We start from the raw sequence: 228631 nt of genomic DNA on the forward strand, positions 1-228631 counted from the left end.
AATGGAAGGGCCATCGCTCAACGGATAAAAGGTACTCCGGGGATAACAGGCTGATACCGCCCAAGAGTTCATATCGACGGCGGTGTTTGGCACCTCGATGTCGGCTCATCACATCCTGGGGCTGAAGTCGGTCCCAAGGGTATGGCTGTTCGCCATTTAAAGTGGTACGCGAGCTGGGTTCAGAACGTCGTGAGACAGTTCGGTCCCTATCTGCCGTGGGCGTTGGATGATTGAAGGGAGTTGCTCCTAGTACGAGAGGACCGGAGTGAACGAACCTCTGGTGTTCGGGTTGTCACGCCAGTGGCACTGCCCGGTAGCTAAGTTCGGAATCGATAACCGCTGAAAGCATCTAAGCGGGAAGCGAGCCCTGAGATGAGTCATCCCTGACCCCTTGAGGGTCCTAAAGGGCCGTTGGAGACCACAACGTTGATAGGTGGGGTGTGTAAGCGCGGCGACGTGTTGAGCTAACCCATACTAATTACCCGTGAGGCTTAACCATACAACACCCAAGAAGTGTTCTAAGGCTTGTAGCAAATACCAAGCGAACTACTCAAAATTCAGTGATAGTGACAAGCCAAGCGAAACATCACTACTCACGTCAGCTTTCTAGATTAAGAATTTGCCTGGCGGCCATAGCGCCGTGGAACCACCTGATCCCATGCCGAACTCAGAAGTGAAACGCGGTAGCGCCGATGGTAGTGTGGCATTCGCCATGCGAGAGTAGGACACTGCCAGGCGCCCAATACAAGAAACCCCGCTCATCGAGCGGGGTTTTTATTGCCTGCAATTCAGCACGTCACCGGATTATTAGACTTTCCCCTTCTTGTCATTCATTGATTAGCCTTCTAAAGCCCCAAAAAGACCTCTTTTCTGTTCAATATTTGCTCACCAATTCAATGTGTTGGATACAAAAAGTACAGAATGTGATGCCTCTACCTTTCTTGTGATGTCTCCTCTGGTTTAATTCTTCAGTCCATATTGATGGACCAAGGAATCACAATAATTTAAGGAATAGACCCATGTTCAAGAGAACAGTAACGATGATGCTGGCGGCGGGAACCCTGGTATTAGGCGGTTGCGCATCCAATGGTGGTACAGAGCAGGCTGGGGCAGACAACAGCGACTTCGGTGGCAAGTCCATCTACCTGCGCGGGGAGATGAACGACTGGATGGCGACTGATGAAAGCAAGGTAGTCAAGGTGGCCGACAAGCTCTATATGGCCAAAGGCACTCTCAAGAAAGAGTGGGCCCCCTACAAGTTCAAGTTTGCTGATTCAGGCTGGAGCTGTGGCACCAACTTTGGCTACAAGAGCCCTTGCCATATTGGGTGGTGAGGCTGTGCCGGTCAACCCCTGTTCCAAGTATGAGGACATGAAGTTCTCACCGGATGCCGATGGCGTCTACGAGTTCTATCTGAATATGGCGGGTGAAACACCGACCGTTTACGTCAAGAAGCCCTGATCTATCTCTGAGTGTTAAATCTCTCAGCAAATTAATCAGTTAAGTGCCCTGGCCCAGAAATCTGCTGGCCGGGGCATTTTTTTAGGTTAGAATCGGCGCCCTCATGACATCAGGTGTACTATATGTTGTGCCATTAATTTTAGATGGCACCATTAGTTGTGTTTTCTGCTGTTGTCATGATGTTGATGCATTCACATAAGGTTGATTGAAAATGGCTAAATCGAATCCGGTGCTGGAGAGTGAGCTTGGCTCCCGCCTTATCCCCATGCAGGAAACGTCCCTCGAGATCTGGGATGGCAAGTATCGCCTCAAGAGCAAGGATGGCACTCCCATCGACAGCTCTATCGATGAGACTTACCAGCGGGTAGCCCGTGCGTTGGCAGAGCAGGAGCTGGAGCCTGAGGTCTGGTATGAGCCGTTCCTGTGGGCGCTGCGCAATGGGGCCATTCCGGCGGGCCGCATCACCTCCAACGCCGGGGCGTTTGAGCACAAGCCTGCTACTTCAACCATCAACTGCACTGTTTCCGGCACCATCGAAGATTCGATGGACGATATCCTCGGCAAGGTGCACGAGGCTGGCCTGACCCTGAAAGCCGGTTGTGGTATCGGCTATGAATTCTCGACCCTGCGTCCGCGTGGTGCCTTTGTCTCCGGTGCCGGTGCTTACACCTCCGGCCCGCTCTCCTTCATGGATATCTATGACAAGATGTGTTTCACCGTCTCGTCAGCCGGTGGCCGTCGCGGCGCCCAGATGGGCACCATGGATATCCGCCATCCCGATGTGATCGAGTTTATACAGGCCAAGCGTGAAGATGGCCGCCTGCGTCAGTTCAACCTCTCTCTGCTCATCACCGAAGATTTCGTCAAGGCGGTGAAAGAGGATGCCCCCTGGTCGCTGATCTTCCCCTACACTGCCAAAGAGGTGGAGCAGGATGGCATTGCGCTGGACGATCCCGCTCAGGTGCTATGGGCCGACTGGCCCAACAAGGAAGGGGTTGTATTCAACGAGTTGGGGCAGGTCGCTTGTAAGGTCTACAAGACCATGCCAGCCCGCAAGCTGTGGAATGTCATCATGACCTCCACCTATGACTATGCAGAGCCCGGTTTCATCCTGATCGACAAGGTCAACCAGATGAACAACAACTGGTTCTGTGAAGAGATCCGCGCGACCAACCCCTGTGGTGAGCAGCCTTTGCCGCCTTACGGTGCCTGTCTGCTGGGTTCGGTCAATCTGACCAAGTTTGTGCGCGACCCTTTTACTGAAAGCGCTGCGTTCGATTGGCAGGCGTTTCGCAAGGTGGTGGCCATCTTCACCCGCATGCTCGACAACGTGGTGGAGATCAACCAGCTGCCGCTGGCCAAGCAGCGCGAGGAGATCACAGCCAAGCGCCGCCACGGCATGGGCTTCCTAGGGCTTGGCTCTACCCTGACCATGCTGCAGATCAAGTACGGCTCTGCTGCATCCGTGGCCTTTACCGAGCAGGTATCCCAGGAGCTGGCGATGACCGGCTGGCAGGAGTCCCTGCGTCTGGCCAAGGAGAAGGGCTCTGCCCCCATCATGGAGCAGGAGTTTGAAGTGACTGGCAAGATGCTGCGTCTGCGCCCGGAAATGGCGGCTGATGGTATCAAGGTGGGCGACAAGGTGAAGGGCAAGGTGTTGCACGCACGCTATAGCCGCTATATGCAACAGGTTGCCGAAGTGGATCCTGCGCTGGTTGCCGAGCTGGCGGAAGTGGGTGGGCGTTTCACTCACCACAGCAGTATCGCGCCGACCGGCACCATCTCGCTGTCACTGGCCAACAACGCCAGCAACGGCATCGAACCAAGCTTTGCCCACCACTACAGCCGCAACGTCATCAAGCCGGGCAAGAAGAGCAAGGAGAGCGTGGATGTCTACTCCTTCGAGCTGCTGGCCTACCGCGAGCTGGTGAATCCGGCCGCCATGCCCTATGCCGATGATGAGGCGAGCCGTCTGCCGGACTATTTCATTACTGCCGATGACATCAGCCCGGCGCAGCATGTGGACATTCAGGCGGCGGCCCAGCGCTGGATCGATTCCTCCATCTCCAAGACTGCCAACGTGCCGACCGATTTCCCGTTCGAGCAGTTCAAGGACATCTACATGTATGCCTCGGACTCCGGTCTCAAGGGCTGCACCACCTTCCGCTTCAATCCGGAGGCCTTCCAGGGCGTTCTGGTGAAGGAGAAGGATCTGGAGAACACCCTCTATGAGTTCACTCTGGAGGATGGCTCCGTCATCTCCGTCAAGGGGAACGAAGAGATCGAATACGATGGCGAGCTGCATACGGCCGCCAACCTCTACGACGCCTTGAAAGAAGGCTATTACGGTAAATTCTGAGAACGACATTATGGTCAAGAAGATCGACAAGAAAATCGTCGCCTACAAGGTGCGTACCAAGGATGAGCCGCAAGAAGATCTCTCTGCGCAGGATGACGTGGTGCACATGCACGAAACCGTGCTGCGTCCGGAGCGGCTGATGGGCACCACCTACAAACTGAAGACGCCGGAGCATGTCTCCGAGCACTCGCTGTTCATCACCATCAACGACATCATTCTCAACGAGGGCACGGTTCACGAAACTCGCCGTCCGTTCGAGATTTTCATCAACTCCAAGAGCCTGGAACACTATCAGTGGATCGTGGCGCTGACCCGCATCATCTCGGCGGTATTCCGCAAGGGTGGGGATGTCACCTTCCTGGTGGAGGAGCTGCGTTCCGTATTCGATCCCAAGGGCGGCTACTGGAACAAGGGCAAGTATGTGCCGTCGCTGATCGCCGAAATTGGCAACGTGATCGAGAGCCATCTCACCGAGATCGGCATGCTCAAGGCGCCGGGGTTGGACGAGCATCAGCAGGCGTTTCTGGCCGAGAAACAGGCCGAGTTGAAAGCCGCTCAGGAGGCCGAAGAGCAGCAGGCTGGCAGTGGTTTCCCGGCCAATGCCGCGCTCTGCTACAAGTGCCACACCAAGGCGCTGGTGCTGAAGGATGGCTGCATGACCTGCCTCAACTGTGGCGACTCCAAGTGCGGCTGACAGACATGCCCAAGTAGTTGAACGATAGAAAAAAGACCGGCCACAGTGCCGGTCTTTGTATTGCTGTTTTTATGCGCAATCAAATCAGGCGGCCAAGTGATTTGTTGCGCGATAGTAAAATCGGGCGTAGCGTTGAGGGTAATAAAACTGTCACGGCCGTGTGGTTTCAATGACATCTGAGATTCACACACGTGGCCCTTCAGTGCCAAGGAGGATGCTTATGGACAATACGGACCGAAAGCTGTTTATCCTGGATACCAACGTTCTGCTTCACGACCCCCTCGCTATCTACTCCTTCAAAGAGCACGACGTGCTCATCCCCATGACGGTGCTGGAAGAGCTCGATAACATCAAGGATCGCAACAAGGATGTCAGCCGCGACGCGCGGGTGGCCATTCGTGCGCTGGAAGATGTGTTCCGCGATGCAACCCCGGATCAGATCACCCAGGGCGTGCCGCTGGCTGGCGAAGCGAGCGGCAATATCTGCATCTTCAGCGATCACCATCTGCCGCAGGATGCCGAGGTGTTTACCGACAAGGAGGCCGACAACCGCATCATCAACGCGGCCCTCTATCTGCAAAAGCACGAGTTGAAGCGTCAGGTGGTGCTGGTCACCAAAGACATCAACATGCGCCTCAAGGCCAAGGGGGCCGGGCTTGCTCACGTTGAAGATTACCGCAGTGACCAGCTGATCGATGATATCCGCCTGCTGGCCAAGGGCTTTCAGGTTGTGCCCGGCAGCTTCTGGGAGCGGGTTGGCGAGTGCGAGAGCGAGACCCATGGCCGCGATACCATCCATGTGATCGATGCCAATCTGCTGGAAGGGGTTCACGTAAATCAGTATCTGGTGGATGAAGAGAATTTCTTCGCCGCCCGGGTACTCAGCCACGATGTCAACAAGATCCGCATCAAGGATCTGGGCCGCGAGCGACTGATGTCCCGCAAGGCGTGGGGTGTCCATCCCAAGAATGTCTATCAGGGGATGGCGCTGGATGCACTGCTCGATCCGCACATCGATCTGGTGATCCTGACCGGCCCGGCCGGTTGCGGCAAGACCTTGCTGGCCATGGCGGCGGCTTTGGAGCTGGTGATTGAGAAGGGCATTTACGAGAAGGTGATCGTCACCCGGAATACCCCGGAAATTGCCGAAAGCATCGGCTTCCTGCCCGGCACCGAAGAGGAGAAGATGATGCCCTGGTTGGCGGCGGTGACCGACACCCTGGAGGTGCTGCACAAGCAGGACGAGAACATGAGCGGCTCGCTCAGCTACATCATGGAGAAGGCCAACATCCAGTTCAAATCGGTCAACTTCATGCGCGGGCGCAGCATCCAGAACACCTTCGTGCTGCTGGATGAGTGCCAGAACCTGACAGCATCGCAGATCAAGACCATCATCACCCGCTGCGGGGAGGGTACCAAGATCGTCTGCTCCGGTAACCTGGCCCAGATCGATTCCAACTACCTGAGTCCGGTGACCTCGGGTCTCACCTACATCGTCGAGCGTTTCAAGGATTTTGACGGCAGTGCCAACATCTTCCTCAATGGCGTGGTGCGTAGCCGACTGGCCTCGTTCGCCGAGGAAAATCTCTGATTTAGCTGACTATCTTCATATGAAAAAGGGAAGCCACTTGGCTTCCCTTTTTTGATCCCGTCACCAGTTCAGTGTCCTTGGGTCACTGTCCAAGGTAGCGCAGCAGCCCCGGGTGGTCGCTGTTTTGCAGAATATCCGGCTTGCCTTGCAGGGCGATGCGCCCCTCGTCGACAAAGAGCACCTGATCGGCAATCAGCTGAGCATCTTCCGGATTGTGGGAGACCATCAGTACGGTAATGCCCTGTTCGCAGGCTAGCCTCGCCACTTCCGCCAGCATCTCCCGGCGCAGTGCGGGATCGAGGGCCGAGAAGGGCTCATCCAGCAGCAGCAGCGGTTTGCCGCGCACCAACGCGCGAGCCAGCCCGACCCGCTGCTGCTGGCCGCCGGAGAGCTGTTCAGGCTGGCGGTCTAACATCTCACCAAGGCCAACCCGCCCGGCTGCATCGATCACCTGTGCCCGTTGGGCGGCACTCAGGCGCAGGCCCGGGTGCAAGCCGATGGCGATATTGTCGAACACCGACAGATGGAGGAACAGGTTGTGATCCTGAAACAGGGTGGTGACCGGTCGCTCGGCGGGGCCCAGTGGCAGCAGGTCTGCACCATCGAAACTGAGGCGGCCTGATTCCACCGGCACGAAGCCGGCGATCATCCCGAGCAGGGTCGACTTGCCCGCGCCGCTTGGGCCAATCAGTGCGGTGATCTCTCCCTTGGGCAGGGTCGCGCTGAAGCTGACGCGCCAGTCGGGGTAGCTGGTCACCAGCGTATCAATGTTCAGCATGTTTTCCTCCAAGCCCCCGTTCCACCAGCCAGAACAGGGAGAAACAGAGTGTCAGCAGCAGCAGGGCGGTGGCGGCTGCTTCGGTCAGCCGATAGCTGCCGAGCTGTTGATAGAGCAGCCAGGGCAGGGTGGTAAGCTCCTGACTGCCAAACATGGCGATGGCGCCAAGATCCCCCAATGAGAGGATCATCGACAGCGCCATCGCCAGTGCCAGCGGGCGGCGCAGCAGCGGCCACTCCACCAGTCGCAGGCGATGCAGGGCACGTACCCCCAGACTGTCTGCCAGCCGATCGTATTGGCGCACCACCAGCTGCATGGGGGCGGAGAGGGTGCGCAGCACATAGGGTAGCGCCATCAGGGCGTTGACCAGCACCACCAGCCAGGGGCCGAGTGCGAATACATCGGCAAAGGGCATAAACAGGATGAAGAGACCGGTAGAGAGCACCACCGCCGGGATCATCAGGATCATCGAGCCGCTTGCCTCCCACAGAGCGGCAGCGCGCCGCTGGCGGGTGCGTACCTTGAGGTGACGGCTGGTGAGCAGCAGGCCGCTGCCGAGCAGGGTCGCCAGGGTGCCCGCCGCCAGCGCAATCAGCAGCGACTGGCCGCTCGCCTGCCACAGTTTGGCGGAGGTGAGCGCCGTCAGCAGGCCGGGCTGAAGGCCAGCCACCACAATGGCCAGCAGTGGTGGCAGAAAGATGGAGAGCCCGATACCGAGCGAGAGCAGATCCACTACGGCCGTGCCCGGCTGATGGCGATCCGGCCGCAGGCAGGGGCGACGAGGCGTCACCCGACTGGCCGGGGGGCTCTGCAGCTTGTGCTGCAGGGCGAGCAGGGCGGCGGTCAGGATGAGCTGCACCAGCGCCAATCCGCCCGCGGTGGCGAGATCGAAGTCAAAGCGCAGCGCCTGATAGACAGCCACCTCCAGAGTGGTGGATTTCGGCCCGCCCCCCAGCGCCAGTACGGTAGTGAAGCTGGTGAAGCAGAGCATAAAGATGAGGCTGGCCAGCCCCGGCAATATGCCGCGGATCAGCGGCCATTCCAGCAGCCGGAAGATATGGGATGAGCGCATGCCGAGCTGGCTGGCAAGGCGCCAGCTCGATTCGGGGATGCTCTCTATGCTCTGCAGCATCAGGCGTGCCGCCAGCGGCATATTGAAGAAGACGTGGGCCAGCAGGATACCGAACAGGCCGTAGAGATAATTGCCGGGATCCAGCCCCAAGGTGCGCAGCAGCTGCGGCAGCCACCCCTGCTTGCCGTGTACCGCTACTATGCCGAAAATGGCGATGATGACCGGCAGTACCAGCGAGAGGCCAAATAGCTTGATCAGCAGGGTTCGGCCAATGAAACGGCGCCGCGCCAGCGCGCGGGCCACCGGAATGGCCAGCCCGAGACTGAGCAGGGTGGAGAGCAGTGCCTGCCCCAGACTGAAGCCCAGCACATGACGCAGATAAGGATCTGCGATCAGGGTGCGAGGGGCCAGCGAACCGGCCTGCCACAGCAGTGCCGTCAGCGGCCCGAGGGATAACAGCAGGATCAACAGGGTAGCTACACTGCCCGGCAACCACCAGAGGGGACGAGCCTGTAGTTTCAGATAACGGCTCACTGGGTGACGGCTTGCAGCCACTCGCGGATCCACCCTTTGCGATTGGCGGCCACCTCATCGCTGCTGAAGGCGAGCGGCTTGGCTACGGTGATCATCTGCTCGAAGCCCTTGGGCAGCGGCGTGTCGATCACCGGATACATCCAGTTGCCGGTCGGGATTTCCTGCTGGAAGGCGGGGCTCACCATAAATTGCAGGAACTGGTCAGCCAGCTTCCCCTGTTTGGCGCTCTTCAGCTTGGCGGCCACTTCTACTTGACGGTAGTGACCCTCCTCGAAGGCGGCAGCCTGATACTGAGGCTTGCTCTCGGCAATCAGGTGATAGGCCGGAGAGGTGGTGTAGGAGAGCACCATGTCCGCTTCACCATCGAGGAACATGCCATAAGCTTCTGACCACCCCTTGGTGACGGTGACCGTCTTTTTGGCAAGCTCGGCCCAGGCGGCAGGCGCCTTGTCGCCGTAGACAGACTTCATCCACAGCATCAGCCCCTGCCCCGGGGTGGAGGTGCGGGGATCCTGATAGATCACCTTGAGATCGGGCCGCTCCACCAGCTCTTTCAGGCTCTTGGGTGGTTGCTTGAGTTTGTCCTTCTCATAGACGAAGGCGAAGTAGCCGTAGTCGTAGGGGACGAAGGTATCATCCTGCCAGCCACCCGGCACCTTGATGCCATCCAGCTTGGCGGGATGAGGGGCGAACAGGCCGCTCTGTTTGGCTTCGCTGATGAGGGCATCGTCGAGCCCCAGCACCAGATCGGCCTTGCGGTGGTTGCCCTCCAGCCGCAGCCGGTTGAGGATGGCGACCCCATCTTCGAGGGGAACCAGATTGAGGGTGCAATCGCACTCTTTCTCGAAGGCCTGTTTGATCTTGGGCCCCGGCCCCCACTCGGCAGTGAAGGAGCTGTAGGTGTAGACGGTGAGGGTGTCGGCGGCGAACACATTGGCCGACAGCAGGCCGGTGGTGACCAGCAGCAGGGTCTTCATGGGTGGCACTCCCTATTACTTGTTAATAACGAGGTGCCAGCGGGTGAGGGCGCAAAAAATGAGCGCCATGCCTCAAATTCCTCCGCCAGCATTATCTGGATCAGGTACACGGGTATAATCTCAGCGGTAAACCGCACCCCGTTTGAGAAACGAACCGCATTGTATTAACGTTCTTTTGGGTAGACCAGCACAATTGTGCAATACCCATGAGATGACGCCCACCCAACAGAGGATGTTCGCGTGCTTACCAATACCAAGGAAAGGCGTGCCTTTGCGCGCATGGTCATCAATGCTCCGGTCACCGTCTATCAGCAGCAGCTGGTGCTGGAGGGGATCTGCCGGGATCTCAGTGCCAACGGCATGGGGATTGCGGTCTCTGAACACCAGCTCGACATCAATCAGCCCATCCGGATCAGTCTTGCCACCAACAACAACCTGTTGCCCCCCTTTGAAGCCCATGCCCGTATTATCCGGGTGCTGGAGGAGGAGCGCGGGTTGCTGCTGGCGGTAGAGTTTCTGCCTCAGGGTTAATCCTCTCTCCCCATCGGCAGAGGGAGGGGATTAACCTTTCTCCTGAACCGGCTGCACACTCAACTGCTTGCTATCGACCAGCGTTTTGCTGGTCGATGCTATTTGGCCCGCAGGCAAGGTGGCGGGACCGGTAGGTTCGAGCAGCAGGTAGTTCTGCCCCTGCCAGTTGAGGGTCACATCCCCCGGCTTGGCGGGCAGGTCAACGGCCAGCAGGGCATGGCCGGGGACGAACACCATGGCCTGTTTCAGCTCCGGAAAGAGCTGAGCCAGCATGGCGGCCATCAGGGTTACCTTGCTGTCGCAGTCCCCCCGGTTCTGCTCCAGCACCTGACGGGGCGGGAGAAAGCCCTTGCCCTGCCTTCCATTCAGGCTGTCGAGCTGCTGATAGGGGATGCTCTGGATAAAGGTGAGCATATGGGCCACGGTTTTCTGGCGCGCTTCCGTTTCGGTGCTGCCTTGCTGTTTGAGTTGATCCGCCAGCAGAGCCAGCCCGCTGCGACTCTCCAGCGCGATGCGCACATGATCCTGCTTCACCGCCAGCTGCCCGTCCGGGGTGTTGAAGTACTGGAAGTAGTGTTTGGTCAGCCAGGCCTGCTCCTCTTTGCTCCGCTTGGACTGCAGAAAGGCCATCGCCTCGCGCGCCTTGTCCTGATTGCGGCTTTTCAGATGCAGCTCCAGCGAGGGACGGGCGAGGGTGAACTGCACCTCGGGGTAGTTCTGGCGCACCTCCCGCAGCAACACCTGCAACACCTCCTCCTGCATTCTCGCCGGGCGATAGGCGATGAGGGGCGGCAACTTGCCCTGTTCGAGCCGGTAGGTGAGCTGTTGGGGTTTGCCTTCGCTATTTTGCCAGCCGACGCTGATCTGGCCGAGGCTGTTGTTGAAGCTGGTTTGGCTGGCACCCGCAGGCAGGGCAAGCAGCAGGGCACAGAGCAGAGGAATTGCCGTCGGTCTCTTCATCATCCTTTCCTGTGGCACGGGCCAGTTCCGGTGGCCCAAAGTGGGAAGCGTAGCGGACAGTAAAACAGGGAGCCGAAGCTCCCTGTTGATTCTACTCGTTTTTTTGCAACTGGCGCGTTAAATCCAGCTCGGCTGCTTCGCCTCAAAGGCGCTGATGGCGGCCTCGTGCTGCAGGGTCAGACCGATGGCATCCAAGCCGTTGAGCAGGCAGTAACGGCGGAACTCGTCGATCTCGAAACCGAAGCTGAGATCACCTGCGCGCACCTGATTGGCTTCCAGATCCACCTCGATCTCGATGCCCGGCTTGGCGGCCACCAGCTGGAACAGGGCGTCGACCTCCTCCTCCTTCAGGCGTACCGGTACCATGCCGTTGTTGATGGCGTTGCCGTAGAAGATATCGGCAAAGCTCGGCGCTATGATGGTCTTGAAACCGTAGTCGGCCAGCGCCCAGGGGGCGTGCTCGCGACTAGACCCGCAGCCGAAGTTCTCGCGGGCCAGCAGAATGCTGGCACCGGCGAATTGCGGCTGGTTCAGAACAAACTCGGGGTTGGGCTGCTGGCCGGCATCGTCCAGAAAGCGCCAGTCATGGAACAGATGCTTGCCGAAACCGATGCGGTTGACCTTCTGCAAAAACTGCTTGGGAATGATGGCGTCGGTGTCGACGTTGGCGCTGTCGAGGGGGACGACGATCCCTTTATGCTGTTTGAATCCTGTCATCATTGGTTCCTCTTACAGTGCACGAATGTCGGCGAAGCGGCCGGTGACGGCGGCGGCGGCGGCCATGGCCGGACTCACCAGATGGGTGCGGCCGGCGCGGCCCTGACGTCCTTCGAAGTTGCGGTTGCTGGTGGAGGCGCAGCGCTCCCCCGGTTGCAGCCGGTCGTTGTTCATCGCCAGACACATGGAGCAGCCGGGCAGGCGCCACTCAAAACCGGCCTCGATGAAGATCTTGTCCAGACCCTCGGCTTCGGCCTGCGCCTTCACCTGTTCGGAGCCCGGCACCACCAGCGCCTGCACGCCAGCGGCTACCTTGCGACCGCGGGCGATGGCGGCTGCGGCACGCAGATCCTCGATGCGGCTGTTGGTGCACGATCCGATAAACACCTTGTCGATGGCAACGTCGGAGAGCTTCTGGCCCGGTTGCAAGTCCATGTAGGCGAGCGCCTTGCGGGCGGATTGCTGTTCCATCAGATCGCTGAAGGATTCCGGTGCCGGAATCGGCTCATTGACGGCAATCACCTGGCCCGGGTTGGTCCCCCAGGTGACCTGCGGGGCGATATCGGCGGCGTCCAGCACCACTTCGGCATCGAAACGGGCACCTTCATCGCTCTTGAGGCTCTGCCAGAAGGCGATGGCCTGCTCCAGCGCCTCGCCTTTGGGGGCGAACTCCTTGCCGCGGATGTAGTCGATGGTGGTCTGGTCGGGGGCTATCATGCCGGCCTTGGCGCCCAGCTCGATGGCCATGTTGCACACCGTCATCCGCCCTTCCATGGAGAGGCTCGCAATGGCCTCGCCAGCAAACTCCACCACGTAGCCGGTACCACCGGCATGGCCGACCCGGCCTATGATGGCCAGCACAACGTCCTTGGCACTGATGCCCTCGGCCAGCTTGCCGTTGACCGAAATGCGCATGGTCTTGGCGCGGCCCTGTTTCAGGGTCTGGGTCGCCATCACATGCTCCACTTCGGAAGTACCGATGCCGAAGGCCAGCGAGCCGAAGGCGCCGTGGGTGGCGGTGTGGGAGTCACCGCAGACGATGGTGGTGCCGGGCAGGGTAATGCCGAGCTCGGGGCCCATCACATGGACGATCCCCTGATATTTGTGGTTGAGATCGTAGAGGCGAACCCCGAACTCTTTGCAGTTGTCCGCCAGCGTCTCCATCTGGATGCGGGCCATCTCGCCGGAGGCGGCGATGTCCTTGGTGGTGGTGGAGACGTTGTGATCCATGGTGGCCCAGGTCAGGTCCGGGCGGCGCAGCTGGCGGTTCATGGCGCGCAGGCCGTCGAATGCCTGCGGGCTGGTCACTTCATGCACCAGATGGCGGTCGATGTAGATGAGGGGGGTTTCCCCTTCCACTTCCCGTACCACGTGGGCGTCGAATACTTTCTGATAGAGGGTCTTGGCCATTGCTTCTCTCTTCCTTGTTCTCTGTTATGCGGCTCAGATCCGGGCGGCGATCTGGCTACCTATCTCGGACGTGCTCTGCACCGGGTGGCGGGCGCTGGCCTGATGCAGGTCGGCGGTGAAGTAACCCTCGGCCAGGGTCTGGGCCACGGCTTGCTCGATGGCTTGAGCTGCGGCTTCCTGGCCCAGGCTGTAGCGCAGCATCAGGGCGGCGGAGAGGATCTGGGCGATGGGGTTGGCAATCCCTTTGCCGGCGATATCCGGGGCCGAACCACCGGCCGGTTCGAACAGGCCGAAACCTGATTCGTTGAGGCTGGCGGAGGGGAGCAGTCCCATGGAACCGGTGATCATGGCGCACTCGTCGGAGAGGATGTCACCGAACAGGTTGGAGCAGAGCAGCACATCGAACTGGGATGGATCCTTGATGAGCTGCATGGTGGCGTTGTCGATATACATATGGTTGAGGGTTACGTCCGGATAGGACTTGGCGACTTGCGTCACCACCTCGCGCCACAGAATGGAAGAGGCGAGCACGTTGGCCTTGTCAATGGAGGTGACTTTGCCACGGCGCACACGCGCCGACTCGAACGCAATCTTGGCGATGCGCTCAATCTCGAAGCGATGGTACACCTCGGTATCGAAGGCCTTTTCGTTCGCCCCTTCTCCCTCGCGCCCCTTGGGCTGGCCGAAGTAGATGCCACCGGTCAGCTCGCGCACACAGGCGATGTCAAATCCGCGATCGGAGATATCGGCGCGCAGCGGGGAGAACTGTTCCAGACCGGTATAGATACGGGCCGGACGCAGGTTGCAGAACAGCTTGAAGTGGGCGCGCAGGGGCAGCAGTGCGCCACGCTCAGGCTGATCGTTAGGGGGCAGATGTTCCCATTTCGGGCCGCCCACCGAGCCAAACAGCACGGCATCGGCCGCTTCACAACCCGCGATGGTGCTTTGCGGCAGCGGGGTGCCGTGGTTGTCGATAGCGATGCCGCCCACGTCGTGGTGATCATACTCGAAGGCGAGGCCGAACCGGGCCTGCACCTTCTCCAGCACCTTGATTGCCTCGGCCATCACTTCAGGGCCAATGCCGTCACCCGGCAATACTGCGATCCGATAACTGCTCATACACTCTCCATCCTGATATTGTCTTTGAGATCCCTCTGCCCGTTTTTCCCGACGCTGCGCGCGGTTCCCGGTTCAGACGTTCCCCGTCCTGATGTTGTCATTCCATGCCGTCTGTGTGGCTGCGAGTCCTGCTCAGATGGTTTCCGATTTGATGCTGTCATTCCATTCCATCTGTTTGGTTCCGAGCCCTGTTCAGACGGTTTCTGATTTGATGCTGTTATTGCGTTCCATCTGCTCGGCCACCTGATCGGCGCGCCAGATGCTGTTGATCACATGGAGCAGGGCGTGGGCCGAGGATTCGATGATGTCGGTGGCCAGCCCCATGCCGTGGAATTTGCGCCCCTTGTACTCGGCGACGATATCGACCTGACCGAGGGCATCTTCCCCTTCACCCTTGCTCTTGAGGGCATATTTGTCGATGCGGATCTCATAGCCGGTGATTCGGTTGATGCACTGGTAGACCGCATCCACCGGGCCGTTGCCGGTAGCCGCTTCGCAGATCAGATCCTGTCCCACCTTCAATTTGACCGAGGCGGTGGCCAGTACCGAGCTGCCGCTCTGCACCCCGAGGTACTCCAGTTTGAAGTGCTCGGGCTCTTCGTGGATCTGGCTGAAGAAGGCCAGCGCTTCGAGGTCGTAGTCGAACACCTGCCCCTTCTTGTCGGCCAGGGTCAGGAACTTGCCGTAGAGGTGGTCGAGGTCGTAGCTGCTCTCGGCATAACCCATAGACTCCATCCGGTGCTTGATAACGTGGCGGCCGGAGCGGGAGGTCATGTTGAGGTTGTTCTGGGTCAGGCCAATGCTCTCGGGGGTGATGATTTCGTAGGTATTTTTCGCCTTGAGCACCCCATCCTGATGGATGCCGGAGCTGTGGGAGAAGGCGTTGGCCCCGACGATAGCCTTGTTGGGCTGCACCGGCATGTTGCAGAGCTGGCTGACCAGCGTGCTGGTGCGATGAATTTCGTTGTGGCGGATATTGGTTTGCACCCCGAGCAGGTCGGCGCGGGTTTTGAGGATCATCGCCACCTCTTCCAGCGAGCAGTTGCCCGCCCGTTCGCCGATGCCGTTGATGGTGCACTCGATCTGGCGGGCCCCCATCTGCACCGCGCCGATGGAGTTGGCCACCGAGAGCCCCAGATCATCGTGGCAGTGCACCGAGATGATCGCCTTGTCGATGTTGGGGACCCGGTTGAACAGGGTGTGGATGATGCCGGAGAACTCGGTCGGTACCGTGTAGCCCACGGTATCGGGGATATTGATGGTGCGGGCCCCCGCCTTGATGGCGGCCTCCACCATGCGGCAGAGGTTATCGATGGGGGTGCGGCCCGCATCCTCGCAGGAAAACTCCACATCATCGGTGTAGCGCAGGGCGTGCTTGATGGCGCCGACCCCCATCTCCAGCACATCCTCGAAGCTCTTTTTCAGCTTGCTCTCCACATGGATGGAGGAGGTGGAGATAAAGGTGTGGATGCGAAACGCCTCGGCGACCCGCAAGGCTTCGCCGGCGGCGTCGATATCCTTGGGCAGGGCGCGGGCGAGGGCGCAGACCCGGCTGTTTTTGATGTGGCGGGCTATGGTCTGCACCGATTGAAAATCGCCGGGAGAAGAGACCGGGAAGCCCACCTCCATGACGTCGACACCGAGCCGCTCCAGTGCCTGGGCGATCTGCAGCTTCTCCTTGACTGTCAAACTGGCCGCCAGGGCCTGCTCACCATCACGCAAGGTGGTGTCGAATATGATGACCCGATCTGACATGTGACTTCCCTCTTCCTAAGTTCGGTAACGTGCATTCTGCGGCGGCATAAAAAAACCCGTGCAGGGTGCACGGGTTTTTGTAAATTCCGGCTATGCCTTAGCCCGGCTACAAGGATCCCGCGCGAGTTAACGCGATTAGGGAGATTAGTAGTAGCGGGGTGGCGATACGCATGACGTTGTTATTCCTTCCAGTCGATAACGCTTTTACCAATATCGAGATTTTTATGCTGTGTCAACACGGAAGGTCAGGGGCAATCTGCTGACGTATTTAATCGGATTGTAAAGGATTGCAAATTTCCTTGTCCCATATTCGGCCCATGACCGATTATCTGGTCATTCCTGCTGTGCTCTATTCTCTGCACAACCAGATCGACTTATCAGCATTGGCTGAATTATCTGAGGTGTTAAATGGAAAAACGTAGACCTGGTCGTCCGGTCGGACGTTCTGACATTCGTGACAAGTTGCTTGCTGCCGCCCGTGAGCGTTTTCTCAATACTCCCTATAGCAAGGTGACTACACGCGAAATCGCGGAGCTTGCTGGCTCCAATCTGGCAATGATCCACTACTACTTCGGCAGTAAAGAGGGTCTTTACAAAGCGGTGTTGGGCGATGTCGCCGAGCCCCTCGACCATGCCTGGCAAGATGAACACAGCAATCACAGCCTCAACGAGCTGCTCAACACCTACTATCAGGTGATGGCGCCCAACAGCGAGCTGACCTCTGCCATCTCCAGCGCATTGTCGACCGAGAAGAGCCCGGGCCGGGATTTTGTGCTGAACCGCCTGCTGGAACGCCAGCTGCCGCAGTTCGATGCCCTGCTGGAAACCATGAAGTCCAACGGCGAGCTGGGTGACAACCTGGATCCCGACATGCTGAAGATCTCCTTCCTCAGCATGATGTGGCAGCCATTCGTGATGAAAGATCTCTACGAGCAGGTGTTTGGCCTGAAAGTGGATGAGCACTTCATGGCCCGTCTGGCGGACCACAACTGCCGTCTGATGGAGACCGGTCTGCGCGGCAGCCACTGATTTTGCCGCAACATCGAGATTAAAAAGGGCCATTCGGCCCTTTTTTCATAAATCTGTTATCCCTTGTTCAACGTAACGTCATCCCGCTTTCTTACTCTGCAAGCAGAATTCAGGGAAGGAGGGGATATGAACAAGATCCAGCAATGGGACCTGCAGGTGTGCCGGGTCTGCCTGCTTCACGGCTACAACCGGCAGCAGGCGAGGGTGAGTCGTCTCATTTCCCGCACCGGTGATGGCCCGCTTTACGCCGTGCTGGCCGCCCTGCTCTGGTGGCAGGGGGAGGCAGAGCGGGAACTGGTGCGACTGGCGCTGCTTGCCTTTGCCATCGAACTGCCCCTCTATCTGCTGCTGAAAAACAGCCTGAAACGGCAACGGCCGGTCGGCTTGCCGGTCTTTATCACCCCCTCCGATCGTTACAGCCTCCCCTCCGGCCACACCGCCGCCGCTTTTCTGATGGCCACCATACTGGCCACCGGCTTTCCGCTCTGGGCACCCCTGCTGTTTGGTTGGGCGGCGCTGGTGGGAGCATCCCGGCTGCTGCTCGGGGTACACTATCTGAGTGATTTGGTAGCCGGTGCCCTGCTGGGGGGCGGTTGCGCCGTGCTGGCGCTCAGCTGGAGCCACTCATGAGGATACTGTTTGGGGTGCAAGGCACCGGCAACGGTCATATCAGTCGCAGTCGCACTTTGGCGCGAGCGCTGCGCACGGCAGGGGTCGAGGTGGATTATCTCTTCAGCGGCCGCCCTGCCGACCGCTACTTCGACATGGAAGAGTTTGGCCCCTACCGCGCCTTTCCCGGCCTCACTTTTGTCAGCCACGAGGGGCGAGTTTCTCCGTGGCGCACCCTGCAAGCCGCCTCGCCGCTCACCTTCTGGCGGGATCTGCGGTCTCTCGATTGCAGCGAATACGATCTGGTGGTGAGCGATTTTGAGCCGCTGACCGCCCACGCCGCCCGCCGCTATGGCAAGCCGAGCCTCACCGTCAGTCATCAGGCCAGCTTCAACTGGCCCATTCCGCGCTGGGGGGAGGATGGGGTCAGCCGCCAGCTGATGCGCCACTTTGCCCCGGTGGATCAGCCGCTCGGGCTGCACTGGTTTCACTTCGGTCACCCCTTGTTGCCGCCGGTGATCGACCCTATCGCCGCTGCGCCGGATAACGGCGAGATCCTGGTCTATCTGCCGTTCGAGCAGACCGAGGCGATCGCTGCCCTGTTGTCGCGTTTTGGTCAGCAGCGCTTTGTCTGCTTTCACCCCGCCATTCGCACCCCCAGCCAATGGCGCAACCTGCGCTTCGAGCCGCCGTCGCGGCACGGGTTTATCGCCGTACTGGCCGGTTGTCGCGGCGTGATATCCAACGCGGGTTTCGAGCTGGCTTCCGAGGCGCTCACCCTCGGCAAGAAGCTGTTGGTCAAGCCCCTCGGCGGCCAGTTCGAGCAGCTGACCAATGGCAAGACCCTCGAGATGATGGGGCTGGCGACCCTGATGGATGTGCTCGATGCCAATCTGGTGCGTACCTGGCTCGACAGCGCCTCGCCGGGGGCGGTCTGCTACCCCGATGTAGCGGGGGAGCTGGCCCGCTGGCTGGCGGCGGGCGCTGACGAGAGCGTGGCCTCTCTGTCGCGGCGGCTCTGGGCGCGCACCCTGTTTCCGGAGGAGGTGAGTGATCGCCTGAGCGAGCTGGATGGCGGCGACTGTTTATCCAGTTGCTGGTTATCGCAAGTGAGCGTTGTTGACTAGACTGAAAGGCGATCCCACCAAGGAGAGGACGGAGCAAATGCGCTTTACCAATGAAAACGGCGAAGTCATGAACCTGGCTGACAATCTCACCCTGCACGAGTTGCTCGATATGGGTGTCAGCATTTCGGTCAGTGAAGAGACCGATCCGGATCAGCAGATCTGGCTGGCTGAGCCGGATCAGGACAACTGATTCATCATTCGGCATCAAGCCCACCGCTGAGCGGTGGGCTTTTTTGTGGCTGTTTTTCCCCTCAGCGGAATGATCCGCTGGCCATTCCCCGACTTCCTTCCCTTTTGTCTCATGGTCGCTGCGGCAAGTCATTGAATGTTAATAGCCGGTTGAAATGTATGACTGTTCTGGTCAGATAAAGCCGTGGACAAGCGTTATGAAGCGGGTTAAGTTGGTTTTTCACCCTATTTTTGGGTGAATGACGGAAAAATCCTTTTTTTCTACTGTCGACGGGGCTGAATTGGGCCGATCTGCATTCAGATAACAACAAGAAACGGATCGGGCCGTGCCGGGAAGCACGGCATCGTCGGCGGGATTCGCTAAACGGAGCAAAGCCTGGAGGGCTTTATCATGGAGATGTTATCAGGCGCCCAGATGGTGGTTAGAGCGCTGGAAGATCAGGGAGTTGAGCACGTCTTCGGCTACCCTGGTGGCTCAGTGCTCGACATCTATGACGCTCTCTTCGAAAACGGCAAGATGGAGCATGTCTTGGTGCGGCACGAGCAGGCCGCGGTTCACATGGCTGACGGTTACGCCCGTTCCACCGGCAAGGTGGGAACCGTGCTGGTAACGTCAGGCCCGGGAGCGACCAACTGCATTACCGGTATTGCCACCGCCTATATGGATTCCATTCCGCTGGTGATCCTCTCCGGCCAGGTGCCGACCAGCATGATCGGTGAGGATGCGTTCCAGGAGACTGACATGATCGGTATCTCCCGCCCGGTGGTGAAGCACAGCTTCCTGTGCAAGAAGGCGAGCGATATCCCTGAGGCCATCAAGAAGGCCTACTACATTGCCGCCAGCGGCCGCCCGGGGCCGGTGGTGGTGGATCTGCCCAAAGATGTGCAGAACCCGAAAGAAAAATTCCCCTACCAGTATCCCGAGACGGTCTCCCTGCGCTCCTACAACCCGACCAAGTCTGGCCATAAAGGGCAGATCAAGCGGGCTGCCAAGCTGCTGGTAGAAGCCCAGCGCCCGGTGATGTACGTGGGCGGTGGAGCCATCAACGCCAATGCGGACCATCTGGTGACCAAGCTGGCGGAGCTGCTGAATCTGCCGGTGACCACCACCCTGATGGGGCTGGGGGCCTTCTCCGGTGTCCATCCGCAATTTATCGGCATGCTGGGGATGCACGGCACCTTCGAAGCCAACAAGACCATGCACAACGCGGATCTCATCTTCGCCGTCGGTGCCCGCTTCGATGACCGCGTCACCAACAACGTGGCCAAGTTCTGCCCCAATGCGACCGTGGTTCATATCGATATCGACCCGACCTCCATCTCCAAGACGGTGCAGGCCCATGTGCCTATCGTCGGCTCGGTGGAAACCGTGCTGGAGCAGATGCTGGAAGTGATCCGCGAGTGTGGCTTCGATAACGACAAGGAGGCGCTGGCGGACTGGTGGAGCCAGATCAACCAGTGGCGCTCCCGTCACTGTCTGGCCTACGAAAAGTCGGCTACCCAGATCAAGCCGCAACAGGTTATCGAGACCCTTTACAAAGTGACTCAGGGTCAGGCGTTCGTCGCCTCCGACGTCGGCCAGCACCAGATGTTTGCTGCCCTCTACTACCCGTTTGCCAAACCGCGCCAGTGGATCAACTCAGGGGGCCTCGGCACCATGGGCTTCGGTATTCCGGCCGCCATGGGGGCCCAGTTTGCCAACCCTGATGCGGTGGTCTGCTGCGTCACCGGTGATGGCTCGGTGCAGATGAACATTCAGGAGCTCTCCACCTGCATGCAGTACGGGGTGCCCATCAAGATCATCTCCATCAACAACCGTGCGCTGGGCATGGTCAAGCAGTGGCAGAAGATGTTCTACGGCGGTCGTCACAGCCACTCTTACATGGAGTCCCTGCCGGACTTCGTCAAGCTGGCGGAAGCCTATGGCCATGTCGGCATCGCGGTGAGTGATCCGGCCGAGCTGGAGAGCGCCATGGAGAAGGCCTTCGCCATGAAGGATCGGCTGGTGTTCATGGATATCTCGGTCGACCCGGATGAGCACGTCTATCCGATGCAGATCAAGTTTGGTGCCATGGATGAGATGTGGCTGAGCAAGACGGAGAGAACCTGATGAGACACATCATTTCAGTACTGCTGGAGAACGAATCTGGCGCCCTGAGCCGGGTGGTGGGTCTCTTCTCCCAGCGCGGCTACAACATCGAGACTCTGACGGTGGCGCCCACCGAGGATCCCACCCTGTCGCGCATGACCATCGTCACCATGGGTGACGAGCGGGTGCTGGAGCAGATCCAGAAGCAGCTGCACAAGCTGGTGGATGTGCTTAAGGTGTGCGACTTGAGCGAAGGGGAGCATATCGAGCGGGAGATCGCGCTGGTCAAGGCGCGCGCCGCCGGTGGTGCCCGTGACGAGCTGAAACGGCTGGCAGATATCTTCCGCGGCCAGATCGTCGACGTCACTCCTGAGCAGTACACGGTGCAGCTGGTGGGTACCAGCGAGAAGCTGGATGCCTTTATCAAAACAGCCGCCCAGACCAACGAGATCATCGAAGTGGTGCGCTCCGGCGTCTGCGGTATCTCCCGGGCGGACAAGGCGCTGCGGCCCTGATGGCTGGCGGGACTGCTGATGATGCGTCAGCTGCCGCAGAGTGAAAGGAAAGAGGGCTCTGCGGAGCCCTTTTTGTTTGGTTTTTCTTTACGATGGGGGGAGGGATGTTCGGTATTCATGATCTTGCACTGTTTATGGTCTCGGGGCTGCTGCTCAATATCATGCCGGGGCCCGACTCCTTGCTGGTCATGCTGCGCAGCGGTTCGCAAGGGTGGCGTGCCGGTTCGGTCGCGACGTTGGGCATCGGCACCGGTGTCATGGTGCATGTGTTGGCGGCGGCCCTCGGTCTGTCGGCCCTGCTCAGTGCCTCGGCCGAGTTGTTTGCCCTTATCAAGCTGGCTGGCGCCATCTACCTCATCTATCTGGGGTTCTCCCTGCTGCGTCAGCAGGCAACGGGTGCAATGGAGGGAGGGGCCACCCTGCCCGCCCTCTCCTATGGCCAGATTTACCGGCAGGGTGTGCTGACCAATGTGCTCAACCCCAAGGTCGCGCTCTTTTTCCTCGCCTTCGTGCCCCAGTTCATCACACCGGATGCCCCCGACAAGGCGTTCGCCTTTATCCTGCTCGGCTGCATCTTCAATCTGGGCGGTATCATCTGGTGTCACCTGCTGGTCTTTACCACCGTCTATGCCAGCCACAGGGTACGGTTGTCACAGCGTCTCGGCCGCTGGCTCAACCGGGGCATCGGCACCCTGTTTGTCGGGCTCGGGATCAAGCTCGCCAGCGACTAGCATGCCGCTTTCTGACCTGGGGCAGGTTATCGCGCGCGGCGCTGTGGTATGGTCGGCGGTCAGCTGCGGGGCCAGCCCCGCGCGCTCTCTTTTTCAGGTCAGCCCCACTGGCCGCAGCAGCGAGATCCCTTGCCCAGATGAACATCGCCCGGCTCAAGAACTTTACCGAGATTGTGAAGAACAACTTCAATATATCGGCGACGGCGGAGAAGCTCTACACCTCCCAGCCCACCCTCAGCAAGCAGATGAAGATGCTGGAAGATGAGCTGGGGCTCGCCCTCTTTACCCGCAAGGGGAAGAATCTGGTCGGCTTGACCAGTGCAGGCGAGCAGGTGATGGAGTTGGCCAAGGGGGTAGTGGCGCAGGTGGAGCAGATCAACCAGCTGTCGCTCGGGGAGCAGCTGGCCACCAGCGGGGTGCTGCGTATCGCCACCACCCACACCCAGGCCCGCTACAAGCTGCCAGCGGTGATCACCGAGTTCAGCCGTCGTTATCCCGATGTGGCGATCCAGCTCCATCAGGGGGCACCTGCCCAACTGGCCCAGATGGTGCAAAGCGGCGATGTGGATATGGCGATCGCCACCGAGTCCATGTATCTGTTCGACGAGCTGGCCGCCGTCCCCTGTTATCGCTGGGGGCGCAGCGTGGTGGTGCCCCACGGTCATCCGCTGATCGACTGCCAGCCGCTGTCGATGGCCGATCTGGCTCGTTATCCCCTCATCACCTATGTGTTCGGCTTTACCGGCCGCTCCAAGATGGACAAGGCCTTCAGCCGCCATGGCCTCTCGCCGAAAACCGTGCTGACTGCCACCGATACCGATGTGATCAAGCACTACGTCCGGCTCGGGATGGGGGTCGGGGTGATTGCCAGCGTGGCCTTCGACGAGGGGGACAGGGAGGATCTGGTGAGCCTCAACATCGACCACCTGATCGCCTCGAGTGCCACCCACATCTGCCTGCGCAAACATGCCCATTTGCGTGACTACATGTACGACTTTATCCACCTCTACGCCCCCCATATCAGCCGGGATACGGTGCAACTTCATCTGATCAATCAGCCGCCCGCCGTCAATATGGTGGAGTTGCCGTGGCTCTAGCCGCGGGGTGTCTGCCGCGTACAGAGCAAACATGCAGAGATAAAAAAAGAGAGGCCTTGGCCTCTCTTCTGGTTTTATCGGCATGCGGGATTAAGCGCTGCGGGTCGCCAGATTGATAAAGATCTGGGCTCCGACCAACAGGCAATCGTCATCGAGGTAATAGGGGTTGGCATGCAGGTAGTTGCAGATCCCCTTGGCCTGACAGCCGCTGCCGAGGAAGAACATGGCCCCCTTGCGGCCACGGCAGGCGTTGACCATATAGCTGAAATCCTCGCTGCCGGTCATCGGCTGACCCTGAGCGTTGATCCCCTCGGAGGGTAATACGTCGGCGGCCGCTTGCAGCAGACGGGCGCAGGCATCGGCGTGGTTCTCGACCGCTGGATACCCGGCATAGACCATCTTGGTCTTGAAGCCGCGCAGTTCGCTCTGGGCCACGATCTCCTTGAAGCTGTTCTTCAGGATCTGGTCGGTCTCGGCATCCATGGCACGGATGGTGCCGCGCGCCTGCACATGGTCGGCGATGGCGTTGGGGATGGTGCCGCCGTTGATCATGCCGCAGCCGAATACCGCCGGGCTGAACGGACTGGTGCGTTTGGCAACGATGTAGTCCATGTCCTCGATGATCCGCACCGCTTCGCGGATGGCATCCAGCCCCTTGTGGGGGGTCGAGCCGTGGGCTGAGATACCGTGCACATCCAGTGTCCAGGCAGAGCCCCAGGAGGACATGACACCGTGGTTGAACTTGATGGTGCCGGTCTCCAGGGCGCCGTCGTTATGGAGGGCATAGACCTCGTCCACCCCCTTCATGCAGCCCAGCTCCACCATCTTCTCGGCGCCCGGTACCCGCATGTCCTCTTCCGCCATCTGGAAGATAAAGCGGACGTTGTACTGCAGGCGATCGCGGTTGGCGGCCAGAAACTTGGCTGCGGTCAGAGCGATTGCCATATGGGAGTCGTGACCGCAGTTGTGAGCCATTCCCTCATGGGTTGACTTGAACGCAACGTCGCTCATGTCGTGCATCTCTAGGCCATCCATGTCGGCCCGGAAGGCGATGGTCGGCAGCACAGGATCAACCACCAGATCGCCGTGAAAACCGGTGAAGCCCGGGTAGTCGGTGAGGCGGTAGCCAAAGCCTGCCATCAGCTCGCGGCAGTAGGCCGAGGTCTTGAACTCGACGCCGGAGGCCTCCGGAATGGTGTGCAGATGGTGGCGCACTTCCTGACTGAAGTCGCGCAGGGCCAGCAGGGCCGGTTCAATGTGAATTTTGTTCATCAGATGATCCCTTGAATGGAGAAGCCGAGTTGGGCCACCAGCGAGGCGCCGAAGAAGCAGCAGGTGGAGACGATCATGAAGATCAGGATCACTTTCCAGGACATCTTCTTCAGCTCTTCCAGCTGACCGCCCACCGAGAGACCGGCAAAAGCCAGCAGCGGTACGCAGCAGGATAGGAAGGAGATCTTGGCGACGGCGTCGATAAAGAGACCGCGCACCGGGGTCTCCGGCAGGCAGATGAGAATGCCGATGATGGTGGCATAGGCAAACGCCGGCAGGGAGGAGGGCAGATAGCGCTTGGCAATCAGCGAAGCGAACACCACCAGCGACATGGCGATGAAGCTGTCACCCATCAGCCAGAGCGGGGTGCCGGTGGTCAGGGTCTGGGTGAACATGGCCAGCAGGATCGCCAGAAAGACGAACCGCATATCCATTACGATGCTTTTCATGCTTTCTCTCCTTTGGCAGTCAGGGCATAGATTTTTTCAGCGAGCGGCAGACCCAGATAGGTGAGGGAGAGAGCGCCGAGGGCAGATGAGAGCAGGTTCGAGGCTGCCGCGATACTCAACACCTGCTGAGCCAGCGCTTCGTCGAGACCGTTGATCAGGGCGCCGGAGGCGGCACTCAGCATGGAGCCTGAGCCCACACCGGAGCCGGCAGCCAGCGCCAGCGGGTGCAGGCCGGTGAGCGGGGCGATACTGCCCAGCACGCTGAACCAGAGGGTGCCGATCACGGAGCCGCACAGGTAGATTGCGAGCACGCCGATGTACTCCTGGGAGCCGGTGCCGAACTTGCCCTGAATTACCGCAACGGACGGCTCGCGACTGATGGAGGAGCAGGCCCCGATGGCGCGGCGGCCAAAGCCGAACTTCACCGCCAGCGGAATGGCGATCAGGATTGGCAGCAGGTTGCCAATCTCCTGCAGGAACAGCGGCACGCCGACGCTCAGGATCATCTTCAGGTTGGGGATGATCATCCCCGCGTACTGGGTGCCCAGGATCAGCAGGCTGAAGCCCACCATCTTGCCGCAGAAGCCCTCTTCTTTCTCGGTGAAGAGCTGCTTCCAGCCGGGTATGCGATCCTTGACCGGTTTGGCGGAGACAATCATGCCGATGATGACGGCAAAGAGCATCGGCAGGATCGGGATGATGGCGATGCCGATCTTGATCTCCTGTTTGCCTATCAGGTACTGGGCCACAAAGATCAGCATGGCGGTTGCCAATATGCTGACCGTGACCGTCTTGAGGGGGCTGGTTTGCTGCATAGTTTTTTCTCTTGTTATTCCCATGTGTGGCCATCGTCAGGATTGTCCAGACCGATGATGGGGGCATCATAGGGAGCTAAGAGGGGCAGGTATGTGACCTTCATCAAGCTGGCCATATGGCATTTTTTCATGGGGTATGCCCTTTAACCCTCTGGATACCAAGGGTTAAATGCCGTTAACAGAACGTCAGCATTGGCAGGACAAGATAAGCAAACAGGAGGGAAATGGGGACACCGCCCAGCAGGGCGGTGACGCGTATCAGGCGGGCGTTTTGAGGCGGGCACTACGCAACAGCAGGGGCAGTTGGTAGAGCACCAGGGCGCCGAGTACCAGTCCGGCACCGGCCAGTTTGGCGCCGCCGAGGGGTTCGTTGTAGAAGAGGGTGCTCAGCAGCAGGGTCCAGACCGGTTCCAGCAGCATCATCAGGGCGGCGTGGGCGGTGGTCATCTTGCTCAATGCATGGGTGAGCAGCCAGTAGCGCAATGTGGTGGCGATCAAGACGCTCGCCGCAAACCAGCCCCAGATACTGTGACTAACCCCGGCCTCGGGCCACTGTTCGGTCAGCAGGGAGAGCAGGGTGCCGAGCAGGCCGGTCATCGCCAGCTGGATGCAGGTGAGCCAGGTGGGGGCAATGGATTGGGCGAAGTGGCGATGGACGGCAAGCTGGATACCGAGGGTGGTGGCCGCCGCCAGAAACCAGAACAGCGAGAGCGACACGCCCCAGTGGGTACTGCTGGAGAGCAGCAGCAAACCGGCGATGGCGATGGGCAGGGTGAGCCAGTAGTGGCGACCGGGCTTGGCCAGAAAGGCTCCCCAGGCGGCCAGCGGGGCCATCAGGGTCGCGACGCTCATGATAAAGGCGCCGCTGCCGAGCGCATCGCTCTGGCTGATGGCGGTGACCCACAGCAGCAGGCTGGCGCCGAGGAGGGTGCCGCAACCGGCGGCGCGCACCATCTGGGGTCGGCTCGGCGGTGGCTCGCGCAACCAGGCCAGGGGGAGCAACAGCAGGGCTGCCAGCAGAAAGCGGCTGCCGATAAAGGCGGCAGGGGGCAGTTCGCGGATCGCCTCTTTCGAGAAGAGCCAGCCAGCGGCGGCCAGCAGGGTGACCAGTACCATCAGCAGCAGGGGAGTGCGGTTCATCGGGGTCGCCATGGTGAAATGGAGGGGAGAGCATAAAGGAAAGGCGCCAGGTATTGCTACCTGGCGCCTTTCGCATCTGCCTTGAACCGCCGTCGCGGCTCGCGGCCAGCAATCAGTTCATGCCGTATTATCGCATCACCGGTCTAATGCTGTTTGATGTCATCTGTAAATGAACTACATCTGTTTGATTTTTATCATTTAACTTTCCATTCTTGTCTAAAGCCATCTTAGGGGATATAAGACAAGTGTGGGTTCATGTGTGGGTTCAAAATGGCAATCTCAGATTCAAAACTCAAAGCAATGCTACGTGGTCACGATGATGATACGCCCAGAAAGGTTGCGGATAGGGATGGGCTCTCTGTTCTGTGGAGGAATAGCGGCAAAGTCAGCTTCGTGTACCGCTATCGAATTTTAGGCAAGGCAAAAAACCTGACTCTAGGCTCATATACCGGACAGGAGGGGGGGCTATCGCTTTCCGAAGCAAGGAAAAAGGCGGCGCAATGTCGAGCTTGGCTGGAAGAGGGTAATGATCCCGCCTTGATGACGCGGATCGGGAAAGATGAAAGGCTCAAACCTGTCACAGTTAAAGATGCTCTCGAGTATTGGCTCTGCCATCACGCCGATAAGAAAAGGTCGAACAGTGAGAAGCATCGCCAGCAATTTGCGAAGTGGGTCTATCCCCGTATCGGAGATCTTCCCTTGTCAGATTGTGATACTCGTCACTGGTTGAGCGTCTTTGACGAGTACTCGAAGGTAGCGCCTGTGGCTAGTGGATATTGTTTCCAAAACTGTAAGCATGCTCTGAAGTTTTGTCGTGTCAGACAGTTTGCAGTCAGTAATGCGTTGGATGACTTGACTGTTGCTGATGTTGGGCAAAAAGCGAGTAAGCGAGATAGGGTTCTGACGCTAGAAGAACTGCAAACACTATGGAAGTGGGCTGAGAAGCTAGGCCCATATTGCTACTACGGAAATTTGGCCAAGATTCTGTTGTCGTTCGGTGCAAGAACTCAAGAAGCTCGGCTATCAGCACCCGAAGAATGGAATCTAGTCGAAGGTACATGGACAGTACCTGCGTCTAACTCAAAAACAGGTAATAAAATCGTGAGACCAATACCTGATTTTATTCGGCCGACGATAGAGCTCTTGCTGAAAGCAGCCGCTGCACAGTCATCCTCATACTTGCTAGGGGAGCTCAAGCGACCAGAAGCGGTAAGTCAGTGGGGAAGGGGGATTTGGAAACGGATTGGGCATAACGCCCCTTGGACATGGCACGATCTGCGAAGGAGCTTAGCGACCCGCCTTAACGAGGCTGGGATTGCCCCCCATGTCGTGGAACAAATTCTAGGTCATGCCCTACCTGGTGTAATGGCTCACTATGTTCATACGGTTCGGTTACCGGAACAAAAAATGGCTCTGGAGTTATGGGGAGGTATTTTGAAACCATCAGAAAAACCGGCAGATAATATTGTGCATCTACAAGTTGGATAGGGAGAACAACCGGCGGCCCGTCGGGCCGCTTCCCCTCCAATTTTTTTGGGGCCTTTCTGTACGTTCAAAGCCGTATGATAAGATAGTATAAAAATACTGAAATGATGCATGGTTGTAACCTCTGTTGAAAGAGCTATTTACTATTACCATACAATTGCAAATATCTTTCGTTGATTAACATTTCAACTATGGCATTCATTTTTTGATTTTCTCTATCTGCTAATTTTTTCAATTTATCTTTAGTCGAAACACTCATAGATATTTGAACCATCTTCCGTGAAGCATCTTCCCCTTGTAGCTTCATTCTATATTTTTGCTGAGCGCCTGATTTTTTTAATTCAGCGATAACTAACAGTTGATGCTCTAATCTCAGAAGATCATAAAAGGTTATTAAAGCCATTTTTTTACTTTTTTCTATTTCAGAGCTTTCGGTTTCATTTAACTCTAGCCATATCGGTGCTTTGCTGTTTAAATACCGTGAAAAAGAGTAGTCCCATGCCCACCCCCATAGACCTTCATTCTTGGATAACCAATTTATAATTTTAGAACTATTTTTTATTTCGCCCCAACGGGATTTAAAAAAACTCATCAGTCTTGTTTTTTCCCTTAATTCAAAGCGACACAAATCGAAAAACAAGGTTATATTTGAAATCTTATCCCGATTAGATGTTGGGTGATCATCTAAACATAGATAAGAATATAATGAATCATTAGCCAACGCGTCTACAAATGAACTTCGTGGCTCAGTCTTATCTATTGATATAGACTGAAATACACCATCGCGAAATTGATCTTCATCATTAATTAATAAAATTGATGCCCAGATGAAATTTACGAGCCTATCATCAGAATTAGAGATCCAAGCAAAATCCTTATCCCCAAGGCATGACTGATAAAAAACCTCTAGCATTAAATTTTTTACCTTAATCGGGTCATTGAGCTCATCTCTATTGAAATTAATTTCAAAAAACCTCAATGCATCTATAAAGTCTTTTCTCTCGTCTTTCCCATCTACAACAAAACCAATAAAGTCAGTTAACCTACTTATTCTTTTTTGGGATGAAGCAGAAGTAGTCTCCCTAAACGTAAGCCTTGGCGAACGATCATTATAACACCCAGCATTCTCAATAAATCTATTGTAGAGAAACAACATCGCTCTGTGATCTTTCTTTTCAAACCACAAGTTATTTTGAGTTCCCATACCAACCTCCATCAAAAAACTTCAAACAATAAAGTCACAAGCCTCGCACATACAACCTCCTTTCATTGGGTCTCAATTGAGGCTCAATGGCCCTTTTGGGTCTTTGTTGTCGTGTTATTTGTGTGTAGATATTATGATTTTTTTTAGTATATCTCAATGTCATTTGCACAACATCTAAAGAAGGAAATGTGTCCATGCAATGATGATTTAATGTATATCTATGCGTGCTAAGTGAAGACGAGAACACTCTTGTACGCCGTGCAAAACGCCTCTTTTTCTCCCTATTCTAAGTCCTGTTTAAGTCATCGACGAGCAGCCTTCGCCACAATCAATGCAACCACCTCATATGCTGACCCTAGATCGCGGGTCTTCATCATTGGCCTTCCTGATCCCCCCGTACCGAGGCTGATTACTGTTTTTTTCAACCCCTAATCCCTTCTGATGAACGAAACCCATACCATCAGGAGTACACCATGAACACGTCCCCCAAAGTACTGCGCATCAAAGACGTTATCCAAAAGACCGGCCTTGCCCGTTCAACTATCTATGACCGTATCAGCGATAAATCCCCTCGCTATGACAAGAATTTCCCCAAGCCATTTAAGTTGGGCTTGTCAGCTGTTGGCTGGTTTGAACATGAAATTGATACTTGGTTACACGTACAAGCATCAATAAGAGCATTTTAATTTAAGCCATAAAGGCTCCATAAGTTAACCTGCTGATTGTTTACTCCCAACTAACAGCTATAACGACAAACACACATCATTAAATGTCTTTATCTTCGCAAGCATGCCTACGGAGAGATACCCATTAATTAACGCAGGTTAAGGTGTTTATATTATTTAATGTCAATCAACATTATACCCATCTACTAACTACCTAACCTCAGCTAACCATACACTCCCCTTATAACATTAAACCTACTCTTCATTGAGGGATTACTCATGTCTGTCCACATCCTGCAATTTATTAAAAACTTAGAATCTAACTATCCAACTATAAACATCCATGTTTTCCAAAAAGCAATGGATGCTGTTACCAGGCATTACTATCACTACAGAGAGGCTAAGTCTGCTCATCCCTCGGTTGAGCTGTTCTTGAAATACTTTTACCCTTATCGGGAGATAGATGTAGACAGGCAATTATCTCCCGAACTAGAAGACGTTATAGAGGAGTTCTTGGAGGAATTGGATATGCCTCTGCATCAGAAGCGATTACGCAATCTGAAGCGGTCTGAAGCACGTAATAGCACAAGCATCCACGACTATATCAACAAATTATTTAGGTTGCATTCTAGACTCCTGGTGGTCAGGGTGGATGTTCACTACGGCAGTAAAATTAAAGACACTATGACTATCGAGGAAGCGATAGATGATAGAGACACGTACCTGAGAGCGGTAAAACATCGTTATCATCATCTTTTAGGGTATGTATGGAAGTTAGAGTATGGAGTGGCCAGGGGCTATCACTACCATATGGCATTTATATTCAATGGCAATAAAGTCCAGGGTGACATTAGTCTTGGACGTCAATTGGGTGAGTTTTGGAAATCACTGAGTCGTGAACCCAGAACATATTACAACTGTAATGCGGACAGGGATAAATATGATGTGTTGGGAGCATACGGTATTGGGATGGTGCATCACGATGACTTAGAAAAGCGTCATCTGCTATTGCATAATGCACTGAGATATTTGCTCAAGTTGGATGAAGCGCTATTGGCAGAAATGCATGAGCGCTTTAGGTGCGTGGGTAAAATGGAGGTGCCTCGCAGAAGAGGGCTTGGTGGGAGACCACGCTTTTTACAGTGATATCAGGACGGTAAGGCAGTACATATTTATAACATAGCACAACCGTGTCACCCCTTGGAATACAGAACCCGCGATGTGGTGCATCGCGGGTTCTGAGTGGCGAAAAGTTAGCTAATAATGTTTAGGTCTAGTATGGGGCTAGAAATACTCGATACCTGATCAGAGCACGTGAACGGAGGCGGTGTTGGTGGTACCGCTCGGTACCAGGGCACCGGAGACCATGACAACCACGTCACCCTTCACGCCCATGCCGATTTCCAGCGCGGCTTCTTTACCGATGCGATAGAAATCGTCGGTGGAGGCGATGGAGTCAACCACGTGAGTCATCACACCCTTGGTCAGTACCAGCTGGGCAGCGGTCTTCTTGTTGGTGGTGATGGCCAGGATCCAGGCTTTCGGGAAGTACTTGCGGATGGCCTTGGCAGACTTGCCGCCTTCGGTGGCGACCACGATCAGCGGGGCATCCAGCTTCTCGGAGGTCTCGACCGCGCCTTTACATACCGCTTCGGTGATGCGCAGCTTGTTGCTGTCGTTGGCAGCAGACAGGTTGGACGGCATCACGGAGTCGGTACGCTCGCAGATGGTGGCCATGATGGTCACGGCTTCCAGCGGGTACTTGCCCTTGGCGGATTCGCCGGACAGCATGACCGCATCGGTACCGTCCAGGATGGCGTTGGCCACGTCGCCGGCTTCGGCGCGGGTCGGACGCGGGTTCTTGATCATGGAGTCCAGCATCTGGGTCGCGGTGATAACCACTTTACGCGCCTTGTTGCACTTCTCGATGATCATCTTCTGGGCGAAGATCACTTCTTCCACCGGGATCTCGACACCCATGTCGCCACGGGCGACCATGATGCCGTCGGAGACAGCCAGGATCTCGTCGAAGTTGTCCAGGCCTTCCTGGTTTTCGATCTTGGAGATGATCTGGATGTTCTCGCCGCCGTGGGCCTTCAGGTGCTCACGGATTTCCAGCACGTCTTCCTTCTTGCGAATGAAGGAGGCGGCCACGAAGTCGACACCCTGCTCGCAACCGAAGATGAGGTCGCGCTTGTCTTTCTCGGCCAGGGCCGGCAGCTTGATGGAGACGCCCGGCAGGTTGATGCCCTTGTTCTCGCCCAGATCGCCGTTGTTCAGCACTTTACAGATCACTTCGCGCTCGGTGATCTCGATGACGTCCAGACCGATCAGGCCGTCGTCAACCAGGATGCGGTTGCCGACGCGCAGGTCGCTGGCGAAGCCGGCATAGGTGACGGCCACTTTGTCTTTGTTGCCAACCACGGTCTGGTCGGTGGTGAAGGTGAAGGTCTGGCCGGCGACCAGGGAGACGTCGTTGCCGCCTTCCAGCTTGATGGTGCGGATTTCCGGACCCTTGGTGTCCAGCAGGATGGCAGCTTGCTTGCCGGTTTCGGCCATGACAGCGCGCAGGTTGCTGATGCGACCACCGTGCTCGGCGTAATCGCCGTGGGAGAAGTTCAGGCGCATGACGTTCATGCCGGCATCCAGCATCTTGCCCAGCATTTCTTTGGATTCGGTCTTGGGACCGATGGTGCAGACGATCTTGGTTTTCTTCATGGTGCAGTTGTCATCTCTATATTTAACGTGAAACAGTCAGCGGGTCCGGGCGAAGGCGGCCAGCGCCGGCAGTCCTCTGCCCTCCCGATCAAACAGGGCCTGGTTCTCCCAGCCATTGCCGAGGGGTTCGTCTATCCCGAGGAACGCCATACCGGCGTGACTGGCCCAGCTGTCGCCGGGGACCCGGATCCAGCCCGGCTCCCAGTAGACAAACCCGAGCCCGAGTCGATCCGGCACGGCGGCGATAGCGGCACGCAGGGCATCGAGAAACGCCAGTTGCCCCTCGGGCGTCGCGGCAAACCCGCCGCGCGCGGCCTCCTGCTCGCCGAAGGCGTTGCGTACCGAGTCCCGGTTGACGGTGTCGTGACCATAGGCGGTCTCGACCACCAGCAGCGGGCGCCGGATCCGGGTGGCCAGGCTGTTCATGGTGCGCGAGAGGTCGTCCAGGGACCCGTGCCAGTAGGGGTAGAAGGAGAGCCCCACCAGGTCGAACGGCACATCGCGCGCCTGCATCGCCTCGAACCAACGCAGGCATTGTGCCTCATCCCCTCCTTCGGCCAGATGCAGCATCAGGCGCGGGGTAATCCCCCCCTCGCTGCCGGCACGGATCCCGGCGATGGCCGCCTTGAGCAGGTGGGCCAGGCGATCGAACCCGGCCTCGTCCCGCCGATGCAGCCGCCCCTGCGGCCACAGCATGCCGTTATTGAGTTCGTTGCCGACCTGCACCATCTGCGGTGGCACCCCGGCCTCGCGCAGACGCTGCATCACGGCGGCGCTGTAATCGTGCAGCATCGCCGCCAGCTCGGCGTCCGACTTGCCCAGCCAGGCGCGTGGCGTGTGCTGCTTGCCGGGGTCGGCCCAGAAGTCGCTGTAGTGAAGATCGAGCAGCCAAGGCAGGTCGAGGGCCCGGCTGCGCTGCGCCAGCGCAATCACCCTCTCCAGGTCGTTGTTGCCACCGCCAAAGGGCTCCCCCTTGGCCGAGCGGGGGTCGACCCACAGCCGCAGGCGCACCAGGTTGAGGCCACGCTCGCGCATCAGGGTCAGCAGATCCCCCTGCCGCGTTTCGTCCTGATAGTGCACTCCGAGGCGCTCGAGTTCGGCCAAGGTAGAGACATCCGCCCCGCGGATGGCCAGGTTGTGGGAAGTAGGGGCGGCCCCGGCGCTGAGGGCGCCCAGCATGACCAGCAGTGGCCAGCTCAGCGGGGGGCGCATCCTAGTGCTGCTCCGGTTCGTGCAACTCGAACCACTGACCGAGCTCGCGGCGCAGGTTGTCCGAGCGCTTGCCGAAGATGGCCTGCACCTCGTCGCCGATGATGATGACGCCGATGGCGCCGAGACGCTGCAGCGCCTCGCTGTCGACCGACTGCAGGGCATTGACCCTGACCCGCAGCCGGGTCAGGCAGGCGTCAAAACCCACTATGTTGTCGCGCCCGCCAAAGGCAGCGATGAGCGCGGTAATGGCCGCCTCGTCCAGCCCGGAGAGCGGTGCCTCGGCCGATTTTTCCCCCTTGTGGCCGAGGGCGGCGGCGAACAGCCGCTTGAAGTCCTGCATCTTGACCATGTGAGCCTCCTAAACGTGAAAAAAGAGGGCGGAGCCACTGGCCCCGCCCCGCGATCAACGGGCGCGACGCAGCACCCGGCAGCCGAACGGCGGCAGTACCAGCGAGTCGCCGAGCGTCTCGCCGCTCACCATGTCGCAGTGCCCCCCCGGCAGGGTGACCAGACGCTCTGCGTTGGCGAAGTTCTGCACGAACACGAACACCTGCTCGCCGTCGGTGCGGCACTGGGCGGTGACCCCCTCCGGCAAGGCCGGCAGGGCGCGCGGCAGGGCCAGGGTCTCGATGAGGTGGCCGAAGAAGTCGCGCTGGAACGCCAGATCGTTGCGTGAGGCGACATAGTAGGCACGGCCGGCACCGTGTTCGTTGACCGTCACCGCCGGGCGACCGGCATAGAAGTCTCCGTCATAGCTGGCCAGGGCGCGCGCCCCCTCCAGGTGGATGAGATCGCACAGGTGGGTCACCTCATAGGGGCCGCAGAGTCCGACCTCGTTGCCGGCAAGGCCCGAGATGGCGTTGCGCTCCTCGTCGTAGAGGCCGTCGATCTCCTCGGCCCAGATACCAAGGACAGAGCGCAGCGGCCCGGGGAATCCCCCCAAGTGGCAGAGATCGGTCTCGTTGACGATGCCGCTCCAATAGGTAGTGACAAACTGGCCACCCCGCTTGACGAAGGCGTCGACCCGTTCGGCAAAGCCATCGCGCACCATGTAGAGCATGGGGGCGATAACCAGGTCATAGCCATCGAGCACGCAGTCGGCATTGATGACATCCACCGCCACCCCTGCCTCCCAGAAGGGGCGATAGTGCTCGGCCACGGTCTTCTCGTAGAAGAGGCCGGCATTGCGAGGCCCCTGGGCATTGTCCATGGCCCAACGGCTCTCCCAGTCGAAGATGATGGCCACTTTCGCCTCGACTCGGCTGCCCGCAACCTCTGGCAACTTGGCCAGGATCTCGCCTAGCGCCTGCACTTCGCGGCCGACCCGGGTGTCGATGTGACCGACGTGATCGACCACGGCGCCGTGGAACTTCTCGACCGACCCCCGGCTCTTACGCCACTGGAAGTACTGCACCGAGTCGGAGCCGTGGGCGACCGCCTGCAAAGAGGAGAGGATGTGCATGCCCGGCTTCTTGAGCTTGCTGATGGGTTGCCAGTTGGTCAGACTCGGCGTCGACTCCATCAGGAAGAAGGGCTTGCCTCCCTTGAGGGTGCGCATCAGGTCGTGATACATGGCGGTGTAAGCTGCCAGGGTCGAGTCATCGCCACTGTTGTGCCAGAGGGGGTAGCTGTCCCAGGAGATGAAATCGATCTCCTTTGCCAACTGCCAGTAGTCGTAATCGTAGAAGTACTCCATGAAGTTGGTGGTGGTTGGCAGACTCGGGTTGACCGCCTTCAAGGGTTTGATCTCCTCGGCGCAGAAGTCGCTCACCTGAGCGGTGTTGAAACGCTTCCAGTCGAGGTTGAGGCCGTGGATCGAGCTCTCGCCGATGGGCGAAGGGGATTCGATCTGTGACCAGTCGGTATAGGTGTGACTCCAGAAGCTACTCCACCAGGCGTGGTTGAGCGCCTCAATGCTGCCATAGCGAGCCTTGAGCCAGTCACGGAAGCGCCCCTGGCATAGCTCGCAGTGGCACTCGCCACCATATTCGTTGGAGATGTGCCAGGCGATGACGCCGGGATGACGCCCGTAGCGTTCGGCCAGGGCACCGTTGATGGCACGTACCTTGTCACGATACACAGGCGAGCTCATGCAGTGGTTATGACGGCCGCCGTGCAGCGCCTTGACCCGCTCCTTGCTGACCCGCAACACCTCGGGATAACGCTGGGAAAGCCAGGCTGGGCGGGCACCACTCGGGGTGGCGAGGAAAACAGACACGCCGTTCTCGTGCAGGCGATCGAGCACCGTATCGAGCCAGCCGAACTCATAGCGCCCCTCCTCCGGCTCCAGGGATGACCAGCTAAAGATGCCGACCGACATCACGTTACAGCGTGTCTGGCGCATCATCTCGAGATCACGCTCGAACACCTGAGGATCATCCAGCCACTGATCCGGGTTGTAGTCAGCGCCATGCAACAGGGCGGGAACCCGTTCACTGAGCGGGGGAAACTTGAACATCATACATCTCCTAAAGCGAGGGGGCGCCGACCATGGCCGGTCGCCCTATCGGTTGAAACCGGGTCAGTTGAATACCTTGATCGAGGGGAGCACATGGCCAGAACAATCAAACAGCGCCTGGTTCTCCCGGGCATTGCCCTCTTTCCAGTCGTCGTTGTTGTACTTCATGCCGGCCTTGGTGGCCCAAGTGGCACCCTGCGTCGGCAGCCAGGCGGGCTCCCAGTAGAAGACCCCCTTGCCGCGCCCGTCCGGCACCGCCACCACGCTCTTGATCAGATCGCGCAGGAAGTCGGCCTGCCCCTGTACGCTGGCCGGGTAACCGCCGTCGCTCGCCTCCTTGGCGGTGAAGTTGTTCTCGGCGTTGTCGCAGTTCTCCGTGGTGTAGCCGTAGGCGGCCTCGACCACGATCACATCCTTGCCATAGCGCTTGCTGATGTCATCCATGTTGGCCTTGAGGGCGCTGATGGGGCCATTCCAGTAGGTGTAGAAGGAGAGCCCGATGATATCGAAGGGCACCTCGCGCTTGGCGATCTCGTCAAACCACCAGACGAAGGTGTCGTTCTTGGTGCCCTCGGCCAGGTGCAGCATCACCTTGATATCCTTGCCGTGCTCTTTCACCGCACGCACACCGGCCTTGAGCAGGGTGGCCAGGCGATCAAACTCTCCACCGTTCTGGCCCCAGCTCTTGCCCTCCGGCCACAGCATGCCGCCATTGATCTCGTTGCCGACCTGCACCATGTCAGGCATCACGCCGGCCTTGGCCAGGGCGTCCATGCTCTCCTTGGTGTGGGCGTAGACCGCATCCGCCAACTGCTCGACCGACATGGTGCGCCACGCCTTTGGCTTGTTCTGGCGGCCCGGATCGGTCCAGAAGTCGCTGTAGTGGAAATCGAGCAGGAACTTCATGCCAAGCGCCTTGGCACGCTTGGCCAGTTCGATCGTTGCGGCCAGATCGTTGTTGCCGCCGCCGTAAGGCTTGCCGTCGGCATCCTTGGGGTCCACCCACAGGCGCAGGCGGATGTAGTTGAAGCCGTTCTCCTTGAGGATGGCCATGGCATCCTGCTGCTTGCCGCTGGCATCGAAGAACTTGCCGCCAAACTTCTCCACCTCGGCCAGCATGGAGACATCGGCCCCCTTGATGAACTCCTGCGGCACCGCCACTGGCTGCACCACTGCACTCTCGGCGGCCATGACTTGGGCCTGCATACCCAGCATGCCGGTGGCGAGCAGCGCCGCCATCACCAGCGTCTTCTTGATTTTCATGTCGAACGTCCTGTGTAGCTGATTAACCCTTGGTCCCACCTGCGGTCAGACCGGAAACGAAGTACTTCTGCAAGGAGAGGTACAAGATGGCCACCGGTACTGCGATGAGCACGGCTCCCGCCGCGTAGGTGGTGTAGCTGGCCCCCATCTTCTGGGCGACCAGGTTGTAGAGGCCGATGGGCAGGGTGAACTGATCCGGGGTGCGCAGTATGGTGCTGGCCAGGATGAAGTCGCCTAGCGGGCCAGTGAAGGAGAACAGGGCCACTACCGCGATGATGGGCTTGGAGAGTGGCATGATGATCTCGATGAAGATGCGGAAGTTGCCCGCCCCGTCCATGCGAGCCGACTCGTCGAGATCCTTGGGAATGGCGTCGAGGTAACCCTTCATGAGATAGGTGTTCATCGGGATCATCCCGCCCACATAGACCAGCACCAGCGCAAGATGGCTGTTGACCAGACCGAGCATCTGGGCCAGCACGAAAATAGCGATGAGGGCCGAGAACTGAGGCACCATCTGCAACAGCAGGAACAGCATCAGGCCGTTTTGCCGTCCGCGGAAACGAAAGCGCGAAAAGGCATAGGCGGTGAAGCTGACACTGATGAGGGTCAGCACCATGGTCAGGAAGCTGATCTTCATCGAGTTCCAATACCAGGCTGCGTAGTCGATACGCCCGTCAAACAGCTCCTGGTAGTGAATAAAGGAGAAATTTTCCGGGATGATCGAGGTGTTGAGCAGGCTGCTGCCCGGGTTGAGCGATGCCCCCACCGTCCAGATGAGGGGATAGATGATGATCACCGCAACAATAGCCAACAGCAGATAGCTCAGGGTCAGGCGGATAGCATTACTCTTTTTCAGACTGTGTTTGACACTCATGGCTGGCTCTCCTTACACCATATCGTCTTGCTTGAAGGAGTTGGTGGCCCGGAACTGCCACAGGGCGATGCCGACCACGAAGATGGAGAGCAGGATAGTGATGCTCGCCGCAATCGCGTATTGGGATGACGACATGGTCAGCTTGTAGATCCAGGAGACCAGGATGTCGGTGCCACCGGCGTTGGACCCCGCCACCGCTGGACCACCGTTGTTGAACAGGTAGATGATGTTGAAGTTGTTGAAGTTGAAGGTGTATTGGGTGATCAGGATCGGTGCGATCGAATAGAGCACCAAAGGCAGCGTGATAGTGGTCAGCTTGTGCCAGGCACTGGCACCGTCGATAGTGGCCGCCTCGTAGAGATCATCCGGAATAGCCTGCAACACCCCAGTGGTCATGGCAAAGACGAACGGGAAGCCGAGCCAAGTCTGCATCAGGATGAGAGCCGTCTTGGTCCAGAACGGATCAGTCATCCATGCCTTGGGGTCGATCCCCAAGGAAGCCAGAATACCATTGTTGATGACACCGAAGGTTTCGTTGAACATGCCAGCGAACACCAGGATGGTGACAAACCCAGGCACCGCCCACGGCAAGATCAATATGGTACGGATCAGCGGCTTGAAGCGCAGATCCTTCTGGTTGACAAGAATCGCCAGCAGGACACCCACCGAGCATTGCAGCGTGGTGGCGATCAGCGTCCAGATCACTGTCCATTGCAGCACGTCGAGCAGAGTCGAACGCCACAGATCGAGTTTGAATATATTGATGAAGTTCTTCATCCCCACCCAGTCCACCAGCTTGGCAGGCGGAGTGTGGTACAGATCGTAGTTGGTGAAGGCAATGGAGAAGCCAAAGATGATGGGGAATACCACCACAAACACCAGCAGGATGAATCCTGGAGTGATCATCAGATAAGGGAAACCTTCGCTCAACAGCAGCTGGTACTGCTTGCGAACACTGGTCAGCGCCACACCGCGATCGCGGCGATCACCGTTGATATAGGCGTCGCGGATACTCCAGTAGTAGAAGGCACACCCAAAGATGGCCACCAGTACACTGATAACCCCCTTGGCAAGGAGGAACACGGAGTTATCCCGAGGCAACTCGGTACCAAGAGTGAACAGGCCCCAGAAGCCTTGGGACAGAAAATCATGGAATACGCCAAAGAAGCAGGCCATGACGATAAAAAATAGAGTGCCCTTGACCCATTGCCGGTTATACCACTGACCGAGTCCCGGGATCAGCGAGAGCAGGGCGGCAATCTTGGCATGATGGGTTCTTGTACCGATCTGGGTGAGCGATCCGGAATCGACAACCACAATGTACCTCCTTTCCATTAAGAGCCCGGGCGGCTATTGATGCCGCCCGGCCCGAATTGGGCCTTCGCCCAATTTGTGTTATTGCTGCGCGTGGTTAACTTCGATCTGCATGTTGATGTTCTTGACCGCCCCTTCCAGGGCCGCCTTGACATCCTGCTTACCGGTAACGCCGAGCTGCAGTGCACTGTTGGCTGGGGTCCACACTTCCTGCATCTCGGGCACGCTCGGCATCGGAGTGGCAAAGCCAGCCTGAATGGCTACGGCCCGGGACTTTTCGTCATCCTTGATGAGCGGATCGTCGATCAACGCCTTGAGCGGCGGGATCTCACCGGTTTTCTGGAAGCGAACCTTGGCGTACTCGGGCTGGTTGATGAACTCGATGAACTGCTGAGCCAGCTCTTTCTGTTTGGAATAGGTGGAAATGCTGTAGCCCTTCACACCGAGGAAGGAGCGCATATGCTCACCATTAGGCAGTGTTGGCAGCGGGGCGACGCCGTAGTTCACACCGGCATCCTTGTAGGGTTGGAACGACCAGGGCCCGGTGATAACGGCAGCAGCCTTTTTCTCCGTAAACAGAGAATCGATGGCATTGGCACCGGTCTCACCGACGATACCGGCCGGGAAAAGTCCTTCACTGTAGAAGCGCTTGAGGAACGTAACCGCGTCGACAGCCCCCTGGTTGGCCAGGCCTACATCCTTGACGTTGAGTGAACCGTTGGGGTTCTGGCCGAAGATGTAACCCCCCATCGCGGCCACAACGCCGTAGGAGTAATAGATCTCGTCAAACTTGGCGAGCAGACCGTATTTGTTCTCTGCGCGCAGGGTCTGTGAGGCCTTGATCAACTCGTCAAAACTTTCCGGTGCCTTGGGCAGCAGATCCTTGTTGTAGACCATCACGATGGTCTCTACAGCCTTGGGCAAACCATAGAGCTTGCCTTCATAAGTCTGGGCGTCTACAGCCGGCTTGGTGAAGCCAGCCAGATAGTCAGCACCCGGCTTGATCTCGCTGATAAGCCCCTGCACCACGGCGGTACCTACCTGGTCATGGGGTAGCACCAGCACATCCGGGCCAATGCCAGCCGGACCATCCAGGCGCAGCTTCTCGATCTGCTGGGCATAAGGCGTTTCGAGGATCTTCACCTTGACATTGTGCTTAGCCTCGAATGCCTTGACGGCTTCCTCGATACCGTTTGACTTCTTGATGTCTTCCCACACCAGCAGCTCGCCGTCAGCGGCACGGGCGACCTGCCCCAGCCCCATCACTCCCAAAGACAACAGCATTGCGGTGGTCAGTTTATTGATTTTCATATGATTTCCTTGTCCCTAACTCAGGTGAAAACAGGCCTTAGCCGAGCATGTAGGTGAGGTGGCTGTTACGATTCCATTTAGCCGGTGTAACTTATGGTGCTTTTCACCGGCTTGTGTGTAATCAAGAGCATTCCTTCATTACTCACAGCTCCGTGCTGGAGTAGCAGTCGTGCACACCAACTTCACTAAGATTCTGATAAATAAATTGTTTAACCATATAACATCAGATCCGGAGCAATTCGCTCTATCTCTTGATTCTTGCCTTGCACGTCTTCCACTGTGCTTTGAAACAGCAAAAAAGGTAACGATTACACCGAATGTCTCTACGGTAAGCGGTGCTTGTCCTGCCTGCCAGCAGCACATATCAAGGCTGTGATCTCATGCACAAAAGAAACAGCATTTAGTGCAACCGCTTACACCAGCCTGATATAGTCCTCTCAAAGCCACAGAGTGAAACGGTGTGAAACGCCTTCTCCCTCCCAGGGCAAAAAAGCCGCAGCAGGGGCATGACTACCTCAAAAATCTGCAGCTAATGCATTCATTATCAAGGAGTTAAAGCTCATGGCGAGTATCAGATTGAACAATGTGGTCAAGCGTTTTGGCAGTAATGTGACCTTGCATAACGTCAACCTGGATGTAGAAGACGGCGAGTTCACCGTTTTTGTAGGTCCTTCCGGTTGTGGCAAGTCCACACTGCTACGAATGATCGCAGGCCTGGAAGAGATATCGGATGGCCACATTGCCATTGATGAACAGGTGGTCAACGATGTGGCCCCGGCTCATCGCGGGGTGGCCATGGTGTTTCAGTCCTATGCCCTGTATCCCCACATGACGGTGGCCGAGAATATGGGCTATGGCTTGCGGGTCAATGGTGTGGCGAAAGAGGATATTGCCCATCAGGTCAGCATGGTGGCCAAAACGCTACAACTTTCCCATCTGCTAGATCGCAAACCTAAACAGCTTTCAGGCGGCCAGCGCCAACGCGTAGCCATCGGTCGTGCCATTGTGCGCAATCCCAAGGTGTTCCTGTTTGACGAACCACTATCCAACCTCGATGCCGAGCTGCGCGTCGAGATGCGTTTGCACATAGCCAAGCTGCATCAGGAACTCAAGACAACCATGATCTACGTGACCCACGATCAAGTGGAAGCCATGACACTGGCCGACAAGATAGTCGTGATGAACTATGGCAAGGTGGAGCAGGTTGGCTCGCCGATGGATCTCTACTACAAACCCTGTAACCGCTTTGTGGCCGGCTTTATCGGCTCTCCCAAGATGAACTTCCTGCCGGCAAGCGTGTTGGCCTGGACCCCGGAGCAGATACGGGTCAGGGTTGCCGGCCAACAGGAGCTCACCTTGCCCATCCTCACTGAGAAACTCGAGCCGGGTAGCGAGATATCCCTTGGACTTCGTCCCGAGCATGTGGTCCCGGGCGCAGAAGGCATCCACCTCGCATTTACTTGCGAGGTGGTGGAACGGCTTGGCAACAGCACCTACCTGTTCGGCCAGTGCTGCGGTACCGACGGTTTCAAACTGCTGTTGGCTGGGGATGGGGAGTTTCACCCGTACCAAAAGATGGATGTCTTCTTTGCCCCGCAAAACTGCCTTGTTTTCAATGCCGAAGGAAGAAGGATAAGCCGCTGAAAACGGCTACTACATGCTCCAACCTACTTTGCCCCCGCCCAGTCGGGGGCTTTTTTCATCTCCAGATGTGATGTGCAAAATGAGAGCGTGCTCGCAACCCCGCACAAATTCCGTACAAGGGCGCCAAGAAAAAGTGTAAAAGAATCACAATCAGTGAAAATAATTACACAAAACTTAGATAAAGGTGCCCAGCCATATCAGCTCACCATCTTGTCACAAAGATAAAACGCTGATAATACGTGACCTTAAGTTACTTCCATCAAGCTGGGATGGCTCAACATTGACATGTAACCGATACCATGAACTTGCGTACCCGTCATCTATCCATCATCCAGCGCTTGGCGCTGGGTTTTGCCGTCATCCTGCTGCTACTGCTGCTCTCTGTAGCCCTCTCCCTCTACGCGGGCCAGCGGCTGGCCGACCAGGTTGGGACACTTGCCAGCCATACAGCGCCAACCTTGGTGCAGAGCCGCGCCGTGACCCGCGACCTCTTCACTCTTGACCGACATCTGGGCAATGCATTACTGCAGACCAAGAATGAGGAACTGGATGCAGCCCACAATCAGATGCAGCAATGGCAGGAACGCTTCGAGCAGGATCTGAACGTTCTGGCTAGGCAGATAGCAGGGGAACCAATGCAGAGTAAGCGCGTCGAGAGCTTGCGCGAGCAACAGGCCGCCTACTGGCAACTTGCCCAGCAACTGGTCGATGACTATGCCCACAACCGTCTCGAACAGAACAAATTGGCGGCAGATGCCCGTCTTGGCAGCACCTCGCGCCAACTTGCCAGTGCCCTCGATGTACTGCTTGCCCCTCTAGGTAGCCACCCTGCTGCGTTGATCAAGAATCGCCTGCTGGCAAACCTGGAACAGCAGGTCAGCGCTACTCAGGAGATCCTCAAGCAACAAGATCCTGCCCCCATTGCGGCACGCCTGGCCACCAATGAACGCGCTAGCAAACAGGTGACGGAACTGCGCCAGGAGCTAGAGCACCAACTTGCTGGCCAAGAGGATGCCTTCGGCGTGCCCCTTAGCTTGGAGCGCAGCACTGGCTCCCGGCTCGATGCCCTCCTCAGACTGCTTGCCGGCCCTGAGAGTTTGCCGGCCCGCCACCTAGTACTGGTAGAGCAGAACATCATGCTTCGTAACCAAAGTGTGCAGGCCAGCCGTTTCATCGACAGCCTGCTCGGCGAGCTGAACGAGCTTGACGGTACAATCGATGAGCAACTCCACCAGAGCACCGCCGGTAGTAGCACCATCCTGCTTTGGCTGCGACTGGGGCTGTGCGCCGGACTGTTGCTCTCACTCATCCTTGGAGCTCTAGTGCTGTGGCACTTGGTTGGCGCCATTCGCAAGCCATTGCGCCATATCCTTGTCACACTCCGGGCCTTGAGCCAGGGAGATTTGCGTCAGCGCGTACCGCAGCTGCGCCAAGACGAGTTTGGCCAGCTTGCCAGTGGCATCAATGCCCTGGCCGACGAAATGAGCGTCATGCTTGGTCAGATAGTGCAGGCAGCCGACTCCCTAGGCCGCATGGCCAGCCAGAACCAGCATGCCCAACAGCACGCCCAGCTAGCCATCGGCGAGCAGCGCAACGAAACCACGGGTGTATGCAGCGCCATGGAGGAAATGGATTACTCGGTGCGAGAAGTGGCCAACAGCATAGGTCAGACCGAACAGACCCTGGGTCACATCGCCGCAGCCGCGCACGCCGCCAGCCTGCGTGGGGCGGCGACAGGTGAACGGTTGCAGCAACTGGCGGACGAGCTTTCGGAGTCACGGCGTAGCGTGGAACAGGTACAGGCATTGACCGTCAATATCGGTGAGATCCTCGGCTTGATTGAACGCATCACGGAGCAGACCAATTTGCTGGCCCTCAACGCAGCCATCGAGGCGGCCCGAGCAGGCGAACAGGGACGCGGCTTTGCCGTGGTGGCCGACGAGGTACGTCAGCTGGCGTACCACACCGCAGACTCCACCACTCGAATCCAGGAGATCATCAATGATCTGCAGCAAGGCACCCGTGGTGCAGTCGCCACCATGCTGCGCTGCCACAATGCCATGGCCCAGAGCCGCGCCGACAGCGATGCAGGCTGCGCTACCTTAGCCGAGCTTTCCCAAGCGCTGCAGCAAGTGGCCGAGCAGAGCAGCCGTATCGCCAGTGCAACCCAGCAACAACAGCAAACCAGCGCCGAGATAGCCCGCAATATCACCAACATTGCCCGGATTGCCGACGATAACCAGGGAGCCCTGGCCAAGGTGGCACAGACCAGCGACCAGTTGCAGCAACTGTCACAACAGCAGTTGTCGCTGACCGGCCGATTCACCCTGCAGAGTGCCTAACCACACACCACTGAGAGGACCACACATGTTCAAGAAAACACTGTTGCTGACTACCCTGATCGCCTGTCTCCAGCCTGCGTTGGCCAATGAGGAGGACCCTCTTGCCCGCCCGCTATTCCTGCGTGGCGAAATGAATAACTGGGAAGCTCCAGCAGAGCAAAAACTTGTTACCCAACAAGAAGGCATGCTGTCAGTACAGGTGGCGCTCCAAGCAAGCCACGGCGCCTACAAGTTCAAGATTGCCGATGAGAAGTGGAAGGCCGACACCAGCTATGGCCAGTTCGATCCCACAGCCAAGATCGAGGCGAACAAGCCGGTCGTGGTCAAGGCTGGTTGGCAGTGGAGCGACATGAAGTTCACCCCTCCCAGCGATGGCCAGTATCGCTTCACTCTGGATCGCCGCGATCCCCAATATATCCAGGTCACCGTCTCCCCCGCCGGTTAACCCCTAGGGCCGCCGTGTGGCGGCCCCAGCCTCAGCCGGGATGGCGCCGCCACGCGACGTCATCCCGGCGCGGGACTGCCTCCCTGTCGCCACCCTACACACATCCAGACAGGAGATAACAAGGATGAAGAAGAATCTGCTTACCACACTGCTGCTTGGCGGCGCCCTGCTGTTTCACGGCCAGGGAGAGGCCATGGTCAAGGGCGCGGACATCAGCTGGCTAACCCAGATGGAGAAGGCCGGCTACAAGTTCTACAACGACGCCGGCCAGCAGCAGGATCTGTTCAAGACCCTGAAGGAGCACGGCATGAACACCATCCGGCTGCGGGTCTGGGTCAACCCCAGCGATGGCTGGAACAACATCAATGACGTCATCGCCAAGGCTAAGCGGGCCAAGGCGGCCGGTTTCGATCTGCTGATCGACTTCCACTACAGCGACAGCTGGGCCGATCCGGGCAAGCAAACCAAGCCGGCGGCCTGGCAGAGCTACACCTTCGACCAGCTAATGTCTAACGTCTGGTGGCACACCTATAACTCCCTCATCGCCCTGAAAAATGCCGGCATCACTCCCAAGTGGGTGCAGGTGGGCAACGAGACCAACAACGGCATGCTGTGGGAAGAGGGGCGCGCCTCGGTCAACATGAAGAACTTTGCCTGGCTCATCAACAGCGGTTATGACGCTGTCAAGGCGGTCAACAGCAGCACCAAAGTGATCGTCCACCTGGCCAACTGCGAGAACAACACTCTCTATCGTTGGATGTTTGACGGCTTGAAGAACAACGGCGCCAAATGGGATGTTATTGGTGCCTCCATCTACCCGACCCAGAGTGGCAACGGCGACTGGTTTACACTCAACAACCTCTGCTATGACAACCTCTCCGACATGGTCAGTCGATATAACAAAGAGGTGATGATCGTGGAGGTGGGGATGCCGTGGGACGACCCGAAAAACAGCTACGACACCATCGCTGATCTACTCAACAAAATGAAGTGGATCCCCGACAACAAGGGGCTCGGCGTGCTGTATTGGGAACCGCAGAGTTACAAGAACTGGCAGAGTTACAGCCTGGGGCTGATGGACAACAGCGGCAAACCCACCTATGCGCTGGATGCCTTCCTGTCGCAGTAAAAGTGTAACGTTACACAGAGGCGCAGTTGGTAGTGCGCCTCTTCAATCTGCCACCTGGACATGACTTCGCCCGTCTCTTCGCCCTTTCTCGCCATCGCTGATTATCCCGCCTCTTGCCTGCGCGTCGTGGCCATGGATGCTGATGGCACCTCCACCGCTCCGCGCCGTGCCCTCTGGCACCCTCACCGAAAACATGTGCCCCCGAGGACGACGTCAGCATGACAAGGCAAGCCATCAATGCAAAATAAAAAAGGGAGCCCAAGCGGACTCCCTGAGGTGTGACGAGTCGGGATTTACCACCAAGCTTCGGCCTGCACACCGAAGTTCCAGGTATTATCATCCTCACCACCGTTGAACGATTTGCCCTCGCCATCTTTCAGATAGCTCGCAAACACGCGGATCTCCGGGCGTGCAAACATGCTGGGGCCAGCTGACCAGGCTTGAGCCAGGGTATATTTCTGACCGCTCGATTTCTCTTCTGAGCCGCTAGTCCAGGTCTTGGTGCTTTCATAAGTCCCAGCTTCGACCAGCGTCTTCATGATGTCGGTCCAGGCATAACCACCCCGTGCCACCGCACTGAACAGTTCGGTGTTGTCATGCCATGCCTCGAGCTTCTCACCTTTACCGTAGGTGAAGACGTGGTTCACACTGAATTTGTCACCCACGGGTATATCACCCGTCAGGATCACCCGGTATCCCTTGGCATCATCCGTCAGATGCCAAACATCGTACCAACCGCCCCCTTGGGAAATCATGTTCTGGGCCAGCCCCTTGTCCGCATATTGCAGCACTAACTTCTCGTAGATTCGGCTGTCCGCAAAGTATTGGCTCATTTCTGCCGTCAGCATGACGCCATTCTTGGGATCGTAGAGATTGCCAGCCTGCTCTTGCTCATCAGTCGGGTTGGGCATGGCATAGCTGACACCCGCTTCGGTCCAGGCCCCTTCCCAGGGAGCCCAGCCCGCATAACGCAGGTCTAGGAAGTTGACGTTCAGGTCATTGTTAACGATAGAGTTGTCAATGTCGTTACCATCGGACCGGATCCAGGCCAGCGAGAACGCCCCAGGACCTGCCTTGAGGTTCTCAATACCGGCACCGGCACCCGAGATATTCCAGTACTTGGTATCGATGATGTGAAGATCGTGACGCTGATAGAAGCGCTTGCCAGCCCAAACCACGGCATCGGGTGCGGCGCTGATCAAGCCCTTGGCCTTCACGTTGAATTGGCGCAAGGCAAAGGTTGCATCGTCCTTGCACTCTTTTTGATCGAAGTTACACACAGTGGTGGTACTTTCATAGTCATTGGAGCCGTCGCTTTGCATGCTGAACATGCTGTCAACATAGAACGTCTTGCCATCCTTGTTGTAAACCTCCTGACCAATACCAATTTCGGTATAGGTATCGCTTTCGTTACCCAGACGGCCGACAAAGTTCTGTCGACCGGTTTGCATATCACCGTCTTGGGATACGCCTACGCCAGAGCGAAAATAGCCTGTAAAATCAACGGCGCTGGCATTAAATGCCGCCATTGACAGAGCGAGGGCAACGGATGTCGTCAGTAGTTTCACTTTCATACTTATTCCTTTATTCCACTGTTGCATTGTTATCTTGATGAACCGCTTGCCAATCCATAGGGAAAGCGCTTTCACTGTCCGGTGGGGATTATAGGAATAACTGTGCTATCAGTGACATGACGAAACTCACAAAAATGTAATTATTACATTAATACCTCAGTTTAAATATTTACCAGCACAATCAAAACAAACATAAGCCATTGATTATAATGGATAACAAAAACAAGATGGCGGTGTTATCGATTACACAAACGATAGTGCTGTTCGCACTAGAGATGACAATGAGTCGACCAGACTCATCGCAGAAGACATGACGTCCTCGTGTAGGACATAGGAAGGCAGTATGAGACCTTCCCGCCTCCATAGGGGCGACCGTGAAAGAAGAGGAGCAGAGGGGGCACTAAAAAGGCAAGGCCCCTAACGGGTAGCCTTGCCTGATAGTGCCGATGAATTCAGGTTGCCAGAACGTCGATCAATCAATACTGCGGACTGAGTGACGGCGAACGAGAGTCGGACTAAACATGTGCGTAGTTTGTGGCAGGGGGCCGCCTTTTGCCAAGGCAATAGCCAGCTCGGCAGCCTGCGTTGCCATCGCGATGATCGGGTAACGCACCGTCGTCAGACGAGGGCGCAAATAGCGGGAAATCAGCACATCATCGAAGCCCACCAGAGAAAGATCCTGAGGAACATCGATCCCGTTGTCACTCAACACAGATAATGCTCCAGCCGCCATCGAATCGTTATAGCAAACCACCGCGGTCGTCTGCTGCCCCCGACTCAGCAACTCCGTCATCGCTGCTTCGCCTCCCAATTCATCCGGACTGCCACGGGATATCAGGCGTTCATCGACCGGTATATTGTGCTCTTGCAGTGCATCCAAGTATCCCTGCAGACGATCCTGCGAATCAGAGATCTGATGATTGGAACATAGAAACCCGATCTTCTTGTGGCCTTCTTGAATCAGATGACGAGTGGCCAGCCAGGAACCATAGCGATCGTCCAGCGCCACACAACGGGACTCGAATCCAGGAACGATACGGTTGATCAACACCATGCCGGGAACATAGCTCATCATCTGAATCAGCTCTTCATCTGGCAGCATTTTGGCATGCACCACAAGGCCCGAGCAGCGGTGGCCTATCAACTGCTCTATGACATGCTTCTCTTTGGCTGCATCGTGATAGCCATTGCCGATGAGCAGAAAATTCCCCGTAGACTGCGCTACTTGCTCTACTGCTTTAACCATTGTGCCAAAGAAGGGGTCAGACACATCAGCAACAATCAACCCCAGCGTTTCGTTGTTTGGGTGGGCCAGAGCTCTCGCATTCGCGTTGGGGTGGTAGTTGAGTTCATTCATCGCTTTGAAGACAGCCTCGCGTGACGCCTGACTCGCTTTTGGCGAATGATTGATGACACGTGAGACCGTGGCGACTGATACGCCTGACAGGAGTGCTACATCTTTGATGGTTGCCATGAATTAGCTTTTCCGGTGAACGGTATAAATAAAAACCAGTACTTTATGGGTCAAGATACTACCGACATTTCCAATGCCTTACACGGCTTTCCTATCAAAAGCGCGAGCATTCTATCAATAAACGCACATCTCCGTGTAAACCACTTACATACACCAACCTTGTTTTTTCCGCATGCAGCAAACGGAAATGTGATCAAGATCGCGTTAAATGGAGATTTATCTTCCGAGAACTCTCACTCAAGCGCAGAATGGGGAAAGCGGTTACACAACGTCAAGGGCAATAAAATAGCAGCCCTGGAGGGATCTAATGTTGAAAGTACTTGTCACTGGTGGAACTGGTTACATAGGTAGCCACACCTGCTTGCAGCTAATTGCTGCTGGAATGACTCCTATCCTGTTGGACAGCTTAGTTAACAGCAAAGAGAGCGTTCTCGAGCGCATACACACCCTCAGTGGAGAGCGTCCTCTGCTCTACAAAGGGGATGTGAGGGATGCCAGTCTGTTGGATCGAGTCTTCGCAGAGCAGCAAATTGATGCAGTGATTCATTTCGCAGGCCTCAAGGCCGTTGGAGAGTCTGTGCAAAAGCCTCTCGAGTACTATGACAACAATGTCAGTGGTACCTTGGTACTGCTGCAGGCTATGCAACGCGCTGGGGTCAAGACCTTGCTCTTCAGCTCATCTGCTACCGTCTATGGCGAACCAGAACGCATGCCCATCACTGAGGAATTTCCCACCTTACACGCCACTAACCCTTATGGTCAGAGCAAACTGATGGTGGAGCGTTTGATCAAAGATTTTGCAAACGCCGCGTCTGACTGGTCATTAACCTTACTGCGTTATTTCAATCCGGTCGGGGCACACTCCAGCGGCCTGATGGGGGAGGATCCCCAGGGTATCCCCAATAACCTGATGCCCTATATTGCCCAGGTTGCCGTGGGTCGTCGCGCCAAACTCGCCATCTTTGGTGATGACTACCCAACTCCAGATGGTACTGGTGTGCGGGATTACATTCATGTGATGGATCTGGCCGATGGGCATGTCGCAGCCTTGAAACATACTCTCGGGCAGGTTGGCGTCCATGTTTACAACCTCGGAACCGGACGTGGCTACAGCGTTTTGGATATCCATGCGGCTTTCTCTAAAGCCTGTGGCAGCGAGCTGCCTTACGAGATCGTGCCGCGCCGTGCAGGGGACATTGCACAGTGCTGGGCTGACCCAACCCGGGCCTACCGCGAGCTGGGGTGGAAAGCTCATCGTACGCTAGAAGAGATGACTACAGATACCTGGCGCTGGCAATCACAAAATCCGAACGGCTACCCCATTTCATGAATGTTCAGAATGAGGCACACATCCCTATGCAATTTGAACCAACCGATCACCCCCATCGTCGTTACAACCCATTGATCCGACAGTGGGTTCTCGTTTCTCCTCACAGGGCAAAGCGCCCCTGGCAGGGTCAGCAGGATGAGCCTGATCGCACTCAACGATCCGCTCACGATCAGGATTGTTTCCTCTGTGCTGGCAATACTCGCGTCACTGGCGACAAGAATCCGGATTATCAGACAACCTTCGTCTTTACCAACGACTTCGCGGCCCTGATGGTTGATACTCCTATGGCACCATCCAGTGACGATCCCCTCTTCCAGTTAGAGAGTGCCCGTGGCACCAGTAGAGTTATCTGCTTCTCACCGGATCACAGTAAGACCCTGCCCGAGCTGTCACTGCCCTCTCTTTCTGCCGTAGTCAACACCTGGTGCGAGCAGACTGCAGAGCTGGGACGCGACTACCCCTGGATCCAGGTATTCGAAAACAAGGGCACCATGATGGGCTGCTCCAACCCACATCCTCACGGGCAAATTTGGGCCAATGACTTCTTGCCCAATGAAGCAGCTCGGGAAGATGACGCTCAGCGAGAGTATTTTGCCAACCACGGTCGTGCCATGTTGCTCGATTATGCAGAGCGCGAACGCACCGATGGCCGCCGTACTGTAGTTGAAACGGAGCACTGGCTGGCAGTGGTGCCCTATTGGGCAGCCTGGCCCTTCGAAACCTTGCTGCTACCCAAGTTTGCAGTAACACGTCTACCAGATCTGACAACGCAACAGCGTGAAGACCTGGCGATTGCGCTCAAGAAACTGACCAGCCGTTATGACAATCTGTTCCAATGCTCCTTCCCCTATTCGATGGGATGGCATGGCGCGCCATTCAATGGCGAGGAAAACGACCACTGGCAGTTGCATGCGCACTTCTACCCGCCCCTACTGCGCTCTGCGAGCGTGCGCAAGTTTATGGTTGGCTATGAAATGCTTGCAGAAACACAACGCGACCTCACTGCAGAACAGGCTGCTGAGCGCCTGCGTTCCGTCAGTGATGTCCATTTTCGTGAACAGGTTTGAGGTTAAGATATGAGTATTGAATCACCACGGAGCGTGACTGAACGCACCTTTTACACCCAGTATGGTTATCACCCTACCCTCGCCATTCAAGCACCTGGACGTGTCAATCTCATCGGGGAACACACGGATTACAACGACGGCTTCGTGCTCCCCTGTGCCATTGATTATCAGACGGTGATCAGTGCGGCCCCACGTCAGGACAGCCTGATCAGGGTGATCGCTGCCGACTATCATAACCAGCTAGATGAATTTGACTTGAGCCACCCCATAGAGCCGCGCCCGGAATACCTGTGGGCCAACTATGTGCGGGGCGTCGTCAAATATTTGCTGCTGCGAGGCGCTAAACTATCCGGCGCAGACTTAGTGATCAGCGGCAATGTACCGCAGGGAGCAGGTCTTAGCTCTTCAGCCTCTCTGGAAGTGGCGGTAGGGCAGGTCTTCAAAGAGATGAATCACCTCGACATCAGCCAGGCAGATATCGCCCTGAACGGGCAACAAGCGGAGAACAGGTTCGTCGGCTGTAACTGCGGCATCATGGATCAGTTCATCTCCGCTTTAGGCCAGCAGGAACATGCCCTGTTGATCGATTGTCGCAGCCTGGAAACTCTCCCTGTGAGCATTCCGGCCGACATCGATGTCGTCATCATCAACTCGAACGTACGCCGGGGTCTGGTTGATAGCGAATACAATACTCGCAGGGCGCAGTGTGAAGAAGCTGCCCGACATTTTGAAGTCAAGGCATTGCGAGACCTGACGATGAACCAGTTCAACGAACGAGCCAACGAACTGGACCCCGTCGTCGCGAGTCGAGCACGCCATGTCATCTCCGAGAATGAACGGACTCTGGCGGCTGCAGAGGCGCTTGCCAGTGAAGACATGGTCATGATGGCCGAATTAATGGCACTGTCACATGCCTCAATGCGTGATGATTTTGCCATCACGGTGCCTGCTATCGACGCCCTGGTCGACATGATCAAAGAGATCATTGGTAGTCGTGGTGGAGTGAGGATGACTGGTGGCGGGTTTGGTGGTTGTGTTGTTGCGCTGGTGCCACGCGGACTGACCCCAGTCGTATGCGAGCAAGTCAACGCCCGCTATCCTCTGCTCAGTGGTTTGCAGCCCAGCATCTATATCTGCAAGCCCTCCGCCGGAGCTGGCCCCTGCTGATCTTTCACAGCCCCACCAATGTCATTGATCAGCACTGATGTCTACGCATATGCCCAAACTGTCATGATATACCTGAAGTGGCAGCCGATGAACGTTCGCCTTAGTTGAGGTAAACAACGCTCTCAGTGCCAGTTACGGTTAATATGTACACAGTGCAATCGAAAAAAACTCAGTTATATATCATCTCCATGAACCTACCTCAGGGACTGCTTCGGCAGTCCCTTTTTCATTGGAGATCTCTATGGCTCATTTAATTGATTCCATGGCCTACACCGGCCAAACACCTTGGCATGGCCTCGGTAATGCCCTACCCCCACAGCAGTCCCTCGATGTCTGGCTGCAGGCCGCCGGAATGGAGTGGACCATCGAGCAGAGCGATGTACTGTATCAGGGCACGCCCGACAATCCCATCCTGCACACCTACCCCGACAGCAAAGTGCTCTACCGCTCCGATACCCTGGCACCGCTGTCTGTGGTCTCACAGCGCTACAACGTGGTACAGCCCCATGAGGTACTGCATTTCTATCAAGATTTGGTGGAAGCCAGCGGTTTCGAGCTGGAGACCGCAGGCTCGCTGAAAGGCGGTCGCAAACTCTGGGCCTTGGCCAAAACCGGCCAGGACTTGATACTTAAAGGCGGTGACCTCGTGAAGTCCTATCTGCTGCTGGCAACCAGCTGTGATGGCACGCTCTGCACCACGGCGCAATTCACCTCGGTGCGGGTGGTGTGCAACAACACTCTGCAGGTTGCAGTAGGAGACCAGACCGGTGCCATCAAGGTGCCCCACTCAACCCAGTTTGATGCCACAGCAGTGAAACAGGCTCTGGGGCTGGGGGTAAGCCAGTGGGACCATTTCGGTCAGCATGCTAAAGCGCTCAGCGAACGACCTGTGGCACCTCAAGAGGCACTGCGCTATTTCAGTGTTCTGCTGGCACAGCCTGTGGAGGAAGAGAGCATTGTGCTCACCCGGCCAGTACAGCGTTTACATGAACTCTATCAAGGGGCAGGGATGGGGGCAGAGTTGGCCAGTTCACACAACACCGCGTGGGGATTGGTCAATGCGGTGACCGAGTATGTCGATCACCATCGCCGTACTCGCAGCCAGGATCATCGGCTGGATTCCGCCTGGTTTGGCCAAGGGGCTCAACTCAAATCCCGTGCCTTGGCGCAAGCCATCACCCTGCTGCAATAGGAGAGAGCAACATGTCTTCATTGCACTATGGCGATCACCTTATCTCCCCACGCATCGGGTATGAGCATCACGGGATCTACGCCGGTGACGATTGGGTGATCCACTACCAGGGCCCGTTTTCTGGTCATGACGCGTGTCAGGTTGTCATGTCTACGTTAGGGGCGTTTTGCCAGGAGAAGGACTTTATTATCAGGACCCATCCTCAGCGACTTAGCCCGGATCACAGTGTCAACCGAGCGCACAGCCGTCTGGGCGAACGCAGTTATAACCTGCTGTTCAACAACTGTGAGCACTTCGTGATGTGGTGTATCAAAGACCAGCACCACTCAGCTCAAGTCACGGAGGCCGCAGTCACTTTGCTGGCGGCTCAAGTCGCGCGTTCTTCACTGGGACACCTGACCTCAGTGGCTACCGCAGGGGTAACAGGCGCCTCCCTGAGCTCATCCGTAGCAGGTGGTGCCACCACGGCGGCACTGACATCATTGGTTGGGGTTTCCACTGCGCCAGCATGGGCGCCGTTGGCCGTCGGGGCGGCTGCTGCCTATGGTGCCCACAAGCTGTGGAACTGGTTAACGGATTAGGCGGCTCATCAGGGCCGTCATGGTATCAGTGACCCATTGACGATCATCGTCGGTGAGTTGCTCGAGTTGGTGAGCTAATCTGACGGCTTGCTCAAGGGGCCGCGAACTGGTTTCACGGAGCAAGTCCGTCAGCTCACATCCAAATATTTGTGCCAACTCAGCCAGTCGCACGATAGTCGGAACCACAATCCCACGCTCCATGCGCGATACCGCTTCCATCCCAATCTGCAGTCGTTCCGCGACTTCCTCTTGGGTCATTCCCTGTTGTTGACGTTGATAAGCAATAGCTCTGCCCACTGCTTTGGCTAACGCGTCCTGATTGATATCCATCACACCTCCAGATTCAACTTTTAAAGTTGACACCCGGACTTGTTGACATGAAGGACTCAAAACGATGAGGATCGCCCTTAATGGTTGAATTTGGTTGAGGCTGGACCGAATGGGTCGAATTACATCAAGACATTTTAGAAGGAAACAAACATGAAAAAATCCATGGTATTGCTGGTAATGCTGGCAGCCACTCAGCAAGCACATGCCCTCAGTGAGTCAGCCGCTGATGCCCCAGGCTGGAAGCAGTTTGGTAATGCTGCTACGGGATACAGCTATGGTGTCTATAACCGGGCGGATTCATTCACCATTCGTTGTCACCCTAACAAACCCGCCACCATCAATGTGGACATCATGAGTGTCGGAAAATACGGCTCTCAGGACTATCAAAGTGATTTCGTTTTTGAAGTGGATGGCAAGATCTTCATTGGCCACCGGGTTCTTCAAGACCAGAAAAGTTTTGAGGAACTCTGGACCGCGCTGAGAAATGCGAAAGAACTAGGCGTATATCAACGCGAAAAAGGCAGCCGCAAATTTTCGTTCCCAACTGGGAACATTGCAAACACGCTACCGGCGCTGGGCTCGCCAGGCTTTCCTTGCCAATCACAAGAGACCTATGACGCCGCCGTCCTCGACGAAGACCTAGCTAACATCGAACCGCTGAAGGAGGGCGATGTACAGTTGAGAAAACGCGGTAATCCCTATTACGGCAAGACGACCTGGAACAAGTACCTGCTCGATATCACCAGCCGCAGTAACCGGATGGTGATCACCGATCTCAAGATCAACCGGGGCAGTTGCACGATCGATCCGAAAGCCAAGCTGCCATTTCGGATGGGCTTTGGCGGCAAAGTAACTCTCTCTCTGCTGCCGGAGGACTGCAACCCCCTCGAGGTCACAGTGACCACCCTGGGAGGTGAGCAGACGCTGTCGTTTGATCAATAACCCAACCCAGGGAGGCAACAGCCTCCCTGTTATTTTTAAAAGGTAACTACAATGAACCGAGTTATCGCGCTGCTGGTGGCACTTGCCACCAGTGGTGTCGTGGCAGAGGAAAATAGCTGGTCTAGCAGTTGGGGGCCGGGTACGCAGGCGAACTACACCATCAACCTCGCAGGCACCACCCTGCTCACTATCATCTGCCGGGATGATGCGCCGCTCACCATGCTGGCGACGGTGGGTGGTCGCGATTATGGCAGCGACAGCAGACTCCCCTTAGCCTTGCTGGTGGACGGGCAACGCTACGACGCCCCTTACCGGCAAGGGGACTTCTCCACGTTCTGGGAGACACTTCGCAACGCAACATCGGTGGCGCTATTGCTGCCGTCAAATCCCCCCATCGATTTGCCCACCAGCCACCTTGCAGAGGTACTGCCAGCCATTGGCTCGCCAGATAACAACTGTATTGCGCCTGGGTCATCACCGGACTTTGGCACACCGTGACGATGGCTTACACCCACCATTTCAACCACACCCAGAGGGAGGCTAATGCCTCCCTCGTTTTATTGGATATATGACAAGGAACGCTTATGACTATTCCCTTTTTCCGGGATGGCTTTGCCCTGCCCGTTACCCAAGCGCTGCTCACGTTACTCAATCATGAGGTTGCCAATATCGGCCTCAACCTCGAGCGCCTGACCCAACTCACCTTCAACTTTCGCAGCCCCACCTACAGCCCCGAGCAGGGAGGGGCTCACCCGGTCGAGATACGTCTGATACGCGGCCTTGATGGCTGGCTGTTCGATTACGTCACCGACTTCAGCTACCAGGGACTGGGCCAGGATGCCGAGCTCTGCAAGGAGCTCGATTTCAACTTCCTGGATGACGAACACTATCTGCAAGGGTGGGGACCACTGCCCAGCGTGGAAGCTCGCGAACTGTTCGCGATGTGGCAGAGCAATTTCATTAGCTACGCCCAGTTGGGCTATTTCACCGTCACGGCCAGTGGGGATTAGGAGGTGTGTGATGACTAACGAACTGCCGCTCTCCCACTTCTCACGCCAGTGGCTGGGGCTGGTTGCTGCCAAGGCCAAACTACAGCCAACTCGCCAAGGCGAGCGCTGGTTGCTGCACCTGACACCGGATAGCCCACCAGCCCGCACAGTCACCTTACAAATGCGCTGGTCTGGCGTGCAGTGGCAACTGCTCTCCCTCACCAATGCCGAGGACTGGCGCACCATGAGCCAGCCCGTGGATGAAATCTGCGTGGACCCCAAGCATCGGTGTTTCTGGCGCTGCCAAGCAGGCCCCGTCCCGCTCTCTGAGCAGCCTCGTGTACTGGGCAGCTTTCTGGCCGACCTGCAGCGTACCTGCATTCATCACGGCTATCGCGTGGAGAGTGATCCCTTACCCCCAGAGGAGGCACACGATGCCCAACCAACCGATCGCCGTTGAGCTTGAGGCGATTAATCGAGATGGCGAGACGCAGGTTGTGCGCGACAGTGGCCTGACAGTTCAAGGCTACAGCGTCTACCTACGGGCGGTAGAGACCAGTGGGCTGGCACTGGCTACCTGGGTAGCTGACTACGACACCATCGGCCCTGCCTATGAACTGGCAGAACGGCTGAGTGTGGCGCTCGCTATCCCGTTCAACGTACTGGTCCCCGAATCGCTAGTGCCAGTGAAGCGTGAACCCACCGTCAGAGCAGGAGCCATCACGACGGCCAACTGAACTCCCCTCATCTGAACCAACAACCCCTATACATCCATTTGACCTCGGCACGCCTCGCGCTGCCGGGGTTTTCTTTTTCAGGAGACCACCATGCGTTATCACAAACTCAAAGCCGGGGAATGCCCCGGCACTTATGTCGTCACCGAACCGGTGACCGAGCAAGATCTGCTGCGCATCGCTAACCAGATTGCCTGCAAGCGTCTAGCCAAAGGGACTGCCATTACCAGTACCACTGAGGCCGCAGAGCGGTTGCAAACCTTGCTGCAGGAGCGTGAGCATGAGGTGTTCGGGCTGCTCTTGCTGGATAATCAGCACCGGGTGCTGGCCTTTGAAGAGCTGTTTCGCGGCACGTTGGCCGGTGCCAATGTCTATCCCCGCGAGGTGGTCAAACGCGGTCTGGCGGTGAATTGTGGTGCCATCATCGTGGTTCACAATCATCCCAGTGGTAACCCGGAGCCGAGTTCGGCGGACATTGCGCTGACCAAATCGTTACGTGAGGCGCTGATGCTGGTGGATATCCGTCTGCTTGACCATCTGGTGGTCGGCACCGAAGGGGTGGTGTCACTGGCCGAACGGGGGATGATGTGACGATGCGATTACCCAACCCCTATTCTCTGGAAGAAACGCTGGGCAAGCTGCGCCATAGCCTGACCACCGCCAGCAACGAAGGGGCGCTGGTGTTGTTGGAGAAGGCCGTCACCAAGGCTCGTGCTGACGCGGTGTATGCCAAGCAGTTTGACGCGGCGTTGCTGCAGGGCTCCACCGTCGAGATACGCGAATGCCTCAGTTGCTTTGGCGACTACTTCGAGCGCTCCCGAGACGCTCCGCCCTATTACCCACACCACGACGCCGTCAACGGCATTGATTGTGCGCTCTACGCCATCCTGTTTGATGCTGCTCACCCCGACACATGCCAAGATCACCAATAACGAACCGTCGATCGCCCAATAACATGCCGATCACGTTTCCACCCGATCACCCGGATCATCCGCGCCAACACCATGATCCGGATATCCCGACATCACCCAAAGGGCCACCTCACTGCAGGTGGCCTTTTGCATTTCAAGGAGCTAGCCCATGTCTGCCTTCATGATCGATCGCCAGGACTACCTGACCTTTGCCGTGCAGTTACACCGCTTTTGCAATGGCCCGTTGCCACCGCACTACACCCTGGAGCTACTGCGCACCCTCTGGTGGCTGCCGCCAGCAGACACGACCAGTACCTGGACGTGGCGGGTAGATCGGTTAGTGCGACTGATGATGCTCGCCAACCGGCGGGCAGTCTGGCATCGCTATCAGCTGGGGCGTCATCAACCACTTCAGCACCGCTCTACCAAGCTGAGTCCGCTTAAACCTGCCCACCGTTACCACCAGGCTCCACTCACCGATAGCGAGCTGGTGGCCCTCTACAAGTTCACCTGCTGCGCCCTGTACCAATCGAGCGAATGGACCGGGAGCCCTGAGCAGGCACCTCGGCTTGTGAAGGTACTACAGCAGTTGCAACAGGCTCTCGCACAAGACGTGCTGACCCGGCTGTCACTGTGGGAGCAAGCACCCTGGGGAGAGATGTGATGGATCTCTACATCACCCTGACAGTGGCAAGCTCGCCACCGAGTTCAATGGCCCACCTAGCCCAACGTGTCGCCGATGACATGGCACACCTGCATCACCGTCTAGGGGATGGGGTGAGCGATGAACTGGGCATCAGTATCAGCTATCTGGTCGAACAGTTTGCGCTGCTGGCAGCTGCTTACCGTTCACCGGAGGAAAAGGAGAAACATCAATGATTGAGTTCAATGACAGCTTTAGCCAGGCCGCCGTCGCGGAGGCCATGTGTGCTCACTCAGGGCTTGCCAAGCTCATCAGTCAGCAATTGATGCTGCCGGGCTTTGCCTATGCCCACGATGTAGAGGGGCGACGTATTGGTGGCCCGCTGGTGGCCCCCAACCCTGTGTTGCACAAGACCACGCTCTTTGTCAGTCCACGGGATATGCGTGAGCACCTGCCACGAGAGATTAACTTCGCCCGCTTTCGCTGTGCTTGTAATGCAGCGGGTCAGCCGGTCGGCGAGTGGCAACGGGTGATTGTCGGGGCCTACGTCAACCACGGCAGTAACGACACGCCGGATTGGAGTAGTCATACCTGAGTCACGGCCACCAGTACAAACAAGACCCCATACAGCCCCTCACTCCGAGGGGCTGTTTGCATTTTAAGGAACCCAACCATGCACGACCTGCGTGATTACAAGACCCTGACCGCTCGGCAGATCACCACTGCCATCGGTCAGCTCAACCACAGCACCGCGCCGAAGATAATGACCCACCTGGGATTGCGGGCCAGGCAGCCGCAACCACTCGGTAATGGCCGTAGTAGAGCCAAAGCCCTCAAGCTGCTGCGCAGAGTCAAGAAGGCTCACAAAGCAGGGCGTATCCCGTTCGAGCTCACTGTGACGGGTTGCCGCATCGACCGGGGTAGCCATCAGGCTGACCGCTACTACTACGACCGGACGCTACTGGCTCAAGGTTGGCAGCAATACGATACCGAGGAAGACGCCTGGTACTTCGGTATCTGGATTAATACCGAGAAGCTGGAGACTTTTACCTATGCCGAGGGAGATACCAGCCATGTGATTGCGCCGAACGTTGAGGCGTTTCGTACCGAGCTGGCGCGGCTCTACCAGTACCACCCGCAAGCCCCGGAGTTTATCAGCATCGACCCAGAGGCTGGCATTGTGACCCACCATTTTGAAGCCAAACCGGAGGTGTGAAATGGCTAAGAACATCACCATCAAGGTGCCCGGCAAACATCCGCGAACCGGCGAGATCACCACCTTTGAGCTTAAGGGCCAACGCATCGATATCGGCATCGGCGGCCAGGCCGTGCCTTTCCTCATTCACGGTAGGGGGATAGGAACGTCCCTCACTCACATCCCGAGCGGATACCGCATCGCCCTGCTCGGTGGCTGGCTCACCGCTCGTTACGCAATACCTGAGAATAAGCCCAGCAGAACAGTCTGCGCCCAGATGGCCATAGACCGGCTGGTAGCCCAGTACGGCTCGCGGCACCTGCTGGACCGACTCGATTGCAAGCCGGTTATCAACGAGGCGGCTGACTGCGCTCGTTGAGGCCAACCGTCTCGCTCATCCACACACAGCATAAAGGGCCAGCCCTCACAGGCTGGCCCTTTGCATCATTGGAGTCACCGAACATGACCCGTCTTATCACCAGACTCGAGGTGCATCGCTATGCCCCCGAGCTTAACAAACTGCATCTGCGTAACCGGCAGACGTTACCCGCTCCCGGCATCACCACCATCAAAGAGGCCAAAGCCCGTCTATTTGGCCGCTGGCAGCCTGGGCATCAGGTAACCATCACCGTGAGCCATCCCGATTACGTCAATCTTTCACGGCTCTACCGGGGGCGACTGGCAAGCCTGACAGAGCTCCCTGAGCACCTGACCAGACTACGCCAGCGCCACAACGTGCCTGGCACCATCATCGACATTCAACTTAGGTATCGCTAATCATGACCACAACCGATCCCACATGCCCTGTCACACAGCAACCTGAGGTCCCAGCTGTCACGCTGCCTCCCAGCATCAGCTGGGGTCTGCCTAGTGATATCTCCCCACGCTTTGGCGCTCGTCTGATACAGAGTCGCTACCGACTCGATTTTCTATCCGATCGGGCCAGTCTGATAGGTGAATGGAGTGAGGCGCAGATAGCCAATCTCGACCTGGCTTTCCCGGAGATCATCAAGGCTCTGGAAGCCAAGCTGCTCACCGGCGAACTGGATGCCCAACGCCAGCACTGCATTACTATCCAGCACGGCGGCTTTACTTGCGAAGCCGATACCCTGGGTAGCCACGGCTATGTCTATATCTGTATTTACTCTGCGAAGAGCATGGAGGCGACCCCTGATGTCAGTGATAGTCAGAGCTAACTCTGATATCAGCACGATTGTAAATCGTTGGGAAGGTCACTAGTTGGCCTTCCCGTAACGTCTGGGCGCAACTCCTTATAGCTCATGGGTGTGTCTCAATTGGATTTTTGTGGAATGATGATTGGCTACACTTCAGCCAATTTTATCGATAAAGATCATGGAGTTGTTATCTGGAGTGTCATTCAGAGCGACACCGTGATGTAATGTGATGCATCTCGCATCACTTTGTGACTTAGGCGCTATGAAATCCGTCAGAACGACTGTCTCTTTATCTCATTCCCAGCTCGAGTCCTTACAACGGATGGCTGAAAGCAATGAAGTGTCTATCTCATGGCTTATTCGTCAAGCTGTGGGGGATTTTCTGGCAGTTCATAACGAGGAGCTTTTCCATCCCCTCAAGCGAAAAACTGCGCAGCAAGAAGGCAATCAGGAATGACATTCTATTCACCACATCAACAAGCCTGGCTTGCCCATAACCTGACCCTTGAGGGTAAGGCGGAAGAATCGCTAACCAAAACGATGGCCGGCGCCAAGGTGGACATGAACCCGCATCAGATCGAGGCGGCAATGTTTTCCTTAGCATCCCCCTTGTCTAATGGCGTTATTCTGGCTGATGAGGTTGGATTGGGAAAAACGATCGAGGCCAGCTTGGTTTTGGCGCAAAAATGGGCCGAACATCGGCGTAAGTTGCTTTTGATCGCCCCTGCAACTTTGCGCAAACAGTGGAGCCAGGAGCTCGAAGAGAAGTTTTCTCTCCCCTCTTTCATCATGGAGGCCAAGTCCTTCAATGAGGCGAAAAAGGCAGGGATCGCCAATCCGTTTGATATGGAATGTGCCTTTGGGCAGCCAGCAATCTGCATCTGTTCCTACGAGTTTGCCGCTCGGAAAGAGTTGGAGCTACAGCGAGTTCCTTGGGATCTGGTGGTCATGGATGAGGCGCATAAGTTGCGCAATATCTATAAAAGTGATGGGGCCAAAACAGCCAAGGTGCTTGATAACGCCTTAATGGGCATAAAGAAGGTCCTTCTTTCCGCCACCCCATTACAAAACAGCATGCTGGAGTTGTATGGACTTGTATCCATCATAGACCCGTACTTTTTTGGCGATTTACCTTCGTTTAAGGCTCGATATGGTCGGCAGCAACTTGAGCAGGTTGAACTGGCTATGCTGCGAACTCGATTGAGCAAGGTTTGTAATCGCACTCTCCGACGTCAGGTCCAAGAAGAGGGCGGGATCAGCTTTACTCGCCGTTATTCCATGACTGAAGACTATCGACCGTCAGCGCAAGAAGAGCAATTGTACAGGCAGGTATCCGAGTACCTGCAACGTGAAGATCTGCTGGCAATCAAAAGCGGCGCTAGGCATCTGGTGACGCTGGTTATTCGTAAAATTTTGGCGTCCTCTTCACATGCAATTCAAGGTACTTTACAGACCATGATTGCACGGCTGGAACAAAAGCTGCCCCTGCTTGATGCCTTGGAGGATTATGAGAATTTTTCTGACCTTCAGGATGAAGAAGGGATTGGTGACGAGGAGCTGATCGACCCGCAAGCCCTGCAGGCCGAAATTGATCTACTTAAGGATTTTCAAGGCCTTGCCAGTAGTATTTCGAACAATGCCAAAGCTGATGCGCTTGTTCGTGTTCTCGAACGTGCATTTGAGAAAACGGCTGAGCTAGGTGGATCACGCAAGGCGGTGATTTTTACCGAATCGGTTCGGACGCAAACATGGTTGGCAGAGATGTTAGCCACCCAGGGCTATGACGGCCAAATCGTGATGCTGAATGGTAGTAACAGTGATTCTGTGTCGAAACAGATTTATCGGGACTGGCTTGAACGTCATCGAGGTTCAAGCCGTGTCTCTGGCTCCAAAACAGCAGACATGAAAGCCGCTCTGGTTGAGAAATTCCGCGATGATGCCACCTTGATGATCTGTACCGAAGCCGGTGCGGAAGGTATCAACCTGCAGTTCTGCTCTTTGCTGATCAATTACGACTTGCCATGGAATCCACAGCGGGTAGAGCAGCGCATTGGCCGCGTTCACCGCTATGGCCAGAAAAATGACGTGGTCGTGGTCAATTTCATCAACAAGGGTAACCGCGCCGATGAGCGCGTATTTGAACTGCTTAGCCAGAAATTCCAACTCTTCGAGGGCGTCTTTGGTGCCTCGGATGAAGTGCTGGGCTCTATCGAATCCGGTGTCGATATTGAGCGCCGGATCCATGATATCTACCAGCGTTGTCGCAGTGATGCGCAAATTGAGTCTGAATTTAATGCTTTGCAAGAAGAACTCAAGGAGCATCTGGAAGCCAAAAATAGCGACACTCGGCGCTCACTCTTCGAACACTTCGATGCAGATGTCGTCCGCCGCCTTAACCTTCGTCGCGGCAAGACAACAGCGGAATTGACGGCTTATCAGCAAAAGATGTTGTTGCTGGCACGTATGACCTTACAGGGGAATGGTGACTTTAGTGAGTCTATGGATGGTTTTGTCTGGCTAGGGAACAAGTACAATCTGAACTGGCAGAATGCAGAAATTGGGGAAGGTGAGTTTTTCCGCCCCCACGATGGTCTGGGTGCTGCATTGATCGAGCAAGCCAAGACCGCTCAATTGCCACCTGTTGCACTCCAGTTTGTTTATGAATGCTCGCCGGAGCAAGGGCAATGGGTTGATGTGAAGGGGCAGATAGGTAATAGCGGTTTGCTCAAAGTCATCAAGGTGAGCATTGAGTCAGAGGCGCAGCGACGTGAACAATTGCTGCTGCTAGCCACTAACCATCATGGCGAGCAGTTACATGCCGAGACGGTCGAACGGCTGTTACAACTCCCGTTAACACAAGCTCCACTCGTCATTCCAGAGCCCGATGTATCAGCCCTGTTAGACCTGCAGCAAACACTGCTGGGGGATTTCCAGCGTGAGGTTGAACGGGATAACGAAACCTACTATGGCGAGGAAGTAGAGAAGCTGGAACGCTGGTCAGAAGACAAACGCATTGCTCTGGATCTGCGTATCAAACAGCTGGATCTAGAGATCAAGGAAGCACGCAAGGCATCCCGGCAGCTGACCTCCTTGCAGGAGAAGATGGAGGCCAAGAGAGCCCTTAAGCAGTTAGAGAGAGAACGAGACAACGCCATGCTGCATTATTACGAAGAGAAGAAACTGATTGAACAGGAGGAGGATCGCCTGTTGGAAGAGGTTGAGGCACGCCTGGCTACCGAAACCCGCGTAACTGAACTCTTTGCGGTAACATGGCAGGTAATTGCTAGTAAATGTGAGGCTGCAGCATGAAGGATGTGACCAGTAGTGACCAGTTGAGCCGCATAGTGATTGATGGCTATAAATCGATTGCTCATTGTGACCTTAAAATGGGCAGTTTGAATGTACTAATCGGTGCCAATGGTGCAGGTAAATCAAACTTTATAAGTTTTTTCAAATTCATCGCAGCTCTGCTAGATAGGCGACTACAACTATTAGTTGGCAAAGCTGGCGGGCCAGACATTCTGTTACATTACGGCCGTAAACAAACTGCAGCTATCGCTGGGGTTGTCTCGCTCGGTAAGGATGAATATTGCTTTTCATTAGAGCCAACTAATGACAACAGATTAATATTTAAAAGTGAGGCCTCATCAGAGGGGGATGATAAAAAAATTGATATAACACTATCAAATGGCAAGATGATTCAGGCCACAAAAGGGTGTAATAAAAACTATAGTGCAGGTCATTTTGAGTCAATCGCTGACACTCTTACCCCAAAAATGCAAGTTATTATGCGCCGCTGGCGTGTCTACCACTTCCATGACACCAGCGAAAGTGCCAAGGTCAAGCAGATCCACCGTATCAACGATAATGATTATCTGCGTGAGGACGGATCTAATCTGGCAGCCTTTTTGTTCCGGGTACAAAAAAATCACCCTAGCCACTACAAGCGGATAATACGTACTATCCGCATGGTGGCCCCCTATTTTGGTGACTTTTACCTGCGAGCTACGCCAGATAACCAAGACAGCATTCAGCTTGAATGGACCGAGAGGGATCACGATATTCCGTTCAAAGCCAGTGAGCTGTCGGATGGCACCCTGCGCTTTATCCTGCTAGCCACAGTGCTGCTGCAGCCGGAAGAGTTTATGCCCAGTGCCATTATCGTGGATGAGCCCGAGTTGGGGTTACACCCTTATGCGATCAACGTATTGGCTGAATTGATAAAAAACGCCAGTCATGAGCATCAGCTGATTATTTCGACACAATCCGTCGAGCTAGTTAACCAGTTTGATGTTGAAGATTTGATCGTCGTGGATAAGCAGAACGGTGCCTCTACCTTCAAACGCCTGGAGGAGGCGTCATTAAGCGAGTGGTTGGAAGATTACAGCCTCGGCGATCTGTGGCAGAAAAACCTGCTGGGCGGGAGACCACAATCATGAGCCGAGTTTTGGTCTTTGTAGAAGGGCAGACCGAAGAAACCTTTGTGCGTGATCTGCTAGATCCTTATTTTGCGATGCAGGGTATTTATCTCAAGCCAATTCTGGCGCAGACCAGCCCTGGACATAAGGGGGGGATTGTCAGCTATGGCAAGGTAAAACATCAAGTCACCCGTTTGTGTCGACAAGATCAAGGGGCCTATGTCACCACCTTGATCGATTACTACGGTTTGCCCACTGACTTTCCTGCATTCGGTAACCAAGCGCAGGATGCCCATCAACGTGTGTTGCAGATGGAGCAGGCGATACAACAGGATATCGGCGAACCCAACTTTATTCCTAATCTGCTATTGCATGAATTCGAAGCACTGCTCTTTTCTGCACCCGCCAAGTTTGCCGAGTGGTTGGATGATGGTGAGCCAGTTGCAGAGCTGGAAGCCATTAGGGCGGCGTTTGAGTCGCCAGAGCATATCAATAACAGCCCGCAAACTGCGCCTTCCAAGCGGATCCTCGCACTCGTGCCGAACTATAAAAAAACACTGCATGGCCCCTTGATTGCTGAAGATATCGGCTTGGACACGATCCGTGCCCAGTGTCCGCATTTTAATCTCTGGATTGAGCGCCTGCTGGCGTTGCCCCGTTAATTTCCATTGGAATTAGAATCACTATGAACAAGCAAAGACTTGAACTTACCTGGATTGGCAAGGATAAACGACCACGCCTTGAGCCGCGCATTCTTCTTGAAGATAAGAACCTCTCATATCAGGCCCCGTCGACCGCTACTAACAGTGAGACTGATGTCAATAGAGCATTCAATGACAACCTATTAATCCATGGTGATAATCTACTGGCACTTAAAGCGCTGGAGCAACAATACGCTGGTAAGGTGAAATGTATCTTTATCGACCCGCCATATAACACCGGTAGTGCGTTTACGCATTATGACGATGGACTAGAGCACTCCATGTGGCTTACCATGATGCGGGACCGCCTGGAATTGTTGCGTACTCTAATGAGCGACGATGGCTCAATCTGGATTACTATTGACGATAATGAATCACATTATCTCAAGGTACTTTGTGATGAGGTGTTTGGCAGGGAAAATTATGTAACATCGGTCATATGGGAAAAAGCTGACTCGCCGAGAAATTCAGCTAGGCAATTTTCGTCAGACCATGATTACATGCTGATCTACTCAAAAGTTCCTTCGTGGAAACCACATAAATTACCTAGGGAAGGTGCGAATAAGCGGGGAAATTCTTCTCGGCTGACGCAGTCATTTCATTTCTTCATGTTTGAGCCGATTTTTTCTCCCGTAAATGCCTTGGTAATCCCCCCGAAAAACTGAGGTGCTCATAAGTAGAATTTTCCCGTACCTTGATACCCGGAGGTTCTACATGAAAACATCACGCTTCAGCGATGCCCAGATCATCGCCATTCTTAACCAGGCCGAGGCTGGCTCCCCCGTTCCAGAGCTCTGCCGCGAACATGGCATCAGCTCCGCCACCTTCTACAAGTGGCGCTCTAAATACGGCGGAATGGATGCCTCCCTCATGGCTCGCCTCAAAGAGCTGGAGGACGAGAACCGCCGCCTCAAGAAGATGTACGCCGAGGAGCGCCTCAAAGCCGAGATCATCGCTGAGGCCATGGCAAAAAAGTGGTGACGCCATCTGCCCGCCGGGAGATGGCAACCAGGGCCGTAGCGGATTACGCCATCTCCATCCGCCGGGCTTGCCAGGTGTTCAAGGTCAGTGAGGGCTGCTATCGCTATCAGCCGGTGCTGGCCGATGAAAATCAGGAGATTGCCGATTGGCTGCTGCGCCTCACCGCTAATCAGCGTAATTGGGGTTTTGGACTGTGCTTTCTGTACCTGCGTAACGTCAAAGGCTTTGGCTGGAACCACAAGCGGGTGTACCGGATTTATCGCGCCCTTGAACTTAATCTGAGGATAAAGCCGCGAAAACGGCTGGTACGGGCCAAACCGGAGCCGCTGGCGGTCCCTGAAAAACCCAATCACTGCTGGTCGATGGACTTCATGCATGACCAGCTCGGTGATGGCCGTTCGGTGCGGCTGTTTAATGTGATCGACGACTTCAACCGCGAAGCACTGTGCATCGAGGTGGATTTCTCCTTGCCTGCCACACGGGTCAAACGGGCGCTGGAGCAAGTGATCGCGTGGCGGGGAAAGCCGGTGGAGATCCGCTGCGATAATGGCCCGGAATATATCAGCGAGGAGCTCAAGCGCTGGGCTCAGCAGGAAGGGATAGCGCTACGGTATATCCAGCCGGGCAATCCCCAACAGAACGCGTATATCGAGCGGTTTAACCGCACGGTACGTTACGACTGGCTGGGTCATTACCTGTTTGAGTCACTGAATGAATTGCAGGCATTTGCCACAAACTGGTTGTGGACGTATAACCATGAGCGGCCCAATATGGCGCTGGGTGGCTACACACCAAAACAGCGCCTAATGCAGGCCGCATGACCTCTACTTTTGAGTGCCCCTAAGAATGGGGGGAATACCCCTTGAATCAGCCTATTTAGACCGTTTCTTCGCCATTTAAGGCGTTATTCCCAGTTTTTAGTGAGATCTCTCCCACTGACGTATCATTTGGTCCGCCCGAAACAGGTTGGCCAGCGTGAATAACATCGCCAGTTGGTTATCGTTTTTCAGCAACCCCTTGTATCTGGCTTTCACGAAGCCGAACTGTCGCTTGATGATGCGAAATGGGTGCTCCACCTTGGCCCGGATGCTGGCTTTCATGTATTCGATGTTGATGGCCGTTTTGTTCTTGCGTGGATGCTGTTTCAAGGTTCTTACCTTGCCGGGGCGCTCGGCGATCAGCCAGTCCACATCCACCTCGGCCAGCTCCTTGCGCTGTGGCGCCCCTTGGTAGCCGGCATCGGCTGAGACAAATTGCTCCTCTCCATGCAGCAGATTACCCAGCTGATTGAGGTCATGCTCGTTGGCCGCGGTGGTGACTAGGCTGTGGGTCATGCCACTCTTGGCATCGACACCAATGTGGGCCTTCATGCCAAAGTGCCACTGATTGCCTTTCTTGGTCTGATGCATCTCCGGATCGCGTTGCTGCTCTTTGTTCTTGGTCGAGCTGGGTGCCTCAATGATGGTGGCATCGACCAAGGTGCCTTGGGTCATCATGACGCCTGCTTCGGCCAGCCAGCGATTGATGGTCTTGAACAATTGGCGGGCCAGTTGATGCTGCTCCAGCAGGTGGCGGAAATTCATGATGGTGGTGCGGTCCGGCAAGGCGCTATCCAGGGATAACCGGGCAAACAGACGCATGGAGGCGATTTCGTACAGAGCATCTTCCATCGCGCCATCGCTCAGGTTGTACCAATGCTGCATGCAGTGAATGCGTAGCATGGTTTCCAGCGGATAAGGTCGCCGGCCATTACCAGCCTTGGGGTAAAACGGCTCGATGACTTCCACCATGTTTTGCCATGGTAGAATCTGCTCCATGCGGGACAAGAAAATCTCTTTTCTGGTCTGACGGCGCTTACTGCTGAATTCACTGTCGGCGAAGGTGAGCTGATGACTCATGATGAACCCTGTTCCATGGCTCCAGATGACAAACATGATCTCATATCAGGGACTTGTTCGCACCTTCCCTAAACTGATGAGGCTAATTCTATTTATACTAATCAGGACAAAGATCCAAGAGGTCCTTGGTTACCAGGCGACCCATATGCAAACAAGCCTTATTCTAAAGGCTTGTATTCTGTAATAGGTCCAACAGGGCGTGAGTTCTCTCCTCCACCGGGTAGATATTGGCGCATATCTGAGGAGAAGTTACGTGATCTTGATAGCGATGGTAGAGTGTGGTGGGGACCTAATGGGTCAGCAAGACCAAGCATAAAACGCTATTTATCTGAGGTATCCGAATTAGTTCCTAGAACGATTTGGGGGAAAGATGATGTCGGTAGCAACAGAACATCAAAAAATGAGATGAGAAAGTTGTTCCCCGGAGATGCATCATTCGATACACCCAAGCCGGAAGCGTTATTGCAAAGGGTAATCCATATCGCAACTAAGCCAGGGGATATCGTTCTTGATTCATTCTCTGGTTCAGGCACGACGGGGGCTGTAGCCCATAAAATGGGCCGCCGCTGGATAATGGTTGAGCTGGGTGAGCATTGCCACACCCATATCGTTCCACGTCTGAAGAAGGTGATTGATGGGGAAGATCAAGGTGGTATTTCCAAAGCAGTAAACTGGCAAGGTGGCGGTGGTTTCAGATATCTTCGCTTGGCCCCCTCTCTATTGAAAAAAGATGACTGGGGTAACTGGGTGATCAACAAGGAATATAACGCCGAGATGCTAGCCGAGGCCGTGTGCAAGCATATGGGCTTTACCTATGCACCAAGCCAAACCCAGTTCTGGAATCATGGTTACAGCACTGAAACGGATCATATCTACGTGACCACCGGTTCACTGGCCTATGACCAGCTCAAGCGGATCAGCGAGGAAGTGGGGAATGAGCGTACCCTGTTGATCTGTTGTAAGGCGTTTATGATGGATGGCGCCGACTTCCCGAATTTGACGCTGAAGAAAATCCCCAAAGTCATTCTGAATAAATGTGAGTGGGATCATGATGACTACAGCTTCACCCTCAATGTGCTGCCAGAAGAGCAGGACGAAGAGTGGGCTGATGATTACAGCGAAGAATAAGGAAAACAGATGAGCAACGGGACCACTATCGCCAACCAGATCGGTGCGCGCCTTTCCCTGCGCAAGCCGCAGAGTGAATCGCTTGCGATCCTCTGCCGCTTGTTAGAACAGCTGAAGCTGGAGAAAGAGCCTGATTTACAGCACTGGATTGATCTCCTCAAAGCCGAGAAGCTGCCATTCAAGAGTTTTGAGCGAGACTTCCCTTCGCTCTGCTTTGCTCTGGCAACCGGTGTCGGTAAGACCCGCCTGATGGGAGCCATGATTGCATGGCTCTATCTGACCGGGCGTAGCCAGCATTTCTTTGTCTTGGCTCCTAACCTGACAATCTATGAAAAACTGAAGCAGGATTTTCTGCCCGGCTCGCCCAAGTATGTGTTCCAAGGCATCCCCGAATTGGCTCAGACACCGCCGGTATTGATCACCGGTGATGACTATCAGGAGGGGCGTGGGGTTCGTCTGGATCAGGTTCAGACGATGAGTGCCACGGGTGATTTGTTTGCTGCCGAGACCGCGCCGCATATCAACATTTTTAATGTTTCCAAGATCAATGCTCTGGATAACAAGAAGGGAGCCGAGAAGTCCAAGCAGGCGAAAGTACGCCGTCTGCAGGAGTATATCGGGGACTCCTACTTCAACTATCTGGCCGACTTGCCTGATCTGGTGGTCTTGATGGACGAGGCCCACCGTTACTACGCAGACTCTGGTGCAACCGCAATCAACGACCTTAAGCCTGTGTTGGGCATCGAGTTGACGGCAACGCCGAAAACCACTGGGGCCAAGCCACGAGATTTCAAGAATATCGTGTTTCACTATCCGCTTGCCCGAGCCCTCAATGATGGTTACATCAAGACTCCGGCAGTGGCTACCCGCAAAGACTTCAAAGCCAGTAGTTACAGCGAACAGCAGCTTGAAACCATCAAGCTGGAAGATGGTATCCACCATCATGAATACGTCAAAACCGAGTTGGCCAGCTATGCCAACAATACCGGTAGGCCATTGGTTAAGCCTTTTATGCTGGTGGTGGCGCAAGATACCACCCACGCCGAAGCCATCAAGGCCCGTATAGAAGATAGCGAATTCTTCAATGGTGCCTATAAGGGTAAGGTGATTACCGTCCACTCTAACCAAACTGGCCAAGAGTCTGACGAAAACACCCAACGCCTGTTGGCGGTTGAGCATGACAAAGACACCGAGATTGTCATCCACGTTAACAAGCTCAAAGAAGGTTGGGATGTCACCAACCTCTACACCATAGTACCGCTGCGTGCGTCTGCTTCCGAGATCCTGACCGAGCAGACCATTGGCCGGGGTTTGCGCCTGCCCTATGGGAAACGTACAGGGGTCGAGGCCGTGGATCGTTTGACGATCATTGCCCATGACCGGTTTCAAGAGATCATTGACCGTTCCAACCAGGAAGACTCCATCATCAAGAAAACACTCTTCATCGGGGCTGATGATGACGATGACGGGATCCCGGAACATAAGCCGAATCAAGTGATCGTGCCATCGCAGGCCGATACGCTGCTGGGACTAACTCCTACTGATGGTCAGGGCCATCAAGTCAAGGAGGGCTTTGCTCCACCATACCAGGGCAGCAGTACACACACAGCTAATCTCCCACCGGTTCTCGCAACTGAGGCTCAGCGGCAAGTTGCCGAGATCACTGTCAGGATCATCAGCGATGAAGCCAAGCGTCTTGGAAGCAGCAAAGAGTTGATGACACCTGAAGTGCTACAAAGCGTTACCCGCAAGGTTCAGCAGGTAATGAAGGAGATATCACCACCTATCTCCAGCCCAGCCATTCAACCAGAGCTGACCGGTATGTCTTCCCCTGCTCCAATTGCTCCGCGTGAGTTGGATGAGAAGAGTATTGCGAAGTTAGTTGGCCAGATTTCTGAAAAAGTAGCAGAACACACTATCGACATTCCCCAGATCGTGATCCTGCCGACCCGTGATGTGAACTATGGTTTTGCAGAGTTTGAGTTGGGTCGGTTAGACAGCATTGCGATGCGGCCAAGTAGTCAGGAGATTCTGCTGCAAAATCTGCAGGACAACAGCTCCAGCACCATCAGTTGGGCGCAAAGCGGCATGTCAGAGGAGCGGCTGGAAAACTACCTGGTTCATTATCTCTTCGATCATGACGAAATTGACTATGACGAGCATGCGGGATTGCTTTACCGCCTTGCAGGGCAAATGGTTGCACATTTGCAAACCTACCTGAATGATGAAGAGGTAGAGGTTCTGCTCAAAACACAGGGGCGGCAACTGGCAGACTTTATCTGGGTGCAGATGAAACAGCATATGTGGACGACACCAACCGATTACATTGGCCACGTTACTAAAGGGTTTGATGTATTACGGCCAGCCACCTTCAACTATGCCCATAACGAACAGCCTCGTGACTTCCGCTCTCCCATCCAGGCAGGAGAGAAGAGCAGGGTTCGCCAGATGCTGTTCACTGGCTTTAGCAAATGCTGTTATCCGTACCAAAAGTTTGATTCTGTCGATGGGGAGTGGCGCTTGGCGCAGATCCTCGAAGGGGATGCAAGCGTGCTCAAGTGGATGAAGCCTGCCCACGGGCAGTTCCGGATCGAATATGCCAATGGGCAGAACTATGAGCCTGATTTTGTGGTGGAGACTAAAGACTCCTGCTTGCTGATCGAGCCCAAAAAGGCAATCGAGGTATCAACCCCAGATGTGCAAGCGAAAGCTCGGGCTGCAGTTCGTTGGTGTAAGTACGCTAATGAGCATGCAAGCCAGCATTCTGGCAAGCAATGGCGTTACTTGCTGATCCCCCATGACGATATCGAGTTGGGTCGGAGCATTGCGGGTTTGATGCAAGAGCATGAGGTGACGAGTTAACCGAGACTCGTAAAGCTAAACAGAAACAGCAGCAGAGGGCTTTTTAGCCCTCTGCTGTTCTATGGAGTGGCCAAAAAATCAGGAGGACTTGAGGCTATGGCTCAAAGACAGTAATCAGTACGACCTTAAAGGGGTGGTCAACATAGATGCCTAGCTCTACACGTGTGGGTTCAAATGTGGGTTCAAAACTAAAAAAGCACTTTCATTAAAATGAAAGTGCTTTTATTTTCAATAGCTTAGTTGTTATGGCTTAGTTCATACCGTAACGCTTGAGCTTCTTGCGCAGGGTGCCACGGTTGATACCCATCATCACGGCAGCGCGAGTCTGGTTACCACGGGTGTACTGCATGATCACGTCCAGCATCGGCGCTTCGACTTCGGAGAGAACCATATCGTACAGATCAATCACTTCCTGACCGTTCAACTGGGCCAGGTAGTTACGCAGGGCCTGTTGCACAGAGTCACGCAGGGGGCGCTGGGTCGGCTCGGCAGCGTGATTGTGAGTAGTTGTTACCAATGCATCAGAAGTCAGGGTTTGTTCGAACATATTCGGTCGGCTCTTTAGTTATCTTGTTAACCTAATCCATCGAAATACGCTTCGAGTGCCTCAAGTTGCGCGTCTGCGCAATCCAGGGCATTGAAGTGCTTACGGAATTCTCGGCCCGTCTCTTCTTCATCCAGATACCAGCCCACGTGTTTACGGGCTATGCGCGCTCCCAGATATGCACCATAAAACCGGTGCAGGTTGGTTACATGCTCGTTCATCAGGGTGCGAACCTCTTCCCTCTCGGGAGGCGGCAGCTTGGTGCCCGTCTCAAGAAAATGACGGATTTCCCGGAAAATCCAGGGTCGTCCTTGCGCAGCTCGGCCGATCATCACGGCGTCAACACCGGTATAGTCGAGGACATACCGGGCTTTCTCCGGGCTGTTGATGTCACCATTGGCGACAACAGGAATCGATACGGCCTGCTTAATCGCCCTGATCGTGTCGTACTCCGCTTCGCCCTTGTAGAGGCAGGCACGGGTACGACCATGCACGGCAAGGGCCGCGATACCGCAATCTTCGGCGATTCGGGCGATCTCCACGCCATTGCGGTTATCCGGATCCCATCCTGTGCGGATCTTCAAGGTGACAGGCACCTCCACTGCATCCACCACGGCCCGGCAAATTGCTTTGACCTGATCGGGGGCACGCAGCAGGGCAGAACCTGCCAACTTCTTATTCACTTTTTTTGCCGGACATCCCATGTTGATGTCGACGATCTGTGCGCCCTGCTCCACGTTGTAGCGGGCAGCAAACGCCATCATCTCGGGGTCGGCTCCGGCAATCTGGACCGATCGCAAACCGCCTTCTGCAGAGTGATCCATCCTCATCCGGGTTTTCTGGGTATCCCAGACATCCGGGTTGGCCAGCAGCATCTCGGAAACGGCCATGCCGGCCCCCAGTCGCAAACAAAGTTCACGGAATGGTCGGTCAGTTACACCGGCCATGGGAGCCACGATCAAGGGAGTTTCAAGCGTGTGGGGACCTATCTGCATTCCACGGTTACCATCGGCTTAGGGCGGCGTATATTACGCATTTTTTAGGCAGGAGAAAAGGTTAGTATTTGAGCGTCAGCCATTTTTTTCTGAAAAAAACGTCGCGCCAAGGCTTGCAAATTCTGGAGTTATTGAAAAACGGCCAGATTGACGGAGAGTGAGCGCTGTACCATTCGGGTCGGACACCTGCATAATTGTCAGTCCACTTGCAGGCCCGCTTTGCGTTATGATAGCGGGCTTAAGTTGAGCAAATGCTCCAAACATTTATGCAACAAAAGCGGATTGGGGATCTATGACGTCAAGGTTCATTAAATCACTCTGGCCGTGTCTGATGGGGGCCGTGCTGGGGTCGGCGCAGGCGCAAACCATCAGTTTCGGCGAAGCCTGGACCCGGGTCATCCAGCAGGATGAAGGGCTGGCTGCCGAGCAGGCCGGGGTCGATCGGGCCAAGCAGCTGCGCGAGGCGGCCAAGGACATGTATCTGCCCAAGGTGGATCTGGGGGCCAGCTATACCCATCTTGATCAGCCGATTGAACTTGATGCCCTCGATCTCAATCCGCTGGCCAAGCAGAAAGATCTGATCCTGGCGCTCGGCAGCCTGTTCGGGGTCGGGGCCAACGCATTTGTCACCCCCCTGACCAAGCAGAATGTAGTGACCAGCTCGGTCAAGATGCTCTGGCCGCTGTTTGCCGGTGGCCGCATTGATGCGGCTCAGGATATCCGTCAGGCGCAGGTGAGCGAAGCCCAGCAACTGCTGGTGCTCAAACAGCAATCCACCTTCGAGAGCCTCTCCCAAACCTATTTCGGCGTGGTGCTGGCTGCTCAGGTGGTGCAGACCAAACAGGAGATCGAAGAGGGGCTGGCCCACCATCTGGATCATGCCAAGAAGCTCGAAGCGCAGGGGCAGATAGCCAGGGTGGAGCGCCTCTCCGCCCAGTCAGCCTATGATCGGGCCCGCATCGATACCCAGAAGGCGCGCCGCAGCCTCGAGATCGCCGAGCTGGCCCTTGGCCGCATGCTGAAGTTGCCAAATGCCCAGCCGGGCAGCGGCCTGTTCGTCAACAAGGAGCTGCCGCGCCTTGAGGGGTTGGTGAGTCAGACCCTGGAGGTGCACCCCGGTCTCAAGCTGCTCACTGCCAAGAAGGAGCAGGCCAAGGGGCTGATCCGGGTCGAGCAGGGCAAATATGCCCCCGAAGTATTCCTGTTCGGCAACTACAACCTCTATGAAGATGATTCGCTCGCTTCCAAGACCGCGCCGGACTGGCTGGTGGGGGTGGGGGTCAGCATGCCGCTGGTGAGTCGCGATGGCCGCTCCGAGACGATGCAGGCCGCCAAGAGCGCCGAGCTGCAAGTCAATCTGCTGCAGGCCAAGACCCGCCAGGATCTGGAGTTGCTGGTAGAGAAGACCTGGCGCGAAGCGGCGCAGGGGCTGGAGGAGTATCAATCCCTCTCTTCCACTCAGGCGTTGGCAGAGGAGAACGTGCTGCTGCGGGACAAGGCCTTCGGGCAGGGGCTCTCTACCTCCCTTGATGTGGTGGATGCCCAAAACCAGCTGGCGGGGGTCAAGACCCAGCGCGCAGCGGCGGCCTATCAATATGTAGTGTCGCTGGCCCGCCTGCTGGCGCTCTCCGGCCAGATGAACAGTTTCAATCAATATCAGCACGGTCAGGTGATCGAGGTGAACTCATGATCGCACTCCAGTCCGTTCCTTTTTCTATCTCTGTTTCGACCGCCAAGGGTCGCCCGTTTGTCGAGGTGAAGTGATGAGCCATCCCCCCATCAAAAAGAAGATGAGCCAGGGTAAACCGCTGTTGTTGCCGCTGGTGCTGGTGATCCTGGTGGTCTGGCTCGGCTGGCGCTTCTGGCTCGCCTATCAACCCGAGCCGGTGCATCTGCAAGGGCAGATTGAGGCACAGCAGTATTCGGTCTCCTCCAAGGTGCCGGGTCGCATCGACGAGGTGCTGGTGAAAAAGGGCGATCAGCTGGCCAAGGATCAGCTGGTCTTTACCCTGGCGAGCCCCGAGATCGAAGCCAAGCTGAGCCAGGCCAAGGCCGGTGAAGCTGCTGCGGGGGCGCTGGCGCAAGAGGCAGAGAAAGGGGCCAGAGCCCAACAGATCGCTGCCGCCAAGGATCAGTGGCAAAAAGCCAAGGCTGCCGCCCAGCTGCGTGGCAAGACCTATGAGCGGGTGGCCAGTCTGCATCGCGACGGCGTAATGCCGCTGCAAAAACGCGATGAGGCCTGGACCGCGTGGCAAGCTGCACGCTACAGCGAAGGGATGGCGTGGCAACAGTACCAGATGGCGTTGGAAGGGGCGCGGGAAGAGACCAAGATCGCCGCTCGCGAGAAGGCCAAGATGGCGGCGGGTTCTGTTGCGGAGGTTGAGGCCTATCTGGCCGACACCCGCATCACCAGCCCCCACAATGGTGAAGTGAGTCAGGTACTGCTGCGTAGCGGCGAGCTGGCGCCACAAGGCTTCCCGGTGGTGACCCTGCTCGACATGAGCGATGCCTGGGCCCAGTTCCACGTTCGCGAGGATCTGCTGCCCCGCTTCCCGGTCGGTACCGAGTTTGATGCCCGCATCCCGGGCCTTGGCGATCAGATGGTGCGCTTCAAGGTGACTCATGTGGCCGTGATGGGTGATTTCGCCACCTGGCGTGCCACCGATACCCGGCAGGGCTTCGACATGAAGAGCTTCCAGGTGGAGGCTCGCCCGCTGCAACCGGTTGAGGGGCTGCGGGTTGGCATGAGTGTGCTGGTTGAACTCTGATGGGACGTGAATTTCGGCTGCTGTGGCAGGATCCGTTCAGTCGTGCCCTGATGAGCTGGGTGCCGCTACTGCTGATGGGGATCCTCTGCTGGATCTTCTCGGCAGGGCTGGCCCGCGACCTCAAGGTGGGGCTGGTGGATCTCGACCACAGCATGCTCTCGCGCCAGCTCGCCTTCTCGCTGGATGGCTCGGCCGGGCTCAAGGTCGCGCAACAGTTTGACTCCATCGATGCAGGTGCCCACGCCCTGCGCGGTGGCGATATCTATGCGCTGGTGGTGCTCCCCAACCATCTGGAGCGGGATGCCCGTCAGGGTACCCAGCCGCAGGTGACGGTGTTCAACAACGGCCAGTTCATCCTGATCGCCAAGCTGGTCAACTCGGCGCTGGCGCAGGTGGTAGGCACCCTTAACGGTCAGGTCGGCGTGCTGGAGGCGATGGCCGATGGCAAGGCGCTGCCCGGTGCACTCGGACAGTCGGTGCCTATCAGCAGTCAGGTCACTGCGCTCTATAACCTCAACTCCAGCTATGCCCAATTTCTGCTGAGTGCCATTCTGCCTGCGGTGTGGCAGATCCTGGTGGTGCTGTTCGGCCTCAATGCGCTGGCCCGTACCGATCGGCTGGGGCTGGACTGGACCACTCGCGGGGTCTGGTTTGGCCTCTGGCGCACCCTGCTGCCCCACGTGCTGATTGGCTGGGGTTGGGGGATAGTCTGGACGCTGCTGCTGTTCAAGGGCTTCTCCTACCCCATGCACGGCAGCTGGCTGGTGCTGGTGGTGGGTCTGGGGCTCGCCTCGGCCGCCTGCGTTACCATGGGGGCCTTCTTTTACGGCATCATCCGGGATCCGGCCCGCGCCCTGTCGCTGGCGGGGGCTTACACGGCGCCCGGTTTTGCCTTTATGGGGGTCACCTTTCCGGTGAGCGCCATGGGGGATTTCGCCCGCTTCTGGCGCAGCCTGTTGCCGGTCTCTCACTATGTGGAGCTGCAGATTGGTCAGAGCAACTACGGTCTGCCCCTCGCATCGGCGTTGCCGCAATTGGGGGCGCTGCTGCTGTTTCTGCTTCCCTTGCTGCTGGTGGTACGACGTTACAAGCAGCAGGCCGAGCTGGCCGGTCAATCAGCCGCAGTGGCGAGCGCCGAAAAGGAGCCTGAGTGATGCTGGGATTTGTCGATCTGTTGCGCCTCGAACTGCGCACCCTGCTGGCGGATCGCGCCATCATGCTGACCCTGTTTGGCGGGGTGATCTTCTACTCGTTTCTCTATCCCCAGCCCTATCTGCATCAGCTGCCGCGGGAAGAGGCGGTAGTGGTGGTCAACGACGATGGCAGTCAGCTGTCCCGTCAGCTGGAGTTTATGGCCGATGCCACGCCGCAGGTGAAGCTGGTTGCGCGGGCCAATTCGCTGGCCGAGGCGCACCAGCTGATGATGGCCGGGGAGGCGAGCGGCATCCTGCATATCCCCAACCACTTCTATCGTGATCTGATGCTGGGCAAGAGCGTCACCCTGAGCTATGCCGGTGATGCCTCCTACTTTCTGGTCTACGGTACCATTGCCGAGGGGCTGGCGCAGGCCGGCGGCACACTCGCAGCGCAGGTGAAGGTGGCGCGGCTGTTGAGCCACGGCGAGGCGCTACCACAAGCGGCCATGGGCTGGAATGCGGTGGCTCTCAACGTGGTGCCGGTGTTCAACCCCACCATGGGCTATGTGAATTACGTGGTGCCGGCGGTGTTCGTGCTGATCCTCCATCAGGTGTTGCTGATGGGTGCGGGGATCCTGGGGGCGACCCAGAACCAGCGCAGCTGCCGCGGCGAGCATGGTTACTGGCAAAGCGCGCCTGTGTTGCCGCTGCTGCTGGCCAGAACCCTGGTGCTGGCGGGGTTGTTCCTGCTGCCGGTGAGCTACTTCCTCGGCTTCTGCTTCGATCACTACAACATCGCTCGCCATGCTGACCCACTGGAGTTGTGGCTGTTCGCCCTGCCGTTCCTGCTGGCGACCTGCTGGTTCGGGATTGTGCTGGGGGCGATCTTTACCCGGCGGGATCTGCCGACTCAGGTAGTGCTCATCTCTTCTCTGCCGCTGGTCTTTCTGGCGGGCTTTATCTGGCCGCTCGAGCTGATCCCGGCGCCTCTCAACTGGCTGGCTCAGTGGGTGCCCACTATCCCCGGTATCGAGGGTTTTCTGCGCCTCAACCAGATGGGGGCTGACTTCGCGCAGGTTGCCCGCTACTGGTGGCAGCTATGGGGACTGGCGCTGCTCTACGGCGTGCTGGCTTGCCTGTTGCTGCGTTGGCGGCAGCAGTCACTGCCGGTGGCCAGTCAGCCGGTCGTACAGAGTGAGACGACTGCCGGTTAAGCGGGATAGGGCAAGCGCCCGTGAGATAGCGTGTGCGGTAAAGCGAAAACGGTCAGCCCTTGGGCTGACCGTTTTGGTATGTGGTGGGTATGAGCGATTTTACTGCTGCTTTAGCCGCGCTGGAGCGTGGGATCCCCGATGGCGTAGATCTGCCCCACAGCCGTCTCATCCGCCAGCAGGCGCAGCCCTTGGGCGGCCACATCGGCGCGGCGTACCAGTCCGTGTACCTCCTTGCCCTGACTCAGCTCGGCGCGGCCGGTGGCGTCGCCATCCTGAAGGCCCGCCGGGCGCAGAATGGTCCATGCGAGGGCGCTGGTCTGCAGCCAGCTCTCCGCCAGACTCTTGAGACGCACTTCATGACCGAAGGCGGCGCGGGCCCGCTGCGGCAAATATTGCCAGCTGTCGCCGCAGCCGAGGGAGGTGACCAGCAGCAGCCGTTTCAGGCCAGCCTGCTCCATGGCATCGATTACATGGCGGTTGCCCTGATAGTCCACCGGCGCGGCTTGACGGAAGCTGCCGAGGGTGGAGACGACCTGTGCATCTTGCCCCGCACGGGCACATGCCTGCTGCACCGCAGCCGGATCCAGCGCATCCCCTTCGATCACCTCAACTCCCAGCGCACTCAGTTCCATGGCCATCTCGGGGCTGCGCACCAGCGCAACGACCCGGTGCCCCTGGTTCAGGGCGTGATGAGTAAAGGCGCGGCCCAGCCCGCGGCTGGCTCCGAAAATCAGTGTGGTTGGCATAGATGAGCTCCCTTGGCAAAAGGGGCTAGCCTAGTGGCTTGTTCGCTTGCTGTAAATGAGAGTTGTTTCTATTTGTGAGCTGGCAGGGAGGAGAGAGTGCGAGCCTCCAGCGACTCGCACTCTTTGAGAGGCATCAGCCGTTGTAGTTGCCGATGCTGGGGCGACGGCTTGGGCCGCTCAGGTGGATATCCACCGGATTGAACGCCTTGATCGCCTCATAGCTGAAATCACCGATCGCCTGATGCAGGCTCTGGGGTGTGTGGTTGGTGATGATGATGACGCTCTTTGACAGGTTGCGACGACGGCGCAGCAGGTGGCCGAGGAAGCTGGACTGGCTCTCCGCCATTTTGGCGCGGTTGGCCGATACCTCGTCGATGATCAGCAGATCCACCTCTTCCAGTGCGCGGCGGTACTGGTTGCGCTCATCCTGGTCGGGGATGACGTTGAAGAACAGCCGATCGACGATGGAGGCCCACTGCTGGAAGATCACCGATTTCTGGTGACGGGCGATCAGCTCATGCGCCACCGCTCCCGCCAGCGTTGACTTGCCGGTGCCGTAGTCGCCGTAGATCAGCATGCAGCCGCCACCGCTCTTCTCCCAGTGCTCGAAGCCGCTGATAAAGTAACGGGCTGTTTCGATGGGGTATTGCAGCGCCGGGTCACCGGCATCCATCTTGTCAAATACCCAGTCGGGGTTGAGGTCGGCCTGGGCGATCAGCTTCTGGATCCGCTCCTGGCGGGCCGCTTTCTGCAGCTCGCGCACCTCGGCGTTGGCCTTGGCGTCATACTCCTTGCGCAGAGTCTCGTAGTCATACTGGCCGCCACCGGTCTCTTGTTGCAGGCGACGAATGCGCTCCAGCAGGCCACCCACATGGCGGCTCAATTCCGGGTCGTGAATGCGGTGATCCTGCTTGGCCTTGGCGATCTTCTGGCGCTTGGCTTCGATCTCTTCCAGCTCCTGGCGCAGGGGATCTTGCTGGTCAGTCATGGAATGCTCCTTCTGCTCGATCAGGGATGGGTAGACAAGGGGTTGATTTTGCCTGCAGGCGGGGGCCGCTATCAATCATTATCCGGCCCCTGCTGCGTGGCGGGTTCTTGCGTTTGCTGTTGGGCCAGTCGCTTGGCCTCTTCAATCATCTGTTGGGCCCGTTTGCTCGGGCCTGACTCTGCCGGAGCTGGCGTCACCTGCTGGTAGCCCTGCACCTCCATCGGTTTGCGACGGGTATAGCGGCGAGTCTTGAGGGCGCGAATAAACTTGAGCATCCATTGATGCTGGGAGTCGAACACCTCGGGGCGCCCCAGCCAGTAGGCGATAAACTCCCCCAGATCCTCTTCGCTATAGCTGGCATCGATTACCCCGCACAGACGGGCGAGGGCGGGCAGCTCTTCGTCCGGGCGCCACTGCAGATGCATCTGGAAGGGGCGCTCCGGCAGCGGGCTGCGCAATTTCTGGGTCAGCAGCGGCAACTGGAACGGGCACTGATGATAGTGCTCACTCTCGGGCTGTGCCTCGACCTGCAGCAGGCCCGCCTCCATCAGTTCATCGAACAGCTCGGTGAGCTGGCGGGCATTGACCTGAAACGAAAAACCGCAGGGATCACCCGGATCGACCACCGCCAGCGCCCGACCCAGCTCGGGATAGTTGAGCCTGGCCGACTGATTTTCCAGCACCAGTCGGCGCAGCTGCAAGGTATAGAGACTGCGAGCCGGATGGGACAATCTGGGGTGGGCAAGGGCGCTGTATTCGGCTGGGGTCATGGTCTTCTTCACGAGCTGGAGTGGGTGGCATTATCCCTTATGGCGCCCACTTGCACAATTCGTCACACAGCTCGTGAGCACCCCCATATGGTGATGGGCGGGTGGTGAATATTGCACCTACCTCGGGGGGCAGGGGCAGAGATTATTTCTACAATCCAGCAGCTTGCACTCTTCTGGTATGACGGCTAGCAAATTCGGCTGTTTTTGACGCAATGTTCACAGCATTCCTGCTGATTTGGGCTAGTCTTATTACTTAAATAAACAATTGACTCATAAGGTTTTGTCAACATGCCAAAACCCGGACTGCGGATCCTGGTGGTGGAAGACGAAGCGGTTTTTCGCCACTCGTTAGTAAGTTACCTCGCGCGGGACGGGGCAACAGTATTTCAAGCTGAGGATGGGATTGAAGGGTTGTCAGCCGCTGCGATTTATCATCCCGACGTGGTGCTGTGCGATCTCAATATGCCCAATATGGATGGCTGTGAGGTGATAGCCTGCCTCTCTGCCCGCTACCCCCAACTTCCGGTTATCGTCATCTCAGCCCAGAGCACCATGGAGGCGGTCGCCAGCGCCTTGCGTGCCGGTGCGCGGGACTATCTGCTCAAACCCCTCGAGGATTACGCGCTGGTCGAGCGCAGTATCGAACAGTGTCTCAACGGCAGCGCCAACCGGGCGCAGCAACTGGAGCTGATGGATCACATCGACTATTTCAGTGCCCACGACAAGGCAGCCAGCCGCCTGCTGGCGGGGCTCAAGCCGCCGGGCTTGCAGGAGTGGGGCCCCTGGCAGGTCACGTTCAAGGGGCTGGGGCAGTTGTTTATTCCCGATACCTTCAAGGTGGAAGACAAGCTGCTGGTGCTGGTGATGGAGCTGCCGATCATGGGGGCGGATGCGGCATTTTGTGGTGCGCTGGTGCGATCCTTGATGAACGTCCCCTACCGCCAGTTTCAGCAGAACGAGAGCCGGTTGCTGAGCCAGCCGCACCGGTTGCTCGACTACCTCAACCATCAGTTGATGGCGTCCGGGCTTCGCCACTCTTTTGCCATGGCGGCGCTGCTGTTTGATCAGCATGATGGGCTGGTGTTTGCCAACGCTGGGCTCACCTCTCCCCACTGGCTGATGCGCTCCGGCGGCCTACCCCTTGGTCTGATGCGCAGCAGCCACTACGCCCTGCACAAACGCAGCTGGCATGAACCGTTCGCCCTGCAGTTTCGCAGCGACAGCGGCGGCTCGCTGGATGTGCAGGTTCGTCATCACTGATGCCGCCTGATAAACAGGCTAAAACAAACAGGGCGCCGATGGGCGCCCTGTTTGTTGTTTACAATCCTGACCGTTTAGACGGTGGCGGATTGCAGTTTCTTCTCTTGAGCTTGCGGCTCTTTGGCCGGGCCTTCGGCACCGTGCATCCAGTAGACCAGGCGGTTGGCCATGGTCAGCAGGATCAGGGCGCTAAGTACTGCAGCCAGGGCGATGCCACCGAAGATGGCGATCGGGCCGGCTTCACCCACGAAGGAGCCGATAAAGCCCGCAGCGTAGTTGGCCAGGGCAACGAAGCCAAACCAGGCACCCATCATCAGGGAAGCCAGACGCAGCGGAGCCAGTTTGGTCACCATGGAGAGGCCGATCGGGGAGAGGCAGAGCTCGCCCAGGGTGTGGAACAGGTAAGCACCTACCAGCCAGAACATGGAGGTCTTGACGGTGTTGTCACCACCCTGCTGCAGCACGGCACCGACCATGAACAGGAAGCCGATAGCCAGGAACAGCAGACCCATGGCGAATTTCACTGGAGAGTTCGGCTCTTTCTTGCCGAGCTTGATCCAGATGGCCGCAACGACCGGTGCCAGGGTGATAATGAAGAAGGGGTTCAGGGACTGGAACCAGGCGGTCGGCACTTCGAAGCTGCCGATCATGCGGTCGGTATACTCCTGGGTGTAGAGGTTCATCAGACCACCGGCCTGTTCGAAACCAGCCCAGAAGATGATGGTGAACAGACCCAGTACCAGGATAACCTTGATGCGATCCACTTCCTGCTTGGTCAGCGGTGCTTTCTGCTCGGTAGTACGCAGGGCGGCTGCGCGCTGGGCGGCAGTGACGCGACCGATGTCACCCAGGAAACGCTGGGCCATGGTGGCCTGGATCACCAGAGAGAGCAGCATACCGATACCGGCGCCGACGAAGGCTGCTTGCCAGCCGTAGGCCGTAGCAGCAGCACCACAGATCACGCCTGCCAGCAGGGAACCCAGGTTGATACCCATGTAGAAGATGGTGAAAGCACCATCACGGCGGTGATCGCCCTCTTCATAGAGGTCACCCACCATGGTGGAGATGTTCGGTTTGAACAGGCCGTTACCCACGATCAGCAGCGCGAGGCCCGCGTAGAACATGGTGTTGACCATATCCGGGAACATGGCGTGGGGCAGTGCCAGAGTGAACTGACCTGCGGCCATCAGCACGGCACCAATCAGGATGGCGCGACGTTGACCCAGGAAGGTGTCAGCCAGCCAGCCGCCGATCAGCGGAGTGATATAAACCAGACCGGTATAGATACCGTAGAGTTTGAGGGCATCTGCCTGACTCCAGCCCAGACCGCCATTGGCGGTCAGGTCGGTCAGATAGAGCACCAGTACGGCACGCATGCCGTAATAGGAGAATCTCTCCCACAGTTCGGTACTAAAGAGCAAAAAAAGCCCTTTAGGGTGACCTAAAAAGGTCCCTTTTGACGGGTTATTCATTGGAACTTCCACCTGTGTCTTATATTTATTTGAGTTTTTTATGCAAGGGCGAGAAACACGCCTCAATCCTTATAGAGCATGTGTGAATAAATTACAACATTATGATTTGCTGAGAGTTTATTTACTCTTGATTGATTTTTTGTTGCAAAAATGAAAAAGGAGCATCATTTGATGCCCCTTAAATACGTCTATAAAAAACAGATTTATCAGCGATTACAACTGCTTGACGAACTGCTTCAGCCAGCCGATGAATTCACCATTCAGCTCGTGATGGCGCACACCATATTCCACATTGGCTTTCATGTAGCCCAGCTTGCTGCCGCAATCGTGGCTCTTGCCCTTCATGAAGTAGGCGTTGACCTGCTCCTGCTCCATCAGCATGGCGATGGCATCGGTCAGCTGGATCTCGTCACCGGCACCGGCCGGGGTCTTCTCCAGCAGCGGCCAGATATTGGAGGAGAGGACGTAACGACCCACCACCGCCAGATTGGAGGGGGCTTCGTCACGGGGCGGCTTCTCGACAATGGCCTGCATCGGCAGGGACATCCCCTCGCTCAGGGCCTCGCCCTTGATGTCGGCGATGCCGTACTTGTCCACTTCGCTCTCGGGAACCGCTTCCACCATGATCTGGCTGATCTGGTTCTCTTCGAACATGTGTACCATCTCGGCCAGGTTGTCTTTTTTCGGGTCGCTGGCCACTTCATCAATCAGTACATCCGGCAGCAGCACGGCGAAGGGGTTGTCACCGATCAGCGGGCGGGCGCACAACACAGCGTGGCCCAGACCTTTGGCCTCACCCTGACGGACGTGCATGATAGTGACGTCTTTCGGGCAGATCTGTTGCACCTCTTCCAGCAGCTGACGCTTGACTCGCTTTTCGAGGGTCGCTTCCAGTTCGAAACTCTTGTCGAAGTGGTTTTCGATGGAGTTTTTGCTCGAGTGGGTGACCAGCACGATCTCCTTGATACCGGCGGCGATGGCTTCGCGCACTACGTACTGGATCAGCGGTTTGTCGACCACCGGCAACATCTCTTTCGGGATGGCCTTGGTGGCTGGCAGCATACGGGTACCCAGACCGGCTACCGGGAGCACGGCCTTGCGAACTGTCAGAGGAGTCTTTTTCATGGAAAACTATCCAGCGGGATTAAAGTGCGGCCATGATACTCCAAGAAAAATGGGGCAGCCACAGGCTACCCCATTCGTATATGCAGAGCTCGGACGTTATTTGACGATGATCATGTCACGGTTGGCTTCCAGCGTGGCCGGGCCAATGCCGCTCACATCTGCCAGCTGATCGACCGAGGTGAACTTTCCCTGTTTTTCCCGATAGTCGACGATGGCTTGTGCCTTCTTGTCACCAATCCCTTTCAGGCTGGTCAGTTCGGCAAGGGTGGCCGTATTGATGTTCAGCTTACCGGTCTCCTTGGCGACCTCGCTCGTGGTTGTTTGCTTGGGTGCTGCCTTATCTGCGGCCAGCACGGGTTGGCTGAACAGTGGCAAGCAGGCCAGCAGCATGATTGCAGAGAGCTTCTTCATCAGCATTTCCATTCCTCCATGATGTTGGATTTTGCCGAGTAGGCAGTTTGAGAAATAGCGTATCGAACGGGTCTTTTTCACTGCTATTTCTAACAGGTCAAATTCTCATGCCGATGGCGAAATATTTGCTATAAGCGCTTAGCTATGAATGCCCTCATATATCCAACCTTATGATCTTGAATCTATTTTAGATACATCTTTAAGGTGGCGGGCACGCTTTCCCGCGGGTGCTACGCTCGAGACATTTCTGGCACATCACATGGCATTATTCTGTGCAACACTGCGCTGATGGCATGTTTCACTGGTCTTCAAAAGAGAACCAATAAAAAAGGCTGCTCACTTGGGGTGAGCAGCCTTTGTGATCGGTTTTTTCAGACAGGCACTGATTAGGCTTGTTCGTCAGCCTGGGCAGCCTGGATACCGGTCAGGGCGATGGTGTAGACGATGTCGTCAACCAGGGCGCCACGGGAGAGGTCGTTGACCGGCTTGCGCATGCCTTGCAGCATCGGGCCGATGGAGACCAAGTCAGCTGAACGCTGCACCGCTTTGTAAGTGGTGTTACCTGTGTTCAGGTCCGGGAAGACGAACACGGTGGCTTTACCGGCAACCGGTGAGTTTGGTGCCTTGGACTTGGCCACGTTCTCCATGATGGCCGCGTCGTACTGCAGCGGGCCGTCGATGATGAGGTCAGGGCGCTTGGCCTTGGCCAGCTCGGTCGCTTCACGCACTTTCTCTACATCGGCACCGGCACCAGAGGTACCGGTGGAGTAGGAGATCATGGCGACGCGCGGCTCGATGCCGAACGCGGCAGCAGAGTCGGCGGACTGGATAGCGATCTCGGCCAGCTGCTCGGCAGTCGGATCCGGGTTGATCGCGCAGTCACCGTAGACCAGCACCTGGTCAGGCAGCAGCATGAAGAAGATGGAGGAGATCAGGGAAGAGCCCGGAGCGGTCTTGATGATCTGCATCGGTGGACGGATGGTGTTGGCAGTGGTGTGCACCGCGCCGGATACCAGGCCGTCAACTTCATTGCGCTCCAGCATCATGGTACCCAGTACCACGTTGTCTTCCAGCTGCTCGCGAGCAACCACTTCGGTCATGCCCTTGTTCTTGCGCAGCTCGACCAGACGCGGTACATAGCGCTCGCGCACAACGGCCGGATCGATGATTTCGACACGATCGGTCAGAACAACACCCTGCTGCTCGGCAACGCGACGGATCTCTTCCGGGTTACCCAGCAGTACCGGACGGGCAATGCCACGCTCGGCACAGATGGCGGCAGCCTTGATGGTGCGCGGCTCGTCGCCTTCCGGCAGCACGACACGCTTGTTGGCCTGACGGGCCAGCTCGGTCAGCTGATAACGGAATGCCGGCGGGCTCAGACGACGGGAACGGGTAGAGCTGACGGTCAGCGACTCGATCCAGTGCTTGTCGATGTGGCCAGCGACGTAGTCCTGTACCAGCTCGATACGCTCGCGGTCATCTTCCGGAATATCGACGTTGAAGTTCTGCAGGCTGACGGCGGTCTGCCAGGTGTTGGTACCGGTCATCATGATCGGCAGGCCGGTGGCCATGGCCTGTTGGCACAGCGCCATGACCTGCGGCTCCGGATGATAGTTGCCGGTCAGCAGCAGGGCGCCCAGCTTGACGCCGTTCATGGCGGAGAGGCAGGCAGAGACGATGACGTCAGAGCGGTCGCCGGAGGTGACCAGCAGGCTGCCCGGACGGAAGTGCTCGACCATGTTGTGGATGGAGCGGGCACAGAAGGTCACGGTCTGCAGGCGACGGCTGTCCAGCTCGCCTTTGTGCAGGATCTTGGCGGCCAGATGCTTGGCAAGATCCTTGGCGCGCGGGGCGATCAGCTGGGTGTTCCAGGGGATGCAACCCAGGATGCGCAGCGGGCTCTTGCCGAACACTTGCAGCACTTCCAGGTTGTGGGCAGCATCGGAAGCGTGGTGATGGGCTTCGAACATCTCGGTCAGGTCAGGGCGGGTTACGCCATGCTCGTCAACCGGTGCGCCAACCTTGTTGATCACGCAACCAACGATGCGGGGGTTGTTGACACCACCGAAGTTGGAGCAGGCCAGCTCGATGCGCTCTTTCAGCTTCTGGCTGGAGTCATGGCCCGGGTGGGTCACGAATACCATGTCAGCGTCCAGCGCCTTGGCGACGTCGTAGTTCAGCTTGTTGGCAAAGGGCTGCTTGTCGGTCGGCACCATACCTTCGACAACCAGCACTTCGGCACCACTGGATTTCACGTGCTCTTCGAAGCGGGCAACAATCTCTTCCAGCAGGATGTCGGTGTTGCTGGAGCTGATCATGTTCTCGGCGTAGGAGAGGGTGAAGGGCTCGGGCGGATTGATGTTGGCAGCAGCGCGGATAACGGCGGTTGAGCGCTCGGCACCGGTTTCACCCGGACGCGGCTGGGCAACCGGTTTGAAGAAGCTGACATTGACACCGTGACGCTCCATGGCGCGAACAACGCCAAGGCTTACGGAAGTTACGCCGACACCAGTGCCGACCGGGATAAGCATAATAGTGCGTGCCACTTTATACCCCTTGTTCATTTTTTGGGATCAGGAAAAGGCCGCCCTGTGGGCGGCCTCGAGTTACTGCGTCAATTAAGCGCCGACCAGTTCCAGCGCGTCGTGGGCGATAACCCACTCTTCGTTGGTCGGGATAACCAGGGCCTTGGTAGAACCAGCCTTGGTGATCTCGCCACCCTTGCCGAAACGAGCCTTCAGGTTGGCGTCGTGATCGACGTCAAAGCCCAGCAGACCCAGCTTGTTCAGGGTGATTTCACGGATCGGGGCGGAGTTTTCACCGATACCACCGGTGAAAACAACGGCGTCCAGACGACCGTCCATGGCGGCAGCGTAGGCGCCGATGTACTTGGCCAGGCGATAGCAGTAAACGTCCATAGCACGCTTGGCTTCTTCTTTGCTGTCGTAGTTGTCTTCAACGAAACGGCAGTCGGAGGTTACTTCGGTCAGACCCTGCAGGCCGGACTCTTTGGTCAGCATGGTGTTGATATCGGCAACGCTCATGCCCAGCTTGTCGTGCAGGAAGAAGATGATGGCCGGGTCCAGATCGCCGGAGCGGGTACCCATCACCAGGCCTTCCAGCGGGGTCAGACCCATGGAGGTATCAACAGATTTGCCGTTCTTGATGGCGCAGACGGAACCGCCGTTGCCCAGGTGGCAGTTGATGATGTTCAGCTCTTCAACCGGCTTGTTCAGCTGCTTGGCTGCTTCCAGGCTGATGTAGTAGTGGCTGGTACCGTGAGCGCCGTAGCGACGGATGCCGTTCTCTTTGTAGAGCTTGTACGGCAGGGCGTACAGGAAGGCTTCTTCCGGCATGGTCTGGTGGAACGCGGTATCGAATACGGCCACGTTCTTGTCAGCCAGCGCCGGGAATACGCGGCGAGCTTCACGGATACCGATCAGGTGAGCCGGGTTGTGCAGCGGTGCGTACGGAACGGCGGCTTCGATGCCGTCGATCACGTCGTCACAGATAACGACGGAAGAGGTGAAGCGCTCGCCACCGTGAACAACACGGTGACCGATGGCGATCAGGTTCTTGGACAGTTCCGGATTGAGCGGCAGGATCTTGTTGACGATGAAGTCCAGCGCTTCCTGGTGAGCGGCACCCGCGCCCAGATCGGCACTGCCTTTCTCGCCATTCAGTTTCCACTTGATGCGGGCGTCGTCGAGGTTGAAGCACTCGGCCAGGCCGGACAGCAGGTCATCACCGGTGGTTGCGTCAATGACGGCAAACTTCAGGGAAGAGCTGCCACAGTTAAGAACAAGAACCAGCTTACTCATGAATAAATCCTATCGCAGATTGGGTTGTGTAGGCGGATGCGTTGGACGCGGTGCGGCCAAAAACTTTCAACTTATCCTTATGAGGGTTGGCAATCTGTTGCTTGCCCCTTGTATAGTGATACAAGACCCGAAATCCAGACGTCCCTGACAGGTCAATAGCAAGAAGCTTTTGACGCAAAAATGGGCGTACAAAGGATAACCCGATTGTTGAAAAATAACAAAGTCATCCTCAACCTTTGTTACTTTGCATCAAATTTTGTCGAGGTTTTGCCGTTAGTACGTTCAAAAAGCGCTCGGAGGTAGTATGAGCATGAACATTTTTGGAACTAAGTTACAGCAAGGCCGCCATTATATGACGCTTTGGCCGCGCCGTCCCGAGCTCAATTCGATGTTTCCTGAAAATCGGGTGATCAAGGCGACCGAGTTCGCCCTCAAGGTGATCCCCGCACTGGCGGTGTTGAGCGTGATGCTGCAGTTCCAGTTTGGCGAGCTGCACTACTGGCCCTCCGTCATCACCTCGGTGCTGTTTCTGCTCAGCTTGCCGCTGCAGGGCTACTACTGGCTCGGCCAGCGTGCCGACACCCGTTTACCCCCGTCGCTGGCGAGCTGGTATCGGGAGATCAACGGCAAGATGAACGAGCAGGGTGGCCGTCGTCAGCTTGTGTCTCAGCCGCGCTATGAAGAGCTGGCCGATACCCTCAAGGCCGCCTTCCAGCAGCTCGATAAATCCTTTCTCTACGAATAACCCGTTTCAGATGCAAAAAGGCGCCAGTGGCGCCTTTTTTGTTGCGGTTGGTGTGCGGATCAGGCCGCCAGCACCTTGCGGATCTCCTGAATGGAGAGCTTGTACTGACGGGGACACTGACGCCACACCTGCAGCATCCGCTGGTACTTGTCGCGCATGGCGATGTCGCTGGAGAGCTCGTCGCACGGGCACTTGAGCTCGGGGAAGCGCTTGTCCACCTCCAGCAGGAAGCAGACGTAGTCAGCCAGCTCACGCTCCTGGCTGCGGCTGTAGCCGTTGAACTCCAGCCGACTGGCGTTGATCTCGCCCTGATCGGCGGCATCCAGATTGCCCCATGAGATGGCCAGTGCGTGGTGCAGCTCCAGGGTGTCGATGACCTCTTGGCAGGTCGCCAGATCCAGATGGCCGAAGCTCTTCTCCAGCTCGAGGATCTGCAGGCAGTAGCCGCGCTCGATGATGGTGCTGGCGCGCTGGTAGACGTCCGCTTTCTCCGGATTGAGTTTCGCCAGAATTTCGTACTGGTTGCTCAGGATCAAACGTTCTGTGTTGCTCATGTTCATGGGATATCTCGCTGGAAGATGATTCTGGGGTCACGTTAACCCATATATAAAATGAATTTTTTGATCTGGGCGGGGGAGTTGGTGAGAAAAATCCGCTGGCAAGGGGCGGCTGACCAGACAAAAAAGGCCTGCATGGCAGGCCTTTCAATGACGCAGGGGAGGATTATCCCTTGAGGAAATCCAGTACCACCTGATGGTGATCGCTGGTTTTGAACTTGTCGAAGTGGTGGGCAATCTTGCCCTCTTCATCGATCAGGAAGCTCTGACGGTGAATGCCGTCATACTCCTTGCCCATGAACTTCTTCGGGCCCCAGACGCCAAAGGCATCGGCGACGGCGTGGTCTTCATCGGCTAGCAGGGTGAAGTTGAGCTGGTCCCGCTCTTCGAACTTTTTCAGCCGTTTGGCCGGATCAGGGCTGATGCCAAGTACCACCACATTGCGGGCGGTCAGCTCGGCGTTCACGTCGCGCAGGCTGCAGGCCTGGGTGGTGCAGCCCGGGGTCATCGCCTTGGGATAGAAGTAGACCAGTACTTTTTTGCCGCGCAGGCCAGCAAGGCTGACCTGATTGCCATTCTGATCGGGCAGGGAGAAATCGGGGGCGGGGCTGCCAGCTTGTAGTGGTTGCATGGGGTCTCCTCGGGTAAAACGCCCTCAGGCGTGTTTGCGATTGACGATAAACTCGAACGATTCGGCACCCAGTTGACGACAGAATTCGGCGAAGGCGGTTTGCGAACCTTCCACTTCACCCTCTCTGGCCAGATTGAGCTGAAAACTGATCTTCAGCAGGTTGAACGGCTGCTGCTCCAGGGTCATGGATTGCATCGCCTGAATGTTCCAGCCATGTTCGCTGAAGAACTGGGTGCACTGGCTTACGATGCCGGGCTCGTCGCGGATCAACAGGTCGGCACTGGCGCGGACGTCATACTGCAGGGACTGGTGGCGTTCGGTGCGTTTCATCATGGTGATGAGATCCCACTCCTGGCTACGCAGGGGCAGGCTGATTTCGAGTTGCATCATGCTGTTCCAGTCGCCCGAGAGCAGCATGATAAAGGTAAATTCATTGCCGAAGATGCCAAGGCGGCTGTCCACAATGTTGCAACCACAGCCACTGACGTGGCGGGTCACTTCATTGACGATGCCAGGCCTGTCCGTGCCGATGGCCGTTACGACCAGGTAGTGAGTCATAAATCTTCTCTCGTCCGTTATTTCGTTGCGAAAGCCGCGCTGGCAAGCCAACCCTCCGGCCCTGATGACCACTCCCTGAGGGACGCTGCCGACTTTCGTCCATTGCTTTTTGTTCCGGATGGTATCACGGCTTGCCCCCTCTCTCCCTTGTTTTTCAAAGGGGTCAGCTTTACCATTACGCCCCTGAAAATCGGGAGAAAAGTCCATGTTACGCGGTAGTATTGTTGCGCTCGTTACCCCCATGCTGGCTTCAGGTGAAGTCGATTGGGCCAGTCTGGCCAAACTGGTCGACTATCATGTCAGCGCCGGGACCAGCGCCATTGTTGCGGTGGGTACCACAGGGGAATCGGTGACCCTGAGCGAGCAGGAGCATATCGCCGTCGTTGAAAAGACCGTTGAGTATGCCGCCGGACGCATTCCCGTCATCGCCGGTTGCGGCTCCAACAATACCGCCCATGCCATTGAATTGGCAAAGCGACTGGCCAAAACCGGCGTGGTGGCGGGCCTCTCGGTGACTCCTTACTACAACAAGCCTACTCAGGAAGGTCTCTATCGCCACTATTGTGCGATCGCCGAGGCTAGTGGTCTGCCCCAAATTCTTTATAATGTGCCCGGTCGCACCTGTTGCGATCTCAAACCGGAGACGGTGGCCCGTCTGGCCAAGGTTCCCGGCATTATCGGTTTGAAAGAGGCAACCGGCGATTTGAACCGCACCCCGCTGCTGCGCGAGCTGTGCGGGCCGGAGTTTGCTCTCTACAGTGGCGACGATGCCACTGGTTGTGATTTTATGCTGCAAGGTGGTGATGGCGTGATTTCTGTCACCACCAATATTGCAGCGGCCCAGATGGCCGACATGTGTCGTGCTGCGCTGGCCGGTGATGCCGGGCAGGCGCATGACATCAACAATCTCTTGATGCCGTTGCACAAGACTCTGTTCTGCGAACCGAGCCCCACCCCGGTGAAATGGGCCTGTGCCCAACTGGGGTTGATTGCAACAGCCACCTTGCGCCTGCCGCTGGTTGACCTCACCCCCGAGGGCGAACAGCTGATGGCGCGAGCACTGACCACAGCGGAGTTGATGGCGAGTGTTTAAATCTAATGGAAAGGGAAATAGAGCCCGTCTGGTGCTGAGCGTTGCGACTGTGGCCGTATTGGCCGGTTGCAGCACCCCCCAGGATCGCAAAATGGCCAACCGCGACTTCGGTTATGAAGATGCCCGCCTCGAGGGCCGCGCGTTCTTGATCCCCGCAGGATTGAGTGCCCCCACCTTCAACAGCCAGTACGATATCCCGCCGCTTCCCGAGAGCAGCCGTGAAGGTGCCCTCGGCGCCCAGGTTGATGTGCGCCCTCCCGCTCAACTGCTGACCGTGGTACCGGGCAGTCAGGTGGTGCAGAGCGCAACCGAACCGACCGTTGCCTTCTATGCCCTGAGCACCAGCCAGAGCGTGGAGCGCGATACCTGGTCGTTCCTGATGAACTTCCTGGCCAAATACAAGGTCTCCACCGAGAAGCTGGATCAGCAGGATGGCGTATTGCAGACCGGCTGGTTTGACAACACGGTCGCTCTCGATGGCTGGGGTGAAGATGACGAAGACTTCAAAATCCGTCAGCGTTACCAGTTCACCGTACGCAACGATGCCCAGCGCCACGCCGTCAACATGTCGGTCCGGGTGCTGGATCACGAAGAGACCATCGACGGCGAGACCAGCAACAAGCTGACCCCTGCCGATGCCCAGCGCTATGCCGCGCGAGTGCTGAACCAGTTCTCGCTCTATTACGACAGCCAGCTGAAAGCCCGCGAGCAGCACAAGTCCAACGATGGCATGGGTCTGCAACTGGGTCTGGACAACAACGAACTGAGCGCCTGGATTGCCGAAGGCTCCTTTGATCAGGTGTGGCGTCGCCTCAACCAGGTACTGCCCGCTTACGGTTTCACCATCAAGGATACCCAGCAGTCTCTGGGCTGGATCGACGTCGAGTACGAAGAGCCGAGTGCCGAGTTCTGGAAGGCGAAAGGGAGCGAGCCGTTCAAACTGGAGGAGGAGAAATACCGCTTCCAGCTTGGCGAAATGGCGGGAGGCAAGACCTCCATTACCCTGTTCGACAAGGACAAGAAGCCGGTATCGTCCGGGGTTATCTCCCAGATGTATATCAGCCTGTCCGAGGCGTTCGCCAAGGGGCTGGCCGATCAGGCAGCAGCAAAAGCAGAATAAATACAGGGGCCTTGTGCCCCTGTTTTGTTATCAAAATCCCCCTGAAAACGCGGGGATTCAGAGTGGTTTTCGATGATGCGAGCCCCCTTGCCAGCCCGTTGCAAACAGAGCGCGCAGGTGAGTAACTCGCGATGTTTACCCCCCACAAACAGGAAGTGTTATTAGCCATGAGTCTTGCAGATCAAGTATTGGCGGTGAATGACGATTTGCCGATCCGTACCGATAAACCTGTCCATTCCGGCAAAGTGCGCAGCGTCTACTGGTTGACCCCCGAAGACAGTGCCCGGCTCATAAAAGAGAAAGGCTATGATGTGCCGGCCGATGCGCCCCTCGCCCTCATGGTGATCAGCGATCGCATCTCGGCCTTCGATTGCATCTGGCAAGGTGTGGATGGCCTGAACGGCGTACCGGGCAAAGGGGCGGCGCTCAACGCCATCTCCAGCCACTGGTTCAAGCTGTTCAAGGAGAAGGGACTGGCCGACAGCCACATTCTGGATATTCCGCACCCCTTCGTCTGGATCGTGCAAAAAGCCCGTCCGGTGATGATCGAGGCGATTGCCCGCCAATACATCACCGGCTCCATGTGGCGTGCCTACAAGGATGGCGAGCGCGAGTTCTGCGGCATCACCCTGCCGGAAGGGCTCAAAAAGGATCAGAAGCTGCCGGAGATCCTCATCACTCCGTCCACCAAGGGCGTGCTGAAAGGGCTGGATGGCGTGCCGGAAGCCGATGATGTCAACGTCTCCCGTGCCGATATCGAGCGCCACTATAAAGGCTTCAACTTCAGCAAACCGGCCGACATCGACCGCTACGAAGTGCTGCTCAAAGAGGGCTTCAACGTCATCAGCGACGCGCTGGCCGGGCTGGATCAGATCTTCGTCGATACCAAGTTCGAGTTTGGTTACGTCCACGATGCCGCCGGCAACGAGAAGCTGATCTACATGGACGAAGTGGGCACCCCCGACAGCTCCCGTATCTGGGATGGCGCGGCCCTGCGCGACGGCCAGATCGTCGAGAAGTCCAAAGAGGGTTTCCGTCAGTGGCTGCTCAACCACTTCCCGGATCCGGACATCCTGCTCAACAAGAATCGCATGCCGGAACGTTTTGCCCTGGCCCGCGACAACAAGCTGCCGACCGAAGTGATGATGGATATCTCCAACACCTACGTCGGGATCGCCGAGAAGATCATCGGCCACAAGCTGGCGCGTTCTGCCAATCCCAAGCAGGAGATCATCGAGGTGCTGCGCGATCAGTACGGTCTGATCGACTAAGGGTTGCGCTCTTTTTTGTTGCCTAAAAACAAACGTTTGCCGGTGGCGATGGAGAGAGGCAGAGAAACAGACGGGCCCCGCTATGGGGCCCGTTTTTATTGCTGGTCTGGCGGCAAGCGAGCGGCGATCAGCCGTTGACCCTGAACACCTGACCTGTCTGGATGCCCAGCACCGACTTCTTGTAAGCCTGCGCCACCTTGGCGGCGGGCACCGGCACGAACCCCGGGAAGAAGTCGGCGTATTTGTCCATCGACTCCGCCAGCACGGTAGGGCTCACCACGTTGATGCGCAGGCCCCTTGGCAGCTCGCAGGCGGCCGCTTTCACAAAGTGATCGATGGCGCCGTTGACTGTGCTGGCGCTCACGCCCCAGTTGATCGGCTCCTCGCTCAGAATACCGCTGATCAAAGTGATGGAACCCTTGTCAGTCAGATAGGGAATTGCGGCTCGGGTCAGGTTGATCTGGCCCATCAGCTTGCTCTCCAGTCCCACCTGCCACTGCTCGTCGGTCATCTCGGTCAGGCCGTTGAAGGCCACGCTGCCGCTGGCCACCACCAGCGCATCAAACTGGCCTACTTGGGCAAACAGCGCCTTGATGGAGGCGGGATCGCGCATGTCGACCGTGGCATCGCCACGACTGTGGCCGACCCGGATCACCTGATGATCTTTGGCAAGCAGTTCACTGACCGCGGAGCCGACGGTGCCGGAGGCACCCACAATCACAATTTTCATCTGCATCACTCCTGGTTGGGATGTGTTGATTCTAGCGCAACAGAAAATGCGAAAAAGCGCGTACAATAAACCAATTGTTTCCATATTGGAGCTAATGATGGATATCGCCCATCTGGCCAGCTTTTATGAGGTGGTGCTGCGCGGCAGTTTCTCGGCCGCTGCCGATACGCTGGGAGTGAGCAAGGGGATGCTGAGCCGCCACGTCAGCGCGCTGGAGGCCTCCCTCAATGCGCAACTGTTGCAGCGCACCACCCGCCGCCTCAGCCTGACCGAGGCGGGCAAGACCCTCTACCAGCAGGCGGGGGAGATCTTCGCGCTGGCGCGGCAAGCGGAGCAGGATATTCAGGCGCTGACCGAAGAGGATGGCGGTCGGCTGCGTTTTACCTGCCCGGTCAGCACCGGCGATCGGATGGTGAGCGAGCTGCTGACCAGCTTTGCCGCGCTCTGCCCGGGAGTTGAAGTGGAACTCAACTTCACCAACCAGATGGTCGACATGAGTCAGGGGGAGAACGACATCGCCCTGCGCGCCATGAACGAGGTGCCGGACAATCTGGTCGCACTTCCTCTTGGCCGACTTAAGGATGTGGTGGTGGCGAGCCCCGCACTGGTGGCGCGAGAGGGGCGTCCTGCCACTCCCTATGAGCTGAGCGGGCGCAGCTGCCTGTTGCAGGGGCACAATCCGGCCTGGGAGCAGTGGCACTTTATCCGTGAGGGTGAAGAGGCCCACATTCTGGTGCAGGGCAAGGTGCGGGCCAACCATTACAGTACCGTGCTGCAATTGGCGCGTGCCGGTATGGGCTATGCCAAGTGCCCGCTGATGCTGGTGGAGTCGCTGCTGACGGCGGGGGAGCTGGTGACCGTGCTCGACGAGTGGCAGAGCGGGCTGCATCAGCTTCATGTGCTGCATGCCCAGCAGCGGCGGGTGCCGCGCAAGATCCGGCTGTTCAAGCAGGTGCTGGCCCAGTGGTTTGCCGAGCGGCCCCACTACCTGTTCTGAGCGGCGTTATTTTTCTGTCATCTTCGGCTGCTACCCTGCGCCTATCATCGGCATCAGGAAGATCAGCGGGAATGAAGAGTAATAGAGGGTTGACCGGTTTTGTGCTGCTCTGTGCAGTCTTGGGGGCCGGCAGTGTACAGGCCATGGTGGAAGTGAAGGTGCGGAGAATTTCCGCATCCTCGCGGTGAGCAACGGCACCTTGCAGGATGAGCAGCATGCCACCCTGGCGGATGGCGAGCAGCAACTGCTGGTGCGCTTCGAGGGGGTGATCCCCAGTCGCAGCAGCAGCGAGAATGATCGGCAGGTACGCTCCGAGCCGCAGGTGGTGCGCTATCAGGGCAGCAATCAGCATTTGCAGCTGACGGCCAGCGTGCCGGGAGACGAGCGGGGGATGCAGGCGTATGCCAAGGCTCCTGTGGTGGCGTTGCAGGAGAATGGCCACGTGCTTGCTATCCAGCAGGATGCGCTGGTGACCAGCGGCATGCTGCTTGGGGTGGATTGGAACGGCAAACTGGCTGAATACAACCGCAGCGGCGGCAAGGCGGCGCTGACGGCCGTCGCTGTGACTACACAACCAACGGCTACGCTATCCGGTGGGGCTCAACCCGTTGTGGCCGCCAGCGAGCTGGAAGGGCAGTTGCAGCAGCTGTTCCTCCAAGCCGATCCTGCCCTGCGCAAGCGCTTTATCGGTTGGGCCGTCCCACAGCTTTAAGTTTTCTGCCCGTTGCAGTAACGTGGACACTCCTTTTTCAGGCGCTCTGTTCATCGTACTCAACGAGGTTTTCATGTTTGAATTGCATTCACGCCTGCAGGCAGATACCCGGTGGCTCGGGGATCTGCCCCTCTGCCGTGTCTTGCTGGCCAAAGACAGCCAGTATCCCTGGCTCATTCTGGTACCGCGAGTAGCCAACCTGCGGGAAATTCACCATCTGGCGCCGGAGCAGCAGCAACAGCTGATGCAGGAGTCCTGCGCTGTCGCCAACCTGATGGAACAGGCCCTCAGCCCGGACAAGATCAACATAGGGGCGCTGGGCAATCTGGTGCCGCAACTCCACCTTCACCATGTTGCCCGCTTTGCGACGGATCGCGCCTGGCCCGGCCCCATCTGGGGGGCTCATCCGGTCGTGCCTTATGAGCCACAAGTTTTGGTCCAGCAGGCCGATATATGGCGTGCCCGGCTCGCCAAGCTGAGCTGTTTCACCCCAGTGGCTGCTGATAACGGAGTCAACTGAGAGGCGTGTCGCTATTTCAGTCTCCGGGCCGCGCCATCTGTTAGAGTTATGGTATAGATAAGCCCATTTTCGATGTTCAGGAAGGTCCCATGATAGTGACAAGATCCGATGACGATGCCGTATTGACCACAGAGGATGTGCTGCTCAGCCTGTGCAACTCGGTGACGGACGTTTTGAGTGCCGCGACCATGAGTCAGGTGCGGTTTTCCGGCATGGTGCAGCGGATCAGCAAGACCTGCCTCAAGCCGGATATCGGTTGTTTCGTGCTGTTCGATGGCGGTTTTTCCGGTCTGGTGGTGATCAACTTCTCCGCCGCCGCCGCCATGGAGCTGTACGAGAGCTACATGCTGAGCATGGGGCTCTCCAAGGAGGATCTCGCCATCTCCCACACCTCTGATGAGGTGAGCAACGTGATGGGCGAGCTGATGAACCAGATCGTCGGCAGCTTCACCGTCAAGGTGGGCCGGGATCTGCAGACCCACATCACCCAAAACCAGCCGAAGATGCTGGCCCTCAACAAGCAGGTGATGCTGAGTGTCGATACCAATCTCGACAGCCCGGAGTCCCGCCGCGTCACCTTCTTCACTGCCCGCAACAACATCTTCTATCTGGAGCTGGCGATGGACAAAACCGAGTTCATCCGTATCCACAATGAGGGGATGGAGCACGAGGAGCTGGATCCCGATGCCCTGATCGCCCAGGCCAAGCAGGATGCCGCCAAGCCGGTTCAGGCTGCGGCCCCGGTCGCCAACGATCACGACGATCTACTCGACTCTCTGGGTATTTGAGGCAAATGCCGGATAGCAACAAGGCCACCTTCGGGTGGCCTTGTTGTATCGGTGCGCACAACTGTCGTTAGAAGTTGTAGAGCAGGCCGGTGTTGAACATCACGGATTCAGAATCGTAGAAGTTGATGTCGGAATCGGACTTGGCATAGCCAGCGGTAAAGGTTGCGGAGAGCGGCGCGATACCGAATAGGCGGTGCCAGAAGAAGGTACCGGTCAGGGCAAACTCGTCGGAGTCGGCGTTTTGGCCAAAGATGGGGTTGGCCTCATCATATTTGGCCTGGCCCAGATAGGCGTTGCTGACGAAAGACCACTGGGAAGCTCGCATGCCGTAGGTCAACTGCAGGCCGTTGCTCTTGTAGCTTTGGGCGCTGCCATCCAGATCGGCTTGGCGGTAGATAAAGGCTGGCTCCAGCATCTGACCGGGTGCCAGCTGCCATTTGTAGGAGAGGTCGAGGGCGTGGATCTTGCCGTTGCGATCCAGCTTGGCGGCAGTATCGGCGCCGTACTGGCTGCCGCTGCGCTCCTCATCCACCTCGATGTTGCGGGTGGTCAGGCTGCCATTGAAGTTGCTACCCCAGATGCTGTCCCAGGCGAAGCGAACCCCTTTTGACTTGATATCGGTCGACTGGCGATCAACGCCTACGGCGAAGGGATCGCTCCACTGCTCGGTCGGCATCGCATTAAAGACCACGGAGCCAGCTACGATGCCCTTGTCGCTCATTTCCTGACGGATACCGAGCTGCTGGGTGAAGTCGAAACGGATGGCATCCTGGATCAGGTTACCGAGGAAGACCTGGGTGCGGGTATCGGCAAAGGTGTAACGGATATCTGCGTTGAGCAGCGGGGCGACGGCGGAGCTGCTCTCTGCACTGCCCAGTCCGCTCAGTCGACGATTTTCGTCGTCACCGCTGTAAAAGTTGGATTCGTAATTGATGACGTTGACCCCGCCAAGCAGGAAACCGGACCAGCCAGACTCCTTGGGAATTTCACCCAAATCAGCATAAGCACTATTTGCGACCAGCAGGCCCAGGCCCAGCAAGGTGGTATTGCGCATCGGATAACTCCTAAATTAAATGGTGGTGAATTTTTTCGGCCGGTGAGTATAAAGAAAAAACCTTAATGGCAACTGACTCAATATTGCCAATTATCCTAACCCACTCATTTCATTCGGCGAATCGTTAATTAATTGTGCGAGATTAAGAAGAGTTCACTCGGTTGTGCTGGTATTCTGTACCGCGAATATCGGGGGAAAACAATAAGATGAAACAGATTAAATCCTGGGCGCAATATTATGTCGATCTGATGACCAAGCTGGGACTGGTGCGCTTTAGCATGTTCCTGGCGGCGGGCATTATCGTGCTGGCGGTCGCGATCCAGATGGGGGTGACCCTGTTCCTGCGCGGCAATATCGATGTGATCGACTTCGTTCGCTCGGTGTTTTTTGGCCTGCTGGTGACCCCCTGGGCGGTCTATTTTCTCTCCATCGTGGTGGATCAGCTGGAGGATTCCCGTCAGCGACTGAGCAGGATGGTGCGCAAGCTGCAAGATATGCGCGAGCGGGATCTGGAGCTCAATACCCAGCTGCAGGAGAACATCAGCCGCCTCAACGCCCAGATTGCCGAGACCAACCGGGCCGAGAGCCTGCGTCTGCAGGCCATCGAGGATCTCGAGAATGAGGTGTTCCAGCGAGAGAAAGCCCAGCTTCATCTGGGGGAGCGTACTGCCCTGCTGCGCTCCTTTATCGACTGCTCCCCAGATCTGGTCTACTACCGCAACGAGGATGAGCAGTTCTCCGGTTGCAACCGCGCCATGGAGGAGCTGACCGGCAAGGTGGAGGCCGAGCTGATCGGTCTGACCCCGTTCGATGTCTACAAGCAGGAGATCGCCAACAAGGTGGTGGAGACCGACAAGCAGGTTTTTGCCAGCAACGAGCCGCTCACCTACGAGCAGTGGCTGGAGTATCCCGATGGCCGCAAGGCCTACTTCGAGCTGCGCAAGGTGCCCTTCTTCGACCGCTTCGGCAAGCGACTCGGCTTGCTCGGTTTTGGCCGCGATATCACCGAGCGCAAGCAGTATCAGGACAAGCTGGAGAAGGCGAGCCGCGACAAGACCACCTTCATCTCCACCATCAGCCACGAGCTGCGTACTCCGCTCAACGGCATCGTGGGCTTAAGCCGGATGCTGATGGATACCCCCCTCGATCCCAAGCAGCATCAGCAGCTCAAGACCATTCACCTGAGTGCGGTGACCCTTGGCAATATCTTCAACGACATCATCGACTTGGACAAACTGGATCGCCGTCGCCTCGAAATTGCGCCGACCCGCATCGATCTGCCCGCCTTCCTCGATGAGCTGGAGACCCTGTCGCGCATTCAGGCGGAGCAGAAGGGGCTCTATCTCCATTTCGATCGCGATGGCGACATGCCGCAATTCGTGATGGCTGACGGTACCCGCCTGCGTCAGGTGCTGTGGAATCTGGTGGGCAATGCGGTCAAGTTTACCGATGAGGGGGGCGTCACCGTGCGTTGTCTCTCCCATCCCGCCGATGAGCCGGGCAAGCTGGCCCTGCACTTCGAGGTGGAGGATACCGGTATCGGTATCCCGCGCGCCCAGCAGGAGAAGATCTTCGCCATGTACTATCAGGTGCAGGGCAAGAAGCACGCCACCGGCACCGGCATTGGCCTCGCGGTCTCCCGTCAGCTGGTTCAGGCGATGGGCGGGCAGCTCTATGTGGACAGCGATCCGGGCGAAGGTTCCTGCTTCACCGCCGAGCTGGAGGTAGCTTGCGCCGAGCCTGTGTTGCCAGAGCAGGAGGAGGAGATGCCCCCCCTCGATATCCTGCTGGTGGAGGATGTGGAGCTTAACGTGACGGTGGCCTGCGCCCTGCTGGGCAAGCTGGGTCATCAGGTGCAGGTGGCACGGGACGGCACCCAGGCGTTGGCGATGGCCAACCCGGATGATTTCGACCTCATTTTGCTCGATATCCAGCTGCCGGACATGACCGGCTTCGATGTGGCGAAAACCCTGCTGGAGCGTTATGGCGACAGCCTGCCACCCATGGTGGCGCTCACCGCCAACTCCACCGGCGATCGCCAGTACTACCGGGATCACGGCATGCAGGATGTGATCAACAAGCCGCTTGGCTCCAAAGCGGTGCGGGAGGTGATTGGTCACCTGTTTGCCGATCTGGCCGAGGATGAAGCGGACGAGCAGGCTGATGCGGGCAATCAGGATGCCCTGCTGGATATCCCCTTCCTCACCGATTACGCCGATACCGTGGGCAAGCCGGTGCTGCTCTCCAGCGTCGATCTGTTCGAGAAGATGATGCCGGACTACATGGCAGTGCTCGACTCCAACATGATTGCCAAGGATCAAGCTGGGGTGGTGGAAGAGGCGCACAAGATAAAAGGGGCGGCAGGCTCCATTGGCCTGCGCCGTTTGCAGCAGACGGCTCAGCTGATCCAGAGCCCGGATCACCCCGCCTGGTGGGAAAACGTGGAAGACTGGATTGAGACGCTGCGCCGCGAATATCCCGGCGATATCGCCCGTCTGCGGCGCTGGTTGCTGTCTTGATGCTGGAGGTTGTCTTGAGTCTGATGGAAGTTGCTGGCAAGGAGCTGCGAGATGTATAGCCGTTTGATTACCCCCGCGCGCATCCACCCCTGGGGGGACGAGGATCTGCTGGAGGCGACCGAGCAGGATCGCGCCCGTATCGTGCAGGCCGCACCGGTGCGCCGGTTGCAGCAGAAGACTCAGGTCTTTCCGCTCGATGTGAAGGCCTCGGTGCGCAGTCGCCTCACCCACTCGCTGGAGGTGCAGGAGACCGGTCGCCAGATCAGCCGCCGCATTCTGGCTGCCTTGCCAGCAGGCACGGTCTGCGAGGGAGCCTTTATCAATCTGGTGGAGATGTCCTGCCTGCTCCATGACGTGGGCAACCCGCCGTTTGGCCACTTTGGCGAGCAGGTGATGAGCCAGTGGCTCGGCGAGATGCTCGCTCCCCTCTATCAGCAGGCGCTGGCGCAGCCCCCCTCGGCCCAGTGGGCTGAATTGCGTCAGGATCTGCAACTGTTTGATGGCAACGCCCAGAGTCTGCGGCTGGTGCACAGCTTGCACGAGCTCAACCTGACACTCGGACAACTGGCGGCGCTCTGCAAATACCCGCAGCAGCCCCAGCCCGGCGTGAGCTATGGTCAGCATCATGGCTGGAGCAGCAAGCGGGGCATCTTCTTCAGTGAGCAGCCGCTCTACCGCGCCCTCGGTCAGAGCCTGGGATTGGCCCCGGGCTGCCGTCATCCGTTGGTCTACATCATGGAGGCGGCCGATGACATCTCCTACTGCATCGCCGATCTGGAAGATGCGGTAGATCGGCGGATCCTGACTAAGAGTGAACTGCTGGCGGCACTGCGGGCCGCTGACCAGAGTGACTACATGGGCACCTTGCTGGATGAGGCGCTGGCTTCTGGTCGGGGCTTTTTCCCCCATTTTCGCCAGCAACTGACCCGGGATCTGGTGGCGCTGGCGGCGCAGAGCTATGTCAGCGAACATCAGGCCATTTTGCAGGGCTCCTATCCGCAAGCGCTGCTGCATGGCCAGGCGCCGGCGGCGCGGGTGCTCGATATCCTCAAGCGGGTGGCCCGTGAGCTGGTCTTTATGCGCCCCGAGGTGGAAGCGCTTGAGCTGGAGGGGTATGCGGCGCTGCGCGGGGTGCTGACCAGTTATGCCTGCCTGTTGTCGCTGCCAGCGCCACAGTTTGCCCGTCTGCTGGCCGGGGAGGGGAGTCAGACGCTTTTCTTTGCGCGCCGCCTCTATCACCGTCTCTCGGCCCGCCATCTCAAGGCCTATCGATTGGCGATCGCCACCCCGGATCCGCGCTTTGCCTGCCAGAACGAGCTGGAGTGGTATTACCGGGTGCGGCTGCTGCTCGATTATGTCAGCGGCATGACGGATACCTATGTACTGGAAGAGTACCGGCTACTCTCGGGGATCTGATGCCCCAAGCTCCCTGTCGGGCAGCATAAAATGCCGTAAAAACGTTTAAAAAGGAGTCGCAAGAGGCTTGTTTTAAATTCGGATATTTTTTAGACTTCTGCAACCTGTTCAACTTTTATCCGGTAAGGAGACGAATATGCAACATCTGATGCTTAATATTGCATTCTCTCGCGGCACTGCGTGCGGCGTGAAATCTCGTGCTCTTTTACCGCGTGGCGTAAACAGGTAACCCCTGTCTTTTTATCACCCGCGGTTCGTCCCGCAGGGTGATATCCACTTTCTCCGGGAGAACCGCATGTTCAACTGGAGAATGTCATGTCTATCGAACTGGTTTTACTGCGCAGTGTTGAATCCCTGGTCCAGAGAAGGATTGCCCGGGTCGAGCGTCGTCTCGTGCAGGTCAATCTGTCGCCCGCCCTGCTCAGGGATATCGGGCTGGAAGGATATCAGGGTCAAATCGCCCTCGTTCGCGAGCGGGAGTATCAAACCGGCTTCCGCCTCGGGAATCGAATAACCTGATCGCGAGGGGGAGAATAAGATCCCCCTCGCTAGTGAAATGGCAGGCTGCATGCCTGCCATTTTCCCATCTTATGGTTGATTCCAGGTTCACATGTTGGTGACTCAGTATTATCCTCTCCGCCCTCTTTGTAACAGCTGCGATTGTTTTCTCGCCTTGCGTCGTCAGGATCTGCAAGATTAGAGGTGGCAGCCCTATCTGTTTTACTCATCAGGACAAGACCTTATGCCACTCCTTCGTCAGCTTTTTCTTCCCATTTTGCTGTTGTTTTCAGGCATGTTGGCTGTTGCGGCTCCCCAGCCGCAAGATGAGAGCACAAGTAACGAAATTACTGCACAAAAGGAGCTGCTGATCGGGGTTCCCCGTGGCGGCTATCTCCCTTTCATCTATCAACTCCCCAACCAGCGTTATGCCGGTCCGCTCAAGGAGCTAGCCTCGCGCATTGCAGCCGAAATGGGCGTGTCATTGCGTTATATCCCCTACAACTCCTACGTGGATGCCCAGATTGCTCTCCAAGGCGGCCAGATCGATGCATTAATCGGGGTCGAACGTAATGCTCTTGAATTGAAGGGGATAAACCCTATTGGCAGTATCGGTTCTTATGCTCGCTCCATTTTAATGCATACCCCGGATCAGCGATTGACCCTGGAGCAGGCGCGCAAGTTACGCTGGGTCTGTATTCGTGGTTTTGGCAGTTGTAATGAATTGGCTCGTTTGGGGATCTCTGATGTAACTGAGCTGGAGAGCCGTACTGAGGCGACCTATATGGTCAAGCTGGGCGCTGTCGATGCATATCTTGATTTGGAACCCATTGTTTCCCTCAAGATGGAGAGAATGCCAGCATCAATGGGGGTTGTCGCTCCTGGGTGGCTTTCTGGCAGCACGCTGACGATGGCGACCAGCTCCCGCCAGCCAGAGCTGAGCCAGAAGCTTTGGCATGCATATCAACGGATACCCGTTGCAGACTCACGATTACGGTTGCATCAGAAAGATGAACGCGCCAACGCTGGTCTGTTGCTGGAACCTGATGAGGCTAGTTGGCTGAAGCAGAGAAACAAGGTGATCAAGTTCGCCGTTGCCCCCGGATTTGCCGGCATCAGCGAAATCGATGACGAAGGTGAATTGCATGGCTATACGGCAGACCTGATGAAATTATTGAGTCTGCGCTCCGGGATCCGCTTTGAGCTGGTGTCGACAAATACCTGGCAGGAGTCACTTAAACTGCTGAAAGAGCACAAAGTGGACCTTATTCCCTTGATGACACCGCTCAAGGATCGTCAGTCCTTTGCCTCTTTTACCTCCTCCTATCTGAAGTTCGACAGCTATGTCGTAGCCAGACACGGTGCTCGCCCGCTGAAGTCGTTGGTCGAACTGAAAGGGCGTCTGATTGGTGGTGTGACGGGCTCTTACGAAGCCTCTCTCATTCACGCGCTGGGCGCCAATATTATCGAAGTAGGCAAAGATGCCGATTTACTGACCTTGCTTGATACTGGGCGAGCCGAATATGTGCTGTTGACCATGACCAATCTGGGACAGCAGGCGATGAAGGGGTTCAATGATAAGTATCAGGTAGTGCTGAGCTCCCCCGAATTTTCCGTACCCATCAGTATGGCCGTCGATAATGCTCAGCCCGAGTTGCTCCACATCATGGACAAGTTGTTGCTGACCATCACGGATGAGGAGTGGCAACTGCTGGAACGACGCTGGCTCAATGTGTCGGTCAATATCGAGTCTGATTACACCCTGATTTACAAATGGTTGGCCATAGGGGGGGGCGCCTTGCTCGTCAGCGGTTTGCTGGTGATGTTCTGGGCTCGCAGTTTGCGTCGCCAGATTGCGCAGCGCAAAATCGCAGAGGACAAGCTGAACGAACAGTTGCTGTTTGTGCAGACCTTGCTCAACTCACTGCCAACCATGGTGGCGCTACGTGATAGCGAGCAGCGGATCACCTTGTGCAATCAGGCCTATCGCGATGCTTTCCTCGGTGCTGGCAGTAGCAGTGAGGAGCTGCAAAACATGCCAGAGACACTCAGAAACAGTGTGCTGGAAGAAGAGCGCAGGGTGTGGCAGACCGGACAGGATCTGGAGGGGGCAGGCAGTAATCTGCGAGCAGATGGCACGCCCTGCCATGTTATCTATGCCAAACGTCCCTATAGAGATCCGGATGGCAACATGCTGGGGGTGTTGACAGTACTGACCGATGTCAGCCGGATCAAAGAGGCGGAGGAGCGCGCCCGTCAGGCTGAAAATCGCCTTACCCAGATTACCGACAGCATGCCTGGGGTGGTCTATCAGTATTTGTGGCAAGGACCCGGCAAGGGGCGGTTTTTGTATGCCTCTCAGGGTGCCAGCGAGATCCTCGGGGCTTCCCGGCAGGATCTGTTCAATGCCGAATCGGGTGGTGAGGTGTTCGGCTTTACCGAAGAGGCGCTGCAGGATTTTGTCAGCAAGGTGGCCAATCATGCCGAGACTCTGGCTCCCCTCGATCTGGAGGTCAAGGTGGAGCGGCCTGATGGAGATCGTTATCTGCAAGTGCGTGGCAACTTTGTCAGACAGGAGCAGCAGGCACTGATCCTCAATGGGGTCATTCAGGATATTACGGCCCTCAAGCAACAGGAATACGAGCTGCGCGAAGCTCGCGCCTATGCCGAGCAGGCGATGCAGGCTCGCAGTCGCTTTTTGGCAACTATGAGCCATGAACTACGAACACCCATTTCAGGCATGCATGGCATGCTCGAATTGCTGCAAATGAGCGAGCTCAACGACGACCAGCGTTTTATGGTGCGCAATGTGGTCACCTCGACCAACAACCTGCTCTATCTGGTCAATGACATCCTCGATTTCTCCAAGATAGAAGCGGGTCAGTTGCAGTTGAATTACCAGAGCAGCCGGTTGCAAACGGTGATCTGCGATGCCATTCGTGGCCATGCGACACTGGCTCATAACAAGGGGCTCCACGTGGTGCTGGAGTGGGAGCATCATGTGCCGGATTGGGCCGACATCGATGGGGTGCGTATTGGTCAGGTCATCTCCAACCTGCTCAACAATGCGGTGAAGTTTACCGAACAAGGGGGTATTACTATCCGGGTCAGCTATCTGAGTGAGCAACTGACCATCAGTGTCAGTGACACCGGTATCGGGATTGCCGAAGAGAAGCAGGCGCTGCTGTTCACGCCTTTTGAGCAGGTGGAGTCAGATATCAACCGTCGTTTTGGTGGCACCGGCTTGGGGTTGGCAATCTGTGAGCAGCTGGTATGCAAAATGGGGGGGGCACTGACACTGACCAGTAAGGCAGGAGAGGGCTCCTGCTTCCGCTTTACCGTGCCGCTAACCAATCCGCAGTGGGATCCCCCTGCTCTGGCTGACACAGAATGGTGGTTTTTCAGCGATGACACCAACCTCGAAGCGGCCATGGTACGGCAGGGGGCCAAGCTCAGGTACTTGGGGGCCAATGAGCTCAGTCGCTCACTGGAAGGGTTGCTGTTGGCCGATCAACGGTGGCTTGAGCAAGCGCTGGGAGGGGAATGGCAAAGCTGGCTGCAACACTCTGCGCTGAAGGGGATCATAGCGTCACCCGATGAGGCGTTACGGGGTCGGATTGGTGAACAGAAATGGTGGCGCCTGGGTCTATCTCCTCTCTATCCGGATCTTCTGCTGGAGAGCTGCCACGAATTGCTACAGGAGCGGGTCACACCGATCCTCCCTGCGCTTGCAGAGAAGCTGGGTGGCAAAGTATTGGTGGCTGATGATCATCCGGTCAATCGTGCCTTGCTGGCACGGCAGTTGGCCATTCTTGGTATCGAGGCTCAGGTTGTGGAAGATGGCGAGAAGGCTCTGCGGGCCTGGCAGGGACAGCAATTCTCCCTGCTGTTGACTGATTGTCATATGCCGGTGATGGATGGTTATGCCCTGACCAAGGCGCTGCGGGCTGCGGGAGTGACGGCCCCCATCATAGGGGTAACGGCAGATACGTCGGAAGAGGCGAGTGCTCGTATGGTAGAGGCAGGCATGAGTGACATGTTACTGAAGCCCTACCCGCTGGATATCTTGCGCCAGATGCTGGCCCATTGGCTGGCAGAGAAGACGCCAACCAGAAGCGCGGTTGCGCCCGTTGTTGGGGCTACAGGCATGCAGGCTGAGCGCTGGTTGGCGCTGTTTGGTGACGAGCTGACTGCGCGAGCCATGGCGGTGGAGTATCTCGATTCCAATCGGCAGGATGGCGAGGCCATGATGGCAGCACTGATTTGTCATGATGCCAGCGCCTTGGTCGAGACAGCCCACCGGATCAAGGGGGCTGCCCGAATGGTCGGGTTGGAGGAGCTTGCCAGTCAGGCCGCCATGCTGGAATCGGCAGCGCGATTGAAGCGGCTCGACGAACTCGACGATCTGGTCAGCACAGTGCAGAGGCTGATGACGGCGATTGCCCACGACATTGGATTATGGCTCGATGAAAAAAGCACAACATGAGTTGGTCATCATGGTCGTGGAAGACCATGGATTTCAGCGCAAGGCGCTGCTGCACCAGATCCGCAGCCTGGGTTACCAGAATCTGCTGGAAGCGGTTGATGGTGTCGAGGCGTTGGCGCTTAGCCAGCAACACAACGTCGATATCCTGTTTTGCGATCTGCGAATGCCCGGAATGGATGGTATGGCGCTGTTGCGCCGCCTGTCGCTGGGTGGTTTTCAGGGCGGCATTATCCTCTCCAGCGCGCTTGAGGGGGATGTGGTGGAAGCCGTATTGCGTATGAGTACCGCTTATGGCTTGCAGGTGCTCGGTCGCATAGAGAAACCCTCAACGCCGCAGCAGCTCCAGCGGCTTATCCAGGCTTGGTCACCCCGGCAGGAACCAGTCAGAGAAGAAGAGGGGCACAGAATAGGAGTCGATGAGTTGCGTCGGGCGATCGAGCAAGCTCAACTGCTGCCCTGGTATCAGCCCAAGGTGAGTTTTGCATCCGGCGAGTGGGTCGGGATGGAGGCGTTGGCCCGCTGGCAACACCCCGAGTTTGGCCTGATCCCGCCCGGGCGTTTTATTTCACTGGCGGAGAGCAACGGACTTATCGATCCGTTGACCGAGGTGATCATCAGCAAATCTCTGAGTGATGGCCATTTATGGGAGGAAACCGGGTTGTCACTCAATCTGTCGATGAACCTCTCCACCACCTCACTCATTGAAGGGGATCTTTGCAACTTATTGATTGATCAGTGCAAGCGCTGGAGTATCAATCCTGAGCTCATCACCCTCGAGGTGACTGAGAGCGCATTCGTGCAGGATCTGGGCAAGTCTCTGGAGGTGCTGACCCGGCTAAGGATGCATGGCTTTGGTCTCTCCATCGATGATTTTGGTACCGGCTACTCCTCGATGCAGCAGCTGGCACTGTTGCCGTTCACCGAACTCAAACTGGATCGCTCCTTTGTCGATCGCTGCCATGCCGATCCGTCACGTTTGGCTATCATCGAGTCCAGTATCGAGTTGGCCCGCAAGCTGGGGCTGAAGTCGGTGGCGGAAGGGGTAGAGGATGAGGCGACCTGGCGAGTGCTGGCCCAACTCGGTTGCGACCTCTGTCAGGGATTTTTCTCTGCCCGCCCGATGCCGCGCAGTGAATTGGCTAATTGGCACCGGACTTGGCAAGATAGATTGCCTACACTGATATCTATCTGATTCTGTTGGCTGGATCCCTCCGTTTGAACAAGGATGTTCATGAAAATCTCAAGCAAGTTGCTGCTCAGCTTCGGTTTTATCAACCTGCTGATCCTGCTCTCCTCCACGCTGGTCTATTACCGGCTGACCCAGATCAATCAGGCCCAACACACCCTGCTGGAGCAGGCGCTGCCCGCCCTGCAGCGGGATGAAACGAGCCAGAAGGCGCTGGTTGCCACCGTTTCCGCCTTGCGTGGCTATCTTATCCTCGGCAAGGATCCGGCTCAGGCCTCCCGCCTCAAGCAGGAGTGGGAGTCGGCCTGGCAGGCCATTGCCCATCAGGCCTTCAGTCCGGCGCTCGCCAAGTCTCTCGAGACCTTCAAAAGCCATCAGGAGAAGGTGTGGACCATAGCCCAGAGTGAAGAGAATCTGCCCGCTCACACCCTGATGCTGCAGGAGGCGGGTCCGCTGGCGGAGGCGGCGCTCGATCAGTTGCAATCCTTTGCCAATGAAGAAGTTGGCACTCCGCAGGATCAACTCTCCGGCGATCGCCGCATGCTGCTCAAACAGGTGGGGGATGCCTACAACAGCCTCGCCAACGCCCTCTCAGCCCTGCGGGATTTTCTCATCTCAGGCGACCCCGAATACCGCAGCAAGTATCAGGATTACTACCAGTTTCATCAGCAGCGGGTGGCTGAGGTTAAACAGCAAGCCGCGCTCTTTACCGACACCCAGCAGAGCCTCTGGCAGCTGTTTGAAGAGATGGCGACCCCCTTCTCCGAGCTGGTGGGACAGGTGATCGAGAAGCGCCAGGCACCGGATTGGGATCAGGCAAACTACCTGATGGCCACCGACATCGAGCCGATGCAGTCCAGCCTCAGCGAGCAGCTGGTCCAGCAGGTGGGGAAAACCCGTGCCGAGGTGGATCAGATTTCGGCGCAGATGACCGGAGCCGGGAGGGCCATCAACCAGACTCTGCTGTTGGCTACCGGCAGCGCCATCGTGCTTGGCATGCTGGTCGCCTGGTTCTTTAGTCGCCGTCTGACCCGTGACATTGCCTGTCTGGTGAACCGGGCGGGGCAGGTTGCAGATGGTCGGCTGGCGGCCGAGCCCTTGCCAATCACAGGGCAGGATGAGTTGGGAGAATTGACTGGTTCCATCAACCGGATGTCTGCCCAGTTACATCATCTGGTCGGGGAGTTGCAGGGGGCTGTGGGGCAGGTCGAGGTGGCCTGTCTCGATGTGGGCAGCACCACCAGAGCCATAGTGGCGGATCTGACGGAGCAGGATCAGCGGGTCGATGCGGTGGCGGCGGCTATCGATCAGATGTCGGTTAGCGCCCGTGATGTGGCTGGTAACATTGCCGGTGTGGCGGATGGTGCCCATCAGGTGCGGCAGCAGACCCGTCAGGGAGAGGCCGCGCTGGCACGAATGAGCGATACCATGCAGCAGATTGCCGCCATGATTGGACAGGCCAACGAAGCCATGGGGCTGCTGGAGCATCAGAGTGAACAAGTGGGGCAGATCACCGAGGTAATCGCCACCATTGCGGAGCAGACCAATCTGCTGGCACTCAATGCGGCGATAGAAGCGGCGCGGGCAGGCGAGCAGGGGCGCGGTTTTGCGGTGGTAGCCGATGAGGTACGCCAGCTGGCGACCCGCACCCATCAATCCACCGCCGAGATCAGCCAGACCATTGCGGCCATCTCCCAGCAGACTCGCCAGACGGTGAGTACCGTCAGCAGCGGTACCCGGTTGGTAGAGCAAGGGCGGGATGCAGTCGGATTGGTGACAGATACCCTGAGTGCCATGAACCAGCTGGTACAGTCGCTGTCGGGCCAGCTGGAGGCCATTTCGGTGGCAACCGAGCAGCAGTCGCGGGTGGCCGCCGAGGTATCCGGGACGGTCGATGACATTGCTGCGCTCAGTCGGCAATCTTGTCAGCGTAGTCAGCAGGGGGAGGAGATCGTAGCCAGACTGGCTGGCGATACCGGCAAGTTGAAGGCGGTCATCGCCCGCTTTGATCTTGATGCGTGAGATGGCGGGAGCATCCCGCCATTGCTATTGCCATGCACCGGGCCATCTGGCCCGTGGGTTTAGTCCAGACGTCTGAAGGTGTGGTTGTCGAAGCTGCTGGTGGTCTCCCGGTTGAGCAGGCTGACCAGCAAAATCGCCCGTTTCTCTCCATCCGGCTCCATATAGATGGCTTCGAAGCCTGCCAACGGCCCCTCTTCAATCAGCACCTTGTCGCCCGAGCAGGGCAGGCTGGCGTAGCTGGCTCTCGCCTCGTCGCTGTCATCGCGGCTCATCAGCTGATAGACCAGCTTGCTGCTGATGGGGGTCCATTCACTGCCAAAGTGGATGATCCGGCTGATGCCGCGGGTCGATTTCAGGGTGACCGGTGTCACCTCTTCCAAATCGACAAAGATAAACAGGTAGTTGGGGAACATGGGTTCCCGTACCGGAACTCGCTTGCCCCGGCGCAGCTTCTCGATCTCCACCATGGGGTAATAGGATTCGATACCCTGGGCATCGAGGTGGGCGCGGGCGCGGGCCTCTTCTTTTGGCTTGCAGTAGGCCAGATACCATTTTTTCATGTTATGAGTATGTTCGTGTTGCCGTGCTCGCGGATATGATAGCGGCGCCAATAAAAAAGGCCACGCATTGCGTGGCCTTTTTTGCCGAGTGAGCAATTACCAACCTTTTACCAGGCCGCCTTTGAACAGCTCGAGACCTTTCTTGTAGACATCATCGGTCTGGAAAGCTTGTACGAACTGTTTGACCTTCTCGTCATCCTTGTTGTTGTCGCGGGCGACGATCAGGTTGACGTACGGGGACTCTTTGTCCTCAACAAACAGGCCGTTTTCAGTCGGGGTCAGACCAATCTGGCCGGCGAAGGTGTTGTTGATGATAGCGAGATCCACATCTTCCAGCGAACGGGGCAGCTGTGCTGCTTCCAGTTCCACAATCTTGAAGTTGCGCGGGTTGCTGGCGATATCCAACACGGTCGCTTCCAGACCGGCGCCATCCTTCAGGGTGATCAGACCCTGTTTGGCCAGCAGGATCAGCGAGCGACCCAGGTTGGTCGGATCGTTCGGTACCGCGATCTGGGCGCCATCTTGCAGCTCGCTCAGCGCCTTGATCTTTTTGGAGTAACCGGCGATCGGGTAGACGAAGGTGTTGCCAACCGGCACCAGCTTGAAGCCGCGATCACGCACCTGCGCATCCAGATAGGGTTTGTGCTGGAAGGCGTTGACGTCGATGCTGCCATCGTTCAGCGCCACGTTCGGGGTGACATAGTCGGAGAAGTTGACCACCTCGACTGTCAGACCGTATTTCTCTTTGGCGACCTTGGCAGCCACTTCAACCAGCTCGGTCTCGGGGCCGGCAATAGCGCCCACTTTCAGAACCTTGCTCTCTTCTTTTTGACCGCAACCGGCCAGAACCAGACCAGCCAGCAGGGCAGCCGCAACGGATTTGATGCCAAATTTCATAAAACCTCCTGTCAGAAATCGACGATTAACGATGATCACATTTGTTGACCAGGCGCTCACCCGCGCTCTGGATAAGTTGAACCAGTACTACCAGGATAACCACGGTCACCAGCATGACGGTCGGGTCAAAGCGCTGATAACCATAACGAATACCCACATCCCCCAGACCACCGCCACCGATGGCCCCGGCCATGGCCGAGTAGTTCACCAGAGTGACGAGGGTAATGGTGACGCTGTTGAGGATGCCGGGCAGAGCCTCGGGCAGCAGCACCTTGGTGATTATTTGCAGCGGCTTGGCGCCCATCGCCTTGGCCGCTTCCAGCAGGCCGTCCGGCACTTCCATCAGGGCCCCTTCCACCAGACGGGCGATGAAAGGGATGCAGCCGACAGTCAGCGGCACGATGGCGGCGATGGTGCCGATACTGGTGCCGACAATCAGCCGGGTTAGCGGAATGATGGCGACCAGCAGGATGATAAAGGGCACCGAGCGACCCACGTTGACCACCATACCCAGAGTACGGTTGAGCAAGGGGTTGGCCAGGATCTGGCCCGCCTTGGTCACGTGCAGTGCCACGCCGAGCGGCAGACCCAGCAGGCAGCCGAACAGGGCGGAGGCAAACACCATGATCAGGGTGTCGCCCAGGGCCGTGATGAGCAGATTAATCATGGCTTCGGACATAACCCATTACCTCCAGCTGAATGTGGTTGTCGATGAGAAACTGCTGGGTCGCCTCGCACTGGGCTTCATCCCCGAACAGCTCGGCCAGCAGGAAACCGAACTTGACGCCACCGGCGTATTCGATGTCTGCGCTCAGAATGCTGATGTCGATATTGAAACGGCGGCTCGCCTCGGAGATCAGCGGTGTATCGACCGTGCTGCCGGTAAAGCCGAGCTTCACCAGTGGGTAGCTGCCCGGCACCCGCTCCGCACTCATCCGATCCTGATACTCCTGCGGTACCTCCAGATGGATGGTGGAGTGGATGAAGTCACGAGCCAGCTGGGTCTTGGCATTGCTGAAGAACCAGGCCACTTCGCCCTGTTCGATCAGACGGCCGTCGCTGATGATGGCCACTTCGTCACAGATCCCCTTCACCACATCCATCTCGTGGGTGATGAGCAGGATGGTGAGCCCCAGCTTGACGTTGATCTCCTTGAGCAGGGTCAGGATCGAGCGGGTGGTTTGCGGGTCGAGGGCCGAGGTGGCCTCGTCACAAAGCAGTACCTTGGGGCCCGGTGCCAGTGCGCGGGCAATGGCGACGCGCTGTTTCTGACCGCCGGAAAGCTCGGACGGATAGGCCTGGGCACGGGCTTCCAGCCCGACCAGCGCCAGCAGCTCGGCAACCCGTTGCTGGATCTTCTCTTTGCTCCAGCCTGCCAGCTCCAGTGGAAAGGCGATGTTGGCAAACACCGTGCGGGAGGCAAGCAGGTTGAAGTGCTGGAAAATCATCCCGATCTGGCGGCGAGCCTGGGTCAGATCCCGTTCGCTCAGGGCGACCAGATCCTGGCCATCGACAATCACCTGGCCCTCTGTCGGGCGCTCCAGCAGGTTGACACAACGAATGAGGGTACTCTTGCCGGCACCGGAGGCACCGATCACCCCGAAAATTTTGCCTTGGGGTACATGCAGACTCACATCACGCAGGGCGTGCACGGCGTCACTGCCTGTACCGTAGACTTTGTTGAGACCGATCAACTTAATCATGGATTCTTCCGTGCTAACAGCCTTAAAGCACAGGGCGCTACAGGCGGGGAAATTGGGCAGAGGTTCCACTGGGTTACTCTGTCATCATGGAGGATGATGCTAAGATGTCTGGATGGCCATGTCAACGCATGTTTTTACGTCTAGACGTCTAAAAAAGTGATAAGGATTTCTGTCAGGCGGATAACGATCAGAATGGTATTGTTGCTCTGCCAGATCCTGTTTCGTCCCTGCGGCAGACAACCGAATTAAAGATGGTTTATATCGGGTAAATGCTGGTTTTATTAGTGTGCCAGCCCGTTTCTGTTCACATCTGCTGTCTAGCTTAATGCTCCTCCATCGTTACACAAATTGCTGCACAAATCGTTCCCTATTCGCGACCGGATCACCTGACCGTCACTTTGTCGGCGTCAACCTTGATGCAGCGCAAGGGGGGCTCGGATAGGGATTGGGTCGGTGGCGCCGGTTTTTTATACTAATGACGTCGACAAGCATGGAGGGCAGTGCGATGAGATTCCAACAGATCAAAGAGTTGCTGCACTATCTTGAGCAGGTTCATCACCAGCTCGGACTCTGTTACGGACGTTTGACCAGTCAGGTGGACAGCGAACGCAGCCGGATGTTGCTGGTCTATCTGCAAGGGCGTGAGGATGCGGCCAGTGCCCATCTGCATGAATATGCTGCTCAGCTGGGAGAGGCGGTCAGGGAGACCTGGCTGAACCAGAGTTTCAGCGAGGATATGCTGCCTGCCATTACCCGCTTCGAGCTGCCGGCATCAGTCCAGACCCAGGATATCGTTACTGAGGTATGCCGCTGGGAAGAGCAGCTGGTCGGTGAGTTGAGCCATCTGGCCCGGGAGTGCCCGACACCGGCCACCACCGCTTTGCTCGAGAATCTGGCCGGGCTGGAGCAGACCCGCCTGACTCGGCTGGTGCACGGGGTGCATCGACTCGACGACATGTAACGGGTGATCAGCGCCAAACACGCAAGATGGCCGCAAAACAAAAGGGCCCGGCAGCAGTGCCGAGCCCTTTCCATTGGATATCTGCTGATCTGCAGTGAGCGTCGGTCAGCCCTGCTGCTCGGCCGCGTAGAGGGCGGCCCCGATAATGCCCGCCTGATTGAGGCTGGCCGCCGGAATAAGCGGCGCCCGGGTCTCGATGCGATCGACAAATTTTTCCAGCTTGGCTGCGCTGCCGCCCCCCAGAATGAACATATCAGGGGAGAAGAGAAACTCGAGGCGGGCCAGATACTTGTTGAAGCGCTTGCCCCAGCGGTTCCAGGAGAGATCTTCCCGTTTGCGCGCCGCATCGGAGCAGTAGTGCTCGGCGACCATTCCTTCCAGCATCAGATGGCCCAGCTCGGTGTTGGGCAGCAGATGGCCGTTGACGAAGATGGCGGTGCCGATGCCGGTGCCGACCGTGATGAGGATGATGACCCCCTTGCGATCCTTGCCGGCGCCAAAGCGCATCTCGGCCAGACCGGCGGCATCGGCATCGTTCAGCACATAGCAGGGCTTGCCGGTGACATCGGCAAACAGATGCTCGGCATCGGTTTCGATCCAGCTCTTGTCGATGTTGGCGGCACTCTTGGCAACCCCGTTGTGGATGGTGGCGGGAAAGCCACAGCCCACCGGCCCTTTCCAGTCGAAGTGTTCGACCAGCGCCTTGAGGGTATGGGCGATGGCGGCCGGGGTGGCCGGTTGCGGTGTGGCAATACGATGGCGCTCGCCAATCAACTCGCCGGTTTTGGTATCGACCAGACAGCCCTTGATCCCCGAGCCTCCAATATCCACTCCCAACATATGCATCTGTGTTGTCCTTGTTGTGTGCCGAGCAGTTTGCAGTGACCACGCTGTTATGGACACTGCAGGTCGGCAGAGCATGAAAAAAGTGCTGCAATCCGGCAAGGGGCAGATCACTTATGCGTGATCCGACAGACCTTTTTCGATGCAGCGGATCAGCAAACGGGTCTTCTTGTTCTCTTCATCCTGACGCCGGGCAAGGGTGGCTAGCGCCCATTCGATATGTTCGGCCACCATGGGCTCGGCGGTGGTCAGCCCCAGTTGCAGGGCCGCGATCACCTCGGGGGTCGCCGGGCCATTGCCAAGGGCGACTGCCAGATTGCGGCGCCAGCGTTGATAGCCGATGCGGCGGATCGGGCTCCCCTCGGTCTGTTTGAGGAAATCGCTCTCGCTCCAGCGCCACAGCGCCAGCAGGGGCGGGCGGTGCAGGCTGGGGCGGGGGCTGAAGTCGGGTTCCGGGCTGGCATCGGCGTAGCGATTCCAGGGGCAGATAAGCTGGCAGTCATCGCAGCCGTAGATGCGGTTGCCTATCAAGGGCCGGAACTCTTCCGGAATAGGGCCGTCATTCTCGATGGTGAGATAGGAGATGCAGCGGCGGCCATCGACCACATAGGGGGCGACAATGGCGCCGGTCGGGCAGATGTTGATGCAGGCGACACACTTGCCGCACAGCTCCTTCTCCACTGGCTGGTCGAGCGGTAGCGGCAGGTTGAGCAACAGCTCACCGAGAAAGAAGAAGGAGCCGGCCGATTCGTTGAGCAGCAGTGAGTGTTTGCCAACCCAGCCTAGGCCCGCCTTGGCTGCCAGTGGCCGCTCGAGGATGGGGGCGGAGTCGACGAAGGGGCGCCACTCACCCAAGGTATCTTCAGTGCCTTGAAACAGCTCGGCGCAGCGCGCTTCGATGCGATCACCCAGCTGTTTGAGTCGGTTGCGCAGCACCTTGTGGTAGTCACGGCCGAGGGCATAGCGGCTGATATAGCCGAGGGTCGGATCGCGCAGGGTGGCGGCAAAACCCGCCTCGAACGGCAGGTAGTTCATCCGCACCGACAACACCCGCACCGTGCCCGGCAGCAGTTCGTGGGGGCGCGCCCGCATCATGCCGTGACGTGCCATGTAATCCATGCTGCCGTGATAGCCCGCATCCAGCCAGGCCTGCAATCTCGGCTCTTCGATACGCAGATCTGTGTCGGTGATGCCCGCTTGGTCAAAACCTAGCTCCCGTGCCCAGAGCTTGATATCGTGGGCCAGCTGGTGGAAGTCAGGTGCACTCATGCGGCTTGGCCTGGCCGGCGTTTGCTGGCGTGGGTCGATTGATAAGAGGCGGGAGCCGTCATGGTAGAGATCATCAGGGGCGCGTTGGGCACAAAAGAGGGGGGCAGTTTACCACAGGGGCTGTGGCAGACTGAACAGATCCGCGCACTGGAGCTCAACTGGGCCGCGTGTGAGGGGCAACCTCTCTATGCCCTGATGGAGCGAGCCGGTGCCGCACTGCGCACCTATGCCACTCTGCATTGGCCCGACAGTCGCTGCTGGTGGATCTTCGTCGGCCCCGGTAATAACGGCGGTGATGGCTATGTACTGGCCCGCCTTGCCCGCCAGATTGGCATCGAGGTGGTGGTGATTGCCGCCAGAGCACCCGACCAGCTGAATGGGGATGCCAGACGGGCCGCCGATGAGTGGCTGGCGGCCGGTGGCCGGGTCTGGCTGGCCGAGCAGTTTGATAAGGATCAGCACACCACCCCGGATCTGGTGGTCGATGCCCTGCTTGGCACCGGCGTAAACACGTCCCTCTCGCCACTACTGACAAAGATCGTCGCAACAATCAACGGCTTGGCTGTGCCCGTGCTGGCGGTGGATCTCCCCTCCGGCCTCAACGGCGATACCGGCCGTGCCATGGGGGCCGTGGTGCAGGCGACTCGCACCCTCACCTTTATCGGTATCAAGCAGGGGATGCTCACCGGCGACGGGGTGGATTGTGTCGGCCAGCTCGACTGTGATCCCCTAGGCGTGACGCCTGATGACGCTATGCTGCCCGCCGCCTGGCGTATCGATTATCCGCAGCTGAGCACGCTGCTGACCCCGCGCCCGCGCGCTTCCCACAAGGGCTCTTATGGCAAGGTGCTGCTGGTGGGGGGCAATCGCGGCATGCAGGGGGCCATCGTGCTGGCGGCTCGCGCCTGCCTGCGGGCGGGGGCCGGGCTGGTGCGGGTGTGTCAGCATCCGGAACATCCGCCGGTCAGCCTCTATCAACCCGAACTGATGAGTCTCACTACCGCAGATGACGAGGGGTGGGCGTCGGTGCGGGTCATTGGCCCCGGGCTCGGTCAGGATGAGTGGGGAAGAGCGCAAATCGCTCGTAATCTTACCGATCGGCTGCCACTGGTTTTGGACGCCGATGGATTGAATTGGCTGGCGCAATCTCCCCGCCATCAGGATAATTGGGTGCTCACGCCCCATCCCGGCGAAGCGGCGAGACTGCTGGGATGCTCCATTACCGAGATTGAAACCGACCGGTTTGCCGCCGTGCAGGCGCTGCAGCGGCGCTATGGCGGAGTGGTGCTGCTAAAAGGGGCGGGGACACTTATTTATGACGGCGAGCGGGTCGCTCTCTGTTGTGAAGGCAATCCCGGCATGGCAAGTGGCGGCATGGGCGATCTGTTATCTGGTATAATCGCCGCCCTTTTGGCCCAGGGCTGGTCTGCCACCATGGCAAGCTGGCTGGGCGCCGTGATCCACGGCGAGGCTGCAGATCAGGCCGCCGCTGACGGCGAGCGGGGCATGCTGGCGTCAGACTTGCTGCCGCTGATCCGCAAACTGGTTAATCCCGACACCATTACAAGTTAAAAAGAAGAACATGGCAAAACAGTTGATGATGACACTGCCGGACGAGGCAGCAACCGTGGCACTGGGTGGCCGTCTGGCACAGGCCTGCCAGCAGGCGACCACAGTGTTTTTGCATGGCACACTTGGCGCCGGTAAAACCACCCTGACCCGCGGCTGGGTGCAGGGCCTTGGCCATCAGGGCAAGGTAAAAAGCCCGACTTACACCCTGGTCGAGCCCTATGAGCTCGATGGCTGGCAGGTCTACCATTTCGATCTCTATCGCCTGGCTGATCCGGAAGAGCTGGAATTCATGGGCATTCGGGACTATTTTGCCGCCAACACTCTCTGTCTGGTGGAGTGGTCCGAGAAGGGCGAGGGCTGGTTACCGGCTCCCGACCTGGAAATTACCCTCACTTATGTAGGCGAGCAGCGCGAGGTTCTGATAGAGGCCCGCACTGCTATTGGCGAAGCCATTCTGGAACGGTTGTCATCTACGTGCGCTTGATCCTTGTTATTGCTCTCTCTTTGATGGCATTACCCTCCTGGGCGAATCAGCTCAAGAGCGTACGAATCTGGCCATCACCGGATAATACCCGGGTGGTGCTCGATATGAGCAGCGCCCCCAACTTCAACTATTTCACCCTCACCGGCCCGGATCGGCTGGTGATCGACCTGAAAGGGGCGAGCAACGCCGCCAATCTGGCGCGGATCGAGAACAACAGCGAACTGGTGCGCAAGATCCGCCAGAGCACTCCGCTGGAGAAGGGCGGTTTGCGACTGGTGATGGATCTCAGCTCCGCCATCAAGCCGGTGGTCTTTCCGTTGGCGCCAGCCGGGCCCTATGGCCACCGTTTGGTCATCGACCTTCCTTATGAAGAGAAGCGCTCGGCGGCAGCAGTGCAATCCACGCCTGTCGGTGGCAAGGGCAAAGGGGTGGTGATTGCCATCGACCCGGGCCACGGCGGGGAAGACCCGGGCTCCATCGGCCCGCGTCGTACCTACGAGAAGCGGGTCACGCTGGCGGTCTCCCAGAAGCTGGCGGCACTGATCGACCGCGAGCCGGGGATGCGTGCCGTGCTGACCCGTCGTGGCGACTATTTCGTCGACCTCAACAAGCGCTCCGAGATTGCCCGCAAGGCCAAGGCGGATCTGCTGGTGTCGGTCCATGCAGACAGTTTTCATAACTCCACTCCGCGCGGCGCCTCGGTCTGGGTCCTCTCGACCAACCGTGCCAACCGCGAGATGGGCAGCTGGCTGGAGAAGCAGGAGAAGCAGGGCGAGCTGCTGGGCGGTGTCGGCAAGGTGTTGGCGGAATCCGATCCCAATCCCTATCTGGCGCAGACCTTCCTCGACCTCTCCATGGACAAGTCCCGTGCCGAAGGGTACGACGTCAGCCGCCAGATCCTGCGCTCCATGGGCAAGGTCGCCCGACTGCACAAGAAGGCGCCGGAGCACGCCAGCCTGGCGGTGCTGAAAGCGCCGGATATTCCCTCGGTGCTGGTGGAGACCGGTTTTATCTCCAACCATGCGGAAGAGAAGCTGCTGGCCACCGCCAGCTATCAGGACCAGCTCGCCCGCGCCATCTTCGAGGGGATCCGCAACTACTACCGCGCCCACCCGACCAAGGGGGCCATGCTGACCGGCAAGGGGCAGGTGAGCCAACCTGCTGCTACTCGCCCTGCACCGGTAGCTCGGCAGCCGGTGAGCCAGCCCAGGCAGGCACAGTCGCAGCCGGTGGTGACCAACAAGATGCCCGCTACTGCCCGCGATAGCGGCACAGCGACCGGCTCGGGAGCCGGGGTGATCAAGCCTTACTCGGCGGCAGCGCAAGAGAGCGGTGCACCGGTCAGCAGTGTGGGGGATTATGACAAATCGCGGATGCTCCGCCATGTGGTCAAACGGGGCGAGAGCCTCTCTCGCCTTGCCGAGAAGCATGGGGTGAGTCAGTCCACTCTTGTGGAGATCAACCAGCTGCGCAGCCGGGATATTCAGATTGGTCAGACCATCTATATCCCCCAGCAAGGGCGGAGCCGCAGTGCCGCCCCCGTTCGCAGTGACGACAAGTCGCAGATGATCCGCCATGTGGTCAAGCGGGGGGAGAGTCTCTCCCGCCTTGCCGAGAAACATGGGGTGAGTCAGGCACGGCTGGTAGAGATCAACAAGCTCAAGTCGCGGAATATTCAGGTAGGGCAGGTGCTCTACATTCCGCAAAACTGACGCGCGGGAGCGGGTGATGCCGCTCCCGCTGTTAGCGAATACCATCAGCAAGATTGAAATTCAGGAGTCAGCGATGCCGATCCGTATATTCCCCCCGATTCTGGCCAACCAGATTCCGGTTGGTGGAGAGGTTGTGGAGCGGCCCTCCTGGAGCCTTAAGAGACTGACCATCAGCAAGATTGAAATTCAGGAGTAAATGATGCCGATCCGTATTTTGCCACCCATTCTGGCCAACCAGATTGCAGCCGGAGAGGTGGTGGAGCGGCCCTCTTCTGTGGTGAAAGAGCTGGTGGAAAACAGCCTGGATGCGGGGGCCGACCGGGTCGAGATCGACATCGACAAGGGGGGAGCCAAGCTGATCCGCATCCGTGACAACGGCTGTGGCGTCGCCAAAGACGAGCTGGTGCTGGCGCTGTCGCGTCATGCGACCTCCAAGGTGGCCACGCTGGACGATCTGGAAGGGATCAACAGCCTCGGTTTTCGTGGCGAGGCGCTCGCCTCCATCAGCTCGGTCTCCCGTCTCACCTTCACCTCCCGTACTGCAGATCAGTCCGAAGCCTGGCAAGCCCAGGCGGAAGGGCGGGAGATGAGCGTCACCATCAAGCCGGCTGCCCATCCGGTGGGCACCACGGTGGAGGTGGTGGATCTCTTCTTCAATACTCCCGCGCGGCGCAAATTCATGCGCAGCGAAAAGACCGAGTTTGCCCATATCGACGAGCTGGTGCGCCGCATCGCGCTCTCCCGCTTCGATGCCACCCTGATCCTGCGCCACAATGGCAAGGTGGTGCGCCAGTACAAGGCCGCCAATACCGTGCCGGAGCAGGAGCGTCGCCTCGCCGCCGTTTGCGGCACCCCCTTCATGCACCATGCGCTGGCGGTGGAGAGCGAGCATAGCGACGTGCGTCTGTGGGGCTGGCTGGCGACTCCGGAGGGGGCAAGACCGCAGAACGACCTGCAATACACCTATGTCAACGGCCGGATGATGCGCGACAAGCTCATCAACCACGCCATTCGTCAGGCCTATGACGAGTTGTTGCCTCCCGACCGCTTCGCCGCCTATGTGCTCTATATCGAGCTGGATCCCCGTCAGGTGGATGTCAACGTCCACCCGGCCAAGCATGAGGTGCGCTTCCATCAGGCGCGACTGATCCACGACTTTATCTTTCAGGCGCTGTTTACTGCGCTGCGCCGCGAAGGGGTGAGCACCGCTCATCAGGACACTCCGCTGGCCGAAACTCTGGTCGAGTTGCCGGTCAGTCCGCAGATTGAATATCCCGGTCAGGCGCCACGCCCGGAGTGGTACGGTGCCGAGCACAGCTACCGGGCACCTGCACAGGTGCGGGAGGGGGGCGCTGGGGCTGGCCGAGCCAGCAATTATCAAGCGCCCGAGCCCCCAAGTCGGGAGGCGATGCGCGGCATGGGCGCTCTGCTCACTACGCTGCCTATCGCAGCAGAGGCAGCTCCTGCGCAGCCCACTGATCCAGTGCCGTCACCCAAACAGGGGGGATGTCGCGCCCTGACACTGGTGGATCAGGCCTACCTGTTGATAGAGCGGGATAATCAGCTGGCGCTGCTCTCGCTGGTGCGCGCCGAGCGGGTGCTGCTGCGCCACTGGCTGCTGGAGACCTGGGGTCAGGGGCTGGCGGCCCAGCCACTGTTGCTGCCGGTCTCCTTCAAATTGCCGAAGAATTTGATCGCGCTGGTGACCGAGCAGGAACGTTTGCTGAAACGGATGGGGCTGGAGTTGAAAAGCGGGGGGCGCGACACCATGATCCTGACTCGGGTGCCGGCTCTGCTGCGCCAGACCGATCTGGTTCGTCTGTTACCCGAATTGCTGCAAATTATCGAGGGCGGATCTGACTGTGATGCTGGTCAGCAGGCTGAAGTATTATGCCAATGGCTGGTGGAGCAGGGGATAAGCCGCGAGAAGATATACGATTTTTCAACTGCCAGTCGTCTGCTGACGGAACTTGTGACCGATTTCAGTGACCAACTGGCAGACATTCGTATGGTGCGCCCCCTTTCACTGGCGACCGTGCTGGAGGAGTTTGAACATGGCGAGTGACTTGCCGACCGCAATTTTTCTGATGGGGCCGACGGCCTCCGGCAAGACGGATCTCGCCATTGAATTGTGCCAGGCATTGCCTTGCGACATCATCAGCGTCGATTCGGCGTTGATCTATCGCGGCATGGATATAGGTACGGCCAAGCCGACCGCCGATGAACTGGCGCGGGCCCCGCACCGGCTGATCGACATTCTTGACCCAGCCTTGAGCTATTCGGCAGCCGATTTTTGCAAGGATGCCCTGCGGGAGATGAAAGAGATCGCCGACCGTGGCCGCATTCCGCTGCTGGTGGGCGGCACCATGCTCTATTTCAAGGCGCTGCTGGAGGGATTGTCCCCGCTGCCCTCTGCCGATCCCGCCATTCGTGCCGGGATTGAGGAAGAGGCTGCCCGCCTCGGTTGGCAGGCGCTGCACGATGAGCTGGTGCGCATCGACCCGGTGGCCGGTGCGCGGATCCACCCCAATGACCCGCAGCGACTCTCCCGGGCGCTGGAGGTCTACCGCATCAGCGGCAAGACCCTTACCGAGCTGACGCAAGTGCAGGGGGAGGGCTTGCCCTATCGGGTGCAGCAGTTTGCCATCGCCCCGAGCGATCGCGCCGTGCTGCATCAGCGGATCGAACAGCGCTTTGACAAGATGCTGCAAGGTGGCTTTGAACAGGAGGTTCGTGCGCTGATGGCGCGCGGCGATCTGACCCCGGATCTCCCCTCCATTCGCTGTGTGGGTTATCGCCAAATGTGGGACTACCTGTGCGATGAAGTGGGGTATGATGAGATGCGTTATCGTGGCATTGTTGCCACACGCCAATTGGCAAAACGACAGATGACCTGGTTGCGCGGCTGGCCCGACGTGACCTGGTTGGAATCTGGTGAGTCTGGCAATCTCGACCGCGTGCTTGCTCGCGCTGGTGCGGCTTGACACTCCCTGTATAATCAGGTTGTTATATTGATATTCGGTGTTTAAAAACAACAAACTATAAGGAAAAGAAAAATGGCTAAGGGGCAATCTCTCCAAGACCCGTTTTTGAATGCGCTGCGCCGTGAGCGGATTCCTGTTTCTATCTATTTGGTGAACGGCATCAAACTGCAAGGTCAGATCGAGTCTTTTGACCAGTTTGTTATCCTGCTGAAAAACACCGTGAGCCAGATGGTTTACAAGCACGCCATCTCGACTGTCGTACCGGCCCGTGCCGTCAATCATCACCAGCCCACTCCGGGTGGCGCGGCTGATGAACAGGGTGATGCCGAGGCGTGATATCCCTGGGCGAGTCGACTCGCCAACTCAGATTCATCATGATTCCTGTTAAGGAGCAAGCGCTTGTTTGACCGTTATGAAGCTGGCGAACAGGCCGTTCTGGTGCATGTCAACTTCAGTGATGAGGGTGAGCGGGAGGATCTGGAAGAGCTCAAGATGTTGGTGAGCTCGGCCGGAGTCAATGCGCTGGGGGTAATTACCACCAGTCGCAGTGCGCCCAGTGCCAAATTTTTTGTCGGCAGTGGCAAGGCTGAAGAGATCGCGTCCCAAGTCCAGATGCTGGATGCCGACGTCGTCATCTTCAACCATGCCCTGACCCCTGCCCAGGAGCGCAACCTGGAGCGTCTGTTCCAGTGCCGGGTGGTGGACCGAACCGGCCTGATCCTCGATATCTTTGCCCAGCGCGCCCGTACCCACGAAGGTAAACTGCAGGTCGAACTGGCCCAGTTGCGCCATCTTTCCACTCGTCTGGTGCGAGGCTGGACCCACCTTGAACGTCAAAAGGGCGGGATCGGTCTGCGTGGCCCGGGTGAAACCCAGCTTGAAACTGACCGACGTCTGCTGCGGGAACGCATCAAGGCGATTTTGCGTCGGCTCGACAAGGTGGCCAAGCAGCGGGAGCAGGGACGCCGCGCCCGCAATCGCAACGAAGTGCCGACGGTGTCACTGGTTGGTTACACCAACGCCGGAAAGTCCACTTTGTTCAACCAACTTACAGCTGCCAGCGTGTATGCTGCCGACCAATTGTTCGCAACTCTGGATCCCACCCTGCGTAAACTGGTGATCCGGGATGTGGGTGATGTGATTTTGGCGGATACAGTTGGATTTATTCGACACTTGCCCCATGATCTGGTCGCGGCCTTCAAGGCGACCCTGCAGGAGACCCGTGAAGCGGATCTGCTGCTGCATGTGGTGGACTGTGCCGATGAGCAGATGCAGGAGAATATCGACTCCGTGCAGCAGGTGTTGGCCGAGATTGAAGCCGATGACAGGCCCCAGCTGATGATCTGCAACAAGATCGACAAGCTGGCGGATCGTCCGGCAGGTCTGGAGCGAGATGACGAGGGGCGCCCGTTGCGCGTCTGGTTGTCGGCCCAGACTGGTGAAGGTTGTGAGCATCTGTTTACGGCGCTGACCGAATTGCTGGCTGGCTCCATGGTGCATCACACCCTGCAGTTGCCTCCTTCTGCCGCGAGATTGCGCAGTGCGCTCTATCAGCTGAAAGGGATTGAGCAGGAAGGTTTTAGCGAGGAGGGTGATTTCGTGCTGGAAGTCCGCTTGCAAGTGGCCGACTGGAACCGCCTCGTGAAACAGGAAGGTGAGAGTTTACAACGCTTTATCAGGCATTGATTCGTTGATGAAGATGAACCCTTAGGGGCTTCTCAACGTATGATGGCCCGATAGAGATGATATCCATCCGCATGTATTAATGGAGACGCTGATGGCTTGGAATGAGCCTGGTAACAACGGCAAAGACCGTGACCCTTGGGGGAATAACGGCAAGAATCAGGGACCCCCTGATCTGGATGAAATGCTGCGCAAAGTGAGTCGCCGTTTCGGTGGCTTGTTTGGTGGCGGCAAATCTGGCGGCGATGTAGGTCGCTTTGGTATCTCCATCGCCCTGGTTGTGGCTGTGGTGGTGTGGGTCGTCAGCGGCTTCTACACCATTCGCGAAGCGGAGCGTGGTGCCGTGCTGCGGTTTGGCAAGTTTTCCCATATTGTCGAGCCGGGCCTGCGCTGGAAGCCGACCTTTATCGATCAGGTGATCCCGGTGGACGTTGAGTCCGTGCGCTCCCTGCCTGCCTCCGGTTTCATGCTGACTCAGGATGAGAACGTGGTACGGGTCGAGATGGACGTGCAGTACCGTGTGGTCAATCCCGAGCAGTATCTGTTCAGCGTGACCAATGCCGACGAGAGTCTGGGTCAGGCCACCGATAGCGCTCTGCGCTACGTGGTGGGTCATACCCGGATGGATGACGTCCTGACTACCGGTCGTGAGAAGGTGCGTCAGGAGACCTGGCAGGTGATCGATGGCATCATCGAGCCCTACCAGATGGGTCTGCAGATCGTCGACGTCAACTTCCTGCCGGCGCGTCCGCCGGAAGAGGTGAAAGACGCCTTTGATGACGCCATCTCCGCTCAGGAAGATGAACAGCGCTTCATTCGTGAAGCAGAAGCCTATGCCCGTGAAGTGGAGCCCAAGGCCCGTGGCCAGGTGAAGCGTCTGGAGCAGGAAGCGGAAGCTTACAAATCCCAGATCGTGTTGAAAGCCCAGGGTGAAGTCGCTCGCTTCAACGAGCTGCTGCCCCAGTATCTGGCAGCCCCCGAGCTGACCCGTGAGCGTATCTATCTGGAAACGATGGAAGAGCTCTATCAGCAGGCCAACAAGGTGGTGGTCGACATGCCGGCTGGCAACAACAGCATGATCTACCTGCCGCTCGACAAGCTGTCTGGCAAACCGAAGGTAACCCAGTCTGATCGTGCCACTGCCGCCCCGGTCACAGAGCAGGTCCCCGTTTCCAACGAGGGTGCCAACTCTACCCCGACAATGCCGCTGCGTAGCGGTGACCGCTTCAGCTCAGGGAGAAACTGATAGATGAAAAAGCTAGCTATTGGTGCAATCGCTGTCGCGGCCATGGTCTGCTTCTCTTCTGTCTTTATCGTTGATGAAGGTCAGAAGGGGATTGTGGTGCAGTTTGGCAAGGTGAAGCGGGTTGACTCCGGTGAACCCCGCCTCTATGAGCCGGGCCTGCACTTCAAGGTGCCGCTCATCGACCAGGTTCGCAAGATGGATGCCCGCATCCAGACCATTGACAGCCAGGCCGACCGTTTTGTCACCTCCGAGAAGAAAGACCTGATCATCGACTCCTACGTGAAGTGGAAGATCGAGGACTTCTCCAAGTACTACCTGGCAACCGGTGGTGGCAACAAGCTGCAGGCTGAAGATCTGCTCAAACGCAAGATCAACAACGGTCTGCGTTCCGAGATCGGTAACCGCACCATCAAGGACATCGTCTCCGGTGAGCGCAGTACCGTGATGGAAGATGCCCTGAAGAAGATGGCGCGCTCCTCCGAGCTCGGTATCAAAGTGGTGGATGTGCGGATCAAGCAGATCAACCTGCCGGTGGAAGTCTCCAACTCCATCTACCAGCGGATGCGCGCCGAACGTACCGCAGTCGCCCGTGAGCACCGCTCTCAGGGTCGCGAGAAGGCTGAAATCCTGCGTGCCGATATCGACCGCAAGGTAACCGTCATGATCGCTGACGCCGAGAGTAACGCTCGCCAGCTGCGCGGTGAAGGGGATGCGGAAGCCGCCAAGATCTATGCCGACAGCTACAAGAAAGACCCCGAGTTTTTCAGCTTCGTGCGTAGCATGGAGGCCTATCGCAAGAGCTTCGCCGGTGGCAACGACCTGATGGTGTTGAAGCCGGACAGCGAGTTCTTCCGTTACCTCAAGTCTCCTCACGGCACCAAGCAGTAATCGCCACGAGGTCACATTCAAAGGGTCTGCATTGTCAGACCCTTTTGTTTTTGGTGCCAACGCCAGCCGTCGACCACCAGTGGTTGGTTGTGTTGACGCTGTGCTGAAGGAGGTCGGATGCTGACATCCATGCTGATGGGGTTGGGATTGCTGTTGTTGTTCGAGGGGCTCGGCCCGCTGTTGATGCCCAGGGCATGGCAGCAGATGTTGCGGTTGCTGAGCGATCAGCCACCGGAGCAGTTGCGCCGTATCGGCGGCTCGCTAGTGGTGGCTGGTAGCGTGATCCTCTGGATGCTGAGTCGCTGAGTCTGGCGCAATGAACAGTTCAGCAGATAGTAGACAATAAAAAAGAGGCCGAAGGCCTCTTTTTTCATGCATCTCGTTTACTCAGGCACTGCGCTGCACAGCCATGTGGGCCAGTGTTTCCAGCGCCTGTTTGTGCGGGGAGTCCGGCAGGATGGCGAGGGCGGCAATGGCCTTGTCGGCCTCTTCTCTGGCACGCATGCGGGAGTACTCCAGCGCGCCAGTGCGGTCGAGAATGCCGAGGATCTGCTCAAGATGCTCCATGCCGTTGCGGTGCTCGATGGCATCGCGCACCAGCTGGCGCTCTTCCGGCGTGCCCACTTCCATGGCGCGCAGCAGCGGCAGGGTCGGTTTGCCTTCGGCCAGATCGTCGCCGACGTTCTTGCCCATCTCTTCGCTCTGGGAGCAGTAGTCCATCACGTCATCGATGATTTGGAACGCGGTGCCCAGATACTTGCCGTAATCGGTCATGGCCTGTTCGACGGGCTCCGGCTGATGGGTCAGCACGGCGGCGAGTCGGGTAGCGGCCTCGAACAGCTTGGCGGTCTTGCAGTAGATGACCGTCATGTAGCTCTCTTCGGTGGTGTCCGGATCGTTGCAGTTCATCAGCTGCAACACTTCCCCTTCGGCGATGGTGTTGGTGGCATCCGAGAGGATCTCCATCACCCGCAGGTTGGAGAGTTCGGCCATCATCTGGAAGGAGCGGCTATAGAGGTAGTCACCGACCAGCACGCTGGCGGCATTGCCAAACATGGCGTTGGCGGTCTCCCGGCCGCGGCGCAGGTCGGATTCGTCGACCACGTCGTCATGCAGCAGGGTAGAGGTGTGAATGAATTCGATGATGGCGGCCAGTTTCAGGTGATCCTCACCCTCATAGCCCAGCGCACGCGCAGCCATCACGGTCAGCATGGGGCGCATCCGTTTCCCGCCGGCGCTGACAATGTAGAAACCCAGCTGATTAATCAGACTAACGTCGGACTGGAGTCGGGCCAGGATCAGTTCATTGACCGCCGTCATGTCGGCGGCACAGAGCGCACGGATAGTCTGTTGGTCCATAAGTCTCGTAACGTGACAGCAGCAATAACTGCGATTTTAGTAATGGCAGGGATTCTACACGATTTCACAATGGGTTACAGTTAGGCGTTTATCCACGGCGGCAGATATGCGCACAAAATAAACTTTTTGCTAAATTGGCCTTGCCTGAGCAGATCGATTTGCGTAGAATGCCCGCCCATTGTTATAGGTTTTTGCGCATGTCTAGCCTTGAGCAAAAGACATGCCTTTACGGAGTTAATCAAATGTACGCGGTATTCCAAAGCGGCGGAAAACAACACCGTGTGGCCGAAGGTCAAATCGTTCGTCTGGAAAAGCTGAACGTTGAGACTGGCGCTACCATCGACTTCAACGAAGTTCTGATGGTTGCTGCAGGCGACACTTTTAAAGTAGGTGCTCCTTTCGTTGAAGGTGGCAAGGTTGTAGCTGAAGTTGTGGCTCACGGCCGTGGCGAGAAAGTGACTATCGTCAAGTTCCGTCGTCGTAAGCACCATCGTAAGCAAGCGGGCCACCGTCAGTGGTTCACTGAAGTCAAAATCACTGGCATCAGCGCTTAATTAGAGGAGTCCGATAAATGGCACACAAAAAAGCTGGCGGTTCATCCCGCAACGGTCGCGATTCTGAAGCTAAACGCCTGGGCGTGAAGCGTTTCGGCGGCGAAACAGTTCTGGCTGGCAGCATCATCGTTCGTCAACGTGGTACCAAGTTCCACGCTGGCACCAACGTTGGTCTGGGCAAGGATCACACCCTGTTCGCTACCGCGACTGGTAAAATCCTGTTCGAAGTTAAAGGTCCGCTGAATCGTAAGTACGTTAGCATCGTTGCTGAGTAATTACGGACCGCAAGGATCCGAAGCCCCGCCAACAGGCGGGGCTTTTGTTTTTCTGACGTCTTTCTGATGTCGTTGACGAAAAAACGGAACGCAGCTGACTTTGGCTCTGACGGGCATGATTGGCAAGATGCGTATCGCCCGCAGGGGTCTGTACCACTATAATTGCGTATCGGTTTTTCGAATTAAGGTGACGGTTACCTATGAAGTTTGTTGATGAAGTCCAGATTCGAGTCGATGCCGGTGACGGTGGTAACGGTTGTGTAAGCTTTCGCCGTGAAAAATATATTCCCAACGGTGGTCCGGACGGCGGTGACGGCGGTGACGGTGGCGACGTATATCTGATCGCCGACGAAAACCTCAATACCCTGATCGACTACCGTTTCGAGCGCTTCCATGCTGCCGAGCGTGGCGAGAATGGCCAGAGCGCCAACTGTACCGGTCGCCGCGGCAAGGACAAGATCCTGCGTGTGCCGGTCGGTACCCGTGCGACCGATGAAGATACCGGTGAACTGCTGGGGGATCTGACCCACCACGAGCAGAAACTGCTGGTTGCCAAAGGTGGTTTCCACGGTCTGGGCAACACCCGCTTCAAGAGCTCCGTCAACCGTGCTCCCCGCCAGAAGAGTAATGGTACTCCGGGTGAAGTGCGTACTTTGAAGCTGGAGCTGCTGCTGCTGGCCGATGTCGGCATGCTGGGTCTGCCCAACGCAGGCAAGTCTACCTTTATTCGCGCCGTTTCTGCGGCTCGCCCGAAAGTAGCTGATTACCCCTTCACTACCCTGGTACCGAACCTGGGTGTGGTGCGTGGTGAAAACTCCCGCTCCTTCGTGATCGCCGATATCCCTGGTCTGATCGAAGGTGCTGCCGAAGGCGCAGGCCTGGGTATCCGCTTTCTGAAACACCTCGAGCGTTGCCGCGTGCTGATCCACCTGGTGGATATCTGTCCGGTTGATGGCTCCGATCCTGCTGAAAATGCCGTGACCATCGTCAAGGAGCTGGAGAAGTACAGCCCAGAACTGGCTGGCAAGCCGCGCTGGTTGGTGTTCAACAAGATGGATCTGATCCTGGAAGAAGAAGCCCAGGAGGTGATGGATCGCGTCAAGGCGGCCCTGAACCACGAAGGTCCGGTCTATGCCATCACTGCCATCAGCAAGGAAGGCACCAAGAAGGTCTGCTACGACATTCTGGATCTGCTGGATACCATGCCCCGTCAGCTGGCGGAAGATGCCAAAGACGCCATCGAGAAGGTGGAGTTCAAGTGGGACGACTACCACAAGAACCAGTTGGCCAAGGCTGAAGCGGAAGCACTGGCTGCCTCTCTTGCCTTCGATGAAGGGCTTGATGATGACGATTGGGATGACGACGAAGATGATGGCGTTGAAGTCATCTACGTCCGTGACTGATCCCCGTCACTCTCATTGAAAACCGGAGCCTGCACAGGCTCCGGTTTTTTTATGTCTATCGAGCAGCAACTCATTAGGTATATTTGTGATGTCACTTATTGCCTGCCACTGATAACCGATTATACTGCCCACCAAAATTAACAATAACGAAACAATCATCTGGCGATGTCGATTGAATCGATATGCGCCGCTGTATCTTATTGTTTTAATGGAAGGTTTACCTGTGGAAATATTTATGCGCAGATTTCTGCTTTAAGGGGTTGTTTGTGCATTTTTTTAGAGTATTCTTGCGCCCGTTTTGCCGGTTAATGCATGAATACGCAGGTTGGCCGGGCTAGGGAAAAGTAACATTAGGGCAGTCATATCATGTTGGAAAAGAGTCTCGAAGCACCTGCGGTCAATACTCGCCGTAACTTGTTGATGTTTCTGGTTCCGTCACTTATCGGGATCCTGCTGTTCATGACGCCGGTCGTCTATGACGGTAACGTCACCATCCCGGTGGCCGTGCTGGCCAAGCTGGTACAGCGCGTTTTTGCCGATTATCTGGTCGCCATGGTCAGTGCGGTGATCACCACCACCATGCTGATGACGCTGATTGCCTGGTTGTTCAAGCCAGCGATTCTGGTGCGTCGTCCTTTCCTCAACAGCTTGTTCAATGTCTCCCCTTTCTGGGCCTGCGTGCGGGTATTGGGCGGTATCTTCGTGCTGCTGACCTTCTTCCAGGTGGGGCCTGAGGTGCTTTACTCCGGCGCAACCGGTGGACTGGTGCTCAACGATCTGCTGCCGGTGCTGTTTTCGGTCTTCATTTTTGCCGGCCTGCTGCTGCCGTTGTTGCTCGATTTCGGGCTGCTGGAATTTGTCGGCACCATGATGACCCGCATCATGCGTCCGGTGTTCCGGTTGCCGGGTCGTTCGGCTGTGGACTGCTTTGCCTCCTGGCTTGGCGATGGCAGCGTTGGCATCCTGCTGACCAGCAAGCAGTACGAAGGGAAGTTCTATACCCAGCGTGAAGCCGCGGTGATTGGCACCACCTTCTCTGCCGTCTCCATCACCTTCTGTCTGGTGGTGATCTCCCAGGTGAAGCTGGAGCACATGTTTGTCCCCTTCTACCTGACCGTCTGTCTGGCGGGGGTGGTTGCCGCTATCGTGGTGCCGCGTCTGCCACCGCTCTGCTGGAAGAAGGACATCTATGCCGATGGCACCCCCCTGTGCCGCAAGCAGGAAGCAGTGCCGCACCAGCACAGCGTAATGAGCTATGGTTTCGAGCGTGCCCTGACCAAGGCTGACAGCATGACTGATCTCGGCGCTGTCGCGCGGGAAGGGGTGAAGAATGCACTGGATATGGTATTTGGTGTGCTGCCGGTGGTGATGGCGATAGGTACCTGTGCCCTGATGCTGGCCGAACATACCCCTATCTTCAACTGGCTTGGCGCCCCGTTTGTCCCCTTGCTGGAGCTGCTGCAACTGCCGGAGGCGGAAGCGGCTTCCAAGACCATCATGGTCGGTTTTGCCGACATGTTCATTCCGGCGGTGCTGGCCTCGACCATCGAGAGTGACATGACCCGCTTCGTGATTGCCGCCATGTCGGTAACCCAGCTGATCTATATGTCGGAAGTGGGCGCCCTGCTGCTGGGCAGCAAGATCCCGGTCAAGTTGTGGGAGCTGTTTGTTATCTTCCTGCTGCGCACTCTGGTCACCTTGCCGGTTATCGCCGGGGTGGCACATCTGCTGTTCTAAGGACGCAACGTAGTGAAAAACGGTCAACCTCGGTTGACCGTTTTCTTTTTCGCAGTAACGGGAGAGAGTACCCCTTCGGTTGGTTTAGCCTCTAGTGACAGGACACTGGATGGTTAACGAGTGGACCGTGTTGGCGATGCTATAGGGCTTGGCAGCTTGGTAGATTTTCTTCTCCTTGTCATAGCTTCCCCCCAGATACTGGGTGCTGTAGAGCGTCTGCTGGCGGCGGTCGGTCTCCTTGTAACCTTGCGGGCAGGTCTGGTTGGCCTGCTGGAAGCAGGCTTTCATGCTGCTGCATTCGATGTAGAAGCCGCGCTGGCTGGGATCGGCAAGGTGCACCGGGGTGACGGTGGGGGCGGGGGGGGACAACAGGGCGCAGCCGGACAGCGTCAGCGCGCCCAGCAGAACGAGATGTTTTGACATAGATAACCTGAACAGTGTGGTGTGACAAAGAGTGAGGGGGAGTCTGTTGCTCCCCCTTCGCTATAGGGGCACCGTTATAACCAGCCCGGGGCGCTCAGGCCAGCCCGCAAATGTAAGAAAATATGATCCACCCCCGGGCTTGTGCGGCCAGCAGGATGAGCGTTCAAACAATACTTGCCTGAGATTTGTTCCGTTCGATTGCTGCCGCTTGGCAGGCAGAGTGTGGCAGGAGGTAGTGATTCATTCAGGTATCCCGTGCTACATTGCCCCACTTGTTACTAGCCTGTAAATCAATGGAGTGAACCATGTCTGCCATCCCCTATTCCGTGCTCGATCTGGTGCCTGTTGCCGAGGGTTCCGTGCCTGCCGAGTCGTTTCGCCGTTCACGGGATCTTGCCTGCCATGCCGAGGGTTGGGGTTACCAGCGCTACTGGCTGGCCGAACATCACAACATGCCGGGCATTGCCAGTGCCGCCACCTCGGTGCTGATCGGTCATCTGGCCGAGGCCACCACCACTTTGCAGATCGGGGCGGGTGGCATCATGCTGCCGAACCACTCGCCACTGGTGATTGCCGAGCAATTTGGCACTTTGGCTTCGCTCTATCCCGACCGCATCGATCTCGGTCTTGGTCGCGCCCCCGGGACCGATCAGCGCACCATGCGGGCGCTGCGGCGTATGCGCAGCGGTGAGGTGGATGATTTCCCCGCCGATGTGCGTGAGCTGATGAGCTACTTTGGCGACGAGATTGGCGCGGTGCAGGCGGTACCCGGCCAGGGGCTGCATCTACCCATCTGGCTGCTTGGCTCCAGCCTCTACAGCGCGCAACTGGCGGCGGCGATGGGTTTGCCGTTCGGTTTTGCCTCCCATTTTGCTCCCGCCATGTTGCTGCAGGCGCTGGAGATCTATCGTAGCCAGTATCGCCCCTCTGCTCGCTGGCCCAAGCCCCATGCGGTGGTCTGTATCAATATGATCGCCGCCGACAGCGAGCGCGAAGCCCGCTTTCAGTTCACTACCGTGCAGCAGCAGTTTTTGCGCCTCCATCGCGGTGATGCGGGCAAGCTGCCCGCGCCGGTCGTCCAGCTTGGCGACGAGTGGGCGCCCCGTGAGCTGATGGCGGTGGAGCAGACCCTGGCCCGCTCTCTGGTGGGGGACCCGGAGCAGGTTCGTCACGGCCTCAAGGCGCTGCTGGCGGAAACCCGTGCCGATGAACTGATGTTCAACGGTCCTATCGTCGATCATCAGGCCCGACTGCGTTCTTTCGAGATTGCCGCCGAGCTGATGCAGAGCCTGTGATTACACATCCTGGCACATCTGCCTGTGTGCCAGAGCTTGACCTTATATCTCTTTATGTTTATTCAACTAATTGATTTTAAAGAGTTGTCAGGTTGATGTCGTCCATCTGTCGTGTCACCTTTCGCGGCGCAAGCCCTATGCTGGCCCTGTCAATTACCACAAGGAGTTCGAGATGATCGTCAGGAAGTTGAGATTGCAACGGGGTTGGTCTCAGGATCAGTTGGCAACGTTGACTGGTTTGAGTGTCCGCACTATCCAGCGGATCGAGCAGGGGCAGCAACCCGGACTGGAATCTCTCAAGGCCCTGGCCGCCGTCTTTGAACTCGATGTGGCTCAACTGGATGGATCAGAGCAACAGGAGCGCGAGATGAGAGGAAGTGACACTATGGGTCAGGATGCGGTGCAGGTATCGGCAGAGGAGCGGGCGGCAATGCGCTATGTGGAGGAGCTCAAGGGCTTCTATCACCATGCCGCCAGCTACGTGGTGGTGATCTGCGGGCTGTTTGTCATCAACTACCTGAGCAATCCGGAGTACATCTGGGCCTGGTGGCCAACCCTGGGTTGGGGGCTGGGACTTGCCTCCCATGCTGTTCGGGTGTTTCAGCCCTTCAAGCTGTTTGGCCCCGAGTGGGAGCGGCGCCAGATCGAGAAGCGGCTGGGGCGCAAGTTGTAACATCATTCGCCGGAAAACAGGGAACCTAAACAGCAAGCCCGGCAACCAGCCGGGCTTTGTTATTGGAACGGGTTGTAGCCATCCGTGCGGCAGCGACCGCCCGATTGCAGCGCACTCCCTAGCTGGCGTGAACCGGGCAGGGGGTGGCGATCAGGGCATCATCCTCGTAGCGCCACAGGGTCAAGTTGTTGCCCCAGACACAGCCGGTATCGAGTGCCTTGATGTCGCTCTTGCCGGTGTTGCCCATCAGGGCTGCCCAGTGGCCGAACACCAGAATGGGATCGTCCACATGGTGTTCACGCTGTTCGAACCAGGGACGCAGCCCCGGGGTCGACTCCTTGGGCCCCTTCTTGCATTTGAAGTCGAGACGACCGTCGAAATAGCAGAAGCGCATCCGGGTGAAGGTGTTGATGATGTAGCGGTAGCGGTCGATCCCGACCAGATCATCTTTCCAGCCATCGGGCTGGTCGCCGTACATGTTGTGCAGCAGCCAGCTGTACTGGTCACCGCGCAGCAGGCTCTCTACCTCGCGGGCGCAGTTGCGGGCGGTGCGGACATCCCATGCGGGGGAGATCCCGGCATGCACCATCATGATGGGCAGATCCGGATGTTCGGCCAGCAGCGGGCGGTGGCGCAGCCACTCCAGCAGCTCATCCCGATCCGGGGCATCCATCAGGCTTTGCAGCTTGTCTTTCTTCTTGAGCGGTGCAACGCCATCGGCGACAGCCAGCAGGTGCAGGTCGTGGTTGCCGAGCACGGTGACGGCACGGTTGCCCAGCCCTTTGATAAAACGCAGGGTATTGAGGGAGTCCGGGCCGCGGGCGACCAGATCGCCGCAGAGCCAGAGCACGTCTTGGTCGGGATCGAACGCGGCAAGATCCAGCAGACGGCGCAAGTCGTCGTAACAGCCCTGGATGTCACCGACAAAACAGTTCGCCATGAAACCTCAGTTGATAATATTGGGGATGGCCAGCGTGAAGGGGGCGATGTGCGCCTCGAACTGCTGACCAGAGCCATCTTGCAGGGTATAGCTCCCTTCCATCACCCCAAGCGGGGTCGCCAGCGGCACGCCGCTCTGGTAGCGGTAGGTCTCACCTTTGGCAATGACGGGTTGTTCCCCGACCACGCCCGGGCCTGCCACTTCCAGCATCTTGCCATTGGCATCGGTGATGAGCCAGCGCCGATGCAGCAGTTGCACCGGGCCGGGCCCCAGATTCTCAATCTCGATCAGATAGTGAAACTGGTAAGGGTCTTTGGAGCCCGCCACATACACGGGGTATGGGCGGATCTCGATGTGCGGGAGTGCCACAGGGTCAGGCCTGTTGCTGATCCGCCAGCCAGTTGGCGATCATGACAAACTGCTCGAGGGAGAGGTTCTCCGGGCGCAGGTTGCCATCGATACCAAGCTCGGTCAGCTGGGCGTCGGTGATGAAGTTGGAGAAGCTGTTGCGGATGGTCTTGCGACGCTGGCCAAAGCCCTCGGTACAGACGCGATTCAGACAACGAATGTCTTTTGCGACTATGGTCGGATTCTTGTGCGGGATCAGGCGAACCACGGCAGAGTCCACTTTCGGGGCCGGTTTGAAGGCGCCCGGGCCCACTTCCAGCACAGGCACGACCTGGCAGTAGTACTGGGTCATCACGCTCAGACGGCCATAGGCTTTGCTGCCGGGGCCGGCGGCCAGACGCAGGACCACTTCCTTTTGCAGCATGAAGTGCATGTCTTCGACCCGATCTGCGAACTCGCACAGGTGGAAGATGAGCGGGGTGGAGATGTTGTAGGGCAGGTTGCCGAAGATGCGCAGCGGCCCCTTGCCTTCACCCATCAGGGTGCCGAAGTCGAAACGCATGGCATCCGCTTCGATGACGGTCAACTTGTCTTTGAGGGTCGGGTGCTCGCGCAGGCGCGCAGCCAGATCCCGGTCAAGCTCGACCACGGTCATTTTGTCCATCTGGGCGGCGACCGGCTCGGTCAGCGCGGCCAGACCCGGACCGATCTCCACCAGATTCTGACCCGGCTGTGGGTTGATGGCGGCGACGATCTGATCGATCACATACCGGTCGTGCAAGAAGTTCTGACCGAAACGCTTACGGGCCGTGTGGCCCATGTGCACCTTACTGCTCATATCTTTTTTTCTCTACCATCTTGATGGCGTGGTTAATCGCGGTGACAAGGCTGCCCGGATCAGCCAGGCCCTTGCCTGCCAGATCCAGCGCGGTGCCGTGATCCACCGAAGTGCGGATGAAGGGAAGCCCCAGGGTGATATTGACCGAACTGCCGAAGCCCTTGTATTTGAGCACAGGCAGCCCCTGGTCGTGGTACATGGCGAGTACCGCATCCGCATCCTTGAGGTATTTCTCCTGGAACAGGGTGTCGGCCGGCAATGGGCCGACCAGATCGATCCCTTCCTGGCGCAGCGTGGCCAGGGCAGGTTCGATCACGTCAATCTCTTCACGTCCGAGATGGCCACCTTCCCCCGCATGGGGGTTGAGGCCGCAGACGTAAATACGGGGTTTGGCGATGCCAAACTTGGTGGCGAGATCCTCGTTGAGGATCCGGATCACCTTGCCGAGGCGATCCTCGGTGATGGCCATCGCTACATAGGCCAGCGGAATATGGGTAGTCGCCAGTGCGACCCGCAGCCCCTCGGTTGCCAGCATCATTACCACATCGGCGGTGTTGGATTGCTGTGCAAAGAACTCGGTGTGGCCGCTGAACGAGACCCCGGCCTGGTTGATGATCCCCTTGTGCACCGGCCCGGTCACCACGGCGGCAAATTCGCCGCTCATGTTGCCATCACAGGCGCGCTGCAGGGTTGCCAGCACATAGGCGCCATTGCTTTCGTTCAGCTCGCCCGGCACCACGGGGGCGCCGAGGGTGACCGGACAGACGGTCAGGGTGCCCGCCCGCTGCGGATGAGCAGGGGCGGTTGCGTCATAGGGCTCAAGCTCGATGGGCAGCCCCAGCAGGGCTGCCCGCTCGCACAGCAGCGCCGGATCGGCGATCACCACCAACTGGTGGGGCCAATCCTGCTGGGCAATCTGCAGCACCAGATCCGGGCCGATCCCGGCCGGTTCGCCCGGGGTAACGGCAAGGCGACGGCAGCTCATCAGCTACCGGCTCCTTCGATCTGGATGTAGGCCTCGTCACGCAGCTCATCCAGCCACGCCTGGGACTCTTCCACGAAGCGGCGATTGTAGATCAGCTGGTAGGCGCGCTGCTCCTGAGCCTTGTCGGTCGCATCCTGGCTGCGGCGATCTTCCACCTGCACTATGTGCCAGCCGTGGCTGGTACGGAACGGGGCACTGATCTGGCCCGGTTGCAGACGGTTGACCATGTCGCGGAACTCGGGGACATAGACGTTGGGATCAGACCAGCCCAGTTCGCCACCCTGCACCGCAGAGCCCGGATCTTCGGAGTACTTCTCCGCCATGCTGGCGAAGCTGGCCTTGCCGCTCTTGATGTCGTGCAGAATGCCATCCAGCATCCCCTTGGCTTTCTCTTCGCTCAGGATAATGGACGGCTTGATCAGGATGTGGCGGGCTTTCACCTCGGTCTGCATCACTTGCTGCTGACCCTTGGTGTCGAACACCTTGACGATGTGCAGGCCGGCGCCGGAGCGCAGCGGGCCGACGATGTCGCCCTTCTTGGCACCCTGTACCGCTTCCGCCATCAGGGTCGGCATCTCTTGCGGGCTCATCCAGCCCCAGTCGCCCCCTTCCAGCGCCTTGGGACCGTTACTCTCGGCAATGGCCAGTTTGCGGAAGTCGGCACCTTGCTTGAGGGCGGTCAGAATACGTTCGATCTTGCTCTTGGCGGCATCCAGCTGGGCGGCAGTGGGGTTGTCCGGCAGGGCAATCTGGATATGGCCGACGTGGTATTCGTTCTGCTGTTGACCCTGTTTCTTCAGGATCTCCACCACCTGCTTCACCTCCTGCTCGGAGATGTTGATACGGCGGCGCACCTGGTTGCGGCGCACCTCGTTCATCAGGATCTCGCGGCGAACCTCTTCCCGATACTGGGCATAGGTCATCCCTTCACGGGCGAGCTGGGCCCGCAGCTGATCCAGGGTCATCTTGTTGTCGGCAGCGATCCCCTGAATAGCTTGTTCCAGCTGGGTGTCGCTGATCTTCAGCCCCTGGCGCTCCGCCAGTTGCAGCTGCAGGCTCTCCTGGATCAGGCGATCCAGCGCCTGTTTGCGCAGGGTGGCATCGTCAGGCAGGGACTGGCCGCTCTCCTGGGCGGAGAGTTTTACCTTGTTGACCAGTGCGTCCTGTTGGCTGGACAGCACCACGTCCTTGTTGACCACGGCCAGCACCTTGTCCATCAGCTCGGGCGCAGCCAGTGCGGCCTGGCTCATGGCACCGAACATTCCCGCGGTCAGCAGGGCAATCAGGGTCTTTTTCATATCCATCTCTCAAGGCTGGGCCAGCATCATTGCTGGCCTTTCAGATTAAACGGGCGAACATAGGGCAACAGCTCGGTATCCAGGGTGACGCTGCGGCCACCGGTACCCACGCTGCCAAGTCCCTTCATTTCAAACTGCAGACCAATGACTTTTTCCGAAGTGGGCTTCAGGGTGACGTTGTCCGGCTGATTGTGCCACTCCAGGCTCATGTTGATGCTCCAGCAGCAGGAGTCGTATTTGACACCGATCTTGCGGTCAATGTTCACATCCTGCTTGATGTCACGGTAGTAACCGCCATACATCTGCCACTGATCGGCGATCGGCGCCATCATCACCAGACCCGCCTGGCTCAGATCTTCTGCCAGCGCCGTGTTGGTCGGATAGCGATAGTCCAGGTTGCCATCCTTGATGTAGCGGTAGTTGACCTGAGTGGTCAGCTTGCCGGTCCGGTACTCGACTGCACCGTTGCCAGCCGTAAATTCACCCTCGGAGGTATCGTACTGGGTCCCCGCATGGGCAAACCACTCATCGGTGATCCGGGCATCCCCCTCAAACGAGAGCAGGGAGCGTGCGTTGGTACTTTCCGGATTTGAAGGGTAGAGGCGCACCTTGGGTGGTGTCATTTCGAAGGCCTGGGCCACCGCCAGACGCAACCGTTCATCACCCACATTGTCATAGACCCGGCTGGTCAGGCCAACGGTGACCCGATTGGCATCGCTGATGCGGTCTAGACCGGCAAAGCGGCGGTCACTGAACAGGCTGTAGTAATCCTGACGGGTGGTGGTGGTGTCATAGATCCCGATCTCGTCCTGATTTTTGTAAGGGATATAGAGGTACTGGAACTCGGGCTCCAGGGTCTGGGTGCCCTTGCCATCATACCAGTCGAGCGGCCTATCGAAGTTGACGCCCCCCTTGAGACGGAAGGAGGGCAGAGTACGGGTAATGGTGCCCTCTTTCAGGGTCAGCTGTTTGCTGTCTGCATCAGTGAAGCGGCTGCGGTCCTGGCTAACCAGATTATCGGGTACCTCCTGGTTGTAGGAGGTAAACATCAGCTTGTACTGACTGGTCAGGTAGTAACCCGGTGCATCCACCAGGGGCACGGTCAGGGTTGGCGCCAGATGCAGGCGGGTGGCGGTATAGCGCTCACCTGCTTGCAGAGTGGCGGCACTGCCACTGTCATAGCCAAACTTGGTCAGTTCACTGTTCCAGGCCAGATCGAACCACTTGCCTTGCTGATAGTAGTTGTAGTCGATACGCGGCAGCATCTCGTGGGGCAGCAGCGCATATGGGCTCAGGATCTGGTAGCGGCGCACTTCAGAGGTGAGGTTCCAGTTGGGCTGGTAGTAGCCGGCGGTAAAGGATTGCTGCAACTGGCTGTCGACCTGAGTGCCCACTTGCGGGCTGAAGTCGTTGAAGTAGTTGTAATCCTTGTCGCGCACCTGGGTGTAGTCGATGCCAAAACGCAGGCTGCCATCCATCAGGGCGGAACCGTGGCGGACGTTCATCAGGTAGCGATGTCCATCGGACAGGCCAGCCAGACTCGGATTGCTCGGGCTGTACTGCTTGTCATCCGCCAGATTTTCAAAATAGAGGGTGCCGGTGTGGGCAGGGTCCGGCATGTAGCGGAACTCTACCTGCTCCATCAGGCCGCGTTTGTCCATAAAACGGGAGGTGATGGTGGCATCATAGTTGGGGGCAATGTTCCAGTAGAAGGGCTGGGTGATATCCATGCCGTTGCTGGAGCTTTGCTTGTAACCCGGGTAGAGCAGACCGGTCTTCCGTTCATCCTTGATGGGGAAGTTGATATAAGGGAAGTAGAACACCGGGTAGTCATAGAGCCAGAGGCTGGCGTTCCAGGCTTCGCCGAACACCTCTTTCTGGTCGATGTCGATGCTGCCCGCTTTGAGGGTCCACACTTCCTGACCGGGGGGGCAGGTGGTGTACTGGGCCCCCTCCATGGTGATGTTCTGGTTGTTGTTGGTCATCACCACGCGCTTGGCAAAGCCGCGCACCGGTGAGCCATGCACCTGATACTTGCCCTCTTCCAGCTCGGAGTTCTTGGTATCCAGATTGGATTTGAGGGTCTTGTCGCTGGTGACGGTCACCTGACCGTCGTTGTAATAGATGTTGCCGATGGCGATGACATCCCGGCTCTTCTGGTCGAGCTGGGCATAGTCGGAGTCAAACTTGCGAACACCCTGACGAACCTTGACGTCACCTTCATAGACGGCGGTGCCGCCCTGTTTGGCCTCGAGACGGTCAGCATCAACCTCGACCGGCTGTGCGTTGGCATCCTGATCCGATGCAGGCTTCTCTATCTTGGGAACATAGTCATAGCAGAGACTATCGAGAATGCCGGTGGCTGGCGGCGCTTCGAACGGGGCTGCCTGCACCATCATAGGGGTGAGTGCGGGGGCCAGGCTGATAGTCAGGGCGATGGGATAGCGGTACCCCAGTGTCCATTTGGTCATGTGAAAGACTCGTGCAATCCGTGATAGATACGGTTGATCCAAGGCATGCATTTTACGACAGGTTTCATCGAGTTGACATTGCATGTCATTGCTTTATGTTAGCCGGCAATGATAAAGCATTATTGCGGCCAGGGCTAACAGCCAAGTGCTGCTTTCCACCTTGGTCCTCTACTTATGCACGATCGCGATTCCCTGCTATTGCAGTGGGCACGCCGTATTTCCGGTGATGCCACTCTCACGCTTACCCTCATTTCCGGTGATGCCAGCTTCCGCCGCTACTCTCGTGGTGGTGGTCTGGTGTGGGTGGATGCCAATCCGAAAACCGAAAAAAATCATGAGTTTGTTCGTAACGCGGCGGCCTTGCTGGCGCGTCAGCTGTTGGCGCCAGAGGTGAAGGCGGTGGACTACGAGCAGGGTCTGCTGGCGGTCAGCGACCTGGGCGATACCCAGCTGATCAGCTGCTTGAACGAACACAATGTGCTGGCCTGGTATGGCAAGGCGATTGATTTGCTGCCCCGCCTGGGGGCGGTTGAACTGGCGCTTGAACCCTTCGATGCCGCTTTTATGGCGCGGGAGAACAGCATTTTCCCCGAGTGGCTGCTAGGTCATCATCTGAAACTGACCCTGAGCCATGAAGAGCAGCAACTGCTGGACGAGACCTTTGCCTGCCTCACCGCCTGCAATCTGGCCCAGCCGCAGGGGGTGATGCATAGAGATTTCCACAGTCGCAACCTGATGGTGTGTGGCGGAGACACTCCTGATAGCAGCGAACTCGCCATCATCGATTTTCAGGATATGGTCATCGGGCCGCTTACCTATGACTTGGTTTCCCTGCTGAAAGATTGCTACGTGCGCTGGCCGGACGAGGTGATCGATGAAGGGATGCGTCACGGCTTTGCCACCCTGCAACAGGCGGGTCTGCTTGGCGAGCTAGATTATGCCAGTTTCCGTCGTGATGCCGACCTGACCGGCATGCAGCGACACCTCAAAGCGGCCGGAATCTTCACCCGGCTCTATCATCGCGACGGCAAGTCCGGCTATCTCAAGGATATTCCCCGTACCCTTGGCTACGTGGTGGATGTCTGTCGCACTCACGGTAGCGCCTATCCGGTATTGGCCCGTTTTGGTCAGTGGCTGGAGCAGGTGGTGTTGCCGGGGATCGCCAATGCTGGAGTTAAATCATGAAGGCGATGATCCTGGCCGCTGGCCGTGGCGAGCGGATGCGCCCGCTGACCGACTTGCTGCCCAAGCCGCTGCTGGCGGTGGGGGGCAAGCCGCTCATCGTTCATCACATCGAAAAACTCAAAGCCGCTGGCGTGACCGAGTTGGTCATCAACCACGCCTGGCTTGGCCACAAGCTGGTTGAGAGCCTGGGTGATGGCCGTGCCCTTGGCGTGACCATCCACTGGTCAGCCGAGGAGAGCGCACTGGAGACCGCAGGCGGCATCGTGCAGGCACTGCCGCTGCTGGGCGCAGAACCCTTTCTGGTGATCAACGGCGATACCTGGCTCGATCTCGATTATCACACTCTGGCCAGCCAGCCCCTTGGCGATGATCTGGCCCACCTCTGGCTGGTGCCCAATCCGCCCCAGCACCCGAGCGGGGACTTTGCCCTGCAAGAAGGGCGAGTCATGGATACGCCAGCGTTTACCTTCAGCGGGGTCGGACTATATGATCCGGCGGCCTTTGCCGGTCTCGCGGGCGGTGCCCGCAAGCTGGCGCCCCTGCTCCGTGACTGGATGGCGCAAGGGCGGGTGGGCGGCAGCCTGCTCGCTGGCGAGTGGCGTGATATCGGCACGGTCGATCGACTGCGCGAGCTGGATGACCAGCTCCAGGCCCGCACTCATTAACTTCAAGAGGTCTTGAACCATGCGTATTTGGGGTAAGGTGCTGGGCGCCTTCTTCGGTTTTCTGCTCGGCAATATCATCGGCGCCCTGATTGGCCTCTGGATCGGCCACCGTTTCGACCGTGGCATGGGGCTGCAGGGGGCGTTTCGTCGCGGTCCGAGTCAGGAGCAGCAAGCCGTCTTCTTCCATGCCACTTTCTCGGTGATGGGTCACATCGCCAAGTCCAGCGGCCAGGTGACCGAACAGGAGATCCGGGTTGCCTCCAACCTGATGGATCGGATGCGGCTGGCGGGCGAACAGCGTGCTCGGGCGCAGGAGTCGTTTCGTCTCGGTAAGGAGGCCGACTTCCCGCTGCGCGAGACCCTGGCCGAGTTCCGCCGTGCCAGTCTGGGGCAGCGCGATATCCTGCGCTTCTTCCTTGAAGTGCAGTTGCAGGCGGCCTTTGCCGACGGGCGGGTGGAGGAGGGCGAGCGCGCCATTCTTCATACCATTGCCGACGAGCTGGGCTTCAGCCGCATCGAGCTGGCCCGCATTCTGGCGATGGCCGAAGCGCAGATGAACTTCTTCAATCAGGCTCATGGCCAGTATCAGGGGGGCCATTCCGGTGGCCAGCAGTATCGGCAGGCGGCACCCTCGGCGGATCGCCTCAAGAATGCCTACCAGCTGCTGGGGGTGAGCGAGAGCGACAGCGATCAGGATATCAAGCGCGCCTACCGCAAGGAGATGAGCAAGCATCACCCGGACAAGCTGGCCGCCAAAGGGCTGCCGCCGGAGATGATGGAGATGGCCAAGGAGAAGACCCAGGAGATCCAGCAAGCCTGGGAGTGGATCCGCGAGGCCCGCGGCATCCGGTAAGTGCCAACGTCGGATTGGAACAGACAATAAAAAGCCCCGCAGCAGTGCGGGGCTTTGTTTTTCCGTTTGAGCCGGGTTGGCTTACTTGGCCGGAATCGCTTCCAGCACGTGCACCAGCAGTTGCCAGAAACGCTCGACCGCCGGGATATGTACCTTCTCGTCAGGGGAGTGGGCACCGCGGATGGTCGGGCCAAAGGAGACCATGTCCCAATCCGGATAGGCGCTCTTGAACAGACCGCACTCGAGACCGGCATGGATCACCATGACGTTGGGCATGGTGCCGAACAGGGTCTGGTAGCTGTTACGTACCAGCGCCATGACGGGGGAGTCCACGTTCGGCGCCCAACCCGGGTAGGCACCGGTGAATTCGCAGCTGGCGCCTGCCAGGGTGAACAGGGAGCGGGTCATCTGCTCAATGCTCTCGCGGCCGGAGTCAATCAGGGAGCGGATCAGGCACTGGACGTACACTTCGCCATCCTGAGTCTTGATGACCCCTAGGTTGGTCGAGGTTTCGGTCACGCCGGGCATGGCATCGCTCATGCGCATCACGCCGTTCGGGCAGGCCATCAGGGCATCCAGCAGGCGCTGCTGTAGGGAGACGCTCATCAGCTTGGCCGGTTTGGCGGCGCTGTTGACCAGCACGGTCAGGTTCGGCTCGGTAGCGGCCAATTCGGTCTGGTAGATCCCGGTGTAGCGGTCAACCAGCGCCTTGAACTCGTTTACGCTGGCTGCGGGCACTAGCAGGGTGGCACGGGCTTCGCGCGGGATGGCGTTGCGCAGGGTGCCGCCGTGGATCTCGGCCAGACGAACACCCAGCGGCTCGGCTGCTTTGAGCAGACGTACCAGCAGCTTGTTGGCGTTGCCACGGCCGCGATGGATATCGCAACCGGAGTGGCCGCCACGCAGCCCTTTCACGGCCAGTTCGAACGCTTCACCTTCAGCAGCATCAACCAGCTCGAGCGGGAAGCGGATATTGGCATCCACACCGCCAGCGCAGCCCATATAGACCTCGCCATCCTCTTCGGAGTCGGTGTTGAGCAGAATTTCGCCCTCCAGCCAGCCCGCTTCCAGACCGAAGGCGCCGGTCATGCCGGTCTCTTCGTCTGTGGTCAGCAGCACTTCCAGCGGGCCGTGCTTGATGGTCTTGTCAGCCAGCACAGCCAGGCAACCGGCCATACCTATGCCGTTGTCGGCACCCAGGGTGGTGCCGCGGGCCGTGACCCACTCGCCATCGACATAGGCATCGATGGGGTCGGTCGCGAAGTCGTGTTTGGTGTCGGCGTTGGCCTGCGGCACCATGTCGATGTGGGCCTGCAGTACCACGGCTTTGCGGTTTTCCATCCCCGGGGTGGCCGGTTTCTTGATGATGATGTTGCCGACCTTGTCCTGCTTGACCGCCAGACCTTCCCCTTGAGCCCATTGGATGATCCAGGCGCTCAGTTTGGCTTCATGTTTGGAAGGGTGGGGAATGGAGCAGATCTGTTCGAAGAAATGCCAAATCAGTTTGGGAGAGAGAGAGCTAAGCTGTGCCACGTCGGGACTCCTTACCAGCACGGAATTAACAGGGCCCCATCAGCGGGCCGGGGAAGAGGATAACGATAATACAGTCAATCACACAAAAATGTGAGCAATCAGCGCAAATCGCAGGCAGCTTGTGCTGGCTGATGGCAACCAGGCAGTACGATCGTCAGGTTCGGACGACGCTGACCGATAGAAAAGAAAATGTGTGACCGATCTCACAAAAATATTGAATTTAACGCACCGACTGGTAAATTAGCTCCCGTGGTTCGCCACCCGTCAGGATGACGATGAAAGCCTCCAGGGAACCGAAGCAAAGCAAGTGCGCCTCCATGGAACCGAGTGTTCGTTCAAGGATTTGAGCCCGCATTAAAGGTACGTAACTTGTTAAGCAATCAGGAGTTTCAATATGCCAGGCAGCAACTCAACCTATTGGTTTGCCCCCTCTTTGTATACCCAGGGTTTCAGCTACCCTAACCCCTTCGTCACTCGTCGCTAAGACGAGCTGCCCAACCAGGCAGAGGCGAGAAAGCAGCAGGTGCGTGAGGTAAATCCTCCCCCTGCTATTTTTTTATCTGCGATTTGCCGCACAGCTCATTAGGACTCGGCAGCAGGGACGGCAGGTTAGTCGTTTGGCGCTCGAGATGGGCCGAATGGAGAGGGGGATGCCGATTTTTCCTGTTTTTGGCATACGTTTGCCAGGCATTTTCTCTGCAAACGGTGCTATCATATCGGCCCAACAGCCTGTCCGCGGTTTGGACACATCATCTAACCGATCGCCGGATAAGCCCATCTTGCTTCCATTGTTATCAGATTTGCTGCCGAGGCTTAGCCCTGAGGCAGCCGAAGTGCAATCTGAATTCAGTCGGGCAAGGGCCGCCATTTACTGGCATCCGCAGGGATAATTGCGGATGTTGTTATTTTAAGTAATTGTTTTTAAATAACTATTCGAGATCGATAACATGCCGAAAAAGTTCTATGTGTCGTGGGACAACCTGCAACGTGAAGCTCGCCGTCTGGCCCGTCGTCAGCTGCCTGTCAGCCAGTGGAAAGGTATCATCGCGGTCAGCCGTGGTGGCCTGGTGCCCGCAGCCCTGATGGCCCGTGAACTTGGCATTCGTAATGTGGAAACCCTCTGCATCTCCAGCTATGACCATGACAGCCAGCGCGAGCTGGTGGTCGTGAAGGCTGCCACCACCGCCGGTGACGGCGAAGGCTGGCTGGTGGTGGAAGATCTGGTGGACACCGGCACCACCGCCAAGGCGATCCGCGAACTCTATCCGAAAGCCAAGTTCATCGCGATCTTTGCCAAGCCGATGGGCGAAGCGCTGCTGGACGATTTCGAAGTGGCGATCCCGCAGGATACCTGGATTGAACAGCCGTGGGATATGGCACTGGAGTTCGCCACACCGATCTGCGACGAAAAGTAACAGGATCGGGATGTGACGCTCGCTGCGTCCATTGGTCGCAACCGGCAATAATGGTTTCACAGGGCTCCAATTTGGAGCCCTGTTTTTTTGTGTATCAATCTGTTGCAGGGTGGCTGATGGGCAGTAAAAGTGGTTAAGATGAGCTATTGCCTGATATGAATGGGACACTATCTTGGACTTGAACGAAGACCTAAACCTGACCGAACAGCTCTTTACCCGCGTCAAGAAGGTATTGGAAACATCCGAGATCTCCAACTCCAGTGCGGCTGATCTGGCGCAAGCCGAGTCAGACGAGATGTTTATCGACGGCTCCATGTCAAAGAGCTGGTATCGCCTGCTGCGCCGCCCCTCTTGGACTTGGCAGGGGGCAGACCCCATTGAAGTGGAGCAGACCCTGGCCCGCATCGCCATGGCGACCGGCGAGCGCACCCACGATTGCTATCTCGATACCATCAAGGGCTATGTGCCCGGCAACTGGATCTACGAGTGGAGTCAGGTGGCTGGCAACTATTTCAAGCAGGGCCGCGAATTGCGCGAGAAGGGGGATGCTTCTGGCGCCCTGAAGCAACTGCTCAAGGCGGTGCGCTACTACTCCATTGCCAGCTATCCCCATCTCAAGGATGACGAGCTGGCGGATCAGGCCCAGCTGCTTGGCAACATGGCCTATCGCGAGGCGGGTCGCCTGTTCAAGGTGCCGCTCAAAGAGATCCAGGTGCCTTTTCGCGGCAAGCATATTCAGGGTTATCTCCACCTGCCGACGACCGAAAAACCGGTGCCGCTGGTGATCATCAGCGGCGGGATCGACTCCCTGCAGCTCGATTTCCTCAACTTCTATCTCAAACGGCTCGAGCCCAACGGTATCGGCATGCTCTCCCTCGATATGCCCGGGGTTGGCTATGCCGAGCATTGGCCGCTGGTGCAGGATACCAGCCGCCTTCATCAGGCGGTGCTCCATTACCTTTCCGAAGTGGCCTGGGTCGATCATCAGCGTATCGCCATGGTGGGGATGCGTCTGGCGGGCAATATCGCAGCCAGACTGGCCTTTATCGAACCGTTCAAGCTGCGCACCGTGGTTTGTGTCGGCGCCGGTGTCAATCAGGTGTTTACCAATCAGGAGCTGTTTGCCAAGTGTCCGCGCATGATGCGGGACAGTCTGGCCAACCGGTTGGGGGCGGATGCGGCGCAGTGGGACGGCATGCGTACCAAGTGCCAGGTTTTTTCACTTAAAACACAAGGATTACTGGGGACTCGCACCTCTGTGCCGATATTGAGTATTGGACACAAGCGAGATTTTATTTGTCCCGAGCAGGATGTACGGGCATTGGCGGCGGCCAGTCGTAACGGCAAGGCCATCGTATTCGACAAGCAGCCTTTGCTGGAGGTGTATGACAAGGCGCTGGACGAAATCGTCGAGTGGCTGAAACAGCATTTGTGTACCTGACATTGCGCTAAAGAACTGACGCCATCCCTAGGTGGCGCGGCTTGTTTAACAGGGAGGTTAGCATGTCTGAAAGAGTGACCTACAAGCGACTGCTGAGGCAGTTTGCTGCCATTGGCCCCTATTTGCGTGAGGATCTCTGCGAAGAGGGGCGTTATCGTTTCGACTGCCTGTCGGTCTGCGTCAGCGCCAAGCCGGCGCCGGACAAGCGGGAGTTCTGGGGCTGGTGGCTGGTGCTGGAGCAGGACGATCACCATTTCCGTTACCACTATCAGCTCGGTTTCTACAATGCTGATGGTGAGTGGCTGGACAAGCCGATCCCCAAGAAGCACCAGGTAGAAGTGGAGCGGACCCTCAACCGTTTCTACAAGCTCATCAGCGACAAACTGACGGCACTGGAGTGCCAGTTAGCGCCAGCGGATCAGGTCACCAATGAGTTGACCGTGACCGCTGCTTGATCCCTGATGCCCGGCGAGCAGCATCCCGCTGTTTGCCGGGCCATCAGTCAGCCATCTCCCCTTCCGACCGCAATCATCCGGGCTTTGCCCCATCTCCTCACCCCAGCGTTAATTGCCTTGCAGGGCTCCATGGCCGTGGGTATAAAGATATTCCTTACTTTTTTAGCCTTTATGCTCCCATGGAAAACAGAACCATAGTCGTCAAGTTGGGTACCAGCGTGCTCACAGGGGGGTCTTCCCAGCTCAATCGTGCCCATATGGTCGAGCTGGTCAGACAGTGTGCGGCCTTGCACCGTCACGGCCATCGGGTCGTGGTGGTTACCTCGGGGGCTATCGCCGCCGGGCGTGAGCATCTGGGCCACCCGCCACTGGCGCCAACCTTGCCCAACAAGCAGATGCTGGCGGCAGTCGGTCAGACCCAGCTCATTCGGGTGTGGCAGGATCTGTTCAACCTCTATGGCTTGCATATCGGCCAGATGCTGCTGACTCGCGCCGATCTGGAAGATCGCGAACGCTATCTCAATGCCCGCGATACCATGCGCACCCTGCTCGATCACCGCATTATTCCGGTCATCAACGAAAACGACGCGGTGGCGACCGCCGAGATCAAGGTTGGCGACAACGACAACCTCTCTGCCCGCGCCGCCATCCTGGCCGATGCCGATCTGCTGATCCTGCTCACCGACCAGAAGGGGCTGTTTACCGCCGATCCGCGTACCAATCCCGATGCCCAGCTGATCGAAGAGGTGCAGACTATCGACGATACCCTGCGCTCGCTGGCAGGTGACAGTGTCAGCGGCCTCGGTACCGGCGGCATGGCCACCAAGCTGCAGGCGGCCGATGTGGCACGTCGCGCCGGCGTCAACGTGGTGATTGCGACCGGCCAGATGCCGGAGGTGATCGGCCGTCTCGCCAAGGGCGAGCGTATCGGTACCCTGTTTCCGGCGCAGGCCTCCCCGCTGGAAGGGCGCAAGAGCTGGATCCTGGCAGGCCCGCCCCCTCACGGCGAAGTCCATGTGGATCAGGGGGCTGTCGCCGCCATGAAGGAGAAAGGCTCCAGCCTGCTGCCCAAGGGGATCGTCGCGGTCAAGGGCGACTTTATTCGGGGCGATGTGGTGCGCATTCTTGATCCTAAGGGCGCCGAGCTGGCCCGCGGCATCTGCCGTTACGACCATCTGGAGCTGGATAAGCTGCGCGGCGTCCACTCGGATCAGATTGAGCAGGTATTGGGCTATGGATATGGTTCAGTAGCCATCCATCGAGACGATATGGTGCTGCTCTAATCAGGGCGGCACGGCATGAACAAAGGGAAATGAGATGAGTCTGGAGAAAATGGGGCAGGCGGCCCGTGAAGCTGCCTATCAGCTGGCTACCATCAGCACGGCGCAGAAGAATCGGGCGCTGGCCGCCATTGCCGATGAGCTGGAGGCGCGCAGTGAACAGATCCTCGCTGCCAACGCGAAAGATATCGCCGCCGGCCGTGAGGCTGGCTTGTCAGAAGCCATGCTGGATCGCCTGCTGCTCAATCCGGCCCGGCTGGCCGGTATCGTGGCAGATGTGCGCAAGGTGATCACGCTGGACGATCCGGTCGGCGCCGAAATGGATAGCCGGGTGCTGGAGAATGGCCTGCGCCTCTCCCGTCGTCGGGTGCCCATCGGGGTTATCGGCGTCATCTACGAGGCGCGCCCCAACGTCACCATCGATATCGCCAGCCTCTGTCTCAAGACTGGCAACGCCAGCATATTGCGTGGCGGGCGCGAGACCTTCCACTCCAATCTGGAGCTGGTGCGGGTGATCCAGCATGCCTTGGCGGCCTCCGGTCTGCCCGAGGCGGCGGTGCAGTACATCGACAACCCGGATCGGGCGCTGGTGGCCGAGTTGCTGCGTCTCGACCGCTATGTGGACATGATCATCCCCCGTGGCGGTGCCGGCCTGCACAAGATGTGCAAGGAGAACAGCTCCATCCCGGTCATCATCGGCGGGTTCGGTATCAGCCATATTTTCGTCGACGAGAGTGCCGATCTGGTGCGCTCTCTGGCGGTCATCGACAACGCCAAGGTGCAACGCCCCTCCGCCTGCAATGCCCTCGATACTCTGCTGGTACACGAGAAAGTCGCTTCGGCTTTCCTGCCGCAGCTGGTGACGCTGATGAACGAGCGCAAGGTGACGCTGGTGGCCGCGCCCAACGCCATGACGCAGTTGGCGGGTGCCGATAACCTGTGCGAGGCGGGGCCGGAGGATTTCGATACCGAGTGGCTCGGGCTGACCCTGGGGGTCAAGTTGGTGGCGGATGTAAACGAAGCGCTGGCCCATATGCGCGAACATAACGCCGGCCACTCCGATGCGATCCTGACCAACGATCTGGGCAATGCCGAGCGTTTCGTCAACGGAGCCGGTTCGGCGGCTGTCTATGTCAACGCCTCCACCCGTTTCACCGATGGTGGCCAGTTTGGGCTGGGGGCCGAGGTGGCGGTCTCGACCCAGATGCTGCACGCTCGCGGCCCCATGGGGCTGACCGAGCTCACCAGCTACAAGTGGGTGGGGCAGGCTGATTACCTTAGTCGCGCCTGATAACAGGCTGTTTCACATACAAAAATGCCGACCACTTGGGTCGGCATTTTATTTGGCGGATATCGGGAAGATATCAGGCGTTCGGGTTACTCCCCTGATAGAGCACCTTGTCACCGGATTTGAGCACATAGCCCTTCCAGGGGAAGAGGGTGTAACCGCTGCCCTGCCACGACCAGTTGCCCTCCGCACCTTGACGGGTCAGCGCAAGCAGCTCGCCACTTGGTAGATGCAGTTCGGCCTGCGTCTGATCGGCGTTGAACAGCACGAAGGCGCTGCTGGTCTGGCTGGCATCGGTTGGATTGAGCCGGATACCCTCTTCAAACAGGCGCACACATTTGCCAGTCAGTGTTGACCACTGATAGCCCGCACTACCGATACAGCCGTGGCTGTCGCGATCGCTGCTAACCAGATGTTGTTCCGGTGTACTGCATGCCGCCAGCAGCAGAGAGGCGGCCATCAGGGTCAAGGTGCGCATGGTTACTCCTGCAGATCCCGTTCGATGACGATGTTGGAGAATCCCAGCTCTTTGAAGTAGTTCTCCTGGTAATCCTTCACGCTTTTCTTGTCGCGGCGACAAACCTGAGCCAGCTGGGCCTCCATGGCGTGAAAACTGGTGAGATCCAGCCCTTCGGCAGCAGCGATGGCGTCGTAGATGCTGCGGAACTTGTCGTTCGCGTAGCCGATCTCTTTGGCCTGCTTTTTGTAGGTATACGTAATCTTAAAGGCCATCTTGCCCTTCCTTCTTCGATTTGGCTTGCTTGCGCTGGACGTAGAGGTAGAGGCTTTCGACCTTCTCCCGAGCCCAGGGGGTCTTGCGCAAGAACTTCAGGCTGGACTTGATGCTGGGATTATCGGTGAAGCAGCGGATATTGATCTGCTGCCCCAGCTCTTCCCAGCCGTAGTATTCGACCAGCGCGGTGAGGATGGCTTCCAGCGTCAGCCCGTGCAGCGGGTTGTTCTTCTGCGAGGCGTTCGGTTGCTCGCTCATGCCTGCTCCGCCAGCTTGGCAAAGGGCTGACCCATGCGGGTGGTGACCCCGTTGGCCAAGTGAGGTTCAAAACCGGCCAGCATGCCCGGGCCAAACAGGCAGACCACGGTGCTGCCCAGCTTGAACAGGCCCATTTCGGCGCCTTTCTGCAGGGTAATGGCCTCGTCGCCGCTGTAGTCCCAGCGCACCACCTTCTTCTCTTTGGTCGGCGCAATGTTGCCGGCCCAGATGGTCTCGATGCTGGCCACGATAGTGGCACCGACCAGCACCAGCGCCATGGGGCCGTGCGGGGTGCGGAAGGTGGCCACCACCCGCTCGTTGCGGGCAAACAGGTTCGGCACGTTCTCGGCGGTGAGCGGGTTGACGGAGAAGAGATCCCCCGGCACGAACACCATGCTCTCCAGCACGCCGTCCAGCGGCATGTGGATGCGGTGGTAATCCTTGGGCGCCAGATAGATGGTGGCGAAGTCGCCATCCTTGAACGGCGCAACCAGATCCTCATAGCCGCCCAGCAGCTCGCGAGCGCTGTAGTCGTGGCCCTTGGCCTGGATGATGCGACCCTGCTGGATCGGGCCGAGCTGGCTGACGGTGCCATCGACCGGCAGCGCCAGAGTCATGGCATCTTCTACCACGGGGCGGATACCGGGCTTGAGCTCGCGGGTGAAGAACTCGTTGAAGCTCTTGTAGTGGGCCGGGCTCTCGTGCAGCGCCTCGCTCATGTCGACCTTGTACTGCTTGATAAAAGCCTCGATCACCTTGGTGGTGATGTTGCCCGCTTCGGCGGCGGCAAACTTGCCGATCAGACGGGAGAGGGCGTGCTTGGGCAGACAGTATTGACCGGCAATTTTCAGGTTGTCAGTAATGCTCATGTTCATCATCAACGTAGGTTTATTAGGGTCACAGGCGCGCTTGCTGGCGACCGTGACGGGCTTCCTGCATGGTTTCCAGGATGCGGTGATAGTTGTGGAAGCGATCGGCGCTGATAGCGCCCGCGTCGACCGCGGCGCGCAGGGCACAGCCGGGATCGTCCTTGTGGGTACAGTCGCGGAACTTGCAGCCACCCAGATAGTCGCGAAACTCGACGAAGCACCAGGTGATGCGGTCGGCTTCCAGATGCCAGAGGGCGAACTCGCGGATCCCGGGGGAGTCGATGAGATCGCCGCCGCTCGGGAAGTGGTAGAGCCGCGCCGTAGTTGTGGTGTGCTGGCCGAGCCCCGAGTTTTCGGAGATTTCGCCGGTCAATACATCCAGCCCCGGCATCAGGGCGTTGGTGAGGGACGACTTGCCCACCCCGGACTGGCCAACGAAGATGCTGATCTTGTCGGTCAGGGCTGCCTTGAGTTCATCCAGCCCTTCGCCGCTCTCGCAGCTCACCAGCAGCACCTCGTAATTGAGTTTGCGGTAGGTTTCGAGCTGGCTTTCGATGCGCATGCGGGCGGAATCATCAAGCATATCGACCTTGTTCAGCACGATGAGGGGGCTGATCTCCACATCCTCGGCGGCCACCAGATAGCGGTCGACGATGTTGGTGGAGAACTCGGGCATCACCGCCGAGACGATGATGATCTGGTCGATGTTGGCTGCGATGGGTTTGACACCGTCGTAGAAGTCCGGCCGGGTCAGTACCGAGTGGCGTGGATGCACCGCCTCAATGACGCCCGCTGTCGCGGCATTGAGGCCGGGACGCCACACTACCTTGTCGCCGCACACCAGACTGCTGATGCTGCTGCGCCGCAGGTTGCTGCGGTGGATGGTGCCATCGACCGCTTCCACGTCCGCGTGCTGACCAAAACGGCTGATCACCACCCCTTCGATGGCGGGGCCAAACAGGGTGTCATCCACCACAGTGGTGTGATCTTTTTGCAGCCGCCGTTCGCGGTTGGCCTGGACGCGTCTTTGTTGACCCAGATTGAGTTTTGCTTTCTTTGCCACTCGATTCGCCAGTTTATGAACAGATCCAAAGCCAGTATGATACATGCAAATTGGCAAAATTCCGCCATTCCTCCCAATAGAGAGAGCAATCATGACAGTCAGCGCGCAGAACCTGGTATGGATCGACATGGAGATGACGGGTCTCGACCCCGAAGAGAACGTGGTACTGGAGATCGCCACCATAGTCACCGACAAGGATCTGAACGTACTGGCCGAAGGGCCGGTCATCGCCATTCATCAGAGTGATGAAGAGCTGGCCAAGATGGACGACTGGAACGTCAACACCCATACCAAGAGCGGTCTGGTGGCTCGGGTCAAGGCGAGCCAGCATGACGAGGCGAAAGCCGTTGCCGAGACCCTCGACTTCATTCGCCAGTGGGTGCCGGAGCGCACCAGCCCGCTGTGCGGCAACAGCATCGGTCAGGATCGCCGCTTCATGGTCAAGCACATGGCCGAGCTGGAAGCCTTCTTCCACTACCGCAACGTCGACGTCAGCACCATCAAGGAGCTGGTACGCCGCTGGCAGCCGGAGTTGCTGGATCAGTTCAAGAAGAGCGGTACCCATCAGGCGCTGGACGACATCCGCGAATCCATCGCCGAGCTGCAGTTCTATCGCAGCCACGTCTTCAAGATCTGATTTCCCGGCAAGGGTTTGTCATACTCTGGCTGCTAAAATCGACAGTTCGGCCAGCTTTTGAGCGAACGCGCGCAACAAGACAAAAAAGCCCTTGCAATTGGAATGACTGCTCTTATAATTCGGCTCCCGTACAGTAGCGCAAGCAACCAAATGCTGTACGGCCTGTTTTAAGGTAGTTGCGGGAATAGCTCAGTTGGTAGAGCACGACCTTGCCAAGGTCGGGGTCGCGAGTTCGAGTCTCGTTTCCCGCTCCAAAAATCTGATGATGACACTGGTGCAAACCAGCCCGATGCGGGAATAGCTCAGTTGGTAGAGCACGACCTTGCCAAGGTCGGGGTCGCGAGTTCGAGTCTCGTTTCCCGCTCCAATCATCAGCCAGCCTCAAGACAACCAAATTGTTGCGGGAATAGCTCAGTTGGTAGAGCACGACCTTGCCAAGGTCGGGGTCGCGAGTTCGAGTCTCGTTTCCCGCTCCAAAAAATTTGTAAGTGATATTCCGATGCGGGAATAGCTCAGTTGGTAGAGCACGACCTTGCCAAGGTCGGGGTCGCGAGTTCGAGTCTCGTTTCCCGCTCCAATCACTTGCAGATGACATTCTGTTGCGGGAATAGCTCAGTTGGTAGAGCACGACCTTGCCAAGGTCGGGGTCGCGAGTTCGAGTCTCGTTTCCCGCTCCAAACATTTGTAAGTGACATTCCGTTGCGGGAATAGCTCAGTTGGTAGAGCACGACCTTGCCAAGGTCGGGGTCGCGAGTTCGAGTCTCGTTTCCCGCTCCAATCACTTGTAAATGACATTCTGTTGCGGGAATAGCTCAGTTGGTAGAGCACGACCTTGCCAAGGTCGGGGTCGCGAGTTCGAGTCTCGTTTCCCGCTCCAATCTCTCTCCGAATTACACCAATTCATCTTAGAAATTGCCCATTATATCGCGCTGCGATGCTTTGTCGTATCTGGCGTTTACTCAGCGTGTCTCTGCCGCCTTCTGCAAACAGGGGGGGGGGGGCTTACTCCGTGGGCTGATCGAGGCAAGCGGCTGTGACAGGTGGTGGGAGGCGAGAATTGCGGGCAAAAAAGAGGAGGGGCCTTGGCTCCTCCTGCATGATTCACTGGCGCGGGCTTAGACCAGAGTAACGTTCTCAGCCTGAGGGCCTTTTTTGCCCTGGGTCACAGTGAACTGGACTTTTTGACCTTCAGCCAGGGTTTTGAAACCGGTGCTCTGGATGGAGGAGAAGTGAACGAATACGTCCGGACCCTGGGATTGTTCAATAAAGCCAAAACCCTTGGTTTCGTTGAACCATTTTACCTGGCCGGTGCGAATGTCAGACATGTGCTAAATCCTATCAATAACAAAATGAAACTAAGCCCGTGCTGGGCTGCATTTGCCTTGCAAGCAGGGGTTGGCTCATGACTGACCACGTCTCTTTGTCCCAGTAGCACGCAGAACAATCCCTGTCTAAAGCACAAACGATTGTACGTTAGCGCCGATCCTTGTCAATTTGACCCCTTTCGTTTTTTGAACAAGCTAAAAATATTGTGAAGTCAGTAGCTTATTTGAAGATATTTGACTGAAAAAAACGGGAGGCCAGCGCCTCCCGTGTTGTTATTCCTTGAGGGCGAACCCTTCGCCCTGCCGGTCGTAGCGGTAAACCGCCTGACCGTAGGAGCGGATCTCCACCCGCTGGATGCGGCGGGTGTCGTCCACCAGGATGAAGATAGAGCGGCCCGATTGCAGGCGGGTCAGGGGACGATCCGGCCCCTCGATGGCGATCAGGCGGCTCAGCTCGGCACCCGGCAACTCGAATTTGCGCCAGATGGAGTAGAGGGTCTCCCCCGCCTGCACATCGTGTTGCAGCCAGGTGCCGTTGACCTTCTCTTCGACCGGCTTGGCTGCCGCGGGGGCACTGCCTGCCGCGCCACTGCCGACAGTTAGAGCTTGAGCAGGCACAGCCAGCGGCACTTCCAGCGAGCCGGAAGGGGCTGCTTTGGGAGCGGATGGTGCCGGCTCCCAAGCCAGCACCAGCAACCAGAGCGGGATCAGGATCAGCAGACCTATGGTGTTTTTGCGGGGCAGCGGGCTGGACAGCTTGAATTTGCCTGCTTTGGCATCCTGGCGGCGTTGGCCGAGGTTGCTCATCCCTTGGCCAAAACGTTGGCGCAGGGACAGGGTCGCGGCATTGATGCGATGGAGCAGGGATCCTTGTGATTCGTCTTGGCGACGCTGCTGGGCTCGTCTGTTATGGCCTCGTGGGCGACGGTCCGGGGTGGGCACGGCATTTACCTCTCACTACATTGCCTGCCATCAGGCAAATTCGTCGCCTATGGTAAACGGACTCGCCCCCGAGGGGGAGAGTCCTGAGGCGGAAAATTATCAGCTGAGACGAAATTGACCCAATAATTGCTGCAATTTGTCGGCCGCCTGACGCAAAGCCTGACTGGCTTTGGCCGTTTCGGTCGCATCCTGAGCAATGTCGTTGGCCAGTGCGTTGGTTTTTGACAGGTTGCCGGAGACGGTTTCTGAGACAGAGCTCTGCTCTTCGGCGGCGGAGGCGATCTGATAGGTCATGTCGTTGATGGTGGAGATGGCCTGGTAGATGCTGCCGAGCGCCTCTTCCGCCAGATCCGCCTCGCCCACCGCCTGATGGGTCAGCTGCTGGCTCTGGGTGATGGCGTTGACTGCATTGGTGGAGCTGAGGCGGATCTTCTCGATCAACTCCTGGGTATTCTGCACCGCCTGCTGGGTATTGCCCGCCAGTTTGCGCACCTCGTCGGCGACCACCGCGAAACCGCGCCCCTGCTCACCGGCCCGCGCTGCCTCGATGGCGGCGTTGAGGGCCAGCAGGTTGGTCTGATCGGCAATCCCCTGAATGACGGTGAGGATGCTGGTGATCTGGGCGCTGTCGTGAGCCAGCCCTTCCACCACTTCGGCCCCTTTACCGGCTTCTGCCGCGACCTTGTGCATCGACTGGATCACCTGCTGGAAGCGCTCCTTGCCCTGATCGGCGGCGCCTTGCGCCTGTTTGGCCGAGTCGGCGGTATTGTTGGCGTGGGTGGCGACCTCCTGACTGACGTAGGACATCTCCTGTACCGCGGTCAGCATCTGCTCCATCTCGGCCTGATGATGCTGCAGGTTGTTGTCGGTCTGACCGGCAATGCGATCGGTGTCACCAGCGTAGCGGTTCACCTCGCTGGCAGTCTTGAGCACATCCCCGAGCAGCCCTTGCAGCTTGTCGATAAAGCGGTTGATCCCCTTGGCGAGATCCCCCAGCTCATCCACCGAGCGGGTTGCGAGGCGCTTGGTGAGATCCCCTTCACCATCTGCGATGTCATCCACCAGGCTGACCATCTGACGGATAGGGCCGGTGATGTTGCGGGCAATCACCAGCATGGTGGCCAGCGCCAGCACCAGTACGATAACGGCGCCCACCAATTGCTGGGTCATGGCTGCCTGGTTCATGTCGCTCAGCTGGCTCTCCAGCTGATCGGCCCCCGCCAGTACCACCTTGTAGGGCAGGGTGACGATGATGGCCCAGTTGCGGCTCATTCCCGGCACCATGATGGGGACGGAAATACGGAATGACTCGTCCAGCTCCTGACGCTGAACTTCCGGTTTCAGGTACTGCTGCCACTGGTTGCCCAGCACCTTACTTGCGCTGCTGCCGAGCAGGCTGGCATCACCGCTGGTGCCGGTGATGACACCGGCGGCGCTGACGATCAGGGTTTCGCCCTTGCCGTCATAGATATTGCTGTTGAGGCTCTTGGCCTGACGGCTGATGGAGTCCACCGCCAGATCGAGGGCTGCGATGCCGCGGAACTGGCCATCCACCATGATGGGGGTGGTGATAGTGCTCACCAGCACCTGTTGGCCGTTGATATCCACCTTGAAGGGATCGATGAGGCAAGAGCGTCCTTCCCGCTTCGGGCAGGCGTAGTAGTCGTTGGCGGGATTGCCGAATTCGTCCGGGTCGGTTTTTTCGATGGAGAGCAGCAGATCGGTACCGATTTGATCCTTGTCGCGATAGAAGTAGGGGACAAAGCGCCCCTTGTCATCACTGCCCAGCGCACTCTGGCCAGCAAAGCTGGCATCCTGACCGTCGAAACCGTTGGGCTCGAAGCCGGCAAAGGCGCCATAGAGCTGGGGCTCCAACGCCAATTGTGCCTTGAGCAGGTCGGTGGCCTGCTGGCGATCCAGCGGCAGTTTGCCCTGTTGTTGCAGGGCGAGGGCGCTGGCCATCTGCTGGGTGTAGGAGAGCCCTTTTTGCAGCAGTTGGGTGATGGTGGCCGCCTCGGCGCGGGCATTGGCGCTGACCTTCTGCCATGCCTCCTGCTGCAGCGCTTCACGGCTGGAGCTGATGGTGAGTTGTTGGGTTTGTTTGCCGGAGTATTGGTTGAGCAGGATCAGGATGACCAGGGCTGCGGTCATGGCGATCCCGGCCATCACTAGAATGCGATTCTGGATAGAACGGAACTGCATCGTCTCTTCCTTGTTCGTGAGAAGTGTGGTGAGCGTTATTTGGGTATCGACCGGAGGAGGCAGCTCTCCAGCATTGTGCATAGCAAATCGGAAACGGGGCTTCGGTTTTGCGATCCTCTTCAAATATCGGGCTACAGATGCAAATGGCGACAGATTTAATCCCCTACTTTAGCCCGCAATGGCGTCATGGTTTTCCCATCCGTGATTGTCGGTGCTAAAATGCGACGGTTTTTTTAACGAATTGGCCCAAGGCCCTCTACACAAGGCTTAAAGATGAAAGTCAAAACCCGTTTTGCTCCCAGCCCGACCGGCTTTTTGCATGTCGGCGGTGCCCGTACCGCACTCTATTCCTGGTTGTTTGCAAAGAACCAGGGCGGTGAGTTCGTGCTGCGTATTGAGGATACCGACCTGGAACGTTCCACTCAGGAGGCGATCGACGCCATCATTGAGGGCATGGAATGGCTGGAGCTGAACTGGGATGAGGGCCCCTACTACCAGACCAAGCGCTTCGATCGCTACAACGGTCTGATCGACGAGATGCTGGCCGATGGCCGCGCCTACAAGTGCTACTGCTCCAAAGAGCGTCTGGAAGCGCTGCGTGAAGGCCAGATGGCCAACGGCGAGAAGCCCCGTTATGACGGAAAGTGCCGCGACCACGCCCACGATCACCCGGCCGATGCGCCGCACGTGATTCGCTTCCGCAACCCGACCGAAGGTTCCGTGGTGTTCGATGACCATGTCCGTGGCCGCATCGAGTTCGCCAACACCGAGCTGGACGATCTGATTATCCGCCGTACCGACGGCGCCCCGACCTACAACTTCTGCGTAGTGGTCGATGACTGGGATATGGAGATCACCCACGTGGTGCGTGGTGAAGACCACATCAACAACACCCCGCGCCAGATCAACATCTACAAGGCGCTGAACGCGCCGGTGCCGGAATTTGCCCACGTCTCCATGATCCTGGGTGATGACGGTGCCAAGCTCTCCAAGCGCCACGGTGCAGTCTCCGTGATGCAGTACCGCGATGACGGCTACCTGCCGGAAGCGCTGCTGAACTATCTGGTGCGTCTGGGCTGGTCCCACGGCGATCAGGAGATCTTCAGCCTGGACGAGATGATCAAGCTGTTCAGCCTGGATGCTATCTCCAAGTCAGCCTCCGCGTTCAATACCGACAAGCTGCTGTGGCTGAACAACCACTACATGCGCAGCCTGGATCCGGCTTATGTGGCCAAGCATCTGGCCTGGCACATGGAAAACCAGAAGATCGACACCCGCAATGGCCCGGCGCTGGCCGACGTGGTCACTCTGCTGGCCGAGCGTTGCAACACCCTGGTCGAGATGGCCGCCCAGAGCCGCTATCTGTTCGAAGATTTTGAGGCGATCGACGAAGCGGCTGCCAAGAAGCATCTGCGTGGCGTCGCTGCCGAGCCGCTGGCTCTGGCCAAGACCAAGCTGGCTGCACTGGATAGCTGGACCACCGAAGCGCTGCACGAACTGATTGAAGCGACAGCCGCCGAACTGGGTCAGGGTATGGGCAAGGTTGGTATGCCGCTGCGCGTGGCCGTCACCGGTCTGGGCCAATCCCCTGCCATCGACGCCGTAATGGCGTTGGTAGGTAAAGAGCGTGTTCTCGCTCGTATCGACCGCGCACTGGCTTACATCGAAGCCCGCATGGCTGCCGAGTAAGCTCTGCCGATGTGGCAGGCGATGGGATAACCCTGTTCTGCCACATGCTGAATAGCAAAAATCCGAAGCCACAGGTTTCGGATTTTTTTATGGCCAGAGCGGTGGCGGGGCATAATGGCGGTCATGCCCGACCAAGGAAAGCTGTCAGACGAGTTTGAAGGACTGGATCTGGCTGTCGAGCTCCTTGCTGTGCTGCTCGACCAGCTCGGAGGCCTCTTGCAGCTCGCGCAGCACCACGACGGAGCCTTCGGCGATCTGCTTGACCTGCTCCAGATTGCCGCGCATCTCTTCGGCGACCGAGCTTTGTTGCTCGGAGGCGGCGGCGATGTGGCGGTTCATGTCGGCGACACCCTGTACCCGCTGCACTATGGTGGCGAGCTGGGTACCGGCCTGGGTCACCTGTTCCACCCCCTTGTCGGCCTGCTGTACGCTTTGGGCCATCAGTTCGCCAGCTTGGTGGGCATTGCCCTGCAGCTGTTCGATCATCTTCTGGATCTCGACGGTGGCGGCCTGAGCCCGGTTGGCCAGCTCACGCACTTCGGAGGCCACCACGGCAAAGCCACGACCCGCTTCACCGGCGCGAGCCGCTTCGATGGCGGCGTTCAGTGCCAGCAGGTTGGTCTGTTCCGAGATGCCGCGAATGGTGTCGACTACCGAGCCAATGCGCTCGACCCCCTGCTCCACCTCGTTGACCACGGTGGCGGAGCGCTGGATGTTGCCGGAGAGGGTGTCTATGGTGCTGACGGTGTCGGCGACGCAGCGACTCCCCTCTTCCGCCAGCTGGCTGGTTTCGGCGGTGGCGTGAGAGGCCTGATCCGCATGGGCGGCCACTTCGCGAATGGCGCCGACCATCTGGCTCATGGCGCTGGCCAGCTGTTCGATCTGGGTGAACTCTTCGTTGATCGCTTCGTTGGCCTCTTCCATGCAAAGGGTCACCTGGGAGGCGATGTCGTTGAGCTCCTTGCAGGCGGCGCGCTGGTTGCCAAACACCTCTTTGAGATTCTCCTGCGAGTGGGAGACCGCCTTGGCGATGTCACCGAATTCGTCACGAGACTTGAGCAGTACCTTGTGGCTGAGGTCCCGCTTGGCGAAGCGCTCCAGCAGGCCCACCAGATAGTGCACCTGCTTGACCATCAGGCGGGAGCCGGTGAGCAGCAGGATCACGAACAGCAGCCCCATGATGGCGGTCTCCATCAGGCCGGTCCAGAGCAGGCGATTGGAGATCGCATCCGCCTTGGCGGGATCGAGCCCTTCGCTGAGCAGGGTCGCTTCCAGATTGTTGGCGTCAAACCAGAGTTTTGTCAGTAGCAGGAGGGTACTGAACACCATCAGCAGCACCACTTTGGGTACCAACCGGATGTTGCTCATTCTTTTCTCCAGCAGGTTCAGCTGCATTGTCATTCTCCTTTTAAAAGCCGTTTTTTCCTTTGCCCTCAGGACTATCGGCATTATCTTCTCTTTTATTAATTTGCACTGTGCTTAAAGTTGGAAAATGTATGCGACATCACTTAACTCATCTGCGGGCGATGGATCTGCTGATGGCATTTCTGTCGATTATCTCGGTTGTGCTGGTGACGGCCCGCTGGTGGGGCCATGAGAGCCTCACACCACAGACTCTGCAGCTCTTCTATGACCTCGACAGTCTGATCTGCTACTTCTTCCTCGCGCACTTTGCTTATGGCTGGATCCGGGCCTCTGATCGCAAGGCCTATTTCAAGGCCAACTGGATCTATCTGCCGGGTAGCCTGCCGATGGCGGAGCAACTGCGCTGGGCGCGGTTGATCCAGCTTTGGCGGGTCTATCAGCTGTTCAAGGAGCACCCGGATCTCTGGGCCATGTTCCGTCGCGAGCGCAACGAGACCACCCTCTCCGGCATCTTGTTCCTCTTCTTCCTGCTGCTGGGGGTGGGTTCCGGCGTCATGTACTGGATTGAGTCAGGCCAGCCCGGCAGCCAGATTGAGACACCTTACGACGCGTTCTGGTGGACGCTGGTGACTCTCTCGACAGTGGGTTACGGCGATCTGGTGCCCAAGACCGAGGAGGGGCGGTTTGTCGCCAGCCTGCTGATCCTGTTCGGGGTCGGTTTGTTCGGTGCCATCAGCGGTTTCATGGCCAGCCTGTTTTTGCAGCCCAACAAGGGGGATGGCGAGACCGACAAGTGGCGTCATCACTACAACAACCAGCAAGAGGAGCTGCTGCGGGAGATCCGCGCCCTGCGCAGCGAGGTGCAGGAGCTGAAAAACAAGTGAGGCCGCAGACGGGCAAGTTGCGAGGTGACTCGCAACTCTGCGCGTATTATCCCGGGGGAGGTGCTTTTTCTTTGCTTGTCCTTTAACCTGCTGGCGGCTTAACATTCAACCTCTTGTCCAAACCTGAAAAAGAGAACCGATCGACCATGCGCGCCCTTCTCGGGATTTTGATCTGCTTGTGTGCCCAACAGGCACTGGCCGATACCCGTTATGTTTCAGACAACATCTTTACCTATATCCACAATGGCCCGGGTACCCAGTACCGGATCCTTGGCAGCGTCAAGGCTGGTGAACCGCTGGAGGTAAAGGCGGTGAACAGCGAGGCCGGTTTCACCCAGGTGGTGGACGGTCGTGGCCGCGAGGGGTGGATCAAGAACAGCGAACTGCAGAGCCAGATCAGCCTGCGCGAGCGTCTGCCCCAGGTGGAAAAAGAGCGCGATGAGCTTAAAGATCGCCTGCAGAACCTCAACGGTGACAACGAGAAACGCTTCACCGAGAAGGATGGCCAGATCGCTGCCCAGAGCAAGGAGATCGCCGCTCTCAAGGCCCAGCTGGTCAGTCAGGGTGAGGAGATGAGCAATCTCAAAGAGCAGAATGATGCCCTGACCCAGAGCTACGACAACCAGGAGCACGACATGCAGATGGACTGGTTTATCCGTGGTGGTGCCATGGTGGGTGCCGGTATCCTGCTTGGCATCCTGCTGCCCATGTTGCCCCGTCGTCGCAGCCGTGGCGATCGCTGGATGAACTGACAGCATCTGGCTGAATGAATTGCTGAGAAGGGTCGCCGTGGCGGCCCTTCTTTTTTGGGGCGCATTGGGCGGAATGCGTGGCTGCTTTGCGACAGGGTGGTGGCAGATCGTATACAAAATGAAGTCAGATGACCCTCACGCTTGCTGGCGTATTGGCTTCAAAAGGGAATTCATGGGGGGAATGAGCGATCTTTGTTAAAGAGTGGCAACAAATTCATTTCATATAGGGTGCAATATTGTATACATTATCGGCGTTTCGGCGGCGCGTCCGCCTTTGTCGATATTAGCCCTAGGGCGTACAGGAAGACCCCATATGTTCAAAGCTACTCAAGTGCTTGCCGCTGACTATATCCCCTCCGATCTGGCCGCCCTGCGCGAAGCCATCACCCAGAACTACGTGGTGGATGAAAATGCCTATCTGGCCGAACTGTCGGCCATGCTGCCGGGGGATGGCGCCTCGCTGGAGCAGGTGACCCAGCGTGCCCGTACCCTGGTGACCAAGGTGCGCAAGGAGAGCGGCTCCGGTGACGGTATCGACGCCTTCCTGCAGGAGTACAGCCTGGATACTCAGGAGGGGATTATCCTGATGTGTCTGGCCGAGGCGCTGCTGCGCATTCCCGATGCCGAGACCGCCGATGCCCTGATCAAGGACAAGCTCTCCGGCGCCAACTGGTCCTCCCATTTCCGCAAGAGCGATTCTACTCTGGTCAACGCCTCCACCTGGGGGCTGATGCTGACCGGCAAGATCATCAAGCTCGACAAGAAGCTCGACGGCAACCCGGCCAACCTGCTGGGCCGCATGGTCAACAAGCTGGGGGAGCCGGTGGTGCGTTCCGCCATGTACGCCGCCATGAAGATCATGGGCAAGCAGTTCGTGCTGGGTCGCGACATGAAAGAGGCACTCAAGGCGAGCCGCAAATCCCGCGAGCTGGGTTACACCCACACCTACGACATGCTGGGTGAGTCGGCGCTGACCATGCAGGATGCCGACAAGTATCTGACCGATTACCGCAACGCCATCGAGGCGGTGGGCAATGAGCGGATCAGCGACGGCGGCCCGGCCCCTTCCATCTCCATCAAGCTCTCGGCGCTCCATCCACGCTATGACGTGGCCAACCGCGAGCGGGTGCTCGGCGAGATGTGCGAGCGGCTGGTGGGGCTGGTGCGTCTGGCCCGCGACAAGGATGTGGCCATCAGCATCGATGCCGAAGAGATGGACCGCCTCGAGCTGTCGCTGGATCTGTTCGAGCAGCTGTACCGCTCCGACGCCAACCGTGGTTGGGGCAAACTCGGCATGGTGGTGCAGGCCTACTCCAAGCGCGCCCTGCCGGTACTCTGCTGGCTCACCGAACTGGCCCGCGAGCAGGGTGACCTCATTCCGGTTCGCTTGGTAAAAGGCGCCTACTGGGACAGCGAACTGAAATATGCCCAGCAGGCGGGCCTGCCCGGCTACCCGCTGTTTACCCGCAAGGCGGGTACCGATATCTCCTACCTCGCCTGCGCCCGCTACCTGCTGAGCGAGCCGACCCGCGGCTTTATCGCTCCCCAGTTTGCCACCCACAACGCCAATACCGTGGTCAGCATTCTGGAGATGGCCGGTGATCGCCAGTTTGAATTCCAGCGCCTGCACGGCATGGGCGAGGAGCTGCACAACGCTGTGCTGAACGACAATCCCGGCCTGCACTGCCGCATCTACGCGCCGGTCGGCGCCCACAAGGACTTGCTGCCCTATCTGGTGCGCCGCCTGCTGGAGAACGGGGCCAACACCTCCTTCGTTCACAAGCTGGTGGATCCCAATACACCGGTGGACTCGCTGGCCGAGCACCCGCTGCGCACCCTCAAGCGCTACTCCGGCTTTGCCAACGACCGCATTCCCCAACCGGTGAACCTGTTCAGCGACCGCAAGAACTCCAGCGGCGTCAACATGAACATCCTCTCCATCCAGCGCCCCTTCTTCGCCCGCTTGAAAGAGCTGGAGAGCAAGCAGTGGCTGGCGGGCCCCATCGTCGATGGCGAGACCCTCAAGCGCAGCGAGGCACGTACCGTGCTGAGCCCGCAGGATGTGAGCCTCACCGTTGGCAAGATCCACTGGGCCGACGAGCAGGCGGTGGAGCAGGCCTTGGCATCCGCCCACGCCGCCTTCCCGCGCTGGCGCGAAACACCGGTGAGCGAGCGTGCGGCCGCGCTGGAGAAGCTGGCGGATCTGCTGGAAGCGAACCGCGAGCAGTTCGTCTCCCTCTGTACCCGCGAGGCGGGCAAGCTGCTGCAAGATGGCATCGACGAGGTGCGTGAAGCGGTCGATTTCTGCCGCTACTACGCGGTGCAGGCCCGTGGACTGATGGGGCAGGCGACCCTGTTGCCCGGTTATACCGGCGAGCAGAACGAGCTGTTCCTGCAGGGGCGCGGCGTCTTTGTCTGCATCAGCCCGTGGAACTTCCCGCTGGCGATTTTCCTCGGCCAAATTTCTGCTGCGCTGGCCACCGGCAACACCGTCATTGCCAAACCGGCGGAGCAGACCGGCCTTATCGCCCATCTGGCGGTGACGCTGGCCCATCAGGCCGGTATTCCGGGCGACGTGCTGCAACTGCTGCCCGGTGACGGTGCCACCGTCGGTGCCAAGCTGACAGCGGATCCGCGCATTGGCGGCGTCTGCTTCACCGGCTCCACCGAGACCGCCAAGCTCATCAACATGACCCTGGCCCAGCGCGATGGCGCCATCCTGCCGCTTATCGCCGAAACCGGCGGCCAGAACGCCATGATCGTCGACTCCACCGCGCTGCCGGAGCAGGTGGTGCGCGACGTGGTGAGCGCCGCCTTCCAGAGCGCCGGTCAGCGCTGCTCCGCCCTGCGGGTGCTCTACCTGCAGGAGGAGATCGCCGAGCGGGTGCTGGAGATCCTCACCGGCGCCATGCAGGAGCTGAAAGTGGGCAACCCGGCCGAGCACAACACCGACGTCGGCCCGGTGATCGATGCCGATGCCAAGGCCGGTCTCGATGCCCACCTCGCCTACATGATCCCGCGTGCTCGCCTGATCGCGCAGGCGCCGATGCCGCCCACGACCATGGAAGGGCACTTTGTCCAGCCGACCGCGCTGGAGATCGGCTCCATCCGCGAGCTGGCCAAGGAGCAGTTCGGCCCCATCCTGCACGTGGTGCGCTACGCCACCCGGGATCTGGACAAGGTGATCAGCGATATCAACGGCACCGGCTACGGCCTGACGCTGGGGATCCACAGCCGCAACGAATCTCACGCCGAGGAGCTGGCGAGCCGCATCAATGTCGGTAACGTCTACATCAACCGCAACCAGATCGGCGCCATGGTCGGGGTGCAGCCGTTCGGCGGGCAGGGGCTCTCCGGTACCGGTCCCAAGGCGGGTGGCCCCCACTATCTCGGGCGGTTTGTTACCGAGAAGACCCGCACCATCAACACCACTGCAGTGGGCGGCAACGCCTCCCTGCTGGCGATGGGCGATGCCTGATCCGCGTTGATAGAGGCTGGATACGGGATGCCGGATAACAACGGGCCGCCTTCGGGCGGCCTCTTTATTTGCGCCATCCGTTTTTTACGAATGGGACAATCGGCCACGGCGGGGTCGTCAGCGACCCGTGCTGGTCGTAAGATGGGAGCTATTCGCGCGGCGTTTGCCCCTTGCTCGGCCAGCCGTGGTCAGGGTTTTGTTTTAACGAGAGTGTTTATCTGATGTCATTAACCGAACAAGCCCGCTGGTTCGTGCTGGGGGGCGATCATCTGGTACTGCTCGATCAGCAGGGAGAGGTGCCACAAGGAAGTAAAGCGTGCCTGCCCGCAGCGCTGGCCGGTGCCCGTTTCGAGCGTTTTGATGAGTGGCAGGGGCTGCCCTGCTATCTGCTCGATCTGGGGGCTGAGGCCGACACGAGCGCCATGAGCCCGCTGCGCCAGCTGATGGTGGAGGGAGACGAGGAGGGCTTTCGTCTCGCCGGTCGTGCCTGGCAGCTCGCCACCTTCCGCCGCACCCACCGTTTCTGCGGCGAGTGCGGCGCCCCCATGACCCCGAAGGCGGGGGAGTGGGCGCAGGTGTGCCACCACGGCCACAGCGTCTATCCGCGCATCTCCCCCTGCATTATCGTGGCGGTGCGCAAGGGGTCGGAGATCCTCTTGGCAGCCCATCGCCGTCACTATCAGGCGGACGATCCCATGTATACCGTGCTGGCCGGCTTTGTGGAGGCGGGGGAGAACCTCGAGCAGTGCGTGGCGCGAGAGGTGTTCGAGGAGAGCGGCGTCCGGGTGCGCAATGTGCGCTATGTGGCGAGCCAGCCCTGGCCATTCCCCCACAGCCTGATGATGGGCTTCACCGCCGACTACGAGAGCGGCGAGATCAAGGTGCAGGATGACGAACTGGTCGCCGCCGCTTTCTTTGCCGCCGACCGGCTGCCGCGTTTGCCGCCCCACGGCACCATCGCCCGGCAGCTGATCGAGCGTTCGCTGGCGGGCGAGGGGTAACGAGGCGCTTATCTTTTCGCCAATTCTTTCGGGAACGGAGCGGTCAGGTTTGCGCCCCTTCACATCTTTGCAACCGCGCGTCCATTTGCCACGTTTTGGGCAGTCCGATCCGGTGGGCAAAGTGGTATTATGGCCGCCATTTTATGCGTGATACGAACTCAGGAACTGGGATGAAAGAGCTGAAGAACGATCGATACCTGCGCGCTTTGCTGCGTCAGGATGTGGACATGACCCCGGTATGGATGATGCGCCAGGCTGGCCGTTATCTGCCGGAATACAAGGCGACTCGCGCCCAGGCGGGGGATTTCATGTCCCTGTGCCGCAACGCCGAGCTGGCCTGTGAAGTCACCCTGCAGCCGCTGCGCCGCTACCCGCTCGATGCCGCCATCCTCTTCTCCGACATCCTCACCGTGCCTGATGCCATGGGGCTCGGTCTCTACTTCGAGCAGGGTGAAGGCCCGCGCTTCGAGCGTCCGATCACCTCCATGGCCGATGTGCAGGCGCTGCCGATCCCGGATCCGGAAGATGAGCTGGGCTACGTGATGAATGCGGTGCGCACCATCCGCCGCGAGCTGAAGGGTGAAGTGCCGCTCATCGGCTTCTCCGGCAGCCCATGGACTCTGGCCACCTACATGGTGGAGGGGGGCAGCTCCAAGGCGTTCACCAAGATCAAGCAGATGATGTACGCTGAGCCGCAAACCCTGCACCTGCTGCTCGACAAGCTGGCCGACAGCGTGATTGCTTACCTCAACGCCCAGATCAAGGCGGGTGCGCAGGCGGTCATGGTGTTCGACACCTGGGGCGGCGTGCTCACCCCGCGCGATTACCGCGACTTCTCCCTGCAGTACATGCACAAGATTGTCGATGGTCTGATCCGCGAGCACGACGGTCGCCGTGTGCCGGTCACCCTGTTCACCAAAAACGGCGGTCAGTGGCTGGAGCAGATCGCCGCCACCGGTTGCGATGCGCTGGGTCTGGACTGGACCACCGACATCGCCGATGCCAAGCGCCGGGTCGGTGACAAGGTGGCGCTGCAGGGCAACATGGATCCCTCCATGCTCTACGCTACCCCGGCTCGCATCCGTGAAGAGGTCGCCTCCATCCTGGCCGGTTTCGGCCACGGCAATGGCCACGTATTCAACCTCGGCCACGGCATCCATCAGGATGTGAACCCGGAACACGCCGGTGTGTTCGTCAACGCGGTGCACGAGCTCTCTGCCCAGTATCACGGCCGCTAAGGCCGGGGCGAGAGAAGAAGAGTGTGTTTGATATCCGGGGCCGCAAGGCCCCGTTTTACATTGAAATAGGCGCTGCAACGACGAGAACGTGGTGCCCGTGCAGGAGGCAAGATGAGCAGCAAGTCACTGGATTGGGGTATCGATCTTGGCGGTACCAAGTGTGAATGCGTGGTGCTGGATGGTGACGAGGTGCTGCTGCGCCACCGCATCCCCACCGAGCGGGCTGGCGGTTATGAGCACATGATCGGCCAGATCGCCAAGCTGGTGGCAGAGTGCGCCGAGAAGATTGGCCAGCGCCCGGCCGTCATCGGCATGGGCACGCCGGGGGCGCGTGATCCGCAGACCGGCCTGATGAAGAACTGCAACACCACCGAGCTCAACGGCAAGCCGTTCAAGGAGGATCTGGAGCGCAAGCTGGGCGTGCCGGTGCTGATCGCCAACGACGCCAACTGCTTCGCGCTGGCAGAAACCCATCTCGGTGCAGTGCGCCAGCACCATCCCGATGCGAAAGTGGTGTTCGGCATCATCATGGGCACCGGGGTCGGCTCCGGCATCGTCATCAACGGCCAGATCCTCAACGGCCACCACGGCATCGCCGGTGAGTGGGGCCACAATGTGCTTTCCCCTGATGGCCCCGAGTGCTACTGCGGCAAGCGCGGCTGCGTCGAGACCCTGATCAGCGGTCCGGCGCTGGAGGCCTGGTACGAGGCCAAGGCCAAGCGCCGCCTCTCGCTCGCCCAAATCGCGGCCGCCACGGCTCACGATCATGTGGCCAAGCTCACCATCGACCGGCTGCATCTGCTGTTTGGTCAGGCGCTGGCCAATGTGGTCAATATTCTCGACCCGGATGTGATCGTCATCGGTGGCGGGGTGGGCAATGTGCAGAGCCTTTACAGCGCAGGGCGGCAGACAATTTTGCCCTTCCTCTTTAATCCCCGCTTCAGAGCCCCCATTATTGCTCCTGCCCTTGGCGACAGTGCCGGGGTATTCGGGGCCGCACTGCTGGCCCGCGGTGAATTCAAGGAGGCCCTGCTGTCGTAGCCGGGGCTCCCGGGCGGCCGGTGCGCCGCCCTGTTGCTGGTTCAAGGAAACGGATTCTCGATGATCAAGATTGCCATCAATGGTTACGGGCGGATCGGTCGCAACGTGTTGCGAGCCCTCTATGAAAGCGGGCGCGACAAGACCATCAAGATCGTCGCCATCAACGAGCTGGCGGCCCCCGAGGCCATGGTGCACCTGACCCGTTACGATACCAGTCACGGTCGCTTCCACCATCCGGTGCAACTGGCGGGCAACAGCATGCTGGTGGGGGAGGATCTCATCTCCCTGTTTGCCGAGCGGGATCCGTCAAAGCTGCCGTGGCGGGCGCTGGGGGTCGATGTGGTGCTCGATTGCACCGGGGTGTTTGGCTCGCGGGCCGATGCCGAGCTGCATCTGGCGGCGGGGGCGGGCAAGGTGCTCTTCTCCCACCCGGCGGATGCGGATGTGGATGCCACCGTGGTCTACGGGGTCAACCATCATACCCTCACCGGAGCGGAGCGGATTGTCTCCAACGCCTCCTGTACCACCAACTGCGTGGTGCCGGTGATTGAAACATTGCATCGAGAATTCGAGATAAATTGTGGTACTATTACGACAATTCATTCGGCCATGCATGATCAGCAAGTCATCGATGCCTACCACAGTGACTTGCGCCGAACCCGCGCTGCCAGTCAGTCCATCATTCCGGTGGACACCAAGCTGGCAAAGGGGCTGGAGCGTATCCTGCCCCACTTCGCCGGCAAGTTCGAGGCGATCGCGGTGCGGGTGCCGACCATCAATGTAACAGCGATGGATCTCAGTATTACTGTTCGTAAAAAAGTGACAGTTACTGACGTAAATCAAGCCCTGCAACGGGCATCCAGAGGTACATTACACGGTATTCTGGATTACACGGAAGAACCGCTGGTCTCCGTAGACTTCAATCATGATGCACACTCCTGCATCATTGATGGTACCCAGACCCGGGTGAGCGATGCCAACCTCGTCAAGATGTTGATGTGGTGCGATAACGAATGGGGCTTCGCGAACCGGATGCTGGATACCACCCGGGCCATGATGGCCGCAGGCTGAGCCTGCCCCGGGCGAAAGGTTACTGTTTTTAACATTACCTGGAAAATATAGAGGACTGAATATGTCTGTTATCAAGATGACTGACCTGGATCTGGCGGGTAAACGCGTTCTGATCCGTGCTGACCTGAACGTACCGGTAAAAGACGGCAAGGTCACCTCCGATGCACGTATCGTTGCGACTCTGCCGACCATCAAGCTGGCTCTGGAAAAGGGCGCCAAGCTGATGATCACCTCCCACCTGGGTCGTCCGACCGAGGGTGAATACAACGAAGAATTCTCCCTGGCTCCGGTTGTCAACTATCTGAAAGACGCTCTGTCCTGCCCGGTTCGCCTGGCCAAGGATTACTTGGATGGCGTAGAAGTCGCTGCCGGTGAGCTGGTTGTGCTGGAAAACTGCCGCTTCAACAAAGGCGAGAAGAAGAACACCGAAGAGCTGGCCAAAAAATACGCCGCCCTGTGTGATGTCTTTGTAATGGATGCGTTCGGTACTGCTCACCGCGCCGAAGGTTCCACCTACGGTGTGGCTCAGTTCGCACCTGTTGCTTGTGCCGGTCCGCTGCTGGCGGGTGAACTGGAAGCCCTGGGCAAAGCCATGCTGAAGCCCGAGCGCCCGATGGTTGCCATCGTTGGCGGCTCCAAGGTCTCCACCAAGCTGACCGTTCTGGAGTCCCTCTCCAAGATCGCTGACCAGCTGGTTGTCGGTGGTGGCATCGCCAACACCTTCATCGCTGCTGCCGGTCACAACGTCGGCAAGTCCCTGTGCGAGCACGACCTGATCGACACCGCCAAGAAACTGGCTGCTGAGACCAACATTCCGGTGACCACCGACGTGGTTGTAGGTGCCGAGTTCTCCGAGTCCACTCCGGCGACCATCAAGTCTGTTAACGATGTGACCGACGGCGACATGATCTTCGACATCGGCCCGGATTCTGCCAAGGCTCTGGCTGACATCATCATGAACGCCAAGACCATCCTGTGGAACGGTCCGGTTGGCGTGTTCGAGTTCGACCAGTTCGCTGAAGGTACCAAGGTTATCGCTGAAGCCATCGCTGCTTCTCCGGCCTTCTCCATCGCTGGCGGTGGTGACACCCTGGCTGCCATCGACAAGTTCGGCATCGCTGACAAAGTCTCCTACATCTCCACTGGCGGCGGCGCCTTCCTGGAGTTCGTAGAAGGCAAGGTACTGCCGGCTGTTGCGATTCTGGAACAGCGCGCCAAAGCCTAATTGACCCGGAACGGGGGGCAAAAGCCTCCCGTTTCGTTTATCATGTGCCCGCTGTGCCGGTTCATGATGAACCCCCCATTTTTTATTAACGGCATACGAGACAGGACGATTAAACATGTCTAAGAAAATTTTCGACTTCGTAAAACCCGGCGTGATCACTGGTGATGACGTTCAGAAAGTGTTCGCCATCGCTAAAGAGAACGGCTTTGCTCTGCCGGCCGTAAACTGCGTTGGTACCGACTCCGTGAACGCCGTACTGGAAGCTGCCGCCAAGGTTAAAGCGCCGGTTATCGTTCAGTTCTCCAACGGTGGTGCCGTGTTCACCGCCGGTAAGGGTCTGAAGCTGGAAGGTCAGAAAGCTGCCATCCTGGGTGCCATCTCTGGTGCCAAGCACGTGCACGCTGTTGCCGAAGCTTACGGCGTGCCGGTAATCCTGCACACCGACCACGCTGCCAAGAAGCTGCTGCCGTGGATCGATGGTCTGCTGGAAGCGGGCGAGAAGCACTTTGCTGAAACCGGCAAGCCGCTATTCTCCTCCCACATGCTGGATCTGTCCGAAGAGTCTCTGGAAGAGAACATCGACATCTGCTGCGAGTACCTGACCCGCATGGCCAAGATGAACATGACTCTGGAGCTGGAACTGGGTTGCACCGGTGGCGAAGAAGACGGCGTCGACAACAGCCACATGGATCAGTCCGCTCTGTACACCCAGCCGGAAGATGTTGCTTACGCTTACGAGCGTCTGTCCAAGATCAGCCCGCGTTTCACCATCGCTGCCTCCTTCGGCAACGTACACGGTGTATACAAGCCGGGTAACGTCAAGCTGACCCCGTCCATCCTGGACGCTTCCCAGAAGTACGTTTCCGAGAAGTTTGGCGTTCCAGCCAAGTCTCTGGACTTCGTATTCCACGGTGGTTCAGGTTCCACTCTGGAAGAGATCCGCGAGTCCATCTCCTACGGCGTAGTGAAGATGAACATCGACACCGACACCCAGTGGGCAACCTGGGAAGGTCTGCTGAACTTCTACAAGAAGAACGAAGCTTACCTGCAAGGCCAGCTGGGCAACCCGGAAGGCGCCGACAAGCCGAACAAGAAGTACTACGATCCGCGTGTATGGCTGCGTGAAGGTCAGACTTCCATGATCGCTCGTCTGGAGAAAGCATTCTCCGACCTGAACGCCATCGACGTACTGTAATTCGTTACCGCACCTTGATTGCATGAAAAGGCGCCCTTCGGGGCGCCTTTTGCATTTCTGTGATCCGCACCGGTTGGTGAGTGGAGGGGGAACTGGGTATTATCGAAACAACTTTGCTTATTTTATTAAACAATTTGCAACCAAGGCAGGATGCTGAGTATGCAGGCAGGAAAGCACAACGGATATCAGGAGCACGTCGCCTCCTACTACGCGGCCACCCGCAACGACTCGCAACAGTGGCCCGAGCTGGAGGGGGAGCACAAGGCTGACGTCTGCATCATCGGCGGCGGCTTTACCGGTCTCAATACCGCCATCAATCTGGCTGATGCCGGTTACAAGGTCGCCTTGCTGGAGGCCAACCGTATCGGCTGGGGCGCCTCTGGGCGCAACGGCGGCCAGCTTATTCGCGGTATCGGTCACGATACCAGCCAGTTCGCCCGCTGGATTGGTGAGGATGGGGTGCGCGAGCTGGATCTGATGGGGCTGGAGGCGGTGCAGCTGGTGCGCGAGCGGGTTGAGCGCTTCAACATCGAGTGCGATCTCACCTGGGGCTACTGCGATCTGGCCACCCGTCAGCGTCATCTGGCTGGTTTCGAAGAGGATCTCGCGCATCTGGCGAGCCTCGGCTATGAGCACGAACTCAAGCTGGTACCGCGGGAAGATATCCATAGCGTGGTGGGATCGGATCGCTATATCGGCGGCCTTATCGACATGGGCTCCGGCCACCTGCATCCTCTCAATCTTGCGCTCGGCGAGGCGCGCGCCGCCGCCAGCCTCGGGGTCTCCCTGTTTGAACACTCCAGAGTGACCCATATCGACTACGGCAAGCAGGTCGAGGTGACCACCGCCCACGGCCGGGTCACTGCCGATTATCTGGTGATCGGCTGCAACGCCTATCTCAACGACCTCAATCCGGAGCTGGGGGGGCGGGTGCTGCCCGCGGGCTCCTACATCCTCGCCACCGAGGTGCTCGATCGCCGCTTGCGCCAGCGATTGCTGCCGCAAAACATGGCAGTGTGCGATCAGAACGTGGCTCTCGACTACTACCGCCTCTCTGCCGATGGCCGCCTGCTGTTTGGCGGCGCCTGCAACTATTCGGGGCGAGACCCGAAGGATATCAAGGCCTTTATGTTGCCCAAGATGCTGCGAGTCTTCCCCGAGCTGGCTGGCACTGCCATCGAGTTTCAGTGGGGCGGCATGATCGGGATCGGCGCCAACCGGCTGCCGCAGATTGGCCGCTTGAAGGAATACCCAAACGTATTCTACGCCCAGGCCTATTCGGGTCACGGCCTCAACGCCACCCATATGGCGGGCAAGCTGGTGGCCGAGGCGATCCGCGGTGAAAGTCGGGGTTTCGATCTCTTTGCCAGCGTGCCCCATATCACCTTCCCCGGCGGCCCGGCGCTGCGCTCTCCGTTGCTGGCTTTGGGTATGCTGTGGCACCGGATGAAGGATATCCTCTGACTCCGATTGTCAGCCTGTGCAGTGCTGGCTGAACGAAGCCCCCTTGCCAGCCCTTGTTTATAGCGGGTTGGCACTATCGTTCCGCCTGATAGACCAAAAGATGCATTCGCGCCAATCTCGTCCGATTGGCGCTATCTTTTAGGTGTGAGAGCGGTTATCTGCCAAGGGGTTGTCAGATTGCCGCAATATTCGCCGAGAAAGGGCCGAAGACGGGGGGAGGAGGACCAAGATGGAGATAAATGTAGTCGCGTCAGGCGGGCTGAGCCCGCTGTCGCAACGGCAGGGTTCTCCCGCTGTGCAGGCACAGGAGCGGGCTGCAACTTCACCATCAACGGGCAGTGACAGCCTGGTGCGCGACCTTGGCGCTGTGCTGGATGAGCTAGGGCTGTCATCCCAAGGGGAGAGCAGCGGCGGTGGCACTGTTTCAATCAGGGATTCGCTGGAAGCGTTCATCAACACCATGATGGGCTCCCTGCAACAGCAGCAGGAGCAACAGCTGGCATTGCAGCAACAACAGCGGCAAGAGCAGGAACAGCGCAAACTCGCCATCGCCGACAGCAGCGAAAACCCGCTCAAGCGGGATCTGGAGCGCCTGCTGGAGACGCTGGAGCAACAGGGCGGACAGGAAAAAGAGAGCGAGCAAGGAGCCGAGATCGAAGCGGTCAATCCCTTGCAGAGCCAGCTGACCAAGCTGCTGGAGAGCAGCGGTGCGGCAGAGAGAGGGGTAACCCTCAAGGAGGTGCTGTCAGGGTTGGCCAGCAAGCTGCCGAACGAACCTGCAGAGCGAAAAGGGTATCGGGTCGATACCCAGGTTTGAGCTGGTTGGCAACGGCAGCCTCGCCGTTGCACAGCATAAGGGGCGGAAAGCGCTTTATTGGGCCGGTTCCGCCAGCCGCCACCCCTGTTCGTCCTTCATCATCCACACCTCGGCCTCTTGTGGCAGCACCTGGCCCGCCTCGAACTCGCCATATTTGCGCTCGAGCTCCATCAGCCCCATCTCCTGCTGGAAGGGGCCAACCCGGTCGTAGACCAGATCCTCGTCGTGCAACACCTGCAACTGATCGAGTCCCTGCTTGAAGTGGAGCTGGTAACTTACCTTGACCAGATAGACCCCCTCCATCCGCTCCTCCTTGCCGAGGATGGTGAAGTCGCTGATATCGAACAGGTTGGCGTCTGTCTCGGCCAGCAACTTAGCGGTAACTTGGCTCCGGATATCCTCTTCACCGGGCCCTGCACTGCAGCCATAAAGCCAGAGGGCTAGCAGGGGGATGAACCACTTTTTCATCAAAACTCCGGACGGGCGAGACAATCGAAGGGCAAATTCTGCCATGCTGCCGGTCATATACAAGGGATTGCCAGAAAAATCAGTGCGTAACGTATGAGGCGGCCCCTGCCTGTCGACAGGGGTGCCGTTGGTCAGCGTAGCTGATCAAGTTTGCCCAGAAACTCGGCAGGCCCCATAAAACCGGTGACCCGCTGCCCTGTCAGCTCCTTGCCCTCGCGGTCGAAGAAGATGAGGGTCGGCAGCCCCAGCACATTGAGACTGTTGAGCAGCTCGATATCGGCATCGTCGTTGGCAGTAACATCCGCCTGCAGCAGCACCATCTGGCCGAAGCGCGCCCTCACCGCCGGGTCGCTGAAGGTCTTGTGCTCGAACTCCTTGCAGGCGACGCACCAGTCGGCGTAGAGGTCGAGCAGCACCGGCTTGCCGCGGGCGGCGGCCAGCTGCACCTTGAGATCATCCAGCGTCTTGACGCGGATAAACCGCGGCGCTGTTTGACTGGCATCCGCCGTGATGGCAGCAGGGGTGGCCGGTTGCAGCAGATCCTTGCCCACTACCACGGCGCTGATCATCGCCAGCAACAGCACGAAGCCGCGCACGCTTTTGGCCACCGAGTGGGGTTGGTGCTGGTTGTGGTGATAGAGGTAGCCGCACAGCAGCAGCCCCCAGCCGAGCCAGGCGAGGGTAGTAACTTGATCGCTCCAGAGCCGTGACAGCAGCAGGATCGGCACCGCCAGCAGGGCAAAACCAAACAGCTGCTTGATCACATCCATCCAGGCGCCCGCCTTGGGCAGCAGCTTGCCACCCGAGGTGCCGAGCAGCAGCAGCGGCAGGCCCATCCCCAGTGAGAGCGCATAGAGCGCCGCCCCGCCGAGCCAGAGATCGCCGCTCTGGGCCACATAGATCAGCGCCCCCGAGAGCGGCGCCGTGGTGCAGGGGGAGCAGACCAGCCCGGAGATCATCCCCATGATGGCGACCCCGACTACCGAGCCGCCCTGCTGGCGGTTGGAGAGGCCAGAGAGCCGGGTTTGCAAACTGCTCGGCAGTTGCAGGGTGTAGAGCCCGAACATGGAGAGGGCCAACAGCACGAACATCACCGATAGACCGATCAGCACATAGGGGTGTTGCAGTGCAGCCTGGAATTTCAGCCCTGCCGAGGCCACTACCAGCCCCAACAAGGTGTAGGTGACCGCCATCCCCTGCACATAGACCATGGAGAGCAGGAAGGCGCGACCGGTAGAGAGGCGATGGTCGGCACCGGCGATGATGCCGGTCAGGATGGGGTACATGGGGAAGACGCAGGGGGTGAAGGCGAGCCCCAGCCCCAGCGCGAAGAAGGCGACGATGCTGAGCCAGAACCCCTGATGGCCGAGGGCTGCGGCCAGCTGATCTTGCTGGCTAACCGGTGCGACGCTTTGTGCCGTTTCAGCAGTGGACGCTGTGGTTGCCGTGACCAGCGGGGCCACATCGATCAGCTTGTCGGTCGGCGGGTAGCAGAGGCCGTCGGTACAGCCCTGATAGCGCACCCGCAGGGTGGCATTTTCCCCCACCTCCTTTAGCGGCACCGCGATGCTCACCTGCTGGTAGTAGACCCGGGTCTTGCCGAAGAAGTCATCCTCGTGCTCGGTGCCTTCCGGCAGGGTCGGCTCGCTGAAGGTGAGGTTGTTCCCCTTGAAGCGCAGGCTGTGGCGATAGAGGTAGTAGTCGTCGGCGATGTGGAGGGTCAGCAGCAGCTGATCGCCACGCTGTTCGCTCTCGATCTGAAAGGCCTCATCGACCTGCAAAAATTTGGGCTTGGCATTGGCTTCAATGTCCAGCGAGCTGAGCAGATCGGCTCCGCTGGCGTGGGCAGGGGAGCTGCCCACCGCTGTCATCAACAGGGCACAGAGCAGCAACAGGGGAGAGAGCACGCGGGTGAACGTCATGAGGTCTCCCCATTGAGCCAGTCGAGATAGGCAGGTAGTCCGGCACTCACCGGCAGGGCCAGCAGCTCGGGCACCTCATAGGGGTGATGGGTTTGAATGCATGCCTGCAGCTCGGCAAAGCGCGACTGGCGGGATTTGATGATGAGCTGGATCTCGGTGGCGCGCTCCACCTTGCCTTGCCAGCGATAGACGGAGGTAATGCCCGTCAGTTGATTAATGCAGGCGGCCAGCCGCTGGTTCAGCAGCTGTTCGCAGAGAAGGTCGGCACTGGTTTGATCTGGGCAGGTGCAGAGCACCACAATGGCGTCGGTCATAAAGCGGATCTTCACCTCGTTGGGGTAAACCGGGCAGGCGCCCTTGCCGTGTCATCCTTTTCTGCGGATGAAGGTGAAAAAAGCGCCTGAAAATCAGCGGCTACTATACCCCAGAGCCGCTTCAAATAGCATCTGTAGCCATTTGTGAGCCAGCGCTAAAAATTTGTGGGGGGCATGAGATAGACGCTGTCATGGGGACAGGGCAGAATGAGCGGGCTTGTTCCCAATTGACGTAAGGAAATGTATGACCCAACAGAATGAGCAGCAGAGAAACCGCATGTTGAGCCTGCTGCGCGAAGGTGAGCGCCGCATGTTGGTTCAATTGGCCGGGCTGCTGCGCACGACCGCCGATGAAATCAATGCCGAGCTGGAGAGAGAGGAGCTGATGGCCACCCTGGAGCAGCCCATCACGGTGGAATATCTCAACGGCGTGGTGCAGCACCATCTGTTCGAGCGCAAACACAAGGGAGATATGGCGGTTGCCCAGCAGATCCTGAGCGATTATCAGAGCGAGCTGGAAGCGCTGCAGGCTGCTCAGGCCCAGCCTGAAGAGGCTGCCGCTGCCGACGAGAGCGGCGAAGAGCTCAAGGCCCAGGCTTGAGCGACGGGCAGGCCTGAATCCTTACCTCTGAATCAGCCGGCCTGCCAGCGCTGATCCCTGTTGCGGCCCCATCATGTCTGCCATGATGGGGCCGTGCCGTTTCTTCTGTTGCCTTCCCTTGTTGACCTTCACTTCTCGGTTTCAATCCAACTGATTCGTGCCTTAGCGCGCCTCTTGGGGCATGCCGTGCGGCACTTCGCGGGGGATGGGAAACACCTTGTCATAGCCCCAGTTGTAGACGAAGGCATAGATCAGGTAGAAGACAACGAAGCCCAGATCCAGCACCAGCGCCTCCAGCATGCTGACGCTCAGCCACCAGGACATGACCGGCAGCGCGACGATCAGCAGACCGCCCTCAAAGCCGAAGGTATGCAGCACCCGTTGCCACAGGGTTTTGTGGGTATGGCCCTGATATTTGAGCAGCAGCTTGTCGACCCCGATGTTGTAGATGTAGTTCCAGACCGTGGCCAGCACCGAGAAGAACAGTGCCAGCGGGCCCATATGGTTTAGCCCGACCCCGGTAACCCAGCTGGCCAGCGGGGCGGCAATCAGCAGGCCAATAAATTCAAAGCCAATGGCATGGCGCAGGCGATCGTTACGGGTACGCATAAGTCACTCTCTCAATCAGGTTCATTCACGAATTGCAGGTTAATCTATAGAACCCTAGCGATAGATTCATGTTGGTATCCATCGCTAAAATAGATGGATGAGAGAGATTGCCGGAGGGCCATAAGATGACGCCATCACTGGAACAACTGAGGATCTTGCTGGCGGCCGCCGAAACCGGCTCGTTTTCCGCTGCCGCCCGCAAGCTGGGCAAGGCGCAGTCGGTAGTGAGCAGCGCCATCGCCAATCTGGAGATCGATCTGGCGCTCACCCTGTTTGACCGCAGCGGCCGCTATCCGCAACTGACGGACGCGGGGGCCCGCATGGTGCAGGAGGCGGGGATCCTGCTGGCGCAGAGTGAACGGTTGCAGTCCATTGCCGGGGAGCTGGCGGCCGGAGTGGAGACGCGCCTCACTCTGGCCATCGATGATGACTCCCACCTCCCCTGGCTCGGCACCCTGCTGGAGGAGTTCGCCACTCGTTACCCGACCGTGGAGCTGGAGCTGCTCTTCCCGCTGATGGAAGATGTGACCGAGATGCTGGTGACCGGCCGGGCCCAGCTCGGCATCAGCTATCAGAAGGTGCATCCCCAGCGGGAGATCGTCGCCCGTTCGCTGGGGGAGGTGACCATGCCGCTGGTGGTGTCACCGGATCATCCGCTGGCCCGCAAGCAGCCGCTGCGGGAGGTCGATCTGCAGGGGGCACGCCAGCTGATGGTCACCGGCCGACGGGAAGGGAGCGAGCGCCAGCGTTTTCGCATCTCGGCTCAGGTGTGGTGGGTCGAGGGGGATCTCGGGGTGCTGGAGCTGGTCAAGCGGGGCCTTGGCTGGTCCGCCATCCCGGAATTTCTGCTGCATCAGCCGTTGGCTCGCGGCGAAGTGGTGGTGCTGGAGCCTGACTTTATCGCCAGCCACGCGCTGGCGCTGGAGTTGCAGTGGCATCGCGCCCGCCCGCTGGGGCAGGCGGGGCGCTGGCTGAAGGAGGCACTGCTGGCGCGGGTGCCTAGCTAGCCGACCTTACTCGGTCAGGGCGTAAGGCAGGGGTTGCAGGGTGAGGCGGGAGCCTGCGTCCTGCTTGAGGCGGAATTGGGCGTCAGCCTCGGTATCTTTCGGCAGCACGGCGGTGAGCCACACCTGACCCTGATGTTGCCAGGCGTTGAGCACCATACCGCTGCGGCGCCAATTGTCACCCAGTTGCAGCTCCAGGGTATCGCCGCTGGCGACCGGCTCGCCGGTGGTGCCCGCCAGCAAGAACAGGGCGCGATTGTTGGCGCCGCGATACTTGGCGCGGGCCACCGTCTCCTGCCCCATGTAGCAGCCCTTGTTGAAGCTGATGCCGTCCAGTGCCTGCAGGTTGAGCATCTGCGGGATGAACTCCCCCTGATGCACAGCTTCCATGTGTGGCAGGCCAGCCTTGATCTCGAGCCCCCACCAGAGTGACTCGTCACCTTGCGGCAGGGCGTCGGCTTGCTGATTGCTCACCAGCAGCCAGCGATCCTGTTCAATCTTCACCGCCATGCCGCCGTCGATCAGACCGCTCTGCAGAAGGCCAAATTGCGCGGCGATCCAGCCATCGCTGCCCGTACCGGCGATCCCGGTAGCGTGACGCTCATCGGCGGTGATCTCGACCTTGGAGAAAACGGCAAATTTCTTCAGCTCCGGCAGTTGGCGCTCCAGCACAGAAGAGCTGGTCAGCAGCAGCAGGCTGTCGTTGAGGCAGAGCAGGCGGAAATTGCTCCACAGCTTGCCCTTGGGATCACAGTGGCCGCCCGGGGTCTGTTGCCCTGGTTGCAGGGCGTTGACATCACAGGTGACCTGACCTTGCAGATATTTGGCGCGATCCTGGCCGCTGATACGGGTGATGGCCAGCTTGGTCAGGGGGAAGCGGGTCGGCTCGGCAGGAAAAACAGGTGGTTGCAGGCTCACGATGGTATTCCAGAGAGAAAGTATGTGAGCTGCATGGTAAAGACGTAACTAATGTTTGTCAGCCGGAAAATCCAGCTGGTACCATCCCCCGGTCTTTGTAAGGAGAGTGCCATGTTGAGCCCAGTTGAAAAATCCCGCCTGAAGTGGGCCTGCCGTCGCGGTATGCTCGAGCTGGATGTGATCTTTATGCCCTTTTTCGAACACGAGTTCGACTCCCTGAGCGAAGCCGATCAGCAGACCTTTATCCGCCTGCTGGCGAGCGACGATCCGGATCTGTTCAAATGGTGCATGGGTCATGGTGTCCCTGCCGATCCGGCATTTGCCGCCATGATCCCGATGATCCTGGAGCGCAATCAGGCGCGCCACGACCGCCAGGGGTAATACCGTGGCGCGGGTGATCATGACGGTTCACCCCTCCCGCCATCAGCAATGTTTGCTGGTGGCCCTCTTTTTGTTGCTGCTCTGGCCGGTGGCTGGCCTGATTGCCGGTTGGCAGTGGGCACTGTTGCTGCCCGTCTGGCTGGCGGCGCTCTGGCTGAGCTGGCGTGCGCTCGCCGCGCCCCCGTTCGAGCTTGTCTGGGATGGCCAGTGGCTGCAGTGGCAAGGTCGTCGCTATCAGCTCGACAAGAAAAGCCGCATTCTGCCAGGCGTGCTCAGGCTGGCGCTTTGTCCCGAACCGCAAGAGAGTGGAGCTGTGTCGCCACGGCAACTGTGGCTCTTCTCCGACGCCCTTCCCCCCGAACATTACCGCCTGCTGGCGCGAGCCATCCACTTTCTGCCGTCCCGGCGCTGACGCCTGCTTTCCGTGATGACCATGCGCTGATTTATCGCGATAAGCTGTTGCCATGTGGCTGGCGACACTCTTTTTGTGGCTGAAAAGCGGTTGAAAACAAGTGACCCCGCCGGGGCGGGGTCACTGATTGATGCAACGCTTGGCAGGAAGGGGGATTAATCCCGCTCCGGGGTCAGCACGGTCGGTTTGGAGTCCGGCAGCATATCCGGATAATCCAGGTTGTAGTGCAAGCCGCGAGACTCCTTGCGCTGCAGGGCGCAGTTGACGATAAGCTCGGCCACCTGCAGCAGGTTGCGCAGCTCCAGCAGGTTGTTGGAGACGCGGAAGTTGGCGTAGTACTCCTGCACCTCCTGCTTGAGCAGGTCGATGCGGCGCTTGGCGCGGGCGAGGCGTTTGTTGGTACGCACTATCCCTACGTAGTCCCACATCATCAGCCGCAGCTCGTGCCAGTTGTGCTGGATCACCACCAGTTCGTCGGAGTCTTCCACCTTGCTCTCGTCCCACACCGGCAGGCGCGGCGGCTCCACACTCATCGGCAGCTTGGCCAGAATGTCGGCCCCCGCCTGATGGGCATAGACCACACATTCCAGCAGGGAGTTGGAGGCCATGCGGTTGGCGCCGTGCAGACCGGTGTAGGTCACTTCGCCGATGGCATAGAGGCCGGGAATATCGGTCTGGCCGTTGTTGTCGATCATTACGCCGCCACAGGTGTAGTGAGCAGCAGGCACGATGGGCATCGGCTCCTTGGTGATGTCGATGCCGACCGCAAGGCAGCGCTCATAAATGGTCGGGAAGTGCTTGATGATGAAATCGGCCGGTTTGTGGCTGATGTCCAGATACATGCAATCCGCCCCGAGCCGCTTCATCTCGTGGTCGATGGCGCGGGCGACGATATCGCGCGGTGCGAGCTCGGCCCGCTCGTCAAATTCCGGCATAAAGCGGCTGCCGTCCGGGCGGCGCAGATAGGCTCCCTCGCCACGCAGCGCTTCGGTCAGCAGGAAGTTGGGGTCGTCCGGGTGAAACAGGCTGGTGGGGTGGAACTGGTTGAACTCCAGGTTCGCCACCCGGCAGCCGGCCCGCCATGCCATGGCGATGCCATCGCCAGAGCTCACATCCGGGTTGGAGGTGTACTGGTAGACCTTGGAGGCACCTCCGGTCGCCAGCGCCACGAAACGGGCGCGGATCACTTCGACCTGCTCGGCGTTGCGGTTCCAGACGTAGGCGCCAAGCACCTTGTTGCCCGGCAGGTTGAGCTTGCGGGTGGTGATGAGGTCGACCGCGTTGAAGCGCTCCATCAACTGGATATTGGGGTGGGCGCGCACCTGATCGATCAGGGTGAGCTGCACCGCCTTGCCGGTGGCATCCGCCGCGTGGAAGATGCGGCGATGGCTGTGGCCCCCTTCCCGGGTGAGGTGGTACTGAGACTCGCCGTCGGCGTTCTCCTCCTGATCGAAGGGGACCCCTTGCTGAATGAGCCACTGGATGGACTCGCGGGCGTGGCGTGCGGTGAACTCGACCACTGCCGGGTCACACAACCCGGCGCCCGCGTTGAGCGTGTCGCTCACGTGGGATTCGATGCTGTCGGTTTCGTCGAAAACGGCAGCGATGCCTCCTTGCGCATAGAAAGTGGCCCCTTCACTGATGGGCCCCTTGCTCAGAACCAGGACTTTGGCGTGGTCTGCCAATCGCAACGCGAGGGACAAACCAGCGGCACCGCTGCCAATGATCAGTACATCGCAAAGGTATTCAACACTTGCTTTCATAAGTATCATTGGCCTGGATTAAGAACTGGCACCATGGTAGCCCAAGCGAGGGCGAGGATGCAGCCTGCATCACATTTTTTTCAATTGAAGCGAACTTTCTCTGATTCTCCCTGTCTGAACTTGTGCGCTTAGAAAGGGCCGGAAAAGAAGAACGATAACCTGATGGGGGTTTTACGGCTCTGATGAGCGACCAGAATCTACTGGACGAACAGCTGGTTGAACGGGTCCAGCGCGGCGATAAAGCAGCTTTCAACCTGTTGGTAAAAAAATACCAGCATAAGGTGGTCAACCTGGTTGCCAGGTATGTCAACAATCCCGGTGATGTGCCCGATGTGGCGCAAGAGGCCTTTATAAAAGCCTACCGTGCATTGCCGACATTCCGTGGCGAAAGTGCTTTTTACACCTGGTTGTACCGAATTGCCGTGAACACGGCGAAGAATTATCTCACCTCCCAGGGGCGCAGGCCCCCGAGCAGTGATGTGGAGGCTGACGAAGCGGAGTCTTATGGTGGTGGTGAAGCCTTGCAAGAGGTCTCAACCCCCGAAAACCTGGCGCTGACTGACGAGATCAAACGCACCGTGTTTTCAGCCATAGAGGCGTTGCCGGAAGACCTGAGGACAGCTATCACCCTCCGCGAACTGGAAGGGCTGAGCTACGAAGAGATTGCCGAAATCATGGATTGCCCAGTGGGTACGGTCAGATCCCGTATCTTCCGGGCGAGGGAAGCAATCGATAAAAAGCTGCAACCTCTGATCGAGAATTAACTGGGGAAAGACGGGTTAACTTATGGCAAATAAAGAGCAAATCTCTGCCCTGATGGATGGTGACCTGAGTGACGCAGAGGTACTGAACGAGCTGGAGATGGACTCCGGCTTGCAAGATACTTGGGGTCGTTACCACCTGATCGGCGATGCCATGCGGGGTGACCTGCCGGTCAATCTGCAACTGGATCTCAGTGATAGCATCATGGCTGCGCTGGAGGATGAGCCCACCATACTGGCACCCAAGCCGGTCGAGACGGCTCCCGTGCTGCAACCTGTCGTTGCATCGGTCAAGACTGATTCCAATGTGGTTCCGTTGTTCCGCCGTGTCGGTCAGCAGCTGGGGCAATACGCCATTGCCGCCTCCGTGGCCGCCGCTGTTATCTTCGGAGTGCAGCATTATCAGGGACAGGATGGCGTTCCGGCCAATCCGGTGCTCAATACCATTCCAATCGGTGGCAGCGCGGCGCCTGTGAGCGTCCATTATCCGCAACAGGATGGTGCCCGTGCCCGTCAGCAAGGTCTGACCGAACAGCAGATGCAGGAACAGCGGGAGCGGATCAACGCCTTCCTGCGTGACCACCAGTTGCAGCAGCGCCTGTTGCAAGACAGGCAGAACCAACAATAACGAGTCGTCAGGGATATCAACGTGCGCCAGTACAGCCGTATTTTACTGGCCTCTCTCCTGCTGATCAGTGCCAAGGCCTCGGCCGACGATAAGTCGGCCGAGGCCTTGTTGCAGCAGATGCAGAGTGCCGTGCAGCAACAGAACTTCGAATTGTCCATGGTCAAGGCCCGTCAGGGACGTCTTGAACCGATCCGCATCAGCCATGCCGTGATCGATGGCAAGGAGGTAGCCCATCTCAGCTATCTCGATGGCAAGGCGATCGAGTATCTCCAGCGCCAGAATGAATACACCTTCTTTGAAAACAGCCACGATCCCTACACCCTGAAGGATGCCCGCTTTCCCGGTATCTGGTCGACCCTGGTGAAGATGCCGTTGGCACAGGTGCTGGAGAGTTATGATCCTGTGCTTGCTGGCCGTAGCCGGGTGGCCGGCGAGGTCGCTCAAGTCGTCAGGTTGGTGCCCAAGGAAGCTGACAAATATGGCTTTGTGCTCTGGATTGACGAACGTAGTCACCTGTTGCTGCGAGTCGACATGGTGGAGCGGGAGGGCAATCTAGTGGAGCAGATGCTGGGGGTGGATCTGCAATTGCAACAAAAACCGTCCCCATGGCTGGTAAAGCTGGCCAACAGCAAGCAGCCCTCGGCGCTGGCGCTGGAGGATGCCTATCCTGCACCGCAACAGCAGTTGAACTGGCAGATCACCTGGTTGCCCGATGGCTTCAAGGTGCTGTCGCAAGACCGGCACCAGCTGGTGACCACCAGTATGCCGGTGGATTACATGATGCTCTCCGACGGGCTGGTGGATCTCTCGGTCTATGTCTCCCGGGTCGATCCCAAGCAGGCGGTGCGCCAGCAGCTGATCCGCCAGGGGGCGACCTCGCTGGTGAGCTATGTCAACGAGGTGGGGGTCGAGATCACCGTGGTCGGCGAGGTGCCTGCCGAGACCGCCAAGCGCATCGCCGAGTCGGTGCAGCCGCTGGCTCGCAACGAAGCGGTGCAGTGAGTCCATGTTCTGGGTTCACAGTAGTGTGCGGCTTGCCGTTGGCTGTGAGTCGTGTTCAGATCCTGCCATTGCATGAGCACGAGGTGTTGCCGTGAATGAGATGAGTGAAGAGCTGGCGACCGTGGTGGCCATTGAGGGTGACCATGCCTGGGTGGAGTGCGAGCGTCGCTCCGCCTGCAGTGGTTGTCAGCAGCAATCCAACTGCGGTACCGGCACCGTGGCCAAGGCATTTCCCCTAAAAGCTCCCCGCTTGCGGGTCAGGCTGACCGCCGAGGTGCGGGTTGGCCAGCAAGTGAGGCTCGGTATCCCGCAAGAGAGTCTGCTGCGCGGGGCGGCGCTGGTCTATGTGTTGCCGCTGTTTTGCCTGCTTGCTGGCGCCTTGCTGGGGCAGCTCTGGCTGGCACCGCTGCTCTCGGGGGGGGAGGGGATCACCATTATCTGCTGCCTGCTTGGGGGCGTGCTGGGCTTTTTACTGGTTCGTTACTTTTCCAACCGCCTGGATCAGGGGCGCTACGGCCCGCAGATGCTCGGCGTGGTCGTCCCTGTCCGCATCCTCCCCTGACTGAACAGGCGCTATTTCACTGGCGCTGGCGACTAAAGAATGGCCGTCAGCCGGGTTATCCAGTAAAATCGCGCCTCCATAACTGACCTTAACTAATTTTGAGTGACTCTTGCTCGATGAAACACATTCGTAACTTTTCGATTATTGCGCACATCGACCACGGTAAATCGACCCTGTCGGACCGTCTGATCCAGACTTGCGGTGGCTTGTCCGACCGCGAGATGCAGGCTCAGGTGCTTGACTCCATGGATCTGGAGCGCGAGCGCGGCATTACCATCAAAGCACAGAGTGTGACCCTGAACTACCAGGCACAAGACGGTAACACCTACCAGCTGAACTTTATCGACACCCCGGGCCACGTGGATTTCTCCTACGAGGTCTCCCGCTCTTTGGCGGCCTGTGAAGGGGCGCTGCTGGTGGTGGATGCCGGCCAGGGGGTTGAGGCACAGACTCTGGCCAACTGCTATACCGCCATGGAAATGGATCTGGAAGTGGTGCCGGTGCTGAACAAGATTGACCTGCCGGCCGCAGAGCCGGAGCGGGTTGCCGAGGAGATCGAAGACATCGTCGGTATCGACGCGGTCGATGCGGTGCGCTGCTCCGCCAAGACCGGTCTGGGTGTTGACCTGGTGTTGGAAGAGATCGTCGCCAAGATCCCGGCGCCGGAAGGTGACCCGGATGCCCCGCTGCAGGCGCTGATCATCGACTCCTGGTTCGACTCCTATCTGGGCGTTGTCTCTTTGGTGCGGATCAAGAACGGTTCCCTGAAGAAGAACGACAAGATCAAGGTGATGAGCACCGGTCAGGTGTGGGGTGTCGATCGTATCGGTATCTTCACACCCAAGCAGGTGGATACTCAGGGTCTGGGTTGCGGCGAGGTAGGTTGGGTTGTCTGCGGTATCAAGGACATCCACGGCGCGCCGGTGGGCGATACCCTGACTCAGGCCAAGAACGGTGCCGACAAGGCGCTGGCTGGCTTCAAGAAGGTGAAGCCGCAGGTTTATGCGGGTCTGTTCCCTATCTCCAGCGATGACTACGAGTCGTTCCGTGACGCCCTCGACAAGCTCTCCCTGAACGATGCCTCCCTGTTCTTCGAACCGGAGAGCTCCACTGCGCTGGGCTTCGGCTTCCGTTGCGGCTTCCTCGGCATGCTGCACATGGAGATCATTCAGGAGCGTCTGGAGCGTGAATACGATCTGGATCTGATCACCACGGCGCCGACAGTAGTGTATGAGATCGAGCTGACCGACGGCTCCACCATCCATATCGACAGCCCGGCCCAGATGCCTGCCATCACCAGCATCAAGGAGATGCGCGAGCCGATCGCCGAGTGTCACATCCTGCTGCCGCAGGAGTACATGGGCAACGTGATCACCCTCTGTATCGAGAAGCGTGGCGTGCAGACCAACATGGTCTACCACGGCAAGCAGGTGGCACTGACCTATGAAATCCCGATGGCGGAAGTGGTGCTCGACTTCTTCGACCGTCTGAAATCCACCAGTCGCGGTTACGCCTCGCTGGATTACGGCTTCAAGCGTTTCGAAACCTCCGACATGGTCCGTCTGGACATCATGATCAACGGTGAGCGCGTCGATGCCCTGGCCATCATCACCCACAAGGACAACGCCCAGTATCGCGGTCGTCAGGTGGTGGAGAAGATGCGCGAGCTGATCCCGCGCCAGATGTTCGATATCGCCATTCAGGCGGCCATCGGCAACCAGATCATCGCGCGCAGCACCGTCAAGGCGTTGCGTAAAGACGTAACCGCCAAGTGTTACGGTGGTGACGTGAGTCGTAAGAAGAAACTGCTGAACAAGCAGAAAGAAGGTAAGAAGCGGATGAAGTCCCTCGGCCGTGTCGACGTGCCGCAGGAAGCCTTCCTCGCGATTCTCCACGTCGGAAAGGATTAATAGATGGCAAGCACGTTTTCCCTGATCCTGGTGGTGGTCTGCGCGATCACCGGTGTTATCTGGTGTCTGGACAAGATGATTTGGTCCAAGCAGCGCGCCGCCAAGATTGCCGTGGCTCGTGCCCATGGCGGTGCCCACCTGGATGAGAAGACCCTGGCCAAGGTGGCCCCTGTGCCGGTCTGGATTGAACAGACCGCCGGGGTCTTCCCGGTCATCACCTTTGTGCTGATCCTGCGTTCGTTCATTTTTGAACCGTTCCAGATCCCGTCAGGTTCCATGATGCCCACCCTGCTGGTGGGCGACTTCATCCTGGTGGAAAAATTTGCCTATGGTCTGCGGGATCCGGTGACCAACACCAAGTTCCTCGAGACTGGCGAGCCCAAGCGTGGCGACGTGGTGGTGTTCAAGTATCCCCTTGAACCGCGCGTTGACTACATCAAGCGGGTGGTCGGCATGCCGGGTGATCGGGTCATCTATCGCAACAAGGAGCTGATGATCCGGCCCAAGTGCGAAGAGCAGGAAGGGAAAACGTGCCCGGGCTTCAAGAAGCTCGACGTCAAGTTTGAACAAAGAGGCGAATTTACCCAGATGGGGATCCCCCTTGATCGCTATACCGAGCAGTTGGGCGATGTCTCCCACGAGACCCTGCGCAATCCGCTGATGCCCGACATGGTTGGCCGTTACTATCGCCAGCCCGGCACCTACCCCGACGAGTGGGTGGTACCGGAAGGCCAGTATTTCGTGATGGGCGACAACCGCGACAACAGCACCGATAGCCGCTTCTGGGGCTTTGTGCCCGAGCAGAATCTGGTCGGCAAGGCGGTCGCTATCTGGATAAGTTTTGAATTCGAGCGCGAAGAAGGCTCCCTGCTGCCAAGTTGGGTACCGACAGGTGTGCGCTTCAACCGCATTGGCGGAATCAAGTAAATGAATATCAAGATGAACAGACTGCAGTCCCGTCTCGGGCATGTCTTTGCGGATCTGGAACTGCTGACCCGGGCGCTGACTCACCGCAGCGCCGGTTCCCGTCACAATGAACGACTGGAATTTCTGGGGGACTCCATTTTGAGTCTGGTGATTGCCGATGATCTCTTCCACCGCTTCCCGCAAGCGGCGGAAGGGGATCTCAGCCGGATGCGCGCCACCCTGGTGCGCGAGAAGACCCTGGCCGAACTGGGCCGGGAGTTCGACCTCGGGGATCACCTGATCCTCGGTCCCGGCGAACTCAAGAGCGGCGGTTTTCGCCGCGAATCCATTCTGGCCGACACGGTCGAGGCGGTGATCGGTGCCGTCTATCTGGATACCAATCTTGAGACGGTGCGGACACTGCTGCTGAGCTGGTATGCCAGCCGCCTGGAAGAGATCAAGCCGGGCATCGAGCAGAAAGATCCCAAGACCCGTCTGCAAGAAATTTTGCAGGGAAGCCGCAAATCCCTGCCGACCTACACTGTGACCAACGTCAAGGGCGAGGCCCACAACCAGGAGTTCACCGTCCAGTGTGACGTGGAAGGTCTGGATGGTCCCCTCGTCGGGGTCGGCACCAGCCGTCGCAAGGCCGAACAGGCCGCGGCGCAGCAAGCATTGGAAAAACTGTCATGACAGATACCACCTACTGCGGCTTTGTTGCCATCGTGGGCCGCCCGAATGTGGGTAAGTCCACCCTGCTCAACAAGCTGCTTGGCCAGAAGGTCAGCATCACCTCGAAGAAGCCCCAGACCACCCGTCACCGGATTTTGGGGATCGACACCGAGGATAACTACCAGACCATCTATGTCGACACCCCGGGTCTGCACATTGAAGAGAAACGGGCCATCAACCGTCTGATGAACCGTGCCGCCACCAGTTCGCTGGGTGATGTGGCCATGGTGGTGTTCATGGTCGACGGTACCCACTGGACCAAAGACGATGAGATGGTGCTGGGCAAGCTGCGCAATCTCAAGTGCCCGGTGGTGCTGGCGGTCAACAAGATCGACAACGTCAAAGAGAAAGAAGATCTGCTGCCCCACCTCGAGTGGCTGGGCCAACAGATGAACTTCGCCCATATTCTGCCCATCAGTGCTGAAAAGGGCACCAACGTGGAGAAGATCCGCGAGTGGGCCAAGGATCTGCTGCCGGAAAACGTCCATTTCTTCCCGGAAGATTACGTGACCGACCGCTCCTCCCGCTTTATGGCCTCCGAAATCATCCGCGAGAAGCTGATGCGCTTCACCGGTGAGGAGTTGCCCTACTCGGTGACGGTGGAGATCGAGCGATTCAAGGTGGAAGAGAACGGCCTCTATCACATCCACGGCCTGATCCTGGTCGAGCGCGATGGCCAGAAGAAGATGGTCATCGGTAACAAGGGCGAGAAGATCAAGACCATCGGCACCGAAGCGCGCCTCGACATGGAACGTCTGTTCCAGAACAAGGTGCACCTCGAGCTGTGGGTCAAGGTCAAATCCGGTTGGGCTGACGATGAGCGCGCCCTGCGCAGCCTCGGGTATGGTGACGACTGATTGCTGACCCCGGCTTTCGTCATCCACAGTCGGCCCTATCGGGAGACCAGCCAGCTGGTCGAGGTCTTCACCCAGGATAGTGGCCGATTTACTCTGGTGGCTCGCGGTTCTCGCGGGCCACGCTCCCCTCTCAAGGGGCTGCTGCAACCCTTTACCCTGCTCACCATCGCCTGGCGCGGCAAGGGTGATCTCAAGAACCTCACCCAGGTCGAATGCCCGGATCACTCCCTGCGTCTCGGTGGCGATCGCCTCTTCTACGGCCTCTATCTCAACGAGTTGGTCTACTACCTGCTGGAAGCGCACACCCCGTTCCCTGAAGTATTCGATGCCTATGCTCGTGCCATCATGGCGCTGGCCGATGGCGAGACGCCGGAGCTGCCGCTGCGTCGCTTCGAGTTCCTGCTGTTGCAGGCGCTCGGCTATGCGGTGGATTTCGAATACACGGCGGACGACGAGTCGCCCATCGAGCCGACCCTGCTCTATGGCTTCGAGCGTGAATTGGGCTTTGTTGCTTGCGAGCGGGCGCCGGATCCCCGTACCCTGTTTCTCGGTGCCCACCTGCTCGCCTTTGCCGAGGGACGTTTCGATACCCCTCCCTTGCTGCAGGCGGCCAAACGTTTCAGCCGATTGGCGTTGCAACCCTATCTGGGCAAGCGCCAGCTAAAGAGCCGGGAGCTGTTTTTAAAACGCAAAGCCAGCATGCAAGGCTGACACAGATTACAGACATACGGATATTGGCGCGGTGTGATTCGCTGACCGCGCAGTCAACAGATGAAGCCTTTCAAGGAGTTCTCAATGAGTGAAATCTATCTGGGTGTGAACATCGACCATATCGCCACCCTGCGCAACGCCCGTGGCACCCAGTATCCGGATCCGGTACAGGCCGCGTTCGTGGCCGAGCAGGCCGGGGCCGATGGCATTACCGTGCATCTGCGTGAAGATCGCCGCCACATCACCGACCGCGATGTGGAGATCCTGCGCCAGACTATCCAGACCAGAATGAACCTGGAGATGGCGGTGACCGAAGAGATGATCGGCATCGCCTGCCGCATCAAGCCCCACTTCGTCTGTCTGGTGCCGGAGAAGCGCACCGAAGTGACCACCGAGGGCGGTCTGGACGTGGCCGGTCAGCTGGACAAGGTGACTGACGCCGTTGCCCGCCTCTCTGCTGTGGGTGCCCAGGTATCCCTCTTTATCGACGCCGATCCCATCCAGATCGATGCGGCTGCCGAGAGTGGCGCCCCCTTTATCGAGATCCATACCGGCCGTTACGCCGATGCCACCACAGATGCTGAGCGCAACGCCGAGTTCAAGCGCATCGCCGCCGGTGCCTCCTATGCCGCTGGCAAGGGGCTCAAGGTCAATGCCGGCCACGGCCTGCACTACCACAACGTCAAGGCCATCGCCGCCATCCCCGAGCTCTATGAGCTCAACATCGGCCACGCCATCATCGGCCGCGCCGCCTTCGATGGTTTGGCCAAAGCCGTGAGCGACATGCGCCTGCTGATGCAGGAAGCCCGTCAGGGGATCTGAGTTGCAAAATAGGCCCGCGGCTTGAGACCGGCCGCCAAAAATAACAAGGGACGCCACGGCGTCCTTTGTTGTTTTTAGGTCAATTAATGCGGGGCTAATGAGTTGGCGGCACCCGCGCAGTAATAACCCAGCACAATCGGCTATAAGCAGTTGATGTCAAAAGGGTTACACTGGTTGACCCTGTGAGTTGGACTAGATTGTTATGGATCATCCCCTGTACCACCCCGATATCACCGAACTTGAACCTGTCGCCCGCGCGGCGGGGGCGGCCATCATGGCCATCTACAGCCAGCCTTTCGCGGTGGAGTACAAGAGCGACGAGAGTCCGCTGACCGCGGCCGACAAGGGGGCTCATGAGGTGATCGTTCAGGCGTTGGCTCGGCTGACTCCGGATATCCCTGTATTGTCTGAGGAGTCGGGGGCCGAGGTGATGGCAGCGCGCCACGGCTGGTCACGCTACTGGCTGGTGGATCCCCTCGATGGCACCAAGGAGTTTGTCTCCCGCAACGGCGAGTTCACCGTCAATATCGCACTGATTGAAGAGGGGGCGCCGCGCTGGGGGCTGGTTTATGCGCCGGTGCTGGACAAGCTCTGGTATGGCGGCAAAGGAGTAGGCGCCTGGCGCATCGCCGATGGCAAGCGCGAGTCGATCCAGACCCGGCCTCATCGTGAAGGAGAAGCGTGGCGAGTGGTGGGCAGTCGCAACCACCTGTCGCAGGAGACCCTCGATTTCTTGGCTCCTTTTGGCGAGATCGAGCTGGTATCGATGGGCAGCTCCCTCAAGTTCTGCATCATTGCCGAGGGGGGCGCCGAGCTCTATCCACGCCTCGCCCCCACCTGCGAGTGGGATACCGGCGCGGCGCAGGCGGTGCTGGAGGGGGCGGGGGGCAGCGTCACCCAGCTCGATGGCTCATCCCTTGCCTACAACAAGCCCGATATCCTCAATCCCTGGTTTGTCGCAAAGGCATAAACGAGATATCGGGATGCAAAAAGGCCGGACTGGAATGAACTTCCAGTCCGGCCTTTTTTATTTCGCTATTCGCTTCGGGTCAGAAGACCTTTTTGAACGGCTTGATGGTCACTTTGGCATAGACGCCAGCTGCCACATAGGGATCGGCATCGGCCCAGGCTTTGGCGTCCGCCTGCGAGGCAAACTCGGCGATGACGGTGCTGCCGGTAAAGCCCGCATCGGCCGGATCCTCAGCATCGATAGCCGGGTTGGGGCCAGCGGTCAGCAGGCGACCTTCATCCTGCAGGGCTTGCAGGCGAGCCAGATGGGCAGGGCGAACTTGCTTGCGCAGTGGCAGGCTATCGGGGACATCTTCGGAGTAGATGAGATACCACATGAGAGGATCCTTTTCTGATGAGGGTTATTCTTTGGGTTCGTCTTTTTGCTGGGACAACTGCTCGGCAGGGATGTGGCGATAGAGATAGACGCCGCTCAGCAGGGTAAAGACCAGCGTCATCCCCAGCAGGCCGAACACCTTGAAGTTGACCCACATCTCTTGCGGCAGGTTGAACGCCACGTAGAGGTTGAGCAGGCCACAGACGGTAAAGAAGCCGACCCAGCCGAGATTGACTGTGTCCCAGACCTTATCGGGTGCTTGCAGCTCCTTGGCCAACATCTGTTTGATCAGATTCTTGCCAAAGCCGTAGCGGCTGATAAGCAGACCCAGTGCGAACAGCACGTTGATGACAGTCACTTTCCACTTGATGAAGGTGTCATCGTGGAAGAAGACGGTGAGGCCGCCGAAGAAGCCAACCAGCAGGAAGGTAAAGAGCTGCATCTTCTCGACCTTGCGATAGCGGATCCAGCTATAGGCGAGCTGCAGACCGGTGACCACTACCAGTGCACCAGTGGCCATGTAGATGTCGTAAAACTTGTAGACCGCGAAGAAAACGATAAGTGGAATAAATTCAATAAATTGCTTCATGTCTGGCGCCTAGTCCTCAAAGATGGCCTGCAAATTTCGCCCAGTCTACCTGCATGGCGGACAACGGCAAATGAATAAGACCGCTCATTTTTACGCCGGTTCCGCGCTGTCGCCAAACAGTTGACGTGCAATGGAGATCCCCAGTCGCTGCTGATCGGCCAGCAGGTCGCGGATATGGCGCTCTTCAATCAGGGGATTGAGCAGCACGGCACGCAGCAGGGTAAGCGGCTGGGCACCGTAGCGCACCACGGCCCGCTGGGTGCGGGAGACAAAGCTGTGCCCCTCGGCCCGCTGGGCTTTTTGCAGTGCCACGTTGAAGTCGTTGATCTGCGCATTGGCCGTCTCATCCAGCACCTTGCCCTGCAGGTGGGGCGGGATGCAGCGGTAGGATAGCAGGTTCATCACCGGCGCTGACATCAGCTCGAAAGCAGGATCGCTTTCGATGAGCTCGGCCATCAGCCGGGCCCGGTCGTAGTTGGCTTCGATAAGCTCGGCATAGCCTTGCTGGCCGAAGAGTTGGAAAGCGGCATCCAGATAGAGGGCGTTGGCCGGGCGGGTGCCCTCCAGGGTAAAGCGACCCTGATCGAACGAGGTGGCGCGAATGGCATAGGGCGCCTCTCGCTTGACTGCCATCATCAGGTTGGGCTGGCGGCAGAGCAGCATGCCGGTACCAAGCGGCACCAGCAGTTGCTTGTGGCCATCGAGGGTGACGGTGTCAGCCTGCTCTATTCCGGCAAGCAGACCTTGATAGCGGGGAGAGAAGAGGGTCGGGCCGCCCCAGGCGGCATCCACGTGGAAGTGGATCTGCTCGCGCTCGGCGATGGCGGCCAGCTCAGGCAGGGGGTCGATGGAGCCAAAGTCGGTACTGCCTGCCACGCCGACCAATGCCAGTACTTTCAATTTCTGCTCTTTGCACTGGATCAGCGCCTGCTCCAGCGCAGCCAGACTGAGCCGGTTCTGCTCGTCGGTCTCAAGGCGCCAGACGCTGCGGGCGCCCAGTCCCAGCAGATCCATCCCCTTGTCGAAGGAGTAGTGCATCAGCCGGGAACCCAGAATAACGGCGCCCCGATAGCCCTGCTCATAGAGGGCGAACAGGTTGTCGCCACAGGCGCGGTTGCGGGCCAGCCACAGTGCCGTGACGTTGGCGATGGTGCCGCCGCTGGTCATGACGCCGAGGGCGGCATCCTTGGCATGCATCTGCTCGCCGTAGAAGGCATCGTCCCGGCCATAGATGAGGCGGTGCAGCTTGGCCAGCACCTCTCGCTCCAGAAAGCTGAGCAGGCGGGAGGACTCCATCTTCATCGGATTCTGGTTCAGCATCACCAGCAGGCGCGACAGCTCGGCAGTGAAGGCTGGCAGTGGCGCCGTCATATGGCCCATGTAGCGTGGCGAGGTGAGGTGCGAGGCGCCGGGTACCAGAGTAGCCAGCCGCGCCAGATACTCCTCGATAGGTTGGCCGACTGCAGGCATGCGGGATTGATCGAGCTGGTGGGTGAACAGGTCGCGCTGATAGGGGGCCTGACTGTCGTCGGAGTGGTGGAAGCTCTCCAGCAAGGTGTTCATCGCCTCGCCAAAGGCGGGATCTGCTTGTGCAAACAGCTCAGTCAACTTCATCAGGTTCTCCAGACCAGGTCACCGGTGTTGGTGTCTATGCCGCTTCTGTCGGGCATCGGCGGCAGAGCATACACCAAAGGGGGGCGGGTGACAGCCACCCCATTTTTTAAGCGAACGCTTGTACTCCGAAATGGCGCTGGGTAGAGTGAGCCACAGTTATTGTGGAGTCGATGTTATGAGTGGTGTGATGGATTACTCCCCCCGGGAGGAGCTGGCAAACCGGCTGAGTCACGGTGCGGGATTGTTGCTGGGGATTGTCGGGCTGGTGCTGTTGCTCATCAAGGGATGGGGGCAGGGTACGCAGGCGCTGGTGAGCTACAGCCTTTATGGCGGCAGTCTGGTGCTGCTCTATCTCGCCTCGACCCTCTATCACAGCATGGCGGAAGGGCGGGCCAGACGTTGGTGCAAGGTGTTTGATCACTGCGCCATCTATCTGCTGATTGCCGGCACCTATACCCCCTTCCTGCTGGTGGCGCTCGACACGCAGCTGGCGAAGGGCTTGATGGTGGTGATCTGGGCCCTGGCGCTGGCTGGTGTGGTGTTCAAGCTGGTGTTTATCAACCGCTTCAAGAAGTTGTCGCTCTTTACCTACCTGATGTTGGGCTGGCTGTCGCTGGTGGTCATCTATCAGCTCTATATCCATCTGGCCGGTGAGGGGCTGCTGCTGCTCGGGCTTGGCGGCCTTATCTACAGCCTCGGGGTCATCTTCTATGTGGCCAAGCAGATCCCCTATAACCACGCCATCTGGCATCTCTTTGTGCTGGGTGGCAGCGTTTGTCACTTTATGGCCATTTACGGCTACGTCGCCTAACGTCTTGCAACTAGCCCTTAATTGGTATTTTGGGCGCGTAAAAGGATAAATTCGTGCGGTATCACACAGTTGGCATCAGCGTTTGCTGACAAGCTAGGGCCAGTTCAATTCGCAAAGGATGCACGAAATGAGTGAAATCGCGCTTTCCATCAGCATGTTGTCGCTGGTGGCAGTGCTAGGACTCTGGCTGGGAAACTGGCGAGTCTATGGCGTTGGCTTGGGAATAGGGGGGGTGCTGTTCGGCGGCATCATAGTGGGTCACTTTGCAGGCGCCTCCGATCTCGCGCTGGATGCACAAACGCTTCACTTTATTCAAGAATTTGGCCTGATCCTGTTTGTCTATACCATCGGCATCCAGGTCGGGCCGGGTTTCTTCTCGTCATTGCGCAGTTCGGGTCTCAAACTCAACGCCTTTGCCGCTTTGCTGGTCATCCTTGGCTGCGTGGTGGCCGCAGGCTTGCATCAATTTTTCGATGTGCCGTTGCCGGTCATTCTGGGGGTCTTCTCCGGTGCCGTCACCAATACGCCATCCCTCGGTGCGGGCCAGCAGATCCTGGCCGAGCTGGGCGCCGCGCCCGGTTCTACCGGTTTGATGGGGATGGGATATGCGGTTGCCTATCCGTTTGGTATCTGTGGCATTTTGCTCACCATGTGGCTGGTCAGGGTCTTCTTTCGCATCAAGATCGACGATGAAGCCGCCCAGTTCGAGCTACAAACCGGTAAAACCAAGGAGAGCTTGCAGACCATCAACATCGCGGTGCGCAACCCCAACATGCACGGCCTGATGCTGAGCGAGATCCCGAGTCTCGACGAGTCTGATGTCATCTGTTCACGGCTCAAACGGGGCGACGAGCTGATGGTGCCACGGCCGGAATCCCGTATCGAACTGGGTGACTTGCTGCACCTGGTGGGTGAGCGTCACGCGCTGCACAAGGTGTTGCTGGTGTTGGGGGAGGAGGTGGAGACCTCGCTCTCGACCCGGGGCACCGATCTGCGCGTCGAGCGAGTAGTGGTGACCAACGAGCAGGTTCTTGGCAAGAAGATCCGCGATCTGGATATCAAACAACGCTATGACGTGGTGATCTCCCGTCTCAACCGGGCTGGCATCGAACTGGTGCCGACCAGTCAGACCAGCCTGCAGTTTGGTGACATCCTCAACCTGGTGGGGCGCCTCGATGCCATCGAAGCGGTGACCAATGTGGTCGGCAACGTGCAGCAAAAACTGCAGCAGGTGCAGATGTTGCCGGTATTTATCGGGATTGGCCTCGGTGTATTGCTCGGCTCCATCCCCTTCTACCTGCCCGGTTTCCCGGCCGCTCTCAAATTGGGTCTGGCGGGTGGGCCGCTGGTGGTGGCGCTGATCCTGTCGCGGGTCGGCAGCATCGGCAAGCTCTACTGGTTTATGCCCCCCAGCGCCAACCTGGCGCTGCGGGAGATCGGTATCGTGCTGTTTCTGGCGGTGGTCGGCTTCAAGTCCGGTGCCGGCTTCGTCGATACCCTGATCAACGGTGATGGCCCGGCCTGGATGCTCTACGGCATGGCGATCACCCTGATCCCGCTGCTGGTGGTCGGTGTGTTGGCGCGCCTCTACGGCAAGATGAATTATCTGACCCTGTGCGGCTTGCTGGCCGGCTCCATGACAGACCCTCCCGCGCTGGCCTTTGCCAACGCCATGCACCCGACCAGTGGCGCCAGTGCGCTCTCATACGCCACTGTCTACCCGCTGGTGATGTTCCTGCGGATCATCTCGCCACAGCTGCTGGCTATCATCCTCTGGGCGGGAGCATAGGGTTAATCTTGACGGGAGCATGCCTTGTCATGCTTCTGTCACTGTTTTGTAATGTATTGATATATTAGGTTTTACCCTTCCGACCTTGCCATTTCATACCCTCCTGCCTGGCTGAACGATTCAGCTTCAAATCAGTCTATCCTTTCGAATTTTCGAGCTGGTTATTTGCTCCATCTGTATACACAGTAGGCTGTTGCTTATTGCATGCAAATCAGGATCCAGGAGAGAACATGATTACTAACACCATTACCATGGAACAGGGCATCACAATTACCCAACTCAAAGGGCAGGCTTATCAGATTGCTGACGATGGCAGTCAAAGATTGTTGGCTGAAGGTGATGTGCTGCCGAAAGGGGCGGTGATCATGTCGCCGGATGGCGCCAGTTTTATGGGCGGCGGAAAGTCGTTCAATGTGCAACCAGCCAGCGAGCAGAGTGAGCCTGCCGAAGAGGGAGATGCTCCCCAGCTGGCGCAAAACGGCGCTACAGGTACACCTGATGATATCAATGCCCTGCAACAGGCGATCTTGGGTGGCGCGGACCCGACCCAGGCCTTTGAAGCCTCTGCCGCAGGCGGTGCACCTGCTGCCGGTGGTGGCGGTATTGGGGGCGTCGCCGGTGCCAGTGGCAACGGCGGTTTTGTCACCATCGACCGTACCGGTTCCGCAACCATTGCTGAAGCCACTTTCGATACCACCTATAACGCCAATGGTGAACTACCGCTTGGTGCTGCTGGCGAGGATGAGGTATTTGACCTGACTCCGCCCATCATTTCCGTCGTTGCGCCAGATAACACCAATGACACCACTCCGACCCTGACCGGAACCACGGATGCTCCTGCTGGCAGCACTGTGACCTTGCTGGTCACCGATGCAAACGGTAATCAACAAACCCTGACCGCTATCGTCACACCCAGCGGTACCTTCACCGTGGATGTGGTCACCCCATTGGCCGAGGGTTCTTATACCGTTACCGCCACTGTGACCGATCCGGCCGGCAACACCGGCACCGCGACCGACGATGGCAGCGTCGATGTGACAGCTCCCGTGATCACGGTCGATGCGCCGGACAACACCAACGACACCACCCCGACCATTACCGGTACAACGGATGCCCCGGCGGGCAGTACCGTTACCCTGGTCGTGACCGATGCTAACGGCAACCAGCAGACCCTTACCGCCACCGTACAGCCGGACGGCAGCTACAGCGTGGATGTCACCACCCCATTGGCGGAAGGCAGCTATCAGGTGACGGCCAGCGTCACCGACCCGGCTGGCAACACCGGCACCGCGACCGACGATGGCAGCGTCGATGTGACAGCTCCCGTGATCACAGTTGATGCGCCGGACAACACCAACGACACCACTCCGACTATTACCGGTACGACGGATGCCCCGGCGGGCAGTACCGTTACCCTGGTCGTGACCGATGCTAACGGCAGCCAGCAGACCCTGACCGCCATCGTACAGCCGGACGGCAGCTACAGCGTGGATGTCACCACCCCATTGGCGGAAGGCTCTTATACCGTCACCGCGACTGTGACCGATCCGGCCGGCAACACCGGCACCGCGACCGACGACGGCAGTGTGGACATCACCGCCAACATCACGGTGAGCCTGGATGACGTCAACAGCGGCAACGTCGCCAATGCCCCGATCAGCGGCACCTCCGATGTCGGCCCAGACCGTACCGTGACCCTGGTGATCACCGACGCCAATGGCAACACCGTGGAAACCACCGCAACCACCGGTGCCGATGGCAGCTACACCACCAACGTTGACCTCCGCAGCCTGGCCGATGGCAATCTGGTCGTCACCGCAAGCGTCACCGACGCAGCCGGCAACACCGCCAATGCCAGCGACGACACCACCCTGCTCGACACCGAAGCCGAAGCCACCATCGAACTCAACGTCATTGCCGGCGATGACATCCTCAACGCCGAAGAGGCCAAGGGCGATGTCGCCGTCACCGGTACCGTCGGTGGCGATGCCAAAGAAGGTGACACCGTCACCCTGACCATCGGTGTCAACACCTACACCGGTAAAGTACAAGCCGACAACACCTTCAGCATCAACGTGCCGGGCAGCGTGCTGGCTGCTAACAGCAGCGTGAACGCCAGCGTCACCGCCACCGATGGCAACGGCAACAGCGTTACCGCCGAGACCGACCGCGATTACAGCGTCGACACCGAAGCCGAAGCCACCATCGAACTCAACGTCATTGCCGGCGATGACATCCTCAACGCCGAAGAGGCCAAGGGCGATGTCGCCGTCACCGGTACCGTCGGTGGCGATGCCAAAGAAGGTGACACCGTCACCCTGACCATCGGTGTCAACACCTACACCGGTAAAGTACAAGCCGACAACACCTTCAGCATCAACGTGCCGGGCAGCGTGCTGGCTGCTAACAGCAGCGTGAACGCCAGCGTCACCGCCACCGATGGCAACGGCAACAGCGTTACCGCCGAGACCGACCGCGATTACAGCGTCGACACCGAAGCTGAAGCCACCATCGAACTCAACGTCATTGCCGGCGATGACATCCTCAACGCCGAAGAGGCCAAGGGCGATGTCGCCGTCACCGGTACCGTCGGTGGCGATGCCAAAGAAGGTGACACCGTCACCCTGACCATCGGTGTCAACACCTACACCGGTAAAGTACAAGCCGACAACACCTTCAGCATCAACGTGCCGGGCAGCGTGCTGGCTGCTAACAGCAGCGTGAACGCCAGCGTCACCGCCACCGATGGCAACGGCAACAGCGTTACCGCCGAGACCGACCGCGATTACAGCGTCGACACCGAAGCTGAAGCCACCATCGAACTCAACGTCATTGCCGGCGATGACATCCTCAACGCCGAAGAGGCCAAGGGCGATGTCGCCGTCACCGGTACCGTCGGTGGCGATGCCAAAGAAGGTGACACCGTCACCCTGACCATCGGTGTCAACACCTACACCGGTAAAGTACAAGCCGACAACACCTTCAGCATCAACGTGCCGGGCAGCGTGCTGGCTGCTAACAGCAGCGTGAACGCCAGCGTCACCGCCACCGATGGCAACGGCAACAGCGTTACCGCCGAGACCGACCGCGATTACAGCGTCGACACCGAAGCTGAAGCCACCATCGAACTCAACGTCATTGCCGGCGATGACATCCTCAACGCCGAAGAGGCCAAGGGCGATGTCGCCGTCACCGGTACCGTCGGTGGCGATGCCAAAGAAGGTGACACCGTCACCCTGACCATCGGTGTCAACACCTACACCGGTAAAGTACAAGCCGACAACACCTTCAGCATCAACGTGCCGGGCAGCGTGCTGGCTGCTAACAGCAGCGTGAACGCCAGCGTCACCGCCACCGATGGCAACGGCAACAGCGTTACCGCCGAGACCGACCGCGATTACAGCGTCGACACCGAAGCTGAAGCCACCATCGAACTCAACGTCATTGCCGGCGATGACATCCTCAACGCCGAAGAGGCCAAGGGCGATGTCGCCGTCACCGGTACCGTCGGTGGCGATGCCAAAGAAGGTGACACCGTCACCCTGACCATCGGTGTCAACACCTACACCGGTAAAGTACAAGCCGACAACACCTTCAGCATCAACGTGCCGGGCAGCGTGCTGGCTGCTAACAGCAGCGTGAACGCCAGCGTCACCGCCACCGATGGCAACGGCAACAGCGTTACCGCCGAGACCGACCGCGATTACAGCGTCGACACCGAAGCTGAAGCCACCATCGAACTCAACGTCATTGCCGGCGATGACATCCTCAACGCCGAAGAGGCCAAGGGCGATGTCGCCGTCACCGGTACCGTCGGTGGCGATGCCAAAGAAGGTGACACCGTCACCCTGACCATCGGTGTCAACACCTACACCGGTAAAGTACAAGCCGACAACACCTTCAGCATCAACGTGCCGGGCAGCGTGCTGGCTGCTAACAGCAGCGTGAACGCCAGCGTCACCGCCACCGATGGCAACGGCAACAGCGTTACCGCCGAGACCGACCGCGATTACAGCGTCGACACCGAAGCCGAAGCCACCATCGAACTCAACGTCATTGCCGGCGATGACATCCTCAACGCCGAAGAGGCCAAGGGCGATGTCGCCGTCACCGGTACCGTCGGTGGCGATGCCAAAGAAGGTGACACCGTCACCCTGACCATCGGTGTCAACACCTACACCGGTAAAGTACAAGCCGACAACACCTTCAGCATCAACGTGCCGGGCAGCGTGCTGGCTGCTAACAGCAGCGTGAACGCCAGCGTCACCGCCACCGATGGCAACGGCAACAGCGTTACCGCCGAGACCGACCGCGATTACAGCGTCGACACCGAAGCTGAAGCCACCATCGAACTCAACGTCATTGCCGGCGATGACATCCTCAACGCCGAAGAGGCCAAGGGCGATGTCGCCGTCACCGGTACCGTCGGTGGCGATGCCAAAGAAGGTGACACCGTCACCCTGACCATCGGTGTCAACACCTACACCGGTAAAGTACAAGCCGACAACACCTTCAGCATCAACGTGCCGGGCAGCGTGCTGGCTGCTAACAGCAGCGTGAACGCCAGCGTCACCGCCACCGATGGCAACGGCAACAGCGTTACCGCCGAGACCGACCGCGATTACAGCGTCGACACCGAAGCCGAAGCCACCATCGAACTCAACGTCATTGCCGGCGATGACATCCTCAACGCCGAAGAGGCCAAGGGCGATGTCGCCGTCACCGGTACCGTCGGTGGCGATGCCAAAGAAGGTGACACCGTCACCCTGACCATCGGTGTCAACACCTACACCGGTAAAGTACAAGCCGACAACACCTTCAGCATCAACGTGCCGGGCAGCGTGCTGGCTGCTAACAGCAGCGTGAACGCCAGCGTCACCGCCACCGATGGCAACGGCAACAGCGTTACCGCCGAGACCGACCGCGATTACAGCGTCGACACCGAAGCTGAAGCCACCATCGAACTCAACGTCATTGCCGGCGATGACATCCTCAACGCCGAAGAGGCCAAGGGCGATGTCGCCGTCACCGGTACCGTCGGTGGCGATGCCAAAGAAGGTGACACCGTCACCCTGACCATCGGTGTCAACACCTACACCGGTAAAGTACAAGCCGACAACACCTTCAGCATCAACGTGCCGGGCAGCGTGCTGGCTGCTAACAGCAGCGTGAACGCCAGCGTCACCGCCACCGATGGCAACGGCAACAGCGTTACCGCCGAGACCGACCGCGATTACAGCGTCGACACCGAAGCTGAAGCCACCATCGAACTCAACGTCATTGCCGGCGATGACATCCTCAACGCCGAAGAGGCCAAGGGCGATGTCGCCGTCACCGGTACCGTCGGTGGCGATGCCAAAGAAGGTGACACCGTCACCCTGACCATCGGTGTCAACACCTACACCGGTAAAGTACAAGCCGACAACACCTTCAGCATCAACGTGCCGGGCAGCGTGCTGGCTGCTAACAGCAGCGTGAACGCCAGCGTCACCGCCACCGATGGCAACGGCAACAGCGTTACCGCCGAGACCGACCGCGATTACAGCGTCGACACCGAAGCTGAAGCCACCATCGAACTCAACGTCATTGCCGGCGATGACATCCTCAACGCCGAAGAGGCCAAGGGCGATGTCGCCGTCACCGGTACCGTCGGTGGCGATGCCAAAGAAGGTGACACCGTCACCCTGACCATCGGTGTCAACACCTACACCGGTAAAGTACAAGCCGACAACACCTTCAGCATCAACGTGCCGGGCAGCGTGCTGGCTGCTAACAGCAGCGTGAACGCCAGCGTCACCGCCACCGATGGCAACGGCAACAGCGTTACCGCCGAGACCGACCGCGATTACAGCGTCGACACCGAAGCCGAAGCCACCATCGAACTCAACGTCATTGCCGGCGATGACATCCTCAACGCCGAAGAGGCCAAGGGCGATGTCGCCGTCACCGGTACCGTCGGTGGCGATGCCAAAGAAGGTGACACCGTCACCCTGACCATCGGTGTCAACACCTACACCGGTAAAGTACAAGCCGACAACACCTTCAGCATCAACGTGCCGGGCAGCGTGCTGGCTGCTAACAGCAGCGTGAACGCCAGCGTCACCGCCACCGATGGCAACGGCAACAGCGTTACCGCCGAGACCGACCGCGATTACAGCGTCGACACCGAAGCTGAAGCCACCATCGAACTCAACGTCATTGCCGGCGATGACATCCTCAACGCCGAAGAGGCCAAGGGCGATGTCGCCGTCACCGGTACCGTCGGTGGCGATGCCAAAGAAGGTGACACCGTCACCCTGACCATCGGTGTCAACACCTACACCGGTAAAGTACAAGCCGACAACACCTTCAGCATCAACGTGCCGGGCAGCGTGCTGGCTGCTAACAGCAGCGTGAACGCCAGCGTCACCGCCACCGATGGCAACGGCAACAGCGTTACCGCCGAGACCGACCGCGATTACAGCGTCGACACCGAAGCTGAAGCCACCATCGAACTCAACGTCATTGCCGGCGATGACATCCTCAACGCCGAAGAGGCCAAGGGCGATGTCGCCGTCACCGGTACCGTCGGTGGCGATGCCAAAGAAGGTGACACCGTCACCCTGACCATCGGTGTCAACACCTACACCGGTAAAGTACAAGCCGACAACACCTTCAGCATCAACGTGCCGGGCAGCGTGCTGGCTGCTAACAGCAGCGTGAACGCCAGCGTCACCGCCACCGATGGCAACGGCAACAGCGTTACCGCCGAGACCGACCGCGATTACAGCGTCGACACCGAAGCCGAAGCCACCATCGAACTCAACGTCATTGCCGGCGATGACATCCTCAACGCCGAAGAGGCCAAGGGCGATGTCGCCGTCACCGGTACCGTCGGTGGCGATGCCACAGCGTTACCGCCGAGACCGACCGCGATTACAGCGTCGACACCGAAGCTGAAGCCACCATCGAACTCAACGTCATTGCCGGCGATGACATCCTCAACGCCGAAGAGGCCAAGGGCGATGTCGCCGTCACCGGTACCGTCGGTGGCGATGCCAAAGAAGGTGACACCGTCACCCTGACCATCGGTGTCAACACCTACACCGGTAAAGTACAAGCCGACAACACCTTCAGCATCAACGTGCCGGGCAGCGTGCTGGCTGCTAACAGCAGCGTGAACGCCAGCGTCACCGCCACCGATGGCAACGGCAACAGCGTTACCGCCGAGACCGACCGCGATTACAGCGTCGACACCGAAGCTGAAGCCACCATCGAACTCAACGTCATTGCCGGCGATGACATCCTCAACGCCGAAGAGGCCAAGGGCGATGTCGCCGTCACCGGTACCGTCGGTGGCGATGCCAAAGAAGGTGACACCGTCACCCTGACCATCGGTGTCAACACCTACACCGGTAAAGTACAAGCCGACAACACCTTCAGCATCAACGTGCCGGGCAGCGTGCTGGCTGCTAACAGCAGCGTGAACGCCAGCGTCACCGCCACCGATGGCAACGGCAACAGCGTTACCGCCGAGACCGACCGCGATTACAGCGTCGACACCGAAGCCGAAGCCACCATCGAACTCAACGTCATTGCCGGCGATGACATCCTCAACGCCGAAGAGGCCAAGGGCGATGTCGCCGTCACCGGTACCGTCGGTGGCGATGCCAAAGAAGGTGACACCGTCACCCTGACCATCGGTGTCAACACCTACACCGGTAAAGTACAAGCCGACAACACCTTCAGCATCAACGTGCCGGGCAGCGTGCTGGCTGCTAACAGCAGCGTGAACGCCAGCGTCACCGCCACCGATGGCAACGGCAACAGCGTTACCGCCGAGACCGACCGCGATTACAGCGTCGACACCGAAGCTGAAGCCACCATCGAACTCAACGTCATTGCCGGGCTGCTAACAGCAGCGTGAACGCCAGCGTCACCGCCACCGATGGCAACGGCAACAGCGTTACCGCCGAGACCGACCGCGATTACAGCGTCGACACCGAAGCCGAAGCCACCATCGAACTCAACGTCATTGCCGGCGATGACATCCTCAACGCCGAAGAGGCCAAGGGCGATGTCGCCGTCACCGGTACCGTCGGTGGCGATGCCAAAGAAGGTGACACCGTCACCCTGACCATCGGTGTCAACACCTACACCGGTAAAGTACAAGCCGACAACACCTTCAGCATCAACGTGCCGGGCAGCGTGCTGGCTGCTAACAGCAGCGTGAACGCCAGCGTCACCGCCACCGATGGCAACGGCAACAGCGTTACCGCCGAGACCGACCGCGATTACAGCGTCGACACCGAAGCCGAAGCCACCATCGAACTCAACGTCATTGCCGGCGATGACATCCTCAACGCCGAAGAGGCCAAGGGCGATGTCGCCGTCACCGGTACCGTCGGTGGCGATGCCAAAGAAGGTGACACCGTCACCCTGACCATCGGTGTCAACACCTACACCGGTAAAGTACAAGCCGACAACACCTTCAGCATCAACGTGCCGGGCAGCGTGCTGGCTGCTAACAGCAGCGTGAACGCCAGCGTCACCGCCACCGATGGCAACGGCAACAGCGTTACCGCCGAGACCGACCGCGATTACAGCGTCGACACCGAAGCTGAAGCCACCATCGAACTCAACGTCATTGCCGGCGATGACATCCTCAACGCCGAAGAGGCCAAGGGCGATGTCGCCGTCACCGGTACCGTCGGTGGCGATGCCAAAGAAGGTGACACCGTCACCCTGACCATCGGTGTCAACACCTACACCGGTAAAGTACAAGCCGACAACACCTTCAGCATCAACGTGCCGGGCAGCGTGCTGGCTGCTAACAGCAGCGTGAACGCCAGCGTCACCGCCACCGATGGCAACGGCAACAGCGTTACCGCCGAGACCGACCGCGATTACAGCGTCGACACCGAAGCCGAAGCCACCATCGAACTCAACGTCATTGCCGGCGATGACATCCTCAACGCCGAAGAGGCCAAGGGCGATGTCGCCGTCACCGGTACCGTCGGTGGCGATGCCAAAGAAGGTGACACCGTCACCCTGACCATCGGTGTCAACACCTACACCGGTAAAGTACAAGCCGACAACACCTTCAGCATCAACGTGCCGGGCAGCGTGCTGGCTGCTAACAGCAGCGTGAACGCCAGCGTCACCGCCACCGATGGCAACGGCAACAGCGTTACCGCCGAGACCGACCGCGATTACAGCGTCGACACCGAAGCTGAAGCCACCATCGAACTCAACGTCATTGCCGGCGATGACATCCTCAACGCCGAAGAGGCCAAGGGCGATGTCGCCGTCACCGGTACCGTCGGTGGCGATGCCAAAGAAGGTGACACCGTCACCCTGACCATCGGTGTCAACACCTACACCGGTAAAGTACAAGCCGACAACACCTTCAGCATCAACGTGCCGGGCAGCGTGCTGGCTGCTAACAGCAGCGTGAACGCCAGCGTCACCGCCACCGATGGCAACGGCAACAGCGTTACCGCCGAGACCGACCGCGATTACAGCGTCGACACCGAAGCCGAAGCCACCATCGAACTCAACGTCATTGCCGGCGATGACATCCTCAACGCCGAAGAGGCCAAGGGCGATGTCGCCGTCACCGGTACCGTCGGTGGCGATGCCAAAGAAGGTGACACCGTCACCCTGACCATCGGTGTCAACACCTACACCGGTAAAGTACAAGCCGACAACACCTTCAGCATCAACGTGCCGGGCAGCGTGCTGGCTGCTAACAGCAGCGTGAACGCCAGCGTCACCGCCACCGATGGCAACGGCAACAGCGTTACCGCCGAGACCGACCGCGATTACAGCGTCGACACCGAAGCCGAAGCCACCATCGAACTCAACGTCATTGCCGGCGATGACATCCTCAACGCCGAAGAGGCCAAGGGCGATGTCGCCGTCACCGGTACCGTCGGTGGCGATGCCAAAGAAGGTGACACCGTCACCCTGACCATCGGTGTCAACACCTACACCGGTAAAGTACAAGCCGACAACACCTTCAGCATCAACGTGCCGGGCAGCGTGCTGGCTGCTAACAGCAGCGTGAACGCCAGCGTCACCGCCACCGATGGCAACGGCAACAGCGTTACCGCCGAGACCGACCGCGATTACAGCGTCGACACCGAAGCCGAAGCCACCATCGAACTCAACGTCATTGCCGGCGATGACATCCTCAACGCCGAAGAGGCCAAGGGCGATGTCGCCGTCACCGGTACCGTCGGTGGCGATGCCAAAGAAGGTGACACCGTCACCCTGACCATCGGTGTCAACACCTACACCGGTAAAGTACAAGCCGACAACACCTTCAGCATCAACGTGCCGGGCAGCGTGCTGGCTGCTAACAGCAGCGTGAACGCCAGCGTCACCGCCACCGATGGCAACGGCAACAGCGTTACCGCCGAGACCGACCGCGATTACAGCGTCGACACCGAAGCCGAAGCCACCATCGAACTCAACGTCATTGCCGGCGATGACATCCTCAACGCCGAAGAGGCCAAGGGCGATGTCGCCGTCACCGGTACCGTCGGTGGCGATGCCAAAGAAGGTGACACCGTCACCCTGACCATCGGTGTCAACACCTACACCGGTAAAGTACAAGCCGACAACACCTTCAGCATCAACGTGCCGGGCAGCGTGCTGGCTGCTAACAGCAGCGTGAACGCCAGCGTCACCGCCACCGATGGCAACGGCAACAGCGTTACCGCCGAGACCGACCGCGATTACAGCGTCGACACCGAAGCCGAAGCCACCATCGAACTCAACGTCATTGCCGGCGATGACATCCTCAACGCCGAAGAGGCCAAGGGCGATGTCGCCGTCACCGGTACCGTCGGTGGCGATGCCAAAGAAGGTGACACCGTCACCCTGACCATCGGTGTCAACACCTACACCGGTAAAGTACAAGCCGACAACACCTTCAGCATCAACGTGCCGGGCAGCGTGCTGGCTGCTAACAGCAGCGTGAACGCCAGCGTCACCGCCACCGATGGCAACGGCAACAGCGTTACCGCCGAGACCGACCGCGATTACAGCGTCGACACCGAAGCCGAAGCCACCATCGAACTCAACGTCATTGCCGGCGATGACATCCTCAACGCCGAAGAGGCCAAGGGCGATGTCGCCGTCACCGGTACCGTCGGTGGCGATGCCAAAGAAGGTGACACCGTCACCCTGACCATCGGTGTCAACACCTACACCGGTAAAGTACAAGCCGACAACACCTTCAGCATCAACGTGCCGGGCAGCGTGCTGGCTGCTAACAGCAGCGTGAACGCCAGCGTCACCGCCACCGATGGCAACGGCAACAGCGTTACCGCCGAGACCGACCGCGATTACAGCGTCGACACCGAAGCTGAAGCCACCATCGAACTCAACGTCATTGCCGGCGATGACATCCTCAACGCCGAAGAGGCCAAGGGCGATGTCGCCGTCACCGGTACCGTCGGTGGCGATGCCAAAGAAGGTGACACCGTCACCCTGACCATCGGTGTCAACACCTACACCGGTAAAGTACAAGCCGACAACACCTTCAGCATCAACGTGCCGGGCAGCGTGCTGGCTGCTAACAGCAGCGTGAACGCCAGCGTCACCGCCACCGATGGCAACGGCAACAGCGTTACCGCCGAGACCGACCGCGATTACAGCGTCGACACCGAAGCTGAAGCCACCATCGAACTCAACGTCATTGCCGGCGATGACATCCTCAACGCCGAAGAGGCCAAGGGCGATGTCGCCGTCACCGGTACCGTCGGTGGCGATGCCAAAGAAGGTGACACCGTCACCCTGACCATCGGTGTCAACACCTACACCGGTAAAGTACAAGCCGACAACACCTTCAGCATCAACGTGCCGGGCAGCGTGCTGGCTGCTAACAGCAGCGTGAACGCCAGCGTCACCGCCACCGATGGCAACGGCAACAGCGTTACCGCCGAGACCGACCGCGATTACAGCGTCGACACCGAAGCCGAAGCCACCATCGAACTCAACGTCATTGCCGGCGATGACATCCTCAACGCCGAAGAGGCCAAGGGCGATGTCGCCGTCACCGGTACCGTCGGTGGCGATGCCAAAGAAGGTGACACCGTCACCCTGACCATCGGTGTCAACACCTACACCGGTAAAGTACAAGCCGACAACACCTTCAGCATCAACGTGCCGGGCAGCGTGCTGGCTGCTAACAGCAGCGTGAACGCCAGCGTCACCGCCACCGATGGCAACGGCAACAGCGTTACCGCCGAGACCGACCGCGATTACAGCGTCGACACCGAAGCCGAAGCCACCATCGAACTCAACGTCATTGCCGGCGATGACATCCTCAACGCCGAAGAGGCCAAGGGCGATGTCGCCGTCACCGGTACCGTCGGTGGCGATGCCAAAGAAGGTGACACCGTCACCCTGACCATCGGTGTCAACACCTACACCGGTAAAGTACAAGCCGACAACACCTTCAGCATCAACGTGCCGGGCAGCGTGCTGGCTGCTAACAGCAGCGTGAACGCCAGCGTCACCGCCACCGATGGCAACGGCAACAGCGTTACCGCCGAGACCGACCGCGATTACAGCGTCGACACCGAAGCCGAAGCCACCATCGAACTCAACGTCATTGCCGGCGATGACATCCTCAACGCCGAAGAGGCCAAGGGCGATGTCGCCGTCACCGGTACCGTCGGTGGCGATGCCAAAGAAGGTGACACCGTCACCCTGACCATCGGTGTCAACACCTACACCGGTAAAGTACAAGCCGACAACACCTTCAGCATCAACGTGCCGGGCAGCGTGCTGGCTGCTAACAGCAGCGTGAACGCCAGCGTCACCGCCACCGATGGCAACGGCAACAGCGTTACCGCCGAGACCGACCGCGATTACAGCGTCGACACCCCCCCCACCACCACCGGCGGTTACACGCAGGGTGATGAGGGCACACTGCTCACCCTGACGTGGGGCCAGTTCAACGCCAGTGATGCAGATACACCTGAGGATCAGCTGTCGATCAAGATCACCTCACTGCCGGCGGATGGGGTGCTGCAGTACAAGGATGACGACGGTAACTGGCTGGCTGTGGTTGAAAATCAGGTATTTACTCAGGCAGAAATCGCCGCCGGCAAGCTGCAGTTCAAGCCTGATCCGCATGAGGCGAGCGGGTCGGCGGATAGTGGCGCAGGTTCAGGTGGGGTTGGCAACAAGCTGGGGGATTATGCGTCGTTCGGCTATCAGGTGAGCGACGGGGTAAACAACAGCGGTAATGCGACCTTTGTGGTTGACGTCAAGCCGGTGGTCGACGGTGTGACGCTCAAGGTTGAGCTGGTGAGTGGCGGGTTTGTGCCGGGGGCGGCTAAGGTAGAGCAGATCCTGTCCGACCTGAATGGCAAGACGCCTTCTACGTCGCCAACTAACAAAGATGATTATCTGGTTTCCAGTAATGGCGGCTGGGTTCAAGGCGGTGGCGGTAACGACACCATCAAGTACGGCACAGGTTTCCATTTTGAGGCCGATGGTGGGACTGGTAACGATATTCTGATCGGTGGTGGCAGTGTCACTGACAACCTGGATGGTGGTGATGGGGATGACATCTTGATTGGCGGTAAGAATGCTACTGCGTCGGTCACTCTGAATGCTGGTGCTGGCGATGACATGCTGATTGCGCAAAGCCTGAAGGCGTCCACGACCTATTACGGTTGGGACGGGAAAGATGTGGCCTATGTCCCAGGCTCAATGAAGGATTTTCAGCTGGTGATGGGCGGTTCGCCAAATCAATTTGATTATCGACTGATTTATACAGGTACCAATGCTGGGTCCAACAGACCCTTCCATGATTTTTACAGTGTTGAGACTCTTTACCTGCAAGATGGCAAGTATGAGTTCAAGAATGGCAATCTGACTAAAGTAGCTGATCTGGCGACCTTGAAGGTTGATGTCGACTTGAAAGATATCGACGGCAGCGAACATTTTACCGAGCTGACCATCAAAGGGTTACCTCAGGGGACGCTACTGTCAGGCGGCACACTGCAAGCCGATGGTAGTTGGAAAGTACCGGCCAGCATGCTGGATAGAGACGGGAAATTGTCGCTGCAGGTGGAGTTGCCTGTCGGTAGCCAGAATATCAAGGTGACCGTGGTGGCAGGCTCGCAAGAGTATGACATGAATGGTCAGCCGATAGTCGGTGAAGTGAAATATACCGAAGCGGATACCGGCTTTATGGTCAAGCCCACTAACCCGAATGGGGACAATGGTACGTCAGACAAACCTGTCGAGGGTGGGCGTGGTGATGATGTATTGCTGGGAGATATAGGTGGTATCAAGACCTCGGTTGAACCGGGTAAAAACTACAATATCGCCCTGATTGTAGATACATCAGGCAGTATGAAATTTGGCCTGGATGGAAGGGAAAACCCGCCTGCAGGCCAGGACAGAATGACCTTGACGATTAACGCCCTGAAAGCGTTGGCCAATCAGCTGGCAGGCCATGATGGTGTCGTTAACGTGACGCTCATTGGCTTTAGTACCTCGGCGAGTTCACTGTTGACGATTAACGATCTGTCCAGAAGTAATGTGCAGTCGTTTATCGACAAGATCAGCTTGTTGAAGGCCGACGGGGCGACCAACTACGAGGATGCCTTTATCAAGGCTGCCGCGTGGTTCAACAGCCAGCCGGGCAGTGGCAGCGGGAAAACGTTCGAGAACCTGGCCTACTTCCTGACTGACGGTAACCCGACGGTTTATAACGGGGATACTTCGGGCAGTGGTGGCACAACCAACGATATCGATATGCAGAAGGCCATCGATGCTTTTGCGAATCTGTCCGGCCAGAGCGAGGTCAAGGCGATCGGCATCGGTAATGGCGTGACGCAGGGGAACCTGGCGTATTTCGACAATACCAAGGTGGTCGCTTCAGGTAGTCAATATGAGAACGCTCAGTTGCTGAATGATTTTTCCGGCAATACGGGGCCGTGGAGCGCGAGTAGCTGGAGCAAGACCGGCGATAGCTCGGGCTCGGTTGATATCTCCGGCGGCCGTCTGACGCTGACGGATAAGGGTGATAATGGTGTGTCAGTGTTTAGAAGCGAAAAGCTGACAGTGGCGGCGGGGACCGGCCTGCGCTTCGATCTGAGTACGGGTAATGATTTCGGTCGCGGAGACACGTTCTCGGTGCAACTGCAACGCTGGAATGGCTCTGTCTGGGAGAATGTCGGTGCCGTGGTGACCTCGGCCGGAACAGTCAACAGCGGTGCGTTGGAGGCGGGGGATTACCGCTACGTATTCACCGTAAATGAGGATGATAGGGGGTATTCTGCCTCGCTGCTGATCGACCACCTGAACAAGGTTCTGGGTGGGCGTCCGTCAGTTGGCCAACCCGATATCATCACCACGGCAGATCAGCTTAAGGCTGTGCTGGTTGGCAGTTCGACCACCAATACACCTGCTGAGGTGGGGAATGATGTCCTGCACGGTGGCGCGGGTAACGATATCCTGTTCGGGGATGCCATCAATACCGATCACCTGCCGTGGGGCACGGCTGGCAACCCGACCAAGCCGGCAGACTGGGTCAATGGCAAGGGGCTGGATGGGCTGACCCAGTTCCTGACCTTGAAAAACGGTTATGCACCCAGCTCGATAGAGCTTTACGAGTACATCAAGGGGAATGCCAACTCATTGGATGTGGCGGGTGATACCCGAGGGGGCAACGACAAGCTGCACGGTGGTCTGGGGGACGATATCCTGTTTGGCCAGGGCGGTGACGATGAGCTCTACGGTGATGATGGCAAGGATATCCTTTATGGCGGCACTGGCAGTGACAAACTGTATGGTGGTTTGGGTAACGACATTCTGACTGGCGGAGAAGGTAAAGATTTCTTCGTATGGAATCAGGGTGATGCTAGTGCCAGCAATCTTGCCGTTGATGTCATTACTGATTTTAACAAGACGGCCAATAATACTGTCGACTTGAATCAGAAAGATGTTATTGATCTGAGTGACCTGCTTGACTCTGATGGAAGTAAGAGTGAAGCATCTCTGAAAGGACTGCTCTCAATCTTTGAAGAGAGCGGCAAGGTTCGTTTGGAAGTGAGAGATGACACAAGTGATGATAAATTGATGCAAACAATAGTGTTGGAAGGTCACTCTTTTGCCTCACTGACAGGCAATACATATACGGATAAGAGCCAAGCCAGCCAGGTCATCGACTATATGTTGTTGAACAATATGCTGGAGATCGACAAGCCTCACGGCTAAAACGAGCAGACAGTAGAAAAGCAAAAGCGGCAGAGCAATCTGCCGCTTTTTTTATTTTTGCAGGGAAGCGAAATCAGTTGCCGAGGGTGGCGAACAGGCTCTGCTCCAGGGTACCGCGGGAGACACAGACCGGCTTGATGGACGGGGCCGGTACGCGCTCGCCTGAGGATTCCACAAAGAACAGCTCGGTGTTGCCTTTGACGTTGACGGTGGCCACGCTGCTGTTGCCGCTCTGGGTGATGATCAGGTTGATCTGCAGGTCAGGGTTGCCCAGTGCTACTTTGGAACCCATGGTGCCGCAGTCCAGCCACTCAAGTCCGTCGGCCGACTGGTTGACATTGGCGGTCATCAGGCCGGCACCGCGCTGACTGTTTTCGATGGTGAGGCCGTGGTCGGTGAACCACTTTTCGGCGCGAGCCCACACCAGATCCACCGGGATCGCCATCTCCTGGGTATTGTTGGTCGCCTTGGCGACCGGCGGGTTGTAGCGATACTCCTCACCACCGTTATTGTCGCCAGCACAACCTGCCAGCAGCAGCGCCAATGCGCACCCCATCATCTTTTTCATCTTGCTTCTCTCGTCCATTTATCAGGCCATTGGCCAACCGGTGCCTATTATCACCTGAGCGACAACCTCTGTCAGCATGCGTGCTGCATCGGTGTAAACGGAGGGGTTACCGGGGGTGCTTTACAAAATTGGTTTGCTATCATAGATTTGCTCGAAATTCCTCCATAAGCGCCCCTGTGACCAACATGCTTACCCCGGATCTGCTTCAGCAGATCATCGACCAGTTGCCAATGAGTATCTTCTGTCGTGATAGGCATGGTCGCTACCTGTTTGCCAATCGTGAATTTGCCATTGAGGCCAAGTTGGGTTCACCCGCCGAGGTGGTCGGCAAGAGTGATGCAGAGATGCCATGGGGCGATGTATTTCGTACCGAGGACGCGCAGTTGCTGACGGGGGGCGTTCCCTTGCTTCATCAACAGTTGCACTGTAATCGGGGCGGTGAGACCTGCTGGATGGAGGTGCACAAGATCCCGCTTTACACGGCTCAGGGTGAGCCATATGCCGTATTCGGAATGGTCAACGAGATTGCCCAGCGCAAGCACCTGGAACAGACGGTCAAAAAACAGCAGGTGCTGCAGCGTTTTCTGCTCGATGCCATCCCTGACCTGATCCGTTTCGATGATCACAACGGGGTGTTGCTGGAGTGCAACCAGGCGTTTCTCGACTTTATTGGTCAGGGGGCGGATGAGGTGCTGGGTCAGCAGCTGCCGTTCCGGCTGGCGGCACCCCAAGGGATGGGCCACGGCGAATGTTGTCTGCTGGATGCCAGAGGGCAGGGACGGCATATGGAGATCACCCGGGTCGATGTCCCCGATGGGGATGGTCACTCCCTCGGGATCCTGACGCTGGGGCGCGATATCACTGGCTTGCGCACCACTCAGGCACAGTTGCAGCAGGAGCAGCACTACGACAGCCTCACCGGGCTGCTCAAACTCTCCCGTTTCTTGCAGACCAGCCGCCATTTGGGGTGCCGCAGCGCCACACTGGTGCTGGTCGATCTGCACCACTTTCGTGAGGTTAACGATCGCTTCGGGATCCGGATTGCCGATCGCCTGCTGAGCCAGGTGGCCAAGCGACTACAGCAATTGGTTCCGCCGCGAACCTTGCTCTGCCGGGTGGCTGCCGATGACTTCTGTCTGTTACTCCCCGATTTCAACGAGCCGTTGCAGGAGTGGAACCAGCATCTGCAGCAGCAGTTGATGGAGTACTATCAGGTGGAAGATCATCGTATCCAGATCCCGGTGTTTCTGGGGCTGGCTCAGGGGCGGGCAAGCGATGCCGAGCGGTTGCTCAGCCATGCTGAAGCGGCGCTGGCGCAGGGCAAGCGGCAGCAGCAGTACTGCACTCTGTTTGATCCGGCGCTGCACGCCCGGCTCAAGCGGCGTCAACTGATCGCCGCCCAGTTACCGCTCGCCATCAAGTCATCCCAGCTGGTTGCCGTCTACCAACCCATTATCAGCAGCACAACCCATCTGCTTTGTGGTGCAGAATTGCTTTGCCGCTGGCCGCATCCTGAACTTGGCATGATCTCGCCGGAAGAATTTATTCCACTGGCCGAAGAGATGGGGATCATCGGCCAACTTGGTCAGCTGATGCTGGAGTTGGGGTGTGCTCAGTTGGCCCAGTGGCAAACCGATCAGCCGGATATGGTACTCTCCATCAACCTTTCGCCGTTGCAGTTTCGTGATCCGGCGCTCTGCAAGCTGGTGCAGGGCTGCATTGCACGTCATGGTCTGAATGCAGGCCAGCTGGAGCTGGAGATCACTGAAGGAGTCTTGATGGAGAATGCCGATGAGATCGAGACCAACCTGGATAACCTGATCGCCGCCGGTTTTCAACTGGCCATCGATGATTTCGGTACTGGGTATTGCTCGCTGGCCTATCTGCCAAGGCTCAAGGTCGCCACGCTCAAGCTGGATCGCAGCTTCACCCAGGGGTTGGTCAGCAACAGTGCCACCACCGCCATCGTGAGATCGGTCATCGGACTTGGTCATGAGCTGGGGATCTGCATTACTGCAGAAGGGGTGGAAACCGTCGAGCAACAGTTGTGGCTGACCCAGGCGGGGTGTGATCGGCTACAGGGTTATCTGTTCAGCCCCCCGTTGTCGCCCGAGCAGTTTGCCGCCAGTTATTTGTGACAGTCTGCAATAACAGAGAGGCCACCCGCAGGTGGCCTCTCTGTTTGTGGCAGGGATCAATCCTGGAAGTAGGTGCCCCAGCCATCGTAGTCCACCCCATATTTTTCCAGGATGGGCAGCATCTTGGCGATATCGGCAACGATCGCTTCGACATTCAGCTTGCACTCGATGGTGGCATCGAAGCAGAAGATGGTGGCGCCGTCATCCAGTTCCATCTCTTCGGCATCGGTCACTTCAAAACCGGCCTTGAACAGGTCAACCGCTGCTTTTTCCAGACGGTCGAAATCCTGGCAGGCGAAGTGGTGCTCGATGTCGTAATCCGCATCGGGATTGCTGCCATCGGCCAGCAGTTCGTTGACGATCTCGGTGGTCTCTTCACGCCACTCTTGCATATTCAGACTCATGTTGCCTCCAGGCGGTATCATTGCGGCAAAGCATACTCGCAGAGTGGATTCGGCTCAATGTGGCAAAGCTATAGAGGCCGTGATTTCCCGCGGTTTGGTGATCATTCATATATGAGGCGGGTCACGGTTAGGCAGATTTCTGCTCCGAAACGGCTAATAACCGTTCATTGCGTTCAGTTGTTGAGCGAACGTGCTTTTTATCGTGCCATCATGGTTGACACTCTGCGCTGGAAAGGGTTTAATGCGCGCCGTTGCCCAGATAGCTCAGTCGGTAGAGCAGGGGATTGAAAATCCCCGTGTCGGCGGTTCGATTCCGTCTCTGGGCACCACAATTCCTCCTTAGTTCAGTCGGTAGAACGGCGGACTGTTAATCCGTATGTCACTGGTTCAAGTCCAGTAGGAGGAGCCAAATTCGAAAAGCCCGCTCAATCGAGCGGGCTTTTTCATTTCTAGTTGCTGTTGCATGCTGCCAAAAAGAGCGTCGCGCCACAGGTGGCACTGAACAGCAGCATTCCGGTCTGCAACATGCTGCCAGGGCATGGCTTCTTCTCTCTTTTTCTGGCCCTGATCCACTTCGGTTTCATCACATTCCCTTATCCATTTTGTCGGCCTGAATGGCTGCACTCCTGTGCAGGCGAGCCATCTTTGTTGAATGGCGCCATGGCGTCAATCTCCCCCGCAAAACAATTAATTCAGCACCGTTGAAGAGCGGCTTGTCTGGTGATGTTTCGACCTTTAAGCCATTGTTAACATTTTGGAAAACCGGAGTGACCCTGTGGCTGGGCGAGGATATTATGGGGTCAATGATGTTCCCATCCTGACGGAGAGACCCCAGATGAACAGCCCCTTGAGCTATGTACTGGACGGCATTCATTGCGAGCCGCACTTTTTTACCGTTCCCCTCGATCATGGTGAGCCGGATGGTGACAGCATTACCCTGTTTGCCCGTACCCTCTGCCGTAAAGACAAGCTCGATGAGAAGTTGCCTTGGCTGCTGTTTCTGCAAGGGGGGCCGGGATTCGGGGCGCCGCGCCCGACGGCTAACAGTGGTTGGCTCAAGCGGGCGTTGCAGGAGTTCAGAGTGCTGCTGCTGGATCAGCGTGGCACCGGGATGTCGAGCCCCATCCATGGGCATATTCTGGCCAAAATGACACCGACCGAGCAGGCGGAGTATCTCAGCCATTTTCGCGCCGACAGCATAGTGCAAGATGCCGAGTTCATCCGGCTGGAGCTCAGTCCCAAGCATCGCTGGAGCCTGCTGGGGCAAAGCTTTGGTGGTTTTTGCTGCTTGACCTATCTCTCGCTCTTCCCCGATAGCCTGCGGGAGGTTTATATCACCGGCGGCATCGCGCCGATTGGCCGCAGCGCCGAGGAGGTTTACCGCGCCACCTATCAGCGGGTGGCTGACAAGAACCGAGCCTTCTTCGCCCGCTTCCCCCACGCTCAGGGGATTGCCAACCGGTTGGCTAACCATCTGCACCAGCACGATGTGCGGCTGCCCAACGGCCAGCGCCTGACGGTGGAGCAGTTCCAGCAGCAAGGGCTGGATCTCGGCGCTACGGGTGCTTTCGAGGAGCTTTATTACCTGCTGGAAGAGGCCTTTATCGGCGACAAGCTGAGCCCGGCCTTTCTCTATCAGGTGCAGAGCATGCAGCCATTCAATACCAACCCGCTGTTTGCCATCCTGCACGAGGCTATCTACGCCGAAGGGGAGGCGACTCGCTGGGCGGCGGATCGGGTCAGAGGGGAGTTTCCTGCGGTGAACTGGGCGCCTGGCAAGGATTTCGCCTTCACCGGCGAGATGGTTTACCCCTGGATGTTCGAGCAGTTCCGCGAGTTGCTGCCCCTGAAAGAGGCGGCCCATCTGCTGGCCAACAAGGCGGACTGGGGGGCGCTCTATAATCCGGCCCAGCTGGCCCGCAACAAGGTGCCGGTAGCCTGCGCCGTCTATGCCGAGGATATGTATGTGGAGTTTGACTACAGTCGCGAAACTCTGCGTGGCCTTGGCAACAGTCGTGCCTGGATCACCAATGAATATGAGCACAACGGTTTGCGCGCCGATGGTGAAGCGATTCTTGATCGTCTGATCGCGTTGAATCGCGACCGTTAATTGTCGTTATCGGCAATCATCGCGGGAGTCCGGACTCCCGCGATGATTGTTATGGATGGTTGTTATGAAAGCGTGACGCCCTGAACCTTGCCCCGCGCCTGCCAGACGATGAGTGGATAGCCGGCTGATTAATTTCCCCCTCTTTCACTGTTTCTGCCGATCCCTCACCATATACTTGCCAAATGACTCTGTATTGAGCCGCGGTCAAACCGATTGACCAACTCGTGCTCGTTACCATTAGAAAGTCGCTCTACCGCTCTGTATCCCGCGTATCAGATATGCCATCTCTGCATGCCCCGCAATCCGGGGTAGGGGATGGTCGTGCTTTTCAATCAAGATAAGGATGTATGATGAGAAAGTCTCTGTTGGCCTGCTCCCTGTTGCTGTGCCCTGTCGTGTTTGCTGCCACCCCCCATTGGGAATATAGCGGTGAGGCGGGGCCTGCCCACTGGGCCAAGCTGACCCCTGAGTTTGGCCAGTGTGCGGGTAGCAATCAGTCGCCGGTTGACCTGAACGGATTGGTCGAGGCCAAACTGGCCCCGCTGGTACTCCACTATCAGGCGGGTGGCAACACAGTGGTCAACAATGGTCATACCGTGCAGGTCGGTTATGCCCCGGGCAGCATTTTGCAACTCGATGGCACCAGGTTTGAGCTCAAGCAGTTCCACTTCCACGCCCCGAGTGAAAACCTCATCGAGGGCAAATCCTATCCGCTGGAAGGGCATCTGGTGCACGTCAGTGACAAGGAAGAGATCGCCGTGGTGGCGGTGATGTTCGAGGCTGGCAAGGCCAATCCTGCGCTGGCGGCAGCTTGGAGTGCATTACCTGCCAAGGTGGGGGAGATCCAGGCCCTCAAGGCGCCGCTCTCTGCTGAGCAACTGCTGCCGGAAAGCCATGACTACTATCGCTTCAGCGGTTCCCTTACTACGCCTCCATGCTCGGAAGGAGTGCGCTGGCTGGTGATGAAGCAGCCGGTTGAGGTCAGTCAGGCCCAGATCGACGCCTTCAAGGCGGTGATGCACCACCCCAACAACCGGCCGGTGCAACCGCTCAATGGGCGCGTGGTCCTGCAATAACACAGAGTTGCAATAGCACAGTAGATAGCAAAAACAACAAGAGGGCCGCGAGGCCCTCTTTTACATAGCGAGGTATCGGCGAGCGATCAGAGGCTGGCGGCGATGCGGGCGCCGAGGGCCGCGTTATTCAGTACCAGCTGGATGTTGGCGGCGAGCGAGTTGCCGCCAGTCAGCTCGCAGACGCGGGCCAGCAGGAAGGGGGTTGACGCCTTGCCCTTGATCCCCTGCTCATCGGCTTCACGCAGCGCTTGGGCAATGGCTGCGTCGATGTCGGCTTTAGGCATGGCGTGTGCGGTCGGGATGGGGTTGGCCACCACGGCGCCGCCCGCCAGTCCCAGCTCCCACTTGAGGCGCAGCGCCTCGGCGATGGCTGCCGGGGTATCGAGGCGATAATCGACCTTGAAGCCGCTCTCGCGGGTGTAGAAGGCGGGCAGCTCCTCGGTTTGATAGCCGATCACCGGTACGCCCTGCGTCTCCAGATACTCCAGAGTCAGCCCGATATCGAGGATCGATTTGGCCCCCGCACAGACTACGGCCACCGGCGTTTGTGCCAACTCCTGTAGATCGGCCGAGATATCGAAGGTCTCCTGCGCGCCGCGATGTACCCCGCCAATACCACCGGTGGCAAAGACCCGGATCCCCGCCATGGCAGCGATGATCATGGTCGAGGCGACCGTGGTGGCCCCCATCCCCTTGCGCGACAGTACGAACGGAATGTCGCGGCGGCTGCACTTGGTCACGCTGTGGCCTGCCCGGCCGAGCGCTTCCAGCGCACTCGCATCGAGACCCACCTTGAGGCGGCCATCGAGGATGGCGATGGTGGCCGGAATGGCGCCGTTATCGCGCACCACCTGTTCAACCTGACGGGCCGTATCCACGTTCTGCGGATAGGGCATGCCGTGGGAGATGATGGTGGATTCGAGGGCAACCACCGGTTTGCCCGCGGCCAGCGCGGCAGCCACTTCCGGTTGGATATCGAGGTAAGCGTTCAGCATGAGTACTCCTCCAGTATGCGGTCAACGGCGGTCTTGCTCAGACCGGAAAAAACGGTATCGGAACAATTGACGGTGAGGGCGGCGCAGCCCAGGGCAAAGCGGGTGGTTTGGGCAATGTCGAGCTCTTGCAGCCAGGCGTGGGCGAGGCCAGCCATAAAGGCATCCCCGCCGCCGGTGACGTTGAGCACCGGACAGCCTAGCACCGGCAGGTGACCCTGCTGCTCGCCATCGCTGTAGAAGATCCCCTGTTCACCCAGACTGAGGAACAGTCGCTTGACCCCGGCGCGGTGGAACCAGGCGGCCACCATGGGCCAGGTTTCGGGCCCGGCGATGGTCATGCCGCACAGCTGCTCGGCTTCGCTTCGATTGGGTTTGAGGGTGT

At 58.2% G+C, this 228631-nt stretch carries 204 protein-coding genes, 9 tRNA genes, 2 rRNA genes, 2 pseudogenes and 1 riboswitch (2 of these 218 running past the window's edge); of the genes and pseudogenes, 140 read left to right on the forward strand and 77 right to left on the reverse strand.

Features of this window, described 5'->3' with window-relative positions:
- The 6 genes and pseudogenes from ACTG2G_RS14990 to ACTG2G_RS15015 all read left to right on the forward strand — a co-directional run.
- Window positions 1–499, forward strand: a 23S ribosomal RNA gene (locus ACTG2G_RS14990) (it extends 2391 nt beyond the left edge of the window).
- Between the two features lie 123 nt (window positions 500–622).
- A 5S ribosomal RNA gene (gene rrf / locus ACTG2G_RS14995) occupies window positions 623–737 on the forward strand.
- A 282-nt stretch (window positions 738–1019) separates the two neighbouring features.
- A pseudogene (locus ACTG2G_RS15000) lies at window positions 1020–1461 on the forward strand (pullulanase).
- Between the two features lie 211 nt (window positions 1462–1672).
- Window positions 1673–3820: an adenosylcobalamin-dependent ribonucleoside-diphosphate reductase gene (locus ACTG2G_RS15005; protein ID WP_421387362.1), complete on the forward strand. Its 2148-nt coding sequence runs from the start codon at window positions 1673–1675 to the stop codon at window positions 3818–3820.
- 10 nt (window positions 3821–3830) lie between these two features.
- Window positions 3831–4514, forward strand: coding sequence for a TSCPD domain-containing protein (locus ACTG2G_RS15010; protein ID WP_019446911.1), 684 nt, complete (start codon window positions 3831–3833; stop codon window positions 4512–4514).
- Window positions 4515–4734: 220 nt separating this feature from the next.
- Window positions 4735–6105: a PhoH family protein gene (locus ACTG2G_RS15015; RefSeq protein WP_421387359.1), complete on the forward strand. Its 1371-nt coding sequence runs from the start codon at window positions 4735–4737 to the stop codon at window positions 6103–6105.
- An 82-nt stretch (window positions 6106–6187) separates the two neighbouring features.
- Here ACTG2G_RS15015 and thiQ read toward each other — a convergent pair whose 3' ends face one another.
- Genes thiQ through thiB form a run of 3 tightly spaced genes read right to left on the reverse strand, consistent with a single transcriptional unit; the run spans window position 6188 to window position 9466 of the window.
- The gene (gene thiQ, locus ACTG2G_RS15020) at window positions 6188–6883 is read right to left on the reverse strand and encodes a thiamine ABC transporter ATP-binding protein (RefSeq protein WP_421387358.1); all 696 of its coding nucleotides are present in this window, start codon (window positions 6881–6883) and stop codon (window positions 6188–6190) included.
- Window positions 6870–8489: a thiamine/thiamine pyrophosphate ABC transporter permease gene (gene thiP, locus ACTG2G_RS15025; protein WP_421387372.1), complete on the reverse strand. Its 1620-nt coding sequence runs from the start codon at window positions 8487–8489 to the stop codon at window positions 6870–6872. The genes thiQ and thiP overlap by 14 nt, the downstream gene beginning before the upstream one ends.
- Window positions 8486–9466: a thiamine ABC transporter substrate binding subunit gene (gene thiB / locus ACTG2G_RS15030; RefSeq protein ID WP_439985584.1), complete on the reverse strand. Its 981-nt coding sequence runs from the start codon at window positions 9464–9466 to the stop codon at window positions 8486–8488. The genes thiP and thiB overlap by 4 nt, the downstream gene beginning before the upstream one ends.
- 60 nt (window positions 9467–9526) lie before the next feature.
- Window positions 9527–9617, reverse strand: a riboswitch (TPP riboswitch).
- 89 nt (window positions 9618–9706) lie between these two features.
- Between thiB and ACTG2G_RS15035 the strand changes: the two genes are divergently transcribed.
- Window positions 9707–9997 carry a PilZ domain-containing protein gene (locus tag ACTG2G_RS15035; protein ID WP_100646738.1) on the forward strand — a complete coding sequence of 97 codons (291 nt, stop codon included), beginning with the start codon at window positions 9707–9709 and terminating at the stop codon, window positions 9995–9997.
- A gap of 30 nt (window positions 9998–10027) precedes the next feature.
- Here the strand turns inward: ACTG2G_RS15035 and ACTG2G_RS15040 are convergent, their stop codons facing one another.
- The 5 genes from ACTG2G_RS15040 to leuA form a co-directional block, all read right to left on the reverse strand.
- Window positions 10028–10957, reverse strand: a complete 930-nt coding sequence (locus ACTG2G_RS15040; protein WP_439985902.1) for a transglutaminase domain-containing protein — start codon at window positions 10955–10957, stop codon at window positions 10028–10030.
- A 117-nt stretch (window positions 10958–11074) separates the two neighbouring features.
- A complete protein-coding gene (gene leuD, locus ACTG2G_RS15045; protein WP_421387369.1) occupies window positions 11075–11674 on the reverse strand; it encodes a 3-isopropylmalate dehydratase small subunit in 600 nt (199 codons plus the stop codon).
- A 12-nt stretch (window positions 11675–11686) separates the two neighbouring features.
- On the reverse strand, window positions 11687–13084 hold the full coding sequence (gene leuC, locus ACTG2G_RS15050; protein ID WP_323936689.1) for a 3-isopropylmalate dehydratase large subunit: 1398 nt from the start codon (window positions 13082–13084) through the stop codon (window positions 11687–11689).
- 33 nt (window positions 13085–13117) lie between these two features.
- Window positions 13118–14203, reverse strand: a complete 1086-nt coding sequence (leuB, locus tag ACTG2G_RS15055; protein ID WP_158110213.1) for a 3-isopropylmalate dehydrogenase — start codon at window positions 14201–14203, stop codon at window positions 13118–13120.
- Window positions 14204–14395: 192 nt separating this feature from the next.
- On the reverse strand, window positions 14396–15958 hold the full coding sequence (gene leuA / locus ACTG2G_RS15060; RefSeq protein ID WP_005341192.1) for a 2-isopropylmalate synthase: 1563 nt from the start codon (window positions 15956–15958) through the stop codon (window positions 14396–14398).
- Window positions 15959–16366: 408 nt separating this feature from the next.
- Here leuA and ACTG2G_RS15065 point away from each other — a divergent pair, with 408 nt between their 5' ends.
- From ACTG2G_RS15065 to ACTG2G_RS15100, 8 genes are all read left to right on the forward strand, one after another.
- On the forward strand, window positions 16367–16987 hold the full coding sequence (locus tag ACTG2G_RS15065; RefSeq protein ID WP_005349170.1) for a TetR/AcrR family transcriptional regulator: 621 nt from the start codon (window positions 16367–16369) through the stop codon (window positions 16985–16987).
- A gap of 126 nt (window positions 16988–17113) precedes the next feature.
- Window positions 17114–17617 (forward strand): phosphatase PAP2 family protein, encoded by a 504-nt coding sequence (locus ACTG2G_RS15070; protein ID WP_005358196.1) that lies wholly within the window; start codon window positions 17114–17116, stop codon window positions 17615–17617.
- Window positions 17614–18723 (forward strand): MJ1255/VC2487 family glycosyltransferase, encoded by a 1110-nt coding sequence (locus ACTG2G_RS15075; RefSeq protein ID WP_139461287.1) that lies wholly within the window; start codon window positions 17614–17616, stop codon window positions 18721–18723. Before ACTG2G_RS15070 ends, ACTG2G_RS15075 begins: the two co-directional genes overlap by 4 nt.
- Before the next feature lie 37 nt (window positions 18724–18760).
- Window positions 18761–18913 (forward strand): hypothetical protein, encoded by a 153-nt coding sequence (locus tag ACTG2G_RS15080; RefSeq protein ID WP_005341188.1) that lies wholly within the window; start codon window positions 18761–18763, stop codon window positions 18911–18913.
- A gap of 390 nt (window positions 18914–19303) precedes the next feature.
- Window positions 19304–21022 (forward strand): acetolactate synthase 3 large subunit, encoded by a 1719-nt coding sequence (locus tag ACTG2G_RS15085; protein ID WP_005339146.1) that lies wholly within the window; start codon window positions 19304–19306, stop codon window positions 21020–21022.
- On the forward strand, window positions 21022–21516 hold the full coding sequence (gene ilvN, locus ACTG2G_RS15090) for an acetolactate synthase small subunit (RefSeq protein WP_005311605.1): 495 nt from the start codon (window positions 21022–21024) through the stop codon (window positions 21514–21516). Before ACTG2G_RS15085 ends, ilvN begins: the two co-directional genes overlap by 1 nt.
- 104 nt (window positions 21517–21620) lie before the next feature.
- Window positions 21621–22247, forward strand: a complete 627-nt coding sequence (locus tag ACTG2G_RS15095; protein ID WP_421387354.1) for a LysE family translocator — start codon at window positions 21621–21623, stop codon at window positions 22245–22247.
- 137 nt (window positions 22248–22384) lie between these two features.
- Window positions 22385–23344, forward strand: a complete 960-nt coding sequence (locus ACTG2G_RS15100; protein ID WP_421387353.1) for a LysR substrate-binding domain-containing protein — start codon at window positions 22385–22387, stop codon at window positions 23342–23344.
- A 90-nt stretch (window positions 23345–23434) separates the two neighbouring features.
- On the opposite strand, the gene ACTG2G_RS15105 is transcribed toward ACTG2G_RS15100, so the two are convergent.
- From ACTG2G_RS15105 to ACTG2G_RS15120, 4 genes are all read right to left on the reverse strand, one after another.
- Window positions 23435–24616, reverse strand: coding sequence for a M20 metallopeptidase family protein (locus ACTG2G_RS15105; protein ID WP_421387351.1), 1182 nt, complete (start codon window positions 24614–24616; stop codon window positions 23435–23437).
- Window positions 24616–25065, reverse strand: coding sequence for a hypothetical protein (locus tag ACTG2G_RS15110; protein ID WP_033114935.1), 450 nt, complete (start codon window positions 25063–25065; stop codon window positions 24616–24618). The genes ACTG2G_RS15105 and ACTG2G_RS15110 overlap by 1 nt, the downstream gene beginning before the upstream one ends.
- The gene (locus ACTG2G_RS15115) at window positions 25062–25880 is read right to left on the reverse strand and encodes a DUF3100 domain-containing protein (protein WP_005339140.1); all 819 of its coding nucleotides are present in this window, start codon (window positions 25878–25880) and stop codon (window positions 25062–25064) included. The genes ACTG2G_RS15110 and ACTG2G_RS15115 overlap by 4 nt, the downstream gene beginning before the upstream one ends.
- Window positions 25881–26138: 258 nt before the next feature.
- Complete coding sequence (locus tag ACTG2G_RS15120) at window positions 26139–27020, reverse strand: DMT family transporter (protein WP_421387350.1); 882 nt, start codon at window positions 27018–27020, stop codon at window positions 26139–26141.
- Between the two features lie 270 nt (window positions 27021–27290).
- Between ACTG2G_RS15120 and ACTG2G_RS15125 the strand changes: the two genes are divergently transcribed.
- Complete coding sequence (locus ACTG2G_RS15125; RefSeq protein ID WP_104456061.1) at window positions 27291–28508, forward strand: tyrosine-type recombinase/integrase; 1218 nt, start codon at window positions 27291–27293, stop codon at window positions 28506–28508.
- A 133-nt stretch (window positions 28509–28641) separates the two neighbouring features.
- On the opposite strand, the gene ACTG2G_RS15130 is transcribed toward ACTG2G_RS15125, so the two are convergent.
- On the reverse strand, window positions 28642–29709 hold the full coding sequence (locus tag ACTG2G_RS15130; RefSeq protein ID WP_257707820.1) for a hypothetical protein: 1068 nt from the start codon (window positions 29707–29709) through the stop codon (window positions 28642–28644).
- A 473-nt stretch (window positions 29710–30182) separates the two neighbouring features.
- Between ACTG2G_RS15130 and ACTG2G_RS15135 the strand changes: the two genes are divergently transcribed.
- Window positions 30183–30395, forward strand: coding sequence for an AlpA family phage regulatory protein (locus ACTG2G_RS15135; protein ID WP_104455320.1), 213 nt, complete (start codon window positions 30183–30185; stop codon window positions 30393–30395).
- Window positions 30396–30653: 258 nt separating this feature from the next.
- Window positions 30654–31520: a YagK/YfjJ domain-containing protein gene (locus tag ACTG2G_RS15140; protein ID WP_245133166.1), complete on the forward strand. Its 867-nt coding sequence runs from the start codon at window positions 30654–30656 to the stop codon at window positions 31518–31520.
- A gap of 159 nt (window positions 31521–31679) precedes the next feature.
- Here ACTG2G_RS15140 and pykF read toward each other — a convergent pair whose 3' ends face one another.
- The 8 genes from pykF to ACTG2G_RS15180 all read right to left on the reverse strand — a co-directional run bounded on the left by pykF (window position 31680) and on the right by ACTG2G_RS15180 (window position 41524).
- Complete coding sequence (gene pykF, locus ACTG2G_RS15145; RefSeq protein ID WP_245133168.1) at window positions 31680–33092, reverse strand: pyruvate kinase PykF; 1413 nt, start codon at window positions 33090–33092, stop codon at window positions 31680–31682.
- A gap of 36 nt (window positions 33093–33128) precedes the next feature.
- Window positions 33129–34304, reverse strand: a complete 1176-nt coding sequence (locus ACTG2G_RS15150) for a glycoside hydrolase family 53 protein (RefSeq protein WP_338453926.1) — start codon at window positions 34302–34304, stop codon at window positions 33129–33131.
- 1 nt (window position 34305) lies between these two features.
- Entirely contained in the window at window positions 34306–34653 is a 348-nt protein-coding gene (locus ACTG2G_RS15155; protein WP_245133173.1) for a glucose PTS transporter subunit EIIB, read from the reverse strand.
- Window positions 34654–34707: 54 nt separating this feature from the next.
- The gene (locus ACTG2G_RS15160) at window positions 34708–36765 is read right to left on the reverse strand and encodes a beta-galactosidase (RefSeq protein WP_245133175.1); all 2058 of its coding nucleotides are present in this window, start codon (window positions 36763–36765) and stop codon (window positions 34708–34710) included.
- Window positions 36766–36825: 60 nt separating this feature from the next.
- Window positions 36826–38025, reverse strand: a complete 1200-nt coding sequence (locus ACTG2G_RS15165) for a glycoside hydrolase family 53 protein (protein WP_245133178.1) — start codon at window positions 38023–38025, stop codon at window positions 36826–36828.
- Window positions 38026–38047: 22 nt separating this feature from the next.
- Complete coding sequence (locus ACTG2G_RS15170) at window positions 38048–38899, reverse strand: sugar ABC transporter permease (protein ID WP_338453927.1); 852 nt, start codon at window positions 38897–38899, stop codon at window positions 38048–38050.
- A 12-nt stretch (window positions 38900–38911) separates the two neighbouring features.
- Window positions 38912–40216, reverse strand: a complete 1305-nt coding sequence (locus ACTG2G_RS15175; RefSeq protein ID WP_338453928.1) for a carbohydrate ABC transporter permease — start codon at window positions 40214–40216, stop codon at window positions 38912–38914.
- Window positions 40217–40294: 78 nt separating this feature from the next.
- Window positions 40295–41524: an extracellular solute-binding protein gene (locus ACTG2G_RS15180; protein WP_245133182.1), complete on the reverse strand. Its 1230-nt coding sequence runs from the start codon at window positions 41522–41524 to the stop codon at window positions 40295–40297.
- A gap of 561 nt (window positions 41525–42085) precedes the next feature.
- On the opposite strand from ACTG2G_RS15180, the gene ACTG2G_RS15185 reads away from it, so the two are divergent.
- The 4 genes from ACTG2G_RS15185 to ACTG2G_RS15200 all read left to right on the forward strand — a co-directional run bounded on the left by ACTG2G_RS15185 (window position 42086) and on the right by ACTG2G_RS15200 (window position 47084).
- Window positions 42086–43168 (forward strand): ABC transporter ATP-binding protein, encoded by a 1083-nt coding sequence (locus tag ACTG2G_RS15185; protein WP_245133183.1) that lies wholly within the window; start codon window positions 42086–42088, stop codon window positions 43166–43168.
- A 299-nt stretch (window positions 43169–43467) separates the two neighbouring features.
- Window positions 43468–45510: a methyl-accepting chemotaxis protein gene (locus tag ACTG2G_RS15190; protein WP_338453929.1), complete on the forward strand. Its 2043-nt coding sequence runs from the start codon at window positions 43468–43470 to the stop codon at window positions 45508–45510.
- 25 nt (window positions 45511–45535) lie between these two features.
- Window positions 45536–45955 (forward strand): hypothetical protein, encoded by a 420-nt coding sequence (locus tag ACTG2G_RS15195; protein WP_338453930.1) that lies wholly within the window; start codon window positions 45536–45538, stop codon window positions 45953–45955.
- A gap of 124 nt (window positions 45956–46079) precedes the next feature.
- The gene (locus tag ACTG2G_RS15200; RefSeq protein ID WP_338453931.1) at window positions 46080–47084 is read left to right on the forward strand and encodes a glycoside hydrolase family 53 protein; all 1005 of its coding nucleotides are present in this window, start codon (window positions 46080–46082) and stop codon (window positions 47082–47084) included.
- Between the two features lie 293 nt (window positions 47085–47377).
- On the opposite strand, the gene ACTG2G_RS15205 is transcribed toward ACTG2G_RS15200, so the two are convergent.
- Window positions 47378–48664, reverse strand: a complete 1287-nt coding sequence (locus tag ACTG2G_RS15205) for a maltoporin (protein ID WP_245133301.1) — start codon at window positions 48662–48664, stop codon at window positions 47378–47380.
- Window positions 48665–49130: 466 nt separating this feature from the next.
- Window positions 49131–50132, reverse strand: coding sequence for an HTH-type transcriptional regulator GalR (gene galR, locus ACTG2G_RS15210; protein ID WP_439985585.1), 1002 nt, complete (start codon window positions 50130–50132; stop codon window positions 49131–49133).
- Between the two features lie 310 nt (window positions 50133–50442).
- On the opposite strand from galR, the gene galE reads away from it, so the two are divergent.
- From galE to ACTG2G_RS15235, 5 genes are all read left to right on the forward strand, one after another.
- Window positions 50443–51462, forward strand: coding sequence for a UDP-glucose 4-epimerase GalE (gene galE, locus ACTG2G_RS15215; RefSeq protein ID WP_338456195.1), 1020 nt, complete (start codon window positions 50443–50445; stop codon window positions 51460–51462).
- 26 nt (window positions 51463–51488) lie between these two features.
- A complete protein-coding gene (galT, locus tag ACTG2G_RS15220; protein ID WP_245133192.1) occupies window positions 51489–52529 on the forward strand; it encodes a galactose-1-phosphate uridylyltransferase in 1041 nt (346 codons plus the stop codon).
- Window positions 52530–52538: 9 nt separating this feature from the next.
- Window positions 52539–53696 (forward strand): galactokinase, encoded by a 1158-nt coding sequence (gene galK / locus ACTG2G_RS15225; protein WP_338453933.1) that lies wholly within the window; start codon window positions 52539–52541, stop codon window positions 53694–53696.
- Between the two features lie 241 nt (window positions 53697–53937).
- A complete protein-coding gene (locus ACTG2G_RS15230) occupies window positions 53938–54888 on the forward strand; it encodes a DUF932 domain-containing protein (RefSeq protein WP_439985586.1) in 951 nt (316 codons plus the stop codon).
- Between the two features lie 11 nt (window positions 54889–54899).
- Window positions 54900–55469, forward strand: coding sequence for a lecithin retinol acyltransferase family protein (locus tag ACTG2G_RS15235; protein ID WP_252423559.1), 570 nt, complete (start codon window positions 54900–54902; stop codon window positions 55467–55469).
- On the opposite strand, the gene ACTG2G_RS15240 is transcribed toward ACTG2G_RS15235, so the two are convergent.
- Complete coding sequence (locus ACTG2G_RS15240) at window positions 55458–55802, reverse strand: helix-turn-helix domain-containing protein (protein ID WP_216955735.1); 345 nt, start codon at window positions 55800–55802, stop codon at window positions 55458–55460. The genes ACTG2G_RS15235 and ACTG2G_RS15240 overlap by 12 nt on opposite strands.
- Window positions 55803–55949: 147 nt before the next feature.
- On the opposite strand from ACTG2G_RS15240, the gene ACTG2G_RS15245 reads away from it, so the two are divergent.
- The 20 genes from ACTG2G_RS15245 (at window position 55950) to ACTG2G_RS15340 (ending at window position 69309) form a co-directional block, all read left to right on the forward strand.
- Window positions 55950–56741: a hypothetical protein gene (locus tag ACTG2G_RS15245; RefSeq protein WP_257707825.1), complete on the forward strand. Its 792-nt coding sequence runs from the start codon at window positions 55950–55952 to the stop codon at window positions 56739–56741.
- A 51-nt stretch (window positions 56742–56792) separates the two neighbouring features.
- Window positions 56793–57239, forward strand: a complete 447-nt coding sequence (locus tag ACTG2G_RS15250) for a hypothetical protein (protein ID WP_257707826.1) — start codon at window positions 56793–56795, stop codon at window positions 57237–57239.
- Window positions 57240–57325: 86 nt separating this feature from the next.
- Complete coding sequence (locus tag ACTG2G_RS15255; RefSeq protein ID WP_270793580.1) at window positions 57326–57751, forward strand: DUF2787 family protein; 426 nt, start codon at window positions 57326–57328, stop codon at window positions 57749–57751.
- 10 nt (window positions 57752–57761) lie between these two features.
- Entirely contained in the window at window positions 57762–58190 is a 429-nt protein-coding gene (locus ACTG2G_RS15260; protein WP_257707732.1) for a hypothetical protein, read from the forward strand.
- Window positions 58165–58467, forward strand: a complete 303-nt coding sequence (locus ACTG2G_RS15265; RefSeq protein WP_257707731.1) for a hypothetical protein — start codon at window positions 58165–58167, stop codon at window positions 58465–58467. Before ACTG2G_RS15260 ends, ACTG2G_RS15265 begins: the two co-directional genes overlap by 26 nt.
- Before the next feature lie 90 nt (window positions 58468–58557).
- Entirely contained in the window at window positions 58558–59055 is a 498-nt protein-coding gene (gene radC, locus ACTG2G_RS15270) for a RadC family protein (RefSeq protein ID WP_257707730.1), read from the forward strand.
- A gap of 2 nt (window positions 59056–59057) precedes the next feature.
- Window positions 59058–59396 carry a hypothetical protein gene (locus ACTG2G_RS15275; RefSeq protein WP_257707733.1) on the forward strand — a complete coding sequence of 113 codons (339 nt, stop codon included), beginning with the start codon at window positions 59058–59060 and terminating at the stop codon, window positions 59394–59396.
- A gap of 148 nt (window positions 59397–59544) precedes the next feature.
- Window positions 59545–60039, forward strand: coding sequence for a hypothetical protein (locus tag ACTG2G_RS15280; RefSeq protein WP_016349978.1), 495 nt, complete (start codon window positions 59545–59547; stop codon window positions 60037–60039).
- Window positions 60039–60254, forward strand: coding sequence for a hypothetical protein (locus ACTG2G_RS15285; RefSeq protein WP_016349977.1), 216 nt, complete (start codon window positions 60039–60041; stop codon window positions 60252–60254). The genes ACTG2G_RS15280 and ACTG2G_RS15285 overlap by 1 nt, the downstream gene beginning before the upstream one ends.
- A complete protein-coding gene (locus ACTG2G_RS15290; protein WP_016349976.1) occupies window positions 60251–60613 on the forward strand; it encodes a hypothetical protein in 363 nt (120 codons plus the stop codon). Before ACTG2G_RS15285 ends, ACTG2G_RS15290 begins: the two co-directional genes overlap by 4 nt.
- 78 nt (window positions 60614–60691) lie before the next feature.
- The gene (locus ACTG2G_RS15295; protein WP_264818366.1) at window positions 60692–61234 is read left to right on the forward strand and encodes a hypothetical protein; all 543 of its coding nucleotides are present in this window, start codon (window positions 60692–60694) and stop codon (window positions 61232–61234) included.
- A 1-nt stretch (window position 61235) separates the two neighbouring features.
- Entirely contained in the window at window positions 61236–61592 is a 357-nt protein-coding gene (locus tag ACTG2G_RS15300) for a hypothetical protein (RefSeq protein WP_164537321.1), read from the forward strand.
- Window positions 61593–61675: 83 nt separating this feature from the next.
- Window positions 61676–61990 (forward strand): hypothetical protein, encoded by a 315-nt coding sequence (locus ACTG2G_RS15305; RefSeq protein ID WP_042010380.1) that lies wholly within the window; start codon window positions 61676–61678, stop codon window positions 61988–61990.
- 2 nt (window positions 61991–61992) lie between these two features.
- Window positions 61993–62409: a type IV toxin-antitoxin system YeeU family antitoxin gene (locus tag ACTG2G_RS15310; RefSeq protein WP_084202228.1), complete on the forward strand. Its 417-nt coding sequence runs from the start codon at window positions 61993–61995 to the stop codon at window positions 62407–62409.
- A 241-nt stretch (window positions 62410–62650) separates the two neighbouring features.
- Window positions 62651–62845: a CopG family transcriptional regulator gene (locus ACTG2G_RS15315; protein WP_439985903.1), complete on the forward strand. Its 195-nt coding sequence runs from the start codon at window positions 62651–62653 to the stop codon at window positions 62843–62845.
- Window positions 62842–65697 carry an SNF2-related protein gene (locus tag ACTG2G_RS15320; protein WP_439985587.1) on the forward strand — a complete coding sequence of 952 codons (2856 nt, stop codon included), beginning with the start codon at window positions 62842–62844 and terminating at the stop codon, window positions 65695–65697. Before ACTG2G_RS15315 ends, ACTG2G_RS15320 begins: the two co-directional genes overlap by 4 nt.
- Entirely contained in the window at window positions 65694–66827 is a 1134-nt protein-coding gene (locus ACTG2G_RS15325; RefSeq protein WP_198089378.1) for an AAA family ATPase, read from the forward strand. Before ACTG2G_RS15320 ends, ACTG2G_RS15325 begins: the two co-directional genes overlap by 4 nt.
- Window positions 66824–67468 carry a DUF4276 family protein gene (locus ACTG2G_RS15330; RefSeq protein ID WP_378008069.1) on the forward strand — a complete coding sequence of 215 codons (645 nt, stop codon included), beginning with the start codon at window positions 66824–66826 and terminating at the stop codon, window positions 67466–67468. Before ACTG2G_RS15325 ends, ACTG2G_RS15330 begins: the two co-directional genes overlap by 4 nt.
- A 23-nt stretch (window positions 67469–67491) precedes the next feature.
- On the forward strand, window positions 67492–68172 hold the full coding sequence (locus ACTG2G_RS15335; RefSeq protein ID WP_439985588.1) for a site-specific DNA-methyltransferase: 681 nt from the start codon (window positions 67492–67494) through the stop codon (window positions 68170–68172).
- Between the two features lie 49 nt (window positions 68173–68221).
- A protein-coding gene (locus tag ACTG2G_RS15340) for an IS3 family transposase (RefSeq protein WP_157161627.1) occupies window positions 68222–69309 on the forward strand; the annotation gives its coding sequence in 2 pieces (ribosomal slippage) (window positions 68222–68474 and window positions 68474–69309; 1089 coding nt in all).
- Between the two features lie 96 nt (window positions 69310–69405).
- Here the strand turns inward: ACTG2G_RS15340 and ACTG2G_RS15345 are convergent.
- A complete protein-coding gene (locus ACTG2G_RS15345) occupies window positions 69406–70386 on the reverse strand; it encodes an IS5-like element IS5 family transposase (RefSeq protein ID WP_232093577.1) in 981 nt (326 codons plus the stop codon).
- Window positions 70387–70662: 276 nt separating this feature from the next.
- Here ACTG2G_RS15345 and ACTG2G_RS15350 point away from each other — a divergent pair, with 276 nt between their 5' ends.
- Entirely contained in the window at window positions 70663–71514 is an 852-nt protein-coding gene (locus ACTG2G_RS15350; RefSeq protein ID WP_439985589.1) for a DNA methyltransferase, read from the forward strand.
- 9 nt (window positions 71515–71523) lie between these two features.
- Window positions 71524–74376 carry a DEAD/DEAH box helicase gene (locus tag ACTG2G_RS15355; protein ID WP_378008067.1) on the forward strand — a complete coding sequence of 951 codons (2853 nt, stop codon included), beginning with the start codon at window positions 71524–71526 and terminating at the stop codon, window positions 74374–74376.
- A gap of 250 nt (window positions 74377–74626) precedes the next feature.
- On the opposite strand, the gene fis is transcribed toward ACTG2G_RS15355, so the two are convergent.
- Together fis and dusB are read right to left on the reverse strand one after the other, a co-directional pair.
- Window positions 74627–74923, reverse strand: coding sequence for a DNA-binding transcriptional regulator Fis (gene fis / locus ACTG2G_RS15360; protein ID WP_005309538.1), 297 nt, complete (start codon window positions 74921–74923; stop codon window positions 74627–74629).
- Between the two features lie 26 nt (window positions 74924–74949).
- Window positions 74950–75915, reverse strand: a complete 966-nt coding sequence (dusB, locus tag ACTG2G_RS15365; RefSeq protein ID WP_019445016.1) for a tRNA dihydrouridine synthase DusB — start codon at window positions 75913–75915, stop codon at window positions 74950–74952.
- A 292-nt stretch (window positions 75916–76207) separates the two neighbouring features.
- On the opposite strand from dusB, the gene ACTG2G_RS15370 reads away from it, so the two are divergent.
- The 4 genes from ACTG2G_RS15370 (at window position 76208) to ACTG2G_RS15385 (ending at window position 81033) form a co-directional block, all read left to right on the forward strand.
- Window positions 76208–77605, forward strand: a complete 1398-nt coding sequence (locus ACTG2G_RS15370) for a TolC family protein (RefSeq protein WP_421387348.1) — start codon at window positions 76208–76210, stop codon at window positions 77603–77605.
- A gap of 73 nt (window positions 77606–77678) precedes the next feature.
- On the forward strand, window positions 77679–78683 hold the full coding sequence (locus tag ACTG2G_RS15375) for an HlyD family secretion protein (RefSeq protein WP_213389384.1): 1005 nt from the start codon (window positions 77679–77681) through the stop codon (window positions 78681–78683).
- The gene (locus tag ACTG2G_RS15380; RefSeq protein ID WP_429205184.1) at window positions 78683–79837 is read left to right on the forward strand and encodes an ABC transporter permease; all 1155 of its coding nucleotides are present in this window, start codon (window positions 78683–78685) and stop codon (window positions 79835–79837) included. Before ACTG2G_RS15375 ends, ACTG2G_RS15380 begins: the two co-directional genes overlap by 1 nt.
- Window positions 79837–81033: an ABC transporter permease gene (locus ACTG2G_RS15385; RefSeq protein ID WP_429205182.1), complete on the forward strand. Its 1197-nt coding sequence runs from the start codon at window positions 79837–79839 to the stop codon at window positions 81031–81033. The genes ACTG2G_RS15380 and ACTG2G_RS15385 overlap by 1 nt, the downstream gene beginning before the upstream one ends.
- A gap of 110 nt (window positions 81034–81143) precedes the next feature.
- Here ACTG2G_RS15385 and ACTG2G_RS15390 read toward each other — a convergent pair whose 3' ends face one another.
- From ACTG2G_RS15390 to ACTG2G_RS15400, 3 genes are all read right to left on the reverse strand, one after another.
- On the reverse strand, window positions 81144–81779 hold the full coding sequence (locus ACTG2G_RS15390; protein WP_338453950.1) for an SDR family oxidoreductase: 636 nt from the start codon (window positions 81777–81779) through the stop codon (window positions 81144–81146).
- Between the two features lie 133 nt (window positions 81780–81912).
- The gene (locus tag ACTG2G_RS15395; RefSeq protein ID WP_439985590.1) at window positions 81913–82767 is read right to left on the reverse strand and encodes a DnaA ATPase domain-containing protein; all 855 of its coding nucleotides are present in this window, start codon (window positions 82765–82767) and stop codon (window positions 81913–81915) included.
- Between the two features lie 71 nt (window positions 82768–82838).
- Complete coding sequence (locus ACTG2G_RS15400) at window positions 82839–83537, reverse strand: DnaT-like ssDNA-binding domain-containing protein (protein ID WP_439985591.1); 699 nt, start codon at window positions 83535–83537, stop codon at window positions 82839–82841.
- Window positions 83538–83825: 288 nt separating this feature from the next.
- Here ACTG2G_RS15400 and ACTG2G_RS15405 point away from each other — a divergent pair, with 288 nt between their 5' ends.
- Window positions 83826–84797, forward strand: a complete 972-nt coding sequence (locus tag ACTG2G_RS15405; RefSeq protein ID WP_439985592.1) for a response regulator — start codon at window positions 83826–83828, stop codon at window positions 84795–84797.
- Between the two features lie 74 nt (window positions 84798–84871).
- Here ACTG2G_RS15405 and ACTG2G_RS15410 read toward each other — a convergent pair whose 3' ends face one another.
- From ACTG2G_RS15410 to ACTG2G_RS15430, 5 genes are all read right to left on the reverse strand, one after another.
- The gene (locus ACTG2G_RS15410; RefSeq protein WP_021231963.1) at window positions 84872–86269 is read right to left on the reverse strand and encodes a peptide MFS transporter; all 1398 of its coding nucleotides are present in this window, start codon (window positions 86267–86269) and stop codon (window positions 84872–84874) included.
- A 213-nt stretch (window positions 86270–86482) separates the two neighbouring features.
- The gene (gene galU / locus ACTG2G_RS15415; RefSeq protein ID WP_005339121.1) at window positions 86483–87394 is read right to left on the reverse strand and encodes a UTP--glucose-1-phosphate uridylyltransferase GalU; all 912 of its coding nucleotides are present in this window, start codon (window positions 87392–87394) and stop codon (window positions 86483–86485) included.
- Window positions 87395–87490: 96 nt separating this feature from the next.
- Window positions 87491–87811, reverse strand: coding sequence for a ComEA family DNA-binding protein (locus ACTG2G_RS15420; protein ID WP_439985593.1), 321 nt, complete (start codon window positions 87809–87811; stop codon window positions 87491–87493).
- Between the two features lie 380 nt (window positions 87812–88191).
- Complete coding sequence (gene pta / locus ACTG2G_RS15425) at window positions 88192–90372, reverse strand: phosphate acetyltransferase (RefSeq protein ID WP_005339119.1); 2181 nt, start codon at window positions 90370–90372, stop codon at window positions 88192–88194.
- Window positions 90373–90426: 54 nt separating this feature from the next.
- Complete coding sequence (locus ACTG2G_RS15430; RefSeq protein ID WP_421206035.1) at window positions 90427–91629, reverse strand: acetate kinase; 1203 nt, start codon at window positions 91627–91629, stop codon at window positions 90427–90429.
- A gap of 304 nt (window positions 91630–91933) precedes the next feature.
- Between ACTG2G_RS15430 and yfbV the strand changes: the two genes are divergently transcribed.
- Window positions 91934–92374: a terminus macrodomain insulation protein YfbV gene (yfbV, locus tag ACTG2G_RS15435; RefSeq protein WP_005339116.1), complete on the forward strand. Its 441-nt coding sequence runs from the start codon at window positions 91934–91936 to the stop codon at window positions 92372–92374.
- 59 nt (window positions 92375–92433) lie between these two features.
- Here the strand turns inward: yfbV and ACTG2G_RS15440 are convergent, their stop codons facing one another.
- From ACTG2G_RS15440 to ACTG2G_RS15450, 3 genes are all read right to left on the reverse strand, one after another.
- Window positions 92434–92934, reverse strand: coding sequence for a YfbU family protein (locus ACTG2G_RS15440; protein WP_005341125.1), 501 nt, complete (start codon window positions 92932–92934; stop codon window positions 92434–92436).
- 163 nt (window positions 92935–93097) lie between these two features.
- Window positions 93098–93562: a thioredoxin-dependent thiol peroxidase gene (bcp, locus tag ACTG2G_RS15445; protein ID WP_042656812.1), complete on the reverse strand. Its 465-nt coding sequence runs from the start codon at window positions 93560–93562 to the stop codon at window positions 93098–93100.
- Between the two features lie 24 nt (window positions 93563–93586).
- Window positions 93587–94120, reverse strand: coding sequence for a glycine cleavage system protein R (locus ACTG2G_RS15450; protein WP_005349229.1), 534 nt, complete (start codon window positions 94118–94120; stop codon window positions 93587–93589).
- A 205-nt stretch (window positions 94121–94325) separates the two neighbouring features.
- Here ACTG2G_RS15450 and dapA point away from each other — a divergent pair, with 205 nt between their 5' ends.
- From dapA to ACTG2G_RS15465, 3 genes are all read left to right on the forward strand, one after another.
- On the forward strand, window positions 94326–95213 hold the full coding sequence (gene dapA, locus ACTG2G_RS15455; RefSeq protein ID WP_429205179.1) for a 4-hydroxy-tetrahydrodipicolinate synthase: 888 nt from the start codon (window positions 94326–94328) through the stop codon (window positions 95211–95213).
- Window positions 95206–96333, forward strand: coding sequence for an outer membrane protein assembly factor BamC (bamC, locus tag ACTG2G_RS15460; RefSeq protein ID WP_439985594.1), 1128 nt, complete (start codon window positions 95206–95208; stop codon window positions 96331–96333). The genes dapA and bamC overlap by 8 nt, the downstream gene beginning before the upstream one ends.
- 167 nt (window positions 96334–96500) lie before the next feature.
- Window positions 96501–97604 carry a phosphoribosylaminoimidazolesuccinocarboxamide synthase gene (locus ACTG2G_RS15465; RefSeq protein WP_040065098.1) on the forward strand — a complete coding sequence of 368 codons (1104 nt, stop codon included), beginning with the start codon at window positions 96501–96503 and terminating at the stop codon, window positions 97602–97604.
- A gap of 127 nt (window positions 97605–97731) precedes the next feature.
- Here ACTG2G_RS15465 and ACTG2G_RS15470 read toward each other — a convergent pair whose 3' ends face one another.
- Window positions 97732–98334 (reverse strand): short chain dehydrogenase, encoded by a 603-nt coding sequence (locus tag ACTG2G_RS15470; protein ID WP_021231956.1) that lies wholly within the window; start codon window positions 98332–98334, stop codon window positions 97732–97734.
- Between the two features lie 97 nt (window positions 98335–98431).
- Between ACTG2G_RS15470 and ACTG2G_RS15475 the strand changes: the two genes are divergently transcribed.
- The 4 genes and pseudogenes from ACTG2G_RS15475 (at window position 98432) to ACTG2G_RS15490 (ending at window position 101351) form a co-directional block, all read left to right on the forward strand.
- Window positions 98432–99331, forward strand: coding sequence for a LysR family transcriptional regulator (locus ACTG2G_RS15475; protein ID WP_439985904.1), 900 nt, complete (start codon window positions 98432–98434; stop codon window positions 99329–99331).
- A gap of 71 nt (window positions 99332–99402) precedes the next feature.
- A pseudogene (locus tag ACTG2G_RS15480) lies at window positions 99403–100043 on the forward strand (DUF2057 domain-containing protein).
- A 73-nt stretch (window positions 100044–100116) separates the two neighbouring features.
- A complete protein-coding gene (locus tag ACTG2G_RS15485) occupies window positions 100117–100563 on the forward strand; it encodes an HIT domain-containing protein (protein ID WP_101531531.1) in 447 nt (148 codons plus the stop codon).
- A gap of 89 nt (window positions 100564–100652) precedes the next feature.
- Complete coding sequence (locus ACTG2G_RS15490; RefSeq protein WP_021231953.1) at window positions 100653–101351, forward strand: DUF3334 family protein; 699 nt, start codon at window positions 100653–100655, stop codon at window positions 101349–101351.
- A 67-nt stretch (window positions 101352–101418) separates the two neighbouring features.
- On the opposite strand, the gene ACTG2G_RS15495 is transcribed toward ACTG2G_RS15490, so the two are convergent.
- Entirely contained in the window at window positions 101419–102405 is a 987-nt protein-coding gene (locus ACTG2G_RS15495) for a DUF2860 family protein (RefSeq protein ID WP_439985595.1), read from the reverse strand.
- 206 nt (window positions 102406–102611) lie between these two features.
- Here ACTG2G_RS15495 and arcB point away from each other — a divergent pair, with 206 nt between their 5' ends.
- From arcB to ACTG2G_RS15525, 6 genes are all read left to right on the forward strand, one after another.
- Complete coding sequence (arcB, locus tag ACTG2G_RS15500; protein WP_101531533.1) at window positions 102612–104924, forward strand: aerobic respiration two-component sensor histidine kinase ArcB; 2313 nt, start codon at window positions 102612–102614, stop codon at window positions 104922–104924.
- A 51-nt stretch (window positions 104925–104975) separates the two neighbouring features.
- Window positions 104976–106340 (forward strand): dGTPase, encoded by a 1365-nt coding sequence (gene dgt, locus ACTG2G_RS15505; protein ID WP_101531534.1) that lies wholly within the window; start codon window positions 104976–104978, stop codon window positions 106338–106340.
- A 315-nt stretch (window positions 106341–106655) separates the two neighbouring features.
- On the forward strand, window positions 106656–106859 hold the full coding sequence (locus tag ACTG2G_RS15510; protein WP_005349248.1) for a hypothetical protein: 204 nt from the start codon (window positions 106656–106658) through the stop codon (window positions 106857–106859).
- 223 nt (window positions 106860–107082) lie between these two features.
- Complete coding sequence (locus ACTG2G_RS15515; protein WP_439985596.1) at window positions 107083–111324, forward strand: ATP-binding protein; 4242 nt, start codon at window positions 107083–107085, stop codon at window positions 111322–111324.
- A complete protein-coding gene (locus tag ACTG2G_RS15520) occupies window positions 111305–112516 on the forward strand; it encodes an EAL domain-containing response regulator (RefSeq protein WP_274160137.1) in 1212 nt (403 codons plus the stop codon). Before ACTG2G_RS15515 ends, ACTG2G_RS15520 begins: the two co-directional genes overlap by 20 nt.
- Before the next feature lie 39 nt (window positions 112517–112555).
- Window positions 112556–114532, forward strand: a complete 1977-nt coding sequence (locus tag ACTG2G_RS15525) for a HAMP domain-containing methyl-accepting chemotaxis protein (RefSeq protein ID WP_274160138.1) — start codon at window positions 112556–112558, stop codon at window positions 114530–114532.
- Between the two features lie 59 nt (window positions 114533–114591).
- Here ACTG2G_RS15525 and rfaH read toward each other — a convergent pair whose 3' ends face one another.
- The 4 genes from rfaH to metN all read right to left on the reverse strand — a co-directional run bounded on the left by rfaH (window position 114592) and on the right by metN (window position 117692).
- Window positions 114592–115092: a transcription/translation regulatory transformer protein RfaH gene (gene rfaH, locus ACTG2G_RS15530; RefSeq protein ID WP_005339074.1), complete on the reverse strand. Its 501-nt coding sequence runs from the start codon at window positions 115090–115092 to the stop codon at window positions 114592–114594.
- 96 nt (window positions 115093–115188) lie between these two features.
- Complete coding sequence (gene metQ, locus ACTG2G_RS15535; protein ID WP_005339072.1) at window positions 115189–115989, reverse strand: methionine ABC transporter substrate-binding lipoprotein MetQ; 801 nt, start codon at window positions 115987–115989, stop codon at window positions 115189–115191.
- A gap of 25 nt (window positions 115990–116014) precedes the next feature.
- Window positions 116015–116668, reverse strand: a complete 654-nt coding sequence (locus ACTG2G_RS15540; protein WP_005339070.1) for a methionine ABC transporter permease — start codon at window positions 116666–116668, stop codon at window positions 116015–116017.
- Window positions 116649–117692 carry a methionine ABC transporter ATP-binding protein MetN gene (metN, locus tag ACTG2G_RS15545; RefSeq protein WP_439985597.1) on the reverse strand — a complete coding sequence of 348 codons (1044 nt, stop codon included), beginning with the start codon at window positions 117690–117692 and terminating at the stop codon, window positions 116649–116651. Before metN ends, ACTG2G_RS15540 begins: the two co-directional genes overlap by 20 nt.
- A 505-nt stretch (window positions 117693–118197) precedes the next feature.
- Here metN and ACTG2G_RS15550 point away from each other — a divergent pair.
- Complete coding sequence (locus ACTG2G_RS15550) at window positions 118198–118653, forward strand: hypothetical protein (RefSeq protein ID WP_439985598.1); 456 nt, start codon at window positions 118198–118200, stop codon at window positions 118651–118653.
- A 105-nt stretch (window positions 118654–118758) separates the two neighbouring features.
- On the opposite strand, the gene ppgK is transcribed toward ACTG2G_RS15550, so the two are convergent.
- Complete coding sequence (gene ppgK / locus ACTG2G_RS15555) at window positions 118759–119499, reverse strand: polyphosphate--glucose phosphotransferase (protein ID WP_139444119.1); 741 nt, start codon at window positions 119497–119499, stop codon at window positions 118759–118761.
- Window positions 119500–119610: 111 nt separating this feature from the next.
- The gene (queG, locus tag ACTG2G_RS15560) at window positions 119611–120765 is read right to left on the reverse strand and encodes a tRNA epoxyqueuosine(34) reductase QueG (protein WP_439985599.1); all 1155 of its coding nucleotides are present in this window, start codon (window positions 120763–120765) and stop codon (window positions 119611–119613) included.
- Between the two features lie 60 nt (window positions 120766–120825).
- Between queG and ACTG2G_RS15565 the strand changes: the two genes are divergently transcribed.
- The 11 genes from ACTG2G_RS15565 (at window position 120826) to ACTG2G_RS15615 (ending at window position 131640) form a co-directional block, all read left to right on the forward strand.
- Window positions 120826–122337 carry an NAD(P)H-hydrate dehydratase gene (locus tag ACTG2G_RS15565; protein ID WP_439985600.1) on the forward strand — a complete coding sequence of 504 codons (1512 nt, stop codon included), beginning with the start codon at window positions 120826–120828 and terminating at the stop codon, window positions 122335–122337.
- Between the two features lie 10 nt (window positions 122338–122347).
- Window positions 122348–122821, forward strand: coding sequence for a tRNA (adenosine(37)-N6)-threonylcarbamoyltransferase complex ATPase subunit type 1 TsaE (gene tsaE, locus ACTG2G_RS15570; protein ID WP_005339056.1), 474 nt, complete (start codon window positions 122348–122350; stop codon window positions 122819–122821).
- A 23-nt stretch (window positions 122822–122844) separates the two neighbouring features.
- Window positions 122845–124533 carry an N-acetylmuramoyl-L-alanine amidase gene (locus ACTG2G_RS15575; protein WP_439985601.1) on the forward strand — a complete coding sequence of 563 codons (1689 nt, stop codon included), beginning with the start codon at window positions 122845–122847 and terminating at the stop codon, window positions 124531–124533.
- A gap of 16 nt (window positions 124534–124549) precedes the next feature.
- Complete coding sequence (locus ACTG2G_RS15580) at window positions 124550–124729, forward strand: hypothetical protein (protein WP_151285930.1); 180 nt, start codon at window positions 124550–124552, stop codon at window positions 124727–124729.
- Window positions 124730–124732: 3 nt separating this feature from the next.
- Window positions 124733–126598 carry a DNA mismatch repair endonuclease MutL gene (gene mutL, locus ACTG2G_RS15585; RefSeq protein ID WP_439985905.1) on the forward strand — a complete coding sequence of 622 codons (1866 nt, stop codon included), beginning with the start codon at window positions 124733–124735 and terminating at the stop codon, window positions 126596–126598.
- Window positions 126588–127517, forward strand: a complete 930-nt coding sequence (miaA, locus tag ACTG2G_RS15590; protein ID WP_240533632.1) for a tRNA (adenosine(37)-N6)-dimethylallyltransferase MiaA — start codon at window positions 126588–126590, stop codon at window positions 127515–127517. The genes mutL and miaA overlap by 11 nt, the downstream gene beginning before the upstream one ends.
- 72 nt (window positions 127518–127589) lie before the next feature.
- On the forward strand, window positions 127590–127853 hold the full coding sequence (gene hfq / locus ACTG2G_RS15595) for an RNA chaperone Hfq (RefSeq protein ID WP_005339045.1): 264 nt from the start codon (window positions 127590–127592) through the stop codon (window positions 127851–127853).
- A gap of 63 nt (window positions 127854–127916) precedes the next feature.
- Window positions 127917–129203: a ribosome rescue GTPase HflX gene (hflX, locus tag ACTG2G_RS15600; RefSeq protein ID WP_005339043.1), complete on the forward strand. Its 1287-nt coding sequence runs from the start codon at window positions 127917–127919 to the stop codon at window positions 129201–129203.
- A gap of 91 nt (window positions 129204–129294) precedes the next feature.
- A complete protein-coding gene (gene hflK / locus ACTG2G_RS15605; protein ID WP_005341060.1) occupies window positions 129295–130446 on the forward strand; it encodes an FtsH protease activity modulator HflK in 1152 nt (383 codons plus the stop codon).
- Between the two features lie 3 nt (window positions 130447–130449).
- On the forward strand, window positions 130450–131334 hold the full coding sequence (gene hflC, locus ACTG2G_RS15610; RefSeq protein WP_005339038.1) for a protease modulator HflC: 885 nt from the start codon (window positions 130450–130452) through the stop codon (window positions 131332–131334).
- A gap of 117 nt (window positions 131335–131451) precedes the next feature.
- Window positions 131452–131640, forward strand: a complete 189-nt coding sequence (locus ACTG2G_RS15615; protein ID WP_005339036.1) for a DUF2065 domain-containing protein — start codon at window positions 131452–131454, stop codon at window positions 131638–131640.
- Between the two features lie 81 nt (window positions 131641–131721).
- Here ACTG2G_RS15615 and ispB read toward each other — a convergent pair whose 3' ends face one another.
- Window positions 131722–132693: an octaprenyl diphosphate synthase gene (gene ispB, locus ACTG2G_RS15620; protein ID WP_019444890.1), complete on the reverse strand. Its 972-nt coding sequence runs from the start codon at window positions 132691–132693 to the stop codon at window positions 131722–131724.
- A 242-nt stretch (window positions 132694–132935) separates the two neighbouring features.
- Here ispB and rplU point away from each other — a divergent pair, with 242 nt between their 5' ends.
- The 4 genes from rplU to ACTG2G_RS15640 all read left to right on the forward strand — a co-directional run bounded on the left by rplU (window position 132936) and on the right by ACTG2G_RS15640 (window position 136662).
- Entirely contained in the window at window positions 132936–133247 is a 312-nt protein-coding gene (gene rplU, locus ACTG2G_RS15625; RefSeq protein WP_005304210.1) for a 50S ribosomal protein L21, read from the forward strand.
- Between the two features lie 17 nt (window positions 133248–133264).
- A complete protein-coding gene (rpmA, locus tag ACTG2G_RS15630; protein ID WP_005339028.1) occupies window positions 133265–133522 on the forward strand; it encodes a 50S ribosomal protein L27 in 258 nt (85 codons plus the stop codon).
- Window positions 133523–133722: 200 nt separating this feature from the next.
- Window positions 133723–134925 (forward strand): Obg family GTPase CgtA, encoded by a 1203-nt coding sequence (cgtA, locus tag ACTG2G_RS15635; protein ID WP_005339026.1) that lies wholly within the window; start codon window positions 133723–133725, stop codon window positions 134923–134925.
- Between the two features lie 366 nt (window positions 134926–135291).
- On the forward strand, window positions 135292–136662 hold the full coding sequence (locus ACTG2G_RS15640; protein WP_064338715.1) for a YjiH family protein: 1371 nt from the start codon (window positions 135292–135294) through the stop codon (window positions 136660–136662).
- 84 nt (window positions 136663–136746) lie between these two features.
- On the opposite strand, the gene ACTG2G_RS15645 is transcribed toward ACTG2G_RS15640, so the two are convergent.
- Window positions 136747–137085, reverse strand: a complete 339-nt coding sequence (locus ACTG2G_RS15645; protein ID WP_439985602.1) for a hypothetical protein — start codon at window positions 137083–137085, stop codon at window positions 136747–136749.
- 305 nt (window positions 137086–137390) lie between these two features.
- Here ACTG2G_RS15645 and ACTG2G_RS15650 point away from each other — a divergent pair, with 305 nt between their 5' ends.
- Window positions 137391–138380, forward strand: a complete 990-nt coding sequence (locus ACTG2G_RS15650; protein WP_439985603.1) for a luciferase-like monooxygenase — start codon at window positions 137391–137393, stop codon at window positions 138378–138380.
- Window positions 138381–138552: 172 nt separating this feature from the next.
- Window positions 138553–139053 carry a 2TM domain-containing protein gene (locus ACTG2G_RS15655; RefSeq protein WP_047436128.1) on the forward strand — a complete coding sequence of 167 codons (501 nt, stop codon included), beginning with the start codon at window positions 138553–138555 and terminating at the stop codon, window positions 139051–139053.
- Window positions 139054–139171: 118 nt separating this feature from the next.
- On the opposite strand, the gene ACTG2G_RS15660 is transcribed toward ACTG2G_RS15655, so the two are convergent.
- From ACTG2G_RS15660 to lptD, 6 genes are read right to left on the reverse strand one after another with little or no spacing between them, the layout of a single operon-like run.
- Window positions 139172–139993 (reverse strand): symmetrical bis(5'-nucleosyl)-tetraphosphatase, encoded by an 822-nt coding sequence (locus ACTG2G_RS15660; protein ID WP_439985604.1) that lies wholly within the window; start codon window positions 139991–139993, stop codon window positions 139172–139174.
- Between the two features lie 6 nt (window positions 139994–139999).
- A complete protein-coding gene (gene apaG, locus ACTG2G_RS15665; protein WP_439985605.1) occupies window positions 140000–140362 on the reverse strand; it encodes a Co2+/Mg2+ efflux protein ApaG in 363 nt (120 codons plus the stop codon).
- A 4-nt stretch (window positions 140363–140366) separates the two neighbouring features.
- Window positions 140367–141179 carry a 16S rRNA (adenine(1518)-N(6)/adenine(1519)-N(6))-dimethyltransferase RsmA gene (gene rsmA, locus ACTG2G_RS15670; protein WP_005339016.1) on the reverse strand — a complete coding sequence of 271 codons (813 nt, stop codon included), beginning with the start codon at window positions 141177–141179 and terminating at the stop codon, window positions 140367–140369.
- Window positions 141169–142164: a 4-hydroxythreonine-4-phosphate dehydrogenase PdxA gene (pdxA, locus tag ACTG2G_RS15675; protein WP_304520187.1), complete on the reverse strand. Its 996-nt coding sequence runs from the start codon at window positions 142162–142164 to the stop codon at window positions 141169–141171. The genes rsmA and pdxA overlap by 11 nt, the downstream gene beginning before the upstream one ends.
- The gene (gene surA / locus ACTG2G_RS15680; protein WP_069526625.1) at window positions 142164–143462 is read right to left on the reverse strand and encodes a peptidylprolyl isomerase SurA; all 1299 of its coding nucleotides are present in this window, start codon (window positions 143460–143462) and stop codon (window positions 142164–142166) included. The genes pdxA and surA overlap by 1 nt, the downstream gene beginning before the upstream one ends.
- Window positions 143463–143488: 26 nt before the next feature.
- Window positions 143489–145933, reverse strand: a complete 2445-nt coding sequence (gene lptD / locus ACTG2G_RS15685) for an LPS assembly protein LptD (protein WP_279486055.1) — start codon at window positions 145931–145933, stop codon at window positions 143489–143491.
- 174 nt (window positions 145934–146107) lie between these two features.
- Here lptD and ACTG2G_RS15690 point away from each other — a divergent pair, with 174 nt between their 5' ends.
- From ACTG2G_RS15690 to djlA, 3 genes are read left to right on the forward strand one after another with little or no spacing between them, the layout of a single operon-like run.
- Window positions 146108–147118: an aminoglycoside phosphotransferase family protein gene (locus ACTG2G_RS15690; RefSeq protein WP_421266624.1), complete on the forward strand. Its 1011-nt coding sequence runs from the start codon at window positions 146108–146110 to the stop codon at window positions 147116–147118.
- Complete coding sequence (murU, locus tag ACTG2G_RS15695) at window positions 147115–147783, forward strand: N-acetylmuramate alpha-1-phosphate uridylyltransferase MurU (protein ID WP_439985606.1); 669 nt, start codon at window positions 147115–147117, stop codon at window positions 147781–147783. The genes ACTG2G_RS15690 and murU overlap by 4 nt, the downstream gene beginning before the upstream one ends.
- Window positions 147784–147802: 19 nt before the next feature.
- Window positions 147803–148636: a co-chaperone DjlA gene (gene djlA, locus ACTG2G_RS15700; RefSeq protein ID WP_005358354.1), complete on the forward strand. Its 834-nt coding sequence runs from the start codon at window positions 147803–147805 to the stop codon at window positions 148634–148636.
- Window positions 148637–148717: 81 nt separating this feature from the next.
- On the opposite strand, the gene ACTG2G_RS15705 is transcribed toward djlA, so the two are convergent.
- A complete protein-coding gene (locus ACTG2G_RS15705) occupies window positions 148718–150169 on the reverse strand; it encodes an aminoacyl-histidine dipeptidase (protein ID WP_439985607.1) in 1452 nt (483 codons plus the stop codon).
- 947 nt (window positions 150170–151116) lie between these two features.
- On the opposite strand from ACTG2G_RS15705, the gene gpt reads away from it, so the two are divergent.
- The 5 genes from gpt to ACTG2G_RS15730 all read left to right on the forward strand — a co-directional run bounded on the left by gpt (window position 151117) and on the right by ACTG2G_RS15730 (window position 156051).
- Window positions 151117–151584, forward strand: a complete 468-nt coding sequence (gene gpt / locus ACTG2G_RS15710; RefSeq protein WP_005339007.1) for a xanthine phosphoribosyltransferase — start codon at window positions 151117–151119, stop codon at window positions 151582–151584.
- Window positions 151585–151756: 172 nt separating this feature from the next.
- Window positions 151757–153025, forward strand: a complete 1269-nt coding sequence (frsA, locus tag ACTG2G_RS15715) for an esterase FrsA (RefSeq protein ID WP_005358363.1) — start codon at window positions 151757–151759, stop codon at window positions 153023–153025.
- 62 nt (window positions 153026–153087) lie between these two features.
- Complete coding sequence (gene crl / locus ACTG2G_RS15720) at window positions 153088–153480, forward strand: sigma factor-binding protein Crl (protein WP_005339003.1); 393 nt, start codon at window positions 153088–153090, stop codon at window positions 153478–153480.
- A 179-nt stretch (window positions 153481–153659) separates the two neighbouring features.
- Window positions 153660–154763: a glutamate 5-kinase gene (proB, locus tag ACTG2G_RS15725; protein ID WP_439985608.1), complete on the forward strand. Its 1104-nt coding sequence runs from the start codon at window positions 153660–153662 to the stop codon at window positions 154761–154763.
- Between the two features lie 34 nt (window positions 154764–154797).
- Window positions 154798–156051, forward strand: a complete 1254-nt coding sequence (locus tag ACTG2G_RS15730; RefSeq protein WP_421387283.1) for a glutamate-5-semialdehyde dehydrogenase — start codon at window positions 154798–154800, stop codon at window positions 156049–156051.
- A 73-nt stretch (window positions 156052–156124) separates the two neighbouring features.
- Here the strand turns inward: ACTG2G_RS15730 and ACTG2G_RS15735 are convergent, their stop codons facing one another.
- The 5 genes from ACTG2G_RS15735 to rsgA are packed head-to-tail and all read right to left on the reverse strand — an operon-like array spanning window position 156125 to window position 158971.
- Window positions 156125–156526, reverse strand: coding sequence for a hypothetical protein (locus ACTG2G_RS15735; RefSeq protein ID WP_421387281.1), 402 nt, complete (start codon window positions 156524–156526; stop codon window positions 156125–156127).
- A 2-nt stretch (window positions 156527–156528) separates the two neighbouring features.
- Window positions 156529–156780 carry a DUF2960 domain-containing protein gene (locus ACTG2G_RS15740; RefSeq protein WP_005338984.1) on the reverse strand — a complete coding sequence of 84 codons (252 nt, stop codon included), beginning with the start codon at window positions 156778–156780 and terminating at the stop codon, window positions 156529–156531.
- Window positions 156770–157039 (reverse strand): VF530 family DNA-binding protein, encoded by a 270-nt coding sequence (locus ACTG2G_RS15745; protein WP_421387279.1) that lies wholly within the window; start codon window positions 157037–157039, stop codon window positions 156770–156772. Before ACTG2G_RS15745 ends, ACTG2G_RS15740 begins: the two co-directional genes overlap by 11 nt.
- On the reverse strand, window positions 157036–157908 hold the full coding sequence (gene asd / locus ACTG2G_RS15750) for an archaetidylserine decarboxylase (RefSeq protein WP_021231920.1): 873 nt from the start codon (window positions 157906–157908) through the stop codon (window positions 157036–157038). The genes ACTG2G_RS15745 and asd overlap by 4 nt, the downstream gene beginning before the upstream one ends.
- A gap of 28 nt (window positions 157909–157936) precedes the next feature.
- Entirely contained in the window at window positions 157937–158971 is a 1035-nt protein-coding gene (gene rsgA, locus ACTG2G_RS15755) for a small ribosomal subunit biogenesis GTPase RsgA (RefSeq protein WP_421387275.1), read from the reverse strand.
- 91 nt (window positions 158972–159062) lie between these two features.
- Between rsgA and orn the strand changes: the two genes are divergently transcribed.
- The 8 genes from orn to ACTG2G_RS15795 all read left to right on the forward strand — a co-directional run bounded on the left by orn (window position 159063) and on the right by ACTG2G_RS15795 (window position 160485).
- Window positions 159063–159608 carry an oligoribonuclease gene (gene orn, locus ACTG2G_RS15760; RefSeq protein WP_201994615.1) on the forward strand — a complete coding sequence of 182 codons (546 nt, stop codon included), beginning with the start codon at window positions 159063–159065 and terminating at the stop codon, window positions 159606–159608.
- Between the two features lie 178 nt (window positions 159609–159786).
- Window positions 159787–159862: transfer RNA gene (locus ACTG2G_RS15765), tRNA-Gly, on the forward strand.
- A 37-nt stretch (window positions 159863–159899) separates the two neighbouring features.
- Window positions 159900–159975, forward strand: a tRNA-Gly gene (locus tag ACTG2G_RS15770).
- A gap of 33 nt (window positions 159976–160008) precedes the next feature.
- Window positions 160009–160084, forward strand: a tRNA-Gly gene (locus tag ACTG2G_RS15775).
- A gap of 25 nt (window positions 160085–160109) precedes the next feature.
- A tRNA-Gly gene (locus ACTG2G_RS15780) sits at window positions 160110–160185 on the forward strand.
- Window positions 160186–160209: 24 nt separating this feature from the next.
- Window positions 160210–160285, forward strand: a tRNA-Gly gene (locus ACTG2G_RS15785).
- Between the two features lie 24 nt (window positions 160286–160309).
- A tRNA-Gly gene (locus tag ACTG2G_RS15790) sits at window positions 160310–160385 on the forward strand.
- A 24-nt stretch (window positions 160386–160409) separates the two neighbouring features.
- Window positions 160410–160485, forward strand: a tRNA-Gly gene (locus tag ACTG2G_RS15795).
- A 238-nt stretch (window positions 160486–160723) separates the two neighbouring features.
- Here ACTG2G_RS15795 and ACTG2G_RS15800 read toward each other — a convergent pair.
- The 3 genes from ACTG2G_RS15800 to ACTG2G_RS15810 all read right to left on the reverse strand — a co-directional run bounded on the left by ACTG2G_RS15800 (window position 160724) and on the right by ACTG2G_RS15810 (window position 164077).
- Window positions 160724–160933 (reverse strand): cold-shock protein, encoded by a 210-nt coding sequence (locus tag ACTG2G_RS15800; protein ID WP_005338972.1) that lies wholly within the window; start codon window positions 160931–160933, stop codon window positions 160724–160726.
- Window positions 160934–161206: 273 nt separating this feature from the next.
- Entirely contained in the window at window positions 161207–161875 is a 669-nt protein-coding gene (locus ACTG2G_RS15805; RefSeq protein ID WP_047436096.1) for a LysM-like peptidoglycan-binding domain-containing protein, read from the reverse strand.
- A gap of 99 nt (window positions 161876–161974) precedes the next feature.
- A complete protein-coding gene (locus tag ACTG2G_RS15810; RefSeq protein ID WP_421387897.1) occupies window positions 161975–164077 on the reverse strand; it encodes a methyl-accepting chemotaxis protein in 2103 nt (700 codons plus the stop codon).
- A 273-nt stretch (window positions 164078–164350) separates the two neighbouring features.
- On the opposite strand from ACTG2G_RS15810, the gene gltX reads away from it, so the two are divergent.
- Window positions 164351–165766 carry a glutamate--tRNA ligase gene (gene gltX, locus ACTG2G_RS15815; RefSeq protein WP_421387899.1) on the forward strand — a complete coding sequence of 472 codons (1416 nt, stop codon included), beginning with the start codon at window positions 164351–164353 and terminating at the stop codon, window positions 165764–165766.
- A 144-nt stretch (window positions 165767–165910) separates the two neighbouring features.
- Here gltX and ACTG2G_RS15820 read toward each other — a convergent pair whose 3' ends face one another.
- Complete coding sequence (locus ACTG2G_RS15820; RefSeq protein ID WP_005335445.1) at window positions 165911–167161, reverse strand: methyl-accepting chemotaxis protein; 1251 nt, start codon at window positions 167159–167161, stop codon at window positions 165911–165913.
- 101 nt (window positions 167162–167262) lie between these two features.
- Between ACTG2G_RS15820 and ACTG2G_RS15825 the strand changes: the two genes are divergently transcribed.
- The 11 genes from ACTG2G_RS15825 (at window position 167263) to ACTG2G_RS15875 (ending at window position 181297) form a co-directional block, all read left to right on the forward strand.
- Window positions 167263–168015 (forward strand): potassium channel family protein, encoded by a 753-nt coding sequence (locus ACTG2G_RS15825; RefSeq protein ID WP_005354446.1) that lies wholly within the window; start codon window positions 167263–167265, stop codon window positions 168013–168015.
- Between the two features lie 146 nt (window positions 168016–168161).
- Complete coding sequence (locus tag ACTG2G_RS15830; protein WP_005335443.1) at window positions 168162–168767, forward strand: TIGR04211 family SH3 domain-containing protein; 606 nt, start codon at window positions 168162–168164, stop codon at window positions 168765–168767.
- 313 nt (window positions 168768–169080) lie between these two features.
- Window positions 169081–172245 carry a bifunctional proline dehydrogenase/L-glutamate gamma-semialdehyde dehydrogenase PutA gene (gene putA, locus ACTG2G_RS15835; protein ID WP_439985609.1) on the forward strand — a complete coding sequence of 1055 codons (3165 nt, stop codon included), beginning with the start codon at window positions 169081–169083 and terminating at the stop codon, window positions 172243–172245.
- 221 nt (window positions 172246–172466) lie between these two features.
- A complete protein-coding gene (gene nudC, locus ACTG2G_RS15840; protein WP_439985610.1) occupies window positions 172467–173246 on the forward strand; it encodes an NAD(+) diphosphatase in 780 nt (259 codons plus the stop codon).
- Between the two features lie 170 nt (window positions 173247–173416).
- Window positions 173417–174484, forward strand: coding sequence for a uroporphyrinogen decarboxylase (gene hemE / locus ACTG2G_RS15845; protein WP_005335440.1), 1068 nt, complete (start codon window positions 173417–173419; stop codon window positions 174482–174484).
- 111 nt (window positions 174485–174595) lie between these two features.
- The gene (locus ACTG2G_RS15850; RefSeq protein WP_201991988.1) at window positions 174596–175525 is read left to right on the forward strand and encodes an ROK family protein; all 930 of its coding nucleotides are present in this window, start codon (window positions 174596–174598) and stop codon (window positions 175523–175525) included.
- 60 nt (window positions 175526–175585) lie between these two features.
- Window positions 175586–176596, forward strand: a complete 1011-nt coding sequence (epd, locus tag ACTG2G_RS15855; protein WP_005335438.1) for an erythrose-4-phosphate dehydrogenase — start codon at window positions 175586–175588, stop codon at window positions 176594–176596.
- A gap of 61 nt (window positions 176597–176657) precedes the next feature.
- Window positions 176658–177821 (forward strand): phosphoglycerate kinase, encoded by a 1164-nt coding sequence (locus ACTG2G_RS15860; protein WP_005340965.1) that lies wholly within the window; start codon window positions 176658–176660, stop codon window positions 177819–177821.
- A gap of 115 nt (window positions 177822–177936) precedes the next feature.
- Window positions 177937–179016: a class II fructose-bisphosphate aldolase gene (gene fbaA / locus ACTG2G_RS15865; RefSeq protein WP_005340963.1), complete on the forward strand. Its 1080-nt coding sequence runs from the start codon at window positions 177937–177939 to the stop codon at window positions 179014–179016.
- Window positions 179017–179175: 159 nt separating this feature from the next.
- Window positions 179176–180480, forward strand: coding sequence for an NAD(P)/FAD-dependent oxidoreductase (locus ACTG2G_RS15870; RefSeq protein ID WP_439985611.1), 1305 nt, complete (start codon window positions 179176–179178; stop codon window positions 180478–180480).
- A gap of 229 nt (window positions 180481–180709) precedes the next feature.
- Window positions 180710–181297 carry a hypothetical protein gene (locus ACTG2G_RS15875; protein ID WP_337073331.1) on the forward strand — a complete coding sequence of 196 codons (588 nt, stop codon included), beginning with the start codon at window positions 180710–180712 and terminating at the stop codon, window positions 181295–181297.
- Window positions 181298–181351: 54 nt separating this feature from the next.
- On the opposite strand, the gene ACTG2G_RS15880 is transcribed toward ACTG2G_RS15875, so the two are convergent.
- The 3 genes from ACTG2G_RS15880 to cutA form a co-directional block, all read right to left on the reverse strand.
- On the reverse strand, window positions 181352–181765 hold the full coding sequence (locus tag ACTG2G_RS15880; RefSeq protein ID WP_058058537.1) for a hypothetical protein: 414 nt from the start codon (window positions 181763–181765) through the stop codon (window positions 181352–181354).
- Between the two features lie 131 nt (window positions 181766–181896).
- On the reverse strand, window positions 181897–183687 hold the full coding sequence (locus ACTG2G_RS15885; protein ID WP_439985612.1) for a protein-disulfide reductase DsbD: 1791 nt from the start codon (window positions 183685–183687) through the stop codon (window positions 181897–181899).
- Window positions 183684–184001, reverse strand: coding sequence for a divalent-cation tolerance protein CutA (cutA, locus tag ACTG2G_RS15890; RefSeq protein ID WP_439985613.1), 318 nt, complete (start codon window positions 183999–184001; stop codon window positions 183684–183686). Before cutA ends, ACTG2G_RS15885 begins: the two co-directional genes overlap by 4 nt.
- A gap of 244 nt (window positions 184002–184245) precedes the next feature.
- Between cutA and ACTG2G_RS15895 the strand changes: the two genes are divergently transcribed.
- The gene (locus tag ACTG2G_RS15895; RefSeq protein ID WP_201959193.1) at window positions 184246–184602 is read left to right on the forward strand and encodes a hypothetical protein; all 357 of its coding nucleotides are present in this window, start codon (window positions 184246–184248) and stop codon (window positions 184600–184602) included.
- Window positions 184603–184764: 162 nt separating this feature from the next.
- Here ACTG2G_RS15895 and ACTG2G_RS15900 read toward each other — a convergent pair whose 3' ends face one another.
- Complete coding sequence (locus ACTG2G_RS15900) at window positions 184765–185211, reverse strand: PACE efflux transporter (protein WP_005335423.1); 447 nt, start codon at window positions 185209–185211, stop codon at window positions 184765–184767.
- A 125-nt stretch (window positions 185212–185336) separates the two neighbouring features.
- Between ACTG2G_RS15900 and ACTG2G_RS15905 the strand changes: the two genes are divergently transcribed.
- A complete protein-coding gene (locus ACTG2G_RS15905) occupies window positions 185337–186218 on the forward strand; it encodes a LysR family transcriptional regulator (RefSeq protein WP_439985614.1) in 882 nt (293 codons plus the stop codon).
- 6 nt (window positions 186219–186224) lie between these two features.
- Here ACTG2G_RS15905 and ygfZ read toward each other — a convergent pair whose 3' ends face one another.
- The gene (gene ygfZ / locus ACTG2G_RS15910; RefSeq protein WP_439985615.1) at window positions 186225–187133 is read right to left on the reverse strand and encodes a tRNA-modifying protein YgfZ; all 909 of its coding nucleotides are present in this window, start codon (window positions 187131–187133) and stop codon (window positions 186225–186227) included.
- A 111-nt stretch (window positions 187134–187244) separates the two neighbouring features.
- Here ygfZ and ACTG2G_RS15915 point away from each other — a divergent pair, with 111 nt between their 5' ends.
- Both ACTG2G_RS15915 and ACTG2G_RS15920 read left to right on the forward strand, forming a co-directional pair.
- Window positions 187245–187514 (forward strand): FAD assembly factor SdhE, encoded by a 270-nt coding sequence (locus ACTG2G_RS15915; RefSeq protein ID WP_005335417.1) that lies wholly within the window; start codon window positions 187245–187247, stop codon window positions 187512–187514.
- A 19-nt stretch (window positions 187515–187533) separates the two neighbouring features.
- Window positions 187534–187926, forward strand: a complete 393-nt coding sequence (locus ACTG2G_RS15920; protein ID WP_439985906.1) for a protein YgfX — start codon at window positions 187534–187536, stop codon at window positions 187924–187926.
- A 155-nt stretch (window positions 187927–188081) separates the two neighbouring features.
- On the opposite strand, the gene nadB is transcribed toward ACTG2G_RS15920, so the two are convergent.
- Window positions 188082–189689, reverse strand: a complete 1608-nt coding sequence (gene nadB / locus ACTG2G_RS15925) for an L-aspartate oxidase (protein ID WP_005354382.1) — start codon at window positions 189687–189689, stop codon at window positions 188082–188084.
- A gap of 182 nt (window positions 189690–189871) precedes the next feature.
- Between nadB and rpoE the strand changes: the two genes are divergently transcribed.
- The 11 genes from rpoE (at window position 189872) to cysQ (ending at window position 199550) form a co-directional block, all read left to right on the forward strand.
- Window positions 189872–190453, forward strand: a complete 582-nt coding sequence (gene rpoE / locus ACTG2G_RS15930) for an RNA polymerase sigma factor RpoE (protein ID WP_005335411.1) — start codon at window positions 189872–189874, stop codon at window positions 190451–190453.
- 22 nt (window positions 190454–190475) lie between these two features.
- Complete coding sequence (locus ACTG2G_RS15935) at window positions 190476–191078, forward strand: RseA family anti-sigma factor (protein ID WP_421387923.1); 603 nt, start codon at window positions 190476–190478, stop codon at window positions 191076–191078.
- A gap of 21 nt (window positions 191079–191099) precedes the next feature.
- Window positions 191100–192080: a MucB/RseB C-terminal domain-containing protein gene (locus ACTG2G_RS15940; protein ID WP_421387926.1), complete on the forward strand. Its 981-nt coding sequence runs from the start codon at window positions 191100–191102 to the stop codon at window positions 192078–192080.
- A 100-nt stretch (window positions 192081–192180) separates the two neighbouring features.
- The gene (locus ACTG2G_RS15945; RefSeq protein WP_421387937.1) at window positions 192181–192642 is read left to right on the forward strand and encodes a SoxR reducing system RseC family protein; all 462 of its coding nucleotides are present in this window, start codon (window positions 192181–192183) and stop codon (window positions 192640–192642) included.
- 116 nt (window positions 192643–192758) lie between these two features.
- Window positions 192759–194552 (forward strand): translation elongation factor 4, encoded by a 1794-nt coding sequence (gene lepA / locus ACTG2G_RS15950; RefSeq protein WP_005335396.1) that lies wholly within the window; start codon window positions 192759–192761, stop codon window positions 194550–194552.
- 3 nt (window positions 194553–194555) lie between these two features.
- Entirely contained in the window at window positions 194556–195479 is a 924-nt protein-coding gene (lepB, locus tag ACTG2G_RS15955) for a signal peptidase I (RefSeq protein ID WP_005335395.1), read from the forward strand.
- On the forward strand, window positions 195480–196151 hold the full coding sequence (gene rnc, locus ACTG2G_RS15960; protein WP_005335394.1) for a ribonuclease III: 672 nt from the start codon (window positions 195480–195482) through the stop codon (window positions 196149–196151).
- Window positions 196148–197047 (forward strand): GTPase Era, encoded by a 900-nt coding sequence (gene era / locus ACTG2G_RS15965; RefSeq protein WP_005335393.1) that lies wholly within the window; start codon window positions 196148–196150, stop codon window positions 197045–197047. The genes rnc and era overlap by 4 nt, the downstream gene beginning before the upstream one ends.
- Window positions 197048–197758 (forward strand): DNA repair protein RecO, encoded by a 711-nt coding sequence (recO, locus tag ACTG2G_RS15970; RefSeq protein WP_005335391.1) that lies wholly within the window; start codon window positions 197048–197050, stop codon window positions 197756–197758.
- A gap of 84 nt (window positions 197759–197842) precedes the next feature.
- A complete protein-coding gene (gene pdxJ / locus ACTG2G_RS15975; protein ID WP_005335389.1) occupies window positions 197843–198580 on the forward strand; it encodes a pyridoxine 5'-phosphate synthase in 738 nt (245 codons plus the stop codon).
- Window positions 198581–198782: 202 nt separating this feature from the next.
- The gene (gene cysQ, locus ACTG2G_RS15980; protein ID WP_439985617.1) at window positions 198783–199550 is read left to right on the forward strand and encodes a 3'(2'),5'-bisphosphate nucleotidase CysQ; all 768 of its coding nucleotides are present in this window, start codon (window positions 198783–198785) and stop codon (window positions 199548–199550) included.
- A 79-nt stretch (window positions 199551–199629) separates the two neighbouring features.
- On the opposite strand, the gene ACTG2G_RS15985 is transcribed toward cysQ, so the two are convergent.
- The 3 genes from ACTG2G_RS15985 to ACTG2G_RS15995 form a co-directional block, all read right to left on the reverse strand.
- Window positions 199630–199926 (reverse strand): YciI family protein, encoded by a 297-nt coding sequence (locus ACTG2G_RS15985; RefSeq protein ID WP_047436050.1) that lies wholly within the window; start codon window positions 199924–199926, stop codon window positions 199630–199632.
- A 24-nt stretch (window positions 199927–199950) separates the two neighbouring features.
- Complete coding sequence (locus ACTG2G_RS15990; RefSeq protein WP_005335342.1) at window positions 199951–200514, reverse strand: septation protein A; 564 nt, start codon at window positions 200512–200514, stop codon at window positions 199951–199953.
- 90 nt (window positions 200515–200604) lie between these two features.
- Window positions 200605–202128: an aminotransferase class V-fold PLP-dependent enzyme gene (locus ACTG2G_RS15995; RefSeq protein WP_335820617.1), complete on the reverse strand. Its 1524-nt coding sequence runs from the start codon at window positions 202126–202128 to the stop codon at window positions 200605–200607.
- Window positions 202129–202303: 175 nt separating this feature from the next.
- On the opposite strand from ACTG2G_RS15995, the gene trhA reads away from it, so the two are divergent.
- The 5 genes from trhA (at window position 202304) to ACTG2G_RS16020 (ending at window position 220958) form a co-directional block, all read left to right on the forward strand.
- Window positions 202304–202939, forward strand: coding sequence for a PAQR family membrane homeostasis protein TrhA (trhA, locus tag ACTG2G_RS16000; RefSeq protein WP_439985618.1), 636 nt, complete (start codon window positions 202304–202306; stop codon window positions 202937–202939).
- A 127-nt stretch (window positions 202940–203066) separates the two neighbouring features.
- Entirely contained in the window at window positions 203067–204728 is a 1662-nt protein-coding gene (locus ACTG2G_RS16005) for a putative transporter (protein WP_323876228.1), read from the forward strand.
- Between the two features lie 230 nt (window positions 204729–204958).
- Window positions 204959–211792 (forward strand): Ig-like domain-containing protein, encoded by a 6834-nt coding sequence (locus tag ACTG2G_RS16010; RefSeq protein ID WP_439985619.1) that lies wholly within the window; start codon window positions 204959–204961, stop codon window positions 211790–211792.
- Window positions 211675–212634: an Ig-like domain-containing protein gene (locus ACTG2G_RS16015; RefSeq protein ID WP_439985907.1), complete on the forward strand. Its 960-nt coding sequence runs from the start codon at window positions 211675–211677 to the stop codon at window positions 212632–212634. The genes ACTG2G_RS16010 and ACTG2G_RS16015 overlap by 118 nt, the downstream gene beginning before the upstream one ends.
- Window positions 212631–220958 carry a beta strand repeat-containing protein gene (locus ACTG2G_RS16020; protein WP_439985620.1) on the forward strand — a complete coding sequence of 2776 codons (8328 nt, stop codon included), beginning with the start codon at window positions 212631–212633 and terminating at the stop codon, window positions 220956–220958. Before ACTG2G_RS16015 ends, ACTG2G_RS16020 begins: the two co-directional genes overlap by 4 nt.
- Before the next feature lie 73 nt (window positions 220959–221031).
- On the opposite strand, the gene ACTG2G_RS16025 is transcribed toward ACTG2G_RS16020, so the two are convergent.
- Entirely contained in the window at window positions 221032–221526 is a 495-nt protein-coding gene (locus ACTG2G_RS16025; protein ID WP_439985621.1) for a hypothetical protein, read from the reverse strand.
- A 185-nt stretch (window positions 221527–221711) separates the two neighbouring features.
- Here ACTG2G_RS16025 and ACTG2G_RS16030 point away from each other — a divergent pair, with 185 nt between their 5' ends.
- Entirely contained in the window at window positions 221712–223664 is a 1953-nt protein-coding gene (locus ACTG2G_RS16030; RefSeq protein ID WP_421230651.1) for a sensor domain-containing protein, read from the forward strand.
- A 56-nt stretch (window positions 223665–223720) separates the two neighbouring features.
- Here the strand turns inward: ACTG2G_RS16030 and rraB are convergent, their stop codons facing one another.
- Window positions 223721–224056, reverse strand: a complete 336-nt coding sequence (rraB, locus tag ACTG2G_RS16035; protein WP_033114697.1) for a ribonuclease E inhibitor RraB — start codon at window positions 224054–224056, stop codon at window positions 223721–223723.
- Between the two features lie 265 nt (window positions 224057–224321).
- On the opposite strand from rraB, the gene ACTG2G_RS16040 reads away from it, so the two are divergent.
- From ACTG2G_RS16040 to ACTG2G_RS16060, 5 genes are all read left to right on the forward strand, one after another.
- Window positions 224322–224397: transfer RNA gene (locus tag ACTG2G_RS16040), tRNA-Phe, on the forward strand.
- 4 nt (window positions 224398–224401) lie between these two features.
- Window positions 224402–224477 (forward strand) — tRNA-Asn (locus ACTG2G_RS16045).
- An 83-nt stretch (window positions 224478–224560) separates the two neighbouring features.
- Window positions 224561–224773 (forward strand): hypothetical protein, encoded by a 213-nt coding sequence (locus tag ACTG2G_RS16050; protein WP_216975756.1) that lies wholly within the window; start codon window positions 224561–224563, stop codon window positions 224771–224773.
- Window positions 224774–224903: 130 nt separating this feature from the next.
- Complete coding sequence (locus ACTG2G_RS16055) at window positions 224904–226178, forward strand: alpha/beta fold hydrolase (RefSeq protein ID WP_227342028.1); 1275 nt, start codon at window positions 224904–224906, stop codon at window positions 226176–226178.
- A gap of 350 nt (window positions 226179–226528) precedes the next feature.
- Window positions 226529–227254, forward strand: a complete 726-nt coding sequence (locus ACTG2G_RS16060; RefSeq protein ID WP_227342997.1) for a carbonic anhydrase — start codon at window positions 226529–226531, stop codon at window positions 227252–227254.
- An 86-nt stretch (window positions 227255–227340) separates the two neighbouring features.
- Here the strand turns inward: ACTG2G_RS16060 and ACTG2G_RS16065 are convergent, their stop codons facing one another.
- Window positions 227341–228249 (reverse strand): pseudouridine-5'-phosphate glycosidase, encoded by a 909-nt coding sequence (locus ACTG2G_RS16065; protein WP_252657249.1) that lies wholly within the window; start codon window positions 228247–228249, stop codon window positions 227341–227343.
- Window positions 228243–228631, reverse strand: partial view of a PfkB family carbohydrate kinase gene (locus tag ACTG2G_RS16070; protein WP_439985622.1) — the final stretch only. The gene runs 703 nt beyond the window's last position; the window shows 389 of its 1092 coding nt (coding positions 704–1092); its start codon lies off the right edge, out of view — the gene reads right to left on this strand; it ends in the stop codon at window positions 228243–228245. Before ACTG2G_RS16070 ends, ACTG2G_RS16065 begins: the two co-directional genes overlap by 7 nt.

Source organism: Aeromonas sp. 55A, from assembly GCF_051919665.1.
Taxonomy (GTDB): Bacteria; Pseudomonadota; Gammaproteobacteria; order Enterobacterales; family Aeromonadaceae; genus Aeromonas; species Aeromonas veronii.

What these genes read in the sequence shown, in the direction of transcription:
- rfaH (WP_005339074.1), bottom strand. Translation starts at nt 115,092, where the DNA reads ATGAAAAAATGGTATCTGGCCTACTGCAAGCCAAAAGAAGAGGCCCGC.
- ACTG2G_RS15335 (WP_439985588.1), top strand. Translation starts at nt 67,492, where the DNA reads ATGAACAAGCAAAGACTTGAACTTACCTGGATTGGCAAGGATAAACGA.
- ACTG2G_RS15470 (WP_021231956.1), bottom strand. Translation starts at nt 98,334, where the DNA reads ATGAAAATTGTGATTGTGGGTGCCTCCGGCACCGTCGGCTCCGCGGTC.
- ilvN (WP_005311605.1), top strand. Translation starts at nt 21,022, where the DNA reads ATGAGACACATCATTTCAGTACTGCTGGAGAACGAATCTGGCGCCCTG.
- ACTG2G_RS15870 (WP_439985611.1), top strand. Translation starts at nt 179,176, where the DNA reads ATGCAGGCAGGAAAGCACAACGGATATCAGGAGCACGTCGCCTCCTAC.
- ACTG2G_RS15160 (WP_245133175.1), bottom strand. Translation starts at nt 36,765, where the DNA reads ATGATGTTCAAGTTTCCCCCGCTCAGTGAACGGGTTCCCGCCCTGTTG.
- ACTG2G_RS15880 (WP_058058537.1), bottom strand. Translation starts at nt 181,765, where the DNA reads ATGAAAAAGTGGTTCATCCCCCTGCTAGCCCTCTGGCTTTATGGCTGC.
- metQ (WP_005339072.1), bottom strand. Translation starts at nt 115,989, where the DNA reads ATGAAATTTGGCATCAAATCCGTTGCGGCTGCCCTGCTGGCTGGTCTG.
- ACTG2G_RS15155 (WP_245133173.1), bottom strand. Translation starts at nt 34,653, where the DNA reads ATGGTCAAGATGCAGGACTTCAAGCGGCTGTTCGCCGCCGCCCTCGGC.
- leuC (WP_323936689.1), bottom strand. Translation starts at nt 13,084, where the DNA reads ATGGCCAAGACCCTCTATCAGAAAGTATTCGACGCCCACGTGGTACGG.
- ACTG2G_RS15315 (WP_439985903.1), top strand. Translation starts at nt 62,651, where the DNA reads ATGAAATCCGTCAGAACGACTGTCTCTTTATCTCATTCCCAGCTCGAG.
- leuD (WP_421387369.1), bottom strand. Translation starts at nt 11,674, where the DNA reads ATGACAGGATTCAAACAGCATAAAGGGATCGTCGTCCCCCTCGACAGC.
- ispB (WP_019444890.1), bottom strand. Translation starts at nt 132,693, where the DNA reads ATGGACCAACAGACTATCCGTGCGCTCTGTGCCGCCGACATGACGGCG.
- ACTG2G_RS15465 (WP_040065098.1), top strand. Translation starts at nt 96,501, where the DNA reads ATGAGTCTTGCAGATCAAGTATTGGCGGTGAATGACGATTTGCCGATC.
- miaA (WP_240533632.1), top strand. Translation starts at nt 126,588, where the DNA reads ATGGCGAGTGACTTGCCGACCGCAATTTTTCTGATGGGGCCGACGGCC.
- ACTG2G_RS15100 (WP_421387353.1), top strand. Translation starts at nt 22,385, where the DNA reads ATGAACATCGCCCGGCTCAAGAACTTTACCGAGATTGTGAAGAACAAC.
- ACTG2G_RS15895 (WP_201959193.1), top strand. Translation starts at nt 184,246, where the DNA reads ATGACCCAACAGAATGAGCAGCAGAGAAACCGCATGTTGAGCCTGCTG.
- ACTG2G_RS15190 (WP_338453929.1), top strand. Translation starts at nt 43,468, where the DNA reads ATGAACTTGCGTACCCGTCATCTATCCATCATCCAGCGCTTGGCGCTG.
- tsaE (WP_005339056.1), top strand. Translation starts at nt 122,348, where the DNA reads ATGGCAAAACAGTTGATGATGACACTGCCGGACGAGGCAGCAACCGTG.
- ACTG2G_RS15690 (WP_421266624.1), top strand. Translation starts at nt 146,108, where the DNA reads ATGCACGATCGCGATTCCCTGCTATTGCAGTGGGCACGCCGTATTTCC.
- ACTG2G_RS15655 (WP_047436128.1), top strand. Translation starts at nt 138,553, where the DNA reads ATGATCGTCAGGAAGTTGAGATTGCAACGGGGTTGGTCTCAGGATCAG.
- ACTG2G_RS15140 (WP_245133166.1), top strand. Translation starts at nt 30,654, where the DNA reads ATGTCTGTCCACATCCTGCAATTTATTAAAAACTTAGAATCTAACTAT.
- ACTG2G_RS15005 (WP_421387362.1), top strand. Translation starts at nt 1,673, where the DNA reads ATGGCTAAATCGAATCCGGTGCTGGAGAGTGAGCTTGGCTCCCGCCTT.
- ACTG2G_RS15405 (WP_439985592.1), top strand. Translation starts at nt 83,826, where the DNA reads ATGCCAAAACCCGGACTGCGGATCCTGGTGGTGGAAGACGAAGCGGTT.
- ACTG2G_RS15860 (WP_005340965.1), top strand. Translation starts at nt 176,658, where the DNA reads ATGTCTGTTATCAAGATGACTGACCTGGATCTGGCGGGTAAACGCGTT.
- ACTG2G_RS15945 (WP_421387937.1), top strand. Translation starts at nt 192,181, where the DNA reads ATGAGTGAAGAGCTGGCGACCGTGGTGGCCATTGAGGGTGACCATGCC.
- lptD (WP_279486055.1), bottom strand. Translation starts at nt 145,933, where the DNA reads ATGACCAAATGGACACTGGGGTACCGCTATCCCATCGCCCTGACTATC.
- asd (WP_021231920.1), bottom strand. Translation starts at nt 157,908, where the DNA reads ATGAGCATTACTGACAACCTGAAAATTGCCGGTCAATACTGTCTGCCC.
- ACTG2G_RS15730 (WP_421387283.1), top strand. Translation starts at nt 154,798, where the DNA reads ATGAGTCTGGAGAAAATGGGGCAGGCGGCCCGTGAAGCTGCCTATCAG.
- gpt (WP_005339007.1), top strand. Translation starts at nt 151,117, where the DNA reads ATGCCGAAAAAGTTCTATGTGTCGTGGGACAACCTGCAACGTGAAGCT.
- ACTG2G_RS15395 (WP_439985590.1), bottom strand. Translation starts at nt 82,767, where the DNA reads ATGACTGACCAGCAAGATCCCCTGCGCCAGGAGCTGGAAGAGATCGAA.
- trhA (WP_439985618.1), top strand. Translation starts at nt 202,304, where the DNA reads ATGAGTGGTGTGATGGATTACTCCCCCCGGGAGGAGCTGGCAAACCGG.
- ACTG2G_RS15150 (WP_338453926.1), bottom strand. Translation starts at nt 34,304, where the DNA reads ATGCGCCCCCCGCTGAGCTGGCCACTGCTGGTCATGCTGGGCGCCCTC.
- ACTG2G_RS15660 (WP_439985604.1), bottom strand. Translation starts at nt 139,993, where the DNA reads ATGGCGAACTGTTTTGTCGGTGACATCCAGGGCTGTTACGACGACTTG.
- hflK (WP_005341060.1), top strand. Translation starts at nt 129,295, where the DNA reads ATGGCTTGGAATGAGCCTGGTAACAACGGCAAAGACCGTGACCCTTGG.
- ACTG2G_RS15515 (WP_439985596.1), top strand. Translation starts at nt 107,083, where the DNA reads ATGCCACTCCTTCGTCAGCTTTTTCTTCCCATTTTGCTGTTGTTTTCA.
- rplU (WP_005304210.1), top strand. Translation starts at nt 132,936, where the DNA reads ATGTACGCGGTATTCCAAAGCGGCGGAAAACAACACCGTGTGGCCGAA.
- ACTG2G_RS15510 (WP_005349248.1), top strand. Translation starts at nt 106,656, where the DNA reads ATGTCTATCGAACTGGTTTTACTGCGCAGTGTTGAATCCCTGGTCCAG.
- ACTG2G_RS15200 (WP_338453931.1), top strand. Translation starts at nt 46,080, where the DNA reads ATGAAGAAGAATCTGCTTACCACACTGCTGCTTGGCGGCGCCCTGCTG.
- ACTG2G_RS15040 (WP_439985902.1), bottom strand. Translation starts at nt 10,957, where the DNA reads ATGAAGAGACCGACGGCAATTCCTCTGCTCTGTGCCCTGCTGCTTGCC.
- dusB (WP_019445016.1), bottom strand. Translation starts at nt 75,915, where the DNA reads ATGCAGATAGGTCCCCACACGCTTGAAACTCCCTTGATCGTGGCTCCC.
- yfbV (WP_005339116.1), top strand. Translation starts at nt 91,934, where the DNA reads ATGAGCATGAACATTTTTGGAACTAAGTTACAGCAAGGCCGCCATTAT.
- rnc (WP_005335394.1), top strand. Translation starts at nt 195,480, where the DNA reads ATGAATATCAAGATGAACAGACTGCAGTCCCGTCTCGGGCATGTCTTT.
- ACTG2G_RS15905 (WP_439985614.1), top strand. Translation starts at nt 185,337, where the DNA reads ATGACGCCATCACTGGAACAACTGAGGATCTTGCTGGCGGCCGCCGAA.
- ACTG2G_RS15130 (WP_257707820.1), bottom strand. Translation starts at nt 29,709, where the DNA reads ATGGGAACTCAAAATAACTTGTGGTTTGAAAAGAAAGATCACAGAGCG.
- ACTG2G_RS15920 (WP_439985906.1), top strand. Translation starts at nt 187,534, where the DNA reads ATGACGGTTCACCCCTCCCGCCATCAGCAATGTTTGCTGGTGGCCCTC.
- ACTG2G_RS15165 (WP_245133178.1), bottom strand. Translation starts at nt 38,025, where the DNA reads ATGAAAATCAAGAAGACGCTGGTGATGGCGGCGCTGCTCGCCACCGGC.
- ACTG2G_RS15080 (WP_005341188.1), top strand. Translation starts at nt 18,761, where the DNA reads ATGCGCTTTACCAATGAAAACGGCGAAGTCATGAACCTGGCTGACAAT.
- galR (WP_439985585.1), bottom strand. Translation starts at nt 50,132, where the DNA reads ATGGCAACCATCAAAGATGTAGCACTCCTGTCAGGCGTATCAGTCGCC.
- ACTG2G_RS15355 (WP_378008067.1), top strand. Translation starts at nt 71,524, where the DNA reads ATGAGCAACGGGACCACTATCGCCAACCAGATCGGTGCGCGCCTTTCC.
- galK (WP_338453933.1), top strand. Translation starts at nt 52,539, where the DNA reads ATGAGTATTGAATCACCACGGAGCGTGACTGAACGCACCTTTTACACC.
- ACTG2G_RS15105 (WP_421387351.1), bottom strand. Translation starts at nt 24,616, where the DNA reads ATGAACAAAATTCACATTGAACCGGCCCTGCTGGCCCTGCGCGACTTC.
- ACTG2G_RS15385 (WP_429205182.1), top strand. Translation starts at nt 79,837, where the DNA reads ATGCTGGGATTTGTCGATCTGTTGCGCCTCGAACTGCGCACCCTGCTG.
- ACTG2G_RS15850 (WP_201991988.1), top strand. Translation starts at nt 174,596, where the DNA reads ATGAGCAGCAAGTCACTGGATTGGGGTATCGATCTTGGCGGTACCAAG.
- ACTG2G_RS15745 (WP_421387279.1), bottom strand. Translation starts at nt 157,039, where the DNA reads ATGAGCGAGCAACCGAACGCCTCGCAGAAGAACAACCCGCTGCACGGG.
- ACTG2G_RS15195 (WP_338453930.1), top strand. Translation starts at nt 45,536, where the DNA reads ATGTTCAAGAAAACACTGTTGCTGACTACCCTGATCGCCTGTCTCCAG.
- rsmA (WP_005339016.1), bottom strand. Translation starts at nt 141,179, where the DNA reads ATGAGCAGTAAGGTGCACATGGGCCACACGGCCCGTAAGCGTTTCGGT.
- radC (WP_257707730.1), top strand. Translation starts at nt 58,558, where the DNA reads ATGCGTTATCACAAACTCAAAGCCGGGGAATGCCCCGGCACTTATGTC.
- ACTG2G_RS15995 (WP_335820617.1), bottom strand. Translation starts at nt 202,128, where the DNA reads ATGAAGTTGACTGAGCTGTTTGCACAAGCAGATCCCGCCTTTGGCGAG.
- metN (WP_439985597.1), bottom strand. Translation starts at nt 117,692, where the DNA reads ATGATTAAGTTGATCGGTCTCAACAAAGTCTACGGTACAGGCAGTGAC.
- hflC (WP_005339038.1), top strand. Translation starts at nt 130,450, where the DNA reads ATGAAAAAGCTAGCTATTGGTGCAATCGCTGTCGCGGCCATGGTCTGC.
- ACTG2G_RS15065 (WP_005349170.1), top strand. Translation starts at nt 16,367, where the DNA reads ATGGAAAAACGTAGACCTGGTCGTCCGGTCGGACGTTCTGACATTCGT.
- mutL (WP_439985905.1), top strand. Translation starts at nt 124,733, where the DNA reads ATGCCGATCCGTATTTTGCCACCCATTCTGGCCAACCAGATTGCAGCC.
- crl (WP_005339003.1), top strand. Translation starts at nt 153,088, where the DNA reads ATGTCTGAAAGAGTGACCTACAAGCGACTGCTGAGGCAGTTTGCTGCC.
- hfq (WP_005339045.1), top strand. Translation starts at nt 127,590, where the DNA reads ATGGCTAAGGGGCAATCTCTCCAAGACCCGTTTTTGAATGCGCTGCGC.
- pykF (WP_245133168.1), bottom strand. Translation starts at nt 33,092, where the DNA reads ATGAAGAAAACCAAGATCGTCTGCACCATCGGTCCCAAGACCGAATCC.
- ACTG2G_RS15640 (WP_064338715.1), top strand. Translation starts at nt 135,292, where the DNA reads ATGTTGGAAAAGAGTCTCGAAGCACCTGCGGTCAATACTCGCCGTAAC.
- proB (WP_439985608.1), top strand. Translation starts at nt 153,660, where the DNA reads ATGGAAAACAGAACCATAGTCGTCAAGTTGGGTACCAGCGTGCTCACA.
- lepA (WP_005335396.1), top strand. Translation starts at nt 192,759, where the DNA reads ATGAAACACATTCGTAACTTTTCGATTATTGCGCACATCGACCACGGT.
- dapA (WP_429205179.1), top strand. Translation starts at nt 94,326, where the DNA reads ATGTTACGCGGTAGTATTGTTGCGCTCGTTACCCCCATGCTGGCTTCA.
- ACTG2G_RS16030 (WP_421230651.1), top strand. Translation starts at nt 221,712, where the DNA reads ATGCTTACCCCGGATCTGCTTCAGCAGATCATCGACCAGTTGCCAATG.
- ACTG2G_RS15275 (WP_257707733.1), top strand. Translation starts at nt 59,058, where the DNA reads ATGCGATTACCCAACCCCTATTCTCTGGAAGAAACGCTGGGCAAGCTG.
- ACTG2G_RS15990 (WP_005335342.1), bottom strand. Translation starts at nt 200,514, where the DNA reads ATGAAGCAATTTATTGAATTTATTCCACTTATCGTTTTCTTCGCGGTC.
- ACTG2G_RS15120 (WP_421387350.1), bottom strand. Translation starts at nt 27,020, where the DNA reads ATGAACCGCACTCCCCTGCTGCTGATGGTACTGGTCACCCTGCTGGCC.
- rraB (WP_033114697.1), bottom strand. Translation starts at nt 224,056, where the DNA reads ATGCAAGAGTGGCGTGAAGAGACCACCGAGATCGTCAACGAACTGCTG.
- hemE (WP_005335440.1), top strand. Translation starts at nt 173,417, where the DNA reads ATGAAAGAGCTGAAGAACGATCGATACCTGCGCGCTTTGCTGCGTCAG.
- ACTG2G_RS15245 (WP_257707825.1), top strand. Translation starts at nt 55,950, where the DNA reads ATGAAAAAATCCATGGTATTGCTGGTAATGCTGGCAGCCACTCAGCAA.
- ACTG2G_RS15645 (WP_439985602.1), bottom strand. Translation starts at nt 137,085, where the DNA reads ATGTCAAAACATCTCGTTCTGCTGGGCGCGCTGACGCTGTCCGGCTGC.
- ACTG2G_RS15280 (WP_016349978.1), top strand. Translation starts at nt 59,545, where the DNA reads ATGTCTGCCTTCATGATCGATCGCCAGGACTACCTGACCTTTGCCGTG.
- ACTG2G_RS15935 (WP_421387923.1), top strand. Translation starts at nt 190,476, where the DNA reads ATGGCAAATAAAGAGCAAATCTCTGCCCTGATGGATGGTGACCTGAGT.
- ACTG2G_RS15580 (WP_151285930.1), top strand. Translation starts at nt 124,550, where the DNA reads ATGCCGCTCCCGCTGTTAGCGAATACCATCAGCAAGATTGAAATTCAG.
- ACTG2G_RS15830 (WP_005335443.1), top strand. Translation starts at nt 168,162, where the DNA reads ATGCGCGCCCTTCTCGGGATTTTGATCTGCTTGTGTGCCCAACAGGCA.
- fis (WP_005309538.1), bottom strand. Translation starts at nt 74,923, where the DNA reads ATGTTCGAACAAACCCTGACTTCTGATGCATTGGTAACAACTACTCAC.
- ACTG2G_RS15430 (WP_421206035.1), bottom strand. Translation starts at nt 91,629, where the DNA reads ATGAGTAAGCTGGTTCTTGTTCTTAACTGTGGCAGCTCTTCCCTGAAG.
- ACTG2G_RS15400 (WP_439985591.1), bottom strand. Translation starts at nt 83,537, where the DNA reads ATGACCCCAGCCGAATACAGCGCCCTTGCCCACCCCAGATTGTCCCAT.
- lepB (WP_005335395.1), top strand. Translation starts at nt 194,556, where the DNA reads ATGGCAAGCACGTTTTCCCTGATCCTGGTGGTGGTCTGCGCGATCACC.
- ACTG2G_RS15550 (WP_439985598.1), top strand. Translation starts at nt 118,198, where the DNA reads ATGAGATTCCAACAGATCAAAGAGTTGCTGCACTATCTTGAGCAGGTT.
- ACTG2G_RS15260 (WP_257707732.1), top strand. Translation starts at nt 57,762, where the DNA reads ATGACTAACGAACTGCCGCTCTCCCACTTCTCACGCCAGTGGCTGGGG.
- cysQ (WP_439985617.1), top strand. Translation starts at nt 198,783, where the DNA reads ATGGATCATCCCCTGTACCACCCCGATATCACCGAACTTGAACCTGTC.
- ACTG2G_RS15885 (WP_439985612.1), bottom strand. Translation starts at nt 183,687, where the DNA reads ATGACGTTCACCCGCGTGCTCTCTCCCCTGTTGCTGCTCTGTGCCCTG.
- ACTG2G_RS15740 (WP_005338984.1), bottom strand. Translation starts at nt 156,780, where the DNA reads ATGGCCTTTAAGATTACGTATACCTACAAAAAGCAGGCCAAAGAGATC.
- pdxJ (WP_005335389.1), top strand. Translation starts at nt 197,843, where the DNA reads ATGAGTGAAATCTATCTGGGTGTGAACATCGACCATATCGCCACCCTG.
- ACTG2G_RS15295 (WP_264818366.1), top strand. Translation starts at nt 60,692, where the DNA reads ATGCACGACCTGCGTGATTACAAGACCCTGACCGCTCGGCAGATCACC.
- ACTG2G_RS15520 (WP_274160137.1), top strand. Translation starts at nt 111,305, where the DNA reads ATGAAAAAAGCACAACATGAGTTGGTCATCATGGTCGTGGAAGACCAT.
- ACTG2G_RS15075 (WP_139461287.1), top strand. Translation starts at nt 17,614, where the DNA reads ATGAGGATACTGTTTGGGGTGCAAGGCACCGGCAACGGTCATATCAGT.
- surA (WP_069526625.1), bottom strand. Translation starts at nt 143,462, where the DNA reads ATGAAAAAGACCCTGATTGCCCTGCTGACCGCGGGAATGTTCGGTGCC.
- thiB (WP_439985584.1), bottom strand. Translation starts at nt 9,466, where the DNA reads ATGAAGACCCTGCTGCTGGTCACCACCGGCCTGCTGTCGGCCAATGTG.
- rpmA (WP_005339028.1), top strand. Translation starts at nt 133,265, where the DNA reads ATGGCACACAAAAAAGCTGGCGGTTCATCCCGCAACGGTCGCGATTCT.
- ppgK (WP_139444119.1), bottom strand. Translation starts at nt 119,499, where the DNA reads ATGCATATGTTGGGAGTGGATATTGGAGGCTCGGGGATCAAGGGCTGT.
- leuA (WP_005341192.1), bottom strand. Translation starts at nt 15,958, where the DNA reads ATGTCAGATCGGGTCATCATATTCGACACCACCTTGCGTGATGGTGAG.
- era (WP_005335393.1), top strand. Translation starts at nt 196,148, where the DNA reads ATGACAGATACCACCTACTGCGGCTTTGTTGCCATCGTGGGCCGCCCG.
- ACTG2G_RS15115 (WP_005339140.1), bottom strand. Translation starts at nt 25,880, where the DNA reads ATGCAGCAAACCAGCCCCCTCAAGACGGTCACGGTCAGCATATTGGCA.
- ACTG2G_RS15250 (WP_257707826.1), top strand. Translation starts at nt 56,793, where the DNA reads ATGAACCGAGTTATCGCGCTGCTGGTGGCACTTGCCACCAGTGGTGTC.
- ACTG2G_RS15180 (WP_245133182.1), bottom strand. Translation starts at nt 41,524, where the DNA reads ATGAAAATCAATAAACTGACCACCGCAATGCTGTTGTCTTTGGGAGTG.
- ACTG2G_RS15615 (WP_005339036.1), top strand. Translation starts at nt 131,452, where the DNA reads ATGCTGACATCCATGCTGATGGGGTTGGGATTGCTGTTGTTGTTCGAG.
- ACTG2G_RS15265 (WP_257707731.1), top strand. Translation starts at nt 58,165, where the DNA reads ATGCCCAACCAACCGATCGCCGTTGAGCTTGAGGCGATTAATCGAGAT.
- ACTG2G_RS15345 (WP_232093577.1), bottom strand. Translation starts at nt 70,386, where the DNA reads ATGAGTCATCAGCTCACCTTCGCCGACAGTGAATTCAGCAGTAAGCGC.
- ACTG2G_RS15125 (WP_104456061.1), top strand. Translation starts at nt 27,291, where the DNA reads ATGGCAATCTCAGATTCAAAACTCAAAGCAATGCTACGTGGTCACGAT.
- cgtA (WP_005339026.1), top strand. Translation starts at nt 133,723, where the DNA reads ATGAAGTTTGTTGATGAAGTCCAGATTCGAGTCGATGCCGGTGACGGT.
- ACTG2G_RS15235 (WP_252423559.1), top strand. Translation starts at nt 54,900, where the DNA reads ATGTCTTCATTGCACTATGGCGATCACCTTATCTCCCCACGCATCGGG.
- ACTG2G_RS15985 (WP_047436050.1), bottom strand. Translation starts at nt 199,926, where the DNA reads ATGTGGTATCTCATCTACTCCGAAGATGTCCCCGATAGCCTGCCACTG.
- ACTG2G_RS16025 (WP_439985621.1), bottom strand. Translation starts at nt 221,526, where the DNA reads ATGAAAAAGATGATGGGGTGCGCATTGGCGCTGCTGCTGGCAGGTTGT.
- ACTG2G_RS15310 (WP_084202228.1), top strand. Translation starts at nt 61,993, where the DNA reads ATGACCACAACCGATCCCACATGCCCTGTCACACAGCAACCTGAGGTC.
- ACTG2G_RS15390 (WP_338453950.1), bottom strand. Translation starts at nt 81,779, where the DNA reads ATGCCAACCACACTGATTTTCGGAGCCAGCCGCGGGCTGGGCCGCGCC.
- ACTG2G_RS15540 (WP_005339070.1), bottom strand. Translation starts at nt 116,668, where the DNA reads ATGTCCGAAGCCATGATTAATCTGCTCATCACGGCCCTGGGCGACACC.
- ACTG2G_RS16060 (WP_227342997.1), top strand. Translation starts at nt 226,529, where the DNA reads ATGAGAAAGTCTCTGTTGGCCTGCTCCCTGTTGCTGTGCCCTGTCGTG.
- putA (WP_439985609.1), top strand. Translation starts at nt 169,081, where the DNA reads ATGTTCAAAGCTACTCAAGTGCTTGCCGCTGACTATATCCCCTCCGAT.
- ACTG2G_RS15810 (WP_421387897.1), bottom strand. Translation starts at nt 164,077, where the DNA reads ATGCAGTTCCGTTCTATCCAGAATCGCATTCTAGTGATGGCCGGGATC.
- bcp (WP_042656812.1), bottom strand. Translation starts at nt 93,562, where the DNA reads ATGCAACCACTACAAGCTGGCAGCCCCGCCCCCGATTTCTCCCTGCCC.
- epd (WP_005335438.1), top strand. Translation starts at nt 175,586, where the DNA reads ATGATCAAGATTGCCATCAATGGTTACGGGCGGATCGGTCGCAACGTG.
- galT (WP_245133192.1), top strand. Translation starts at nt 51,489, where the DNA reads ATGCAATTTGAACCAACCGATCACCCCCATCGTCGTTACAACCCATTG.
- ACTG2G_RS15490 (WP_021231953.1), top strand. Translation starts at nt 100,653, where the DNA reads ATGATAGTGACAAGATCCGATGACGATGCCGTATTGACCACAGAGGAT.
- ACTG2G_RS15440 (WP_005341125.1), bottom strand. Translation starts at nt 92,934, where the DNA reads ATGAACATGAGCAACACAGAACGTTTGATCCTGAGCAACCAGTACGAA.
- ACTG2G_RS15330 (WP_378008069.1), top strand. Translation starts at nt 66,824, where the DNA reads ATGAGCCGAGTTTTGGTCTTTGTAGAAGGGCAGACCGAAGAAACCTTT.
- ACTG2G_RS15900 (WP_005335423.1), bottom strand. Translation starts at nt 185,211, where the DNA reads ATGCGTACCCGTAACGATCGCCTGCGCCATGCCATTGGCTTTGAATTT.
- ACTG2G_RS15565 (WP_439985600.1), top strand. Translation starts at nt 120,826, where the DNA reads ATGGTAGAGATCATCAGGGGCGCGTTGGGCACAAAAGAGGGGGGCAGT.
- ACTG2G_RS15800 (WP_005338972.1), bottom strand. Translation starts at nt 160,933, where the DNA reads ATGTCTGACATTCGCACCGGCCAGGTAAAATGGTTCAACGAAACCAAG.
- ACTG2G_RS15820 (WP_005335445.1), bottom strand. Translation starts at nt 167,161, where the DNA reads ATGCAGCTGAACCTGCTGGAGAAAAGAATGAGCAACATCCGGTTGGTA.
- ACTG2G_RS16010 (WP_439985619.1), top strand. Translation starts at nt 204,959, where the DNA reads ATGATTACTAACACCATTACCATGGAACAGGGCATCACAATTACCCAA.
- ACTG2G_RS15325 (WP_198089378.1), top strand. Translation starts at nt 65,694, where the DNA reads ATGAAGGATGTGACCAGTAGTGACCAGTTGAGCCGCATAGTGATTGAT.
- ACTG2G_RS15085 (WP_005339146.1), top strand. Translation starts at nt 19,304, where the DNA reads ATGGAGATGTTATCAGGCGCCCAGATGGTGGTTAGAGCGCTGGAAGAT.
- ACTG2G_RS15475 (WP_439985904.1), top strand. Translation starts at nt 98,432, where the DNA reads ATGGATATCGCCCATCTGGCCAGCTTTTATGAGGTGGTGCTGCGCGGC.
- ACTG2G_RS16005 (WP_323876228.1), top strand. Translation starts at nt 203,067, where the DNA reads ATGAGTGAAATCGCGCTTTCCATCAGCATGTTGTCGCTGGTGGCAGTG.
- pdxA (WP_304520187.1), bottom strand. Translation starts at nt 142,164, where the DNA reads ATGAGCTGCCGTCGCCTTGCCGTTACCCCGGGCGAACCGGCCGGGATC.
- ACTG2G_RS15290 (WP_016349976.1), top strand. Translation starts at nt 60,251, where the DNA reads ATGATTGAGTTCAATGACAGCTTTAGCCAGGCCGCCGTCGCGGAGGCC.
- fbaA (WP_005340963.1), top strand. Translation starts at nt 177,937, where the DNA reads ATGTCTAAGAAAATTTTCGACTTCGTAAAACCCGGCGTGATCACTGGT.
- ACTG2G_RS16055 (WP_227342028.1), top strand. Translation starts at nt 224,904, where the DNA reads ATGAACAGCCCCTTGAGCTATGTACTGGACGGCATTCATTGCGAGCCG.
- queG (WP_439985599.1), bottom strand. Translation starts at nt 120,765, where the DNA reads ATGAGTGCACCTGACTTCCACCAGCTGGCCCACGATATCAAGCTCTGG.
- ACTG2G_RS15420 (WP_439985593.1), bottom strand. Translation starts at nt 87,811, where the DNA reads ATGCTGATGAAGAAGCTCTCTGCAATCATGCTGCTGGCCTGCTTGCCA.
- ACTG2G_RS15410 (WP_021231963.1), bottom strand. Translation starts at nt 86,269, where the DNA reads ATGAATAACCCGTCAAAAGGGACCTTTTTAGGTCACCCTAAAGGGCTT.
- pta (WP_005339119.1), bottom strand. Translation starts at nt 90,372, where the DNA reads ATGAACAAGGGGTATAAAGTGGCACGCACTATTATGCTTATCCCGGTC.
- ACTG2G_RS15110 (WP_033114935.1), bottom strand. Translation starts at nt 25,065, where the DNA reads ATGAAAAGCATCGTAATGGATATGCGGTTCGTCTTTCTGGCGATCCTG.
- ACTG2G_RS15285 (WP_016349977.1), top strand. Translation starts at nt 60,039, where the DNA reads ATGGATCTCTACATCACCCTGACAGTGGCAAGCTCGCCACCGAGTTCA.
- ACTG2G_RS15320 (WP_439985587.1), top strand. Translation starts at nt 62,842, where the DNA reads ATGACATTCTATTCACCACATCAACAAGCCTGGCTTGCCCATAACCTG.
- ACTG2G_RS15070 (WP_005358196.1), top strand. Translation starts at nt 17,114, where the DNA reads ATGAACAAGATCCAGCAATGGGACCTGCAGGTGTGCCGGGTCTGCCTG.
- ACTG2G_RS15185 (WP_245133183.1), top strand. Translation starts at nt 42,086, where the DNA reads ATGGCGAGTATCAGATTGAACAATGTGGTCAAGCGTTTTGGCAGTAAT.
- galU (WP_005339121.1), bottom strand. Translation starts at nt 87,394, where the DNA reads ATGAAAAAGACTCCTCTGACAGTTCGCAAGGCCGTGCTCCCGGTAGCC.
- arcB (WP_101531533.1), top strand. Translation starts at nt 102,612, where the DNA reads ATGAAACAGATTAAATCCTGGGCGCAATATTATGTCGATCTGATGACC.
- ACTG2G_RS15255 (WP_270793580.1), top strand. Translation starts at nt 57,326, where the DNA reads ATGACTATTCCCTTTTTCCGGGATGGCTTTGCCCTGCCCGTTACCCAA.
- ACTG2G_RS15300 (WP_164537321.1), top strand. Translation starts at nt 61,236, where the DNA reads ATGGCTAAGAACATCACCATCAAGGTGCCCGGCAAACATCCGCGAACC.
- ACTG2G_RS15305 (WP_042010380.1), top strand. Translation starts at nt 61,676, where the DNA reads ATGACCCGTCTTATCACCAGACTCGAGGTGCATCGCTATGCCCCCGAG.
- nudC (WP_439985610.1), top strand. Translation starts at nt 172,467, where the DNA reads ATGTCATTAACCGAACAAGCCCGCTGGTTCGTGCTGGGGGGCGATCAT.
- thiQ (WP_421387358.1), bottom strand. Translation starts at nt 6,883, where the DNA reads ATGCTGAACATTGATACGCTGGTGACCAGCTACCCCGACTGGCGCGTC.
- ACTG2G_RS15135 (WP_104455320.1), top strand. Translation starts at nt 30,183, where the DNA reads ATGAACACGTCCCCCAAAGTACTGCGCATCAAAGACGTTATCCAAAAG.
- nadB (WP_005354382.1), bottom strand. Translation starts at nt 189,689, where the DNA reads ATGAAAGCAAGTGTTGAATACCTTTGCGATGTACTGATCATTGGCAGC.
- ACTG2G_RS15495 (WP_439985595.1), bottom strand. Translation starts at nt 102,405, where the DNA reads ATGCGCAATACCACCTTGCTGGGCCTGGGCCTGCTGGTCGCAAATAGT.
- ACTG2G_RS15525 (WP_274160138.1), top strand. Translation starts at nt 112,556, where the DNA reads ATGAAAATCTCAAGCAAGTTGCTGCTCAGCTTCGGTTTTATCAACCTG.
- djlA (WP_005358354.1), top strand. Translation starts at nt 147,803, where the DNA reads ATGCGTATTTGGGGTAAGGTGCTGGGCGCCTTCTTCGGTTTTCTGCTC.
- leuB (WP_158110213.1), bottom strand. Translation starts at nt 14,203, where the DNA reads ATGAGCAGTTATCGGATCGCAGTATTGCCGGGTGACGGCATTGGCCCT.
- ACTG2G_RS15170 (WP_338453927.1), bottom strand. Translation starts at nt 38,899, where the DNA reads ATGAGTGTCAAACACAGTCTGAAAAAGAGTAATGCTATCCGCCTGACC.
- dgt (WP_101531534.1), top strand. Translation starts at nt 104,976, where the DNA reads ATGTATAGCCGTTTGATTACCCCCGCGCGCATCCACCCCTGGGGGGAC.
- ACTG2G_RS15370 (WP_421387348.1), top strand. Translation starts at nt 76,208, where the DNA reads ATGACGTCAAGGTTCATTAAATCACTCTGGCCGTGTCTGATGGGGGCC.
- ACTG2G_RS15450 (WP_005349229.1), bottom strand. Translation starts at nt 94,120, where the DNA reads ATGACTCACTACCTGGTCGTAACGGCCATCGGCACGGACAGGCCTGGC.
- ACTG2G_RS15485 (WP_101531531.1), top strand. Translation starts at nt 100,117, where the DNA reads ATGTTTGAATTGCATTCACGCCTGCAGGCAGATACCCGGTGGCTCGGG.
- ACTG2G_RS15095 (WP_421387354.1), top strand. Translation starts at nt 21,621, where the DNA reads ATGTTCGGTATTCATGATCTTGCACTGTTTATGGTCTCGGGGCTGCTG.
- gltX (WP_421387899.1), top strand. Translation starts at nt 164,351, where the DNA reads ATGAAAGTCAAAACCCGTTTTGCTCCCAGCCCGACCGGCTTTTTGCAT.
- ACTG2G_RS15575 (WP_439985601.1), top strand. Translation starts at nt 122,845, where the DNA reads ATGGCATTACCCTCCTGGGCGAATCAGCTCAAGAGCGTACGAATCTGG.
- ACTG2G_RS15825 (WP_005354446.1), top strand. Translation starts at nt 167,263, where the DNA reads ATGCGACATCACTTAACTCATCTGCGGGCGATGGATCTGCTGATGGCA.
- ACTG2G_RS15650 (WP_439985603.1), top strand. Translation starts at nt 137,391, where the DNA reads ATGTCTGCCATCCCCTATTCCGTGCTCGATCTGGTGCCTGTTGCCGAG.
- ACTG2G_RS15735 (WP_421387281.1), bottom strand. Translation starts at nt 156,526, where the DNA reads ATGCGCACCTTGACCCTGATGGCCGCCTCTCTGCTGCTGGCGGCATGC.
- rpoE (WP_005335411.1), top strand. Translation starts at nt 189,872, where the DNA reads ATGAGCGACCAGAATCTACTGGACGAACAGCTGGTTGAACGGGTCCAG.
- murU (WP_439985606.1), top strand. Translation starts at nt 147,115, where the DNA reads ATGAAGGCGATGATCCTGGCCGCTGGCCGTGGCGAGCGGATGCGCCCG.
- ACTG2G_RS16065 (WP_252657249.1), bottom strand. Translation starts at nt 228,249, where the DNA reads ATGCTGAACGCTTACCTCGATATCCAACCGGAAGTGGCTGCCGCGCTG.
- ACTG2G_RS15010 (WP_019446911.1), top strand. Translation starts at nt 3,831, where the DNA reads ATGGTCAAGAAGATCGACAAGAAAATCGTCGCCTACAAGGTGCGTACC.
- cutA (WP_439985613.1), bottom strand. Translation starts at nt 184,001, where the DNA reads ATGACCGACGCCATTGTGGTGCTCTGCACCTGCCCAGATCAAACCAGT.
- ACTG2G_RS15380 (WP_429205184.1), top strand. Translation starts at nt 78,683, where the DNA reads ATGGGACGTGAATTTCGGCTGCTGTGGCAGGATCCGTTCAGTCGTGCC.
- ACTG2G_RS15230 (WP_439985586.1), top strand. Translation starts at nt 53,938, where the DNA reads ATGGCTCATTTAATTGATTCCATGGCCTACACCGGCCAAACACCTTGG.
- ACTG2G_RS15915 (WP_005335417.1), top strand. Translation starts at nt 187,245, where the DNA reads ATGTTGAGCCCAGTTGAAAAATCCCGCCTGAAGTGGGCCTGCCGTCGC.
- ACTG2G_RS15015 (WP_421387359.1), top strand. Translation starts at nt 4,735, where the DNA reads ATGGACAATACGGACCGAAAGCTGTTTATCCTGGATACCAACGTTCTG.
- ACTG2G_RS15875 (WP_337073331.1), top strand. Translation starts at nt 180,710, where the DNA reads ATGGAGATAAATGTAGTCGCGTCAGGCGGGCTGAGCCCGCTGTCGCAA.
- orn (WP_201994615.1), top strand. Translation starts at nt 159,063, where the DNA reads ATGACAGTCAGCGCGCAGAACCTGGTATGGATCGACATGGAGATGACG.
- ACTG2G_RS15375 (WP_213389384.1), top strand. Translation starts at nt 77,679, where the DNA reads ATGAGCCATCCCCCCATCAAAAAGAAGATGAGCCAGGGTAAACCGCTG.